The following is a 230,686-nucleotide window of genomic DNA, read 5'->3' as shown; positions in this document are numbered from 1 at the left end:
ATGCGTCAGATTCTGGAAGCCAGCGGTCAGAAGGTGCCGGACTCCAAGCCGATCTTCGAATTCAACCCGTCGCACCCGCTGATCGGCAAGCTGGACAACGAGCAGAATGAAGACCGCTTCGGTGATCTGTCGCACATCCTGTTCGACCAGGCTGCGCTGGCGGCCGGCGACAGCTTGAAGGATCCGGCGGCCTACGTGCGCCGCCTGAACAAGTTGTTGGTTGAGCTCTCGGTTTAACATCAGCGTCACGGCAGAACCCGCTTCGGCGGGTTTTGTCATTTAATCTCCCTCCATCCTTATCAGCAGGAGTTCGCTATGAGCAATGTGACCGTGCAGTCCATCGTGTATGAGATCGATGGCGTGAGCTACGAGAGTCGTCTGGCCTTCACCGAAGGCGGTCAGGCCTTACCGGGTCTGGTGATGGCGCCTAACTGGATGGGTGTCAGCACAGATGCCGAGCAGATTGCCAAAGACGTGGCGGCGAAGGGCTATGTAGTGTTGCTGGCGGACCTGTATGGCCAGCAGGTGCGCCCGTCCAATGGCGATGAAGCGGCGGCTGCCATGATGCCGTTGAAAAATGATCGCGTGCTGTTGAACACGCGCATGAAGGCTGCACTGGATCAACTGACCGCGCAGACCATTGCCACCGTCGACACGTCCCGGCTGGCGGCGTTTGGCTTCTGCTTCGGCGGTTGCTGCGCGCTGGAACTGGCGCGCACCGGTGCATCGTTGAAGGCAGCGGTGTCCTTCCATGGCACCCTCGACACCCCGAACCCGGCTGACGCCAACAACATCAAGGGCAAGGTGCTGGTGATGCACGGCGCGTCCGACCCTCTGGTGCCGAAGGAGCAACTGCCGGCGTTTGAAGCTGAAATGAACGCTGCCAATGTCGACTGGCAACTGCTGAGCTACGGCGGCGCGTTCCATTCCTTCACCGACCCGCACGCCAACAACCCGGGCGTGCAGATGTACAACCCTATCGTCTCGAAGCGTGCGTTTACCTCGATGCACAACCTGCTGGACGAAGTGTTCGCAGGCTAATGTGATGTTTTAACTGTTGTGAGAGTGCCCCTCCGGTCACTCCCACAGAGTCCGGGCAGGCCGCGGCCAATCAGCGCTTCGGCCTGCTGCCCACCGGCAATTCAATCCGCTCTACTTCCTCCGGCACGGTCGGCCAGTCCCCGGCCGCCCATTTCGCCCTGGCCTGTTCAATCAGTGCCGGATCGCTGGCGACGAAATTCCAGTTCATCCTTCTCGGCCCATCCAGGGGCGCACCGCCAATCAGTACAGCGTGGCATTCGCTTTCCGCACACAGCGTCGGCTCGCTCCCTGCATCCAGCACCACCAGGCTGCGCGGCTGCACCGGCTCGGCGTCCAGCAGCAGCTCACCTTCGATCACGTACAGGGCGCGCTCCTCGTGCTCGGCCGGGATTCGCAGCGTTGTCGCGGTCTGCAGGTTCAGTTCGGCGTAAAGGGTGGGCGACAGCACCGGCACAGGCGACTTCAGGCAAAACCCTTCGCCGGCAATCAGGCGGATACGAATGCCCATGCCGTCGCTGACCGGCAGTGTGTGGGCGGGGTGATGGCTGTAATGTCCGGCCCCTTGCTCATGGGACTTGGGCGACGCCAGCCAGACTTGCAGGCCATGCAGTCGCGAGCCGCTGGCGTGCAGCGCTTCGGGCGTGCGCTCGATGTGGGCGATGGCGCTGCCGGCGGTCATCCAGCTGACCTCGCCGGGTCTGACGTGCTGATCACTGCCGAGGCTGTCCTTGTGTCGGATCTCGCCTTCGAACAAGTAGGTCAGTGTCGAGAGGCCGATGTGCGGGTGCTGACGGATGTCCATGCCGGTGCCGGGCGCGTAGGCAGTCTCCAGCATGTGGTCGAAAAACACAAAAGGCCCCACGCTCCGGCATCGCGCAGCGGGGAGGGGACGCAGGATCGGTTGGCCTTCGACGTCTTCAGCGCGGGGAATGATGGTCAGCATGATGGCGTTCTCTCGGGACATGGCACACAGGATATAGATCACCCGCGCAGTTGGCTTTAACCGTGGTGTAGCACGCTCCGTAATGAATTATTACGAAGTGCTTAGGGGGTTGTCCTACAGAGCGTCATCTGTGAGCCGACATCACGGGCAACTGCTCTCTTCAGAGCAACGTCTTGGGAAGGGACCAAGTATGACCGTGAGAAACATGAATATCGCACCCAGGGCCGCCCTCGGTTTTGGCGTGCTCGCTTTGTTGGTATTCGGTCTTGGGGCCTTCGCATTGCTACAGATGTCGAGCATGCGCAAGCAGTCGGACGAGGTCGAAAACAAGTGGCTGCCCAGCGTCATGGAGCTTGGCACCATGGGCCAGGACCTGATGCGGATTCGCACCCTGACGCTGCGCCTGATGCTCAACCGCAGCCCGGATGCGCTGCGTGACAACACCGGCAAGCTCGATCAGCTCAAGGCGGGACTGCAGACCACCCAGCAACACTACGCCGCCTTGATCGGAACTCCCCGCGAGCGTGAGTTGTACGAAACGTTCGCAGCCGCTCAACAGGCTTATTTCCAGCGCCAGAACCAGGTCATGGCGCTGTCCGCTGCCAGTCAGGTGGAAGACGCGATGCAACTGGTCAACGGCGAAATGAACCAGTTCGCCGACAAGATGACCCTTGCGCTGACCGATCTGACGGCGCTGAACAAGGAAGGTGCAGGGCAGGCGAGCCATCTGGCTCGGGCGGTATTCTCCAGTGCGTTTGCGTGGGTCATTGGCATGATGCTGCTGACGGCGTTCATCACTCTACTGCTGGCGTGGGGATTGACCCGCAGCATCGTCAGGCCGATCGCCCAGGCGTTGGGCATTGCTCAGGTGGTTGCAGCGGGTGATCTCACTGCGCAGATCGTCGTGGAGGGCCGTGATGAACCCGCCCGGTTGTTGGAGGCGCTCAAGACCATGCAACAGAATTTGCGCAGCACGATCATGCGCATTGCCGATTCCTCGAACCAACTGGCGTCGGCCTCGGAAGAGCTGAGCACCGTCACCGAAGACGCCACCCGGGGCCTGCATCAGCAGAGCCTGGAAATCGATCAGGCGGCGACGGCGGTCAACGAGATGACTGCGGCGGTCGAGGAAGTGGCGCGCAATGCGGTGGCCACGTCCGAAGCGTCCGGAGAGTCTGACCGGGTTGCCCAGCGCGGTCGTCAGCAGGTCCAGCAGACCGTAGCGTCCATTGCCCATCTGGCCGAAGACGTGACCGACGCGGGCGAGCAGATGCAGACCCTGGCGCAGAAGGTGTATGGCATCAGCAAGGTGCTGGACGTGATTCGCTCGGTTGCCGAGCAGACCAATCTCCTGGCGTTGAACGCCGCGATTGAAGCAGCGCGGGCAGGGGAGGCGGGACGCGGCTTTGCCGTGGTGGCGGATGAGGTGCGCGCACTGGCGCACCGGACGCAGTCATCGACGCAGGAGATCGAACAGTTGGTGGGCGACATCCGCCAGGGCACCGATCAGGCCGTGGCCGCCATGCAAGGCAGCAACAGCCGCGCGCAGACTACGCTGGAGCTTGCGCAGTCCGCCGGGGTGGCGCTGGATGACATCGCGGCGGCGATCACCCTGATTACCGAGCGGAACGAAGTCATCGCCAGCGCGTCGGAGCAGCAGGCACAGGTTGCACGCGAGGTTGACCGCAATCTCACCAACATTCGCGACATCTCGCTGCAAAGCTCGGCAGGCGCCAACCAGACCAGCGCGGCCAGCCACGAGCTGTCGCGACTGGCGACCGATCTTAACGGCATGGTTGCATCGTTCTCGGTGTGACACCGAACCCCGGTTCCACGGAATGCACGCGGTGCTCTCGTAGGACCGGCTTCAGCCGGGAAGGGGCCGGTCTGGGCACTAGCAATCCTGTGGCGTGACGCCCGATGTGTTCCCGGCCAAAGCCGGTCCTGCGAAATCAGGTCCGAGCCAATGCATTTTAACCGGCCACAAAAAAGGCGCCCCGAGGGGCGCCTTTTGTCTGCAACTGACTGGATTACTTGCCAGTCCAGCGCTTCATTACCAGGGTGGCGTTGGTGCCGCCAAAGCCGAAGCTGTTGCTCATCACCAGATTCAGCTCGGTGTTTTCGCGGGTCTTGGTCAGGATCGGCATGTCGGCAACGGCTGGGTCCAGCTCGTCGATGTTGGCCGAACCGGCCATGAAGTTGCCTTCCATCATCAGCATGCAATAGATCGCTTCATGAACGCCGGCGGCGCCCAGGGAGTGACCCGACAGGCTCTTGGTGGAGCTGATCGCCGGGGCCTTGTCGCCGAACACTTCACGCACGCCTTCCATTTCCTTGACGTCGCCGACCGGAGTGGAAGTGCCGTGGGTGTTCAGGTAGTCGATGGTGCCATCAACCGTGGACAGCGCCTGCTGCATGCAGCGGATGGCGCCTTCGCCGCTCGGAGCGACCATGTCGTAACCGTCGGACGTGGCGCCGTAGCCAACCAGCTCCGCGTAGATCTTCGCGCCACGGGCGAGAGCGTGTTCCAGCTCCTCGACCACGACCATGCCGCCGCCGCCGGCAATGACGAAACCGTCACGGTCAGCATCGTAGGCACGGGAAGCCTGTTCCGGGGTGTCGTTGCGTTTGCTGGACAGCGCGCCCATGGCGTCGAACAGGAACGACTGGCTCCAGTGCTCCTCTTCGCCACCGCCGGCAAACACGATGTCCTGCTTGCCCATCTGAATCTGTTCCATGGCGGTGCCAATGCAGTGAGCACTGGTGGCGCAGGCAGACGCGATGGAGTAGTTCAGGCCCTTGATCTTGAATGGCGTCGCCAGACACGCAGATACCGTGCTGCTCATGGTGCGGGTCACGCGGTAGGGGCCGACGCGCTTGACGCCTTTCTCGCGCAGGATATCCAGCGCTTCCATCTGGTTCAGCGTCGATGCGCCGCCCGAGCCGGCAATCAGACCGGTACGCGGGTTGGACACCTGCTCTTCGGTCAGGCCGGAGTCGGTGACAGCGTCTTTCATCGCCAGGTAGGCATAGGCAGCGGCGTGGCCCACAAAGCGGAAGATCTTGCGATCGATCAGCTCTTCAAGGTTGAGGTCGATGGAGCCCGACACCTGGCTGCGCAGACCCATTTCGGCGTATTCCGGATTGAAACGGATGCCAGGGCGAGTTGCACGCAGGTTGGCGGAGACGGTGTCTTTGTCATTGCCCAAGCAGGAAACAATGCCCAGACCAGTGATAACGACGCGGCGCATGCGAATACCCTTAGAAATTTTCAGTGGAAGTGAAGACGCCGACACGCAGGCCTTCAGCGGTATAGATTTCACGGCCGTCCACGCTGACCGAACCGTCGGCGATCGCCAGGTTCAGCTTGCCTTTGAGGACGCGCTTGATGTGAATGTTGTAGGTGACCTTCTTGGCAGTCGGCAGGACCTGGCCGAAGAATTTCACTTCACCCGAGCCCAGTGCGCGACCGCGGCCCGGCAGGCCTTGCCAGCCCAGGAAGAAGCCGACCAGTTGCCACATGGCGTCGAGGCCCAGGCAACCTGGCATCACCGGGTCACCTTCGAAGTGACAGGCGAAGAACCACAGGTCCGGGGTGATATCGAGTTCGGCGACCAATTCACCTTTGCCGAACTTGCCGCCTTCTTCACTGATGTGGGTGATGCGATCAACCATCAGCATGTTGGGGGCGGGCAATTGCGCGTTACCTGGGCCGAACAGCTCGCCGCGACTGCAGCGCAGCAGGTCTTCCCGGGTAAAGGCGTTTTGTTTGGTCATGCGAGCTCCTCGATAATCCTGTGCGGCAGGGTGTGGCGTTACGTACCCAATCTGGCCAGCGGGTCATCCCTCTGCTGGCAGCCTACTCATAGACTATTGCGTTGTAGTGAAAGTCACAGCACGGGTGAAATGAATGTACACCTGTGCACTGAAATTTTTCGTCCGCGCGTTGGCGTGGGTCGAATCGGCACACAAGACTGCCGGAATTTATCATTTACCGCCAGTCGCAGGTGGCTTAATGGTCAGCCAACGCTGCAAAACCTGCTGTAAATCAGTACGTTTGAACGGCTTGGCCAGGTAATCGTTCATTCCGGCTTGCAGACAAATGTCCCGGTCGCCGTGCTGAGCGTTGGCGGTCAGGGCAATGATGGGCAGCGTCGTCAGCCCCGGCAGCAGTCGGATTCGGCGCGTCGCCTCGTAGCCATCCATGACCGGCAGCCGGCAATCCATCAGGATCAGCGCGAAGCGCTCCCGACTGGCCATGTTCACCGCTTCAAGGCCATCCGCCGCCACGCTCACCTGCAAACCCAGGCTGCGCAGCATTGCCTCGACCACCGTGCGGTTCACCGGGTTGTCCTCGACCAGCAACACGCAGGCATCGCGGCTCTGGGGCAATTCAGCCACGGCGCCTGATGCGGGTTCGATCACCGGCTGTTGAACCCGCTGCAGCGGGATTTGCAGCTGGAACACCGAGCCCAGTCCCTCGCTGCTCTGCGCCTGCAGCGACCCGCCCATGCGTTCGGCCAGATTGCGCGCAATGGGCAGGCCCAGGCCAGTGCCGCCGTAGCGTCGGGAGATGGAGTTGTCCGCTTGCTGAAACGCGTCGAACATCGATTCCAGCAGGTCGGGAGAAATCCCGATGCCGCTGTCGCGTACCGCGCAGGTAAACCGAACGTGGTGGGGGTCGGCGAGGGTGAAACCCGCCTCGACGCGCACGCTGCCACATTCGGTGAATTTCAGCGCATTGCCGATCAGGTTGACCAGGATCTGCCGGATGCGCGTAGGGTCGCCGGTCACCTGCAACGCCTCCATCGAAGGCGGTAACTCCAGTTCCAGTGCCAGACCGCGCTGCTGCGCGTTGTGGGCAAACGCCTGAACCGAGGTGCTGATCAGGTCGGCGAGGTTGAATGGAATGCTTTCCAACTCCAGCGCATCGCGTTCGAAGCGGGAGAAATCCAGAATGTCGTTGATAACGCGCAGCAGGTGTTCGGTGGATTCCATGGCCAGCGCGGCGTATTCGGCCTGCTCGTCGGTCATCTTCGTGGTTTCCATCAACTGCAGCATACCCAGCACGCCATTCATGGGCGTGCGCAGCTCGTGGCTCATCATGGCCAGGAATTCGGACTTGGCATTATTGGCGCGTTCGGCTTCTTCGCGGGTGCGGATGAGCTCGTCCATCGCTTGCTTCTGCTCGCGGCTGGCCTTCTCCAGGCCCAAAGCCAGATTGTTGATGTGCCGCGCCAGATCGCCCAGCTCGGCATCATCTGCAACGGGCAGCGGCGCCGAGTAATCGCCGCGCTGGATGGCCTTCACCGCCGCGCTCATGGCGCTGATCGGCTGGGAAAGGCTCAGCGACAGACGTCTGGCCAGCATGTAAGTAAACAGAAGGGCGAACATCGCCAGCACACCCGCTTTCAGCAGTATCTCCTGCTCGCGCTGATTGAAGGCGTCACTGGACATGCCCACCAGCACGCGTCCCAGATAGCCTTCGACCGGCACGCTGATGGCGTTATCGGAAACGGCCTTATTGGCATCCTCGATCGGCTGTGCAGATCGGGCTGGCTGCAGGCGGATGGGCGCCTGGAACACTTCCATTTGCCGCGAATGCCCCTGTTCCGCGGCGGGTTCGACATGAACGAGTACCTTTCCGGCACTGTCGCGCACTTCGAGAAAACGCACGTGGGGCGTGTTCATCGTGGCGTTCATGAGGTTTTCGAGCACCGCGTTATTGCCGACGATGACGCCGTACTCCGAGGCGGGGGCCAGCTGGTTGGCGATGAGTTGCCCGGTGTGATTGAGCTCCTGTCGCAGGTCCTGAATCCGCACCACGGTGAAGAAGCTGATCAGCAACAAGGTCAGTAATAACGCCGGGCCCAGGCTGAGGATCTGCGTCCGGGTGCTGATGTTCCAGCCGCGTTGAGCCGTCACGAGGGGGTTCCGGCGGTCTGCGCCCGGAGGGTTTGCCGATGTTCAGGCATGGCGAAGCCTGACGGGGGACGGGCGGTGGACGCTTGGTGTCATGTGACGGATCTCTTCGGGAGCACCCTGACGATAGCTCATCGGCGCCATTGAGGAATTTTCATCTCAGGGACGCATCTTAACCGAGCTGTGGGCAATTTCCTCGGCAAGAGTGGGGGATGGCCTGTAAGTTCGTGGGGTCACCTTTTGCCGCTGGCCGCGAGCCTGGGGCTCCGTATAATGCCTGCATCGCCAGATGTGATGGCCCTGAATGGATTGTTTTATGACCCAGCAGCAACCAATGGCGGTCCTTGGCGGCGGCAGCTTCGGGACCGCAGTGGCCAATCTGTTGGCCGGCAACGGTCATCGGGTGACGCAGTGGATGCGCGATCCGGAGCAGGCCGAGGCGATTCGCGTCAATCGCGAGAACCCGCGCTACCTCAAGGGCATCAAGGTGCTCGAAGGCGTTGAGCCGGTCACTGACCTGCACGCCACGTTGCAAGACAGTCAACTGGTTTTCGTCGCGTTGCCGTCCAGTGCCCTGCGTGGCGTACTGACCCCGCACGTCGACCTGCTCGCGGGGAAAATGCTGGTCAGCCTGACCAAGGGCATCGAGGCCGACACCTTCAAGCTCATGAGCGAGATCCTTGAGGACATCGCGCCCGCTGCGCGAATCGGCGTGTTGTCCGGCCCCAACCTGGCCCGCGAAATCGCCGAACACGCCCTGACCGCCACGGTGGTCGCCAGCGAAGACGAGGACCTCTGTCAGCAGGTTCAGGCTGCACTCCACGGCCGCACGTTCCGCGTGTACGCCAGCGCTGACCGTTTTGGCGTGGAGCTGGGCGGCGCGCTCAAAAACGTCTACGCCATCATTGCCGGCATGGCGGTGGCGCTGAACATGGGCGAGAACACCAAGAGCATGCTGATCACTCGCGCGCTGGCGGAAATGACCCGTTTTGCGGTCAGTCAGGGCGCCAATCCCATGACTTTCCTGGGCCTGGCCGGGGTCGGCGATCTGATCGTCACCTGCTCCTCGCCGAAGAGCCGCAATTACCAGGTCGGTTTTGCCCTGGGGCAGGGCCTGAGCCTCGACGAAGCGGTTACCCGGCTGGGTGAAGTCGCCGAGGGCGTCAACACGCTCAAGGTGCTGAAGACCAAAGCGCAGGAGTTGCAGGTTTACATGCCGCTGGTGGCCGGGCTGCACGCCATTCTGTTCGAGGGCCGCACGCTGGAGCAGGTCATCGAGCTGCTGATGCGCGCCGAGCCCAAGACCGACGTCGATTTCATTTCAACCAGTGGTTTCAACTGATCCCCACACGGAGAAGCTCTTGAACGAATCAAAACTCAAGCAACACGAATCGATCCTGCTGCGCATCCTGTGGATGGTGCTGTTTGTGCTGGTCTGGCAGGTGGCGGAAGTGGTTCTAGCGGTGGCCGTCCTGGTGCAGCTGGTTTACCGGCTGTTCAACGGCGCGCCGAGCCTCAGCGTGATGTCATTTGGCGACAGTCTGAGCCAGTATCTGGCGCAGATAGGCCGCTTCGGCACCTTCCACACCGATCAGAAGCCTTGGCCATTCGCCGATTGGCCAACGCCGCGTGCGCCTGAAGGCGAGGCGCCACACGTTGCCACGGTCAAGCCGCAACCGGCGCCTTCTGCTCCGCAACCCGCTGCAGCCACGCCGCCTCCGGCACCCGTGACGCCGCAGCCGGTTCCTGCTGCGACGCCACCGGTTTCCGACACGCCGCAACCTGGCTCCGAAACCTCGCCGGCGGTTCCCGACACACCGGACGCCGCTGCCGACACATCGCCCTCGCCACCGGCGCCGATTACGCCGCCGTCCACGCCGGGCGAAGGGCCAAAACTGTGAAGGTCTGGATTCTGCGCCATGGCGAGGCGAAACCTCAGGCCCCTACGGACGCCGAGCGGGAGCTGACCGCCAATGGTCGCGAAGAGGTTTTGCGCAGTGCCGCTCACCTGATGGGGCAGCCCGTGCAGCGGATCATCGCGAGCCCGTATGTGCGTGCCCAACAGACCGCCGAGCTGGTCAGTCAAGCGCTTGGGTTCACGGAGGCCATCGTGACCGTGCCGTGGCTGACGCCCGACTGCAATCCGCACAAGGTGCTGGAGCAACTGGATGCGTACAGTGCGGAGAATGTCTTGCTGGTCAGTCATCAACCGTTGGTGGGCACGTTGATCGGGCTGGCGGTACATGGCTCGTTGCAGCAGGCGCAACCGATGCACACCGCCAGTCTTGCTCAGCTTGAGGCGGATTTGCCGCTTGCTGGCGCGATGGAACTAGTGGATGTTCGGCACGTTGAATGATGGCAGCGGTGAGCGGTTGTCAGCGCTCCCGGTGTTGAATGAGAGAAGTGGTGCAAACCCTCCAATAGCAAGGAAGAACCATGAGTGTATGGCGTAGCCCTCCGGACCTTGACGCGCTTAATGCGAAGCAGAAGAACACCATCGGTGAGGTGCTGGATATTCGGTTTGAGGCGGTCGACGATCTGTCTCTGACGGCGAGCATGGCGGTGGATGAGCGCACTCATCAGCCTTATGGTTTGTTGCACGGCGGCGCGTCGGTGGTGCTGGCGGAGACGGTGGGCTCTACGGCCAGTTATCTGGTGATTGATACGGATCGGTTTTTTTGTGTGGGGATTGAGGTCAACGCGAACCATTTGCGCGGGGTGCGCAGTGGGCGGGTGACGGCGGTGGCGCACCCGGTGCATATCGGGCGCACGACCCATGTCTGGGACATTCGTTTGTCGACGGAGGATGGCAAGGCCTGTTGCATTTCCCGGTTGACCGTGGCGGTAGTGCCGCATGGGGAGCAGCCTCCTTCTCGCTGATGTATGAGGTGCTTTGGTCCAAGATCAAGAGCGTCTGCCTGGGGGCAGACTGTTTCGCCTTCGGCGAGTTACTTGATAAAGCCCCAAGTAACCAAGGGCTTGTGCTCCTGGTTTGGCCCTTACTTCGTCAGGGTTCCTTCACTCCGGCCTCGCTCCGTGGGCCCGCGCCGAACGGACATTCATGTCCGCAACGGCGCTCACGCCGCATCCATGCGGCTCGGCCCACTGCGCGAGACCTGCGTTCAGCCTGCACCCAAGTCGCGTTTCGTGGTGTCCGGACTTTTTGCGTATGAAGATCAAAAGCAGATCAAGGGCTTCCCGGCTGAAGCCGGTCCTACGGTCTAGTAGCGTCGCTACCCCCACTGACTGCACGCGCTGCTTTTCGTGGGACCGGCTTTAGCCGGGAAGAGGCCAGTCCAGGCGCCGGTATTTCCTGAGCTCTAACATCTGATCGTTCCAAGCTTCAAGGGGACTGATTTATTTACAGCGCTTCACCGTAAATCAATCTGTCCCCGGTGTACCGAGATTGCAAAACTCGCCGCCGAACTCTCGACGCCCGAGAAGACCAAGGCGAGAGCGGGCGAAACTGCACTGAGCCGATGGCTGGCGCGTATCTACGACGACCAGTCGCTCAACAGTGTCGAGTTTCAGCAATTGCGTGATGAGGCTGATCGCAGGCTGGACGCGTTGAAGGAGCTGTATCCGGAAAGTGATGGTCTCGGCACTTTTCAGAAAGCCGCAGATGACGCCGTGCAGCAGATGCAGGTGGGGATTTTGAGTTTTAAAAAGAGGCACTTGCCCGAGGAGGCAAAGGCAAACATTCAGGAGGCGTACGCCTTCCAGGTCGCCTATATCCAGGCGTCTCTGGACCGTTTCACACAGATGCTCTGAGCCGGTTGGACCTGCGGCTCGATCCATTGCGCGAGACCTCCGTTCAGCCGGCACCCAAGTCGCGATTGGCGGTGTCTGAGCGTTTTGCGTAGGAAGATCAAAAGCAGATCAAGGGCTTCCCGGCTGAAGCCGGTCCTACGGTCGGGGGGCGTCGCTACTCCCGCTGACTGCACGCGCTGCTTTTTGTGGAACCGGCTTTAACCGGGAGGAGGTCAGTCCTGACGCCGGTATTCCTGAGCTCTGACACCTGATCGTTCCCACGCTCCGCGTGGGAATGCCACGCCTTACGCCTTCCCGGCTAAAGCCGGTCCCACTTTATCGTTCAAACGCACCCTATAAACACGCCCATGACCGGAGTGGCCTCATCGATGGCAGTTCCGGTCATTGCCGCCCCTGTCGGGCGGTGCGCACAATCGCGGCTTGTTCTGGTTGCTCTGGGTGCGTCGGCATGGCTCAACTTCTGTTTTTCGCTCACGCCAATGGCTTCCCGTCGGGCACGTACGGCAAGTTGTTCGCGGCGCTCGGGCCTGAGTTCGAGATTCGGCATCTGGAGCAGCATGCCCACAACCCGCAATTTCCGGTGACGGACAACTGGCCGGAGCTGGTGGATGAGTTGATTCACCATGTGCGCGAGCAGGCTCAACCGGTGTGGGGCGTCGGGCATTCTCTGGGCGGTGTGCTGCATTACCACGCGGCGTTGCGTCATCCCGAGCTGTACCGGGGTGTGGTGATGCTTGATTCGCCAGTGCTGACGCGGTTCGATCAGTGGATGATTCGCGCGGCCAAGCGCTTTGGCTTCATTGATCGCATCACGCCCGCAGGCCGGACCTTGGGGCGCCGGGAGGTGTTCAGCAGCGTCGAGGCGGCCCGGGAATACTTTGCCGGCAAGTCGCTGTTCCGGCGTTTCCATCCCGAGTGCTTCGAGGCGTACCTGCGTCACGGGCTGCAAGCCGATGGCGACGGGTTGCGCCTGCGTTTCGATCCTGCGACCGAAATCAGCATCTACCGCAGCGTGCCCCACACCAGCCCCGGCCTGGCGCGTCAGTTGCGTGTGCCGTTGGCGATGGTGCGGGGCGAAAGCAGTGACGTGGTGCGGCGCCACCATGCGCTGTCGGTTAAAAGCATGCGCGAGGGCGTGTATCTTTCCGTCCCCGGCGGGCATATGTTCCCGCTCGAACATCCCGAGGACACCGCCCACATGCTCAGAACGCTGTTTTCCCGCTGGACGGCCAGAGCCAACGCCACAACCGCTGACGCCGCTCTGCAGCGAGCCCGCGCATGACCTGTTCGGTAGAAGAAATCCGCCTGAGCCTGCCCCATATTGAACTGGCGGCTCATCTGTTTGGTCCCCAGGACGGCATTCCGGTAATCGCATTGCATGGCTGGCTGGACAACGCCAACAGCTTCGCGCGCCTGGCGCCCAGGCTTGAAGGGCTGCGGATTCTGGCGCTGGACATGGCCGGGCATGGTCACTCCGACCACCGTCCGCCAGGTTCGGCCTATGGTTTGCCGGACTATGCCCACGATGTGTTGCAGGTGGCGGGGCAGATGGGCTGGGAGCGGTTTTCCCTGCTGGGTCATTCGTTGGGAGCGATCATTTCGGTGATCGTCGCGGCGGCTGTCCCCGAGCGGGTGAGTCGTCTGGGTTTGATCGACGGCCTGGTGCCTCCAGTGGGCGAGCCGGAGTCTGTCGTCGAACGAATGGGTGCGGCGCTGAAGGCGCAATTGACCCAGCAGAGCAAGCGCAAGCCGGTCTATTCGGACATGGACCGGGCAGTAGAGGCGCGGATGAAAGGCATGGTCGCGGTCAGTCGCGAGGCCGCCGAGCTGTTGGCCCAGCGTGGCTTGATGCCGGTGCCAGGTGGTTACACCTGGCGCAGCGACAGCCGGCTGACATTGCCCTCGGCGATTCGTCTCACGCGAGCGCAGGCGCTGTCTTTCGTCGCGGCGGTGCGCTGCCCGGCGCATTTGATCGTTGCCGAGGAGGGCATGCTGGCGCAGAACCGGGAGCTGCTGGCCAGCGTTCCTTTTACGGTGACGTCCTTACCGGGCGGGCACCATCTGCACCTCAACGATGAGGCGGGTGCGCGCTCTGTTGCAGACTGTTTCAATCGCTTCTTCGCCGTTCCTTGACTTGCGACCTGCAACTGCCGAGGCTGGGGCAGTTGAAACAGGAGACTGCAAGATGGACCACTGCCCACGCCTCACCGTTTTATTTTCATGCTCGCCGCGCGTTGTCGCGGCTTTGTTTTGCCTGCCGATTGCCCTGCCATGAGCGCATCCATCACGTTCACCCATGCGCTGGCTCTGACGTTGCTGCTCACCGGGCTCAGCGCCGTTACCCAGGCGGCTGACGTTCCCGGCAGTCAGGACTTGCCCAATCTGCCGCGACTGGAAGACGCGGAAATCGTCGATTATCGGCCTGCCGTTGAGCTGGAACGCATCTACCCGCTGGGCTCGATCCGCAAGATCAGCGGCCAGCTGCGCTTCGACGGGCAGGTGGCCGGGCGCGGCAACGTTACCGCCATCACCTACCAATTACCGGTCGAGCACAGCGCCGACGAAGCATTCACCGCCGCCCGTGAAGCGCTACAGCAGCAGGGCGCGCAGTTGCTGTTCTGGTGCCAGGCGCGGGATTGCGGCGAAAGCAGCCTGTGGGCCAACGAGGTGTTCGGCAACGCCAAGCTGTATGGCGCCGACAACGGTCAGTCCTATTTGCTGTTGCGCCTGGCCGCCCCGGCGGATAACACCCTCGTGGCGTTGTACGGCATCACCCGTGGCAACCGCCGGGCGTTCCTGCACGTCGAGCAATTTCAATCGGGCACGCCGCTGGGGGAGTTGCTGCCGACGTCCGCGACCCTGTTGCGCGAGTTGAAAAGCACCGGCGAGCTGGAGCTGCCGATGCTGACCGCAGAGCCGCAGGAGCCCTGGATCACCTTGCTGTCACGGGGTTTGAATCTGGACAGTACCTTGCGCGTGACGCTGTCCGGTGAGCAGCGCGAGGCATGGCGCCAAGCGCTGGTGGGCAAAGGCGTGCGGGCTGCACGGCTGGAAGCGGGCGATCGGAAAGAACCCGCCCTGACCCTCGAACTCATCCGCTGAGGCGGGCTCTATTCCTGTCTTGAAAAACTGACCTGGCTGTCGGGATGGGGCGGGCTGCGTGCCAGGCCACCCTGTTCGCCGGTATGCTCAGCGGATTCGACCCCTCTTTTGCGGAATGACCGATGTTCAATAACGATCGCCTGTTGGTGCAGATCCTCCTGCTCGCGCTGCTGGGCGCCTGCCTGTGGGTAATGGCGCCGTTCTGGTCGGCGCTGTTCTGGGGCGCGGTGCTGGCGTTCGCCAGTTGGCCGCTGATGCGTCTGCTGACCCGTGCGCTCAAGGGGCGGGAATCCCTCGCGGCGGCGATTCTGACCCTGGGCTGGATGGTACTGGTGCTCGCGCCGCTAGTCTGGCTGGGCTTCAATCTGGCGGATCACGTGCGCGATGCAACGGCGTTCGTCAAGGACGTGCAAGTGGACGGGCTGCCCGATCCACCCACCTGGCTGGCGGGCGTTCCCCTGGTGGGCGAGCGGCTGGTGGGTTACTGGAACACCATCGACCAACAGGGCGCGGCGTTGCTGGTCAGCGTCCGGCCTTATCTGGGTCAGGTCGGCAACTGGCTGCTGGCGCGCAGTGCGCAAATCGGCGGCGGCATTCTTGAGCTGACCCTGAGCATCGTCTTCGTGTTCTTTTTCTACCGTGACGGGCCGCGGGTGGCGGCGTTCGTGCTCAGTCTGCTGGAACGGCTGATCGGCGATCGCGCGCAGTACTACCTCGACCTGGTGGCGGGCACGGTGCAACGGGTGGTCAACGGTGTGATCGGCACGGCAGCGGCCCAGGCAGTGCTGGCGCTGATCGGTTTCCTGATTGCCGGCGTGCCGGGCGCGTTGGTGCTGGGCATCGGGACCTTCCTGCTGAGCCTTGTGCCCATGGGCCCACCGTTGATCTGGATACCGGCCACGGCGTGGCTGGCCTGGAGAGGCGATTACGGCATGGCAATCTTTCTCGGCCTGTGGGGCACGTTCATCGTCAGTGGCGTCGATAACGTGCTCAAGCCGTATCTGATCAGCCGCGGCGGGAATTTGCCGTTGGTGATTGTCTTGCTGGGGGTGTTTGGCGGGCTGCTGGCATTCGGCTTCATCGGTCTGTTCATCGGCCCGACGCTGCTGGCGGTGGCCTACAGCTTGCTGCTGGACTGGGTCGCAGACAATCGCGCGCGGCAGCCGGTCAAGTAGCTCACACCCTTAAAAAACACGCGCATAAAAAACCGCCACCGGGCTGAGCTCGGGGGCGGTTTTTTTTCGTCAGGCCGAGGTGCTGACGTATTTGCCGGACGTGGCGCTGCCATTGAGGTTGTAGCGGTCACTGAGGGCCGCAATCATGCGGTTCAGTGCCTCAGTGGGCTGGGTGGTGGTGTGCGAAGTGGATGTTTGCGTCGAGGCGGTCTGGCTGCTGGAGGACGAGGCGCTGGCGGAATTCGTCGTGCCCTGCAAGGCGCTGGTCAGTTCGGCGGCAGTGATGCTGCCGTCACTGTCGCTGTCCAGGCTGCTGAACAGGTCGCTGGTGTCTTGCGCAGACTGCGGAGGTGGCGGTTGTTGGGTCTGCAGGCTGGCGGTCAGTTCGTCGAGGCTGACGGTGCCGTCCTTGTTGGTGTCCAGGGCATCGAACACTTTATTGCTGTCGGCGCTGCTGTCTGAACTGCTCAACGCCGTGGTCAGTTCAGCGCTGCTCACCGTCCCGTCGCCGTCGCTGTCCAGCGCACTCAGCAGGTTCTGCGCGTCGTCCTCCGCGGAGCTGGCGTCCATTTGCATCGGCGGAGGCGGCGGTGGCGTCAGTGCGGCCAGTTCGTCGGCGTCGAGGCTGTCGTCGTCATTGCTGTCGAGATCGCCGAACGCCTTGCTCAGGCTGACGGTGATGCCGTCTTTGGAATCCGACGAAAGCGCCGAGCTCAGCTCGTCCTTGTCGACGCTGCCGTCACCGTTGGCGTCGAGTTTCTTCAGTAAATCGTCGGCAAACTTCTTGCTGTTGGCGGTGCTGGTGGTGCTGCTCGTGCTGGCACTGTTGTAACTGGAATAACGGCTGCTGCCGCTGACGCCTGTGATCATCGGACTGACTCCCCATCAGATGGATAATGCCGGGGCGGTGCTCCGGCTTATGCAGCGTCCCGGCAAGGCGTGTCGTGGGTGTGTTGGGTTTGTACCGGCGAGCGTACGTCAGCGGTTGCGCCAGGCTTCGCTCAGTGGGACCTGCTTCAGCCGGGAAGAGGCCAGTCCGAACACCGTCATATTTGCGGTGTGACGCCTGACGAATTCCCGGCTAAAGCCGGTCCTACACTAAGTTCGATCGCCAGCACCACCGAACGCACCCGGTCCCATCGCTTATGGCGAGGTCGGGTCAGGTTCGCGGCAGATCCAGCACGGCGGTCAAGCCGCCGCCGGGTGTTTGTTCGAGGCGCAGGTCGCCGCCCATTTGGCGTGCGGCTTCCCGGGCGATGGTCATGCCGATGCCGACACCACCCGAGTTGCGATTGCGCGAACTCTCGACGCGATAGAAGGGCTCGAACACCACTTCACGCAGGTCTTCGGGAATGCCGGGGCCGTGATCGATGACGCTGACCCGCAGGCGATCGCTGGCGTCTTCGATCTCCACGCGGGCATGCCCGGCGTAACGCAGGGCGTTGTCGATGAGGTTGTTCAGGCACGAACGCAGGGCCATGGGCTGGGATCTCAGCGGCCGGCAGGTGCCGCTCGCCTGGATGTCGTCGCCGTTGTCCTGGGCGTTTTCCGCCAGGGATTCGATCAGCGCCTGCACGTCGAAATACTGCAGCGCTTCGCTGGTGCGCTGTTCGTTGAGGTAGGTCAGGGTCGCGTCGAGCATGCCGATCATGTCGTTGAGGTCCTGGCTCATCTGCCCGTGCAGCCGCGGTTCGTCGATCTGCTCGACCCGCAGTTTCAGGCGCGCGAGGGGCGTGCGCAGGTCATGGGAGACGGCGGCGAGCATGCGCCCGCGCTGTCGCACCTGTTCGCGAATGCGTTCCTGCATCAGGTTGAACGCCTGCGCCGCCTGACGTGCCTCGCGCGGGCCATTGGCGGCCAGCGGCGGGCTGTCGAGGTTTTCGCTGAGGCGCTCGGCGGCTTCGCTCAATCGGCGGATCGGCCGGCTCAGGGCCTTGGCGCCGAACCAGGCGGCGAGCACCAGGCTGATCAGCTGGAACAGCAAGGGCACCAGCGGAATGCCGAGCAGTGGCGTGCGACAACGCGGAGGGTAAGGGCGCCGGTCGTCCTCGTCGGTTGCAGCGTTGCGTTCGGGTGGCGGCTGCATCTGGCTGGCGATGGGTTGGTCGCAGTTGGGCGGAGGCGGCATGCGCGGCCCGTAGTAGTGAAACCAGACGAACGCCAGCAGGTGGGCGAGGACGATCGCCAGCAGCGCCCCGCCAAACAGCCGGGCAAACAGGGTGTCGGCCGAGCGGATCAACCAATCTCCCGGGCGTCGAACATGTAGCCTTCGCCGCGCACGGTTTTGATCAGTTGCGGCGATTTCGGGTCATCGCCGAGCTTCTGGCGCAGGCGCGAGACGAGCAGGTCGATGCTGCGATCAAACGCTTCGATGGAACGTCCGCGGGCTGCATCCAGCAGTTGTTCGCGGTTGAGCACGCGGCGCGGCCGTTCGAGGAAGACTCTCAGCAGGCGGAATTCGGCGTTGGACAAGGGCACGACGAGGCCGTCCGGCGCGGTCAGTTGGCGCAGGACGCTGTTCAGGCGCCAGTTGTCGAAGCGCAGGGTGGTGCGTTCTTCGGTGCGGTCGTCGCGCACGCGGCGCAGGATGGTCTGGATGCGGGCGACGAGTTCGCGTGGCTCGAAGGGTTTGGCCATGTAGTCGTCAGCGCCCAGTTCCAGGCCGATGATGCGGTCGGTGGGTTCGCAGCGGGCGGTGAGCATGAGGATGGGGATGTCGGAGGTGCTGCGCAGCCAGCGGCAGAGGGAGAGGCCGTCTTCGCCGGGGAGCATGAGGTCGAGGACGACGACGTCGTAGGTGTCTTCGGTGAGGGCCAGGCGCATGGCGTTGCCGTCGGTGACGCCGGTGCTGTGGATGTTGAAGCGGGCGAGGTAGTCGCAGAGCAGTTCGCGGATGGGGATGTCGTCGTCGACGATGAGGGCGCGGGTGTTCCAGCGGCGCTCTTCGCTTGGCGCGGTGGCGGTGGGGCTGTCGGGTGTTGTCTGCATGGTGCTGCCGCCGTGTGGTGCCGCCGATTGGGCCGCGGGTAGGAGTCGACGCTGCCATGCTACTTCGCTGGCGAGCGGGGCGGAAGGGTGATGGGGGCAGGTGTCGGTGGATTGTCTTGAATGTATCAAGGTCGGTACACGGCTGACCTGCCGTGCTCTGTATCAAGATCAAGGGCGTCTGCCTGGGGGCAGACTGTTTCGCCTTCGGCGAGTTACTTGGAAAAGCACCCCAAGTAACCAAGGGTGCTTGCTCCTGGTTGGGCCCCTCGTTCCTCGGGGTTCCTTCACTCCGGTCTTGCTCCGTGGGCCCGCGCCGAACGGGCATCCATGCCCTGACGGCGCTCTCGCGGCATCCATGCCGCTCGGCCCACTGCGCAAAACCTGCGTTCAGCCTGCACCCAAGTCGCGATGGGTGTCGTCTGGACGTCTTGCGTATGAAGATCAAGATCAAGATCAAGATCTAAACCGAATCAACAGCTTCCCGGCTGAAGCCGGTCCTACAGTCGAGGTCACCGCCAATCCCACTGTACGCATGCGATGCCTTTGTAGGACCGGCTTTAGCCGGGAAGCCTTTGATCTGCCTTCGCTTTTGCTTTTGGCTTTTGATCTCAATACACAGAAGGTTCAAACACCGCCAAACGCGACTTGGGTGCAGGCCGAACGTAGACGACGCGCAGTGGGTCGAGCCGCATGGATGCGGCGAGAGCGCCGTCAGGACATGGATGTCCGTTCGGCGCGGGCCCACGGAGCGTCGTCGGAGTGAGGGAACCCGACGAAGTCGGGCCAAACCAGGAGCAGGCACCCTTGGTTACTTGGGGTGCTTTTCCAAGTAACTCGCCGGAGGCGAAACAGCAGGCCGTTAGGCCGCCCCATAACAACAGCCCACATAAATAACGGATATGCCTACGGTGTAAAGCTTCTAAACGCCCTGATTTATTCACTCTTTACGCTTTCTTTATGCCCCCCACCCCCCGTCGCTCTCGTTCCTTTACACCCCCACTGAACACAATTGCCCCACACGGCAGTCGCCGTATGACGGAGAGTTTTTCATGAGCGTTCTGGATGGGGTGTCACTGCTGCTCGCAGCAGGGTTATTCGTTTACTTGCTGGTCGCGCTCCTGCGCGCCGGCCGGGTCGAGGAGTAACGGCCATGCACGGTTACGACTACCTGCTGATACTGGCGTTTTTCGCCTTGGTGCTGTTGCCCGCGCCGCTGCTGGGACGGTTCTACTACAACGTCATGGAAGGCAAGCGCACCTTTCTGACCCCGGTCATGGGCCCGGTCGAGCGCATCTGCTATCGCCTGTCCGGCGTCGACCCCACCGTCGAACACAACTGGAAAACCTACACAATCGCCCTGCTGGCCTTCAACCTGGCCGGGTTCGTCGTCCTGTTCGCCATCCTGCTCCTGCAAGGCTCGCTGCCCCTCAACCCACAGGGCCTGCCGGGCATGGAGTGGTCGCTGGCGTTCAACACCACCATGAGCTTCGTCACTAACACCAACTGGCAGAGCTACAGCGGCGAAGCGTCCCTCAGCTACCTGAGCCAGATGGCCGGCCTGACCGTGCAAAACTTCGTCAGCGCCGCCACCGGCATCGCCGTGCTGGTCGCGTTTTGCCGCGGCATCAGCCGTCGCTCGACGCAGCACCTGGGCAACTTCTGGGCAGACATGACCCGCGCCACCCTCTACGGCCTGCTGCCGCTGTGCCTGGTACTGGCGCTGCTGCTGGTGTGGCAAGGCGTGCCGCAAACGTTCGCCCATTACGTGGACGCCGTGACCCTGCAAGGCACCGACCAGACCATTCCCCTGGGCCCGGCCGCCAGCCAGATTGCGATCAAGCAACTGGGCACCAACGGCGGTGGCTTCTTCGGCGTCAACTCGGCGCATCCTTTCGAGAACCCGACCATCTGGAGCAACCTGTTCGAGCTGGTGTCGATCATCCTGATTCCGGTGGCGCTGGTGTTCACCTTCGGCCATTACGTCAAGGACATGCGCCAGAGCCGCGCGATCATCGCCTGCATGCTGGCGCTGTTCCTGATCGGCGGCGCGACGGCGATGTGGTCCGAATACCAGCCCAACCCTGCGCTGAACATTGCGTCGGTCGAGCAGGCCGCGCCCATGGAAGGCAAGGAAACCCGCTTTGGCACCACGGCCACCGTGCTCTGGGCGGCGACCACCACGGCGGCGTCCAACGGTTCGGTCAACGGCATGCATGACAGCCTCAACCCGCTCACCGGGATGATCGCCCTGGCCAACATGATGGTCGGCGAAGTGATCTTCGGCGGCGTCGGCGCAGGCCTCTACGGCATGTTGCTGAACGTGCTGATCGCGGTGTTCCTCGCCGGCCTGATGATCGGCCGAACCCCGGAATACCTCGGCAAGAAGCTGCAGGCCCGTGAGGTCAAGTTGCTGGTGGCGACGTTGATCGTGATGCCGGTCGGCGTGCTGGTGTTCGGCGCGCTGGCGGCGACCTTGCCCGGTCCGGCGGGGGCGGTGAGCAATCCCGGCGCCCACGGTTTCAGTCAGTTGCTCTACGCCTACACCTCGGCGACCGCCAACAACGGCTCGGCCTTCGGCGGCTTCAGCGCCAACACCACCTTCCATAACCTGATGTTGGGCCTGTCGATGTTCATTGGCCGCTTCGGCTACATCCTGCCGGTGCTAGCGCTGGCCGGCAGTCTGGCGGCGAAGAAGAGCTCGCCGCTGGGCCAGAACAGCTTCCCGACCCACGGCCCGCTGTTCGTCACCCTGCTGACCGTGACCATCTTGCTCGTGGGTGGCCTGACGTTCCTGCCGACCCTGGCACTGGGACCGATTGCCGAACACTTGAGCCTGGGCTTCTGAGGACCACACCATGAACATGCAAGCCCCCGTAACAAAGAGCCCGGACAGTAAAATTCCGGCCAGCAAGGCCGCAAGCCACGACGCGCAGCCCGTCGCGGCCAAGACCGGTCTTGCCGCCCTGTGGCGCCCGGCGCTGGTGCAGGCGTTCGTCAAGCTCGACCCGCGCCAGTTGCACCGTGCGCCGGTGATGCTGGTGGTCGAACTGACCGCGGTTTTGACCACCGTGCTGTGCCTGATCCCTGACCCGGCGGTGCCAACGTCTGTCGCCGTGCAGATCGCGATCTGGCTGTGGTTCACCGTGTTGTTCGCCAACTTCGCCGAAGCCTTGGCCGAAGGTCGCGGCAAGGCCCGCGCCGACAGCCTGAAAGCCGGCAGCGAAGGCCTGAAGGCGCGGATCCAGGGTGCAAACGGCAGTTACGAGATGGTCAACGCTGCCACCCTGCGCAAGGGCGATGTGGTCCGCGTTGAAGCCGGGGAGCTGATCCCGGGCGACGGCGAGGTCATCGAAGGCATCGCGGCGGTCAACGAAGCGGCGATCACCGGTGAGTCTGCACCGGTGATTCGCGAGTCCGGCGGCGACCGTTCGGCCGTCACCGGCAACACCCGTCTGGTGTCCGACTGGCTGCTGGTGCGGATCAGCGCCAACCCCGGCGAGTCGACCCTGGACCGCATGATCGCGCTGGTCGAAGGTGCCAAACGGCAGAAGACCCCCAACGAGGTGGCCCTCGACATTCTGTTGATCGGCCTGACCCTGATCTTCCTGCTGGTGGTCGTCACCCTGCAGCCGTTCGCGCATTTTGCCGGCGGTAACCTGCCGCTGGTGTTCCTCGTCGCGTTGCTGGTGACCCTGATTCCGACCACCATCGGCGGCCTGCTCTCGGCCATCGGCATTGCCGGCATGGACCGCCTGGTGCGCCTCAACGTGATCGCCAAATCCGGTCGCGCTGTAGAAGCGGCGGGTGACGTGCACGTGCTGCTGCTGGACAAGACCGGCACCATTACGTTCGGCAACCGTCGTTGCGCGGCGGTGTATGCCGCGCCGGGGGTGACGCCGAAAGAGCTGAGCGAAGGCACGCTGCTGGCCTCGCTGGCAGATGACACCGCCGAAGGCAAGTCCATCGTCGAATACCTGCGCGGGCAGCACCCGATGACCGAGCCGGCGCCAAGCCAGCTGACGGCGGTGCCGTTCACGGCGGAAACCCGTTTGTCCGGTGTCGATTTCGAGGGCCGTGTGTACCGCAAGGGCGCCGTGGACTCGCTGCTGAAATTCCTCGGCCGTGACCGCAGCGACCTGCCGCCGGTGCTGGCGCGGGAAATCGACAAGATCGCCAAGACCGGCGGCACGCCGTTGCTGGTCTGCGGCGACGGCAAACTGCTCGGCGCGATTCACCTCAAGGACGTGGTCAAGCCGGGCATTCGGGAGCGTTTTGAGGAGCTGCGCAAACTGGGCATTCGCACGGTCATGGTCACCGGCGACAACCCGCTGACGGCGGCAGCGATTGCGGCAGAAGCCGGCGTCGATGACGTGCTGGCCGAAGCCACTCCCGAGAAGAAACTGGAGCGCATCCGTCAGGAACAGAACGACGGGCGTCTGGTGGCGATGTGCGGCGACGGCGCCAACGACGCGCCGGCGCTGGCCCAGGCCGACGTCGGTATGGCCATGAACGATGGCACCCAGGCAGCGCGTGAAGCGGCCAACATGGTCGATCTCGACAGCGACCCGACCAAGCTGCTGGACGTGGTGCAGATCGGCAAGGAATTGCTGGTGACCCGCGGTGCCCTGACGACCTTTTCCATCGCCAACGACGTGGCCAAGTACTTCGCCATCCTGCCGGCGCTGTTCGCGGCCATTTACCCGCAACTGGGCGTGCTCAACATCATGCACCTGGCCAGCCCGCAGAGCGCGATTCTGTCGGCCATCGTCTTCAACGCGCTGATCATTGTCGTGCTGATCCCGCTGGCGCTGCGCGGTGTCCGGGTGCAGGCCGCCAGCGCGGCGCATCTGCTGCGCCGCAACCTGTTGGTCTATGGCCTCGGCGGGCTGGTCGTGCCGTTCGTGGGCATCAAGGTGATCGACCTGCTGCTGAACGCTCTGCACCTGGTTTAACCCGTTGATCGCGCCGCGTGGTGATGATCCCGCGCGGCGCTCACTTCGAAATGAGGATTGAATGATGTCCAGCGTATTGCGTCCGGCCGTGAGCCTGATCGTTCTGATGACCCTGATCACTGGCGTGGCTTACCCGTTGGTGGTGACCGGTGTCGCCCAAGTGGCGTTTCCGGATCAGGCCAACGGCAGCCTGATCTACGACGACCATGAAAAGGTGCGCGGCTCCGAGTTGATCGCACAGAATTTCACCGGCGAAGAATGGTTTCACCCGCGTCCCTCTGCCGGCGCCTATGCCACCGTGGCCAGCGGCGCGAGCAACCTGGCGCCGAGCAATCCGGCGCTGGCGACGCGAGTGACCGAGGACGCCGCCAAGGAAAAAGTCGACAGCCAGGGCCCGGTGCCGCTGAACCTGCTGACCACCTCCGCAAGCGGTCTTGATCCGCACTTGTCGGCCGCCGCAGCCGAATATCAGGTGGCCCGCATCGCAGCGGCGCGTAACCTGCCGCGCGAGTCGGTGCAGAAACTGGTGGCCGAGAACACCCAGACCTCGCTGATCGGCCCGCCGGTGGTGAACGTGCTGGACTTGAATCTGAGTCTGAATCGGTTACCGTCTGGCAAACTCGTGAACTGACCCCAACGGGCGCCGCCACACGAGCACACATCACCCTGCACCAGGACAACTTTTCGTGAATTCAACCACCCGCGCCGACGCTTTGCTGGTCAATCTTCCTCGGGACGATCGCGGGCGGCTGAAGGTGTTTCTTGGCGCGGCGCCTGGCGTGGGCAAGACCTACGCCATGCTCCAGGCCGCGCACACGCAGATGCGTCAGGGCGTTTCGCTGCTGGCCGGGGTCGTCGAGACCCACGGCCGTGCCGAGACCGAAGCGCTGCTGGGCGGTTTGCCGCAGCAACCCATGCTGCGTTCCGAGTACCGCGGCGTCATGCTCGAAGAGATGGACCTGGACGGTCTGCTCGTGGCGAAACCCAAGCTGGTGCTGGTCGACGAACTTGCTCACAGCAACGCGCCGGGCAGTCGCCACGCCAAGCGCTGGCAGGACATTCAGGAACTGCTCTCGGCGGGGATCGACGTCTACACCACGGTCAACGTTCAGCACCTGGAAAGCCTCAATGATCAGGTGCGCGGCATTACGGGCGTGCAAGTGCGCGAGACGCTGCCGGACTGGGTGTTGCAGGAAGCCTACGAACTGGTGCTGATCGACCTGCCGCCCCGGGAATTGCTGGAGCGGCTGCGCGACGGCAAGGTGTACGTGCCCGAGCAAGCCCGCGCCGCCATCGACGCCTTTTTCACCCAGACCAACCTCACCGCGCTGCGGGAAATGGCCATGCAAACCGCCGCCGCCCAGGTGGACAACGACCTGGCGCTGGGCTACCGGCAGTTGGGTCAGGCGGCGCCAGCGGTGCGCGGTCGTCTGCTGGTAGGGATCGACGGCGACGCACAGGCCGAACGGCTGGTGCGCCATGCCAGTCGTGTCGCGCAACGTCGGCATCTGCCGTGGAGTCTGGTGCACGTCGACAACGGGCGCTTTTTCGACGAACTGGCCCGCGGCCGTTTGCAGAACGCCCAGCAGCTCGCCGAACGCCTCGGCGGGGAAGTGGTGGTGCTGCGCGCGCCGGAAGTGGCGAAGACGCTGATTCAGCACGCCACCGAACGCCGCGCCAGTCTGGTGCTGGTGGGCCAGTCGCGGCCTTCGCTGCGCCGTCGGGTATTGGGCGGCGGGTTGGCGTCGCGTCTGCTGCGCAATGCCCACGGCCTGGAAATCAACGTGCTCGACAGCGAGTCGCGTCCCGATCAGGCGCAGTCCACCTCGCCGCGCAATCTGGTCTGGTTCGATTACGCACTGGCGCTGTTCGCCACGGTCGGCGCCAGCGCCCTGGCCTGGGCGGTGTCCAGTTGGCTGGCGCTGCCAAACATCTCTCTGGTGTTTCTCGCCGCCGTGCTGCTGGTGGCCGTGCGCAGCAGCGTCGGCCCGGCGATGGTCTGTTCGGTGCTGTCGTTTCTGGCGTATGACTTTCTGTTCATTCCGCCGAATTTTTCCCTGAGCATCCAGCGCGAAGAAGACGTGCTGACGCTGCTGTTCTTCCTGTTGATGGCCGCGCTGACCGGCAATCTCGCCGCTCGTCAGCGTCGCCAGTTGCAAGCGCTGCGCGACACCCAGGAGGAGACCAGCGAACTGCTCGACCTGTCCCGCCGCCTGACCGCCGCCACCGATCGCCAGGCGGTGCTCAGTGCGGCCGATCATCATCTGGCCGGCTGGAGCGAGTTGCAGCTGTGCGTCCTGGACAACGACCGCGAGCAGGGCTGGCAGGTGGAAGTCGGCGGGCCGCTGGAGTTTTCCGAGTTCGAGCGCGCGGCGGCGGACTGGGCCTGGCAGCACGGGCAACCGGCGGGCAAGGGCACCGGCACGCTGCCGTCGGGGAGTTGGTGGTGGCTGCCGTTGTGGGTGGACGATGCGCCGCTGGCCTTGCTGGGGATTCGTGCGAAACAGGGCCAGACTTTTATACCTCAGCGTCGACGGTTGCTCACGGCGCTGAGTCAGCCACTGGGTCAGGCCCTGGCCCGGGCGCGTCTGGCCGAAGACCTGGAAGCCGCGCGTTTGCATGGCGAGACCGAACAACTGCGCAGCGCCTTGCTGGCCTCGGTGTCCCACGACCTGCGCACGCCGCTGACCGCCATGCGCGGCAGCATCGACAGCCTGCTGGCGCTGGGCGAGGCGATTCCGCTGGAAGACCGCCGCGAGTTGCTCGAAGGCACCCGCGACGAGGCCGAGCGCCTGGACCGTTACATTCAGAACCTGCTGGACATGACGCGCCTCGGCCACGGCGCGCTGAAGCTGGCACGGGACTGGGTCTCGCCGGGTGACATTGTCGGCAGCGCGCTCAATCGCCTTCGCGCCGTCCTCGCGCCGCTGCAGGTCATGACCCAATTGCCAGCAGAGCTGCCGCTGCTGTATGTCCACGCCGCGCTGATCGAGCAGGCGTTGATCAACGTGATTGAAAACGCCGCGCGCTTCTCGCCGGTCAATGGCCGTCTGCAGATGGCGGTCAGTGCGCAGAACGAAGAGATCGTCTTTGCCGTCAGCGATGAGGGGCCGGGAATCCCGGAGAGCGAACGGGCGAAGATTTTCGATATGTTCTACACCGCCGCGCGGGGTGACCGAGGCGGGCAGGGCACGGGGCTGGGGCTGGCGATTTGTCAGGGCATGGTCGGCGCCCATGGCGGACGGATCAGCGTGGGCGATGGCATCGACGGTCGCGGCACCTGTATCAGTCTGCATTTGCCGCTGCAGGCGCAGCCTGAAGCGGAAATGGACCAGGCGGTCTGAAACCGTTTTGCGCTACGCTGACGGACCTTTGTGACGGCCCTTTTTTCTAATGACAGGACACCCATGAGCCAGACGGCGACCATTCTGGTGATCGATGACGAGCCGCAGATCCGCAAGTTCCTGCGCATCAGCCTCGCGTCACAAGGCTACAAAGTGCTGGAAGCCGGGACCGGCAACGACGGCCTGACCCAGGCCGCACTGAATAAACCTGACTTGCTGGTGCTCGACCTGGGCCTGCCGGACATGGACGGGCAGGATGTGCTCAGTCAGTTTCGCGAATGGTCGTCGGTGCCGGTGCTGGTGCTGTCGGTGCGTGCCAGCGAGGGCGAGAAAGTTCGCGCGCTGGACGCCGGTGCCAACGATTACGTGACCAAGCCATTCGGCATTCAGGAGTTCCTGGCGCGGATTCGTTCGCTGTTGCGCCAGGCGCCGGAGAGCGGCCAGGTGGAGTCGGCGGTGGTCATTGGCCCGCTGAACATTGACCTGGCCTATCGGCGGGTGTCCCTGGGCGATGTGGAAGTCGCCCTGACCCGCAAGGAATACGCGGTGCTGGCGCAACTGGCGCGGCATCCCGGTCGGGTCATTACCCAACAGCAACTGCTTAAGGACATCTGGGGCCCGACCCATGTCGAAGACACCCATTACCTGCGCATCGTGGTGGGGCACCTGCGCCAGAAACTCGGCGACGACCCCGCCGCGCCACAGTACATCGTCACCGAGGCGGGGGTTGGGTATCGGTTGGTGAATGGGTGAAGCATCGTTTTCCCCCGATCGGCCGCGTACACCTGCGGGATTGACTGTGAACTCGACTGTGGAACCGGCTTTAGCCGGGAAACCGTTGGTGATCAAACCACATGATTGATGGTGGTCATGGGGGCCTCTTCCCGGCTGAAGCCGGTCCTACTAAAGCATCGCGTGCATCCCTCGGGACTGGCGTTGACCTTGACCGTGGGACCGGCTTTAGCCCGGAAGGCGTCGGTGGTCAAACCGCGTGATTAATGGCGTTCATGCGGGCCTCTTCCCGGCTGAAGCCGGTCCTACTAAAGCATCGCGTACACCTGCGGGACTGGCATTGACCTCGACTGTAGGACCGGCTTTAGCCGGGAAAGCGTCGGTGGTCAAACCGCGTGATTAATGGCGTTCATGGGAGCCTCTTCCCGGCTGAAGCCGGTCCTACTAAAGCATCGCGCACACCTGCGGGACTGGCATTGACCTCGACCGTGGGACCGGCTTTAGCCGGGAATCCGTTAGAGGTCACACCGCATGATTGATGGCGTTCATGCGGGCCTCTTCCCGGCTGAAGCCGGTCCTACTCAGGTATTGCGTACACCTGCGGGACTGGCATTGACCTCGACCGTGGGACCGGCTTTAGCCGGGAAAGCGCCGGTGGTCACACCGCGTGATTGATGGTGGTCATGGGGGCCTCTTCCCGGCTGAAGCCGGTCCCACTAAAGCATCGCGTACACCTGCGGGACTGGCATTGACCTCGACCGTGGGACCGGCTTTAGCCGGGAATCCGTTAGAGGTCACACCGCATGATTGATGGCGTTCATGCGGGCCTCTTCCCGGCTGAAGCCGGTCCTACTCAGGTATTGCGTACACCTGCGGGACTGGCATTGACCTCGACCGTGGGACCGGCTTTAGCCAGGAAAGCGCCGGAGGTCACACCGCGTGATTGATGGTTGTCATGCGGGCCTCTTCCCGGCTGAAGCCGGTCCCACTAAAGCATCGCGTACACCTGCGGGACTGGCATTGACCTCGACTGTGGGGCCGGCTTTAGCCGGGAAAGCGTCGGAAGCCACGCCTTTAATGCTCCTGCTCATACCGATCCAGCGTTTCTCTGGCGATCTGCCGCCCGAGCGCGATCAGCTCCGGGGCTTTGTAGAATTCGAAGAATCGGCACACGCGCTTCGGCACGTTGATCAGGATGTCGGGCGGGTAGCCGGCGATTTTGTATTGCGCCAGGGACGTCTGCATCACCTCGAAGCTCTGGTTGATCAAATCCAGCAGCGAGGCGGGGCCGACGTTGTCGATGATGATCGAGCCGCTGGCCGATCTCGGCGCCCCGGCCTGGGTGGGCGCGGCGGAGGGTTGCTGGCCTTGGGGGTCGGCGGATTCGATGTCGGCCATCAGCCACGGATTGCCCGTCAGCACGGCGGCACTGGGTTTCAGCCGTTGCTGCGCCAGACGCAAACCATCCTCGCCGGTCAGGTCCAGCCTGCGGCGGAACGGCAGGTGCGAGCCGATGGACGTCATCAGGCCGTCGAAACGCTTCTTCACCGCCGGCGGGCGCTCGATCACCGGCAACGTGTAATGCTTCTGGGTCGTGGAGTTGAGGTTGACCGCGACGATCAAATCGCAATGGCTCGACACCACCGGCACGATCGGCAACGGGTTCAGCAGGCCGCCATCGACCAGCGTGCGATTGCCCTGGACCACCGGGGTGAACAGACTGGGGATCGCCGCCGAGGCGCGCATTGCCGAATGCAGGTTGCCTTCCTGAAACCAGATCTCCTGCTGGTTGGTCAGGTCGGTGGCCACGGCCGTGTAAGGGATGGGCAGGTCCTCGATGTTGATCTCGCCGACGATGTCGCGAATCTTGCCGAACACCTTCTCGCCGCGAATCGCCCCCAGCCGGAAACTCACGTCCACCAGCCGTAACACGTCCAGGTAATCCAGGCTTTCGATCCACGCCTTGTACTCGGGGAGCTTGCCTGCCGCGTAGATCCCGCCGATCACCGCGCCCATGGAACAGCCGGCGATGCAGGCGATGTCATAGCCGCGGTGTTCGAGCTCTTCGATGACACCGATGTGCGCATAACCCCGTGCGCCCCCGGAGCCCAGAACCAGCGCGATGCGTTTATTCATGTGCGGTTTCCCGTTGTCAGCATTCAGGCGGCGCGCAAGGCGGCCGATTCATCACACACCAGCGTAACGCCAACCGCGCGAAACGGGTATTGTGCATCGCCCCGGCGTGGCACTTTTGCATCGCCGCACCGTCAAAGCCGCATCAATGATTTCCTTAGTTGAGGTAACACCCATGAAAGCCTGGATCTGCCTGCCCCTGTTGGCGTTGGTTCTCACCGGTTGCGCCGGCAAAACGGCCTACCGCGACAGCTGCGCCACCAACCTTGACGCGGCCTGGCACGAGCTGGATCTGGCCAAGGCGGAAGGGTTCGCTGGCACGGTCAGCTACTCCAAGGCCCTGTCGCTGCTGACCGGCGCCAAGACCCAGCAGCAGTTCGAAGCCTTCGAAGGTTGCTCCGAGAAAGCTGAGAAAGCCCGTTTCTACATCCGTGAGTCCCGCGCGGGTCGCTGAGATCGTTCCAAAGTCCGCAGCCATTAAGCGGTCTCCCTGTAGGAGTGAGCTTGCTCGCGAAGCCTGCTGTCAGTCGCCATCTAGCTGACTGAGATAACGCGGATCGCGAGCAAGCTCACTCCTACAGTCCTGTTTCGCTCCACCCTGATGAATCCCTCCCTCCCGCTCTAGCGAAAACGCCTACGCTGACCTTACAGTGGCTGCACGTCTGGCATCGTTTGCAGTCCTATTAGCCATGAGCAGTCGCCTGGGGAGGCCTTCCGATGGGCAGAAAACTGGATGCGTGTCTCAACGCGATCAATGAAGTGGTGCTGGGCAAGGAACCGCAGGTCCGCCTGGCGCTGACCTGCCTGCTGGGCGGCGGGCACTTGTTGATCGAAGACTTGCCCGGCATGGGCAAAACCACCCTCAGCCACACCCTCGCGCGGGTGCTCGGCCTGAGCTATCAACGCATTCAATTCACCTCCGATCTGCTGCCGGGCGACATCCTTGGCACGTCCGTCTTTGATCGCGACACCGGGCAATTCACCTTTCACCCCGGGCCGATCTTCGCCGAGCTGGTGCTGGCCGACGAAATCAACCGCGCCACGCCCAAGAGCCAGAGCGCGCTGCTCGAAGCCATGGAAGAGGGCCAGGTCACCATCGAGGGCGCGACCCGTTTGCTGCCCGATCCGTTTTTTGTCATCGCCACCCAGAACCCGTTCAGCCAGGGGGGCACCTTCGCCCTGCCGGAATCGCAACTGGACCGCTTCCTCATGCGCCTGTCCCTGGGCTATCCCGCGCGGTCGGCGGAGAAGGCCCTGCTGCTGGGCGAGTCCCGTCGCGATCTGCTGCCGCGCATCGAGCCATTGCTGGACCACGCCGAGCTCGCGTCCCTCCAGCAGCAGGCGCGGCAGGTGCGGGCCAGCGACGCCTTGGTCGATTATGTGCTGCGGCTGGTCGATGCCACGCGCAGCCAGCCGCAATTTGCCTACGGCCTGTCACCCCGCGCGAGCCTGGCGATTCTCTCGGCGGCGCGGGCCTGGGCGCTGCTCGCCGGGCGCGATTACGTGATTCCCGAAGACGTGCAGGCGATTCTGCCTGCCGTCATCAGCCACCGCCTGCGCGAGCGCACTGACCCGACCGGGCACGGCGGCGGCGCGCTGGTCCAGTGGCTACTGCGCGAGGTGCCGGTGCTGTGATCGAACGCTTCAAACCGGTCTGGCAGCGCTGGGTGGGGCGTCGAATCCCCCCGGCGTCGCGGGTCGAACTGGATCACCGCCGAATCTTCATCCTGCCGACCCGGGTCGGCGGCACTTACGCGCTCATTCTATTTCTGCTGTTGCTGGTGTCGATCAACTACCAGAACAGCCTCGCCTACGGCCTGACATTCCTGATGCTGTCAGTGGGCGTGCTCGCCATTCTGCACACCTACCGCAACATCAGCGGACTGGTGCTGAGCGGCGGTCATGCGCGTTCGGTATTCGTCGGCGAACCGGTGCAACTGCGCCTTCGTCTGGAAAGCACCGGCCATGGACATCAGGCGATTGCCCTGGGTTGGGACAGCGAACAACTGGAGCAGACCGACGTCGAGGCCGAGCGCCTGGTCGAAGTCGGCCTGACCCTGCCGGCGCTCAAGCGCGGCTGGATGCGGGCCCCGCGTTTGCGTGTGGAGAGTGTGTTTCCGCTGGGGATTTTTCGCGCCTGGAGCTGGCTGGACCTGGAACAGACCGTGCTGATCTACCCGCAACCAGTGGTCGGAACCATGCCGCTGCTGCAAGGCGTGCAACCCCATGCCGAGGACGACGGCCACGCGACGACGGGCCCCGGCGTCGATGACTATCAGGGCCTGCGCCTGTGGCAGCCGGGCGACTCGATGCGGCGCATGCACTGGAAAGCCTGGTCGCGAGGGCAGGGGCTGATGGTCAAAGAGTTCAGCGACCTCAGCGGTCACGACCTGTGTCTGGACTTCATGGCCTTGGGCGGTGACATCGAGGAGCGGCTGTCGCGCCTGTGCTACTGGGTGCTGGAGTTGTCCCAGCGTCAGCAACCCTTCGCGCTGCGGCTGCCCGGTTTCATCTCGGCCGTGGACAGCGGCGACGCCCACCGCGAAGCCTGTTTGCGCCAGTTGGCGCTGTACGGGGTGCGGGCATGACGGGGCCGATAAAGAGTGCTGCGCGATGACGTCCTCAAGCCTGGCGAAACCGATTCCGCGGGTCAGCCTCAACTGGTTGCTGATCGCTCAGGCGCTGGTGATCGTGCCATTCGCCTTGCATGTGCCGGTGGCGTTGATCGTGTTGTGGCTGGTCTGCTCGTTCTGGCGCATCCAGATCTTCCGCATGCGCGTGCGTATGCCCGGCACCTGGATCAAGTCGGGACTGCTGGTCGGCACCGCCGGGGGCATTTACCTGGCGCGGGGCAGCTTGATCGGCCTGGATGCGGGGGCGGCGCTGCTGATCGCCGCGTTCATTCTGAAGATGCTGGAAATGCAGAATCGGCGTGATGCGCTGGTGTTGATCTTCCTCGGCTTCTTCTGCATCGCGGTCGGTTACCTGTTCGAAGACTCGCTGCTCTGGGGCCTGTTTACCCTGCTGCCGATCACCACGCTGCTGGCGGCGTTGATCGGCCTGCAACAGTCCGGCATTTCCGGGAAGCCTGCCGCCACGCTCAGGCTGTCGGCCAAATTGCTGCTGCAGGCCGTGCCGCTGATGATCCTGCTGTTTCTGTTCTTTCCCCGTCTCGATCCGCTGTGGTCGCTGCCGCAACCGAGCAACAAGGCGCTGACCGGGCTGTCCGACAGCATGGCGCCGGGGGACATCGCCGAGCTGAGCAAGTCCGCCGAGCTGGTGTTTCGCGCAAGTTTTGACGGCCCGCTGCCGCCGCGCAATCAGCTGTACTGGCGCGCGCTGACCCTGGAGCAGTTCGACGGCAGACGCTGGTCGCAGTCCTCGTGGGCGCAAGTGCCGGACGCCCCGCTGTGGCGCCGGGAAGGCGAGCGGGTCGGCTACAGCGTGGTACTGGAGCCGACCGGCAAACCGTGGCTGATGACCCTCGACGTGGGCCAGACCGATCTGGCCGGCGTGCGCCAGATGAGCGATTTCCGCTGGCAGCGGCGGCGACCAGTCGAGCAATCGATGCTCTACAACGCCGAATCCTGGCCTGACGCAGTGCGCGAGACCGTGCTCAGCGACGGCGCCCGCGTGCAGGCCCTGCAACTGCCGGCCAAAGGCAATCCCCAAGTGCGCGAGTGGGCAGCGGACCTGCATCGGCGCCATCCCGGCACCGACGCCGTGGTGGACGCGCTGCTGTCGTACTTCACCTCGCAGCCGTTCCGCTACACCCTCAAGCCCCCCGCGCTGGGCGCCAACAGCATCGATGACTTTCTGTTCGGCAGCCGCGCCGGTTTCTGCGCCCATTACGCCGGGGCCATGACTTTCGCGTTGCGCGCGGCAGGCGTGCCGGCGCGGGTGGTCGCTGGTTATCAGGGCGGCGAGTTGAACCCGGACGGCAACTACCTGACCGTGCGCCAGTTCGACGCCCACGCCTGGGTCGAATACTGGCAACCGAACGTGGGCTGGCGCAGCGTTGATCCCACCGCAGCGGTGGCGCCTGCCCGGGTCGAGCAGGGGCTTGAACAGGCGCTGGCGGCGGACGAAGACTTTCTCGGCGATTCGCCAATGTCCCCGCTGCGCTATCGGCACCTGGCCTGGGTCAATTCTATTCGCATGGGCTGGGACAACCTCAATTACGGCTGGCAACGCTGGGTGCTGGGCTATCAGGGGCAGCAGCAACTGCAAGTGCTCGGCCGCTGGTTTTCGGGGTTTCAGGCACCGGTGTTCGCCGGCGGTGCGGCGGTTATTCTCGGGCTGCTGGCGCTGTGGCTGTTCAAGCCGTGGCGGCGCGAAAGCGATTCGCAGCTGCGCCTGTTCAACCATTTCGAACGTCTGCTCGCCCGGCAGGGTCTTAAACGTCAGCCGGGTGAGGGTGCTCAGGCCTTCTCCCAACGTGCTGCCGCGCAACTGCCGGCGCACGCCGGGGCGATCAGGGATTTCGTCGACGAATTTGAAGCCCAGCGCTATGCCGGGGCGGACGGCTCGGTCGGTACCCTGCGCCAGCACCTGAAATCCCTGCGCCGCAGCCTGCCGTGGCGTTTGTCCGCTGTGAGGGACAAGCGGCCGTAAGTCATCAGACATTCATCTTCAACCAAGGAGTGTTTCATGTCAGCGATGGTCGATCACCTGGTCGCCGAGATTATCGGCCTTAACATCAAACTGCTTGCCTGCCACGCGCGGTTGGAAGTCTCCACCGACAGCGAAGCGCTGCACGACCTGCGCACCAACGTCCGCCGCCTGCGCAGTGTCTTGCGGCCGCTGCGCGGTCTGCCAGGGCTGGATCAAGTGGAAGGGGCGGCGAAGGAGGTCGGTGCGCTGACCACGCCGTTGCGCGACATGCAGGTACTGGCGGCGTTCCTCGAGGAACAGGGTCTGCCCCAGGCCGCGGCCAAGCGCGATCAATACCTGAAAACCGCGTGCCCGAAAGTGGCCAGTTCGGCGGAGCTCAATCGGCTGTTCGGCGTGCTGGACCAATTGCCAGCCCTGCTGCGCACCCAGGAACGCCACGGCCTGCTCGATAAATTGCGCCAGCGCATCGAAAAGCGCCTGGACAAACAGTGGAAGCAACTGCGCGAAGCCATGGGCGACCCTGCCCACGACCGCCATCGCCTGCGGCTGTTGATCAAGCGTGTGCGTTACGCCGGTGAGGCTTACCCTGAACTCAGTCATCAGCCGAAGAACATGGAGCGCCGGTTGAAAGCGGCCCAGGGCGCCCTGGGCGACTGGCACGATCACCTGCAATGGCTGGAGCAGGCGCGGCATCAGGCCGATCTTTCGCCTTGCGTGGCCGGGTGGGAATTGGGCATTCATCGTGCCGAGCAAAAGTCTGACCAGGTGCTGGAACGCTTGTACAAGGCTTGCTTTGGTAAGCATTCCTCGCGTTAAGGGCCCTCGCGCAGGATTGTCCAGCGCAGCCTTTTAACCGTCTCGTCCGCAGGATTGGCGTTTATAAACACTGTCCTGCGGCAGCTGCCTCGCTACCATTTGCACATCCCGCCTGCCACCCTGGAACGCCCATGAAATTCTCCGAGCTGCTCGACGCCGTCCGCACCCGTCCCGAATCCGTCAGCATCCCCGCCTCATGGGCCCAAGGGCGTGCCTGCTTCGGCGGGCTGATGGCCGCGTTGATGTATGAAGCGATGCGCGCGAAGGTCTCTGCCGAGCGGCCGGTGCGGTCGCTGGCGATCTGTTTTGTGGCCCCGCCGGCCATCGACACGCCGATCTCGTTTGACGTGGAGATCCTCCGCGAGGGCAAGGCCGTTAGCCAGGTGTTGGGGCGGGCGATGCAGAACGGCGAGGTCATGACCCTGATTCAGGGCAGCTTCGGCGCCCCACGCGAGTCGATGATTTCGGTGCAGGCCGAGCCAGCGCCGGTGTTCACACCGGTGGACGAGATCCAGCCGTTTCCGTTTGTGTCAGGGGTGATGCCGGAATACCTGCGCTTTATTGACCTGCGCTGGGCGCTGGGTGGCCTGCCGTTTTCCAATACGCCGTCCGGTGCGATTGGCGGTTACGCGCGATTGCGTGATGTGGAAGAGGAAACCTTGACCGAAGCGCACCTGCTGGCACTGGTCGACACCTGGCCGCCTGCGGTGCTGCCGCACCTGAACAAGCCGGCACCGGGGAGCTCGTTGACGTGGACAATCGAGTTTGTGCAGCCGTTGCCCGCCATGACCACCCATGACTGGACGCAGTACCGAGCGGTGATCGAGCATGCCCGCGATGGCTACGGTCATACCGCGGCGGCGTTGTGGACGCCGAAAGGGGAGTTGGTGGCGATCAGTCGCCAGACGGTGACGGTTTTCGGCTGATCAGTCGTGCATGCCGCGAGTTTAGTGACACGTGCTCACCTGATGCATTTATGAACCTGTCAAACGCCTGAGGCCTCATTGGCCTCGGGCTTTGATGGCTTGGGCAGCGACCAGACCCAGCACGCCGATGGCGGCGGAGGTCAGGCTGCCGTTGAACGCGCCGTCGAGCAGCAACAGCCCGGAGACGATGGCCAGCGGAAACGCCAGGGACGACAGCACGACATGAGACGGCACGCCTTCCTTGCGCGATGGGTGGAAAAATTCGCCGATGTGGAGATCCGTAATGAACTTGGGCATGACGCTTACCTCGGTGAAACATTAACAAGAAGTGTTTTCGATTGAGGTGAGAATAGGCCCGGTGTTTTACTTCGGCGAATCGAGGATTGCTATCAGCCTGATAGGCAGCATGCCTCTGAGTAATCGCAGCCGCGCGAGGCAATCAGCCCTGTAATTTCAGCTGTCCGATGGCGGTGTTCAAGGCGCCCGCCAGTGTCGCCAGCTCATCGCTGGTGCCGGCCGAGTCCACGGTCTGCCGGACGGTGCGCTCGGTCACGTCGCGGATGCTCACCACGGCGCGGTTCATTTCTTCGGCCACCTGGCTCTGTTGTTGCGCGGCCACCGCAATCTGAGTGTTGCTCTCGCGCATCTGCGCCACCGCTTCAGTGATCGCCGTCAGCGCCTGACCCGCTTCCCGCGCGCGCTGCACGCAGTCGTCGGCCTTGTGCGAGCTTTCCTGCATGAAATCCACCGCATCGCGGGTGCCCGCCTGCAGGGTGCAGACCATGGTGGTGATCTCGTCGGTGGACGTCTGCACCCGACGCGCCAGATGCCGCACCTCGTCGGCCACCACCGCGAAGCCGCGTCCCATCTCGCCAGCGCGGGCCGCTTCGATGGCGGCGTTGAGGGCGAGCAGGTTGGTCTGTTCGGCGATGCTGTGAATCACGCTCACCACGCCGTTGATTTTCTGACTGTCCTCGGCCAGCCGCTGGATCATCCCGGCTGTCTGTTGCACCCCGCTGGACAGCCCGGCGATGGACGCCTCGACCCGATCAACCACGGCTTTGCCGGTGCCCGCGAGCTTATCAGCGTTACGGGATTGATCACGGGTGGCGCCGGCGTGTTGAGCGATGTGGTGGACGGTGGCGGTCATTTCATTGATGGCCGTTGCCACTTGGTCGGTCTCGCTCTGCTGGCCGAGCATGCCCTGGCGCACCTCGCTCATGCCCGACGCCATTTGGCCCGCGCCTGCATCCAGGCGGGCGGCGGAATGGGCCACGGTGGTGACGATGCGTTGATAACCGGCCTGCATGGCGTTGAAGGCCTTGGCCATCTGCCCGACTTCATCTTCACCGGCGAGTGGCACGCGCGCCGAGAGGTCGCCGCTGCGTTCAACATGCAGCATTACGTCTTTGAGGGTGTTGAGGTGGGTCAGCAGAAAGCGGATCAGCAGTTGCGACGCGCCGAGCATGGCGAGCATCAGAATGAACACCGCGACCGCGTACTGGACAAAGCGCTCGCCCACCAGTTGCAGCAGGTGTGGCGCAGCGGCGAGCACAGCGATGCGTTGATCACCGCGCTGGATGACATAGGCGCCGATCAGAGGCGTACCGTCTGTGTCGGCCTTCAGGTCGGCCCAGCCGGTGACCGTACTCAGGGAGGGCAGGGGCTGACCGTTGAACACCGGCACCTGTCCCGCTGGATACGTCAAACGGTGGGCCGCCGCTGGCAGTGGTTGCCCGGCGGGCCAGGCGCTCAACAACTGCGCTTCGGCCTGCGCGGCGGCCCTGGCGTCGTTGGCGCGGGTTTGTTGTTCCAGCTGCAGGGCGTAAAGGACCAGCAACAGCGTGGTGAAAAACGCAACGGCGTTGACCGCCCAGAACTTGTATTTCAGCGAAACATTGCTCAGCCAGCGGGCCATGGTGGAAGTCTTCTGTGGGTGCACGAGATAAGGCAAGGTGCCATCATTTTGTGCCCTTTGAAGACGCGAAGCGTTGATCTGGGTCAATGGGTGTTTATGGGATGACTCGTCAGACGGCGCGCCTGCAACTTCGGCCTGCGAAACATGCCGGCGCCTGTTTCGACTGTTACGACGCTTGAGTGGCAGCTTCCACCACCGGCAACGCAAAAAACGCCCGTGCGCAATCAGTGGTGTGGGCCGCGACATCCTCCGGGCTCTCGCCTCGATGCAGCGCCACTTCGCGAAGAACCTCGGGCAGATAGGCCGGTTCGTTGCGGCCGTTCTTCGGCTTGGGGCGCAAGGTGCGGGGCAGCAGGTAGGGCGCGTCGCTTTCCAGCATCAGGCGGCCGCGCGGAATTTCGCGGACCAGCGGGTGCAAGTGCGTGCCCCTGCGTTCGTCGCAGATCCAGCCGGTGATGCCGATGTGCAGATCCAGGTCCAGATAGTTGAACAGCGCGCGTTTTTCCCCGGTGAAGCAATGCACCACCGCCGCCGGGAGCTGGTCGCGGTAGTCCCGCAAAATGGCGAGCAGGCGCTCGTCGGCGTCGCGCTCATGGAGAAACACCGGCAGCTGCAACTCGACAGCCAATGCCAGATGCGCTTCCAGGACTTTTTCCTGCTGCGGGCGAGGGGAGAAGTCGCGATTGAAATCCAGCCCGCATTCACCCACGGCGCAGACCGTCTTTTCACGCAACAGGGCCCTGAGCTGGTTTTCGGTTTCGCCCGTCCAGGCGCTTGCCGAGTGCGGATGAATGCCGGCAGTGCTGAACAATCGCTCGGCGCTTTCATCAAGCTGGCGCGACAACACAAGGGCGTTTTCGCTGCCCTCGACGTCGGTGCCGGTGAGGATCAACTGACCGACGCCGGCGGCGTACGCGCGCTCCACCACCTCGCGTTCGCGGGCGGCGAAGCTGGGGTTGGTCAAGTTGACGCCAATGTCTATTAGTTGCATGGTGCTACCTCAGGCCAGAGGCCGAGAAGAATAACAGAGCGATTGAAGCGATAAAAAACAAGCAGGCTCAACTGCTTGGAATACCCGAACCCTGTGATCCCGTTTTGTTGACGCACGCCGCGATGCACGCCGCGAGCCGGTCAGCTGCGCGACGCAGACTTCAAGCCCGTCTTTTTCGGCCTTTCGTCGGAGCGTCAATGATCCGAGCGTCCCTGTTTTCCCTGATGTGCGTCATGGCCGTGCCCGGCCATGCGTCGCCGCGACCCGCCGGCCCGCCCGTGGTGATCAAGAAGAATCAGGTGCGCGACCTGCCGGCAATCCGCAGCGGCAAAGTCCTGCGGGTGCTGGTCAATCAGAGCCGCAACAGCTCCGCTGAAGTTCAGGGTGAGCCCGTGGGCGTCGAGTGCCGTCGCTTGCAGGCGTTCGAAACCTACCTCAACAGCCATGCCCGCGACGGTCAGAAAATCTCCCTCAAACTCATTCCCAAAGCCAAGGACCAATTGCTTGCCGCGCTCCAGCGGGGCGAAGGTGACATGGTTGCGCCGGGCGAACTGCTCGACGCCAGCGCCGCGCATTACGTAGACGCGTCTGAACCGGTGGTGGCCCAGGTGCCGCTGGTGGTGGTCGGCGTCAAGGGTGAGCGCGGGCTCCGACACCCGGAACAACTCTCCGGCCGCACACTGATGCTGACCAGCGGCAGCGCCGCCGATGAAGCCATTCTTCAGCTTAACCAGAAACTGGCCCTGCGCAAGTTGCCGCCGGTGAAGATCGAGTGGGTCGACCCGAGCCTGGCGGTGGAAGACGTGCTGGAAATGGTCCAGGCCGGGGTTTATCACCTGACCGTGGTCGAGCAACCGATCGCCGAGCGCTGGGCCAAAGTGATGCCGAAGCTGCGCATCGACCGCGCTGCGGCCTTGAGCGATCCGGGCGACATGAACTGGTTTGTGCGCAAGGACGCGGTGGTGTTGCGCGGCGCCGTTGACCGTTTCCTTCAAACCTACGAACCGCCGCGCAATCAGGACGCTGCCTTCCAGACCGCCTACAAGGACCGCTACCAGATCCACAATCCGCTGGCCCGCGAAGACCGTCAGCGCCTGGAAAAACTCCGCCCCACGCTGCAACTGCATGCCGACAAACAGAAGATGGACTGGCTGGACCTCGCCGCCGTGGCGTTCAAGGAATCTTCCCTCAACCCGGTTGCCAAGGGTGGCAGCGGCGCCACGGGCCTGCTGCAGATTACGCCGTCGGCCGCCCAGCGCGTCGGCGTCGACAATATTCATGACCTCGACGGCAACGTGCAGGCGGCGAGCAAATACATGGCGCTGCTGCGGCGCAAGTTTTTCGCCAGCCCGAAAATCAACGAGCGCGAGCGCATGGCCTTCACCCTGGCCGCCTACAACCTCGGCCCGGAGCGGGTGCAGGCCATGCGCGCGGAAGCGAAGCGCCAGGGGCTTAACCCGAACCAGTGGTTTTTTCAGGTCGAGCGCGTGGCGATGGAGCAGGGCGGCAAGAACGTCGTGAGTTACGTCAACAGCGTCAACAAGTACTACCTGGCATTTGATCAGGCCCGCAGTTCACTGGAGCGTCCGGCGACGCGCTGAACTATCTAATGATTCGATAGGTATGGCGCGTATTTTGCGATTCTCATATTTATAGAGCCGATTAAGATGGCGCCATTCTCACATCACTCGGAATGCCCGCCATGAATGCTCAACTCAAATCGATCTTCAACACCCACGCCGGTTTCGGCATCACCGGTCTGCGGATCCTTATCGGCATCATCCTCATGGCCCACGGCAGCCAGAAGCTGTTCGGCCTGTTCGGCGGCTATGGCCTTGAAGGCACCGGCCAGTACATGGCGAGCCTGGGCCTGAACCCTGGCTACCTGATGGCGTTGATGTCCGGCAGCGCAGAATTCTTCGGGGGTCTGGCGCTGTTCCTCGGCCTGCTGGCACGGCCTGCGGCGTTGGTGGTGATCGTGATGCTGGTGGTGGCGATCCTCACGGTGCACATCCACAACGGCTTGTTCATGGCTAACAACGGTTACGAGTTTGGCCTGGCGTTGATCGCCGGCGCTGTGGCGGTGCTCTTCGAAGGCGCCGGCCGCCTGTCCCTGGATCGATTGATCGCACGTCGCTGATTCCCCGGCCAGCTTCCTGGCAACCCAATCCCGGCCTCTGGCGACGCCGGGATTTTTTTTGCGCTCGGTTCAGCCAACAAACGACAGGAGCCGCTGATTGACAATGCCCACGCCGCTTCTCTAGGATGCCGTTCATGCGCCGATTTAAACAGCTACTTGCGGGGCGCCGGGTGACGGTCATTCGTCATCGAAATTCCGCTAAAGCGCTGGTTCGGTGTTGCCTCTCACCGCTGCCCAGCGGACCAATGAGGCAGAGAAAACGACACTATGAGCAGTCACTCCCACCCGCGTCCCCTCGTTCGTCTGGCGCCCATCGCCAGCCAGTTCAATCGTCGCAATCCTCAAATCCTTCTGGGCGGTGCCCATCAGCCGACGCTGCTGCGTTACCTCGACGGCTGGCCGCGTCGCCAGGGCGGCCCCCACGCTTTCCTCATTCAATTCATCGAAACCCACGACGCCCTCGAGCGCTTCAGCAACGATCAGTTTGATCTGGCGGTCATCCAGGCGCCCACGGCCGAGCGCGCGGAGGCGGTGATTCACCAGCTGATCCGCGTCGCCCGCCAGGGTCTGATCACCCGCTGCTGATCACCCGACGCTGACGGCTCGCCGCTTGGGCTGCAGCGGTAGATCGGGATGGCGCACAGTGAAGCGGGCACGCACACCATTGGCGTGACGGCACTGAGCGATCAGGGCGCTGCGCAGGGTCCAGTCGGTGTTGATGATGTAGAAATTCTGAATGAAGCTGTTCTCGTCCGTCGATTCGAACCACTGATCGATCTTCCGGCTCAGGTCACTGGGTGCGTGCAGCGGCAGCGAATACTTGGCGCACTGGATGGCGGTCAGGCTGAACTCGGGTTTGTACTCCACCGCGACTTCGTTGATGAACGCCTTCAGGGTGTTGGTGTTGAACAGGTTCGCCCCGGGCCAGCGTTGCTTGACCCCGGGCCACAGCAGCTCGTCACCCGAACTCCGGTTGTAGGCCAGCACTACGTTCTTGCCCGGGTGATCGTTCCAGATGTCTTCCAGGGTGAGCTGGCGCAGGGTGCGCGGCACTGTCCTTGCGCCCAGGGTTGAGGTGAGCAGGCCCTGAAATTCCCGATGGGTCAGTTCGGTGAAATCCTTGAACTGATGGAAATCCAGCACAACGATTTCACGCGCCGGGGAGCCGTTCTGCTCCAGTTCTTCAAAAAAGCCCTGGACGCACGCCAGAATATCCCCGGCGACCGTGCGACCCGACGAGGTCAGGTGAAACAGCTGAAAACGCCGCGGGTCACCCTTTTCGTACTTTGAATAAAACGCCACGCGCAAATCCAGCGCGCGCACCCCCTGGCGCAGTTGTTCCAGGGGCGCGACGTCCTGGGCCATCTCCTGGGGTACGGCGAAGTTGGGGGACAGCTTGTCACTGCCGGAATTGTGGGCGCCGGGCAGGATGAGTTGGTCGATGCGCAAGCGGCCGAGTTCAGCCGTTTGCGCCATCCAGTCGACATGGGGCGGGCGGGATGCAGCGGATGAGTTGAGGGGCATACAGTCATTCCTTGACGTGTGATGGAGCTCCGCGGGCGGAGCGGGGTGAGCGGTCATTCGCTCGGAAAGTCCTTTTCTGGAGTGTGGCCGTCGCGTCACCGACGTCAACCAAGGCAGTTCTTCAGGTCTGTTACCCGATGTGAACGGCGGCGTGTGCTTATCTGACTTTCAGGACCACGCGGCCGCGCACCGGGTGCTCGTCGAGGTGGTTGTGGGCCTTGCCGAACTGCTCGAACGGCCAGGTTCGGTGAATGTCCGGCTTGAGCAGGCCTTTGGCGGTCAGTTCGTTGATGGCGTCCAGTGCCCGTTGCAGTGCAGGGCCGTTCTGCTCGATGCCCAGCTCCGGCTTGCCGGTGAAATTTTCCAGGCAGTGCACGTGGAAGCGCATGTTCTTGCGAAACGCCTGCTGCGCCGGGAAGGGTGTCTTGTTGCCGCCGCGCAGGCCGTACAGCACCAGGTTGCCGCGGGGCGCCAACACGTCGCCGAGCATCGACATCTGCATGCCGCCCAGTCCGTCGAACACTGCTTCGATGCCGTGGCCGTGGGTCATCGACTCGATGCGCAGGCAGATGTCGTCCTCGTCGGTGACGATCACCCGATGGGCGCCGTTCGCCAGCAGGTATTCACGGTCCTCCGCGTGGGGCGTCGCGGCAATGACCCGTAGCCCCAACGCTTTGCCCAGCTGCACGAAGGCAATTCCGGGGCTGTAGGTCGCGTCGGTGACCAGAACGGTCTGGCCGGGTTGCACGTTGGTCAGCTCGACGAAGGCAAACCAGGCCAGCAGCATCGGCGTGTAGTGAACGCTGGCTTCCACCGGTGTCAGTGCGTCCGGGTATCGGGTCAGCGCGTTGTGCGGCACCATCACGTGGTCGCCACACACCGGGTACTGGTTGGCGCTCATGGCTTTGAAGCTCGCCACTTTGTCGCCCACCTTGAGATCGTTCACGCCAGCGCCGACGGCTTCGACGACGCCGGCCATTTCGCTGCCCAGCCCCGCTGGCAGTTGCACCGGTGCCAGTGACAGGTTCTGCCGCCACAACACGTCGTCCCAGCTGATGCCGATGGCTTCTGCACGCACCAACACTTCCTGTGGGCCGGGGGACCGGTCAGGCTGCTCCTCGCAACAGAGCACATCGGCTTTGCCGAAGCGATGAAATTTGATGGCCCGTGACATTGTCGACCTCGATGCCTGTCGTTGAGTGTTGCGACGACTGTATCGATGGGGGCAACGGGGCACTATTTCTGTCGGTCGATAGCCGACATGCCTGCTATCAATTCGCGTTGGGGACGTCGCTGGCGTGAGCGCTTATTTGCCCCAGGCGCGCAACGCGTGCTCGACGAACTGCCGCACCTTGGGCAGGCGGTAGCGGTCCTGGGGGTACATCAGCCACAGGGCGCGGCTGGGCGGCTGGTAATCCTGCAGCAACGGCACGAGCTTTCCGCTGGCCAGGTCCTCGCTGATGAGCACGTCAGGCAGCATCGACACGCCCATCCCGGCGAGCACGGCCTGGCGCAGCGCCGGCGTGCTGTTGACGATCATCGAGCCCGACACCGGCACTTCCATCACGCCGTCGGGGCCGGTCAGGCGCCACAGTTTTTCGGCGGCACGCCAGTCGTCACCGGCGGGGTAGGCGAACGCGAGACAGTCGTGGTCGCGCAGGTCGTCGGCGGTTTTCGGGGTACCCCGACGTTTTAAGTAGGCGGGGGCCGCGCAGATGGTCAGGGTGTAGTCCTGCAGTGGCCGGGCGATCAACGCCGATGATTCCGGGGTGCCGAGACGGATGGCGGCGTCGAAGCCGTGCTCGATCAGGTCCATGGTCTGATTGCTGAGCACCACCTCGACCTTGATCTCGGGGTAGCGTTGAACAAAATCGCTGAGCATCGGCGCCAGGCGTTCGGCGCCGAAGGCCGGCGGGGCGGTGACGCGCAAGGTGCCGCTGGGCTCTGTCTGCGCCTGTTCGGCCATGCGCTCGGAGTCGTTGACCAGCCCCAGCACTTCGACGCAACGCCGGTAGTATTCCAGGCCAAATTCAGTGAGGTTTTGCCGGCGCGTGGTGCGCTGCAAGAGGCTCACACCCAAGCGTTGCTCCAGGGCTTTGAGGTGGTTGCCGACCATGGTCGTCGACATTTCGCACTGGCGCGCGGCCGCGGTCATGCTGCCGCCTTCCACCACTTTGACGAACACCGTCATCGCCAGAAACACGTCCATTATCAAGCCCTGCTTTAAAGTCACTGAAGGATGGCGATCTTTATACATCAGAACGGGCTAACGATACTGGCCTCACTTACCCGTGATGGAGCCACCGACATGACCGCCGCCTGCCTGATGAACACCTACAAACCGATGCCCTTGAGCTTCATTCGTGGCGAAGGCGCGCGGCTGTGGGATGACAGCGGCCGTCAGTACCTGGACGCGGTCGCGGGTGTCGCCGTGACCAACGTCGGTCACAGCCATCCGCAGATTGTCGCGGCGATCAGCGAGCAGGCCGGGCTGCTCTTGCACACGTCCAACCATTACCGCATCGACTGGCAGCAGAAGCTGGCGCAGCGTCTGACCCGGCTGTCGGGGCTGGAGCAGGTGTTTTTCAACAATTCCGGCGCCGAGGCCAACGAGACCGCGCTCAAGCTGGCGCGTTTGTATGGCTGGGCCAAAGGTATCGAGCACCCGCTGGTGCTGGTGATGGACAACGCCTTTCACGGCCGCACCCTCGGCACGTTGTCGGCCAGTGACAACGGCGCCGCGCGGCTGGGTTATCAGCCGATGTCGGGGGCGTTCGTGAAGGTGGGTTTCGGTGACATCGTCGCGGTTAAACAGGCGACGGCGGCGTATGGCGAGCGCATTGTCGCCGTGCTGGTCGAGCCGATTCAGGGGGAGGGTGGCGTGGCGTTACCGCCGCCGGGGTATCTGAAGGCTCTGCGCGATCATTGCACGCAGAATGGCTGGCTGATGATGCTGGATGAGATTCAGACTGGCATGGGTCGTACGGGTCGCTGGTTTGCCTTTGAGCATGAGGGGATCGTGCCGGATGTGATGACGCTGGCGAAGGCGTTGGGCAATGGAATTCCCATTGGTGCGTGTCTGGCGACGGCGGCGGTGGCGCGGTTGTTCACGCCGGGCAGTCATGGCAGTACGTTTGGCGGTAATCCGTTGGCGTGCCGGGTGGGTTGTACGGTGTTGGATATTGTTGAGGGGGAGGGGCTTTTGCGTAATGCGGCGGTGCAGGGTGAGCGGTTGTTGGCGGGCTTGCGCGTTGCGCTGGCGGGGCACCCTGATGTGGCGCAGGTGCGGGGGATGGGGTTGATGATCGGGGTTGAGTTGACGCGGCCGATTCGGGATGTGTGTCTGGTGGCGGCGCGGGAGTATGGGGTGTTGATCAATGTGACCCGGGGGCAGACGATTCGGTTGTTGCCGCCGTTGGTGGTCGATGGGGATGAGGTGGACCGGATAGTGGCAGGCGTCGTGGGCGCCCTGAAAAGGGACTGATTTATTTACGGACTCTGAAAGGGGACTGATTTATTTACAGCGCTTCATCGTAAATTAATCTGTCCCCGGTTTTAGACCTGCGGCGGGGCTCATGAAGACCAAGGGCGTCAGCCTGGGGGCAGACTGTTTCGCCTTCGGCGAGTTACTTGGAAAAGCACCCCAAGTAACCAAGGGTGCTTGCTCCTGGTTGGGCCCTTCGTTCCTCAGGGTTCCCTCACTCCGGTCTCGCTCCGTGGGCCCGCGCCGAACGGGCATCCATGCCCTGACGGCGCTCTCGCCGCATCCATGCGGCTCGACCCACTGCGCGTCGTCTGCGTTCGGCCTGCACCCAAGTCGCGATTGGCGGTGACTGGGATTTTTGCGTATGAAGATCAAAAGCAGATCAAGATCAAAAGCAGATCAAGATCAAAAGCTTCCCGGCTGAAGCCGGTCCTACAGTCCGAGCCAATCCCACAGGCGCTGCTGTTAGTGGGACCGGCTTTAGCCGGGAAGGGGCCGGTTTGGGCACCATCAATCTTGCGGTTCTATGCCTGATCGTTCCCACGCTCCGCGTGGTAATGCCGCCTCTGACGCTCCGCGTCCCACCGGAACTGGCCTTTCAGTAAGCCCTGAGGAGCGTCAGCCCCGCTCTATTTCCCGGCCAATTCCATGATCATCGCTGCGGTGAGGTAGAGCCTGGGGGCAATGCTGCTGAGGTCGATGTATTCGTCGTCGGCGTGGAGGCCGGCGCCGACGACGCCCATGGTTTCGAGGACGGCGGGTTTTTGGCTGTCGGGGACGTAGGCGTAACCGGCGTCGGTGCCGAAGCGCATGGCGATGGGTTCGAGGGTGCGGCCGGTTTTGGCGTAGATCGCTTGCGCGGTTTTGGCGAGGTCGTCAGTGGCGGGGTTTTTCGCCAGCGGCGGGCGGCCTTTGTCGAGGCGGAAGGTGACGTCGGTGCCGTCGATCATTTTGCCTTGGACGATGCGTTGTCCGTCGGCGAGTACGCGGTCGGATTCGCTCAGGTCGGAGTAGCGCATGTCGCCTTCGGCCGCGGCGCTGGAGGGGATGATGTTGCGCTTCTCGCCGCCTTTGATCAGCGTCCAGTTGACCGTGGTGCCCTTGGCGGGGTCGCCCAGGTCCTTGAGCTGCACCAGTTGGTGGGCCAGTTCCATGGCGGCGTTGCGGCCGGCTTCCGGGGCCGAACCGGCGTGGGAAGACTTGCCTTTGACGTCGACGAACACGCCGTTGATGCCGTTGGTCGCGACCGTCACGGCGTCCTTGTCCGGTGGCTCGAACGAGAACACGTAGTCGTGCTTGCGGGCGAGTTCGGCGATGAGGGTTTTCGAGCCGGCCGAGCCCGTTTCTTCGTCAGGGTTGAACAGCACGGTGATCGTGCCGAAGTCCTTGAATTTCTCGTCCTCGAGCAGCTTCAAGGTATGCAGCACCATGGCCACGCCACCTTTGGCGTCGGCGACGCCGGGGCCGTACGCATGCTCTCCATCGACGCGGAAAGGTCGCTTGGCCGCAGTGCCCGGGCCGAACACGGTGTCGTAATGGATCATCAGCAGAAAGGATTTGCTGCCCGTGCCCTTGAGGGTGCCGACGATGTTATCGCCTGCCGAGGGTGTCGCCGGTGTGGTCTCGACTGATGCACCCAAGGCCTTAAGCCTTTCGACCAGCACCGCGCTGACCATTTTCAGGCCCGCCGCCTGACCCGTCCCGGTGTCGATGTTGACCAGTTGCTTGACCGTGGCCAGATAGGGTTTTTGCTCGGCTTCGGCCTTCTTCAATAACTGCTCGGGGGAGACATCGGCGGCGTAGGCGCTGCAGGCAAAAAGGGCGGCGAGGATGGAAGCGCTCAGGGCGGTACGTCGAACGTGCATGCTGGATCCCTCAGATGATGGTCGAGTTGTTGTGATGTCCATGGAACCACATCGTTCCGGCAGGCGCCGCGCTTTCCTGCATCATTCACCGTAGAATCCTCCTCTGAAATAAACAGTGACGAGGTTACAGCGGTGGATTTACAGCAGGGCTTCGTCCTGACCCGGCATTGGCGCGACACGGACGCCGGCACCGAGGTGGAATTCTGGCTGGCCACCGATGAGGGCCCGCGCCAGGTGCGCCTGCCGTACCAGACCTCCGTCGCGTTCATTCCGGAGCAGCACCGCGAGCGCGCCGAGACTGTGTTGCGCAACGAGCGGCATGTCGAGCTCAAGCCGCTGGCGCTGTGTGATTTCCGCCACCGCCCGGTGCTCGGGCTGTACACCCGGCAGCATCGCCAGTTGATGAACCTGGAAGGTGACCTGCGCAAAGCCAGCGTCGACGTCTACGAAGCCGATATCCGCCCGCCCGAGCGTTACCTGATGGAGCGTTTCATCACCGCGCCGGTGCAATTCAGCGGTCGGGCCGACGTCAATGGCCTGCTGCTGGACGCGCAACTCAGGCCTGATCCCGGTTACCGACCGACCCTGAAACTGGTGTCCCTGGACATCGAGACCACCGAGCGCGGCGAGCTGTATTGCATCGGCCTGCATGGCTGCGGCGAGCGTCAGGTGTACATGCTCGGCCCGGCCAACGGCGGTGACGCCCAGGTGAATTTCAAGCTGGAGTACTGCGACACCCGCGTCGCGCTGCTGGAGAAACTCAACGAATGGATGGCCCGCCATGACCCGGACGGGATCATCGGCTGGAACGTGGTGCAGTTCGATCTGCGCGTGCTGCACGAGCACTCGCGGCGCCTGAACGTGCCGCTGCGCCTGGGTCGCGGCGGGGAGGTGATGACCTGGCGCGAACACGGCGCGCGCAACAATCACTTTTTCGCGGCGGCGGCCGGGCGTTTGATCATCGATGGCATCGAGGCGCTGCGTTCGGCGACCTGGAGCTTTCCCTCGTTCAGTCTGGAAAACGTGTCGCAAACGCTGCTCGGCGAAGGCAAGGCCATCGACAATCCGTATCAGCGCATGGACGAGATCAACCGCATGTTCGCCGAGGACAAGCCGGCGCTGGCGCGTTACAACCTCAAGGACTGCGAGCTGGTCACGCAGATTTTCGCCAAGACCGAGCTGCTGACGTTCCTCCTCGAACGCGCCACGGTGACCGGCCTGCCGGTGGACCGAAGTGGCGGTTCGGTGGCCGCGTTCGAGCATTTGTACATCCCGCTGATGCACCGCCAGGGCTTCGTCGCGCCGAACCTCGGCGAGCGCATGCCGGAAGCCAGCCCCGGCGGTTTTGTCATGGATTCCCGCCCCGGGCTGTACGAATCGGTGTTGGTCCTTGATTACAAAAGCCTGTATCCGTCGATCATCCGCACCTTTCTGATTGACCCCGTTGGCTTGATCGAGGGCCTCAAGCATCCCGATGACAGTGCGTCGGTGGAAGGCTTTCGTGGCGCGCGTTTTTCCCGGACGCGGCACTGTCTGCCAGCCATCGTCTCGCGAGTGGCCGAAGGGCGCGAAGTCGCTAAACGCGAGCGTAATGCGCCGCTGTCCCAGGCGCTGAAAATCATCATGAACGCCTTCTATGGCGTGCTGGGTTCCAGCGGCTGCCGTTTTTTCGACACGCGGCTGGCCTCTTCGATCACCCTGCGCGGGCACGAGATCATGCACCAGACCCGGCTGCTGATCGAAGCCCAGGGTTATGAAGTGATTTACGGCGACACCGACTCGACGTTTGTCTGGCTGAAAAAAGCCCACGCGCAGGACGATGCCGCGCAGATCGGCACCGCGCTGGTCCAGCAGGTCAACGTCTGGTGGCGTGCTCATGTGAAAGAGGCATACGGGCTGGAGAGTGCGCTCGAGCTGCAATTCGAAACCCACTTCAAGCGCTTCCTCATGCCGACGATTCGCGGTGCGGAGGAGGGCAGCAAGAAGCGTTATGCGGGTTTGGTGACCCGCGCCAATGGCGAAGACGAAATGGTCTACAAGGGCCTGGAGGTGGTGCGCACCGACTGGTCGCCGCTGGCCCGGACCTTTCAGCAGGAACTGTATCTGCGGATTTTCCAGCGTCAGCCATTTCAGGAATACATTCGGGAGTACGTGGGCCGAACCCTGGCCGGGGAGCTCGACGGCCAGTTGATCTACCGCAAGCGCCTGCGCCGGGCCCTCGACGATTACGAACGCAACGTGCCGCCCCATGTGCGCGCCGCGCGGCTGGCCGATGAGTACAACCGCCAGCAGGGTCGGCCGTTGCAGTACCAGAACGGCGGCTGGATCAGCTACGTGATCACGGTCGCCGGCCCGGAGCCGCTGGAAGTGCGGACGGCGGCCATCGATTACGACCACTACATCAGCAAACAGCTGCAGCCGATCGCCGACGCGATCCTGCCGTTCGTGATCTCACGGACCATCGATCTGAGCTCCCAGGATCAGTTCAGCTTCGACTTCTGAACCCTTTTTTTCTGACCCGTCTTCTCAAACCAGCGGATTGATCCGCAGCGCCTCCAGCACCACGCGAAACGCTGCCGTGTGCTGGCGCCGGCTTGGGTAGTACAGGTGATAGCCCTCGAACGGCTCGCACCAATCGGCCAGCACTTCCACCAGTTCGCCCTGCTCGATATGCCCGGCCACCAGCCCCTCGGGGAGCTGCGCCAGACCGACGCCATCCAGGCACCCCTGCAGAATCTGAAACACACTGTTCATGATCAGCGGGCCGTCGACGCGCACGCGGGTCTCGCGGCCGTTTTTGGCGTACTCCCATTGATACAGCGCGCCATGGGTCGGCAATCGCAGGTTGATGCAGCGATGGCCGGGCAGGTCTTCCGGCACCCGGGGCGTGGAATGCCGCGCCAGGTAATCGGGGGACGCCACGGTCATCAGCCGCAACGGCGGGGCAATCGGCGCGGCGATCATGTCCGCTGCGAGGGTGTCACCCAGGCGCACGCCGGCGTCGATGCGCTGGGCGACGATGTCGGTCAGGCCGTAGTCGGTGACCAGCTCGATGGTCATGTCAGGGTATTGATCGAGCAACGGTCTGAGTCGCGGCCAGAGCACGTAACGCGCGGCGAACTCGTCCGCCGTGATGCGCACAGTGCCGGAAGGCCGGGCGCTATGCTCGATGGCGGCGTTGACCTGTTCCTCGATGCCGTCAAGCAGTGGCGCCAGGCCCTTGAACAACTGCTCGCCGGCCTCGGTGCGGGTCACACTCCGTGTGGTGCGGGTGAGCAGGCGAACGCCGAGACGCTCCTCAAGCAGGCGTATGGTCTGGCCGACGGCGGAGGGTGAGATGCTCAGCGCGGCGGCGGCACGGGTGAAATTCCCTTCGCGGCCGACCGCAAGGAACACCGCCAGGTCATCGAGTTTGTAATCCGCCATTGCGAAGCATTCCTTCATTTTGATCAAAGCATTCTACGGATACTGTCGGGAATAAGCCCTTGTTACGCTGCCTGCACATTTTCTGGAGATCGTTATGAATGCCACCGTGAGCGCCACTGATACCGCTAATGAAGACATGCAGATCCACCGCGCCGGCTCGGCCAAGGCCATCAAGGGGCCGGCAGACTGGTTCACCGGCGACGTAAGAATCGACCGGATTTTCAACGCCCCGGCACCGGCGCGGGTCGGCCTGGCTATCGTCAATTTCCAGCCCGGCGCGCGCACTAACTGGCACACCCACCCGCTGGGGCAGATCCTGCTGGTCACCGACGGCGTCGGCTGGACCCAGTGCGAAGGCGGGCCGAAAACCGAAATCCGTCCGGGCGATCTGATCTGGTGCAATTGCGGCCGTCGTCACTGGCACGGCGCGACCGACACCACCGCCATGCAACACGTCGCGGTCAACGAAGCGCTGGACGGCAAGCCGGTTGACTGGCTGGAGCGGGTGACCGAGCAGACCTACCTGGCCGGGCCGGTGAAAAAAGACTAAGGGGCTGGCGAGGGTTGGTCTTCACCCCGCCGCAGCCTGGCTGCGCATCCGCGCGATGTCCTTTTTCGGCGGTGCGCCAAACAGCCGACCGTACTCGCGACTGAACTGCGACGGGCTTTCGTAACCGACCTTGAACGCGGCGCTGGCGGCGTCCTGGTGTTCGTTGAGCATCAGCCGTCGCGCCTCGTTCAGGCGCAGCCATTTCTGGTACTGCAGCGGGCTCATGGACGTGAGGTTGCGAAAGTGCAGGTGGAAGTTCGGCGCGCTCATCTGCACCCGCGCGGCCAGCTCTTCGACGCGCAAGGACGTCGTGTAATTGAGCTTCAGCCAGTCGATGGCCCTGGCAATGCGGTGGCCCTGGCTATCGACGGAAGCGATATGTCGCAGCAGCGGCGCCTGATCACTCTGAAGCAGCCGGAAGTGAATCTCGCGCTGCAACAGGGGCCAGAGCACCGGAATGGCGTCGGGCTCCTGCAACAGATTGACCAGTCGGGCGAGGGGATCGAGCAGCGCTGCGGTCAGGCTGGCAATGCCCGCGCTTTTGCGCACGGTGCGCTCCTTCGGTGGCGGGATGTCCCCTTGGGCGATCAGCTCGGTCAAGGTGCGCAGGTCCAGCTTGAAGACCAGTCCCAGACAGGGCACGTCCGCGCTGGCGAGGGTCACGGCGGAGTTGGCCGGTACGTCCAGCGAGGTGATCAGAAAGCGCGTCGTGTCGTAGGGATGGACGTCGCTGCCGATGACCATTTCCTTGGCGCCCTGAACCACCAGCACGATGCTCGGGGCCAGGATGCAGGTGACCGGCGGCGAGGGCGCTTCGCGGCGAAACAGGCCGAGGCCGGTGATGACGGTGGGGAAATCACCGGAGGCCGGCGTCAGGCTGCCGATGATGCGCGTCAGCGATTGCAACTGGGCTCGGGTGTCGCTGCCTGTTGCCTGCATTGAAATCGCGGTGTCGCCCATGTTCCCCCCCCTGGTTTTGCCGCGGCGTTGCCGTGGTTTTGCTGTCGTGCCGAGCCGGAACTGTACGGGCCCGGTAAAACAGCCGTCCAGCCTCACCCCTGCGGATTGATCGGATCGGGCAAGAAAGCCGCCGGATCGCTCTACTGCCTGCCTGGGCTGCCCCATGAATATGTGCATCGCACACTTCATTCGCGCCGCGCCCCGGCGCCGGAGACATTCATGAAACAGCTGATGATGGGGCTGGCCTTGCTGGTCAGCTCATTCGCCACAATGGGAGCCGATATGTCCAGCGGAGCTGACAATTTCTACACCAGTGAACAGGTCACCCGGCAGAAGGTGACGTTCAACAATCAATACCAGATGAAAACAGTGGGCAACCTGTTCGTGCCCAAGGACATGATCAGCGGCCGCAAGTACCCGGCGATCATTGTCGGTCACCCCATGGGCGCCGTGAAAGAACAGAGCTCGAACCTGTACGCGCAGAAACTCGCTGAGCAGGGGTTCATTACGCTGGCGATCGATCTGTCCTTCTGGGGCGAAAGTGAAGGCCGGCCGCGTAATCTGGTGTCCCCTGAGATCTACGCCGAAGACTTCAGTGCCGCCGTTGATTACCTCGGCAGCCAGGGTTTCGTCGACCGCGACCGCATCGGCGTGCTGGGCATCTGTGGCAGCGGCAGTTTCGCCATCAGCGCCGCGAAGATCGATCCGCGCATGAAGGCCGTCGCCACGGTGAGCATGTATGACATGGGCGGCGTCAATCGCAACGGCCTGCATCATTCGGTCAGTGTCGAGCAACGCAAAGAAGCCATCGCGGCCGCCGCTGCACAACGCGACGTCGAATTCGCCGGCGGCAAAACCCAGTACACCAGCGGCACCGTGGACACACTCACCGAGCAGTCCAACCCGATCGAACGTGAGTTTTACGACTTCTACCGGACCCCACGGGGCGAGTTCACCCCCAAGGGCCAGTCGCCTGAATTGACCACGCACCCCACGCTGAGCAGCAACGTGAAGTTCATGAACTTCTATCCGTTCGCAGACATCGAGACGATTTCACCGCGGCCGATGCTGTTCATCGCTGGCGAGAATGCCCATTCCCGTGAGTTCAGCGAGGAGGCGTATCGCCTGGCCGGTCAGCCCAAAGAGCTGGTGATCATTCCGGGTGCCGGGCACGTGGACCTGTATGACCGGGTGAATCTGATCCCTTTCGACAGGCTGACGGCGTTCTTTCAGACCCACCTGAAGTAACCCCCCCAGGCTGTTTCAAGCCGCTTGATCCGGCGCGGTGTCGACGGATCGAAGGGGTAGATCAGGGGTTTACGTGGCGTGACGCACATTGGCGTCACGCCACAGCCTCACTCCTTCACATCCATGAAATCCTTGGCCCAGGCCACGTAATTTTCCGGGAAGGTGTAGGTGTGGGTCAGTTCGGTGGCGCTGTGGTTCGAGGTGCTGTGGGTGACCTGACGCTGGGCACGGAGGCTGTCGTAGGTGGCCTTGATCGCGGCAAAGTACGCCGCGTGACCGGCGACCACCACCCGCACCCCCAGATCAGCCAGGCGCTGCCGGTCATTCAGCTCGGGATTGCCGTAGGTCACCAGCATCAGCGGGACGGTGAGCTTTTCCGAAATCTGCTCCAGGTGCTCGAAGTCCTTGATGCCAACAATGCAGATGCCGTCGGCACCGGCCTTTTCGTAGGCCAGGGTGCGTTCGATGATGTCCTGGACCGGCAAGACCCCGGCGTTGGTCCGGGCGACGATCGTCAGTTCCGGGTCGACCCGGGCTTCAAGGGCGGCCTTGACCTTGCCGATGCCTTCTTCGATCGAGACCAGGTCGGTGGATTTACGGCCGAATTGCGCGGGCAGCAAGGTGTCTTCGATGGTCAGCGCCGCCACACCGGCGCGCTCCAGTTCTTCCACGGTGCGCATGACGTTCAGGGCGTTGCCGTAGCCGTGGTCGGCGTCGGCAATGAACGGCAGTTGCGCGACACGACCGATCCGGGTGGCCTGCTCGACGAACTCGCTCAGGGTAATCAGTGCAAAATCCGGCGCTGCCAACACCTGCAGCGACGCCACCGATCCGCCCAGAATACCGACCTCAAACCCCAGGTCCGCCGCAATGCGCGCCGACATGGGATCGAACACTGAAGCCGTCTCGACGCAGTGCTGCGAAGCCAGCTGCTCACGGAATTTGCGACGCAAAGCGGAGTGGGAAATTCTGGACATAAGGCTTCCTGATTCAGGCCGTCATCGAAATGCCAGCAATGCTACCCCAAATTCAGGCTGAAACGTCTCACCTCGATGAGCGACGTGCATTGAATTGCCATTGCACCCCGACGGGACTGACCTCCACCGCGCCCAGTAGGACCGGCTTCAGCCGGGAAGGCGCCAGACCTCATACCGCAGAATCGAGGGTGATCACCCCGGCATCTTCCCGGCTGAAGCCGGTCCTACTGAAACACCGCGCAGTAGGACTGGCTTCAGCCGGGAAGGTGCCAGACCTCACACCACACGACCTCAACTCCAAATAACAAAGCAAGCGCTTGCGTGAATCGATTCAGCTGTTCTAGGATTCAGCTGTTCCGAAATATTTCAAAGCAATTCCCGAGTGTCACCCGCAAAGAGGTGGCCCAGGCATAAAAACAAGAAACCTCGGAGATTCACATGATCAGCTCGTCTGCTCGATTGCCGCGTGTGCTGCCCGCGCTCGTCATTGCTGCTTCATCGGCCGCCCGGCCATGAGTGCCGTCCCCGCTATGTCTCCCCAGCCCGTGCTGGAAATGACCGCCATTTCCAAGACCTTCAACGGCCTGCGTGTGCTGAAAAATGTCGCCCTCAAGGTCTACGCCGGTGAAGTTCATGCCCTGATGGGCGAGAACGGCGCGGGCAAGTCGACGCTGATGAAGATCCTGTCCGGCGCTTACCAGGCCGACGCCGGTGGCGAGATCCGCATCGACGGCCAGGCCCTGAGCGCATTCGACCCCTTGTCTGCCAAAGCGCGTGGCATCGCGGTGATCTATCAGGAGCTGAGTCTCTGCCCCAACCTCAGCGTCGCCGAGAACATTTACCTGGGCCGCGAATTGCGCCGTGGCTGGAGCATCGATCGCAAAGCGATGGAGGCCGGTTGCGTCGACGTCCTGGTGCGACTGGGCGCCGATTTCAAACCCTCCACCAAGGTCAGCGTGCTGTCCATTGCCGAGCGGCAACTGGTGGAGATTGCCCGGGCGCTGCACGCCAACGCGAAAATCCTGGTGATGGACGAGCCGACCACGCCGCTGTCGTCCCGGGAGACCGACCGCCTGTTTGCGCTGATCAAGCAGCTGCGTGACCAGGGCCTGGCGATCATTTACATCAGCCATCGCATGGCCGAAATCTACGAGCTGTCCGACCGGGTCTCAGTGCTGCGCGACGGCGAGTACGTCGGCATGCTGGAACGGGACGGCCTGTCGGCCGAGGCGCTGGTGAAGATGATGGTCGGCCGCGACCTCTCCGGTTTCTACAAGAAAGAACATGCCGCCTACGACCCCGGCGCGGTGGTGATGCGCGTGCGCGACATGGCCGACGGCAAGCGCGTCAAGCCGTGCAGCTTCGATCTCCATGCGGGCGAAGTGCTGGGCATCGCCGGGCTGGTCGGGGCAGGGCGCACGGAACTGGCGCGACTGATTTTCGCTGCCGATTCGCGCACCTCCGGCAGCCTTGAAGTGGCCGGCAAGGCGATCACCGATCTGCGCAACCCCACCGACGCCATCCGTGCGGGGGTGGTTTACCTGACCGAAGATCGCAAGGCCCAGGGCCTGTTTCTGGACATGAGCGTGCGCGACAACATCAACGTCTGCGCCTGCGTGCCCGACGCCCATGCCGGTGGCGTGCTGGATCGCGGCCGTGGCGCACAGCGGGCAATCGAGGCGATCCGTTCGCTGTCGATCCGCGTGGCGTCGGGCAAGGTGAATGTCGGCGCGCTGTCCGGCGGCAATCAGCAGAAAGTGCTGCTGGCGCGGCTGCTGGAGGTCAAGCCCCACGTGCTGATTCTCGATGAGCCCACCCGCGGCGTGGACATCGGCTCGAAGTCCGAGATCTACCGCATCATCAACGAACTGGCCAAGGCCGGCGTCGGCATTGTGGTGATCTCCAGCGAGCTGCCGGAAATCATCGGCACCTGCGACCGCGTGCTGATCATGCGCGAAGGCGAGCTGGTGGCCGAAGTCGGCGGGGCGTCGGGGCAAGAGATCTCCCAGGAGCGGATCATCGATCTGGCGACGGGGAGCGAGAACGCCGCAGCCGCCGCGGCCCACGGCGCCCGCGATACTTTCGACCACCCCATTCAACAACAATAAAAAGGAACCCAGGCCATGAGTCTGCCCCTGGAAAACTCGCCCACCGTTGCCGCCATCAGCAAGCGTGAACGGGTCCGCGAACTGATGCGCACCGTCGGCATGCTGCCGGTGCTGATCCTGTTGCTGATCGGCTTTTCGCTGATGACCGACACCTTCATGAGCTGGCAGAACCTGTCGATCATCACCCAGCAGGCCTCGGTCAACGTGGTGTTGGCGGCGGGCATGACCTTCGTCATTCTGACCGCCGGCATCGACCTGTCCGTGGGGGCGATTCTCGCGGCCTCTGCAGTGGTCGCCCTGCAAGCGTCGATGTCACCGCAGTTCGGCATGCTCGGCATCGCCGCCGGTGTCGGCTTCGGCCTGCTGCTGGGGCTGGTCAACGGTGGACTGATCGCGTTCATGCGCCTGCCGCCGTTCATCGTCACCCTCGGCGCACTCACCGCCATGCGCGGCCTGGCGCGTCTGCTGGCCGACGACAAAACCGTGTTCAACCCCGACCTGCCGTTCGCCTTCATCGGCAACGACTCGGTGCTCGGCGTGCCGTGGCTGGTGATCATCGCCGTCGCAGTCATCGCGGCGTCGTGGTTCATCCTGCGCCGCACGGTGATGGGCGTGCAGATCTACTCGGTGGGCGGCAATCCCGAAGCGGCGCGCCTGTCCGGGATCAAGGTGTGGAAGGTGTTGCTGTTCGTCTACGCGGTTTCCGGTGCGCTGGCCGGTCTCGGCGCGGTGATGAGCGCTTCCCGCCTGTTCGCTGCCAACGGCCTGCAGCTGGGCCAGTCCTACGAGCTCGACGCCATCGCGGCGGTGATCCTTGGCGGCACCAGTTTCACCGGCGGCGTCGGCACCATCGGCGGCACCCTGATTGGCGCGCTGATCATCGCCGTGTTGACCAACGGTCTGGTGCTGCTGGGCGTTTCCGATATCTGGCAATACATCATCAAAGGCATCGTCATCATCGGGGCGGTGGCCCTGGACCGCTATCGCCAATCCGGTGCGCGGACCTGATCCAACCTTGTATGGCTGCACGCGTTTCAACGAAGACTCCGACAATAATCACAAGAGAGAACCCATGAACGTCAAACGCAAATTCCCCGCTGTCGTGTCCCTGTGCCTGGCCGCGTTGCTGTCCCAGGGCGTTGAAGCCCGCGAGCTGAAATCCGTCGGCATCACCCTCGGTTCCCTGGGCAACCCGTATTTCGTCACCCTGGCCGACGGCGCCAAGGCCAAGGCCATGGAGCTCAACCCCGCTGTCAAAGTGACCTCCGTCTCCGCCGATTACGACCTGAGCAAGCAGTTCTCGCAGATCGACAACTTTATTGCCTCGGGCGTCGACCTGATCCTGATCAACGCGGTGGACCCGAAGGCCATTGCTTCGGCCGTCAAAAAGGCACAGGCCGCCGGCATCAAGGTCGTGGCCGTCGACGTCAGCGCTGCCGGCGTCGATGCCACCGTGCAGACCGACAACGTCGAAGCGGGCAAGCTGGCCTGCCAGTTCATCGTCGACAAGCTGTCGGGCAAGGGCAACGTGATCATCCAGAACGGCCCGCAGGTGACCGCCGTCACCGATCGCGTCACCGGTTGCAAATCGGCCTTCGCCGCCGCGCCGGACATCAAGATTCTCTCCGACGATCAGGACGCCAAAGGCTCCCGCGAAGGTGGCCTGAACGCGATGCAGGGTTACCTGACGCGCTTCCCGAAAATCGACGGCCTGTTCGCGATCAACGACCCCCAGGCGATCGGCAGTGACCTGGCCGCCAAGCAACTGAAACGCAGCGGCATCGTCATCACATCGGTGGACGGCGCGCCAGACATCGAGCAGGCCCTCAAGGCCGACACCTCGATTCAGGCCTCTGCCAGCCAGGACCCTTGGGCCATGGCGCAGCAAGCAGTGGTCATTGGTAACGATCTGCTCAACGACAAAAAGCCGGCTGAAGCGGTCACCCAACTCACGCCGAAACTGATCACTCGCGACAACGTCGGTTCCTACAGCGGCTGGTCCAGCAAGCACTGAGACGCAGGCCTGAAGGAGTCAGCGCCGTGATCAAAATGGAAGACGTGGCGAAGCGGGCGCGGGTGTCGACGTCGACCGTTTCACACGTGCTCAACGGCACGCGCAAGGTCAGCGCCAAGACGGTGGAAGCGGTGCAGCGGGCGGTTCAGGAGTTGGGCTACGTCCCCAACACCCTGGCGCGCTCGCTGGCCCGTTCGCTCACCAACACCATCGGCGTGGCGATCTCGGCGCTGTCGAACCACTATTTCAGCGAGACCGTGCACGCCATCGAAACCGAATGCGCGCGCCACGGCATCATGATGTTGTTCGTCGACACCCACGACGATCCCGCCCAGGAACTGCGCGTGGTTCAGGCGCTGCACCATCGTCGCGTCGACGGGATTCTGCTCGCGCCGTCCAGCGACCCGCAGCAGGCTGCGTTGGCCTACCTGCGCAGCAACGCCATTCCCAGCGTGCTGGTGGACCGGATGGCGGTCGAGGGTTTCGATCAGGTCGGCGTCGAGAATCGCCAGGCCACCCGCGAGTTGGTCGCTCATCTGATCGGCCACGGTCACCGGCGCATCGGCATGATTGCCGGGCATCGCGGCCTGAGCACGACGGAGGAGCGGATCGAGGGCTACCGGCAGGCGCTGTTGGACGCTGACGTACCGTGGGATCCGCAGTTGCTGATCGACGGCGAGTCGAACAGCGAATCCGCACGGGTCGCCACTGCTCAGTTGTTGCGCTTGAACCCGCCGCCCACGGCGATTCTGGCGGCGAATAACCTGATGACCATTGGCGCGATGCACGCCTTGCGTGACGCCCACATCGACGTGCCCGAGCAAATGGCGCTGGTGGGTTTTGATGATTTCGACTGGGCGGATTTTTTCCTGCCGCGCTTGAGCGTGATTGCTCAGCCGGTGCAGGCCCTGGGCGCGCGGGCGGTGCAGTTGCTGTTGCAGCGCATTGATAAGCCCGAGGGCAAACGAGTGTCGGAGCGACTGGCGCCGACCTTACGGATTCGCAACTCGTGCGGGTGCCCTTGAGCGTCCGCTGCCAGTCACCGGATTTTCAGGCACTGAACTCTTAAGCACCGAACGCTCAAGCACCAACTTTCAGGAACCGAATTTTCATGAATCACCTTGTTTCCCTGGGCCTTGACCTCGGCACGTCCGAGCTCAAGGCCGTGCTGCTGGACGGCGAAGGCGTGGTGCTGGCCCAGGCCGGTGCGCGGGTGGAAGTCAGCCGCCGGCAGTCGGGCTGGTCGGAGCAGAACCCCGCCGATTGGTGGCAGGCCTGCCTGTCAGCGCTCGGGCAGTTGCGGGCAAGCGATCCCCAGGCATGGGCGCGGGTCGGCTGCATCGGCTTGTCGGGGCAGATGCACGGTGCCGTTCTGTTGGGTGCGGCGGAGCAGGTGCTGTACCCGGCGATTCTTTGGGACGACTCCCGCGCTGTGCTTCAGGCATCGCAGCTGAACAACGATTTTCCGGAGTACGCCGGCGTCACCGGCAGCCTGGCCATGGCCGGGCTCACCGCGCCGAAGCTTCTGTGGATGCAGCAGCACGAACCGCAGGTGTTTGCGCGTATCGCCAGCGTGCTGTCACCGAAGGATTACCTGCGCTTGCTGCTGACCGGCGAGCAGGTGAGCGACATGTCTGACGCCGCTGGCACGTTGTGGCTGGATGTGGCCAAGCGCGAGTGGTACGCGCCGATGCTTCACGCCACCGGGCTGACGATCGAGCAGATGCCCCGGTTGCTGGAGGCCGATCAACCGTCGGCCGGGCTGAGTGCCGAGGCGGCGGATGCCCTGGGGCTGCCGCTGGGTCTGCCCGTGGCCGCAGGCGGGGGTGACAACCCGGTTTCGGCGGTGGGCATCGGCGCGATCAACGCCGGTGATGCGTTCGTTACCCTCGGCACCAGTGCGGCCATCGTCGCGATCACCGACCATCCGGCGGGCAATCCGGGCAGCGCCGTGCACAGCTTCTGCCACGCGCTGCCGCAGCGGTGGTACACCATGGGCGCGATGCTGGCCGGGGCGAGTTGCCTGCGCTGGGTCACTCGGTTGCTGGGTCAGCCCAGTGAGCAGGCGTTGCTCGATCAGGTTCACGCTGAGTTGCCGGTCGATCAGCCGGTGGCGGTTTCCAGCCCACTGTTTCTGCCCTACCTCGCGGGCGAGCGCACGCCCCACAACGACCCGCTGTTGCGCGGTGGATTCATGAACCTGGCCCATGACTGCACGCCAGCGATGCTGGGTTATGCGGTACTGGAGGGCGTCGGTTTCGGGCTGCTGGACGCGATGAACGCCACGCTGTCCGCCGGCGCGACGGTTAACGCCTGCGCCCTGGTGGGCGGCGGTGCACGCAGCGAATACTGGGCGCAGTTACTCGCCAACATCCTTGATCGCGAGGTGTACACGTTGCACGGCAGCGAACTCAGCGCCTGCATTGGCGCGGCGAAGCTGGGATTTCTGTCGATCGGGGAGGGGGCCGAGTGGCTGAAGCGGGGGATGGCGGTGAAGGCGCGGTATCAGCCGATGCCGGCGGTGCAGGGGGCGTTGAAGGCCCGCTACGGGAAATTCAAAGGCTTGCTCGGTGCCGCGCAGGGATTGCGTTGGTGACGTTCGGAGTGTGGGGGAGTGAGCTTGCTCACGAAGACTGCATTTCATCCGCTGGAGGTTTAGCGGATGTGATACATCTTCGCGAGCAAGCTCGCTCCCACAGGTTTGGTGTTTCCAGGCAGAGGGTGGGAACGATCAATCAACATCAAAGGCTTCCCGGCTAAAGCCGGTCCTACCATACAGCCGGTCCCACCATAAAGCCGGTCCCACTGACGGCATGCGGTGCGTAGGACCGGCTTTAGCCGGGAAGAGGGCGGTTAGCCCACTGGAATCCCGGCTCAGACCTTCATCGTCGGCGGCAACTCCATCAATTTATCCAGCGTAATCGGCAGATCCCGAATGCGTTTGCCGGTAGCGTGTGAAACCGCATTCGCCACCGCCGCAGCCAGGCCGGTGATGCCGATTTCACCAATACCGCGAGCGCCGAACTCGTTGAGCTCGAAGTCCGGGTAGTCCAGCAGGATCACATCGATCTCCGGCTGGTCGGCGTGCACCGGCACCACGTATTCGGCGTAGTTATTGTTCACCGGCATGCCGTTGCGCTCGTCGAAGTCCGTCGCCTCAAACAGCGCCATGCCGACGCCCATGACGATGGCGCCTTCGACCTGATTGAGCGCGGTTTTCTGGTTGATCACCTTGCCCACGTCAATCGCACTCACCACCCGCGACACGCGCAGCCGCGAGATGCCCGGGTCCCAGCGTACTTCAACGAAATGCACGCCGAACGAGCGAAACGAATGCTTGCTGGTGTCGTTCATGCCGGTTTTGGCTTCACCGAACGCGCTGGACTGCTTCTGCGCCTTGAGCACGTCGGCGATGGCAAAGGTCTTGTCGCCGCTTTTCAACTGACCCTGCTCGAAACTCACCTGATCAGCCTTGACCCCGGCAAACACGCCCTTGGGCGCAGTCGCGAACGCCTTCAACTGGTCAACGGCCTGGCGGGTGGCCTCGGCAATGGCCGGCAGCACACTGGCGGTCGCCCATGATCCCCCCGACACCGGCGCCGGCGGGAACGACGAATTGCCCAGCTCGACCTCGATCTTGTCCAGCGGGATGCCGGTGATGCTGCTGACCACTTGAGCCACGATGGTGTAGGTGCCGGTGCCGATGTCCTGCACCCCGCAAATGGCCCAGGCCGTGCCGTCGGCGCGCAGCGCAACCTGCGCCTCTGCCGGCGTGCGATAGGCGTCCCAGTTACAGGCGGCCATGCCATACCCGATGATCTCGGTGCCGTCCTTCATCGAACCCGGCGCCGGGTTGCGTTTGTTCCAGCCGAAGCGCTCGGCGGCCTTGTCGATGCACTCCTGCAAATGATTGCTCGACCACGGCAGGTTCTGGCTTTCATCGCGCTCGGAGACGTTGAGCTTGCGGAATGCCAGCGGGTCCATGCCGATCTTTTCCGCCATCTCGTCCATGGCCGACTCCAGGGCGAACAGCCCCGGCGCAGCACCTGGCGCACGCATGGAGGTCGGCGTGCCGCGATTGACCTCGATGATCTTGTGGGTGACCAGCACGTTCGCGCAGCTGTAGAGGCTCTTGGTCGAGGTGCCGCAGTTTTCCTTGTACGGGTCGGTAAAGGACGTGGTGTTGATGGATTCGTGGCGCACCGACAGCAGCTTGCCCTTGTCGTCGGTTGCCAGGCGCATGCGCTGACGGGTCTCCGGGCGATGGCCGGTGGTGGTGAACATTTGCTGGCGCGGCACGACCAGCTGCACGGGACGCTTGAGCACCTTGGCGGCGGCGCAGGCGGCGACCGAGTGCGGCCAGATCCACAGCTTGCTGCCGAAACCCGAGCCAATGAACGGCGCACGCACCTCGACCTTCTCCGGGATCAGGCCGAAGATCTTCGCCAGGGAATTGCGGTGGGCGACCACGCCCTGGGTGGCTTCGTAGACGATCAGGCGCCCGTCTTCCCAACTGGCGACCGTGGCGTGCATTTCCATCGGGTTGTGGGTTTCGACGGGGGTCGAGTAGGTGGCGTCGATGCTGTGAGCGGCACTGTCGAACGCAGCGGCGGCGTCACCCCGGGTGTGGTTCGGGCTGCCGTCCTGCAAGGCGCCGGCTTTCAAGCCTTGTTCGAGGTTGGCGACCGCGTCGGTCTTGCTGTAGCTGACTTTGATCTTGTAGGCCGCGGCCCGCGCATGCTCGAAGGTGTCGGCCACCACCAGGGCGACGAACTGCCCGGCGTAGTGCACGGTGTCGTCCTCGAACGGCAGGCGGCTTTCGTCGGACTTGGCTGCCTTGAGGATCTGCGCAAACGACATCGGCAGCGTCGAGTTGTGATAGAGCGGCGGGAAGTTGCCGTGATGCAGAATCTCCAGCACGCCCGGCGATTTACGCGCCGCGTCCAGATCCAGGCCGGTGATCTTGCCGCTGGCGACGGTGCTGAATACACCGTAGCCGTAAGCCATATTGTTCAGGTGATGGTCGGACGCGTACATCGCGCTGCCGGTGACCTTACGCTGGCCATCGATGCGGCGGGGTGCCGAGCCAATCATTGCATCAGTCATGGTGAATCCTCCGGTCAGGCGTTCAAGGTGCCGAGATTGCGCACGATGGCCTGTTGCCCCAACGCGATCTTGTAGGCGTTATGGCGATAGGCTTTGGCGCCCTTGAGGGCGATGGCGGCGACTTTCTCGAGGGTCTGCGGCGTCAGGGTCTGGCCCTTCAACGCCTGCTCGGCTTCGATCGAACGCCAGGGTTTGGTGCCGACGCCGCCCAGTGCCACCCGCGCTTCGCGCACGGTCTGGCCGTCCATGACGACAATCACCGCGCTGGACGCCAGGGCGAATTGGTAGGAGGCGCGATCGCGCAGTTTCAGGTAAGCGGACTTATTACCGGCCAGCGGCGCGGCCAGGACCACGTGGGTGATCAACTCATCGTCCAGCAGCGCGTGTTCTTTCCACGGCGTCGAGCCGGGCAGCAGGTGGAAGTCAGCGAAGTCAACGCTGCGCTTGCCTTTCGGACCCTGCACCTCGACCGTCGCACCAATGGCGACCATCGCCACGCACATGTCTGAAGGATGGGAGGCAATGCACTGGTCGCTGGTGCCGAGCACCGCGTGCACGCTGCGATTATGCCCGTCGATAGCGGCGCAACCCGAGCCCGGTTCGCGCTTGTTGCAGGGCGAATAGCCGTCGCGGAAATAGTTGCAGCGCACCCGCTGCATCACGTTGCCAGCCGTGGTGGCCTTGTTGCGCAACTGAGTCGTGGCGCCGGAGAGCAGCGCCTGGGACAGCACGGCGTAGTGCTCGACGATGTGCGAGTGATGGGCCAGTTCGGTATTGCTGACCAGCGCACCGATGCGCACGCTGCCGTCCTTCTGCACCTCGATCTGCTTGAGGGACAGGTGGTTGACGTCGATCACCTGATCGGCCGGCATGATGTCGAGCTTGACCAGGTCAAGGAGCGTCGTGCCACCGGCTAGGAAGAAGGTCGTCGGGCTTTTTGCGTGGGTCGTCACGGCCTGTTCGACGCTGCTGGCGCGTACGTAATCAAAGGCTCTCATCAGCTCACCTCCTGGACTTTGATGCGCGCCGACTGGATCGCCGCGAGGATGTTCTTGTACGCGCCGCAGCGGCAAATGTTGCCGCTCATGGCTTCGCGCACGCTGTGGTCGTCGGTGCCGATGTTCTTGTCTTTGAGCAAGGCCGCGGCGCTCATGATCTGCCCGGAAGTGCAATAGCCGCACTGGTAGGCATCGTGTTCCCAGAAAGCTTCCTGCACCGGGTGCAGCGTGCCGTTTTGCGCCAGGCCTTCGATGGTGGTGATGTCGTCGCCTTCGTGCATGGCTGCGAGGGACAGGCACGAATTGATCGCTACGCCATTCACGTGAACCGTGCAGGCGCCGCACTGGCCGTGGTCGCAGCCTTTCTTGGTGCCGGTGAGTTGCAGGCGATCGCGCAGTACATCCAGCAACGCAGCGTTGGCCGGCAGGTTCAGGGTGTGGGCCTGGCCGTTGACCTTCAGGGTCATGCGCCGCTCGTCGGCCGCGGGCGGGTCGAGGTCATCGGCGACGGCGGCCTGGGCTTCCAGCGCCTGGGTCCAGATCGGCGCCGTCGCGGCAGCAAGGCTGGACACGCCGATGGATTTCAGGAAATTGCGGCGAGAAGGGACAGTGAAGGCCTTGAGGTCACAAGCCAGTTCTTCTTTATTGGGGCGATCAGGCTGATCGGTCATGAAAGGGTTCCTCGTCAGCGTTGGGTCAGACCTGGCGGCCGACGGTGGGCGGACGCGCGGGCAGGGACGGCAGGTGGATCGGCATGCAGTAGGGCTGGGGCAACGGCAGTTTTTCAATGTGACGGCAGGCGTTCACGATAACCAATGCGCAGGCATGGCATTTCGTTGAATCCGTGCATGCACTTGTGAGCTGTGCTTTCTAATCCGTGGCGTTTGTGTCAGCAACGAGGGCTGGCGCCTTGTCGGACTCAGTTAAAGCAGGCAGTGCTGGCCATGGCTCAAGGGTTGTGACCGAGGCACCGGGGGATGGTTGCGGATATTTCTCGAGCGGAAAAATCACAGGATGTTACAAGTGCCCGGGCCGCGGAATCCGGCCCGGGGACGTTCAGCGTCAGGCGGCCGACGCTTCTTCTTTCAATGTCGCCATGTCGATGACAAAGCGGTACTTCACGTCACCCTTGATCATGCGTTCGTAGGCTTCGTTGATGTCCTTCATGTGGATCATCTCGATGTCGGAGACGATGCCGTGCTTCGCACAGAAGTCTAGCATGTTCTGGGTTTCCTGAATCCCGCCGATGAGCGAGCCGGCGATGCTGCGGCGTTTGAAGATCAGGTTGAACACCCCTGGCGACGGGTGCGGCTGATCCGGCGCGCCCACCAGGGTCATGGTGCCGTCACGCTTGAGCAGGTTCAGGAACGGATCAAGGTTGTGTGGCGCCGCCACGGTGTTGAGGATGAAGTCGAGCTGATTGGCCTGGGTCGCCATTTCATCGGCGTTTTTCGACACGATGACTTCATCGGCGCCCAGGCGCAGGCCGTCTTCGCGCTTGTTCGGCGACGTGGTGAACAGCACCACGTGAGCGCCCATGGCATGGGCGATCTTCACCGCCATGTGACCGAGACCGCCCAGCCCGACGACGCCGACCTTCTTGCCCGGGCCGACTTTCCAGTGGTGCAGCGGCGAGTAAGTGGTGATCCCGGCGCAGAGCAGCGGGGCGACGGCGGCCAGATTGTCGCTGTGGGAAATCTTCAGGACGAACTTCTCTTTCACCACGATCTTGTCGGAGTAACCGCCAAAGGTGTTCTCGCCGCCAAACACCGGGCCGTTGTAAGTGCCGGTGAAGCCGTTCTCGCAGTATTGCTCTTCGCCTTCCGCGCAGGACGCGCAGTGCTGGCAGCTGTCGACCATGCAGCCGACGCCGGCGAGGTCGCCGACCTTGAAGTGGGTGACGTTGGCGCCGACGGCCGTGACCTTGCCGACAATCTCGTGGCCCGGCACCGACGGATACAGGGTGTTGTTCCATTCGTTGCGTGCGGTGTGCAGGTCCGAGTGGCAGACGCCACAGAACAGGATGTCGATCTGCACATCGTCGGCCCCCGGCTCGCGGCGCTCGATGTGCAGCGGGGCCAGTTTGTCAGTGGGTTTTTGCGCGGCGTAGCTGTAAGTCTTTATCATTGGGTGATCATCTCCAGTGAGGCAAAAAGACGGGTAACAGCAATCAGTGACAGGCGAGGGCGCTCAAAGGTCAATGCCGAAACATGAAACCGTCGCCGCCGGGCTGTTTGGCGAGCTGTATGAAGCGCACTGAGTCAACAGGGTGCCGGGTCAAATCTTTCAATTTGCAGGGCGCTACCGTGCCGTGCGGCGGGTAATTGCAATAAATGTCGTGGAAACCGGTTTTTTCGTCGCGAATAGACTGCAAATCCGAATATGCCGCTTGCAACCTTCTGTCACACCCCATGAAGATAGCGCAGTCCGACGCTGGCAATGGAGCGCCTATGAATTTCCCACTTTCGACCCCCTGCGGGTACACGTCCATTGCCGACGATTGTATGCCTGCGCCCGTCGATAACGACGCCCTGACCGCGGTCGGGTTGTCCGGGGAAAGTTCGTTGGACGCCTTGCTGCGCGCCGCCCGGCAGACTGCACCCACCTTGACCTGGGCCGCTTATCGTGCCGGCCAGCAAATGCACCTGCTGGGGCAGGGCTGTTCCGCCACGGACTGGCCAACGTTGATCCCCCGGGAGGAATTCGACGGTTACTGCCGCCAGCACCATCTGCAGCGTTGGGTGACCGGCCATGGCGAGTCCGCGTTGGGCTGGCTGTTGATGCCGGAGGCGCACTCCGACGATCCGTACTTCGCCGAGCTGGCCGGCCGCCTCGGCCTGCGCCTGCAAACCGATGCGCTGGCCCGGGCCCAGGCCACCCAGCGGGTGCTCTATGAAATCACTTACCTGGCCAGCTCCACCCGTGACCGCTCGGCGTTTTTGCAGGGCGTGCACCAGCAGCTCTCGACCCTGATCGACGCAGAAAACTTTTACCTCGCGCTCTACGAAAGCCACAGCGGGAAGATCACCTACCCTTATTACATTGACATCACTGACCTCGACGCCCTCGAAGCGGAAACCTACGAGTTTCTCGATCCCGAGCGGCTGTCCATGACCGGTTATGTGCTGACCACCGAGCAGGCGCTGTTCGTTGACGCCGCCGCCATCGAGCGGGCACGCGTGCTGGATCGGTTTCACTGCGTGGGCCATCGCCCCGAATTCTGGATGGGCGCGCCGCTGAAAAACGCCTCCGACGACGTGTTCGGCATGCTGGCGATGCAGGTCTACGATGTGGCCCGGGTCTACAGCGTCGAGGATCAGGAGCTGTTTCTGGTGGTGGCGCGCCACGTCGCGATGGCCCTGGACCGCATCCTGCACCGCGCGCAACTGGAAGAAACCGTCGCCCGCCGCACCCTTGAGCTGTCCCGCCTGAACGACGCCCTGCGCAACGAAGTGGCCGACCGCGAACGCGCCGAGCACTTGCAGAGCGCGCTGTTCCAGATCACAGAGCTGTCCAGCCAACCCGGCGACATGACCGACCTGTTCAAAAGCCTGCACGGCATCGTTGGCGAACTGCTGTTTGCCCTTAACTTCTATATCGCGCTGTTCGACGACGCCACCGGCGAGGTGACGTTTCCCTACTACGTGGACGAACGCCTGACCCGCCGCCCTGACCCGCGCCGTGGCGAGCGGGGCTTTACCGAGTACGTCATCCGCCAGCGCCGGCCGTGCCTGATCGACGGTGCCGAGGCGCGCTGGCTGGAAAGCATCGGCGAGATCACCCTGCAGAACGAGGTCAACCGGTCGAGCTCGTGGCTGGGCATTCCGTTGTTCGACGGCGACGTGGTGCGTGGCGTGCTGGCGGTGCAGAGCTACACCTCCCATGTCAGCTACTCGTTGCGCGATCAGGAGCTGCTGACCTTCGTGTCACGCCACATCGACACGGCCTTGTCCCGACGCAGCGCTGCCGAGGCCATTCATACCGCCAATCTGCGTCTGGAAGCGCGGGTTCAGGACCGCACCCGGGAGCTGGACTACGCCAACGCCAAGCTGCAACACGAAAACGCCCACGACGCGCTGACCGGCCTGCCCAACCGCAGCCATTTGCAGCAGCGCCTGAGGGACGCGTGGGAGAAATTCTGTGAGAAGGGCGAGGAACTGGCGGTGATGTTTATCGACCTCGACCGCTTCAAAATGGTCAACGACAGCCTCGGCCATCATTCAGGTGACTTGCTGCTGATCCAGGCAGCTGACCGGCTGCGCCAGTGCATGCGCGACAGTGATTTGCTCGCCCGGCTGGGCGGTGATGAATTCGCCGTACTGGCCTACGCCGCGCCGCCGGACATCACCGTGGCGATTGCCGAGCGCATTCTGCTGGCCTTCGACGTGCCGTTCTACATCGACGGCCACGCGGTGTTTTCGTCGTGCAGCATCGGCGTGGTCGGCGCTGACCTGCAGTTTCACAGCGAGCCGGCGGATTTGCTCCGTGACGCCGACACCGCCATGTACCGGGTCAAGAATGCCGGGCGCGACAGCTACGCCGTGTTCAACCAGGAAGTGCGCCGCGAGGTGTCCGACCAGATGGAGCAGGAGACCGCGCTGCGCAATGCCCTCAAGCGCACCGACGAACTGGTGCCGTACTTCCAGCCAATCATCGATGTCGCCAGCGGCCGGATTCTGGCCCTCGAAGCCCTTATTCGCTGGCGTCAGGCCGATGGCCGGATCGTCGCGCCGGGGCAGTTTCTGCCGGCGCTGGAAGGCCTGCGCCTGATCGGCCGGCTGGACCTGTACATGCTGCAGCAAGTGGTGGCGATCCTTGCCCATCCCGACCATACGCACTGGCCGACGGTGCACGTCAACTGCTCCAGCTACAGCATCACCCGTCCGGAATTTTCCAGCGAGGTGCTGGGTTTGCTCAACCAGCATGGCGTGGCGGCATCGCGTATCTGCCTGGAACTCACCGAAGGCGCGCTGGTGGCCGAGCCCGAGCTGGCACGCCAGGCCATGAAGCACCTGGCGGACAACGGCGTGTCGGTGGTCCTTGATGACTTCGGCGCCGGGTTCTCCTCCCTCAGTTACGTGCATCAGTACCACTTCAGCGGGCTCAAGATCGACAAGTCGTTCACCCTGGAACTGACCACCAGCTCCCGCAGCCGGGCCATCGTTCGCGCCATTGTGCGGATGGCCGAATCCCTCGGGCTGACGGTGGTGGCGGAGGGAGTGGAAGACGCCGCGACCCTGGATCTGCTGCGGGAAATGGGCGCGGGTCAGGCGCAGGGTTACTACTTCTCGATGCCGGTGCCCCAGGACAAGCTGGATTTGAGCGCGTTGCTGTAACACAGGGCGGCCGGTCTGGGGAGATGACTCAGGTCGGCCGTCGCGATATCGTGAAACATTCCGCAACATTTCTCTCCGGGGCGAGTCAACGCTACATCTCCCTGCAAAGAATTGTTCATGAAAACGCCTCGACCCTCCGCACGTCTCAAGCCGCTCAACGAATTACGTAATCTGAAGATGGCCCGTTCTGCCCACGCGTATGTGCGCGGCAGCACGGTGCAGTTTTACGAATGGCTGCACAGCCAGTCTGGCCGACGCTTGCCCAGTGGCCCGCCGGTGTGGATCTGCGGCGACTGCCACGCGGGTAACCTCGGCCCGACCGGCGATTCGAAAGGGCGCATCGACATCCACATCCGCGACCTGGATCAGACCGTGATCGGCAACCCGGCCCACGATCTGGTGCGTCTGGCGTTGTCTCTGGCCACCGCTGCCCGGGGGTCCGATCTGCCCGGCGTCGCCACCGCCAGAATGCTCGAAGAGATGATGCAGGGTTATGAGCTGGCGTTCGAAGACGGCGCCGACGAGGAGCCCGCACGTCCGGCACAGGTCAAGGCGGGGATGCGCAGCGCGGTTCAGAGGACCTGGAAGCACCTGGCTCAAGAGCGCATCGAAGACACCCGGCCGACCATTCCGCTGGGCAAGCATTTCTGGTCGTTGTCCCGGGATGAGCGCCATGGGCTGAAAGACCTGTGCTCGACGCCGGAGATTCATGCGCTGGTCACCTCGTTGAAAGGCCGATCCAAGGATGACCGCGTCGAGATGCTCGATTGTGCCTACTGGGTCAAGGGTTGCAGCTCCCTGGGCCTGCTGCGTTATGCGGTCCTGCTGAGCGTGGGCGACGATGAGGATCAGGAATATTGCCTGCTCGACGTCAAGGAAGCGGTCGCTGCCGCCGCGCCGCGCACTCCGCGCGCGGGCATGCCCCGGGACAACGGCAAGCGCGTGGTGGAAGGGGCCCGGCATCTTTCGCCGGGGCTCGGCAACCGGATGATCGCGACGCGCATGCTGGATCATGGCTTCTTCGTCCGCGAGCTGCTGCCCCAGGACATGAAGCTTGAACTCGATCAGCTGAGCGAACGCGAAGCCATGAAAGCCGCCGGTTATCTGGCCCGCGTCGTCGGACTGGCCCACGCCCGGCAGATGGACCTCTCCACGCGCTCGTCGTGGATGCGAGAACTGCAACTCAACCGTTCGCACACCCTGGATGCGCCGTCGTGGCTGTGGAGCAACGTCGTGCATCTGGTGGGGAGCCATGAGCAGGGCTATCTCGAGCATTGCCGGCGGTATGCGCTGGAGAATTGATACCGGCTCAGGATTCGATTCGGACGTTGAGGCCCACTTGACCTCCACTTAGGTGGAGGTTCGAGACTGGGGGCCCTTATGTTCAGGATCACTGCCATGACGCCAACCCCCGCTGCTGCTCCGTTCACCTTGTACAACCCGGAAGGCTTGTACGATCCCGCCCCCAACGCCTATTCCCACCTTGCCGTCGTTGGCCCGGGCGCCGAGTGGCTGTTCGTCGCCGGCCAGGGCGGGGAGGACGCTCAAGGCCAGCTGTCCCCGGATTTTGCCGATCAGGCGGCCCACGCCATAGCTAACGTCCGCATCGCCCTGCAATCGCGTGGGGCCGACCTTCGGCATATCTTCAAACTGACGCTCCTGATGGTTGATCACTCCGAAGACCGGTTGCGCTTGTGGGTCGAGCAGGCGGATCTCGCATGGGCGGACAACATGAAGCCGGTGTGCACACTCATCCCCGTCCCACGCCTGGCGCTGGACGGCATGCTGATCGAGATCGAAGCAGTGGCGGCGCTTAGGCCCAGAGACTGACTGGTTTTTAGTGGGACCGGCTTCAGCCGGGAAGGGGCCAGTGCGAGCACCATCAATTCTGCAGCGTGACCGCCAACGCCTTCCCGGCTAAAGCCGGTCCCACAGTCGAGGTTTGTCAATGCCACTGGGTATACGCCGTCTCGTAGTAGGACCGGCTTCAGCCGGGAAGAGGCCCGCGTGAGCAGCATCAATTCGGCAGCGTGACAACCGACGCCTTCCCGGCTGAAGCCGGTCCTACAGCCGAGGTTAGCCAATCCCAACGGGTGCACGCGGTCTGGTGGTAGGACCCTTAGTAGGACCGGCTTCAGCCGGGAAGAGGCCCGCGTGAGCTCCATCAATTCTGCAGCGTGACCACCGACGCCTTCCCGGCTAAAGCCGGTCCTACAGTCGAGGTTTGCCAATCCCGTTGGGTGTACGCGGTCTCGTAATAGGACCCTTAGTAGGACCGGCTTCAGCCGGGAAGAGGCCCGCGTGAGCTCCATCAATTCTGCAGCGTAATGTAGTGGTCAACTAATTCCGGACACCTCGATAGGTTGTTTCAAGGCCACCGTCCGTTCGTAAACGGTCGGTGGCAGATACCCCAGTTTTGAGTGCAGCCGCTCGTTGTTGTAATACCCAACGATATATTGAGTGATGTCGCGTACCGCTTCGCCATGGTTGGCGTAATTGCGCCGCCATACCCGCTCCATTTTCAGGCTCAGGAAGAAGCGCTCCATCACCGCATTGTCCCAGCAGTTGCCCTTACGGCTCATGCTTTGCTGCATCCCGTGCCTGGCCAGCAGCGATCTGTAGATTGCGCTCGCATATTGGCTGCCGCGATCGGAGTGAGCGATCAGGCCAGGCGGCGGTTGACGCTGCGCGACGGCCATCTGCATCGCGCTGCACACCAGCTCTGCAGGCATGTTTGGGGCCATCGCCCAACCCACGATCTTGCGCGAGAACAAGTCCAGCACCACGGCCAGATAGAGCCAGCCGCTGCGCGTTCCTATGTAGGTAATGTCGGCGACCCAGGCGGTATTCACAGCCTGCGGTTCAAACTGACGGTTCAACACATTTTCAGCGATTGGCAGGTCATGCTTGCTGTCGGTCGTATGCACAAACTTAGGTTTCCACGCCGAGCGCAAACCATGGGCTCGCATCAGGCGGCGGACTTTATAGCGGCCTATTTCCATGCCCTTGGCCCGCAGAGCCTTGGTTAAAGAGCGGCTGCCGGAGCAGCCGTCGCTCACGGCAAACGATGCCTTGAGCTGCGCGACAATGGGACAACTGAGCCGAACAGGTGCTTGTGCACGCTTACGGGCCTCGTAAAAACCTGATCGACTGACGTTCAGCAGACGACAGACATGCGCCACCGGATAAGCCTTCTGTTGCAGTTGCCGAACAAGCCGATACGTCACTTCAGTTCGCGGGCAAAGAAGGCGGTAGCCTTTTTTAGGATGTCGTTGTCCATCTTGAGCTGCCGGTTTTCCTGCTCCAGCTGCCGAATGCGCTGTTGCTCAGCCGTCAGCGGGTTTCCTATCCCGGCCTGGCCCAACTGCTCGGCGTCGTATTGGCGGATCCACCGTCGTACGGCCGTCTCACCGAGATTCTGGTCCTGGCAAACCTGCGGAACGGTCAGCCCCTGATCCCTGACCATCTTTACGACTTCCAGTTTGTAGCTGTCATCAAACCTGTTGCGTTTTCTGGTCATGTAGAACTCCTCGATAAATGTATTTTCCACTTATCGAGGTGTCCGGGGAAATTAGACCACTGCATAACCGCCAACGCCTTCCCGGCTAAAGCCGGTCCTACAGTCGAGGTTTGCCAATGCCACTGGGTGTACGCGGTCTCGTAGTAGGACCCTTAGTAGGACCGGCTTCAGCCGGGAAGAGGCCCGCGTGAGCTCCATCAATTCTGCAGCGTAACCGCCAACGCCTTCCCGGCTGAAGCCGGTCCTGCAGTCGAGGTTTGCCAAGGCCACTGGGTGTACGCGGTCTCGTAGTAGGACCCTTAGTAGGACCGGCTACAGCCGGGAAGAGGCCAGTGTGAGCGCCATCAATTCTGCAGCGTGCCCGCCGGCGCCTTCCTGGCTAAAGCCGGGCATACAGTCGAGATTTGCCGATCCCATTGGGTGTACGCGGTCTCGTAGGACCGGCTTCAGCCGGGAAGAGGCCCGCATGAGCACCATCAATTCTGCAGCGTGACAACCGACGCCTTCCCGGCTAAAGCCGGTCCTACAGTCGAGGTTTGCCTGTACCCCAGGGAGTACGCGGTCGATTAGTGGGGCCGGCTTCAGCCGGGAAATCACCTGCAAAACCCATAACAGGCGAACCGGGCGGACCGCTTGCTGGTAAATTGGCGCACGCGTCATTTGTTGAGCCATCATTGGCTCCAGAATGGCGGACAGGCGCGGGTCGACCAGCCCTGTTCTCGACGCTTATCTTTATTCAATCTTTCCTGCTGAAGGGATTTAAACCATGCGGCAATTTGCGGCCCTCGCTCTGTTTCTCAGTCTCAATGCATTCGCCCAGGACGCGCCCCAGCCGATCGCCAAATGGACGCTGCTCGACCAGTTCGACAAGGCCTATACCCTGGACGATCAGGCCCAGGTGCTGTTGATCGCCCGCAGCATGGCGGCGGCGAAGATGGTCAACGCCGCACTGGAAGACAATCCCGAGGGTTACCTGGAGCAGCGTCACGTTGTGTACGTGGCGGACATCGAGAAGATGCCGTCCCTGGTAAAGATGGTGGCTGTGCCTGCCATGCGTTCGGCCAAGTACCGCATCCTGCTGGACCGCGAAGCCCGGGTCGCTTCGGCCTACGACGGCGACCGCGACACCGTGCAGTGGCTGACCCTGAAAAACGGCGCGGTCGTCCGTCAGGAACGGTTCTCGGACGGCGAACAGCTCAAGCAAGCCATTGCCAAGCTGGGTTCGCAGTCGGCTAGCCGTTGAGCCCAGCCTTCTCGAAGATCAGCCGCAGGTAGCCGGCGATGGTCGATGCATCGCCGTAAACCTCGCGCAGCGCCTGCTCGGCGCTGGACAGGTGCAGCGCGAGTTGCCGCTTGACCTTGTCCTCGCCGTACAGCGAAACGAAGGTCGATTTGCCGTCGTCCTTGCCTTGATCCTTGTCGCTGTCGGCGCAGCGGTCGCGCAAATCGTCGTACATCTGGAACGCCTGGCCCAGCTCCATGGCGAAGTTCTGCAACAGCGGCCGCTGATCGTCCCGCGCGCCGCTGATGAGCCAGACCATGTCCATGATCGCGCCGAACAACACGCCGGTTTTCAGGTTGTTGGTCAGGGCGATCTCGTCCGCGTCACGGCTACGCTGGCCGTCGCGCAAATCCTGAAACTGCCCGCGCACCAGCCCTTGCATGCCTACCGTATTGGCCAGCACCTCGACCAGTTCAGTGCGGGTGGTGGCGGCCAGATCGCTGATGCTGGCGACGACGCCGAAGGCGCGGCTGAGCAGGGCGATGGCGGTCAGAATGGCCACATCTTCACCGAACTTCAGGTGAACCGTGGGCTGGCCGCGTCGCAGCGACGCGTTGTCCATGCACGGCATGTCGTCGAGCACCAGGGATGCGGCGTGAATCATCTCGACGGCGCAGCCCAGGTCCACGGCCTGTCGCCTGATCGTGCGACTGTTCTCATGGCTGGCCTCGACCAGCCCTTCGGCCGCCAGCACCAACAGCACCGGGCGCATCCGCTTGCCCGGCGCCAACGTCGATTCACGCATGGCCAGGGCCACCAGATCGCGCTCGTTGCCGGATTCGGGCAGCAGCTCGGAGAGGCGCGTTTCGATTGCCGCCCGGACGTCTCCCAGTCGCCCGGCAAAGCCCGATTTGATTGTTGTGTCGACGTTACCTGCCATCGGTCTTTCCCTATGCTTTAGCGGTAAAACTGTTCGTCGCGGAGCGGTTCGGCGTGCGAGACCGGTCATCACGGAACGACTGCTGTTTCTAAATGCCTCAAGATACGGCAAAGTTGTACAGGAAAATCGGTTTTGTACAAGATTGCATCTGCAGAAGACCGTAGGGCCCGTTCAATAATTCAGCTGCATGGAGCGAGTATGACTCACAGCGATATGGGTCGTCGCAAAGACGATCACCTCGATATCGTGCTGGACAGGCGCGCCAGCGTGCGTACCTCCTTTTCCGGACTGGACGACATCCGCTTCGAACACTGTGCGCTGCCGGAATTGAATCTGGACGACATTGACGTGAGCGGCTCCCTGCTGGGCATCGCATTGCGCGCGCCGTTGCTTATCAGCTCCATGACCGGCGGGGCCGAGCGGGCCACCGCGATCAACCGTCATCTGGCCGAAGCCGCTCAGGAACTGGGCATCGCCATGGGCGTCGGCTCGCAGCGGGTGGCCTTGCAGAACGGCGGAGATCAGGGTCTGACCCGCGAACTGCGGCGTCTGGCGCCGGACATCGCGCTGCTGGGCAACATCGGCGCCGCGCAGCTGATCGAGCCTGACGGCCTGGACATGGCCCGCCGTGCGGTCGACATGCTTCAGGCCAACGCGTTGATTATTCATCTAAACCCCTTGCAGGAAGCGGTGCAGGTCGGTGGAGACCGGCGCTGGCAGGGCATTCTCGACGCCATCCACCGCGTGGTGCTCGATGTCGGCGTGCCGGTGGTGGTCAAGGAAGTGGGCGCTGGCCTGTCTGCTGATGTTGCACTGGCGCTGGTGAATGCCGGAGTACAGGTGCTGGACATCGCCGGGCTTGGCGGTACCAGTTGGGCCGCCGTCGAGGCCGAGCGCGCCGAAAACCCGGCCGATCGTGAAGTCGCCATGGCATTCGCGCAATGGGGCATCCCGACCGCCGTCAGCCTGGCCATGGTTCGCCAGGCCTTGCCCGACACGCCGCTGATTGCCTCCGGCGGCATTCACAATGGCATCGACGTGGCCAAGGCCATTCGGCTGGGCGCGGATGTCGTCGGCCAGGCCGCGGGCGTGCTGCGTAACGCAACCCTGTCCACTGCCGCCGTCATCGAACACTTCGACATCGTTATCCGCCAGTTGCGCATCGCCTGTTTCTGCACCGGTTCAGAGGACCTGCGCGCGTTGCGCAGTGCTCGCCTGGTGGCGCCCAACACCCTGCAGTCGTTGCTGTCATGACCCATTTTGCGGTGGTGGCGCCGGCATTCTACAGCCACTTTCAGGCGTTTCAGGCCCTGGCCGGGACGCTGATCGACCGGGGTCATCAGGTCACCTTTTTCCAGCAGGCCGATGCCCGCCGCTGGCTGACCGATCCGCGCATCGGCTTTCACGCCCTCGGTGCCCTCAGTCATCCGCCGGGCAGTCTTGAAGCAGCGCTGCGCCGTGCGGCCTGCTCGAACAATCCGTTGCGCCTGCGCCGGGTGATCCGCGACCTGTGCGACACCACGCGCATGCTGTGTGCCGAGTTGCCGTCTGCACTGGCGGTGCGGCAGATCGAGGCCCTGCTGTGCGATCAGATGGAAGCGGCGGGCGGCATGGTCGCCGAAGGGCTGGACTTGCCGTATGTCTCGGTGGCCTGCGCCTTGCCGGTCAACCGCGAGCCGCAGTTGCCGCTGCCGGTGATGCCCTTTGCCTACGCCACCGATGAACGCAGTCAGCATGTGTTCGAAGGCAGCCGCAAGGTGTACGACTGGCTGATGAGTCCGTTGAGCAAGGTGCTGCGTGATGCGTCACGGCGTCTGGCCATCGAGCCCCGCGACGGGCTGCATGAATGCCTCTCGCCGTATGCGCAGATCAGCCAGACGCTTCCCGGATTCGATTTCCCCCGTCAGCATCCACCGGCCAATTTTCACGCGGTCGGGCCACTGCGGGCGCCTCAGACCGAACAGCCGGGCGAATGGCCGATTGACCCCGCCCGGCCATTTATCTTCGCCAGCCTCGGCACGCTGCAGGGCAGTCGCTTTGACATGTTCCAACGCATCGCCACGGCCAGCCGACAATTGAATGCGCAGTTGCTGGTCGCCCATTGCGGCGGGCTGGATGCGCGGCAAGAGCAGCGGCTGATCCAGGCCGGCGCGACCTGGGTGACCGATTTCGCGCCGCAACAATGGGCGCTGCAACACGCCGATGCGGTGGTGACCCACGGCGGCTTGAACACCGTGATGGACGCTATCGTGGCGCGCACGCCGATGCTGGTCATGCCCATCGCGTTTGATCAGCCGGGCGTTGCGTCGCGCGTTACCCATGCCGGGATTGGCCTGCAATTGCGGCGCGGCGCCGGGGCCGGGCAGATTCGCGAGAGGCTGACGCAGCTGCGCGGGTTGCCCACCGAGCCTTTTGATCGCCTCGCAACGGAACTGGCCCGCGCCGGCGGCACGTCCCGCGCTGCCGACATTGTCGAAGCCGTGGTGCGCACGGGTGAGCCAGTGCTGGCGGGGTTGATGCCATGACCTACGATTTGATTCTTGCCGGCGGCGGCCTCGCCAACGGGCTGATCGCCTGGCGCCTCAAACAGCTGCGGCCGGAGCTGCGGGTGCTGTGCATCGAAGAGCAGACGCACCTGGGCGGCAATCACACCTGGTCCTACCACGAAGGCGACCTCACGGCCGAGCAGCATCAATGGCTGCAGCCCTTGGTGGTGCAGCGCTGGACCACCTATGACGTGCACTTCCCGCAACGCTCGCGACGGTTGAACAGTGGCTATGCCAGCATCACGTCGGAACGCTTTGCCGAGGTCATCGAGCCCGCTTTGGGCGATGCGCTCCTGACCGGCCGACGCATCACCGACCTCACTCCCAACGCCGTGGTGCTGGAAGGCGGCGAGCGGCTTCACGCCCGCGCGGTGATCGATGGCCGTGGCGTGCAGGCCACGGCGCACATGGTGCTGGGGCAGCAGGCGTTTCTGGGTCAGTTGCTGCGTTTGCAGGCGCCCCATGGCCTGACCGCGCCGATCATCATGGATGCCCGCGTCGCGCAGGGGGAGGGCTACCGCTTCGTCTACGTGCTGCCTTTTTCAGCTGACACCCTGCTGATCGAGGACACCCATTACGTCGACCAGCATTCGTTTTCATCTGACCAGCTTCGTCAGCACATCGCCGACTACGCCGCCGCCCAAGGCTGGGAGATTGCCGAGTGCCTGCGCGAAGAGCAGGGCGTGTTGCCGATCACCCTGGCCGGGGATTTCGCCGGGTTCTGGCGCGAAGCGGCGGGCCAGCCACGATCCGGTTTGCGGGCCGGGCTGTTTCATTGCACCACCGGCTATTCGCTGCCCCATGCCGTGCGGCTGGCGGAGTGGATCGCCGTTCAGTCCAGGCTGGATGCCGAGTCGCTGGACGCCGGCATTCGCGCTATCGCGCGGCACGCGTGGCACTCCCAGGGTTTCTATCGGCTGCTTAATCGCATGCTGTTCCTGGCCGGACGTCCGTCCAATCGCTGGCAGGTGATGCAGCGGTTCTATGGACTGTCCGAAGGCCTGATCAGCCGTTTCTACGCAGGCCGCAGCACCCTGGCCGACAAACTGCGAGTGCTCACCGGCAAGCCGCCCGTACCGATCGACGAGGCGGTCAAGGCCGCTGTTCGTTACCTGCCCAAGCATTACCAGGCCAGGCATCACCTGCCTAAGCACAACGAGAATTGAAATGACTCAAGCAAAAAGCGCAATTGTGATTGGTGCCGGTTTCGGCGGCCTGGCGTTGGCCATCCGGCTTCAGGCAGCGGGCGTGCAGACGACGCTGCTGGAAAAACGCGACAAGCCCGGTGGCCGCGCCTACGTCTACGAAGATCAGGGTTTTACCTTCGACGCGGGGCCGACGGTGATCACCGACCCGACGGCCATCGAAGAGCTGTTCACCGCCGCCGACAAATCCATCAAGGATTACGTCGAGTTGCTGCCGGTGTCGCCGTTCTATCGCCTGTGCTGGGAAGACGGCACGAAGTTCGATTACGCCAACGATCAGCAGTCCCTCGACACCCAGATCGCGGCACTGAACCCCAAGGACGTCGCCGGTTATCAGCGCTTTCTGGCGTATTCCAAAGCGGTGTTTCAGGAAGGCTATCTGAAGCTCGGCGCCGTGCCGTTCCTGTCCTTCCGCGACATGGTTCAGGCCGGGCCGCAGCTGGCGAAGTTGCAGGCATGGCGCAGCGTGTATTCCATGGTGTCGGAGTTCATCGAGGACGACAAACTGCGTCAGGCGTTTTCGTTTCACTCGCTGCTGGTGGGGGGCAATCCGTTTGCAACGTCCTCCATTTACACGCTGATTCACGCCCTCGAACGCCAGTGGGGCGTGTGGTTTCCCAAGGGCGGGACCGGCGCGCTGGTGCAGGGCATGGTCAAGCTGTTCGAAGACATCGGCGGGCGTTTCGAGCTCAACGCCGATGTCGCCAGCATTGACACCAGTGGCCAGAGAGTGACCGGCGTGCGCCTCCAGGACGGCCGGCAGATCAGCGCCGATTGCGTGGCCTCCAACGCCGACGTGATGCACACCTACGCCGAACTGCTCGGCGGCCACCCGCGCGGGGTCAAGGAAGGCGCACGGCTGAAGGGCAAGCGCTTCAGCAACTCACTGTTCGTCATCCACTTCGGGCTCAAGCGTCCGCAGCCACAGTTGCAGCACCACACCGTGTGTTTCGGCCCGCGCTACAAGGCACTGATTCAGGAGATTTTCAAGGGCGCGGCGCTGGCCGAGGATTTCTCGCTGTACCTGCACGCGCCGTGCATCACCGACCCGAGCCTGGCGCCGCCGGGGTGTTCGAGCCATTACGTGCTGTCACCGGTGCCGCACCTGGGCAACGCTGATATCGACTGGGAAGTGGAAGGGCCGCGCTACCGCGACCGCATCTTCGCGTACCTGGAGAAGTACTACATGCCGGGCCTGCGCGAGGATCTGGTCACCAGCCGCATCTTCACGCCCCAGGATTTCAAGGGCGAACTCAACGCGCACCTCGGTTCGGCGTTTTCCCTTGAGCCGATCCTGCGACAAAGCGCGTGGTTCCGCCCCCATAACCGCGACGCAAGCCTGAGCAATCTGTACCTGGTCGGCGCCGGCACGCACCCGGGCGCCGGGGTGCCGGGTGTCATCGGTTCCGCCAAGGCCACGGCCGGGCTGATGCTGGAGGACCTGCACTCATGAGCGTGGCCGATCAGGCGCTGCTCGACCACGCCACCCAGAGCATTGAAGTCGGCTCGAAAAGCTTCGCCGCCGCGTCGCGACTCTTCGATCCCGTGACCCGTCGCAGCGCGGTGATGCTCTATGCGTGGTGTCGGCATTGCGACGACGTCATTGACGGCCAGGAAGCGGGGCACTCGGCTTCGGTGGTCAGTCAGCAGGAAGTCACCGAGCGCCTGCAACGGCTGATCGCCCAGACCCACGCCGTGTATGCCGGCACGCCGACCCACAGCCCGGCGTTCGAAGCGTTCCGGGAAGTTGTCCTGCGCCATGGCATCGAGCAGCGCTACGCCCTGCAGCATCTGGATGGCTTCGCGATGGACGTCAGCCAGCGCGAATACCGGCGCGTCGACGACACGCTGGAGTACTGCTATCACGTGGCCGGCGTGGTCGGGCTGATGATGGCTCAGATCATGGGCGTGAGTGACGAGGCGACCCTCGACCGCGCCTGTGATTTGGGGCTGGCGTTTCAGCTGACCAACATCGCCCGGGACATCGTCGAAGACGCTTCGGTGGGGCGTTGCTACCTGCCGGGGGAATGGCTGGATGAGTTGGGCATTCCCCACGATCGCCTTGCATCTCCGGAATACCGTCCAGCGGTAGCCGTATTGGCAAAGCGGCTGGTGGACATGGCCGAGCCGTACTACGAGAGTGCCAATGCCGGCTTGACCGCACTGCCATGGCGATCGGCCTGGGCAGTGGCGACGGCGGGGTGCGTCTACCGCGAGATCGGGGTGAAGGTCAGGGAGCGCGGCGCGCGGGCCTGGGATGCGCGGGTCTCGACCAGCAAGCTGGACAAGCTGCGACTGGTGTTGGTGGGGGCGTGGAAGGCTAGCGTGACTCGTGGTCGGCAGTGGCCGGCGCGGCCTGCGAACCTTTGGCAACGTCCGGGTCGGATTTGTGCAACGGGCCGTCATGCAAGCGTCGGAGCTGAGCGCGTAACCGAGTAACGCTCGGCGCGTAGAGAAAGCCGAACGACACGCAGCGCTCCTTGCCCGACACCGCGTGGTGCATCAGATGCGCCTGATACAGGCGTTTGAGGTAGCCATTGCGCGGCACGTACTTGAACGGCCAGCGCTTGTGCACCAGGCCGTCGTGGGCGACGAAATACAGAAAGCCGTAAGCGGTCATCCCTGCGCCGATCCACTCCAGCGGATGCGCCCCCGCAGTGCCCAGCGCGATCAGCACGATGGCGAACCCGGCGAACACCACGGCATACAGATCGTTCTTCTCGAACCAGCCGGTTCTCGGCTCGTGGTGCGACTTATGCCAGCCCCAGCCCCAACCGTGCATGATGTATTTGTGCGCAAACACGGCAAAGCCCTCCATGCCGATCACGGTTGCGAAAAATACGAGGGCATTGATCATCGGGCTCATCCACGCAAGTGTCTCGACGTCAGACCGTGAAAAGGCCGACGCTGTTCGGTGCGTGATTGTCGCATGCCGGTGGCTGAAGGCGGAGATCGGTTTGTCAGTTGCCGATTTGCGGTGTGAAGGTTCGGATTGGTGTGGCGTGACCCATGACGCCTTCCCGGCTGAAGCCGGTCCCACTATGAGTACGCGGTGTGCCAGTGTGACTGCACTGCTGTTCGTGGGACCGGCTTTAGCCGGGAAGGGGCCAGTGTGAACGCCTCATTTTTGTAGCGTGACGCACGACGCTTTCCCGGCTGAAGCCGGTCCTACGGGCCGAGCGCGTTGCTTTCAGTGGGACCGGCTTCAGCCGGGAATAGGCCGGCATGAACACCTTCATTTTGTAGCGTGAAGCACGACGCTTTCCCGGCTGAAGCCAGTCCTACGGGCCGAGCGCGTTGCTTTTAGTGGGACCGGCTTTAGCCGGGAAGGGGCCGGTTCAAACGCTGCGAGTTTTGCCGAGTGCCGTAGACGTACTCCGCCGGGCAGCGGTATCTTCGCGCGCTTTATTCTCTGCAGTTCAAGGATGATCAATGTTGCTTCTCCGTCCCTATTCCCGCCTGTCATCGCTGCGCCCGATTTCCCCATGGCTCCGATTGACCGCGATCGCAGGCATCGCCTGTGCCGTGATGGCCTGTCAGTCCCGTCAGGTGGCGTCTGCTGCCATCGCCTCCGCTCCAGCCGTCCCGAGCCCGGAAGACATCAAAAAGCAGCAATTCAAGACCTTCGTCAGCCGTTTCCAGTCCATTCTCGGAAACAGAGCGCTTGAGGCCAACAGCGAAGGCCTGACGGGTGAGGTCCGCTTGCGCATCAAGATCAATCGCAACAATGAGGTATTCAGCTGTGAAACCCAGGCCACAGGCATTGCCACGGCAAATGCACCGGTGGCCGATCTTTCAAAAAAGGTGTGCTGGAGCGCGGTGTTCCCGATCGTACCCGGGGACCGGTTCAACAAGGACGGCAACGCGGAAGTCGTCGCCCCCTTGATCTACGTGCCAATGAGCGATATCCAGCGCTTGTCCATGCAGCCCCGTTATCAGCAATACGCGCAGGGGCGGTATTTCGCCGAGCGGACACTGATGAAATCACCGCCCGGCAGCATTGGCGTGGTCACCTTCGAGTATCTGGCGAACAAGCAGGGCAAGGTCAAGGAATGCGTCGTCAACCTCGAACGCCACCGCGAACGCCCGGAGGCCTTCACCTACGACAACGTCTTGCAAAGCCGACTCACCGAGCAGTGCAAACATCTCGACATCGCGCAGATGCCTGGTTTCTCGGTGGATGAAACCGGCGTGTCCAGAGGCGCGGTAGCGTTCGAATACAGCCCCTGGATGGCCGGGCCACGGGCGCGATAAAAAAGTGATTGATCCTGACGCTGGACGCCGTGGGTCATAACCGACTGAACTGTGCCGGCCTCCTGCGGCCTCAGACTTACACCCGCTAAAGGAGGCCAAGGCCATGAACAACGACGAATTCAATCAATACGACGCAGAGCGCTTCCACGGTCAGGTCGCCGAGCAGCTGGGCATCAGCGTGGAAGAGCTGAAAACCTGGATGATCAACGACATCGAGCGGGTCACCGAAGGCGGCGAGGAGGTGGGGCACATGGTGGTGTTCCGTGAGTCCACGCCCGATGAGGTGCTCGACAAGCTCAAGAACCCGCAGAGCCGCTTTACGGCGATGACGGGTGTTATCGAGACTGAGTGAGCGGTCGGCGTCCGACCTTCACTGGCGGTTGCTGTACTGAAACCGCACACAACAAAAAGCCCGATCACTCGGGCTTTTTGTTGTCGCTCATCCGCCGATTACTTCGACGGCAGAGCGTAGGCAATCAGGGAATCGCCCATTTTGGTACCGAACGAGCCATGCCCGCCGGCCATGATCACAATGTACTGCTTGCCATTGCTCTCGTAGGTCATCGGTGTGGCTTGACCGCCAGCCGGCAACCGCGCTTCCCAGAGCAGATCGCCGTTGGTGACGTTGAAGGCACGCAGGTAGTTGTCCTGGGTGCCGGCGATGAACATCAGGTTGCCGGCCGTGGAGATGGGACCACCGAGCATCGGCACACCGATTTTCAGCGGTGGCAGTTGAATGCCTTTCAGGCTGTCGCGGATGGTGCCGATACGCTTGCGCCACACCACGTCGTGGGTCTTCATGTCGACACCCGCCACATAGCCCCAGGCCGGCTCTTTACATGGCAGGCCCAAGGGCGACAGGAAGGCGTTGATTTCGACGCCATAAGGCACGCCGTACTGAGGCTGAATGCCCATTTCGGTACCGGTCCCGGTGGCACCTTCTTTAGGCCACAACGGGTTGTTCGGGCCTCGGGGGATCAGCTTGGACACGAACGGCAGCGCCATCGGGTTCATCAGCGCAACCTGGCGGTCGGCGTTGACCGAGATGCCACCCCATTCGAAAACGCCCAGGTTGCCCGGGAACACCAGCGTGCCTTGTTCGGACGGCGGCGTGTACTGGCCGTTGTACGACAGCTGCTTGAAGATCACGCGGCAGACCAGTTGGTCGAACATGGTCGCGCCCCACATCTCCTTGTCGGACAGGGTTTGAATCGACGTCAGGTTCAGGTTCGAGCGCGGCTGGGTCGGGCTGACCCGATCGCCTGGCGCCGCTTCACCCGCAGGCACCGGCATTTCATGGACCGGCACGATTGGCTTGCCGTCGCGACGGTCGAGCACGAACAGGTTGCCTGCCTTGGTCGGCACGTACACCGCAGGGACAGCTTCGCCGCTGCCGGTTTTCACGTCAGCCAGGGTTGGCTGAGCCGGTACGTCCATGTCCCACAGGTCGTGGTGGGTGGTCTGAAAGCTCCACACCAGTTTGCCGGTGGAGCCGTTCATGGCGACGATCGAGCTGGCATAACGCTCCATCACCGGGGTGCGGTTGCCGCCCCAGATGTCGGGCGTCGGATTGCCGGTTGGCACGTAGACCACGTCGGTTTTCGCGTCGTAAGCCAGCGGTGCCCAGGCGTTCGGCGAGTTATTGACCAGGGTCTTGCCGTCGCCCGGAATCGCGTTCGGGTCTTCGGCACCGGTGTCGAAGATCCACTTCAGCGCACCCGTGTTCACGTCGTAGCCACGGATCGCACCGGATGGCTCGTGCACCGACAGGTTATCGGTTACCGAACCGCCGATGATCACGGTGGTGCCGGTCACCACAGGCGGGGAGGTGGGTTCGAGGCCGCCCGGATACGGGTAGGGCTGCAAGTGCAGCAGATCGAGCTCGCCGTTTTTGGCGAAGTCGGCACACGGTGCGCCGGTGTCAGCGTTGATGGCGAACAGACGACCGTCGTTGACCGGCAGGAATACCTTGCGCGGGCAACTGGTGGCGACCGGCTGAGTGCCTTCCAGGCTTTTCGCAAACTGCGTGGTGTCAGCCTGATCGAAGTAGGCGACGCCACGGCAGGTCAAGTGCTGGAAGGACGGATCGGATTTGAGCTTGGGATCGAATCTCCACTTCTCTTTGCCGGTCGCCGGGTCCAGCGCCACCAGAATCTGGTGGGTGGTGCAGATGTACATGTTGTCGCCAACCTTGATCGGCGTCAGCTCGTTGGTGGTCTCGCCAGAGTCATTCGCGGTTTTCGATTCGCCGCTGTTGAAGGTCCACGCCACCTGCAGGTCTTTGACGTTGCCTTCGTTGATCTGGGTCAGCGGGGAATAGCGCGTGCCCGACTGGGTGCGGCCATAAGCAGGCCAGTCGCCATTGGCGATGCCTTCGACAGGCTCATGCTGCGCGGGTTGCGCGGTGGCCATGCTGCCGTTGATTTCCTGCGGGTCGTTGAAGATGGCATACACCATCACCACGATGGCCAGCGCCAATGTCGCGGATAAAAAGGTTTTGCCGGGCTTGATGCGCTCCGGAATATCCCGGGTCACCGCCGGAATGAGCAGCCACAGACCCAACACCCCGAGGATGTCGAATCGCGGCACCAGCGCCCAGAAGTCCGTGCCTGCTTCCCACAGACCCCAGACCACGGTGATCAGCATCAGCGCGCCATACAGCCAGAGCGATGCCGCGGAACGTCGCCACAACAGGACGGCGAACACCAGCAGCGCGACGCCCAGGAACAGATAATAAAAAGAGCCGCCCAATGTGAGCAGCCAGATACCGCCTACCAGCAGAAACAAGGCAAAGATGCCTGCAATGATGGAAGTGAAACGCCTCAGCCCTGAAGCTTTTGATAAGTCATTCATCGATGTTCCCCCTTGGGATGTAGTGCATGGACTGTGCGCCTCATAGGGGGTTCAACTCCCCGATCAGCCGGTTGGATGAATTTTTTCGACATCACTGACCACACGCTCTTTCCAAGCATAGGCCGTGTTCACGAACTGATCCCTGGGGAAAAGCATTCAGAGGGCAATCGGCCCGGCCTTACGCGAGTTCGGGGCCTGAAGAGGGGCTGAAAGGACCGGCGAGATGGCGCTACAGGGCGGCAAGGTAATGCCCGCTATGGTGCATCCCATCGCTCAAAGTTGCGGGGGGGTGTGGGCGCAGACTAGAGTCGTCAACAGGCCATTCAACTTACGGCAGGCGCATGAGACGGAGTCCATCGATTCCCTCTGGTCTGCGCTCTCATAACGCGCTGGAAGTGTAAGTTTTCTATGCACAATCGGTTAAGCAGGACGCGAGCCACGACGCTGCTGATCACAGCGGCGGTTTTTGTGTGTGTATCCGGGTGCACGACCCAGGCCACGACCGGTGCGTCATTGGTCGATTACACCTCAGTCAGCGCATCTTCACCGCCACACAAACTCACCGGCCTTTGGGCCGGTCCCCACGCCGGCGGCACTTTTTACGTGGAAATCTTCGAGGACGGCGACCTGCGCACCTGCCTGAGCGCTCCGCCTTATTACCGGGCGATGGACGGAAAATATGCCGACGAGGCGTTGTATCTGGAAGACGGCACCCGTATTGAATTTCAGCCGGCGGGTGAGCAGCGCATCACTATTTATTCGCCCCCAGGAAGGCCGGTGACCACGCTGGAACGCGGTGCGCCAAGTCTCTCCGCCAGCGAGTGCCAGGGAGGCGCCGATGACGTCCAGCGCAAACTTTCCCACTGGGCTGCGCAGTAGCGGCGGGGTGCGTTAATGCAGTCGGTGTGGATCGCAGCCGCTACCTTCGCCTGCCTGCTGGCGGCATCGTTGCTGATGATGCACTGGTATCCCAGGCTTTCGAGCCGTCATCGAGACGAGGACACCAACACGGTCATCCGCCTGGTGGCCAACATCTTCGTGGTGATGACCTCGCTCGTGTTCGGGCTGATGATCAATTCAGCCAAGAACACCTATGAATCCATCGACGCGAGCTTCCATGCCTACGCCACTGATCTGATCATCTTCGACCGAACGCTGCGCACTTACGGCGAGTCCGCGCAACAGACACGCGGGCTGCTGGTGACGTACCTGGAGCGGGCCATTGCCAATCCGTATCGCGGTGACGAAGCGCTGCAGCATCGCAAGAGCCAGGCCGCGCAGTACCTGGACGACATTGGCAAATCACTCGCCGGGGTGCGCCCGGCGGATCGCTTCCATGAAACCTTGATGCTGGACATTCGCCAGCAGTACCACGGCCTGATCGAACAGCGCTGGCGAATCGTCGAGCAGTCCGAAGGGGCGATACCCGGCCCGCTGATCGGCATGCTGATCGCGTGGATGACGCTGATTTTCGCCACCTTCGGCTACCGGGCGCCGCGCAACCCGATGGTCATTGGCATGTTCACCGTATCAGCACTGCTGATTGCCGCGTCGGTCTACCTGGTCCTGGACATGGACATTCCCTTTCACGGCCCCATCCAGATCTCTGATGAGCCGCTTCGCCGGGCCTTGGCGGAGATGCAGTTGTAAGCGTGCGCTTTAACCGCTTTTGGGTCGTGGTCGCGCTCTGGTTGCGGGCCTTTACAACGAAGCGTCGGAGGGCAGAAAAGGAGGGATTTGCGAGGTGGGCCGGGTATGATGCAGCGCTCTGAACGTCACCACTCAGCACGCTACCGTCCCAGACCGTATTCAGGATCACAATGCCCAGCCCCACGTTTACCGCCATGCGTCTCGATGCCACGCCCCCGGAATCGATCAAAAGCCAGATCATGCAAATGGTGATCGACTACGTCACCGACCTCAGCATGGTGGCGATCGCCCCGAGCAATCCGTTGTACCCGCTGTACCAATACGGCGTCGGCCATGAAGTGCATCAGTACGTGCAGGCGATGGATGGCTCGCGGGGGATTGCGGTGGAATTGATCGTGGCGCTGGACGCCGAGGATCCGTCGATCGTCATCGGCTTTTTGCTCTATTTGCCGGTTCAACAGGACCCGCAGGCGTGCGCCGTGGCGTACATGGCGGTGCAAACGGCACGCCGTCGTCAGGGCGTGGCGCGGGCCATGCTGACAAAGATGACCGAACGCTATCCCCATGCGGAGCTGGCGTGCTTCGTCTCCAAAGTTGCGGTGTTCGAGGCGCTGGGTTTTCAGGTGTTGGGTGCGCGCGGGCCGCAGGTGGTGATGAACACCCGTGAGCGGCAGACCGAGGGCTTGTTGGCCGTTCTGGACATCGCGCCGATCTACAACTCGCTGGAAGTGCGGCAGATCCACAGCTATCTGTTGAAGCAGCACGGCAAGCGCGCCATGACCGATGCGGAGAAACAGCGCGATCGCCACATCGATCAGTTGACCCGCCAGGCCCGGCTATTCGTCAACGGACTGTTGGGCGAGTCAGGCGCGCAGGCCTTCATCGGCCCGCGGCTCGTCTAATCCAGCGATCAGCGAACGGCCTCGTTGAGGTCGATCCCGCGTGAGTCCTTGCTCCACATTTCCAGCAGGAAATCCCGCTCGGCGTGATGCAGCGTGCGTTCCATGGCCAGGTGCCGCGCCAGGACCTGGTGCACCTCGCGGCCCTCCATCGGGCAGCCTTCGATGGGGTGCAGCCAGTGGCATGCCAGCACCGCACCCTCCGGCGTCAGGCTTTCGCGAATGCGCTCGATGATCTCGCCGAAGGCATCCGGCGTCAGGTAATAGGCCCATTCGCTGATCACCACCAGATCGAATCCTCCCGCCGGCCAGTCCTGGGGCAAACAGCCTTCCAGCACCTGAACATGGGCATGTTCGCTCAAGCGGTCTCGGGCCAGAGTGACGGCCCGGGGGCTGAGGTCCATGCACAGCAGCGCGTCGCAGCGTTCGGCCAGGCGCAGGCTCAGCTCGCCATTGGCGCAGCCCGGCTCGAAGATGCGCCCATAACGCTGGCGCGGCAGAGCGGCGAGGGTCAGGTCGCGTTTGCGGTGTTCGTACCAGCGCGTACGGAAGGCCCAGGGGTCGTCGCTGTTGGCGAACAACGTCTCAAAATACTCACCTGTCATGCTCACAGAAACACCAGTTCGAAGGGTTGCAGCAGACGCTCCAGCGTCTGAGGGGTCAACACCGGAGGAGCGCCGGTGCTCGGGTCGTTTTCCAGCTGGCTCAAATGCGCCCCGATGGCCTCGCGCTTGCGCCGCAGTTGCTCCTCGCTGAGCCAGAATTTACGGGCCTGTTCCCAAGGGATGCGCGGGTCGTTCGGTTCAGCCCAATGCCAGGCCCACACCGGCATCTCCACCAGCGTCGCGCCACTGTTGGCCACCGCCTGGGCCGCGCAGTGGCCGACGGCTTCGTGGTCGCAGTGGCCGTCGTGGCGCCAGGTGGTCAACAACACATCCGAGGGACGCAGGTCTTCGCTGAGCAGGGCAATCAACGACTCGGCATGCCCGGCAACTTGACCATCGCCCATGCCGAGCCGTTGCCAGGACAGCCTCGACACGTCGAGGCCCAGGTGCGCGACGGCCTGTTCGCTTTCCCGGCGCCGCTCGGTTCGCAGGCGCTGTACCGGCCACAGCGGAGAGTGCGGATGACTGCCTTCGCCGTCGGTGACAGCCACCAGTTGCACATCGTGCTGCCGTTGGGCCATCGCCGCGAGCACGCCGCCGCAGGTCAGCACTTCGTCGTCGGGATGCGGCGCGAGCACGATCAGGCGCGCGCCAGGTGGAATCAGTTCTTCCAGGGTGATCGGGCGCACACCGCGCAACGCCACGCTGTTCTGCCAGGCGCTCAACGGGGTGCCGGTGACGCCGAAAGGCTGCGCTTCGTTCATAGTGACCAATCCTCGTTTTCGCCCGTGGCGACTCGCTGGCCCAGATGCGCCAGGTCGCGTTCGGCGTGGCTTTGTCGGATAAACACCTGCAGGTCGGCGGCCAGCCGGGCAAAGTGCGGATCGCGGCAGAATGGCGTTGCGCCCAGCGCCCGCCCGACGTGCCGGCAAACCTGTTCGACCGCCATCTCGACCTGCGCCCGCAGGCGTTGCACCGGCAGGCTCGCGTCGTGCTGTGGATGTGCGTCGATCCATGAGGCGCATTCGCGCAGGGCCGCCGCCGCGCCGCACAGCGCCGCATCAACGCTGCCCAGGTGAGCGTCAGCATGGGGTTCCGGCCGTCCGTCGTGTCGGTGCGCGCGCAAGGTCTTCGCCAGCGCTACCGCCGCGCCATACCAGGCCGCGGCGATACCGGCGCCGCCTTGCCAGAATCCTGGCCGGGAAAGGTAGTCGCCACTGTTGCCCACGCAAATGCCGACAGCGCCGTCGAAGTGCACGTCGCCGCTGGCGGTGCCCGCCATGCCTACGGCCTGCCAGGTGTCGCTGTTGAAGCGCACGCCGGACTGTTTCAAATCAACGGCTACCAGCTGCGGCGTTTCATCGCTGGCCCATGCGGTGAGCAGGGCGTAATCCAGCTGTTGTGCGCCAGAGCACCAGGCCTTGCGGCCGTGGAGGCGCACCTTGTCGCCATGGCGTTGGCTGACGCCTACCCTGGCGTCGGGCGGTTCAGCGGCCCATACGCCCCAGATGCCGGGTGCATCGAAAGGCGCTGAATTAAGTTCATCAGCGCTCAATTCATGAAGAATGGCGAGGGCGTCGGTGTGGCCTTCGTAGAGTTTGAGCAGCGCCAGATCGACGCCCGCCACCGTCGCCAATTGGCGCCAGCGTTCGAGGGTGCGACCGCTGCCGGGCAACGGCAATTGATCGAGCCCGCTGTCGAGGCAGCGTTGCATGGCGTGACGCAGGGGTGCGTCCGGCACGTGGGGGTTGTCACGGTGGGCGAAATCCGCCAGCAGTGATTCAAGTCCTTGTGCATCGTCCCGCATGACTGTCTCCGTCCCGTTGACGCCGACGCGAGTTGCGCGGGCTGTTTGCCTGGCCCGTTGCGCGGCCTGCTGATGAAATTCGGCAGCGCAGGCGGGGAGGGGTTCAAACATTTCTTCGGCCAGCCGGGCCACGCGCGTTCGGCCGGGCGGCTTCGCCAGCGCGCTGATCCCTGTTTTGTGAACGGGTGCGCGGTTTTGTCGCAGGGAGCGTTTCTCAACCCATGGGCGTCAAGGCATGCAGCGCCGTCGAGGGGTGTCGGTAAAATCCGCTTGTAACGCATTCGGCCCGGTTTTGCGCGACACTGTCGGGCACCTGTTTTTTTCGCTTCGTCCCTCGCCGCTGCAGTGCGGCTGCCAATAACGCCTGCGGTGCGCCGAGGTGGACGAAAAAAGGGTTGGCGTTGGCGCCAGCCGCTGCTTTCGAGAGTTCGCCAGATGAATGAGTTTCTGACCCGCCGTCAGGTGGTCACCGGCATGGGCCTGTTGGGGCTGGGCCTGCTGGCCGGTTGTGACGGTTCGACCACTGCGCTGGATTTCAAGTACGGCAAAGATCTGAGCAACAAGATCATGGGCCGCACGTTCAAGCTGACCGACACCGACGGTGAGGTCAAAACCCTGTCGAGTTATCGCGGGTTGATGCCGATGGTGTTTTTCGGTTTCACCCAATGCCCGGCGGTGTGCCCGACCGCGCTGGCCCGTGCTGCGCAGATCAGAAAGATGATGGGCGAGGACGGCAAGACGCTGCAGGTGATCTTCATCACCGTCGACCCCGAGCGCGACACGCCGCAGGTCCTCGACGCCTACGTCAAACAGTTTGATCCGACGTTTGTCGCCCTGCGCGGCACGCTGGAAGAAACCGCCCACGTCGCCAAAGAGTTCGGCGTGTTCTACGAAAAGGTCCCGGCGGGCAACACCTACACCATGTCCCATACCGCCACCAGCTTCGTTTTCGACTCCCGGGGCAATCTGCGCCTGGGGCTGTCACCCTCGCTTTCCGCCAAGCAATGCGCGGAAGACCTGCTCACTGTCATGGAAGTCTGCTGATGAATACTGTGTTTGCTGCTGTCTCGCGCTCGTTGGTTTCGCGCACGTTGGGGGTCGCCCTGTTGGCCGGGGTCAGTCTGAGTGCGGTTGCCCAGACGCGGGTGGAGGATCCGTGGGTGCGTGCGACGGTGGCCGGGCAGCCTTCGTCAGGCGCGTTCATGCGCATCACCGCGGACACCGACAGCACGCTGCTCAGCGTCACCTCGCCAGTGGCCAAAGACGTGCAGATCCACGAGATGAGCATGACCAACGACGTCATGCGCATGGGCCCGGTCGACGCCGTGCCGCTGCCGGCAGGCAAGACCGTGGCGCTGGACCCGGATGGCTACCACGTGATGCTCATGGGCCTGAACGGCCAGATCAAAGAGGGCGATCAGGTCCCGCTGACCCTGACCGTGAAAAACGCCAAAGGCGAGACAGAAGTGCTGAACGTAAGCGCCCCGGCCCGCGCCGCGATGGACATGAACCATGATCACGGCATGACCCATTAAGTGGGATCGCGTATCCGGTAGGACCGGCTTCACCCGGGAAATCGCCAGCAGCCACACCGCAAAACTGATGGTGTTCAAACCGACGTCTTCCCGGCTAAAACCAGTCCCACAAAGGCACCGCGTATTCACTGTGGGACCTGCTAAAACCAGTCCCACAAAGGCCCCTCGTACCCACGTAGGACCGGCTTCAGCCGGGAAAGCGCCGGCAGCCACACTGCAGAAGTGGTGTCGTTCAAACCGACGTCTTCCCGGCTAAAGCCAGTCCCACAAAGGCACCGCGTATTCACTGTGGGACCTGCTAAAACCAGTCCCACAAAGGCCCCACGTACCCACGTAGGACCGGCTTCAGCCGGGAAAGCGCCAGCAGCCACACCGCAAAACTGATGGTGTTCAAACCGACGTCTTCCCGGCTAAAGCCAGTCCCACAAAGGCACCGCGTACCCACGTAGGCCGGCTTCAGCCGGGAAAGCGCCGGCAGCCACACCGCAGAAATGATGGTGTTCAAACCGACGTCTTCCCGGCTAAAGCCAGTCCCACAAAGGCCCCACGTACCCACGTAGGACCGGCTTCAGCCGGGAAAGCGCCAGCAGCCACACCGCAAAACTGATGGTGTTCAAACCGACGTCTTCCCGGCTAAAGCCAGTCCCACAAAGGCACCGCGTATTCACTGTGGGACCTGCTAAAACCAGTCCCACAAAGGCCCCACGTACCCACGTAGGACCGGCTTCAGCCGGGAAAGCGCCGGCAGCCACACCGCAAAACTGATGGTGTTCAAACCGACGTCTTCCCGGCTAAAGCCAGTCCCACAAAGGCACCGCGTATTCACTGTGGGACCTGCTAAAACCAGTCCCACAAAGGCGCCACGTACCCACGTAGGACCGGCTTCAGCCGGGAAAGCGCCGGCAGCCACACCGCAGAAGTGATGGTGTTCAAACCGACGTCTTCCCGGCTAAAGCCAGTCCCACAAAGACACCGCGTATTCACTGTGGGACCTGCTAAAGCCAGTCCCACAAAGGCACCGCGTACCCACGTAGGACCGGCTTCAGCCGGGAAGGCGCCGGCAGCCACATCGCAGAAGTGATGTCGTTCAACCCGACGTCTTCCCGGCTAAACCCGATCACACAAATTGAATGCGCTGTCTTGGCGGACAGGATTCAATCCCCGAACGCCCCCACCAGCAACACCCCGTTCAGCACGATGATCAACAGCACGATGGCCCAGGCCAGGGTGGTCAGGATCGGCCCGGTCACGAAATCGCCCATCAGCTTGCGGTCGGACACGAAGCGCACCAGTGGCACGATGGCGAAGGGCAGTTGCATCGACAGGATGACCTGACTCAGCACCAGCAATTTGGCGGTGCCCTGGGCGCCGTAAATACTCGTCACCACAATCACCGGAATGATCGCCAGCCCTCGTGTCAGCAGGCGACGGATCCAGCCGGGCAGGCGCAGGCGCAGAAAACCCTCCATGACGATTTGCCCGGCCAGGGTCGCCGTGACCGTGGAATTGATCCCCGACGCCAGCAACGCCACACCGAACAGCATCGACGCCATGCCCACCCCCAGCATCGGCGAAAGCAAATGGTAGGCCTGCTCGATTTCCACCACGTCCGTTTTGCCGGCCTTGTGAAACACCGTCGCCGCGGTGATCAGAATCGCCGCATTGACGAACAGCGCCAGCGTCAGCGCGATGGTGCTGTCGGTCACCGCCCAGCGCAGGCCGATGCGTCGGCCTTCATCCGTGCGCGGGTAGGCGCGGGTCTGGACGATGGAGGAGTGCAGGTACAGGTTGTGCGGCATCACCGTGGCGCCAATGATGCCGATCGCCAGGTACAGCGCCTCGGGATTGGTCACCACCTCGGCCTTGGGGATGAAGCCGGCAAACAGCTCCGCCAGATCAGGCTGGGCCAGCACCATCTGGATGGCGAAGCAGCCGAAGATGACCAGCAGCAGCGCGATCACGAACGCCTCAAGCGCGCGGAACCCGCGGCCCATCAGCAGAAAAATCAGAAACACGTCGACGGCCGAGATCACCGCGCCCCAGATCAGTGGAATGCCGAACAGCAGATTCAGCGCGATGGCAGTGCCGATCACCTCGGCCAGATCGCAGGCGATGATCGCGATCTCGCAGGCAATCCACAGCCCGATGCACACCGGTCGGCTGCACCGTTCGCGGCAGGCCCGCGCCAGGTCCCATCCGGTGACGATGCCCAGCCGTGCCGACAGCGCTTGCAGGACGATGGCCATCAGGTTCGACAGCAGAATGACCGACAGCAGCAGGTAGCCAAATTTCGACCCGCCGGCGATGTCGGTGGCCCAGTTGCCCGGGTCCATGTAGCCCACGGCGACCATATAGCCGGGGCCGGTGAACGCGAGGAGCCGCTTGAACCAGTTGCCGGTCTTGGGCACCGCGACACTGGCGCTGGGCATGCCCCCGCCGAGCATGTCGTCGCCGGGGCGGGCAGGGTGATCGATGGGCGGCATGGAAAGTCCCGGCGTTGAATATTGAATGATCAGAGGGGTCGGAAAGGCGCCGAACTCTGGCCCTGCCGCCCGGTGTCAGCGCGTGGTTACCGTCTGCCCGCAGGGCTGCCGTGGTGCTGCCCGACGGAGGGACTCAGCTGGACAGCGACGTCGCTGCCAGTGAGTTTAGATAATCCCCAAAGCCTTCTTTGCACCGGTAGTCTTTTCGTGCGCTGGTGGTGACGCTGTTCGCGGAAATCCACGCGATCGACGCGCCGATGCGTTGCAGATCGGCGACCAGGTGCACGTCTTCGTGGGCGGCCAGCGCCTTGAAGCCGCCGGCCCGCTGATAGGCACTCGCGCTGACGCCCAGGTTCGCGCCGTGGATGTGCCGATGGTCATCCACTGGCCGGTACAGCGAATCATAGCGCTGGCGCACATGCTCGGGATGCCCGGACCAGTCGTCGACCTCGACGATGCCGCACACCGCGTCCACCTCCAGGCTGACCTGATGCGCGAGCCAGGCGTAGGGCACGACGCTGTCGGCATCGGTGAACGCCAGCCAGCGGGCGCCGCGTTCGAGCATCAGCCGTGCGCCTTCTGCGCGGGTCATGCCGACATTGCGGTAGGTGCAGACGTGGGTGGTGATGCCGTGGGCGGCCGCGACGCGGGCCGAGGCATCGGAGCAGTCATCCAGCATGATGAGGATTTCCACGGACTCGCCGTGGAGGTCTTCGTGGACAGAAGCAGCGATCAGGGACTTGATGCAGTCGTCCAGGAAGTCTTCTTCGTTGTGTGCGGGGACAATGATTCCAATCATCGAAGTGTCTCGTCGCGGCACCTGCGCTGATCGCGGCGTCCTTCGATGTCGACCGAAGTGATGGAAATTTGGTTTCAAGTATTTTCGTTTAGCAGGACCATCGCCTCGCTTATCACGGGGTTAAGGCATGTCCCAGACGCAGCGACGCCGCTGATCAGCGGCGTCGATGGCTCTACGTGCGGCGAGACTTTACAGCCTGCCCATCTGGCTTCAGCCCGCCAGCAGCGCCTTGGCGATGGCCTCGTTGAACGCCGGCAGATCGTCGGGTGTGCGGGAAGTGATCAGGGTCCAGCCATTGGCCGGGCATTCCTTGACCTCGGCATCGACCCAGTTGGCCGCGCCAGCATTGACCAGGTCAGTGCGCACGCTTGGGTAGGAGGTCAGGGTTTTGCCTTCGATCACGCCGGCATCGATCAGCAGCCAAGGGCCGTGGCAGATCGACGCGACGGTCTTGCCGGCGTCGGCGAACGCTTTGACCAGCTTCTGTGCATCGCTGTCCTGGCGCAGGGTGTCGGCGTTGACCGTGCCGCCAGGAATGACCAGCGCATCGAAGTCAGCAGCAGACAAGCCGGCCAGCTTGGCGTTGGAGGTGACGACGGCGTCTTTGTCGGTGTCGTTCAGGAACAGTTGCGCAGTGCCGCCTTCAATCGAGGCGTGGGTGACCGCAGCACCGTGACCCTTCAACGCTTCCAGCGGCTTGAGCAGCTCGTCGCGCTCGATGCCGGTGTTGGACGTGATGATCAAAACCTTCTTGCCGTTCAGTTGATTGCTCATGCTTTCGCTTTCCTCTGAAATATAAGTGCTGAAGTTGAAAACGGCGCTTGCCATTGGCAAGCGGTGTCACGTTCAGAGGAAGGCGCCAAAGCAAAAGTTCAGCCCGATTGCACTGAAGGGTACCGGGGCGGTTATCAGTGTTTCAGGCCGCGCACCCGGATATCGGGTGCGGCGAGCAGTGCCGTGCGACCAAACGGCGCACCACGATCCCCTCCATCATCACAGGCAATCGCGGACTGCGGTTTCCAGGGCATTGCGGCCGAAAGCCGACGACAACGGCGCGCGCTGATACAGGAAGACCCGGGTGTTGGGATTGCCTTTGTAGACCTCGAGGATTTCATCGGAGGCGATCTTGCCGGAGATCAGCAGTTTGTAGTGACCCTTGCTCTCGGTCATGGTCGTGCCGGGCTTGATCTGCTGCCACTTGGGGTAGATGCACTTGGCGTAGTCAGACGGCGTCTTGGCGGTGTCGAAATTGAACGACGGGTTGTTCGGCGTTGAACTGCAACCCGCCAGCACCGCGGCCAGGGTGCAACCCAGTAACGAGTACGGAAATAAACGGCGCATCAATTCATCCTGAATAAGAAAACGGAACCCATTCGGCAGGGTCGATGGGCGCCTATGTTGACCAGCAACCGTGCAAATGAAAAGCGCACGCCCTGAAATTTTTTACCCACCTGCTCAAGCCTCCGTTGCCCAGACGCCGTCGAGCCAGCGGGTCATTCATTCTGATGAGTGGCTTCACTCAGCCGTGCGCTGCTTTGTGCTCGTTATGTTTGCATGCTGCTCGTTCTATGAATAGAGTGAGCGGAAGCGAGCATTAAGAAAACGTGAGCTCGCTCGTTACTGCCTGATCGACGGAGAGCACATGTCACACGATGAACTGCAACGGGCTGCACGGTCAGTCTTGATGCCGGCGATCGCCGGACTCGCGCTGGATGAACCCGTGCGCCGGCATCTGCACGCCGGCGGCATGTCGGTGCTGCTGGGCGAGACCCGCGACGAATACCTGGCGCGCAGCATGAGCTTCGAGCGTCGCCGGGAAGAAACCGACGGGCAATTTTCCGCGATCGCCAGGGAGGCGGCGGTGTGTGCGGCGGCGCCGGTGCTGATCGCCGTCGATCAGGAACTGGGCGGCATCCAGCGCCTGCACGGTCTGGTGCCCGGTATGCCGGCTTCCGTCGAACTGACCCACATGAGTACAAGAGACATCGAGTCGCGCTGCTATGAAATGGCCAGCTCGGCCCGGGTCATGGGCGTCAATCTGTTCCTGGCGCCGATTGTTGACGTGGTCACCGGGGCGAATCCCTGGCTGCACCAGCGCCACCTCGGCGCCGACCCTGCTGAAGTGGCGCGCATTGCCTGCGCCTTCATCCGCGGTGTGCAACGCGCGGGCGTGATTGCCACGGCCAAGCATTTTCCCGGTCACTACCAGGTCGAGCAGGACCCGGCGGTGGAGCGGGCTTTCGTCCCTGATGACGCCGCTGCCCTCAGCGACGGGCTGGACGTGTTCCGGCAGGTGATTGCGGCAGGCGTCGGCGCGATCATGCCCGGGCCGGCCGTGTTCCCGGCGCTGGACCCGCACCGGTCGGCCAGCACCTCGGCGGCGGTGATCGGCCTGCTGCGCGATGCACTGGGGTTCGAAGGACTGATCGTGTCCGACGATCTCGACGCCGTTTCTATCCTGCGCGGCAACAGCATCGCCGACACCGCCGTAGCGGCGCTGAACGCCGGCGCGCACCTGTTGCTCGTCTCGGCGGAAGCGGGGCTTGATGACATCTCGCGCGCCATCGTCGATGCAGTAATCAACGGGGGGCTGGATGCGCAAACCCTGCTTGCCGCCGCGCACACAGTTCGCGCCCAAGCCCACGCCTCCCGAGCCCAGGTGGATTCAGGCCTGTACGTCTCCTACCCGGTCTTGGGCGGTCATCTCACCCGCCGCGTCATGATCTGAACAGCCGCTGCTCGCTGCCAACCACTTGCAGCTTATCGCTTGCCCCTCACCCCGTTTGTACTCCCGGCGCGGGCGTTCTACTCTCGGCCACTCCGTACACTCAGAAGGAAAGCCCGATGAGCTGGTCCGCCACGCAGTACTCCCTGTTCGAGCAGCAACGCACCCGACCGGTACGCGACCTCGTCGCCGCCATTCCCCTGACCTCGACGCGCACCGCCGTCGACCTCGGCTGCGGTCCCGGCAACTCAACCGAAGTGCTGGCCGAGCGCTTTCCGGAGGCCACGGTGACCGGGCTCGACAGTTCCGACGACATGCTCCGCGACGCCCGTCAGCGGCTGCCGGACATCGCATTCGAGCGGGCGGACATCGGCAACTGGAATCCGGCGCACACCTACGACGTAATCCTCGCCAACGCCTCGCTGCAATGGGTGCCTGACCACGCGTCGCTGTATCCACGGCTGGTTAGCCTGCTCAATCCAGGCGGTGTGCTGGCGGTGCAGACGCCGGACAACCTTGAGGAGCCGGCCCATCGTCTGGCCCGGGAGATCGCCGCGAGTGCGCAGTGGGCCGACAGGATCGGCGACGTCAAGCACCCGGATCGACACCCCGCCGCCTATTACTTCGAGCTGCTGAGGGCGCATTGCGCCGAGGTCGATGTCTGGCGCACCACGTATCACCATCCCCTCGCCGGTGGGCATGGGGCGGTGGTCGAGTGGTTCAAAGGTTCGGCGCTGCGGCCCTATCTGCTAAAGCTGGACGAAGCGGGTCAGCAGGCGTTTCTCGGTGCGTACCTACAGGCGATCAGTCAGGCCTACCCGGCGCAGGACGACGGCACGGTGCTGTTGCCGTTCCCGCGCCTGTTCATCGTGGCGACACGCTGAAGCGTGCGGCTCGCGTTAAGCCCCTGTGTTGCAAGCCGTGATCGATACCCCCGTTTTCTGATGGAGTGAGCATGAGCAACGACCCCGCTGAACTGGCCGCGCGCCTGATTCGCAATTTCAACGATGCGCCGCTGCAGCACGAGCGCCGCGACCCCCTGTACGAGAGCCACGCCGCTCGCCTGGGCACCGACACCGCCGCGCAAAAGCTGGGTGCGTCGGTGGACATTGTCGCGCCGGGCAAGCGCTCGTGCCCTTATCACTTTCACTACGCCCAGGAAGAGATGTTCGTCATTCTGGACGGGGAGGGCACCTTGCGCGTTGCGGGTGAAATGCTGCCGATCCGCAGCGGCGATGTGATCTTCATCCCGCCCGGTCCGGAGTACCCCCATCAGATCATCAACACCTCCGATGCGCCGCTGAAGTATTTGTCCATCAGCACCCGGGAGACGCCCGAAGTGTGCGAATACCCGGACTCCGGCAAGTATCAGGCGATGGTCACCCTCAATGGGGCACGCGCGTTTGCAGCCGTGCAGCGACCTGATGCCACGCTGGATTACTGGGAAGGCGAGCCTTGATTCACGGTTCGAAAATTCGCCCATGATTCATTCGGTTATAACCATAGAACGTCTCGATCTAGGCTCGATATAAGAAAAGCAGCGGTGCTTAGAGCAAAAATCGCTATTCTGCCCGCCGGCTTTCAAATGTGCAGTCAGGCAGAGCAATGGATTTTGGCAACGCAGGTTTCGTCGTCGCAGGGCTGGTGGTCGGTTTTATCGTCGGCATGACGGGGGTGGGCGGTGGATCGCTGATGACCCCGATCCTGCTGTGGTTCGGCATCAACCCCGCTACGGCGGTGGGCACCGACCTGCTGTACGCCGCCATCACCAAAAGCGGTGGCGTGCTGGTTCACAAAAAGAACGACAACATCGACTGGGGCATCACCGGCTGGCTGACCCTGGGCAGCGTGCCGGCCGCCGGGCTGACGCTTTGGTTTTTGAGCAGCCTGCACACGGCGCCGGACGCGATGAATTCGGTGATCAAACAGGCGCTGGGCGTGGTGCTGCTATTGACCGCCCTGGCGATCTTTTTCAAGAAGCGTCTGCTGGCATTCGCCCAGCGCCACGCGGGTGATCGCTACCGGCTCAGCACCCGAAACCTGAACGGGCTGACGGTGCTGACCGGCGTCATCCTCGGCACCATGGTTGCGCTTACGTCCATTGGCGCTGGCGCGCTGGGCACTGTGGCGCTGTTTCTGCTTTATCCCTTCCTCGAGACCCGTCGCCTGGTCGGCACCGAAATCGCCCACGCCGTCCCCCTGACCCTCATCGCCGGCATCGGTCACGCCAGCATGGGCAACATGAACTGGTCAATGCTGGGTTACCTGCTGATGGGCTCGCTGCCAGGCATCTACATCGGCAGCCACCTGACCGGTCGCATCCCCGACGCCGTCCTGCGTCCGTGTCTGGCGCTGATGCTGTTGGCGATCGGCTACAAGTTGGCGTTCTGAACGCTGGGTAGATGGACCTGCTGCGCTGCCACGTGTGGACGCGACCGGGTTGGCGCTCGACCTTGCTCGCGAAGGATTGGGAACATCCGCCAGCTCTTCGACGGCCGGGATGCCGTCCTCGTGAGCACGCTCACTGCCGCAGGGTATGTGTTCGCTGCACGCCAGGCCGGCGGCCGCACGCCTGAGCTCACTCCTTCTCCGCGCCCCAATAACGCTGCATCTCGATGAACAGAAACGACGCGGTCCATGTAATCAGCACCAGCCCCGTCAACGCCTCCAGCCCCGTCAGGTATTTCAGGTGTCCGTTGGGCGTGATGTCGCCAAAGCCGATGGTGGTGTAGGTGGTGAACGAGAAGTAGACCGAGTCCATGAAGCTGCCGTCGAAGTTTCCGGTCAGATTTCCCAATGAATCAGACCGGTTCATCAGGTAGTAGCCCAAGGCAAAGATCCACACCTCCACCGCGTGAGCGACCAGCGCACCCAGCACGCCGATGACCACCCGGAAACGGTGCTGCAGTCCTAGCCTCGGCATGAGCTGGTTGAGGCGAATCAGGCATTCGTAATGCACCATCACCGCTGTGGTGATGATCACGATGTTGATGAGCGTGACGGCAAACATGGCGCTCTCCCCAATCAAAGCGTCATGGGTCCTTCGCCGCCGGTGATGAGGGTGCGCAGCCGTTCGAGGTCGAGGATTTCCACCGCGCGCCCCGAGACACTGACGATTCCCTGACTGCGCAGCGAGCCGATGGCGCGGCAGATCGTCTCCAGGCGCATGCCCAGATAACCGCCGATGTCTTCCCGGCTCATGCGCAACACAAAGGCAGTGCCGGAGTAGCCCCGGTTCGCCATGCGGCAGGAAACATCGAGCAAAAAGGCGGCCATGCGTTCCTCGGCATTGAGCTGACCCAGTATCAGCAGCATCTCGTGGTCCCGCACGATCTCCAGGCTGAGCGCCCGGTTGAGGTTGCGCTGCAGCGAAGGCAACTCGCGCGCCAGCCGCTCCAGCTGACTGAAGTGGATGGGACAGACTTCGCTGTCCTCCAGTGCCATGGCGTCGCATTCATGACGATCATTGCTGATCGCATCGCAGCCCAGCAGCTCTCCGCACATGGGGAACCCGATCAGCCGCTCACGCCCATCCCGGGACGTAATGGCCGTTTTGAAATAGCCCGAGCGCACCGCATAGAGTGAGCGCAGGGGATCGCCGGCGCGGTACAGCACCGCGCCTTTTTTGATCTTCAGCCGTTGCGGGATGATGGTGGACAAGCGATCGGTGTCATGCACGCTCATCCCAAGGGACAGGCAGAGCTCGCCGACGTTGAAGAACGCGCACTCTGCGTTGAGGAACGAGCCGGGAACGGCAGCCAGATGGGCGGTCATGTGCATCTCCTTGAGTGACCCAGCATAGGCCCCTGCGCTGCACAGTGACAGCGGCCATTGTGGAGGGGGCTGAGCGGGGAGGGCTGACTGCGACCTTCTTGATCCAGATCAATACCGGGCCACTTCAGGCGCGCACACTGGCCGTCGGTTGATTCACTTCAGCCACCGCCCAACCCATCGCGATCATGGGAGGCTCATGAGGCTGCCCCATGACTGATCATTCGCGCCCGTCACTGCTGGTGCTGAACGTAGGTTCTTCCAGCGTCAAGTTTTCCCTTTACGACGCCACCGATGCCCCTGCGCAAGACCCCTGCCTGGGTCACGGCAGTTTCGAGGTACACCGGGACACCGAGCGCCTGATCTTCCGCCACGCCGACGGAACCCGGCAAAACGCGCAATGGCCACGCACCGACGGCCCGGCGGATAGCGGCACGTTGCGGAACATGATGGGCTGGATAGAGCAACACACCGAAGGGCACCTCTGTGCGGCGGCCCATCGGGTGGTTCACGGCGGCGATCGCACGCTCACGGGCGCCCGGGTGGATCCGGCCCTCATGAACGAGCTGCAGGCGCTCATTCCCATGGCGCCCCTGCATCAGCCGCGGTGCCTGGCGCCGATTCACTATCTGGCGCGCGAGCACGGCGGCCTGGCGCAATATGCCTGCTTCGACACGGCCTTCCACCACACCCTCGATCCGCTGGAGACCTCATTCGGGCTGCCCCGCGCCATGACCGAACAGGGCCTGCGTCGCTACGGTTTTCACGGGCTGTCCTACGAATACATTGCCGGTGTCCTTCCCGAATACGATGAGCGCGCAGCGAAGGGCCGCACGATTGTGGCGCACCTGGGCAACGGGGCCAGCCTGTGCGCCCTGCATAACCGGGTCAGTCGGGCCACGACGATGGGCTTCAGCACGCTGGACGGTTTGTTGATGGGCACGCGTCCCGGTCGGCTCGACCCCGGCGTGTTGCTGTACCTGATGCGCGAGCGCGGCATGGACGCCGAAGCCCTCGAAGACCTGCTCTATCACCAGTGCGGTTTATTGGGCGTTTCCGGTGGTATCGCCAGTGACATGCGCGAACTGGCTGACAGCACCGCACCAGCGGCAGCACAAGCAATCGCGTTATTCGTGCGCAGCGTCGTGCGAGAGATCGGCGCCATGACGGCGGTCCTTGGCGGCCTCGATGCGCTGATCCTGACCGGCGGCATCGGCGAAAACTCGGCGCCGGTTCGCAACGCGATTCTTGACGGCTGCGCATGGCTTGGCCTGCAGCACCCGTCCTCAACCAACACGCCACAAGGCGCCTGCCTGTCGCTGCCCGACAGCAAGGTTTGCGCCTGGACCCTCCCGACCGACGAAAACGCTGTTATCGCCCGCCACGCCCTCAAGCTGTTGCACAGCGGCGCCTGAATCGACCAGTGCGCATTTGCGCGCCACACCTTTTGCGTATCGCCCCCAGTGGAGTCGCCATGTACAGCTTCAACCCGTCACTCTCCAGCGTCGATGAAACCCACGTCAGCCGCGGGTCCTGGATGGAGCCCGACACCTCGCCGGGCCCCCTGGCCCCCGAGTTGCTCACGCGCCTGCACCACTACTGGAACGCCGCGAATTACCTGTGCGTCGGCCAGATCTATCTGAAGGCCAACCCACTCCTGCGTGAACCGCTGCTGGCCGAGCACATCAAGCCCAGGCTGCTGGGGCACTGGGGGACGTCGGTCGGGCAAAACTTTATCTACGTGCACCTGAACCGGCTGATCAGTGAGCGACGCACTGAAACCCTCTTTATTTCCGGTCCCGGCCATGGCGGTCCGACCATGAACGCCTGCGCCTGGCTCGAAGGCACCTACAGCGAAGTGCACCCCGACATCACCGCAGATGAAGCCGGCATGTTGCGTTTCTTTCGCAGTTTCTCCACTCCCGGCGGCATTCCCAGCCACTGCGGCCCGCATACGCCTAACTCCCTCCACGAGGGTGGCGAGCTGGGCTATTCGCTGATGCATGCCTTTGGCGCGGTATTCGACAACCCTTCATTGCTGGTGGCCTGTGTGATTGGCGACGGTGAGGCTGAAACCTGTCCGCTGGAAGGCAGCTGGAAAAGCGTGCACTTCCTCGACCCCCGCCGTGACGGCGCAGTGCTGCCGATTCTGCATCTCAACGGCTACAAGATTTCCGGGCCGACGGTCGAGGCACGGCTTGCCGACGACGATCTGCTCGAGCTTTACCGAGGCCGGGGTTATCAGCCGATTATCGTCGCGGGCAATGACCTGCCGGGCATGCACCAGCGCTTCGCCGCCGCGCTCAATCGCTGTGACGACATCATCTGTGAGATCCAGGCCGCGGCCAGAGAGGGCGGCGGAACCGTACGCGCGCGATGGCCCATGATTATTCTGCGCAGCCCCAAAGGCTGGACCGGCCCCAAGGTCGTCGACGGGCTGCCGGTCGAGGGCACGTTCCGCGCCCATCAGGTTCCCCTCGCCAACGTCGCCGGCAACCCCGAGCACCTCCAGCAACTGGAAGACTGGATGCGCAGCTACGAACCCCAGACGCTGTTCGATGAACAGGGGCGTCTGGCGCCAGGACTTCAAGCCCTGACACCGCCACCGGCGCTGCGCATGGGTGCGATCCCTTACGTGAACGGTGGCCGCATGCTGGTGGCGCTGGACCTGCCGAACTTTGCCGAATACGGGCTTGATGTGCCTGGCCCGGGGCAGGTCATCGCCGAAGCGCCGCGCAAGCTGGGCGAGTACCTGCGCGACGTGATGCGCAACAACCCGCGCAACTTCCGCGTATTCGGGCCGGACGAGACCAGCTCCAACCGGCTCAATGCGGTGTTCGAAGCGAGCAACCGGACGGCCGCCGGGCCGTGTCTGGACATTGACGACCATCTGGCCTCCGACGGGCGTGTGATGGAAGTGCTGAGCGAGCACCTGTGCGAGGGCTGGCTCGAAGGGTACCTGCTCACCGGGCGCCACGGCATGTGGTCAACCTACGAAGCGTTCGCCCAAGTGGTCGATTCCATGGTCACGCAACACGCCAAGTGGTTGCAGCAGAGCCGTGAGTTTGCCTGGCGCCGGCCGCTGGCCTCGCTCAACATCCTGATCAGCAGTCACGCCTGGCGCAACGACCACAATGGCTTCAGTCATCAGTCCACGGGGTTCGTTGACAACGTGCTGCAGCGTCGTTCGGATGTGGTTCGCGTGTACTACCCGCCGGACTCCAACTGCCTGGTCAATGTCTTCGACCACTGCCTGCGCAGTCGCAACTATGTGAACGTCGTGACCTGTGGCAAGCAGCCGGATTTCCAGTGGCTGGACTTCGATGCGGCGCTCAGGCACTGCTCCCAAGGCGCGTCGATCTGGTCCTTTGCCAGCAGCGATGACGGGGCGCCGGACGTGGTGCTCGGTTGTGCGGGGGATGTGCCTACCACCGAGGCAGTGGCGGCCGCCTGGTTGCTGCAAAAGCATGTGCCCGGCATCCGCGTGAGGCTGGTGAACGTGGTCGACCTCGGGATTTTGAGCGCCCCCGAGGATCGGCCCCATGGCATGGATCACGCCTCGTTCGAAGCGCTGTTCACCCGGGACGCACCGGTGATGTTCGCCTTTCATGGCTCGACCTGGGTCATTCACTCGATGGTCCACGGCCGCGCCAACGAAGCCCGTTTTCATGTGCGCGGCTTCAGCGACCGAGGCACCACCACCACGCCTTTTGACATGGTGGTGCTCAACCGCATGAGCCGTTATCACCTGGCGATCGACGCCTTGAGCCACGTCCCGCATCTGCGCGCCCACAGCCTTGACGCCGTGCACTTCTTCGAGAGCCAGTTGCGCAAACACGATGCCTGGATTCGGGAGCACTTCGAGGACATGCCGGAGATCAGGAACTGGCGCTGGACGGATGATTTCAGTGACTCCGATGCACCGCCGCCACTGGCCAAGGGGCATGTCCGCGGGCAGACCTTCACGGACGCGTGATCCATCAACCTTTTAACTGCAACGGAAGGCCGAGCACATGAACAGACTCAAAATCGTCGCCAGCCCCGAGGCACGCCGTTGCTTCAACACCTCCCGCGAGGTGGTGGAGTTTGGCGCGACCGACCTGACCGATGTCGCGGCGGTCGTTCTCACCGCCCTGGACTGGCGCGAGGGTCGGGTCGACGATGTCTGCCGGTCCGGGTTCGACATACCGGTGTTTTTTGCCGTGGCCAAAGACGACGAGCTGACCCGGGATGCCATTCTCGACGTAGAAAAGGTGCTGCTGCAAATCAGCGGCGTGTTCGACCTCGGCGTCGACAACGCCGAGTTCTACGGCCACAAGCTCGAGCGGGCGGCCACGCAGTACGAGGAGGCATTGCTGCCGCCGTTTTTCGGCGCGCTCAAACACTATGTCGAGCGGGGCAACACCACCTTCGCCTGTCCGGGTCATCAGGGCGGGCAGTTCTTTCGCAAACATCCGTCGGGCCGGCAGTTCTTCGATTTCTTCGGGGAGACGTTGTTTCGCGCGGATCGCTGCAACGCCGACATCGAAATGGGCGACCTGCTGATTCACGAGGGCGCGCCCCTTGAAGCGCAGAAACGCGCGGCGAAGGTCTACAACGCCGACAAAACCTACTTCGTTCTCAATGGCACCTCGACGTCCAACAAGGTGGTGACCCAGGCGTTGCTGACCCCTGGCGATGTGGTGCTGTTCGACCGCAATAACCACAAATCCATTCATCAGAGCGCGCTGTTTCAGGCCGGTGCGACGCCGCTGTACCTTGAAACGGCACGAAACCCCTATGGCTTGATCGGCGGCATTGATTCGCACTGTTTTGAAGAAGGCTATTTGCGTGAGCAACTGAGCCTCGTCGCACCTGCCAAGGCCGATGAGGCGAGGCCGTTCCGCCTCGCAATCATTCAGCTGGGCACCTACGACGGCACGGTGTGCAATGCGCGGCAGATCGTCGATCGCATCGGCCACTTGTGCGATTACATCCTGTTCGATTCGGCGTGGCTGGGGTACGAGCAATTCATCCCGATGATGAAGGACTGCTCGCCCTTGTTGCTGGAGCTGGGCCCTGACGATCCGGGGATCTTCGTCACGCAGTCCATCCACAAGCAGCAGGCCGGGTTTTCCCAGGCCTCGCAGATCCACAAGAAGGACCGTCACATCAAAGGGCAGGCGCGCTACTGCAATCACCTGCGCCTGAACAATTCGTTTATGTCCCAGGCCTCGACCAGCCCTTTCTACCCGCTGTTTGCCTGTCTGGATGTCAACGCGCGCATGCACAGCGGACGCAGCGGCCATCGGTTGTGGGACGAGTGCGTGCGGGCCGGCATCGAGGCGCGCAAGCTGATGATGGACAATTGCACGCTGATCAAACCCTTTGTGCCGCCGACCATCGACGGTCGCTATTGGCAGGACTATCCGACGGACGAAATTGCCCGTGACCTGCGGTTTTTCCGTTTTCACCCGGACGAACGCTGGCACGCGTTCGAGGGATATACGGAAAACCAGTACTTCATCGACCCGTGCAAACTGTTGTTCACCACCCCCGGGATTGATGCCGTGAGCGGGCAATACACTGACTTCGGCATCCATGCCGGCGTGCTGGCGACGTTCCTGCGCCAGTTCGAGATCGTCCCTGAAAAGAACGACCTCAACACCATTCTGTTTCTGCTGACCCCGGCCGAAGGCAAGGCAAAGATGGAGCATCTGGTGGCGCAAATCGGCCGCTTCGAGCGGTTCATCAAAGACGACTCGCCCCTGGTCGACGTGCTGCCGGCGCTCTACCACGCCCATCAGGTCCGCTACCGCGACTACAGCATCCGCCAGCTGTGTCAGGAAATGCATTCCCTTTACGCCCGGCACGACGTAAAGCAGCTGCAGAAGGCCATGTTCCGCAAAGCGAGCATGCCCGTGGTGGCGATGGATCCCCGTGAAGCCAATCTGGAATTTGTGCGCGGCAAGGTCGAGCTGATTGCGCTGGAGGATGCCCGCGGCCGGGTGGCAGCGGAAGGCGCATTGCCGTATCCACCGGGGGTCTTGTGCGTGGTGCCCGGCGAGGTCTGGGACGGCGCGGTGCTGGCGTATTTTCTCGCCCTGCAAGACGCGATCAACCAGTTCCCGGGCTTCAATCCAGAGCTTCAGGGTGTGTACCTGCGCACCGAAGACGACGGCCGCATCCGTGCCTACGGGCATGTGCTCCAGCAGTGAGCGCCGCGATTCCCGTCCCCCGAACTCAACCGCTCCCAACCAGAGGAAGACGCCATGAAAGGCAAAATGAAAGCGGCAGTGGTCGAAGCATTCGGCAGCCCGCTGGTACTCCGCGAGTGGGACATCCCCACGCCAGGCCCCGGGCAGATTCTGATCAAGACCGAAGCGTGCGGGGTCTGTCACACCGACTTGCACGCGGCAAGGGGCGACTGGCCGGTCAAGCCGTGGTTGCCATTCATTCCCGGCCATGAAGGCATCGGCATCGTCGTCGCCCTGGGTGCGGGCGTGACGCGCGTGGGCGAGGGGGATCGCGTGGGTGTGCCGTGGCTGTATTCAGCCTGCGGCCACTGCGAGTATTGCCTGAGCGCATGGGAAACCGTGTGCGCCAGCGCCGTGTTCGGTGGTTACACCCGCAATGGCGGGTTCGCCGAATACATCCTCGCTGACCCTGAATACGTCGCACGCATTCCCGCCGGGCTTGCGCCCCACGAAGCCGCGCCGATCATCTGCGCCGGGGTGACGACTTACAAGGGCATCAAAGAGGCCGATGTGAGGCCGGGTCAGTGGATCGTGATTTCAGGGATTGGCGGTCTAGGGCACTTGGCCGTGCAGTACGCCAAAGCCATGGGCCTGCGCGTGTGTGCGGTGGACGTCGACGACGGCAAACTGGCTCATGCCACTCAGTTGGGCGCGGACGCGGCGGTGAATGTCCGCCACGGCGATCCGGTGCAAGCCGTCAGGGACGTCACCGATGGCGGGGCCCATGGCGTGCTGATCACCGCGCCTTCGCTAGCGGCCTTCAAGCAAGGGGTGGGCATGACGCGCAAATGTGGCACGTGTGTGCTGGTAGGACTGCCACCGGGCGAGTTTCCACTGTCGCTGTTTGAGGTGGTCGCCAACTGCATCACCGTGCGCGGCTCGTTCGTCGGCACTCGGCAGGACATGGCTGAAGCACTGGCGTTCGCCGCCGAAGGCAAGGTCAAGGCCGACATCGACCTGCGGCCGTTGGCCGAGATCAATCAGGTGTTCAGGGAGCTTGAAGACGGCGAAGTGAAATCCAGGATCGTGATCGACTTTCGCGGGTGATTGACCCGGCCTCTTCCCGGCTGAAGCCGGTCCTACTGTGCATCACGTGCAGCCACCTGGACTGGCGTTGACGCTGACTCGTAGGACCGGCTTTAGCCGGGAAGGCGTCAGTTGTCACGCCGCAGAATTCAGGCTGCTTGCACTGGCCTCTTCCCGGCTGAAGCCGGTCCTACTGTGCATCGCATGCAGTCAGCGGGATTGGCGTTGACGCTGACTCGTACAGACCGTGTGAAAACCAGCTACTCAGCAGCTAACCAAAAAAAATGCCCCGATCAACTCGGGGCATTTTCCATTTATACAGAGAAGAAAAAGACCTTCCTCAGGCCAGTAACTCCATCATTCGGCGCACACCCAGCACGTTGATCGCTCTTTTCAGGTTGTAGGCGTTCACCGCCAGCGCCATTTCCGTTCGCGCACCTTTGAGCTGGCGAAGCAGGAACCGGCCATTGCCGTAAATCCATTGTTTGAGGTTGCCAAACGGGTGCTCAACGATGCTTCGTCGAGCCTCGACGATTTCCGGGTGGGCCTGCATTCGCAGCGCCATTCGCTCAAATGCATCTTCATAGGCATGACGTGTGATCGAGCGGTATTTGGTCTTGGTGCATTGGTTTTTAAGGGCGCAGGATCCACAAGCGCCAGCGCTGGCGCGGTAGAAACGCTTTCCCTTGTTCAACTGAACCAGCGTCAGCAAATGGCCTGTCGGGCATTGATAACGATCATTTTCCCGATCATAGGTGAAGTCTTCCCGACGGAAAAACGAGGGCTCTTCGACCTTGCTGTTGATGGTTCGATTGATCGGTACATACGCTGTGATGCCCGCGTCGTCGCAGGCTTGGAAGTGCTTGCCGCTGGAGTATCCAGCATCAGCCGTGACGGTCAGATTCGGCTGTTCCAGCACTTCCTGAGTCGCTTTTGCCATCGGCTCCAGTTGCTTGCGATCGTCGCTATCCTGAGTGACTTCGTGGTGCACGATCAGGCTGTTTTCAGCGTCGACTGCGGTCTGCACGTTGTAGGCAACGGCCATGCCCTGCGGGGCTCGCATCATCCGCGCATCGCTTTCGGTGCTGATGAATTGCGTGATTTGCAGCTCGTCCATCAGTGCCTGGCAGGTCAGGTTGTCGTCCCGCTTGGCGGTCAGTTTTGCCAGCACCGTTTTAACAGCGCTTCGATCCACAACCTCTTCATTTTCGTCGCGATCCGCGCTATCCAAATCCTCCAGATATTTCGCTATCCGGCGATCAAGTTTTTCCTGATCGCGCTTGAGGTGCTTGGTGCTGATGTGACGACGGGCCGAGGCTACGGCCTTGAATTTGCTGCCATCAATAGCAACCAGATCACCTTTTACCAGGCCTGCCGAACGGCAGAACTGAACAAACGCGCGGCACGTTGCGGAGAACGCAGTGGCGTTATCTTTGCGGAAGTCGGCGATGGTTTTGAAGTCCGGCGCGAGGCGGTTGAGCAGCCACATGACTTCGATGTTGCGTTGGCACTCAGCCTCAAGCCGGCGCGAAGACCGTATGCGCTGGAAGTAGCCGTAGATGTAGAGTTTGAGCAGGTCGGCGGGGTTGTAGGGCGGACGTCCGTTGCCCTTGGGAATAGCTTTATCGAACCCCAGAACCCTGAGATCCAGGCGCGAAACATAGGCGTCAATGACTCGGACAAGATGGTCTTCGGGAATGACTTCGTCGATGGAAACCGGAAACAGGCTGGTCTGGTTTCGAGATTCGCCCTGGATGTACGCCATAAGAAAATGCCCCGCATCTTTCGATGCGGGGCATTTTCTTAGATCTGAGGCAGGTTGGCTAGGTTTTCACACAGTCTGCGTAGGACCGGCTTTAGCCGGGAAGGCGCCGGTGGGCACGCCGCAAAATTCAGGTTGCTCACACTGACCTCTTCCCGGCTGAAGCCGGTCCTACTGTGCATCGCATGCAGCCAGCGGGATTGGCGTTGACGCTGACTCGTAGGACCGGCTTTAGCCGGGAAGGCGTCAGTGGGCACGCCGCAAAATTCAGGTTGCTTGCACTGGCCTCTTCCCGGCTGAAGCCGGTCCTACGGTGCATCGCATGCAGCCAGCGGGATTGGCGTTGACGCTGACTCGTAGGACCGGCTTTAGCCGGGAAGGCGTCAGTTGTCACGCCGCAAAATTCAGGTTGCTTACACTGGCCTCTTCCCGGCTGAAGCCGGTCCTACGGTGCATCGCATGCAGCCAGCGGGATTGGCGTTGACGCTGACTCGTAGGACCGGCTTTAGCCGGGAAGGCGTCAGTTGTCACGCCGCAAAATTCAGGTTGCTTACACTGGCCTGTTCCCGGCTGAAGCCGGTCCTACTCATGCACCGTATGCATCCAGCAAGAACCCGCAAGCATCACCCGCCGCTAGATCAATTACCCGAGTGAAAGGGAATCGGCTGGCGTGGCGCTTCGGGTGTGGTGTGGGGCTGGCCGACCATTTCGTCGTAGACCACCGGGTGGACGATAAACAGTTTCACTTCCTGGGTGGACGACAGGCATTTGCGCGCTTCGTCGATCGACGCCACGTGCAGCACCTTGCCATCGGGGCTGGTGACCGCATTGGACTTGCCGTCCATGAGCGCATGAATGACATAGGAGCCACCTTCGACCGAGACCAGATTGACCTCGGTGACTTCTCCGGCCTTGACGTGTTTGCTGAGCTTGTCCAGATCCATTACGGCACCTTAATGTCGCCCGCGGGCGTTGTCTGTTCCATGGATTGATGCGAAACCGTCGAAGCGGCCTGCCTGTATTGGAAGAGGATGGCGGTGCCAAGTTCAACGCAAAAACGGGGAGGGGGACGAGGAGGCGTTGCCGGGGATTTCCAGGAAGAGTGCCGGCACAGAAGAGAGGGCGCCGGCACCGGGAAACCTGCCGCCACCTGCCAACACCATCAGCAGGCAGCGGCCGGAATTCACGACATCAGCAATCAGCAGAGCTTGTCGATGACGCGCAGGCCAGGCGCTTTCTGCACGGCGCCCCATTCACTGCTCAGGGTTTCCAGCACCTGGCCAAGGAACTGCTTGTCTGCGGCGGCCTTCTTGCCGACATAGCCGTGGCCTTTGCGGTACATCTTCAGCCGTGCACGCATGTGCGGGTGCTGACTCTCGAATTGTTCTTCCTCGGTGCAGGCACCCAGGCCGTCCATGTGCACGTTGCCTTCCTCGCACACCCAGAGGATGTGGCTATCAAGGGAATCCTTGCGTGCGGCGAACAGTCGAGCCAATTGATCAATGGTAGGTTGGTTGTTCAGGTTCATGGTTGTTACCCCTTTTTGACCACTGGTTAATCTATCGAGTGAGTTCAAACGCAATGGCGAATCGTCCGTCGATTCGCAGTCCTTCCAGTCGCTGACAAGCAGGGTCCGTCGGTACACAGAGCCGGTGCCGGGCCACACGTGTGTGGGCATTGATGAGCGCAGAGGAGGAAGGTCGGACCCGGGGGAGAAACGGCGGACGCCTTGGGGACACGGGCGACTGAGTGGTCGACCACAAGTGTCATGAGGACGTGTCGCCGGCGCTCGGCCTGGTGGGTCGATCTTGCCGGTTCGGCTTCATCAATCTGCCTTGTGGGCAGCACACATCCAGAGGTTGTTCGACGGCTGTATCGAACGGGCCCGGAATACTTTTGCCAGCTCTCCCGATCGGGGAGACGCCTGCACTATGCAGTCGGCAAAAGGCCTCGTCAATGGTTTTGTAGTGATTATTTTGGAGCACTACAAAATTTGTAGTTTCAGAACACGAAGGTCGATTCGTGACTACAAAGTCAATGAATCCGGGGGGCACAGCGCAGGGGCAAAACGCAGAAGGCAATACGCAGAAGGCAAAACGCAAAACTGGGTGCCTGAAACGACACTTGCCCGCGACCGGGTCAGGCAGCCGTTGTTTCCGGCTGGCCGACCCTGTCGCGGGCAAGCGTGTCGCTATGAATCCAGACGCGAGTACTTACGCCTGTGGAGCCTTTTGCAGTTCAAACAGCAACAGCGAACGCGGTGTGACCGTGTACTCGCTGCCGAACTCGAACTGATCCTTGCCATCGATCTCCGGCTGATTGGTGTCAATCAGGCTGGTCCAGTTGAGGCCTTCCGGCACTTCCGGCAGCGTGAAGTTGACGCCGTCGTGGTGCGAGTTGACCAGCAGCAGCAGCGTGGCTTCAGAGCCGCGACGACGGATACCGGTTTCCTGCGCGCGGCCATCCATCAGCATGCCCAGGCAGCGACCATTTGGGTCTTCCCACTGCTCGATGCTCATCTCTTCGCCGCTTGGCGACAGCCAGGTCACGTCCTTGACGCCCAGTGCATCGTTGTAATCGCCTACCAGGAAGCGGCTACGACGCAGGATCGGGTACGACTGACGCAGCTTGATCAGACGCTTGACGAACGCCAGCAGGGCCTTGCCGTCTTCGTCCAGATCCCAGTTGACCCAGCCGATCTCGCTGTCCTGGCAATAGGCGTTGTTGTTGCCGTGCTGGGTGCGGGCGAACTCGTCACCGGCGACCACCATCGGCGTGCCCTGGGCCAGCAGCAGCGTCGAGAAGAAGTTACGCATCTGACGCAGGCGCAGCGCGTTGATTTCCGGATCGTCGGTCGGGCCTTCGACGCCACAGTTCCACGAACGGTTGTCGTTGCTGCCGTCCTGGTTGTTCTCGTCGTTGTCTTCGTTGTGCTTGTCGTTGTACGACACCAGGTCGTGCAGCGTGAAGCCGTCGTGGGCGGTGATGAAGTTCACCGACGCGTACGGCCGGCGGCCACGCTGGTTGAACAGGTTGCCCGACGCGGTCATGCGGTTGGCGAAGTCTGCCAGCTGGCCTTCGTCGCCTTTCCAGAACGCACGGATGTTGTCGCGGAATTTGTCGTTCCACTCCGCCCAGCCCGGCGCGAAGTTGCCGACCTGGTAGCCGCCTGGACCGCAGTCCCATGGCTCGGCGATCAGTTTCACCGAACGCAGCACCGGATCCTGGCGGCAGGCCACGAGGAAGCTGTGGCGTTCGCTGAAACCGTCGTGGTAGCGGCCGAGGATGGTGGCCAGGTCGAAACGGAAACCGTCGACGTGCATTTCGGTCGCCCAGTAACGCAGCGAGTCGGTGACCATCTGGAGAACGCACGGGTGGCTCAGGTCGAGGGTGTTGCCGGTGCCGGAATCGTTGATGTAGTAACGCTTGTCATCCGGCATCAGGCGGTAGTAGGAAGCGTTGTCGATACCGCGCATGGACAGGGTCGGGCCGCGCTCGTTGCCTTCAGCGGTGTGGTTGTAGACCACATCCAGAATCACTTCCAGGTTGGCATGGTGCATGTGCGCAACCATTTCCTTGAACTCGGAAATCTTGCCGTGGGCCAGGTAGCGCGGGTCCGGTGCGAAGAACGCCAGGGTGTTGTAACCCCAGTAGTTGGTCATGCCCTTTTCCAGCAAGTGCTGGTCGTTGACGAAGGCGTGGATCGGCAGCAATTCGATCGAAGTGACGCCCAGACCTTTGATGTGCTTGATCACGTCATCGACCATCAGGCCGGCGAACGTGCCTTTGACTTCATCGGGCACGGACGGGTGACGCATGGTGAAACCGCGGGTGTGGGTCTCGTAGAAAATAGTCTTGTCCCACGGCACGTCGACCCGCTGCTCGCGGCCCCAGGTGTAGGCAGGGTCGATGACCTTGCACTTGGGCACGAAGGGCGCGCTGTCACGCTCGTCGAAGCTCAGGTCGTCGTCCGGGTGACCGATGGTGTAACCGAACAGTGCCTCGGACCACTTCAGCTCGCCGACCAATTGCTTGGCGTACGGGTCGATCAGCAGTTTGTTGTGGTTGAAACGGTGGCCGTTCTTCGGATCGTACGGACCGTAGACGCGGTAACCGTAGACCTGACCCGGGTGGGCGTCGGGCAGGTAACCGTGATAAATCTCGTCGGTGTATTCCGGCAGCTCGATACGCTCAAGCTCCACTTCGCCGGCGGAGTCGAACAGGCACAGCTCGACCTTGGTGGCGTTGGCGGAAAAGATGGCGAAGTTGACGCCAAGGCCGTCCCAGCTGGCGCCGAGCGGGAAGGGCAGGCCTTCACGGATGCGCGAAGCCGTGACTTCGGGGCTGCCAGCGTTGCCGGATTCATTCTGTGTAGCGGCGTTCTTATCTTGCGTGCTCATGTGTATTCCTGACGTTCGAATGAGTTCCTGAAGGCGAACAAAGCCGTGGCCTCAGTCCATGACTGCGCCATCGATGCAACAGGGTGGGTGCAACAGGGTGGTGCGACTGAATCAAAACTACCGCAGGGACACGACCGTTTTGCGACGATCCCTGCGGCAGGGGTACTGGCTTTGCGACGATGACGCGTTACGCCTGGGAATCAGGGCGTAGGTGGCTTCGCTGCGGCGGGCTTCTTCGCAGAAGACTTGGCGGCAGGTTTGGCCGGTTTGGCGGAAGCATCAGAAGCGCTTGCTGGAGCTTTTGGCTTGGCAGCAGGCTTGGCCGGCGCTTTTGCCGCTGGCTTCGGTGCAGGCTTGGCGTCTGCCTTTGCATCAGCACTGGCCGGCTTGTCTGCAGGTTTGGATGCAGACTTCGCAGCAGGTTTGGCCGCAGCTTTAGCAGCGGGTTTGGCGGCGGCAGCCTTGGGCTCCGCTTTGCCGTCAAGCTTGGACTTCGCCGTCTTCGCAGCAGCCGGTTTTTTAGGCGACTTCGCCTCGGCGGCGGCCAACTTGCTAGCCATTTCCCAGTGGCGGGCGTCTTGCCCATGTGGCTTGCCTTCCGTTTCCCAGATCTGGTGGGCAAGCTCGCTGATTCTTTTATCGTCGGCACTCATCTCGACACTCCCGGTATCACAAGGTTTGTATAAGCAGGTTTACAGAAATTTCCTTGAGCGCTGCGCTGAGCAACAGTTCCTTGCTGGATGTGACTGTAGCCTGTGAAAAAAGTCCCTTCCAATTTGGATGTGAATCAGCGAACGGCAGGTTGATTCGTGTATCGCCCCAATTTGCTGCACTGATGAATGGAGTTTGCGCAGTGCCCAATAGTTCAGCCGGCAAGCGCGGAACCACAACAATAGCCCGCATCTCCTTCGTTACCCGGGCAAAAGCCACGACGTGATCGGCTTTTTCCCCGACCACTTCCAGCGGTTGATATTCGCCTTCACTGAACAGAGCGGGGTACTGGTTGCGCAGGCTAAGCACCTGAGCAATCAACGCCTGCTTGATCCGGCCGTCGTGCCACTGGTTCAACAGCTCGGTGACCGGCACGGACGCCTGCAACGCTTGTTCGCGAGCGGGGTAATCCACCGGACGGCGGTTGTCCGGATCCACCAGGCTGAAGTCCCAGAACTCGGTGCCCTGATACAGATCAGGCACACCGGGCGCTGTCATTCGCAGCAAAGTTTGCGCCAGACTGTTGAGCGCGCCGGCGGTCGCGATGCGATTGGCCGTGGCACCGATGGATTGGCGCAGTGCCAGACCGTCGGCGCTGAGCAGCACGTGCTCCAGAAACTCGCGGCAAGCGGTCTCGTAGGCCTCGTTGGGCGCGCTCCAGCTGCTGTGCAGTTTGGCTTCACGCAGGGCCTTTTCCTGCCACTGAGTCAGGCGCTTTGCGTAGGCTTCGAAGGCCGACTCGCCTTCGAGATCCAGCGGCCAGCTGCCGATGATCGCTTGATACAGCATCAGCTCGTCACCGGGGCTGATGTGGGTGTCGCCGGTCTTGAGCGGTGCCGACAGCTGCTGCCAGCGTTCGACCTGTTCGGCGTACCAGGGCGCCAGTTCACTAAGCACGGCCAGACGGGTGCGAGTGTCTTCGCCGCGCTTGTGGTCGTGGGTCGCGGTGGTCAGCAGGTTGTTCGGAAAGCTCTTGTGACGCTCGATCGAGACCTGATGAAACGCCTCCACCGGCGCACTGAAATGTTGCGGGTGGAAGCCCACGTCGTTGCGCGACAGCAACACGGCGGAGCGGTAGAACGAGGTGTCTTCCACCGACTTGGCGGCCACTGGCGAGGTCAGCTGCTGGAAACGGTTGCCGGCCTTGCGGCGCATTTCGCGCAACGGGCCCGTCGGGTAGTCACGCAGCTTCTCGCCACCCAGCCACAACTTGAGCGAGTCCAGCACCGGCCAGTCGCCTTCGCTGAGCATCTCGCGCGCGCCATCCATGGCCTGCTGGAAGAAACGCTCGTCTTCGGCAGAACGGCCGCAAGCGGTGAGGTAAGTGCGGTAGACCGGGAAGTTACTGACCAGCGCCAGCAGCGCGCGGCGGATGGCGCCAAGGGTCATGTCGCGGGTCATCACGTCACTGCGCGCAACCTGCAGCAACGCCTGGGCCAGGTTCTCGAAATCGCCGGCCAGTGTGCCGTGAAGGACCAGGTCGCGAGCTTCCAGGACTTCCTTGTTGAAGTCGGCCGTGCGTCCGCTGAGGCGGCTCCACAGCTCCCCCAATACGGCTTCACCCTTGGGATCATGCTGCAGCAGCGACACCTGGTTCATGAATTCATAACCGGTGGTGCCATCGGTATTCCAGTCGGTGCGCAGTTGTTCGTCGGAACCGAGGATCTTCTCGACGAAGATCGGCAGACGGTCCAGCTCGGTGCCTGCCGGGCGCCGTTTCATCAGGCTGTCGACGCGACGGCGCAGCTTGCGGCAGTAGCCGCGCGGGTCGGCCAGGCCATCGATGTGGTCGATGCGCAGACCGTCTACAAGGCCCTCGGCGATGAGTTCGAAAATCTTGCCGTGGGTCGCCTCGAATACCTGCGAGCGCTCGACCTTCAGGCCGCCCAGCTCGTTGATGTCGAAGAAACGCCGCCAGTTGATGTCATCGCCTGCGGTGCGCCAGCTGGCCAGACGATAGTCCTGCTGCTCAAGCAAACGGTGCAGGCGATCGAAGCCCTCCGGCGTGCTGGAATCGAACTGCGCCAGGCCTTCTTCAACGGCCTTGACCAACTCGGGCTTGGCCTTGACCGCCTCGGCCAGTTCCGCCTTGGCCTGGCGCGCACGCTCATAGGCCTGCGGATAGTGGTCGAGGTCGGCAAAGCGCTGGGCCAGTTCGTCCAGTTCGGGACGTTTCCCAGCCTTCAACAGCGGCGCATACGTAGCCGGGTTGATCGGGAAGAGATGCTGGTAGTGCTCGGAGTGGAAGCTGCCGTTTTCTGCATCAAACCGCAGCGGCACTTCGCCGTTCTGCAACACGGTGCCGTAGTCAGTGCTCAGGAACGGCAGCAACAGTTGGCCCTTGAGCAGCGGGTCCGGGGAATTCCACTGGATGTCGAAGAACTTGGCATACGGGCTGCGTTGACCCCACTCCAGCAGGTCCAGCCACCACGGGTTGTCATTGCCACCGACCGCCATGTGGTTGGAGACGATGTCGAGAATCAGGCCCATGCCGTTCTCGCGCAGCGCCGCGACGAAGCGCAGCAACGCAGGCTCACCGCCCAGCTCGGGGTTGATCACCCGTGGGTCGACCACGTCGTAGCCGTGCATGGAACCGGCGCGGGCTTTCAGCAACGGCGAGGCATAAATGTGGCTGATGCCCAGGCTGGCGAAGTACGGCACCAGCTTAGTGGCGTCGTCCAGCGTGAACTCTTTGTGGAACTGCAAACGCTGGGTGGCGCGCAGGGATTTAAGAGGGGTACTCATTTTTGATCACGCTCCGCGGCTTGTTTACGTGCCGCTGCCAGAATTTCAAGGCGTCGCGCTGCATCGGCGTTGTCCAGCAGTGAACCGCTGTCGCCGTTGAGCCGACGTCGCCAATTGGGATGACTGTCGATAGTGCCGGGGAAATTCGCCTGCTCCTCGATACCGAGGGCGTCCTCGATCGGGAGCAACACCAACGGAGCCGGGGTGTGGCCGAGGTAAGCGATGCTGTGGTCGATGATGTCGGCGGCGCTGATGTCGTCACCGCCGCTTGGCAGCGTGTAGTTCTGCTTGAGTGCCTTGACCAGCCCCTGGCGTTCACGCTCGCGGCTGTCACGCATCTTCTGCTCGGCTTCGTCGTCGACAAACCCGAGGGTCTTGTTCCACTGGATGTCCAGCTCGCTCAGCCAACCGGTGAGGGTAGGGAGGTCATGGGTGCTGGTGGTCGCCAGTGCATCTCTGGACCATTTGCTGATCGGCTTGAACGTCGCATCATCCTGTTCGAACAACAGCACGCGCATGCCGAGGATTTCACGCTCGGACAGTTTTTCGTGCAGGCCTTCAGGCACGGTGCCGAGGTCTTCGCCGAGAACGATCGCTTCGTGCCGCCAGGATTCCAGGCTCAACAAACGCAGCATGTCGTCCAGCGGGTAGTTCAGGTAAGCACCTTCACTGGCAGGCGACCCCATCGGCACGACCCACAGGCGCTGCAGACCCATCACGTGGTCAATGCGCAGGCCGCCGACGTGGGCGAAATTGGCGCGGAGCATTTCGATGAATGCTTGAAAACCATTACGCTTCAGGCCGGTTGGCGAGAACGCCGAAATGCCCCAGCTCTGGCCCGAGCGGTTAAGAATGTCCGGCGGCGCGCCCACGGTCAGCGAGGAGAGCAACTCGTCCTGACGACTCCAGGCCTGACTGCCGGCACCGTCGGCACCCACAGCCAGATCCCCGATCAGGCCGACGCTCATGCCGCTGGATCGTGCGGCGGTCTGGGCGCGTTCGAGGCCGCGCGCGATGAGCCACTGCGCGAAGGCGTGGAAGCCGATCTCTTCGCCGTGCGCTTTGGCGAACGCGTCGAGGGCAGGGTTACGCGGGTTCTTGTACTGCTCCGGCCATTCATGCCAGTTTCCGCCAATGCCTAATTCGTCGCCCGCATCACGCAGGGCTTCGAAACGGCAGTGGTTTTCCAGGGCTTCACCGCCCGCTTGGCGGAAGCTCTTGAAATCCTCGTGGAAGGGATGATCGCTGCCGATAAAGCCGGCATACAGCTCGCGCAGCAGGGCATATTTTGCTTTGGCGGCGGCGGGCCATTCGATCAGCTCCAGTGATTCCAGACGTTTGAACTCGTCGGCCAGGCCGGCTTTCTCGATCGCCTGTTCAACCGCACGGTCACCCAGAATGGTCCCGGGCGCCGCATACAGCGCATTGAGGAACAGGCGACTGGACGGCGAGTACGGGCTGTAGCGCTCGCTGTCGTTGGAGAACATCGCGTGAACCGGGCTGATCGCCACGGCCGAGGCGCCACGGGCGCCTGCGGCGCGTACGAAAGCTTCCAGGCCCTGGGTGTCTCCGATACCGCCATCACCTTCACGGCGCAGGTAGTACAGCTGAGTGGTCAGGCCCCAGTCGCGGGCAATTGCCTTCTTGCTGGCCATGGTCAGGCTGTAGCACGTCTTCGGCGCGACGGCGACGGTCAACTGCTGGCCGCCCACGTCCAACTGGTGATAACCCACTGTGGCCAGCCCGGGCAGGGCAGCGTTGTCGGTCAGATTCCCTTCGAGCAGCGAGCCGTCTTCCAGCGTCAGCTTGAACGCGGTGGCTGGGGCGAACCAGGCCGACAGGTCCAGACCCTTGCCGTGGTCGACGGTCATCAACGGCGGCGGGGTGGCCGGCTGGCTTTCTTCGTTCAGGCGTTTGAGGCTGGCTTCGACGTCTTCTTCCGTCTCGGCGGGATACCCCAGACCGCCGAGGACCTTGCGCAGGACCTCGGGGCTCACGTGTTGCGGTTTGGCGTTGGCGTCCTTCCAGTCAACCGACAGGCCCGCCTGGGCCGCCAGTGTTTCCAGTTGCTCATTGCTCATCCTGTTCCTCCACAACATCACTCGATTTCAGGCTGACAATGGCCGTGTATGGATTGAGGGTGGCGGATGGGGAAAGTTCTGCGGACTTGGCGTGGGACTGATGAAGCACTCTGTAGCCGCTGTAATCATCGGTGTCGACCGCCTCGGTGCCGAGGTTCAGGTCGATGCGCAGCTCGCTGCCGTCGCCCAGTGTCCAGCGTGCGCTGACGGCTTTGTCGCCCAGCTCTTTCACGCCAAGGGAGCTGGCGCCGTGCAGGCGAGGGAACAGCTCGGTCTTGCGAATGTGCAGCAACGTCTTGTAGAGCTCAAGCCAGTTGCGATGGTCCTGACCCTTGTCGGTTTCCAGCAGCAGCGCATCGAACGCCGGGCGCGAGGCTTCGAAGGTCTTCAGCGCGTTGGGATCGGGGATCTGTTCGCGCTTGGCCGGGTCTTTGAACGCGGCAAAATCCTTGAACTCGCCACGACGGCCTTCGCGCACCGCGTCTGCCAGCTCGTCATGGAAGTCCGTGAAGAACAGGAACGGTTCGCTCGCGCCCCATTCATCGCCCATGAACATCAGCGGCACCATCGGTGAAAGCAGCAACAGTGCGGTCGCCGCCTGCAATGCTTGCGGCGGGCTCAGCTGGACCAGGCGCTCGCCGAAGGCACGGTTGCCGATCTGGTCGTGGTTCTGCAAAAACAGCACGAAGGAAGTCGGCGGCAGGTGGCCGCTGGGTTCGCCCCGGGCGTGACCATGGCGGGTGGATTCGCCTTGATAAACGAAGCCTTCACCCAGCAGACGGGCAAGCTTCTGCGTGGGCTTCTCGGCGAAGTCGGTGTAGTACGCGTCAGTCTCGCCGGTCAGCAGGACGTGCAGCGTGTTGTGGCCATCATCGTTCCACTGGGCGTCGTAGCCCTGATCCATGCGCCCGGCTTCGTTGAACTCGTTTTCCAGGGTCAGCCAGACGTGACGTTCGGACGGGATTGCATCGCGTACGTGTTTGGCCAGGTCTTGCAGGAAGGTCGGGTCTTCGATGGCGTGCACAGCGTCGAAGCGCAGGCCGTCGAACCGATAGTCCTGCAGCCACATCATGGTGTTGTGGATGAAGAAGTCGTGCACCTCACGGCGGCGGAAATCGATCGCGTCGCCCCACGGGGTCTTCTTGTCGCTGCGGAAGAAATGCTTGGCGTAGGCGCCGAGGTAATTGCCGTCCGGGCCGAAGTGGTTGTAGACCACGTCGAGAATGACCGCCAGGCCCAGACCGTGGGCGGTGTCGATCAAGTGCTTGAGCTGGTCGGGCGTGCCGTAGGAGGACTGGGCAGCATAAGGCAGCACCCCGTCGTAGCCCCAGTTACGGTTCCCCGGGAACTGCGCGATAGGCATCAGCTCGATAGCGGTGATGCCGGTATCGACCAAGTGCTGGAGGTGCTTTTCAACGCCCTCATAGCCACCCAGTGCACCGACGTGCAGCTCGTAGATGACGGCCTCGTGCCAGGGCCGGCCTTGCCACTCAGTGTTTTCCCACTGATAGGCGGCCTGGTCGACAACGATGCTGTAACCATGCACGTCGCCGTCCTGCGCCCGGGAAGCCGGGTCAGGAACAGTGAGGTTGTTTTGTGCATTGAGGGTGACGTTGTAGCGATAGCGTGTGCCGGCAACACACTCGGTGTCGAGAACGAACCAGCCGTCCTGCTCTGGCTGAAGGGCCTGGGCAGGCCCGTTTTCGAATTCGACGCTGACGTTTTTGGCATCCGGTGCCCAGAGGGCAAACCGGGTGTGTTGTTGATCCAGCATGACGGCGCCGTGGCGCCAGTTTTGATCCGTGCGCGAAGGCATCCGTAATTCCTTGATCATTGAGTTATCAGTAGTGCAGTACCGCGACCGCATTCTTTTTCAGCAGCTCCTGGTACAGATCAGCGTAGGGTTCTACCGCTTTGTGCCAATCGAACGGAGCGGCCATGGCGCGGCAGCGCATGGCGTTGAGCAACAGAGGGCTTTCGAAGACCTTGAAGGCGCGGGTCAGGGCGTCGGTGTAGCTTTCGACGGTGGATTCGTCGAACAGAAAGCCGGTGCAGCCGTCTTCAATGGTGTCCGCCAGGCCGCCCGTGCGACGTGCGACCGGCAGCGAGCCAAAGCGCTGTGCGTACATCTGGCTAAGGCCGCAAGGCTCATAGCGGGAAGGCATCAGCAGAAAGTCACTGCCGGCGAACATGCGACGTGCGTCGGTTTCGTTGAAGCCCACCCGCACGCTGACCTGACCCGGGAAACGGGCGGCGAGGTCGCGCATGGCGTCTTCTTCTTCAGGCTCGCCACGGCCGATGATCGCGATCTGGCCGCCGTTGTTGACGATGTGCTCGGCCACGCCAATGGTCAGGTCCAGACCCTTTTGGTAAACCAGACGGGAGACTACGGCGAACAGTGGTCCAGTGGACGGCTCCAGTTCGAACAGCTCGCGCACGTAGTCAGCGTTGATTTCCTTGCGGGTCCACTCATTCGGGGCGAAGCGGCAAATCAGGTGTTCGTCGGTGGCCGCGTCCCAGCTCTCGTCGATGCCGTTGGGGATGCCGCTGAGCTGACCGCGGTCGGCCTTGCTCTGCAGGAAACCTTCCAGGCCGCAACCGAAATCCGCCGTGGTGATTTCCTTGGCGTAGGTCGCACTCACGGTGGTGATGTGGCTGGAGTAGGCCATGCCCGCTTTGATGAACGACAGCTGGCCGTAAAATTCCATGCCCTCCGGGTTCAGTGCCGAGTCCGGAATGCCCAGCTCCCGGCTGGAGGCAATGCTCACAAAGCCCTGATACGCCAGGTTGTGAATGGTGAAAATCGACGGCGTGGTCTGGCCGCGCCATTTCATGTACGCCGGCGCCAGGCCTGCTGGCCAGTCGTGGGCGTGAACCAGCTCGGGGCACCATTGGGTCTTCACCGCGCCGGCTGCGAAGTCGGCGGCCGCCAGGCCCAGACGGGCAAAACGGATATGGTTGTCGGACCAGTCGCGGCCGTCATTGTCACCGTAGGGCGTGCCTTCACGCTCGTACAACTCGGGACAGATCAGGACGTAGATGACCAGACCGTCTTTCATGTCCATCCGGCCGATCTTGCAGGGAGGCAGCGCGGCGTGGCCGGGCAGCTCGCTGATGATGTGGATCGGATTGCCGCTATTGATGACCTGCGGATAGCCGGGAATCAGCACGCGTACATCGTGCAGGTGGCGCATGGCGCGCGGCAGTGCGGCAGACACATCGCCCAGGCCGCCGGTTTTCACCAGGTCGGCCATCTCTGAAGTCACGAACAGGACTTTCTTGCGGGTAACCGAAGAAACCACTGGTTGAACAGGAGGCAGTTGCAGCACAGGTGCGCTCGTCGTTGCGAAGACCGGCAGATGGGTCAGCTCGCTGGCCGGCTGATTAAAACTCTCTCCCTTCTGGGTTTTGACAGCGGCACTAATCATCGTTTTCTCCAGTTCGATATGCAGTGTTGGTACAGCACTTAGTTGTAAGCGGCCATTTCCTATGGCCAGGCACACAAGACCTACGCAAGATCGATACCCATTTACCGACTGCAGATAAAGGAACAAGGTGAAAGCGTACTCTGCTTCGATTTTTCAACAGCATAGTTGCTCTATTCACATGACCCCGGCGCCTGTGTAGAAGTTTCGACAATTTTTCCGGGCCGTGTCTGGCATGCGGGGTTGCGATCCGGTGCATCCTGTCATTCGGGGAGTTCTGCCGATCTGCAAGCCCCGGAATGCGCCGTTGTGGAGCATGGGGTGTCGGCCTGTATAACGGGGTGCCGCCGGTCGGATTGTTGGACAATCATCGTGCCGATGGTCTACTCCCGCGTAGGGCCTGCACTTTTGTGGGACGCGGGACGCACATTTCGATAGCGCTGCCTTTTCTCGGTGCGTGCCGGAAGAAATCCTGACCGATCAGAGACATTTCCTACTTCTGTATAAGGATATTTTTGCGGCCAAGGCGTTAGAATCGCCGCCACGCGGCACGTCGGCACACTGAGTCGAGCGCCTGTTGAGGTTTCTCCAGCGGTAGAGGAAGTCAATGCAAGCCCCTGAGGTTCTGGTACTGCAAGCCAGCTATAGCAATTCGGTTCACGCTGAAGCCATCGGGTTTCTGCTCAATCAATACGCCGAGGACGCGATGGGCGGTGGGAAGTCGCTGTCCACGGACACTCGTCAGCAGTTGGCGATCGAACTGGCCAAGCGCCCTCATGCGTTCAGCGTGCTGGCGTTCATCGCCGGCGAGCCGGTTGGCCTGGTCAACTGTTTCGAAGGGTTCTCGACCTTCGCCTGCCGGCCCTTGGTTAACGTCCATGATGTGGTAGTGATCGCCTCGGCCAGAGGGCAGGGCATCAGTCAGAAGATGCTGGCGAAGGTCGAGGAAATCGCCCGCCAGCGCGGCTGCTGCAAAATCACCCTCGAAGTGCTGGAAGGCAACGAAGCCGCCAAAGGCGCCTACCGCAAGCTCGGTTTCGCCGACTACCAGCTAGACCCGCAGATGGGGCGAGCGTTGTTTTGGCAAAAAGCGCTGTAGCTGAGCGCTGTTAGTGGGACCGGCTTCAGCCGGGAAGAGGCCGGTATGAACAGCCTCAATTTTGCGGTGTGACGCCTGACGCTTTCCCGGCTGAAGCCGGTCCTACCAAGGCGTTCACTCACGCTCCTGCAAACGCACGCAATAATGCGTTCACTCACGCTCCCGCTAAACGCACGCAATAATGCGCAAATCCTTTGTAACAGTTCTGTCCTGTAAGGCGATTCCGAGAGCGCGATAGGATCGCCTCCCGTATTGCTTTCAGGACTCACATGTCGCTCTCTCTGGAACCTCCCAGTCGCCGATCCCTTTCGAACAGGATTCCAGGCGTTCATTCCGCGTCATCACCCTTAAACAAGATTTCTATCTGGCTCGACCCACTTTGCCGTGTGTCGGGCGTTTTCGTGTCTGTCCCATTGATCGAGAAGGAGCGCTGACCCATGGAATGGATTGCTGATCCCACGGCGTGGCTTGGCCTGTTGACCCTTATCGTGCTTGAGCTGGTGCTCGGCATCGACAACCTGGTGTTCATCGCCATCCTCGCCGACAAGTTGCCGCCTGAGCAGCGCGACCGCGCGCGTGTGCTGGGCTTGTCTCTGGCGTTGATCATGCGTCTGGGCCTGCTCGCGAGCATTTCGTGGATGGTCACGCTGACCGAGCCGCTGTTCGAGATTTTCGAGAAGAGCTTTTCCGGTCGCGACCTGATCATGCTGTTTGGCGGCGTGTTCCTGCTGTTCAAGGCGACCATGGAATTGCACGAGCGGCTGGAAGGCCACGTCGCCCAGCGGGCCGGCAGTACGACCTACGCGCTGTTCTGGCCCATCGTCGCGCAGATCGTCGTGCTCGATGCGGTGTTCTCCCTGGACGCTGTGATCACCGCCGTGGGCATGGTCGATGAGCTGTCGATCATGATGATCGCCGTGGTGTTCTCGATCGCCATCATGATCATCGCCAGCAAGCCGCTGACCGCCTTCGTCAACGCGCACCCGACGGTGATCATGCTGTGCCTGGGCTTTCTGATGATGATCGGCTTCAGCCTGACCGCCGACGGCCTGGGGTTCCATATTCCCAAGGGCTATCTGTACGCGGCCATCGGTTTCTCGATCCTGATCGAGGTGTTCAACCAGATTGCCCGTGCCCGTCGCAAGCGCAGCGTCAAAGGCGACCTGCCGCGCCGCGAACGCACGGCCCACGCCGTGTTGCGCCTGCTGGGTGGCCGCAGGCCGAGTGCCGAGGAGGTCGGTGAGGAGATCGCCGACATGCTCGATGGCGACAGCGAAGAGGTGGTGTTCGATCGCCGCGAGCGGGTGATGATCAGCGGCGTGCTGCAGTTGGCTCAGCGGCCCATTCGCGGTGTGATGACGGTGCGCAACGACGTCGACGTGATCGATCTGGATGACACGCCGGAAGGCATTCGCCAGCGACTGGTCAACTCACCGTACTCACGGCTGCCGTTGATCCGCGGGGGCCGTATCGACGAGCCGCTGGGCTTTGTGCACAAGAAGGAAATGCTCAATGCCTGGCTGTCCGGTGCCGAGCCGAACATCGAACACCTGGCTCGACCGACGCTCAATCTGCTGGAGAGTTTCTCGATCCTCAACGCCCTGGAACAGATGCGCGCCCAGTCCACGCACATTGCGTTCGTGATCAACGAATTCGGCGATTTCGCCGGCATCCTGACCATGACCGACATCCTCGAATCCATCGCCGGCGAGTTGCCGGACGCCAGCGAAATCGAGGGCCCGGACTTGATCGAAGAGGGCGAGGGCGTGCTGGTCAACGCCGCCATGAACTTGAGCCACCTGCGCGAACGCATCGGCTTCAAGGCGCGGGCGACCGGGGACTACCAGACCCTGGCCGGACTGGTGGTGAGCCTGCTGGATCGCTTGCCGGTGACAGGTGATGAGCTGCAATGGGAAGGCTGGCACATCAAGGTCGTGCAAGTGCAGGAGCGGCGGGTGACCCGCGTACTGTTGCGGCAGACGCCGTCAGCATAACCTCCGCTGACGCCTACTTATCCCGGCGGAAACAAAAAAGGCCTGCATTGCGCAGGCCTTTTCGTTTGGAGCGAACGTTACTTCGCCTCTATTACTTGTTCACCACCTGAGGCATGGCGCCGGGCTGGCTGGCGGCCTTCTCCATGTGAGCAAAGTCACTCAAGCCCTTCGGCGCATACGGGTCGCCGATCAGTCGAGGGCGCGCCTTGAAGTCCAGGCTGACCAGGCTCTTGGTGGTATCGAGTTCATCAAAGCTCAGCCCTGCCAGTTGCGCCCAGGTGTGGATCAGGTTGGAACTGGTGTAAGGACGGTCGTGGATGCTCTCGAAATTCCAGTCATGGGTCTGCTTCCACTTCGGCGAGGCGTAGGCAATGAAGGGCACGGTGTACATCGGGATCGTCGGCTTGTTCTCGTTGCGGCCCAGGGTATTGCGGCCTGGCGAGTCATAGACGTCTTCGCCGTGGTCCGAGAGGTACAGCAGGAAGCCGTTCGGGTCGGCCTTGCCGTATTCCTTGATCAGGCTGGAGACCACAAAATCGTTGTACAGCACGGCGTTGTCGTAGCTGTTGTAGAACTCCAGCTTGCTGTCATCGATGTCCGCCGGCACGCCCTCACGTCCGCTGAATTTCGCGAATTCTTCCGGGAAGCGGTACTGATAAGCCATGTGCGTGCCGAGCAGGTGAACCACAATCAGTTTGCGCGGCGCGGCATCGGTCAGTGCCTTGGCGAACGGCGCGAGCACGTCGCCGTCGTACTGGCGGGCGTTCTGGTTGCGGTTGTTGTTCAGATAGACCTGCTCGTCAGCCTGCTCGGAGAAGGTGGTCAGCATCGTGTTGCGCTTGGTCATCGTCTGCTGGTTGGTGATCCAGAAGGTCTTGTAGCCCGCCTGTTTCATCACGCTGACGATGGACGGCGTCTTCAGGTAAAGGTCCGGGTTTTCCTCGTCGGCGAAGGTCAATACCTGCTGCAGGGCCTCGATGGTGTAAGGCCGTGGGGTGATGACGTTGTTGAACACCTGCAACTGGTCCTTCATGGCGTCCAGGTTCGGCGTCGTCTGGCGCGGGTAGCCGTACAGATGCATGCGCCCGCGGTTGGTCGACTCGCCAATCACCAGCACCAGGGTGGTGGGCAGGTTAGCTTGCTGGTCCTTGAGATTTTTCAGTGGAGCGATGTTGCTGCTGCTGGTCAGCATGTCCTGCATGCCATCCAGCTGCTGGGTGTAACGGTGATAGGCAACGATCATCTGCCATGGCACCGCCGGCTCGATGCGCGACTCGAACGCTTCGAGGGCCGAGGCGGTGTCGTCGTGGCGGGCGAACTGCTTGGCCAGCGGGTAACCGATGATGCCGATCAACAGTGCGGCGGCCACGGCGTACGCGCGAGGGCGCGGCATGTACACCGGGCGAAGGCGGGTCCACAGGAATATCGCGAACGCGGTGTGGGCGATGAACGCCAGCACGATCCACCACGCGAAGTACTGGGTCATGTATTCGCCGGCTTCAGAGATGTTCGATTCGAACATGATGAAGATGACGCTCTGGGAAAACTCCTGCTGGTAAATGAAGAAGTAACCCAGGCTCGCCATGGAGCAGGCCCACAGAACCACCCCGATGACGGCCGCCATGACCCGGGTCTTTTGCGGGAACATCAGCATGGGCGCGAGCCAGATGCCGCTGATCACGAACGCCTGACGGAAGCCGGCAAAACCGGTGATACCGGTCAGCTGAATAAGCAGCTGGGTGATGCCCGAGAAATACCAGAAAAACACGAACAGCCAGATGATGCCCGCCCAGTCGAACCCTTTCGGAGTCGCAGTGCTCCGTTTCATCGTTGTCATCAAGCGCTCCGCTATAGACCTTTTCAGGCGGCAGAACACCGCCTGAACTCATTCCAGTGCCAGCAATTGGCCAGCAACCAACCTGTTAAGGGTCGGGATTATGTTTTCAGACGGGTGAAAATTTTGTCACGCGGGGCGTTGCGAAAACGGTGAAACCGGCTATGGGCCTCAATCGCAGTCCAGGCGGGGAACGTAACAACGTGTGTCGGGTCCGACGGAGGGTCGAAAGGGGCGTCGAGCGCGCGGCATTGCGAGTACAGGCAGGGGAGTGCGAGGGATGCGCCGGCAAGCCTGCAGATCAGGCTTGCCTTGGGAGGAGGGGTGTCGCGGATCAGGCGTGCAGGGCGTTGCTGCTGCCGATGAGCTGGGCGTGCTGCAGCATCGAAGTCAGCTGGGCGACTTTCTTCTGCAATACGGCGCGTTCTTCCCTGAGCTGGCGCAGCTCGTCACGACGGATTGTGACGTAAAGGGTCTGTGGAGCGTTGGCTGTCATTACTGTGCCCATTGCACACCTCGCAAATGGCGGATTCAACTTCATAAGGTTCAAGCAAGGACGCCTGCTACCTGGCATGTCCTGCTCACTACCTCTATCGGCCGGGATTCTGATTTCTTTTGCGTAAAAAAGGAACTTTTTTATTTTTGATTGTCGCGAACGTTTCTTGATCGCGAAAACGTGCGTCATAGGGCAGTCTTGCAGACCTCTGTGCCCCTGCACATGAAACTTTTTTCACCGGGAAACCATAGTTTGCCTCCCCGGACTAACCCACTATGCGGCACTGGGCTATAAACTGAGGCACCTCTGAATTTGATTAAGGAGCACCTCTACATGCAACTCGGGATTGTTGGACTAGGCCGCATGGGCGGCAACATCGCACGTCGACTGATGCTCAATGGCCACACGACTGTGGTCTATGATCGCGATGAGAAGTCTCGCACCGTGCTCGCCAACGAAGGTTCAACGCCAGCCCATGACCTCGCGTCACTGGTTGCGGCGCTGGAAAAACCGCGGGCCGTCTGGGTGATGTTGCCTGCTGGCGCTCCAACCGAAGACACCATCAACGAGCTGGCCACTTTGCTCGATGCCGACGACGTGATCATCGACGGCGGCAACACCTTCTACAAGGACGACGTCCGTCGCTCCCTCGCCCTTAAAGACAAGAACCTGCACTACGTCGATGTCGGCACCTCGGGCGGCGTCTGGGGTCTGGAACGCGGCTACTGCATGATGATCGGCGGCGAAACCGACGTCGTCACGCGCCTTGACCCGATCTTCAAGACCCTGGCCCCGGGCATTGGCGACATCCCGCGCACCAGGGATCGTGCCAAGGACGCCGACCCGCGTGCCGAACACGGTTACATCCACGCCGGTCCGCCGGGCGCCGGGCACTTCGTCAAGATGATCCACAACGGCATCGAGTACGGCATGATGCAGGCCTTCGCCGAAGGCTTCGACATCCTCAAGACCAAGAATTCGGACAACCTCCCGGTTGAACAGCGCTTCGACCTGAACCTGGGCGACATCGCCGAAGTCTGGCGTCGCGGCAGCGTGGTGTCTTCCTGGCTGCTCGACCTGACCGCCGACGCACTGGCCACCGACCCTCAGCTCAACGCCTATTCCGGTTCCGTGGCCGACAGCGGTGAAGGCCGCTGGACCATCGAAGCGGCCATGGAGCAGGCGGTACCGGTTCCCGTGCTGTCCACTTCGCTGTTCGCCCGCTTCCGCTCCCGTCAACAAAGCACGTACGGCGACAAGATGCTGTCCGCCATGCGTTTTGGATTCGGTGGTCATAAGGAACCAAAATAATGGGTTTATCCCGCAGCAAGCAGAATGCGCCGGTCGCTCCGGCGACCACGCTGTTCCTCTTCGGCGCCCATGGTGACCTGGTCAAACGGCTGTTGATGCCGGCCCTCTATAACCTGTTTCGCGACGGGTTGGTGGGGGAGGACCTGCACATCGTCGGCGTTGACCACAACACCGTCAGCGATGCCGATTTCGCCAAGAAGCTCGAAGACTTCATACGTCAGGAGGCGGCCAGCAAGGTCGCCCAGGGCGGCGAAGAGCCTCTGGATCCGGCGCTGTGGGGCAGCCTGTCGAAGCGCATCACTTACATCACCGGCGATTTTCTCGACGATTCCACGTATTCGGACATCGACGCGAAGATCAAGAGCACGGGCACCCGCAACGCCGTGTTCTACTTGGCGACTGCGCCGCGTTTCTTCAGTGAGGTGACGCAGCGTCTGGGCTCTTCCGGGCTGATGGTCGAGGACGACGAGAGCTTTCGTCGCGTGGTGATCGAGAAGCCGTTCGGCCACGATCTGCCCAGTGCGGTGGCCCTGAACAACTGCTTGCTGAAGGTCATGAGCGAGAAGCAGATCTACCGGATCGACCACTATCTGGGCAAGGAAACGGTGCAGAACATTTTGGTCAGCCGTTTCTCCAACGGCCTGTTCGAGTCGTTCTGGAATAACCACTACATCGACCACGTGCAGATCACCGCAGCCGAAACCGTGGGCGTTGAAACCCGTGGCAGCTTCTACGAAACCACCGGTGCCCTGCGGGACATGGTGCCCAATCACCTGTTCCAGCTGCTGGCGATGGTAGCGATGGAGCCGCCGGCTGCATTCGGTGCCGATGCCGTGCGCGGCGAAAAGGCCAAGGTGGTCGGCGCGATCCGGCCCTGGTCGGAAATGGAAGCGCTGGCCAATTCGGTGCGCGGTCAGTACGCCGAGAGCAACATCGACGGCAAGCCCGTCACCGGTTACCGCCAGGAAGACCGTGTCGATCCCGAGAGCAACACCGAGACCTACGTCGCACTCAAGGTCATGATCGATAACTGGCGCTGGATGGGCGTGCCGTTCTACCTGCGCACTGGCAAGCGCATGAGCGTGCGCGACACCGAGATCGCCATCTGCTTCAAGCCTGCGCCGTATGCCCAGTTTCGCGACACCGATGTCGACAGCGTCGCGCCGAATTTCCTCAAGATCCAGATCCAGCCTGACGAAGGCATGTGGTTCGATCTGCAGGCGAAGAAGCCCGGCCCGACCCTCGACATGCAGACCATTGAATTGGGTTTCGCCTACAAGGACTTCTTCGAGATGCAGCCGTCGACCGGGTACGAAACCCTGATCTACGACTGCCTGACCGGTGACCAGACCCTGTTCCAGCGTGCCGACAACATTGAAAACGGTTGGCGTGCCGTGCAGCCGTTCATCGATGCCTGGGCCAAGGATCCGCAGGTGGACCTCTACCACGCGGGCGAGGACGGGCCCTCGGAGGCCGATGAGTTGCTGGCCCGTGACGGCCGCACATGGCAGCGCCTGGGATGAGTGACGCTTCGCAGTCCCTCATCCAGTTCATGTTGTCCGACATCGATGGCACGCTGCTGCACCCCGATCACAGCCTGAGCCAGGCCAACATCGATGCGGTGCGCAAGCTGCAGGAGGCCGGGATTCATTTCTCGGTCGCCAGCAGCCGGCCCCCTCGGGCCATGCGGCAGCAGATCGAAGCCCTGGGCATCACGCTGCCGACCGTGGCGTTCAACGGTGCCAACATCATCAATCCTGACGGCAGCCTGCTGAAGGCCCACCGCATCAATGCCGCCGCGGCGCGCACCAGCCTCGAGCTGTTCGCCAGCGAGGCGGTGGCGGTCTGGGTGTTCGCCGACGACCAGTGGCTGCTGCTCAATCCCGAAGGGGATTACGTCGACCACGAGCGCAACACGCTGGGCTACGACTTCGTTCATGTCGCCAGCTTTGACGACTACCTGGACCGCATCGACAAGATCGTCGCGGCGAGCAAGGACTTCGAGCTGCTCAAGCGCCTGGAGGTCAAGCTCAACCCGCTGATCGCCGAGTCCGCACTGGCGGCGCGTTCGCAGTCCTATTACCTCGACGTCACCGCACTGGACGCCAACAAGGGCACTGCCCTTGAGACGCTGGCCGATGCGTTGGGCGTCCCGCTGGCCCACACCGCCGCGATCGGCGATGCGGGCAACGACGTGGCGATGTTCCTGCGCGCCGGGTTGTCGATTGCCATGGGGCAGGCCGAAGTGGGCGTGAAGACCCAAGCCAACTACGTTACCGACAGCAATGCCGATGACGGGCTGGCCAGGGCCATTGAGCGATACATCCTGCCCCGTTGATTCGGGGCGGCGATTGCGCTGCTACTCATGGGTTCAGCTACTCAAGGGCACGGCGCACAACAACACTAACGTGCTCACCGAGAGGGATAACTGCCCGATGGCTGTGTTGATTGAAGACTACGCGCTGCTCGGCAACTGCCGGACCGCCGCGCTCGTGGCCCGCGACGGGTCACTGGACTGGCTGTGTTTCCCGCGCTTTGATGCGCCAGCCTGTTTCGCCGCGCTGCTGGGTGACAGCAACAACGGGCGCTGGAAGCTGGCCCCGGTTGACGGCCGCGCCCGGACGCGCCGCAGCTATCGCGACGGCACACTGATTCTCGAAACCCTCTTCACCACCGACACCGGACAGGCGTTGCTCATCGATTTCATGCCCATGGAGATCGACAGCAGCGTGGTGCGCATCGTCGTCGGCGTGGAAGGGCGCGTGGATTTCTCCATGGACCTGGCGATTCGCTTTGACTACGGCAGCACGGTGCCGTGGGTCGAGAAGCGCGAGCCGCACACCATGACCGCCGTTGCCGGCCCGGACATGCTGGTGCTGCGCACGCCTGCCGAACTGCACCCGATGGACCACCACACCGAGAGCCTGTTCAGCGTTGAAGCAGGCCAGCGGCTGGGTTTCGCGCTGTCCTGGCAGGTCTCCCACGAGCCGGTGCGTGGGGGCTTCGATATGGAGTTGGCGCTGCAGCAGACCGAAACGTTCTGGCGGGGTTTTTCTGACCGCTGCCCGGATGTCGGCCCCTGGACGGATCAGGTCAAACGTTCGCTGATCACCCTCAAAGCCATGACCTACGCGCCCACCGGCGGGATCGTCGCAGCGGTGACCACGTCGCTGCCCGAACAGTTGGGCGGCGAGCGCAACTGGGATTACCGCTTCTGCTGGCTGCGCGATGCGACCATGACCCTGCTGGCGTTCATGAACCTGGGCTATTTCGAAGAAGCGACTGCGTGGCGCAACTGGCTGCTGCGCTCCATCGCCGGCAACCCGGATCAAGTCCAGATCATGTACGGCCTGGCAGGCGAGCGACGTTTGCTGGAGTATGAATTGCCTTGGCTGGCCGGTTACGCGCAATCGCGTCCGGTGCGGGTGGGCAACGGCGCGGCCAGTCAGGTGCAGTTGGACGTCTACGGCGAAGTCGCCGACGCCATGACCCAAGCCCTTAAAAACGGATTGCCGGCGCTGCCGCGCGGCACGGAAATCCAGAAAGTGATCATGCCGTTTCTGGAAAAAGTCTGGCATCAACCGGACGCCGGCATTTGGGAAATCCGTTCGGCGCCGCGGCACTTCACCCATTCCAAAGTCATGGCCTGGGTGTCGTTCGACCGCAATGCCGGGGTGTTGGCCAAGAGCGATGACCCGGAAGACCGCGAGCGGGGACGGCACTATCGGCATGTTGCCGATCAGATTCACGCCGACGTCTGCGCCAACGGTTACGACGCCGCACTGGGCAGCTTCGTGCAGACCTACGGCGGCCAGGAAATGGACGCCAGTCTGCTGCAGATCGCGCTCACCGGCTTCCTCCCCGTCGACGACCCCCGCGTCACCGGCACCGTCACGCGGATAGAACAATCGCTGATGAAAGACGGCCTGCTATTGCGCTACGACAGCGAGCGCAGCACCGATGGCGTGTCGGGCAGCGAAGGGACGTTCCTGGTGTGCTCGTTCTGGCTCGCCGACGTCTACGTGCTCCAAGGCCGCGACGAAGAAGCCCAACTCCTCTTCGAACGCCTGTGCGGTCTGTGCAACGACGTCGGCCTCCTCGCCGAACAATACGACCCCCAGCAAAACCGCATGCTCGGCAACTTCCCCCAGGCTTTCAGCCACATCGGCATCATCAACACCGCCCTCAACCTGCACCGCGTCATCTGCCCCGTAAAAACCCGCGCGACCCCACAGCCCTAGTGGAACAGGTCCAGGCGATCGTGCCGATCAGCGGGACCGGCTTTAGCCGGGAAGGCGTCAGGCGCTAGACCGATGGATTGAGGCTGCTCACAGGGGCCTCTTCCCGGCTAAAGCCAGTCCCACTAAAAGCACCGCATCCACCCTGTAGGACCGGCTTCAGCCGGAAAGCTTTTGCTGTTGATTTTGATCTTCATACGCAAAAAGCCCAGACACCGCAGAACGCGACTTGGGTGCAGGCTGAACGCAGGTTTCGCGGAGTGGGCCGAGCCGCATGGATGCGGAGAGAGCGCCGTCAGGACATGGATGTCCGTTCGGCGCGGGCCCACGGAGCGAGACCGGAGTGAGGGTACTCCGACGAAGGTGGAGCCCAACCAGGAGCACAAGCCCTTGGTTACTTGGGGCTTTATCAAGTAACTCGCCGGAGGCGAAATGTCTGCCGTTAGGCAGACCCCTCTCAGCCGCACCGCGCACTCGGGGACACGCGCACTCGGGGACAGATTAATTTACGATGAAGCGCTGTAAATAAATCAGTCCCCTCACCAGTCCGTCCCCTCACCAGTCCCCTCACCGCGCCTTACGAAACGTAAAATTGATCCGCTGCTCCCCCAGCTCCGGATGCTCCGCCTGCCGAATCGGCAGCACCCCATGAAAGCGCAACCGATCAACCCCGCCCCACACCACCACATCCCCATGAAACAACGGCACCCGCTGAGTCGGATCACCGCGCCCATGACCACCGAACAAAAACATCGCCGGCAACCCCAGCGACACCGACACCACCGGCCACTCCAAACCGCGCTCATCCTTATCCTGATGAAGCGACATCTTCGCCCCGGGAATATAACGATTGATCAGGCACGCATCCGGCACAAACCCCTCAAACCCCGCCGCCGAGGCCGCCGCCACCGCCAGCTCCATCAAAACCTCGGGCATCGCCGGCCACGGCTGACCCGTCATGGGATCGACCGGAGAATAGGCATAGCCACTTCGGTCTGTCGTCCAGCCGAACTCCCCACAACTGCTCAGCGCCACCGACATCGTGTAACCACCGGGCGTGACCATGTTGCGGAACGGCGCCTGCGCAAGAACCGACTCCAGCGCAGGCAGCAATGACTCGATAAAGGGCAGGGCGAAGCCACGGAACACAAACGACTCCGGCCCGATCTGCTCCCGGGAAGGCAACTGCGGCGTGTCCTCCGCGAACAGATCAAACGTCGCCGGCGTCGTGCCTTTGCGCTGCATCACCATGGGCGTCCCCGATCCAGATTTCGCCTACAGCGCTTTGCTGACCTTCACATCGCTGATGACATCATCACCGTCGGCGTGCATTTTCTGCAGGGCTGCCAGGGCTTCCTCGGTGGAAGGGGACTGCAACAGGGCAAATTCGAAACGACGCTCACCGTTGAGCTTGTAGCTGATCGCGTATTTGACGACGGGGGCAGGGGTGCTCACATTTGACTCCTTGGAAACGCTGACCGGATGTTCGCAAAAAAACCACAAAGATTTCACGTCGTCCGGTGTTCAATGGCGCCTTAGCTCAGACGCGAGGACGAGCGGCGGACGATCTTGATGGAATGGGTGAAAGCGGTTTTGCGCCCGCCATGGCTGTCCAGTTTGCGGCCAGCGGTGTCGATGGTGATGTTCCAGAAGCCGGTGCTGGGCACCGCGATCTTGGCAGGGAAACGGTCAAATGCGCCGCCGTGGTAAGTGTGACGGCCGCCGTTCTTGAAGCTGCGGAAGTTGGCATCACTCATCAGGCGTATGTTGCAAAGCTGGGAGCACTCGATGACGACCATGTCGTCTTCGTTGAGGTGCTCGCGCTGGTGAACGAATTTCATGGGTGTCTCCGGAGACAGCGTTCTCGAAAACCCGAAACGATAGCACGGCGAGCCTGGGCATTGATCATCCCGGCGGGTTTTATTGCGCTGCCCTCAGCCCGAATCAGCGCAGCGCTGACAGCAAGGCTGGCAGTTAAAAAAGCAGGCGTGCGGGATTTAATCCGGGTCAGGCTTGTCGTAAGGACCTTTACTGGAGGGATTGTATGAAATTGGCGGTTGTTATTCTGGCCCTGGCGATGACCGGCTGCGCCACAGTTACAGACATTGAACACACCCCGGCGACCATGAGTGTGATGTCCGGCAAGTCGCCGAAGGATTATGCCGCGTGCTTTGTCGGACGTATCTCCGACAGCCGCAAGCCGCCGCAGATCGAGCCGCACAAAGAGGGCCTGCGCATCATCGTTCCACAGAAGCTGCTGAGCAGTGATCCTGCTGCCATCGTCGACATCGAGACCCGCTCCGGCGGCAGCTCGATCAAGCTGTTCGAGCGCATGTCGAACAACCCGCTGCGACCCAAAGACGTGCAGCATGCCGTGACGGCCTGTATCTCGGGCGAATGACGCGGTTGAGACAGCATCAGGAAGTGACGTGGGTACAGCGGTAAACGGCCAGCGACGTTATTTGCAGACCACCAGCACCGTGCGGTTTTTATAGTTGCCGACATCGACACCCAGGGTCTTGTCATCTTCCTTGGGTTGCGGCGTGCCATTAGTGCTGACGATGTTGTAGCCGGTGCCCGCGCAGGAAGCGTCAGCCTTTTCGTAGCAAGCGGCCCAGGACATGGCTTCGCCGGAGCAGTCGATGCTCAACGCCTGTTTGCCGTCTTTGAGGTAGGTGTTCTGCGCAGTCGCGCAACCGGTCAAGGCCAGTACAGCAATGACGGATAAGATCTTGATCATGGTGGAATGCTTCGCGATGAGGGCCGGTGTGGGGTGAGCTGCTTTGGGATTGCTAGTCTCAGACTTGGGGTGGGTGCCATCGTTCCGGCATCACCCGACATTTTTTGCAGGGTGCGCGTGCTGAGTTAACCGCACATGAGCACCGCTGGACCCGAGCTGCGCCCGGGCCATGCCCCATTGCGGGGCTGGCCGGGTCAGGGGATCAGTCTTTCTTGTCAGCCCGACGACGCGGGGCTGGTGTGTCTTCGAATACGGCGGCGACTTCAATGGCGCTGCTCTCGCTGGAGAACGGGCCTGCCACGGCTTCACCGTCGTGGCCGACCAGCCACCATTGGCCGTCCTGGAGTTTCTTGATCTGGTACCCGTTCACGCTTTTAACTTCAGACATCGACTTGTCTCGATTAGTGATTCAGGCGCCCATGATAGTCGGCAAATGCCAAAGGGCAATCGCACAATTTCCCACGGGGGATGGCGAACAGAGCTACGCTTGCGAAGGTCACCGAACGGCGGTTACGCGGCGCTGGATGCCCTCGTCTGACGGACAGCATGGAATTCCAGTAATCAGTGGGTGAAGCGTGGCGAGGCAGCGGGTTACTGAGCTATTTGCGGAACTATCTGCGGAACTATCTGCGTCAGCGTTCCTCTACCTAGGCAGCGAACGGCCAGTAGCGGCATTGTAAGGTTATCGCCGCCTCATTAGACTGCGCCGCAACACCCCCAGCTCATCAAGGATTTATATGATCAAGAAATGCTTGTTCCCTGCAGCCGGATACGGCACTCGCTTTTTGCCAGCGACCAAGGCCATGCCCAAAGAGATGCTGGCAGTTGTTAACAAGCCACTGATCCAATACGGCGTAGAAGAGGCATTGGAGGCCGGCTTGACCGAAATCTCCATCGTCACTGGCCGCGGCAAGCGCGCGCTGGAAGACCACTTCGACATCAGCTACGAGCTCGAACACCAGATCAAAGGCACCGACAAAGAGAAATACCTGGTCGGCATCCGCAAACTGATCGACGAATGCAGCTTCTCCTACACCCGTCAAACCGAAATGAAAGGTCTGGGCCACGCAATTCTCAGCGGCCGGCCTCTGATTGGCAACGAAGCATTTGCCGTGGTTCTGGCAGATGACTTGTGTGTCAATCCCGGCGGTGACGGTGTCCTGGAGCAGATGGTCAAGCTGCACAAGCAGTACAAATGCTCGATCGTCGCCATTCAGGAAGTGCCTGCCGATCAGACTCACAAATACGGCGTGATCGCGGGTGAAGAGATCAAGCCTGGCCTGTTCCGCGTGACCGACATGGTCGAGAAGCCAAAGCCTGAAGATGCGCCTTCGAATCTGGCGATCATTGGTCGTTATATCCTCACGCCGGACATTTTCGAGAAAATCGAGCAGACCGAGCCGGGCAAAGGCGGTGAAATCCAGATCACTGACGCTTTGATGAAGCAAGCTGCTGAAGGCAACGTACTGGCCTACAAATTCCAGGGCACGCGTTTCGATTGCGGCGGTGCGGCCGGTTACGTCGAAGCCACCAACTTCTGCTTCGAGCATTTCTACAAAGAACTGTAATCAGCACATGACAGCGGTTGTACTGGCTTTTGCCACGCCGCTGTATGTAAGACAAAGCCACCTTCGGGTGGCTTTGTCGTTTCTGCCCTGCGGAACTTGCCGAGCGCGCTCAAGCGGTTATGCTAGCGCATCGCTTAGGAGAGACAGATGAGCTACGACTTTGACCTTTTTGTAATCGGCGCAGGCTCGGCGGGCGTCCGGGCGGCGCGGTTTTCCGCCGGCTTCGGTGCGCGCGTGGCCGTGGCCGAGAGCCGTTATCTGGGGGGCACGTGCGTCAACGTCGGTTGCGTACCGAAGAAGCTGATGGTCTACGGCGCGCACTATTCCGAAGACTTCGAACAGGCGAAAGGCTATGGCTGGAGCAGTGGCGAGGCGCATTTCGACTGGCCCACCCTGATCGCCAACAAGAACCGCGAGATCAGCCGCCTCAATGGCGTCTACCGCAAGCTGCTGGACAGCAGCGGCGTGTCACTGATGGAAGGCCATGCACGCCTGCGCGGCCCCCACGAAGTCGAAATCAACGGCCAGGTTCACACGGCCGAGCACATCATGATTGCCACCGGTGGCTGGCCACAGGTGCCGGACATTCCGGGCCGCGAGCACGCCATCACCTCCAACGAAGTGTTCTTCCTCGAGCAGATGCCCAAGCGCGTCGTCGTGGTCGGCGGCGGCTACATCGCGGTGGAGTTCGCCTCGATCTTCAACGGCCTGGGCGCTGACGTTTCGCTGATGTACCGCGGCGAGTTGTTCCTGCGCGGCTTCGATGAGAGCGTGCGCACCCATCTGCACGAAGAGCTCGCCAAGCGCGAGATGGACATTCGCTTCAAGACCGAGATCAGCAGCATCGAGAAGCTGGCCGACGGCACCTTGCAACTGAGCCTGAACGACGGCAGCCGTTTCAACACCGACTGCGTGTTCTACGCCACCGGGCGCCGCCCGATGCTGGACAACCTGGGCATGGACACCGTCAACGTCGAGCTGGATGACAAGGGCTTCATCAAGGTCAACGGTGATTATCAGACCACCGAGCCGTCGATCATCGCCGTCGGCGACATCATCGGCCGCGTGCAGTTGACGCCGGTGGCGCTGGCCGAGGGCATGGCCGTCGCGCGGCGCCTGTTCAAGCCCGAGCAGTACCGCCCTGTGGATTACCGCCACATTCCCACTGCCGTGTTCAGCCTGCCGAACATCGGCACGGTCGGTCTCACCGAGGCCGAAGCCATGAAGGACGGGTATGAGGTGCAGGTGTTCGAAAGCACGTTCCGGCCGATGAAGCTGTCGCTGACCGATAATCAGGAGCGCACCCTGATGAAACTGGTGGTCGATGCCAAAACCGATCGCGTGCTGGGTTGCCACATGGTCGGCCCGGACGCCGGCGAGATCATTCAGAGCCTGGCGATCGCCCTCAAGGCCGGCGCCACCAAGCAGATTTTCGACGACACCATCGGTGTGCACCCTACGGCGGCGGAAGAATTCGTCACCATGCGCACACCGACACGCTAAGCATCACCCGGCACGTGTTGTTAAGCCTCGCGCGGCACACGTGAACGGTCCGGCCTCCATGGAGGGAGCCGGGCCAGCCATTGTTTTTAGGGACGGACCCACTCTTTGACCAGCACGAGTTTTTCGGCAGCCATGCCCTTGAATCCAGCAGGACCTGATGACCAGGCGCTTTCCAGAACCGAAGCGCTTGATGAGAGTGAGCGGCAGTTTCGCAGCCTCGCCGACAACATGAGTCAGTTGGCCTGGATCGCTGACCCCGCCGGTCACATCCATTGGTACAACGAACGCTGGTACAGCTACACCGGCACCTCATACGAAGCGATGATGGCGCTGGGCTGGCGATCGTTGCATCACCCTGACCATGGGCAGCGGGTCGAATCACGTCTGCAGCGCTGCTTCGCCACCGGCTCGTTGTGGGAGGACACCTTCCCGCTGCGCGGCAAGGACGGCCAGTACCGCTGGTTCCTCTCCCGCGCATTGCCGATCCGCGATGAGCGCGGCAGCATCATCCACTGGTTGAGCACGAGCACGGACATCACGGCCCAGGTCAGTGCCGAGGACGCGCTGCGCGAGCTGAACGAGAGCCTCGAACAGCGCGTCGCCGAGCGCACCCGCGAACTGGCCGAAAGCAACGAGCGACTGCAGGTCGAAATCAGTGAGCGTGCCCAGGCTGAAGAGGCCTTGCGCCACGCGCAGAAAATGGACGCCATCGGCCAGCTGACTGGCGGCATCGCCCACGACTTCAACAACATGCTCACCGGCGTGCTCGGCGCACTGGACCTGATCCAGCGTCGGGTCGCCGCAGGGCGTGTGTCGGAGATCGATCGTTACATCGAGGCCGCCATGGGCTCGGCCAACCGCGCTGCGTCGCTCACCCATCGCCTGCTTGCGTTCGCCCGTCGCCAGTCACTGAACCAGCGGCCGGTGGACGTCAACCACATGGTGACGTCTATGGAAGAACTGCTGCGCCGGACCATTGGTGAAAGCATCGAGCTGGAAGTCGACCTGCACACGATCTCGTGCCTGACCAACACCGATGAGCATCAGCTCGAGAATGCGTTGCTTAATCTGGTCATCAACGCCCGCGACGCGATGCCCGACGGCGGTCGGTTATTGATCCAGACCGAACTGACCCACATTGCCCTGCTGCAGGACGCGCTGGCGCCGGGCGACTACGTGCGCCTTCGTGTGCAGGACACCGGGCTGGGCATGTCCAGCGAGGTTATCGCACGGGCCTTTGATCCGTTCTTCACCACCAAGCCGATCGGGCAGGGCACTGGCCTGGGCCTGTCGATGGTCTACGGCTTCATCAACCAGACCGGCGGCCGGGTCAGCATTTCCAGCGAAGAAGGGCGTGGTACGCGCATCGACTTGCTGTTGCCGTGTCACCACGAGGTTGCCGAGCTTCCCCCCGCCGTCCCTCGCAGCTTCGAACCGCCTCGCGCCGGCCTGGGCGAGCGCGTGCTGGTGGTGGAGGACGAGGCTGAGGTGCGCATGCTGGTGGTGGATGTGCTGAAGGAGCTGGGTTATCGCGTGAACGTCGCCTGCGACAGCCATGAGGCACTGGTGGTTTTGCAGGGAGCCGAGCCCGTTGATTTGCTGGTCACGGATGTGGGACTGCCGGGTTTGAATGGTCGCCAGTTGGCAGAAGTGGCACGCCAGCATCGCCCGGGGCTGAAGGTTTTGTTCATGACCGGTTATGCGCGGGAGGCCGAAGTGCGTGGTGACTTCCTCGACGATGGCATGGATTTACTCACCAAACCTTTCAGCATCGACGAACTTGCCGTGCGGGTGCGAAGCCTGATCGAATCAGCAGCCTAGGACTGGCTGGATCACCAGGACTGGCTGGATCCGTAGGACCGGCTTTAGCCGGGAAGCTTTCCGGTCGACAGTGCGGGTGACCCAACCGCACCCGCCCAACAACGTCTTCTATTAATAAAGCATCCTTATAGTCAAAACCAATCATAAGCATGAGCTTTGCCAATGAGTCCCTGCTGACGATTTTGCGTAGTATCCTCCCCATCGAATTTGTAACACCCCATTTTCACAACCCTCAGGAGATTCACTGATGCCTATCATCAACAGCCAAGTCAAACCGTTCACGGCAACTGCTTTCAAGAACGGCAACTTCGTAGAAGTGTCGGACGCCGACCTGAAAGGCAAATGGTCTGTGGTGTTCTTCTACCCGGCTGACTTCACCTTCGTTTGCCCAACCGAGCTGGAAGACCTGGCGGACAACTACGCCGAGTTCCAGAAACTGGGCGTCGAAATCTACAGCGTTTCCACCGATACCCACTTTGCTCACGCTGCCTGGCACAACACTTCGCCAGCCATCGGCAAAATCCAGTACACCATGGTCGGTGACCCGACCCTGAAAATCTCCCGCAACTTCGACGTCCTGATCGAAGAAGCAGGTCTGGCTGACCGCGGTACTTTCGTGATCAACCCGGAAGGCGAAATCAAAATCGTCGAACTGAACGACGGCGGTGTTGGCCGTGACGCTTCCGAGCTGCTGCGCAAAATCAAGGCGGCTCAGTACGTTGCTGCTCACCCGGGCGAAGTCTGCCCAGCCAAGTGGAAAGAAGGCGAGGCCACCCTGGCTCCTTCGCTGGACCTGGTTGGCAAGATCTAAGTCGTCATGACCGGATCGGGGGCGATGAGCCCATGAGCACGTAAACCGCATCGCCCCCAAAAAACGCCCGGGCGGTCATCGCCTGGGCGTTTTTTTTTGTAGAACCCGCTAGATCTTGAACGTATCCAGACCTGAAAGTGAAGAAGGAAGCCGAACCATGTTGGACGCCAATCTTAAAGCTCAGTTGAAATCTTACCTGGAGCGGATCACTCGCCCGATCGAGATCGTTGCGTCCCTTGATGACGGCGCAAAATCCCAGGAAATGCTGGCCCTGCTCAATGACATCGTCAGCAGCTCCGACAAGATCACCCTGGACACCAATGGCAGCGATGCACGCACGCCGTCCTTCGCCCTGAACAGCCCGGGCCAGGACATCAAGCTGCGTTTCGCCGGTCTGCCAATGGGTCACGAATTCACCTCGCTGGTGCTGGCGCTGCTGCAAGTCGGCGGCTACCCGTCCAAATCCTCCGAGGACACCATTGAACAGGCCCGCGGCCTGACCGGTGGATTCAAGTTTGAAACCTACTTTTCGCTGACCTGCCAGAACTGCCCGGACGTGGTCCAGGCGCTGAACCTGCTGGCTGTTCTTAACCCGAACGTGGAACACGTCGCCATCGAAGGCAGCCTGTTTCAGCAGGAAGTCACCGACCGCCAGATCATGTCCGTGCCAAGCATCTACCTGAACGGCGAGCTGTTTGGTCAGGGCCGCATGAACCTGGAAGAGATTCTGGCGAAGATCGACACCAGCGCCGGCGATCGTCAGGCCGACAAGCTGAATGGCAAAGAAGCGTTCGACGTGCTCGTCGTCGGCGGTGGCCCGGCCGGTTCGTCGGCAGCGATCTACGCTGCCCGTAAAGGCATCCGCACCGCTGTGGCAGCCGAGCGTTTCGGCGGCCAGGTGCTCGACACCATGGCGATCGAGAACTTCATCTCGATGCAGCACACCGAAGGGCCGAAGCTGGTTGTCGCCCTCGAAGAACACGTCAAACAGTACGAAGTCGACGTCATCAACCTGCAGCGCGGCGAGCAACTGATTCCGGGCAAAAACGGTGAGCTGCATCAGGTGAAGTTCGCCAGCGGCGGCGTGCTCAAAAGCAAGACCGTGATCCTGGCGACCGGGGCACGCTGGCGCGAAATGAATGTGCCGGGTGAGCAGCAGTACCGCAACAAAGGCGTGGCGTACTGCCCGCACTGCGACGGTCCGTTGTTCAAGGGCAAGCGCGTGGCGGTGATCGGCGGCGGCAACTCCGGTGTCGAAGCGGCCGTCGACCTGGCGGGTATCGTGTCCCACGTCACCTTGCTGGAATTCGACGCCAACCTGCGCGCCGACGCGGTCCTGCAACGCAAGCTGCACAGCCTGCCGAACGTGACGGTGCTGACCAGCGCGTTGACCAGCGAAGTCACCGGCGACGGCCAGAAGGTCAACGGCCTGCGCTACAAGAACCGCCTTACCGGTGAAGACATCACCATCGAGCTGGAAGGTATCTTTGTGCAGATCGGCCTGCTGCCAAACACCGAATGGCTGAAGGGCACCATCGAGCTGTCGCCACGGGGCGAGATCATCATCGACCCACGCGGTGAGACGTCGATCCCGGGCATCTTCGCTGCCGGTGACGTGACCACCGTGCCGTACAAGCAGATCGTTATCGCAGTCGGCGAGGGCGCCAAAGCCTCCCTCAGCGCCTTCGACCACCTGATCCGCACCAGCGCCCCGGCGTGATACCTCGCTAAAACTGATCCTACTGGCTCATGCGGTGTCGTAGGACCGGCTTCAGCCGGGAAGGCGTTGGTTGCCTTACCCTTGAACCCATGCCGCAGAAACAAAAAAACCTCATGAGCGATCATGAGGTTTTTTTTGCGCTGTCATTCAGGGACCCGCCTTGTGGGGGCAGGCCTCCATGATATTCTCGCGCCCGTTTTCATCACTGCCGTGGGATCCCCGTGAAATTCATCCACCAACGCGAACACCTGAATGAAGGCGACATTGTGGTGATCGAGTCCTCGAACGCATGCAATATCCGCCTCATGAGTGATGCCAACTTCCGCAGTTTCAAGAACGGCGGTCGGCACACCTATCACGGCGGCGCCTTCGACCGCTTCCCGGCGAAAATCGTGGTGCCCAGCACCGGCTTCTGGAACATCACCCTGGACACGGTCACCCAACGGGCGATCAGCGTGACCCGCAAGCCCAACCTCAAACACTCGATCAAGATCGTGCGTCGGACAGGCTCAAAGCTTCAAAACTGAGAGCCTGATGACTGCATATTCAGCGGCGCGAATCAGGCCCGCCATTGCAGCGGGCCCGGGGCAGGGCGGTCAGAGTTTCGGCAGTTGACCGATGCGGCCCATCATCTCGGTGACGATCTGCAAGTCCAGCAGGAGCTGCTCGGTGGTCTTGAACTCGGCGTCGGTGTGACCGGTGTATTTGACGTCGGGTTTGGCCAGGCCGAACTGCACGCCGTTGGGCAGCTCATGCACTGACGTGGCGCCGGCGGACGTGCCGAACTTGTGCTCCATGCCCAGATTCTCGGTGGCCACGGCCAACAGCGCCTTGACCCACTCGCCCTCAGGGTTGCGGTACATCGGCTCGGCGATCGAGTAATCGAAGCCCGGCGTGATGTGGCTCTGCTGGGTCCAGGCGGTCAGCTTCTGGGCGATTTCCGCTTTCAGTGCTTCCGGCGATTTGCCCCTTGGCACGCGCAGATTGACCGCCAGCTTGAAGGCCTTGTCGTCCATCGCCACGTAGGTCAGTGAGGCCGTCAGCGGGCCCATGAACTCGTCGCTGAAGCCGACGCCCAGTTTGCTGCCCAAGTAATCAAGGCCCCAGTTGTCAGCGGCATAGCGCGCGGCGTCGGTGATCGCGTTGTGCTTGAGCGCGACCTTGCCATCCAGACCGTTGATGAAATCGAGCATCCGCGCCACCGGGTTGACCCCCGATTCGGGCTCGGAGGAGTGCGCCGAGACGCCGGTGACCGTCAGCTTGACCTCCTTGCCGGCGACTTCTGCGTCGACCTTGAAGTTGCCGCCGTTGCGCTGGGCGTACTCAGCGCCGGCTTTCTGCAGCTCGGCGGCGAGTTCAGCGGGCTGCTCGCTCACCAGCGTGACGACTGATTTTGACGGGATCTGGTTGGTCGCCATGCCGCCGGTCATCGAAGTGATTTCCGCGCCCGCGCCTTCGGCGGTGCGACGGGGGAAGCTGGCCATGACCGTGCCGTAGCCCTTTTCCGCGATCACCACCGGGTAGCTGCCATCGAGTGCCAGGTTGTAGGCCGGCGTCGGGTTGCGCTCGAAGTAGTAGGGAATGGCGTCGCCGGAGGTTTCTTCGGTGGTGTCGATCAGCAGCTTGAAATTGCGCGCCAGGGGCAGCTTCTCTTCCTTGATCACCTTCATGGCGTACAGCGCGACGACGATACCGTTCTTGTCATCCTCGGTGCCGCGCCCGTACATGCGGTCGCCGATCAGGGTCACTTTGAACGGATCGAGGCGGGTGCCGTCAGCCAGCACCCAGTTTTCCAGGGTGACCGGAACGACGTCGGCGTGGGCATGAATCCCCACCACTTCAGGGCTTGAACCCTCAAGGGAAACCTCGTACACGCGGTTGTCGATATTGCGGAAGGTCAGGTTGAACGACTGGGCGAGGGTTTTGATTTTCTCGGCAATCTTGATGAACGCGGGGTTGTCGTGTTGCGCGACGCCAGCGGTCTGGAACGTGGGGATGGCGACCAGTTCGCGCAGGGTTTCGGTGGCGGCACTGCCGTATTTCACCCGCGCATAAACCCCCAACAGGCGATGGATATCGTTCTGCTCATCGGCGGACAGTTTTTTATTGGCGAGGAAGGCGCTGATCGCCGGCTCGATGCCCGCCGCCTTGACGACGTCGGTGGTGCTGACGGTCTTGAGGAACTGGCGGAAATCAGTGACGGCGTTTTCCTTGAAGGTGCCGACAATCGTGCTGCTCTGCTGCGCGGTGAGGTTGGCAAAGGCAGCGGGTGTGAAGGCGCAGACGCCGGCGAACATCAATGTAGCGGCGGTGAGGTGCTTGAGCGAAAAGTCCATTGGGTGGGGCATTCCTTGGCAGGCATGTTGAGAGAAAGGTCTGATCCTTCGATCAGAAACCACCGCACGCTACCATCGCCGGTGGAGCAGGGGGAGTCCTCATGCTGATATCTGTCGCCTTGACGGGTGAAAGCGGCGCACAACCGTAAATGACTCAGGCTATTGAATGGCCTGAAAAAATAGTCGTGAACCGGCCTCGCTCATACGGCATAACCGTCTACGCTGATGGCGCAGCGCGACGGCATGGTGTTGACGTACATGGTTTTCCGGAGCCGCAAATCTTTCAGGCGCTATCACGGCCGGGCGTTACCACTAAGGAATTCCATGAAACTGCGTCATTACGCTGACCGGACGCTGTGTGCGTTGCTGGTCATGATGAGTGTGGGCATCTGCCAAGCGGCAGAGCAGCAACGGGTGAACATTGGCTCGTTGAACATGACCGGCGGCAAGATCTCGCGTTGCGACTTGGGTTATCGCACCTACGGCACGCTGGCAGAAGATCGCAATAACGTCGTGCTGGTGACTACCTGGCTGGCCGGGCGGACGTCCGACCAGGCCGACATGATCGGCCCCGGCAAGTTGGTCGACACCAATCGCTGGTACGTGGTGGCGATGGACGCCATCGGCAATGGCGTGTCGTGCTCGCCGTCCAACAGCCCGATTGCGCCGCGCCTGAAGTTTCCGCAGTTCGGCATCCGCGACATGGTCAAGGCGCAGCATCGGTTGCTGGCCATGTACCTGGGCATCGATCACGCCCACGCCATCGTCGGCATTTCCATGGGTGGCATGCAGGTGTTGCAGTGGGCGGTGATGTACCCGGACTTCGCCAGCAAGGTGGTGACCATCGTCGGCACGCCTCACCCGACCGAACGCGACCTGCAGGCCTGGAATGCAGAACTGGCCGCCATCGAACGCGCGCCCGGCTGGAACGACGGCAACTATGCGCCGGGCACGGCTTTCAAACAGCTCGCGGCGATACACAACGGTTATCTGTGGACGCCGGGACACAGGGCGGCCAAGACCGTCGGCACCAGTCCGGCACCTGCCGGCACGTTGCCCGCCACCGCGAGCAATCAGTCCTTCAGCACGGTCGACTGGTACCGGCAATTGCAGGCGATGACGTCGTTCGATCTGTTGCGTCACGGCGACATGGCCGCACTGGCCGGGAAAATCAAGGCGCGGCTGTTGATCATCACCTCCGAGCAGGACCGCATGGTCGACCCTGCGCCTTCCAAGGCGCTGGCCGCCCAAAAGCGCGCGCAGTTGCTGGTACTCAACAGCGATTGCGGACACATGGCGCCGGCGTGTGAGGCGGGCCAGGTGAATGAGGCGGTGAAGGCGTTTCTCAAATAGGGCGGCGGCCTCGGGTTGTCAGCAGCGCGCTGACCGGTACGGCAAGCCGGCGGCGAGGATCTGCCGCAGACGGCAAGCATTGTCGATCATGGCGGCCCTTTATGGCTTGACGCTGGGTCCGCAGGCCCGTGTTGACGGGTCTTTCAGGGAGGACAGGCTGGATGGCATCGGTTTTGCTGCTGTCGGGGTACATCGGACAACCTGAACAGGAGGTGAAAGATGTTGATCGGCAACAGTGCTATCCAGCAGTTCGTGTCAAAAGCCGTGAGCCACACCCATTACGCCACGACGGACACGGACGCCTACACCAGCGCCATGGCCGGCGCCGCCACACCCGTGGCGGCGATTGCGAGCAATGGCGAAGGCGCGGCGCAAAGCAGCAACGAGGGCAAGCAGGGCTACGACGAGTCGTTTGCCAAGATGATGGTGAACCTGAAGGCAGCGGGGGCCAACACGGCGTCGTCGGTGACGGACGATGACAAGGCAGCGGCCGCTGCGGCGTTTGTGTCCAGCGCTGACAAGCAGGTCGCTTCGTCTGACAGTGTCAGCAAGACGGTCTCTGATGATCTGGCGGCCAGTGATGGCGCGGCGGGTTCTGATGACGTGGGTTCGGTGAAGGATCAGTTTCTGTCCTACATGAACCAGACCGACGCGGAGAAGGTGCGGCAGCGGTTGACGGGCGTCAGCAAGGCGGAATACGACGCCATGACGCCGCAGGAGCAGGCGGCGGTGGACAAGCAGGTGACTGAGCTGCAGAAGCAGAAGACGGATCAGCAGGTCGCTGAGCGGGAGGTGAAGACCAGGATCGCCATGGCAAAGGCGGAGATGGCCTGATCTGTTTCAAGGGCGTCTGCCTAAGGGCAGACGTTTCGCCTTCGGCGAGTTACTTGGAAAAGCACCCCAAGTAACCAAGGGTGCTTGCTCTCGGTTTGGCCCGACTTCGTCGGGTTCCTTCACTCCGGTCCCGCTCCGTGGGCCCGCGCCGAACGGACATCCATGTCCTGACGGCGCTCTCGCCGCATCCATGCGGCTCGGCCCACTCCGCGAAACCTGCGTTCAGCCTGCACCAAAGTCGCGTTTTGCGGTGACTGGACTTTTTGTGTACGAAGATCAAAAGCAGATCAAAGGCAGATCGAGGGCGGGTCAGGCGCTAAGGACTTGTGGGAGTGAGCTTGCTCACGAAGGGGCCGGTACATCCCTCCGATATCGGGTGTTTTGGATAAAGCATTCGCGAGCAAGCTCACTCCTACAGGGAGGGGGGCTATCAGCAAAAATGCCGGCGCTTGAGGTGGCCTCTTCCCGGCTAAAGCCGGTCCTACTAAGCGTAAGCGCGCTTTTGATCTTCCTACGCAAAAGGCTCAGTCACCGCCAATCGCGACTTGGGTGCAGGCTGAACGCAGGTCTCGTGGAGTGGGCCGAGCGGCATGGATGCCGCGAGAGCCGCCCCCCGCCATGGATGGCGGATGGCGGCGGGCCCACGGAGCGGGACCGGAGTGAAGGAACCCTGACGAAGGAAGGGCCAAACCGAGAGCAGGCACTTTTGCTTACTTTTGGTGCTTTTCAAAAGTAAGGCGCCGAAGGCGAAACAGTCTGCCCCCAGGCAGACGCTGTTGATCTTGACCTGAGAAGGGCCAGTCGCCTAGACCACCTCCGCCCGATAGGGCAAATCCGGCCCCTCGCGCGTGCAGGTCACCGCCGCCGCAGCCACCGCAAACTCCAGCATCTTCGTCAGCGTTGGCTTATCCACCCCCGCCAGCGCGGCGGGTTCGTCCAGACCCCGCTCCGTCAGAAACGCAATCAACGCCGCCTGAAACGTATCCCCGGCACCCACCGTATCCACCGTCTCCACCTTGCGCGCCGCCACCGACCACGTGCCCAAATCCCGCGTAAACACCGTGGCGCCCTGACGGCCGCGGGTCATGATCACCCACTGGCAATTGTCCTTCAGCCAACCCTCGGCCACCGCTGCCGCCTCTTTGTCCGGATACAACAGCTCCAGGTCCTCATCACTGACCTTGATGATGTGCGCGTGCTCGGCGAACTTCGCCACCTGACTGCGCCACAGCTCGATGCTCGGCGCCGGGTTCAGGCGCACATTGGGATCGAACGTGATCAAGCGCTTGGCGCTTTCCCGCCGCACCAGCGTCAGCAGCGCGTCGGCGACCGGCTGCACCACCAGCGAGAACGAACCCACATGCAAGCCACGCACGCTGTCGTCCAGCGTCGGCAGATGCTCGACGCTCAGCATCCGGTCCGCGCAGCCTTCGCCGCGAAAACTGTACTGCGGCGAGCCGTCGGCGCCCACGGCGACCATCGACAGGGTGGTGGGTGCGTCGACAGGCACCAGAAAGTCATCGCGCACGCCTTCTTCCGCCAGCACTGTCAGCAGGCGCTTGCCCAGGTAATCGCTGGAAATCCCGGCAAAAAAACCGGCATCGATGCCCAGCCTGCGCAGGCCGACCGCGACGTTGAACGGCGAACCGCCGGCGATGGCCTGATACCCCACTTTGTTGCGTTGTCCGCTGTCCGGCTGACAGAAAAAGTCGAACAGTGCTTCGCCACAGACCAGATACATAGTTGCTCCATAAAGGCCGACGGGGCTGTCCGTCAGAGGCCCTGCAATTGAGTGCGATAGTGCTGATAAACCGCTTGGTACGCCGCAACGTGTTCGGCAACCGGTCGGGTTTCGCTGGCCGGGTCGAGGCTGACGCAACGCTCGGTCAGCGCCTGCAGCGATTCGCCGTCGCCGTCACCACCGGCATCGACGTGTGAATGACACCACGCCGCCTGAATCGCTGCGCCTAATGCGGCCGCTTCGGTGCCGGTGGTGCAGATGACCGGCGTGTCCATGATGTCGGCCACAATCTGCCGCCAGACCGCGCTTTTCGCGCCGCCGCCGATCAGGCGGATGTTATCGCTCTTAATGCCGCTGTCGCGCAACAGGTCCAGGCCGTAACGCAGGCCGAAGGTGGTGCCCTCGACCACCGCCCGGCACAAGTTGGCCTGGGTCAGATTGGTGCTGTCCAGCCCGAGAATGCTGCCGGTGGCGTGGGGCAGGGCAGGCACCCGCTCGCCGTTGAGGAAGGGCAGCACGAGCACGCCTTGTGCGCCAATCGGCGAGGACGCCACGGCTGCGTTGAACGCGCCGATGTCCAGCGTAAACAGCTCGCGGATGGCACTGGTGGCGTTGGTCAGGTTCATGGTGCAGATCAGTGGCAGCCAGCCGCCCGACGAGGAGCAGAAGGTCGCCACCGACGGCTGCGCGCTGACATTGCCTGCTTCGGCAAAGGCGTAGACCGTGCCCGACGAACCCAGGCTCATGGTGATCAAGCCCGGCGCGATATTGCCGGTGCCGATGGCGCCCATCATGTTGTCGCCGCCGCCGCTGGAGACGATGGCCTTCGGGTTGAGGCCCAGTCGCTCGGCGATCGCGGGGAGAATCGTGCCGACCGGCTGATGCGCCTCGAGCAGCTCCGGCAGCGCCTTGATCAGCCGGCCACTGGGATCGATGTGCTGAAGGATGTCCAGGTCCCATGCGCGGGTGCGCACGTTGAAATAACCGGTGCCGGATGCATCGCCGAACTCGCTGCAACTGCGGCCGGTGAGCCAGTAATTGAGGTAGTCGTGGGGCAGCAGAATTTTGTCGATGCGGGCAAACAGCTCGGGAAACTGCTCTTTGCTCCACAGCAGTTTCGAGACCGTGTAGCCCGGCGCGATGGCGATACCCAGGCGCTCCAGCGACCCGGCTTCACCGCCCAGATACGTCAGCAGCCGATCATTTTCAGGCGCGGATTCCGTGTCGCACCACAGCTTGGCGGGGCGCAGCACCTGGCCTGTTTCGTCAAGCATGACCAGGCCATGTTGCTGCCCGGACACGCCAATGGCCTGGATGTCCGCGCCGGACACCCCGGCCTGCTGCAGGGCCGCGGCCGTGGCTTGTTCGAACGCATCGAGCCATTCCTGCACATCCTGCTCACGGCGACCGTTGGCGCCACTGATCATGTGGTGCGCACCCGAGCCTTCGCCCAGAACCTTGCCGCTGACCGCATCCAGAACAATCGCTTTGGTGCCTTGGGTACCGCAATCGATGCCGAGAAACATATTCACCTCGTTAGCTCTGAAGCTCAGGCGGTTTTCGCCAACAGGTTTTCCAGGGTTTTGCTGACGCCCAACTGCTTCAGGCTGTTCAGGTTGTGCTCGAACGATGCCACGAACTCAGGGGACTGGGGAATCGCCGCACCGAAGATTTCTTCGACTTCAAGCAGCCGCTGAGTGACCAGCACGTCATCGGCTACCAGCGCCTTGCAGAAGTCTGCGCGCGGGTCGACGACGGTGTACGGCACGCCGTTCTCGCCGGTGAAGTCCCCGTTGCGATTGCCCTGCAGGTACAGCGCCCAGGCCGCAACCACCAGGGAAGCGCGGTCCATGTTGCCGCTGTCCAGGATCAGACGGTTGATGGTCGGCACGGTGAATTTCGGGAATTTCGACGAGCCGTCGGAGCACACCCGCTCAAGCTGGTCGGCGATCGCTTGGTTGGAGAAGCGGTCGATCAGGGTCTGTTTGTACTCGGTCAGGTCGATGCCCGGCACCGGCGCCAGTTGCGGGGTGACGTCCAGGTCCATGTAGGTGCGGATGTAGCCGACGAACAGCGGGTCGTTCATGGTTTCGTGGACGAAGCGATAGCCCTTCAAGGCCCCGAGATAGGTCAGCGCCAGGTGGCTGCCGTTGAGCAGCTTGATCTTCATTTCTTCGTACGGGGTTACGTCGTCGGTGAACTGCACGCCGACCTTTTCCCAGGCCGGACGGCCGTTGACGAACTTGTCTTCCAGCACCCACTGCACGAAGGGTTCGCAGACCACCGGCCAGGCGTCGTCGATGCCTTTCTGGTCGTGCAGTTGCAGGCGGTGGGCGGTGCTGGTCATCGGCGTGATGCGATCGACCATGGCGTTGGGGAAGCTGACGTGTTCAGCGATCCAGTCATGCAGTTCCGGGTCGCGCTGTTGGGCGAATGCCAGCAGAGCTTTGCGGGTCACCGCGCCGTTGTGCGGCAGGTTATCGCAGGACATCAGGGTGAACGCCGGTGTGCCCTCCGCGCGGCGGCGGGTCAAGGCGGCGCACAGGTAACCGAACACGGTTTTCGGCGTGGCGGGGTGTTCGAGGTCGTACTGGATCTGCGGCAGGTGGCTCATGAATTCGCCGGTGCTGTCGTCGATGCAGTAGCCGCCTTCGGTGATGGTCAGCGAGACGATGCGGATGTCCGGGCTGGCGAGTTTGTCGATCAGCGTCAGGTCGCTGTCGGTGGACATGAGCATCTGGCTCATGGCGCCGATCACCCGGGTTTCGGTGTTCGAGGTATCGCCCAGCTCGAACAGCGTGTAGAGAAAGTCCTGGCCCTTCAGCGCCTCGAAATTGGCACGGTCTTCCTCGCGCAGGCTGACCCCGCAAATGGCCCAGTCCAGGCCTTCGCCGCTGCCTTCATTGGCCCCGAGGGACATCAGCGCATCGGTGTAAAACGCCTGGTGGGCGCGGTGAAAACCACCGACGCCGATGTGCGCTATACCCTGACGACGCTCGTCGAGGGCGTAGGCCGGGATGGCGATGCCGGCGCCCAGGTTGGAGAGGTTCTGCTTGTTCAGTTTCATGACGGTGTTCCCGAATGCGGTGGAGTGCGAGGGATCAGGCTGCGGCCTGCAGGGCGCGGCGGATGACCTGGCCTTGGGCGTCGAACAGGTGGCAGTGCGCGCTGTTGAGGTGCAGTTTCAGGGTTTCGCCGTACTGGCTGGCCAGGTCCCCGCGAATGCGCATGGTCAGCGGCTCGCCGGAGGTGGTGCGCACGTGGCAATAGGTGTCGCTGCCCAGGCGTTCGCTGACATCGGCGATGACGGTCAGCTGGCAATCGCCTTCGTTGGCCAGCTCCAGGTGCTCGGGGCGAATCCCCAGGGTCACCGAGTCGCCGACGCTCTGTTGCGCGTTGGTGAAGGGCAGCAGGACTTTTGTCCCGGCGTCCAGGGTGACTTCACAGGCCGAGGCCTCGACGCCGCTGATGATGCCCTTGAGGAAGCCCATCTTCGGCGTGCCAAGAAAACCTGCGACGAACAGGTTGGCCGGGTGGTGGTACAGCTCCAGCGGCGAGCCGACCTGTTCGACGCGGCCGCCGTTGAGCACGACCACTTTGTCGGCCAGGGTCATGGCTTCGACCTGATCGTGGGTCACGTAGATCATCGTAGCCTGCAGCTCTTTGTGCAGGCGCGACAACTCCAGCCGGGTCTGGACGCGCAGGGCGGCGTCGAGGTTGGACAGGGGTTCATCGAACAGGAAGATTTTCGGGTTGCGCACGATTGCGCGACCGATCGCCACCCGCTGGCGCTGACCGCCCGACAGCTGCTTGGGCTTGCGTTCCAGCAGCGGGCCTAGCTCAAGAATGCGCGCGGCTTCATCGACTTTTTTCTTGACCTCGGCCTTTGGCGTGCCGGCCAGGTCGAGGGCGAACGACAGGTTTTTGCCGACGGTCATGTGGGGGTACAGCGCGTAGGTCTGAAACACCATCGCCAGGTCGCGCTTGGCCGGGGTGACCTGGGTGATCTCGCGGCCATCCAGTTCGATGCTGCCGCTGGTGACGTCTTCAAGGCCCGCGATCAGGCGCAGCAGGGTGGATTTGCCACAGCCCGACGGACCGACGAAGACCACGAATTCACGGTCCTTCACGTCCAGGTCGATGCCTTTGATGATCTGGTGGCCGTCGAAGCCTTTTTGCAGATTTCTGATTGTCAGGTTAGCCATGAGGGGCTCCAGTTTTATTCTTCAAAGTTCAGAGGCTAAAAATCTGCCCGGGATCGTTACCACGCGGAGCGTGGAAACCATCATGTGTCGATCATTTCACCGCACCAAACGACAGCCCGCGGACCAATTGTTTCTGGCTGATCCAGCCGAAGATCAGGATTGGCGCGCAGGCCAGGGTCGACACCGCCGACAATTTGGCCCAGAACAACCCTTCAGGGCTGGAATACGAGGCGATCAACGCGGTCAGCGGGGCGGCATTCGAAGAGGTCAGGTTCAGTGACCAGAACGCCTCGTTCCAGCACAGGATCAGCGACAGCAGCGCCGTCGATGCCAGCCCGCCCTTGCAGATCGGGATCAGCACGCGAAAGATTTCCTGGCGCGTGGTGGCACCGTCCAGCCGCGACGCTTCGAGAATCTCCCCGGGGATGTCCTTGAAGTAGGTGTAAATCATCCAGACCACGATCGGCAGGTTGATCAGCGTGTAGATCACGATCAGCGCAATGCGCGAATCCAGCAGGCCGAAGGTCTTGGCCAGCAGGTAGATCGGCATCAGCACGCCCACCGGCGGCAGCATCTTGGTCGAGAGCATCCACAGCAGCGTGCCCTTGGTGCGCTTGGTTTCGAAAAACGCCATGGAGTAGGCCGCCGGCACCGCGATCAGCAGGCACAGGATCGTCGCGCTGAAGGAAATCAGGATCGAGTTCCAGGCGAAGTGGAAGTAGTCACTGCGCTCCTGGATGTGCAGGTAGTTTTCCAGGGTCGGTGTGAAGATGAACTGCGGCGGCGTGGCGAACGCGTCGATCTCGGTCTTGAAGCTGGTCAGGACCATCCAGAAGATCGGGAAGAAAATCAGCGCTGCGATCAGCCACGACAAGGTGCCGAGCAGGGCACTTTGCAGGCGACGGGATTGTTTGAGCGTCATCATGGCCTTGCCCTCAAGACTTGTCGGTGAGGTTTTTGCCGATCATCCGTACCAGGATGATCGCGGCAATGTTGGCGATCACGACGGCAATCAAGCCGCCCGCCGATGCCATGCCCACGTCGAATTGCAGCAGTGCCTGGTTGTAGATCAGGTACGCCAGATTGGTGGAAGCGAAGCCCGGGCCGCCGTTGGTGGTGGTGAAAATTTCAGCGAACACCGAAAGCAGGAAGATCGTCTCGATCATCACCACCACGGCGATCGGGCGCGCCAGGTGCGGCAGGGTCAGGTGCCAGAAGATGGCGATCGGGCCGGCGCCGTCCAGGCGCGCCGCTTCCTTCTGTTCCTGATCCAGGGACTGCATGGCGGTCATCAGAATCAGGATCGCGAAGGGCAGCCACTGCCACGACACAATGATGATGATCGACAGCATCGGGTAATTCGCCAGCCAGTCCACCGGCTGGGCACCGAACAGCTTCCAGACCCAGGCGAGAATCCCGGACACCGGGTGGAAAATCAGGTTCTTCCAGATCAGCGCGCTGACCGTCGGCATGATGAAGAACGGCGAAATCAGCAGCACGCGCACGATGCCGCGACCGAGAAACTCACTGGCTTCCAGCAACGCCGAGATCAGCACGCCGAGGATCACGCTGATAGCCAGCACACTGCCGACCAGCAACAGCGTGTTCATGGCGCCGGGCAGAAAGCCTGCGTCGGTGACGAAGAATTCGAAGTTCTCCAGCCCGACGAATTCGTTCTCGCCGGGATTGAGCAGGTTGTAGCGGATCAGCGAAAAGTAGATGGTCATGCCCAGCGGCACGATCATCCAGACCAGCAGCAACAGCACCGAGGGGCTGACCAGAAACCAGCCGGGCTTGGTGACGCTGCCCTTGGCAGACGACTTATCGTCAGCCGCGGCGGTGCGCGGGGTGAGGGTTGAGGTGTTCATGTTGACTCCGGACCGGGCAGAAGCGTGAACGTGGGCGGCAGGCAATCAGCGCCTGCCGCCTTCAAGCAGCGGGTGTCAGCTCTTTTTCGGGTAACCCGCGCGCTTCATTTCACGCTCGGCCACGCTTTGCGCGCTGGTCAATGCCTGATCCACGGTGGAGGTGCCCACCAGTGCTGCCGAGAACTGTTGGCCGACGGAGGTGCCGATCGACTGGAACTCGGGGATGGTCACCAACTGGATGCCCACATACGGCACCGGCTTGAGGGTCGGCGCTTTAGGCGTCACGGCCTTGAGGGATTCCAGGGTGATGTTGGCGAACGGCGCAGCCTGTTTGTAGGCATCGGTATAGGTCGATGCTCGGGTGCCTGGCGGCACGTTGGACACGCCGTCTTTCTCGGCCACTAAGGCGGCGTACTCTTTGGACGTCGCCCATTCGGTGAAGGCGCGGGCGTCCTTGTCGTTCTTGGCGCTGGTCGGGATCGCCAGTGCCCACGAGTACAGCCACGCCGAGCCTTTGTCGGTGACTTCGTGCGGCGCATAGGTGAAGCCTACGCTGTCGGCGACCTTGCTTTGTGATTTGTCGGTGACGAACGAGCCGGCCACGCTGGCATCGACCCAGATTGCGCACTTGCCGCTGTTGAACAGGGCGAGGTTTTCGTTGAAGCCGTTGCTGGAGGCGCCGGGTGGGCCGTCCTTCTTCATGACGTTGGTGTAGAAGGTCAGCGCGTTCTTCCATTCAGGCTGGTCGAATTGCGGCTTCCACTGTTCGTCGAACCAGCGGGCGCCAAACGAGTTGGCGATGGTGGTGATCAGCGCCATGTTCTCGCCCCAGCCGGCCTTGCCGCGCAGGCAGATGCCGTACTGTTCCTTGGACTTGTCGGTGAGTTTGTCGGCGAATTCGGAGATCTGCGTCCAGGTTGGACGCTCCGGCATGGTCAGGCCGGCGGCCTTGAACAGGTCTTTGCGGTAGTAGGTGATCGAGCTTTCTGCGTAGAACGGCAGGGCGAAGAGTTTGCCGTCGACCGACAAACCGTCGCGTACCGAAGGAAATACGTCGTCCAGCGCGTAGGACGCCGGCAGGTCATTCATTTCCTTGAGCCAGCCCTTGGCACCCCAGAGTGAGGCTTCGTACATGCCGATGGTCAACACGTCGAACTGGCCGCCTTTTGTGGCGATGTCGGTGGTCAGGCGCTGACGCAGCACGTTCTCTTCCAGCACCACCCACTTGAGCTTGATGTCTTTGTGCTGTTCTTCGAAGGTCTTGGACAGCCGCTGCATGCGGATCATGTCGCTGTTGTTGACGGTGGCGATGGTGACTTCACCGGCAGTGGCGGTGGCGCAGAGGGACAGGAGGGTCAGACAGGTACCGGCAAGGAGAACATTTGCAGAGGTCTTCATTTATCACTCCTCTTCTGCGCCCAGGCGGACGTCAGAAGCTTGGTTATTGTTTTTGTTTCTTCCGGAGGCCAGGAAGAATGTCAGCTGATTACAGCCTTGTGCGCGCTGGTTGACAAATCCTGCGGCGCACTTGAACTGATACTTTTTTGCACTGAGGTTTCCGACGGGCGCGCTGCACAACTGCGCCAGCGCGTGGGGTGGGGCAGTTCCAGCGTAGTTGAAGGGTGCGATGGGGCAACGAATCAGTACAGGTTTTGTTCGGTCAGGCGCTGTACAGCGAGGCGTCGGTAGTGCGAGGGGGTCATGCCTTTGAGTTTCTGGAAACGTCGATTGAAGTTGGAGATGTTATTGAAGCCTGACTCGAAGCAGACGTCGGTCACCGGCCGATCGCCATCGGCGAGCAATTCACAGGACTTGCTGATCCGCAGCCGGTTGACGAATTCCACAAAGCAGCGCCCGGTGGCCTGCTTGAACACCCGAGAAAAGTACGTCGGCTTCATGCCCAGGTATTCGGCCACTTCTTCCAGCGGCAGCTCGCGGGCGTAGTGGGTGAAGATGTAATCGACGGCCTTGTTGGTGCGCTCCACGGCGTGATCGTCGGACAGCTGGGACGCGGTGGTGCCCGACAGCAACTGGAAATCATCACTGGCCGCCAGCACTTCCAGCAAAATGAAAAAGTGCCCCAGCCGGGTCATGCCCGTGGTGTCGGCGATTTTCTGCATCAGCTTGGTGGCCTGGCGGAGGGTCCGCTTGCAGCGGAATTCAATGCCGTACCGGGCGCGCTCGAGCAACGGCGCCAGGGCCTTGAGTTCGGCAAACACCTGATTGCCGCTTTCGAGCAGCTCTTCGGTGAAGTTCACCAGCATGTCGCGTTTGGGCACGACCTCGTCTTCCGCGATCTGACTGATCCAGTTATGGGGCAGATTGGGGCCGGTGAGGAACAGCGTCTCGGGGTAGAAATTGCCGATGTAATCGCCGACGAAGACCTTGCCGGAACTCGCAACGATCAGGTGCAGCTCGTATTCCTTGTGGAAATGCCAGCGCACCAGTGGACAGGGAAAGCCATGCTCACGGTAGATGATCGACAGACCGTTATGGTCATCCATCAGCTCATAGGCGGGGTCGGTGACTCTTGTTGTTTTGGTCATGCGTGTGCCGGTCTGGAGAATGGCGTGAGGTTAATGTGCACTATTTGTCGGGCGGAATACAGATACAGGCGTTAAACAGAGGCAGATGGGCGCGTGGCTTCAGTAGCACCGGCTTCAGCCGGGAAGAAGCCAGTCTGAGCAGCCTCAATTTTGCGGTGTGACGTCTGACGCTTTCCCGGCTAAAGCCAGTCCTACAGGTTGAACGCGGTGCTTGGTAGGACCGGCTTCAGACGGGAAGACGCCGTTTTGAGCACCATCAATCCTGCGGTGTGACGTCTGACGCTTTCCCGGCTAAAGCCAGTCCTACAGGCTACACGCGTTGGTTTTGGTAGGACCGGCTTCAGCCGGGAAGACGCCGTTTTGAGCACCATCAATCCTGCGGTGTGACGTCTGACGCTTTCCCAACTAAAGCCAGTCCTACAGGCTGAACGCGGTGCCTCAGTAGGACCGGCTTCAGCCGGGAAGAGGCCAGTCTAAGCGCCATCAATTCTGCGCGTGCTGCTCATCTGCGCAGTGGACTAACCACACCCATCAACAACCCGATACGCTGATGCACCTTCTGCGAACGCCTTCAGAGAACCGCCACCCCATGAAAAAAATCCTCGTGATCGGCATCGGCGCAGGCAATCCCGAGCACATCACCATTCAGGCGATCAAGGCGCTGAACCGCACCCAGGTGTTTTTCATGCTCGACAAGGGCTACGCCAATGACGACCTGCTGGCGTTGCGCCGGGAGATTTGCGAGCGCTACATCGAGGGCCATGACTATCGTCTGGTGCAGGTGAGCGATCCCCGGCGCAAGGACGATTCGCCGTCTTACCGCAGCGGGGTCGAACACTGGCACGAGCAGCGCGCCGTGTTGTTCGAGCAACTGATCGCCGATGAAGTACAGGCGGGGGAGACCGGCGGGTTTCTGGTGTGGGGCGACCCGGCGCTGTATGACGGCACCCTGAAGATTCTCGATCAGGTGCTCGCCCGCGGCCGTGAGTCATTTGCCTACGAGGTCATTCCCGGCATCACCAGCGTGCAGGCGCTCGCCGCCGGGCACCGCATCGGCCTGAACCGCATCGGCGAGCCGATCCACATCACCACCGGCCGGGAGCTTGCAGCGGAGCAGGGCGAGCACATCAGCAACAGTGTGGTGATGCTCGACGCCTATTGCACCTTCGAGCGGTTCGTCGATCAGGATTTACACATCTATTGGGGCGCCTACCTCGGCACCCCTGACGAGATGCTCATTTCAGGCCCGCTGCACGAGGTCAGCGCGCAGATACGTCAAGCGCGTGAAGCCGCGCGGGCAGAGAAAGGCTGGATCATGGACACCTACCTGTTGCGCCGCGCCGTCCGCTAGATAACGCTTCAGGCGTTCTTGTTCTTGGCTTCGATCCATTGGGACATGTACTGCGTGCTCTTGTGCTGATGATGGCGAAGCATGGCGCCGGTGAAGTGGGCCGCGCGATGGGCCTGCAGCGTGTCCTGCAATGTGAGGATACGGTCGATCAGCACGGCGCAATGGCGGTCATGGCCAAAGCGCGCCGGCAGCAATTGCCAGCCGTCCTGTTGTGCCTGTTCCCAGCGCGCCTGATCGCTGTAAAGACTGACCGCCGCGTCTGCCAGCCCTTGCGCATCACAGGCCACGGCGCCAGGGAATGCCAGCTCGCCGTGCATGGCCTCGGCGCCGATGGGCGTCGTCACGGTGGGCGTGCCGCAGACCATGGCATCGATGATCTTGCCCTTGATTCCCGCGCCGAATCGCAACGGCGCCAGTGACACCCGCGCCGCGCCCATCACTTCCAGCGCGTCTTCGGCCCAGTTCATGATGTGAAACCCCTGGGCGGCGTTATGCAATGCCGCAGCCTTGGGCGGCGTGTAGGCGCCATACACATGAACCTGAGCAGTGGGCAGTTGCGCGCGAATCAGCGGCCAGACGGTGTTTTTCAGCCATAGCACAGCATCCCAGTTCGGGGCGTGGCGGAAATTGCCGATGGTGATGAAATGCGCCCGGTCTTCAAAGCTTCGCGGGCCAAGGGGCGCCTTGCGCGGCTCTCTTACCAGCAGCGGGACCCAATGGAGCTGAGCCGCGGGCACCGAAAATGCCTGGGTCAGCAGCCCGATTTCGACGTCGGACACCATTAGGCTCAGGTCACTGCGGTGGATCGCGGCGATTTCGCGCCGGGCCAGGTCAGTGGTCGCCATCCGGGTGAACAGCTGATCCCGGGGCGTCTGGAAATAGTCAGTCAGGTCAGCATCGGGCTTGCCGTCGAGGCGTTCCTTGATCGCCTGATGACGGGCATGGCGCAGGCTCTGCAAGTCGGAGCTCTCAAGCAGGCGAAGGGCGTTCGGGCAGTGCTTCTCCACCCGCCAGCCGAACTGCTCCTCCATCAGAAACTGGTCGAACAACACCACGTCGGGCTGCAGCTCATGGATGAAGGCGTCAAAGCTGCTGTGGTTGAGGGCGATGGCGACTTCCGTGATGCCCAGCGCGGCCAGGTCGGCCTTGTGCTCGCCTTCAGTGGCGGCGCTGGCGAAGGTGATCTGCCAGCCCTGTTCGAGAAAACAGTCGATGAGTTGCATGACATGCCCGCTGGCCGCAGACGATCGCGGCTCGGGCCAGACGTAGCCAATGATCAGCACATGGATCGGGGATCGCTGCGCCAGTTGCTCAGTCGCCAAGGATGCCCTTTACCTTGTCACGCAGCTGGTCGATGGAAAACGGCTTGCCGATATTGTGCATGCCCTCAGGCACATCAACGGAATCCGCGTAGCCGCTGGCGAACAGCACCGGGATGTCCGGGCGGGCCTCACGTGCCTTGACGGCGAGGTTCTTGCCGTTCATGTCCGGCAGGCCCAGGTCGGTCATCATCAAGTCGATGGTCTGGCCAGCGTTGTGCAGGACCGCAAGGGCCTCGGCGGCATCTGCTGCTTCCAGCACGGTGTACTCAAGCTCCTCGAGGACGTCGACAATCAACATCCTGACGATGTTGTCATCTTCGACCACCAGAATCGTGCGGGGTGAATCGGACATGGCAAGTTCCTTAATTGGGCAGGGAGCGCATCGCACGGCGTTGGGTTTTCAGCGTTTCGCCGGGGGGCGCAATTGTGCCAAGTTCTGAGCCGCAACAACACGATTCAATTGAGTGTAATGGCTTTTTGGCTGCACTCAAATGTACAGTGCCGGCCTGATTGTTCCCGATCTAATGTCAGAAAATTCAATCTTCTACGTCGTACGCTGGAGTTTTTGCCGAGGTTTGCGGCAAACTCCGTCGTTTAGACGAATCCGCCTGAGCCCTCGCGATGATCACCAACTCTGCAGTCGATGAGCAACGTTTCCGCAAACTGTTAAGCCGCAACGTCAGTTTACCTTTGGCCGTCGGCGTGCTGAGTGCGGCCTTCTTCGTCATTCTCATCTCTTATCTGTTGTCGGCCATTCAGTGGGTCGAACACACCGACCGGGTCATCAACAACCTCAATCGCTCGCTCAAGCTCTCGGTGGACATGGAAACCGGCATGCGCGGCTTTCTGCTGACCGGCGATGAGCGTTTCCTCGACCCCTACGAAGTGGCCAAGCCGGCCATCATGAGCGAGCTCCAGGGCCTTGAAGAACTGGTCGCCGATAACCCGGATCAGGTCGACCGCTTCAAGCGACTGGCCGCGCTGCAATCATCCTGGAACGACTTCGCCCAGGAGATGATTAATCTGCGCCGCGCCGGTGGCGACTATCAGACGCCGATCAAGGAGCGTCGCGGCAAGCGCCTGGCCGACGAGATGCGTGATCAATACGAGCAAGCGGCCAACGTCGAGCACCAGCTGCGTCTGACACGCAACACCGACGTGACCCACACCACCGTGATGTCGGTCTCGCTGTACGTCACGTTCATTCTGATCGTCAGCGGGATTCTCGCCTGGGTCGGACGTCGTGACATGACCACGCTGTCCAACACCTACGCCGCCAACCTGCGGGCGCAACAGCTGGACGCTGATCGCTTGTCCCATGTCGCCTGGCTGCGCAACGGTCAGAGCGAACTGGCCGAGCAGGTGATCGGCCAGCTCACCCTCAATCTGCTGGGCCGCAACGTGCTGCATTTCTTCGCCCAGTACCTGGGTGCGGTCGTGGCGGCGGTGTACGTACGCCAGGAGCATGGCGGTCTGGTGCGCGTGGCGTCCTATGGTTTCTCCCGCGAGCAGGAACAGCACGAGCAGTCGATCTACAGCGGTGAAGGCGTGGTCGGCAAGGCGGCCGAGCAGGATCAGATCATCACCCTGGACAACGTCCCTCAGGACTATTTCAAAGTCACCTCCGGCCTGGGCGAAGGCTCACCGCGCAGCGTCGTGGTGGTGCCGACCAGCAACGATGACCACGTCAACGGGGTGATCGAGCTGGGCTTTCTTCGCGAGCTGACGCCGCGCGACCTGGAGTTCCTTGAGCTGGTGGCCGAGAACGTGGGCACCTCTATCGAGGCAGCCCGCTACCGTCAACGTTTGCAGGAAGTGCTCGCCGAAACCCAGCAGCTCAACGAAGAGCTTCAAGTGCAGCAGGAAGAACTGCGCACCGCCAATGAAGAGCTGGAAGAACAGTCGCGGATTCTCAAGGAGTCCCAGGCGCACCTGGAAATCCAGCAGGCAGAGCTTGAGCAGACCAACGAACAGTTGGCCGAGCAGAGCAAGGCGCTGGGCGACCAGCGTGATGCGCTGGACCGCAACAATGAAGAACTGCACATCGCACAGATTGAACTGGAAGCCCGCGCCGACGAGTTGCAGCGCTCAAGCAAGTACAAATCCGAGTTCCTGGCCAACATGTCCCACGAGCTGCGCACGCCGCTGAACAGCTCGTTGATTCTGGCCAAGCTGCTGGCTGAAAACCCGCAGGACAACCTCACCGCCGAGCAGGTCAAGTTTGCCGAATCGATCTACTCCGCCGGTAATGACTTGCTCAACCTGATCAACGACATTCTGGACATCTCCAAAGTCGAAGCCGGCAAGCTCGACATGCGGCCGGAAAACAGCAGCGTCAGCCGCTTGGTCGAAGGCCTGCGCATGACCTTCGAACCGTTGGCGGCCGAGAAGAAGCTGGAGTTTTCGGTGGAGATCCAGTCAGGCACGCCGGTCTCGCTGTACACCGATCGCCAGCGCCTGGAGCAGATCCTCAAGAACCTGCTGTCCAACGCCGTCAAGTTCACCGAAAGCGGCACCGTCAGCCTGACCGTGTCCCGTCAGCCGGGAGAGGGCGTGGCCTTCACCGTTCGCGACTCCGGGATCGGCATCGCCGAGGAGCAGCAGGAGAGCATTTTCGAAGCGTTCCGTCAGGCCGACGGCACCACCAATCGCCGTTACGGCGGCACGGGCCTGGGGCTGTCGATTTCCCGCGATCTGGCCCGCCTGCTGGGCGGTTCGATCAGCGTGACCAGCGCGCCGGGGCAGGGCAGTATTTTCACCCTGGTCATGCCGGAAGAGTACGTCGAAGTCGAGCCTTCACAGTACGTCGAGGGGCCAGCAGCGGCTGTGCAGCCTGCGCCGGTTCCAGCCCGCATCACGCCGCCTGCGCCTGTCGCTGCCAAGCCTGCGGCGGCGGCAACACCCATTCCGCGCTTCGCTGATGACCGCGAGAAGGCGCCGTTCAGCAATCGCTGCATCCTGGTCATCGAAGACGAAGTGCGCTTTGCCCACATCCTCTACGATCTGGCCCATGAACTGGGCTACAACTGCCTGGTGGCCCATGCCGCCGACGAAGGCTTCGACCTGGCCTCCTCGTTTATTCCGGACGCTGTGCTGCTGGACATGCGCCTGCCGGACCATTCCGGTCTGACGGTCCTGCAACGTCTGAAAGAGCTGCCAAGCACCCGCCACATCCCGGTGCACGTCATTTCCGTCGAAGACCGTCAGGAAGCGGCGCTGCAAATGGGCGCCATCGGCTACGCGGTCAAACCGACCACCCGCGAAGAGCTCAAGGATGTCTTCGCCCGCCTCGAAGCCAAGCTCACCCAGAAGGTCAAACGCATCCTGCTGGTCGAAGACGATGCCTTGCAGCGTGACAGCATCGCGCGCCTGATCGGCGACGATGACATCGAGATCACGGCAGTCGGCTTCGCTCAGGACGCCCTTGATCTGCTGCGCGACAACGCCTACGACTGCATGATCATCGACCTGAAGCTGCCGGACATGCTCGGCAACGAGTTGCTCAAGCGCATGTCCATCGACGAGATCTGCGCGTTCCCGCCGGTCATCGTCTACACCGGCCGCAACCTGACCCGTGACGAAGAAGCCGAGCTGCTGAAGTACTCGCGCACCATCATCATCAAAGGCGCGCGCTCGCCGGAGCGGTTGCTCGACGAGGTGACGCTGTTCCTGCACAAGGTCGAGTCGCAGATGTCGAACGAGCGCCAGAAGATGCTGAAGACCGCGCGCAGTCGCGACCGTGTGTTCGAAGGGCGCAAGATCCTCGTGGTCGACGACGACGTACGCAACATCTTCGCCCTGACCAGCGCGCTGGAGCACAAAGGCGCCATCGTCGAGGTGGGGCGCAATGGGCTGGAGGCGATCGAGAAGCTCAATACCGTCGAGGACATCGACTTGGTGCTGATGGACGTGATGATGCCGGAGATGGACGGCTACGAAGCCACCATCGAGATTCGCAAGAACCCGCGCTGGCGCAAGCTGCCGATCATTGCCGTCACCGCCAAGGCGATGAAAGACGATCAGGATCGCTGCCTGCAGGCCGGTTCCAACGACTACCTGGCGAAACCGATTGACCTGGACCGGCTGTTCTCGCTGATTCGCGTGTGGTTGCCCAAGATGGAACGTATCTGAATGAACCGGATCAATTGACCGCCTTTTTGCCCGATCCAGAGTGTTGCCGATGCACCAAGAACGAGACGCCGATATCGAGTTACGCTTGCTCATTGAAGCGATTTACTTGAAGTACAGCTACGATTTCCGCGATTACTCGGGTGCGTCGGTGAAACGACGTGTGGCCCACGCGTTGCGTCAATTTGAACTGAAGACCATTTCCGCGTTGCAGGAGCGGGTGTTGCATGACCCTTCGGCGTTCATGCAACTGCTGCAATTCCTGACGATCCCGGTCAGCGAGATGTTCCGCGACCCGACGCACTTCCTGGCGATCCGCGAAGAAGTCGTGCCGCTGCTCAAGACCTACCCGTCGGTCAAAGTCTGGATTGCCGGGTGCAGCACCGGGGAGGAGGTTTACTCGATGGCGATCCTGCTGCGCGAGGAAGGCCTGCTCGATCGCACGATCATCTACGCCACCGACATCAATCCCAATTCGCTGGAGAAGGCCAAGCAAGGCATCTTCTCCATGGAAAACATGCGCGCCTACAACGAGAACTACATCAAGGCCGGCGGCAAGCGGCTGTTTTCGGAGTACTACACGGCCGCCTACGATTACGCGATCTTCGACAAGACCCTGCGGGAGAACGTCACCTTCGCCGATCACAGCCTGGCGACAGACAGCGTGTTCTCCGAAACACAGTTGATCTCCTGCCGCAATGTGCTGATCTACTTCAACAAGAAGCTGCAGGACCGCGCCTTCGGGCTGTTTCACGAGTCCCTGTGCCACCGCGGATTCCTCGTGCTGGGCAGCAAGGAAACCCTGGATTTCTCCGGGTACAAAAACCAGTTCGACCCTCTGGTCAAACTCGAGCGGATCTACCGCAAATCATGAGAACGTCGTTTCCTTGCCCGTCCCCCGACCAGCCCGCGCTGCCGGCGGTGGACGCGATTGTGGTCGGCGCATCGGCCGGCGGTGTCGAAGCGCTGTTGAAGATTTTCCGCACGCTGCCCAAGGGCTACCGGTTGCCGATCGTTGCGGTGCTCCACGTGCCGGACCAGCGCCGCAGCCACCTGGCCGAGGTCTTCGCCATGAGCGTGGCCATGCCGGTCAAGGAGGCCGACGACAAGGAAACCATCGCGCCGGGCACGCTTTACTTCGCCGCGCCCGGGTATCACCTGTCGGTGGAGAATGATTTCAGTCTGTCATTGAGTCAGGAAGAACGGGTACATCATTCGCGCCCGAGCATCGACGTACTGTTCGAATCGGCTGCTGACGCGTACGGTAAGCGGCTGGCAGGGGTGCTGCTGACCGGCGCCAGCAGCGACGGCGCACGCGGTACCGCAAAAATCAAGGAGTACGGTGGCCTCACCGTGGTCCAGGACCCGGCACAAGCGCTCGTGCGAACCATGCCCGAGGCGGCGCTTGCCCTTCATACGCCGGATTTTCTATTGCCTTTGCCCGACATTGGGTCCCTGCTTGTCGAGCTGGAACGAATTGCATGCTGAGTGAAATCAAAGCCAAACTGCTGATCGTCGACGATCTGCCGGAGAACCTGCTCGCGCTTGAAGCGTTGATCAAGCGTGAGGACCGTCAGGTGTTCAAGGCGTTGTCTGCTGATGAGGCGTTGTCGTTGCTGCTCGAACACGAGTTCGCGATGGCGATTCTCGACGTGCAGATGCCAGGGATGAACGGCTTCGAACTCGCCGAGCTGATGCGCGGTACCGAGAAGACCAAGAACATTCCGATTGTGTTCGTCAGTGCCGCCGGGCGAGAGCTCAATTACGCGTTCAAGGGTTATGAAAGCGGTGCCGTGGATTTCCTGCACAAGCCCCTCGATATTCATGCGGTGAAGAGCAAGGTCAACGTCTTCGTCGACCTGTATCGCCAGCGCAAGGTCCTCAAGCAGCAACTCGATGAGCTCGAACGCAGCCGCGCGGAACAGGAAGCCCTGATGCAGGAGCTGAAGTCGACCCAGAGCGAGCTGGAGCGTGCGATCCGCATGCGCGATGACTTCATGTCGATCGTCTCCCACGAGGTGCGCACGCCGCTCAATGGCCTGATTCTCGAAACCCAGCTGCGCAAGCTGCATCTGGCCAAGGACAACGCTTCGGCGTTCACCATGGAAAAACTCAGGGCCATGGTCGACCGCGATGAGCGGCAGATTCAGAGCCTGATCCGGCTGATCGAGGACATGCTCGATGTGTCGCGGATCCGGACGGGCAAACTGTCGATCCGTACCAGCCCTTTTGATTTGTCGGAGTTGGTGGTCAATCTGGTGGAAAGCTATTCCGCGCAGATCGCCGCCGCCGGCAGCGCGGTGACGCTGCATGCGACGACGCCGGTGATTGGGGTGTGGGATGAGTTTCGCATCGAGCAGGTGGTGGCGAATCTGTTGACCAATGCGTTGCGCTACGGCGCGCATAAGCCGATTGAGTTACGCGTTTACAGCGAGGCCGGTGAGGCGCGGGTGGAGGTGCGCGATCACGGGATCGGGATCAGTCCGGAAAATCAGAAGCGTATTTTTCAGCAGTTCGAGCGGGTCGCGGCCAGTCATGCGGTGGCGGGGCTTGGCCTTGGGTTGTTTATTTCCGACCAGATCGTGGGCGCCCATGGCGGGCGGATCAGTGTCGAGAGCGAGGAAGGGGCGGGGTCGATGTTTCGGGTTTCATTGCCGCTCTGATCAAGATATCTAAGATCAAGATCACAAGCGTCTGCCTGGGGGCAGACTGTTTCGCCTTCGGCGAGTTACTTGGAAAAGCACCCCAAGTAACCAAGGGTGCCTGCTCCTGGTTGGGCCCTTCCTTCGTCAGGGTTCCTTCACTCCGGTCCCGCTCCGTGGGCCCGCTGCCATCCGCCATCCATGGCGGGGGGCAGTTCTCGCCGCATCCATGCGGCTCGGCCCACGGAGCGAGACCTGCGTTCAGCCTGCACCCAAGTCGCGTGCTGCGGTGTCTGGGCTATCGCGTAGAAGATCAACAGCAAAAGCTTCCCGGCTAAAGCCGGTCCTACAGTCGGGGCCAGTCCCACTGACTGAACGCGCTACTGTTTAGTGGGACCGGCTTCAGCCGGGAGAGGCCAGCCCAAGCGCCAACAGTTTTGCTGATAGCACCCCCTACCTGTGGGAGCGAGCTTGCTCGCGAATGCTGTTGCTGTTGCTGTGATCTTGATCTTCATACACAAGCCTGCCAGACGACGCAAAACGCGACTTGGGTGCAGGCTGAACGCAGGTCTCGTGGAGTGGGCCGAGCGGCATGGATGGCGGCGGGCCCACGGAACGGGACCGGAGTGAAGGAACCCTGACGAAGGAAGGGCCCAACCGAGAGCAAGCACCCTTGGTTACTTGGGGTGCTTTCCAAGTAACTCGCCGAAGGCGAAACAGGAGGCCGTTAGGCCGACCCATCTGGCCTTCAATCAAATAACTGAACACCCTGCGCAACCTCCAGCGCGGGCCATGGTCGTAATGGCAGCTATCTATAAGATCAAAGGCGTTCAAATGAGCTCTGATGCAGAAAATGTCGTACTCATCGTCGAAGACGAGCCGCTCATTCTGATGCTGCTCTCCGACTACCTGTCGGGCGAAGGCTATCGGGTGTTGCAGGCGGAGAACGGCGAGCAGGCGTTCGAAATTCTTGCCACCAAACCCCACCTCGATTTGATGATCACCGATTACCGCCTGCCCGGCGGCGTTTCCGGCGTCATGATCGCCGAGCCCGCCGTCAAGCTGCGACCGGAACTCAAGGTCATCTTCATCAGCGGCTACCCGGCTGAGATCGTTGATTGCGGCAGCCCGATCACCAAAAAAGCGCCCATCCTCGCCAAACCGTTCACCATGGAAACGCTGCACTCGAAGATTCAGACCCTGCTCAACTGATTCTGCTGCCCCTCAGATACAAACAACAAAGCCGGCAATCGCCGGCTTTTGTGTCAACCCCTCTCGCGTCAACCCTCGATCATTTCCCGCACCTTGGCCGTCAGTTGGTCAAAGGCAAAAGGCTTGGTGATCATCTGCATGCCTTCTTCCAGGAACCCCGAGCGGGCACTGGCGTTTTCCGCATAGCCGGTAATGAACAGCACTTTCAGGTCCGTGCGCAACTGCCGGCCAATGTCCGCCAACTGCCGCCCATTCATGCCCGGCAGGCCTACGTCGCTGATCATCAGGTCAATGCGCTGGCTCGATTCCAGAATCGGAATCGCGCCGACCGCATCACCGGCTTCGACGTACGCGTAACCCAGTTCGCTCAGCACCTGGCTGACCAGCGCGCGCACGGCCGGATCGTCCTCAACCAGCAGAATGGTCTCGCCCTCACGGGCCTGCGGTGTGTCGTTGGGCAGGGCGGGGCCCTCCTGCTGCGCCGGGCCCTGATAACGCGGCAGGAACAGCTGCACCGTGGTGCCGTCGCCGACCTGGCTCTCGATCGCGACGTGGCCGTGAGATTGCTTGCTGAAGCCGTAGATCATTGACAGGCCGAGGCCGGTGCCCTGGCCGATCGGCTTGGTGGTGAAAAACGGATCGAAGGCCCGGCTGATGACGTTCTCCGGCATCCCGCAGCCCGTGTCGCGCACACTGAGCACCACGTAGTCACCTGGCAGCAGGTTCTCGTAAGCGTTGGTGAAGTCGCGGTCGAGGCGGCGGTTGAAGGTCTCGATCATCAGCATGCCGCCCTCGGGCATGGCGTCGCGGGCGTTAAGCACCAGGTTGAGCAGGGCGCTTTCAAGCTGGTTCGGGTCGGCCTCGGCGGTCCACAGTTCCGGGTCCAGGCACATGTCCAGGCGGATGCTCTCGTTGACGCTGCGATTCAGCAGTTCACCCATGGAGTTGACCAGGTCATTCATCAGGACCGGCTTGGGGTCCAGCGACTGACGGCGCGAGAACGCCAGCAAGCGGTGGGTCAGGGCGGCGGCGCGATTGGCAGAGGTCACGCCCAGGTCGATCAGGCCATCAAGGTCGTCGGTGCGCCCCCGTGCCAGACGGCGCCGAAGCAGTTCGAGGCTGCCGATGATGCCGGTGAGCATGTTGTTGAAGTCGTGGGCGATACCGCCGGTAAGCTGGCCCACTGCTTCCATTTTCTGCGACTGACGCAGGACTTCTTCGTTGTGGCGCAACTGTGAAGTGCGTTCCTCGACCTGCTGCTCCAGGGTTTCGTTGAGCCGGCGCAGCTGCTGCTCGGCCAGCTTGCGTTCGGTGATGTCCGAGGTGACCCCGGACAGCAGGCTGACGCGGCCATTGCGCGCGCGGATCGCCCGAGCCCTGATGTCCATCCAGTGGACCGAGCCGTCCGGCCAGACGTTGCGGAACTCGATGATGAAATCGGCCCCGCTGTCCAGGGTGTGCTGAAGCACCGACTGCATGCGCGGCTGATCTTCGGGGTGCACCGCGCTTAGCCAGTCTTCATAGGAGAGCGTGTCGCGCTCGTCCCAGCCAAAGTGCGCTTTGGTGATGTCCGAGCATTCCAGCGCGAGGAATTCAGTGTCGAGCTGCCAAGAACCCAGTCGCCCGGCTTTCAACGCATGTTGCAGGCGCTGCTCGCTTTCCAGCAATTCTTCCAGGCGGCTACGGGCTTCATATTGTCGTCGACGCCCGCGGACGGCGGTGCTCACCAGGCTGATCAGCGTGGCAGGGTGGAACGGCCGCTCCAGGAACGTGACGTTGCCGAGCATCTTGCCCAGGTGCGCCGAGGGGTTCTGTTTCGGGCCGCCGTGGTGGGTCAGCAACACGATGGGGAAGTCCGACCAGGCCGGTTGATTGGCCAGCAGGCTGAGCAGCGGGTTGATGTCCGCGCTGCGCAACGCCTCATCGGCGATGATCGCCAGGCCGGCACCGGACATCAGCTCACTGCACAGCTGCGTCAGGTCGTGGGTGATGATCGCCGGATAGCCGGCTTCCTGCAGCATGGTCAGCGCGATCTGGCTGTCGCGTCCGAGAGGGGCCAGGATAATGGCCCGCTCCGATAACTGTCCCGGAGTGCTCACGCGTCGGTGTCCTGCAGCAGCGGGCTGCGATCACCGACGTATTGCGGGATACCCCTCAACACGCCCTGAAAGGCTTCCAGCGGTTCGCCGATGGTCATGCCGGACGCACTGATGCGGTATTCACGAATGGTTGACTCATGGGTGCCTGTGCGTTTTTTGATGACAGAAATGGCCCGACGGACCTGACCCAGTGCTTCGAAATAACGCAGCAGGATCACCGAATCGGCGAGATAGGTAATGTCCACTGGCGTCTGCATGTCGCCGACCAGGCCGTGCTGGGCGACGGTCATGAACGTCGAGGCGCCGTGACGGTTGAGGTAGAGCAGCAACTCATGGACGTGCAGGACCAGCGCGTTCTCCTCAGGCATCGCGGCCTGGTAGCCGTTGAGGCTGTCGATCACCACGGTCTGGATGCCCATTTCGTCGACGCAGCGGCGAACGCGGTGGGCAAATTCGCCCGGCGACAATTCAGCGGCGTCGACTTGCTCGATGAGCAGGTTGCCGGTCTCTTCAAGTGCGTGAAGATCAATGCCGAGTTTGCTCATCCGGGTGTACAGCAGGCCAAGTTCTTCATCGAAGATAAACAGCGCGGCCTTCTCGCCGCGCTCCACCGCAGCGGCGGCGAATTTCAACGCGATCAGCGATTTGCCGGTGCCCGCAGGCCCCAGGATCACCGTGCTCGAACCGCTGTCCAGACCGCCACCGAGCAGGGCGTCGACTTCCTTGATGCCGCTGCTCAGCTGGCGGCTGACGTAGCCAGCCCGGTGCTCGGCCGCTACCAGACGCGGGAACACCTGAATGCCGTCGTCCATGATGTTGAAGTCGTGATAGCCGCCGCGGTACTTCTGGCCGCGGTACTTCACCACCCGAAGGCGTCGGCGTTCGGCGCCGTAGGTAGGCGTCTGACCTTCGAGTCGGATCACGCCGTGGGCCACGCTGTGCACGGTTTTGTCCAGGGATTCAGTGGTGAGGTCGTCGAGCAGTACGACGGTGGTGTCGTAGCGCGCGAAGTAATGCTTGATCGCCAGGATCTGCCGGCGATAGCGCAGTGAACTCTGCGCCAGCAGGCGGATTTCCGAGAGGCTGTCGATGATCACCCGCGAAGGTTTGACCTGCTCGACAATTTCGAAAATCTGCTTGGTGGCCTCGCCCAGCTCAAGGTCAGAGGAGTACAGCAAGCTCTGCTGATGGGCCGCATTCAACAAATCTTCAGGGGGGGTGAGCTCGAATACCGAGATGTTCTCGTCCAGCTCCCAACCATGGGAGCGTGCGCCATCGCGCAATTCGCGTTCGGTTTCAGACAGCGTGATGTACAGACCACGCTCGCCCGCCGCCGAGCCTGCCAGCAGAAACTGCAGCGCGACGGTGGTCTTGCCGGTGCCGGGCTCTCCTTCCAGGAGAAACACGTGGCTGCGCGAAAGGCCACCCGCAAGGATGTCATCCAGGCCCACGATACCGGTTGCCGCTTTTGATGTAGTCAAGAATCGCCCTCTTGCGACCTGAGAAAAGGTCGGGCGCCGAAACAGGTTCGAACGCCCCCGGCAGACATGTTCGGAAGGTCCGATTCCATGCAGCCAAGACTCTGGACCTTTGCCGGCTGAGACCGTTCAGTTTATTGCTGGCCGACCGATGGCATCCCCGGAATGCAACGGGTTCGCTGTCCGGCAAATGGCGCAACCGTGGCCTGCGGGCGCACCGACCGACTTGCTATGATCCGGCGTCATGGAATAAACCCCGTCTGCCCTAAAAGGATCTAAAGCCGTGTCTGACTACAGTGCGTTCAAGGTGGAACTGGCCGACCACATTGCCCACGTCCAGATCAATCGTCCGGAAAAAATCAACGCGATGAACGCTGCGTTCTGGCAGGAAATCATCGAGATTTTCCGTTGGGTCGAGGACGCCGACGACGTCCGCGTGGTGGTGCTCAGTGGCGCCGGCAAGCACTTTTCTTCCGGCATCGACCTGACGCTGCTCGCCTCGGTGGCCAGCGAGCTGGGCAAGGACGTGGGCCGCAACGCCCGCCTGCTGCGGCGCAAGATCCTGCAGATGCAGGAATCTTTCAGCGTGGTTGATCGATGCAGCAAGCCGGTGCTCGCCGCCATTCAGGGCTATTGCATCGGCGGCGCCATCGATTTGATCAGCGCCTGTGACATGCGTTATGCCGCGGACGATGCGCTGTTTTCCATTCGCGAAATCGACATGGGCATGGCGGCGGACGTCGGCACCCTGCAGCGACTGCCGCGCTTGATCGGCGACGGCATGATGCGCGAAATGGCCTACACCGGCCGTAACGTCGGCGCCGAAGAAGCCCTGCGTATTGGCCTGGTCAATCGCACATTCACTGACCTGCCGCAGTTGCTCGAAGGCGTGTTCGCCATCGCCCGGGACATCGCCGGCAAATCACCCATCGCCATCAGCGGCAGCAAGCGCATGATCGGCTACATGCGCGATCACAGCGTGGACGACGGTCTCGAATACGTTGCCACCTGGAACGCTGCCATGTTGCAATCGGCCGACCTGAAGCTGGCGATGGTCGCTCACATGAGCAAACAGAAGCCGGTCTTCGACAATTGACTGACCTATTTGAATGCATCACCGACGGCTGCCTGTGAGTCTTTCTACCGGGTTGCAGACGGGCCCGTCGGTGCTCAGAGGAGTTGAGGCATGACGCCCCCGAAGCGTTGGACCACCGCCGTGCTTGATGTTCAGGCACCCGGCGGCTGGGCCGTGGTTCAGAGTGACCAGGGCTTTTTGAAAGACAGCAACGGCGTGCTGTTCCCCCGCGAATGGCTGAAGCGCCAGGCGCTGCCGTTACTGCACGAGCATGGCATTGGCCATTTTGACGGCGAGCCGGTGTACGTGCAGACCCTCCAACATTCGACGGGGTCGGATCTGGCGTTGGAGGCTGAGGGTTCGCAGTGGCAGACCCTCCGTCAGTTCATGCTCGCCGACGACGCCGATGTGTTCCAGATGCTTGGCTACGCGGCGCAGATCAGCACCTGGGCCCGTGAACATCGTTTTTGTGGGCGTTGCGGTCAGGCGGCGCAGCAAGTGCCGGGGGAGCGGGCGATGTATTGCCCGCACTGCGATCTGCGCGCGTATCCGAGGATTTCGCCGAGCATGATCGTGCTGATCACCCGCGGCGATGAAGTGCTGCTGGCGCGCTCGCCGCGTTTTGTGTCGGGGGTCTACAGCACCCTGGCCGGGTTCGCCGAACCGGGCGAGTCCGCAGAGGACTGTGTACGGCGCGAGGTGATGGAAGAGGTCCGGGTCACCGTCAAGAATATCCAGTACAAGGGCAGCCAGTGCTGGCCGTTCCCGCACTCGATGATGCTCGGCTTCCACGCCGAATACGACAGCGGCGAGATCGTGCCCCAGGCAGACGAAATCGAAGACGCCCAGTGGTTCAGCATCCATGACCTGCCGCCGTTGCCGGCCAGTCGCTCGATTGCGCGCTACCTGATCGATCTGTATCTGGCCCAGCGCTCGGGCTCAGTTGAACCAGTGCTGCCAGGCCAGGCGGACGGTTAAGCCCAGCACCACGGTAATGAAGACAGGGCGGATGAACTTCGCGCCGCCCTTGATCGCGGTTCTGGCGCCGAGAAAGGCGCCGACCATCAGCGCCAGGCCCATCGACAGACCAATGACCCAGTCCACCGAGCCGTTGATGGCGAAGATCATCAGCGCGGCGGCGTTGCTGACGAAGTTCATGCTGCGCGCGACACCGCTGGCTTTCACCAGATCGACCGGGTACATCAACAGCGTGCTGACCGTCCAGAACGCCCCGGTGCCGGGCCCGGCCACGCCGTCGTAAAAGCCCAGCCCGAGGCCTTGGGGCAGCTGCCATTTGGTCTTGATCGGCGCATTGCTGTCCAGCGGCGCCTTGGGCGTGCCGCCGAACAGCAGGTACAGCCCGCAGCCGAACACGATCACCGGGAGCATCTGGTTCAGCAGTTCGGCCGGCAGATAATGCGCGACCACGGCACCGATCAGCGCACCCACCGCCGTGCCGATCAGGGCGCGTTTCCACTGCCCCGGATTGAACAGCTTGCGCCGGTAAAAGGTGTAGCTGGCGGTGGCCGAGCCAAAGGTCGAGCTGAGCTTGTTGGTGCCCAGCACCAGATGCGGCGGCAGGCCGGCAGTGAGCAGTGCAGGCGTGGTCAACAGCCCGCCGCCGCCTGCGATGGCGTCGATGAAACCGGCGGCAAAGGCAACGACAGCCAGCACCAGAAGGGTAATGGGTTCAACGGTGAGTTCGAACGGCATGGGAAGGCGCTTATCGGGCAGATGGGCAGAATGGCTGCCCGCAAGCGCAGCATTCTACCTGCAAGGCGCGCGGTGTAGTAGGACCGGCTTCAGCCGGGAAGGGGCCAACGTGAACACCCTCAATCTCGCGGTGGGGCGCCCGACGCCTTCCCGGCTAAAGCCGGTCCTACTAATACCGCACGCGGTGTGTCAGGTGGGACGCGCTCGTATTGTGGGACCGGCTTCAGCCGGGAAGAGGCCAACGTGAACACCCTCAATCTCGCGGTGTGGCACCTGACGCCTTCCCGGCTAAAGCCGGTCCCACTGACAACGCACGCGGTGTGTCAGGTGGGACGCGCTCGTATTGTGGGACCGGCTTCAGCCGGGAAGGGGCCGGTGGGGACACCCTTGGCGTTCGGTCTGACCTGACTCAAATATCCGACACACTCACCCAGCGCATCTCCTTCGCCGCGATGCGAATCGCTGTAGCCAGGCGCTCGACCTCCATCGCTTCGGCAAAATCCGTCCCGCTCGAAACCTGCCCACCCAGCGCCTGGATGAGGTCGTGCACTTCCAGTGTCTTCAGTTCGTTGTACCCCAACTGATGCCCCGGCGCCGGGCAGAAAGACGCGTACCCGGGTTGCGCAGGACCCGCCAGAATCCGCTGAAAGCCGTCGAGTCCCGGGGATCCTGTTCGGTACAGCCGCAGCTCGTTCAAGCGTTCCTGATCAAACGACACTGTCCCTTCCGTGCCACCGATCTCGAAGCTCAGATGATTCTTGTAGCCGTGCTTCAGCCAACTGCTGCCGAATGTACCCCGCGCGCCGTTGGCGAAGCGCAGCAGCGCGTAAGTCTGGTCATCGATACTGATCGCTCGTTGCTCTTCGCTGCCGCGCGTGGCCGGGCGTTGCGGATACACGGTTTGCGAGTCTGCGCACACCGCGTCGACATCGCCGAGCAGGTACCGCGCCATTGCCAGCAAATGGCTGCCGAGGTCCGCCAGGGCTCCGCCGGCATGGGCCTCTTCGCAGCGCCACGACCACGGCGACAGCCCATCGCCCATGAAGTCCTCGCTGAATTCCCCCTGAAAACTGACGATCCGGCCCAGCTCGCCACGCTCGATCATCTGCTTTGCCAATCCGATGATCGGGTTGTGCTGGTAGTTGTAGCCCACCCTCGTCACCACGCCGGCCTTGCGCGCTGCCGCCTGCATCTCCCGCGCCTGCGCCAGACTCACCGCCAGCGGCTTCTCGCAATACACTGCCTTGCCCGCTTCAAGGGCCGCCATGGCCATGGGGAAATGCAGCTGGTTTGGCGTGGTGATCGCCACCAGATCGACCGCTGGATCGCTGATCAGCTGTTGCCAGTCGTCATGGCTGCGCTGGAACCCCCAACTGGCTGCGCACTGTTGCGCACGCGCAGCATCGGCATCGGCCAGCGCGACAAGGGTGAGGTTGAAGGGCAGATCGAACGTAGTGCGTGCATTGTGAAACGCCAGGGCGTGAGCCCGACCCATGAAGCCCGTGCCGATCAGGCCGACGCCCAGTTCTGGAAGAGAATTCCCGCGCATGACAGCGTGTCCTTTAAGACGTGTTGTTGTGCGGAAAATGTAGGCGGTTGGGGGCGCCCGATGGAATCTTTATTCCATCAGGAACACCTCAGTTTCACCTCAGCGGCGTGGGTTTGCCTCCACGACTCAGGACAGAAACCCGCCGTCCACATTCAACGCCACGCCCGTCGTGTAGCTCGACGCGTCGCTCGCCAGGTACAGCACCGTCCCCGCCATCTCGCTCGGCGCCGCCACGCGCTTGAGGGGAATCTGCGCCAACGCGGTGTTGAGGATCTTCTCGTTGCTCACCAGCGCCGAGGCGAATTTGGTGTCGGTCAGGCCCGGCAGCAGGGCGTTGCAGCGGATGCCGAACTGCGCACATTCCTTGGCGAAGACTTTGGTCATGTTGATCACCGCCGCTTTGGTCACCGAATAGATGCCCTGATACACGCCCGGCGAGACGCCGTTGATCGACGCCACGTTGATGATGCTGCCGCCGCCGTGTTCGCGCATCAGCTTGCCGGCCTCCACGGACATGAAAAAGTAGCCGCGGATGTTCACGTCGACGGTCTTCTGGAACGCACCGAGGTCGGTGTCCAGCACGTTGCAGAACTGCGGGTTGGTCGCCGCGTTGTTCACCAGAATGTCCAGGCGGCCAAACTGCTCGCGGATCTGCGCGAACACGGCTGTGATCTGTTCCATTTCACCGATGTGGCAGGCGATGGCGGTGGCCTGGCCGCCTTCGGCAATGATCGCCTCCGCGACCTGCTGGCAGCCGTCGATCCTGCGGCTGGAGACGATGACATGGGCGCCTTGCTGGGCCAGCAGTTTGGCGATCGCTTCGCCGATGCCACGGCTGGCCCCCGAGACGAAAGCGATCTTGCCATCGAGGTCGAACAGTTGGGTCTTGGACATGTTGTTTTCCTTGTCGTGTCGCAATCAGAGGCTGGAATGCTCAATCACTTGCAGGGCCATGCGCTCGAGCAGGGCGTTCATGTGAATGAACTGAGCGAAGCGCTTGTCCTGGGTCTGGCCGTGGAAGAAGCGGAAGTAGATTTGCTGGACGATGCCCGCCAGACGAAACAGACCGCAGGTGTAGTAAAAGTCGAAATTGTCGATGGCAATGCCCGATCGCTCGGCGTAGTACGCCACGAACTGCTCACGGGTGAGCATGCCCGGCGCATGGCTGGGCTGGCGCCGCATCAGTTGCACCGGCGCGGGGTCGTCCGCCTGAATCCAATAGGCCAGACTGTTGCCCAGGTCCATCAGCGGATCACCGAGCGTGGTCAGCTCCCAGTCCAGCACGCCGATGATTTGCATCGGGTTGTCGGGGCCGAGGATCACGTTGTCGAAGCGGTAGTCGTTGTGCACCAGGCTGGAGACGGGGTGGTCCGCCGGCTGCTTTTCGTCCAGCCAGCGGGCGACCTTTTCCCAGCTCGGCGCATCGGCGGTACGGGCTTTCTCGTAACGCTCGGTCCAGCCGCGAATCTGCCGCTCAACGTAACCCTGGGGCTTGCCCAGATCGCCGAGGCCACAGGCGGTGTAATCCACCTGATGCAGTTCCACCAGCCGATCGATGAAGCTCTTGCACAGGGTTTCGGTCTGCGCGGCATCGAGGTTCAGCTCGGCGGGCAACTCCGCGCGCAGAATGATGCCCTTGACCCGCTCCATCACGTAAAACTCGGCACCGATCACGCTGTCGTCAGTGCAATGCAGGTACGCCCTGGGGCAATAGGGGAATACGTCGCGCAGTTGATTGAGGATGCGGAATTCGCGGCCCATGTCGTGGGCGCTTTTCGCCTTGTGACCGAACGGCGGGCGGCGCAGAACCAATTCCTGCTCGGGGTACTTCAGCAGGTACGTCAGGTTCGACGCGCCACCGGGAAACTGGCTGATCTGCACGCTACCGCTCAGGCCGGGGACGTGGGCTTTCAGGTACGGGTCGATCAATGCAGCGTCGAGCTCTTCGCCGGATCGAACCGGGGTGGACTGGTCGGTGAGCGCCATGCGTATCCCTGCAGATTATTTTGGTGGGCCAGGATCATTGGCTAATCTAATGCGCACCGGCGACCGCGAACAAGGGCTATTGGCGCGGGTGTTACGCCGCAATCAACCGCCCTGATTCACAGGCGGGAGGCGCTGTCTTGCACGTCGCCCGGACGAAAAAAAACCGAAGCCGGGCAGCTTCGGTTCTTTCGCAACGGCGGTGCGTCCTCAGGAAGGAAACAGCTCGCTCAGTTTCATCGCCAGCATCATGTCGCCTTCAGCGCGCAGTTTGCCGCCCATGAACGCCTGCATGCCGTCGGTCTCGCCGCTGACGATGCCTTCCAGGGTTTCGCCGTCCATCACCAGGGTGACCTGCGCGTCCGGGTTCTCGCCTTCCTGCAATTCGCAGGTGCCGTCCTTGACGATCAGGGAGAAGTTCTTGGTTTCGTCGATGCGGAAACCGAACACCAGGTCCAGGCCCGCAGCAGCGGCTGGGTTGAACTTGGCTTTCATGGCGTGGACGGCGTTTTCTACGGAGCTCATGGTGTGATCCTTTTATATGAGTGGTGATGAGCACTTTGCGAGTGCGATTGGCCGGGCTCAGCGATAGGTGATGAGCTCCGGCGCCTTCATCAGTTGCAAGTGCGCGTAACTGTTGAAGGAAGCCAGGGACACCTCGCGCTCACGGAACTTCAGGTGATTGAGCGAGGTGTTGACTATGTGCCAGTTCAGTTCAAAAGCCTGGGTGGCCGGCATCTGTGTGATCAGGTGGAGCAGAGCGGTGATGGTGCCACCGGAGGTGAACACGGCGATGCGGTCGCTTGGCCCGGCGCTGTCGAGGATGCTGCTCAGGCCGGCTTCGACCTGCTCGACGAAGGCCTGCCAGCTCTGCAGGGCGGCGGCGTCGTGATCGCCCACCAGCCAGCGGCGAATGATCGCGGCGAACAGGCGCTGGAACTCGGCGCGTTTGTTGGCCGCGTCGCGCATGATCTCAAAGGCGTCCGGTTCTTCATCCAGCATCGCCGGGAGCAGCGCGCGGATCACGCCTTCTGCGTTGAATTCGTTGAAGGCGATGTCGGTCTCAAGTTCGGGGGTGACATGGCCGGCAGCGTTGAGCTGGGCGATCACCGTTTCGGCCGTGTGGCGCTGGCGGAACAAGGCGCCACTGATGCAGCGGTCGAAGTTCAGACCCAGCTGGGCGAGGTGTGCGCCAAGGATTTCGGACTGACGAAAACCGGTGGGCGACAGGACGTCGTAATCGTCCGCACCAAACGAGGCCTGGCCATGTCGTATGAGATAGATGCTGCCCACGACCGCTTCACCCTGGCACGTTGAAAGTGCTGGGAGGTTATGAGGACGGCCCGCGGTCTGTCAATGAAAAAACATACGCTCGTTTGAATTGGCCGATCTGTCCCGTATTCGCCGTCGCGTCACTGGCTCGGCCACCGGCGCGCCGGTATGCTTGGCCCCATTCGCGATCCTCTGCCGAGGGTCTGCTGTACCGGTAAGGAGTTTCTGTGGAGTTCATTTTCGATTACGCCAGCTTCCTGGCAAAGACCGTCACCATCGTGATCGCGATCATTGTGGTGCTGGTGGTCATCGCGTCTATGCGCGGTCGCGGGCGCCGTGGCGCAGGCGGTCAGTTGCACGTCACCAAACTCAATGACTTCTACAAAGGGCTGCGTGATCGCCTCGAAGGTTCGCTGCTGGACAAGGCGCGGCTCAAGGCGCTGCGCAAGTCCCAGGCCAAGGAGCTGAAGAAGGACAAGAAGTCCACCGAGGTCAAGTCGCGGGTCTACGTGCTCGACTTTGACGGTGACATCAAGGCTTCGGCCACCGAGAACATGCGCAACGAGATCACCGCGCTGCTGGCCCTCGCCACCCCCAAGGATGAAGTGGTGCTGCGCCTGGAGAGCGGCGGCGGCATGGTCCACAGCTACGGTCTGGCGTCGTCGCAGCTGGCGCGGATTCGTCAGGCGGGCATTCCGCTGACCGTCTGCATTGACAAGGTCGCGGCCAGCGGCGGCTACATGATGGCGTGCATCGGTACCCGGATCATCAGTGCGCCGTTTGCGATTCTGGGGTCGATTGGCGTGGTTGCCCAGTTGCCTAACGTCAATCGCCTGCTGAAGAAGCACGACATCGATTTCGAAGTGCTGACCGCCGGTGAGTACAAGCGCACGCTGACGGTGTTTGGCGAAAACACCGAGAAGGGCCGTGAGAAATTCCAGGAAGATCTGGACATCACCCACGAGCTGTTCAAGAACTTTGTGGCCAGCTACCGCCCGCAGTTGCAGATCGACGAAGTCGCCACCGGCGAGATCTGGCTGGGCATTGCCGCCAAGGACAAACTGCTGGTGGATGAGCTGAAGACCAGCGATGAATACCTGTCGGAGAAAGCCAAGACCGCCGAGGTGTTCCACCTGCACTACGCCGAACGCAAGAGCCTGCAACAGCGGGTTGGCATCGCCGCGAGCACGTCGGTTGACCACCTGGTGACAGGGTGGTGGGGCAAGCTGACGCAGCAGCGATTCTGGTGACTGAGCCCTTGAGCGCATCGCGTGAAGGCTGCATGAACCGGTTGTAGACCGGCTTTAGCCGGGAAGGGGCCCGAACAGGCGCGACATTGATAGCGCTCACACTGACCTCTTCCCGGCTGAAGCCGGTCCCACTAAATGCAGCCCGTGCAGCTATTGAGATTTACAGTGAACACGAATGTAGGACCGGCTTTAGCCGGGAAGGCGTCGGACGCCACACCGCAAGATTGACGGTGTTTGCACCTTGAGCCAGCTGAATTAAAAAGCCCCGACTTCTTACGAAGCCGGGGCTTTATATCAAGCGTGTTTAAACGCGGAATCAGCAGCAGCGACTCAACGCCGCCGAAACAGCGGCAGCGGCTCGTCCGTGGCAGCCTGATAGGTCACGGAAAAGTCCTTCAGACCTTCCAGCGCCTCGTACGGGTCCTTGTCGGCACGAATGGCGAACGCATCGAACCCGCAGCGGTGCAGGTAGAACAGCTGATCGCGCAGCACATCGCCGATGGCCCGCAGTTCGCCCTTGTAACCGTAGCGGTCACGCAGCAGGCGCGCATTGGAGTAGCTGCGACCGTCGGTGAATGCCGGGAAGTTCAGGGCGATGACCTGGAACTGATCCGCGTCGTCGCCGATTTCCTCGGCCTCCTCGTCGCTGTCCAGCCAGACACCCAGACCGCCGTCGCGGGCCTTCAGCGCATGGGCATGCTCGCGCCACAGGGTCAGCGGCACGATCAGGTCGTCGCAGTTGGACAGGCTGTCGAAGGTTGTGTCCTTGGGCAGCAGGTGCCAGGTCTCGTCGATGACCTCGTTGTTCTTAATGATTCGCTGCATAGACGCGCTCCTTGAAAGGGTCGATGCCAATACGCTGGTAGGTGTCGATGAAGCGCTCGTCTTCGTTGCGTTTCTCAACATAGACGTCGATCAGCTTCTCGATCACATCCGGCATCACGTCCTGTGCGAACGATGGGCCGAGGATCTTGCCCAGGCTGGCGTCGCGGCTGGCGCTGCCGCCCAGAGACACCTGGTAGAACTCTTCGCCTTTCTTGTCCACGCCGAGAATGCCGATGTGGCCCACGTGGTGGTGGCCGCAGGCGTTCATGCAGCCGGAGATGTTCAGGTCCAGCTCGCCGATGTCGAACAGGTAATCGAGATCGTCAAAACGACGCTGGATCGATTCGGCAATCGGGATCGACTTGGCGTTGGCCAGGGAGCAGAAATCGCCGCCCGGGCAGCAGATGATGTCCGTCAGCAGGCCAATGTTCGGCGTTGCGAAGCCTTGCTCGCGCAGTTCGCCCCACATCGCGAACAGCTGGCTCTGCTCGACGTCGGCCAGAATCACGTTCTGCTCGTGGGACGTGCGCAGTTCACCGAAGCTGTAGCGGTCGGCAAGGTCGGCGATGCCGTCCAGTTGCTTGTCGGTGAGATCGCCCGGCGCCACGCCGGTCGGTTTCAGCGACAGGGTCACGGCCGCGTAGCCCGGCTTTTTGTGGGCCAGGACGTTGCGCGAGCGCCAGCGTGCGAAACCGGGGTGCTGTTGATCCAGCTGAGCCAGTTCGGCGCTGTAATCGGTCAGTGCCTTGTAGTCCGGATCGACGAAGTGTTTGGCAACGCGATGCACCTCGGCCTCGGTCAGCGTGGTCTGGCCGCCGCGCAGGTGAGCCATTTCGGCCTCGACCTTCTCGGCGAACACTTCAGGGGTCAGCGCCTTGACCAGAATCTTGATGCGCGCCTTGTACTTGTTGTCGCGACGGCCGTAGCGGTTGTACACGCGCAGGATGGCGTCGAGGTAGCTCAACAGGTCCTGCCACGGCAGGAACTCGTTGATGAACGCACCGACCACCGGCGTGCGGCCAAGGCCACCGCCGACCAGCACGCGGAAGCCCAGCTCGCCGGCAGCATTCTTGAGCGGCTCCAGGCCGATGTCGTGGACCTCGATAGCAGCGCGGTCGGAGGCCGAGCCGTTGATCGCAATCTTGAACTTGCGCGGCAGGTAGGCGAATTCCGGGTGGAACGTCGTCCACTGACGGACGATTTCACACCAGGGGCGCGGGTCCACCAGCTCGTCGGCAGAGACGCCGGCAAACTGGTCCGTGGTGACGTTGCGCAGGCAGTTGCCGCTGGTCTGGATCGCGTGCATCTGCACGGTGGCCAGTTCGGCGAGAATGTCGGGGATGTCTTCGAGTGCCGGCCAGTTGAACTGCACGTTCTGGCGGGTACTGATGTGCGCGTAGCCCTTGTCGTAATCACGGGCGATCTTCGCCAGCATGCGGGCCTGGCGCGAGGTCAGCTGGCCGTAAGGCACAGCGACGCGCAGCATCGGGGCGAAGCGTTGGATGTAGAGGCCGTTTTGCAGGCGAAGCGGGCGGAACTCTTCTTCGCTGAGCTCGCCGGCCAGATAGCGGCGGGTCTGGTCGCGGAACTGCTTGACGCGGTCCTCGACGATCCGCTGATCGTACTCGTCGTATACGTACATGGTGGTCCTGTTCTCAGGCGGTTCACTGCTGCTGGGCCAGCCGGAAAGGCGATGCGTTGTCGTCTGCTTTCAGGCTACCGAACAAATCTGCGCGCACGGCCGCGCACTCCTTGCGGAGCCGGGGGAGGTTACCAGTTTGCAGATATGCGCAAAAGTGATGTTTGAGTATATGCACAGAACCAAAAGTGCTAAGCAGTACGTCGGTCCGGCATAACCTCACTTGTGATAAGGGCATGGCTCGACTTTACTCTGGCAATGGCCGACGACCCCTGTCGCTGGTCCGCGAGTTTTGCGATCACCCATAAAACAGACAAAAGGCGATGCAATGCGAAATCACCCGAAAGTTGCCAAATCCGAGAGCCATGTGGATGCATGGGCCATTCTGTTCATTGTCGTGCTGGTGGTGGGGGCGGTGGTGTTCTGGGTGACGCACCAGTAGCGATAACCTCCACCTATCTGTAGGCCTGCTGCTGGCGAACCCGTTCATGCAGGCACTGCAACGGCTTTTGCGAAATCGGGTTCGCCAGCAAGCCGGCTCCGACGGACACCCTATGCCGGTCTTTATAAGACTGCTCGCCTTGTAAGCGCGGTTTGCCGCCGATCGCTTTGCCATTTTCAGTCTTCATACTTCGGCCCTGACGATTTAATACTCAGGTGTTTCCGGCTGAATCGGCTAAAGGGCCTGCATGTAAAATTTAAACGATGGGTCAGCGTTCGATTAAACAGAATGTATATTGGGGCAGCCCACCGATGGCTATAAATCCTCGCTGTTGGTGTTGGCGTTCACAGTGCTGGCTTAACTGAATTTAAATTCTGGCTTCAGATTCTTTTCACTTAACGTGTCAGAACTTTCCGTAGGACCGCTCCTGATATTTGTAAGAAGTTTCTTGATGTGAAAACGTGGGTAGCATTTTAATTTTTCAGTCATTAGCCTTGCTCCTCAACGTCGGGTGGGATCTGGGCGACGTAGCTGCGGGCCCAAGGCTGTGGGGCCGAAGGGCAGGCTGCCGGGGCCGCGTTGTCCATGCTCGCACACGCCAATTTCCGCCATCAAAATATCGAGTGTCCAAACGGACGGCAAACCCGTAGACGCAATATTCTTTATTCCCTGCGCGCACTTCAGTGATGTGGGCCGGGGTCACGTTATCGCCTGAGTGATCGATTAATCATTCAATCCTGAAAATGCTCTCGGTGTTACCTATGAATTCAATAAGTCATGAGCCCTCCGGTATTGTGCCGATTAATCTAGACCTTATCTTCCAGGATACCTACTTGCTGGCGGTTGAACTGCGTCACGGTTGCACCATGACCGACAGCAAAACATTGCGCGAGACGTGTATTGCCCAAGTTGAAGGCGCGCGCAGCGCATTGCAGGAAGCAGGCATGAGCCAACGCAGTATGGACTTGATCATCCATGCGCAATGCGCGCTGCTTGATGAAGCCGTGTTGACCAACGTCGGGGACGGCGTCCGACAGATATGGATCAACGAATCGTTGCAGGCGAGGTTCTGCGGGCATCACCGAGCGGGTGAAATCCTGCATGAGCAAATGCGGGAAGTGCTGCGCGAGCCTGCGCCGGACATGCACGTCGTGACCCTATTCCAGCGGGTGATGATGCTGGGATTTCTGGGCGGTTATCGATCGCTGGACGACGAAGAGCGCATGGTTCTGAAAAACCAGCTGGACGCACTGGCAGGGCCGCAACTGTTCCCGGTGCGGCCGACCTGGATTGACGCCAGAGGCCCTGTCCGCACATTCCCCTGGTGGCTACGTTCTCCACTCCTGCACCTGGCAATCGCGGGACTCGCGCTGGTAGTCCTGTGGTGGTTCCTGAATCGTACGCTCGCCAACATGGTCGACGAGCTTGTCGTGAGGGGCGTCTGACCATGACGGACTCACTCCCGGCCTTTTTTGACCACAGCCGTCACACCCTGCGCTTCGACGACTTGAATGCCGACCTCGACGTGCTGACGTTCACGGGCGAAGAACACCTCAGCCAGCCGTTCACCTACGTCATCGAGTTCACCTCGACGGTTCAGGATATTGGCGCCGGTCACATGCTCGGCAAAGCCGCGCAGTTCACGCTGCACACTGCTCCCCACGTGCTCCCCAGCGCCATGGGCGGTTTGCCGTTACCCGCCGTACCCCCGCTGCGCACCCTGTGTGGCGTGGTCACCGGTTTCAAATGCCTGTCAGCCTCCAGGGACGAGGCGCGTTACGAAGTCACCCTTGAACCGCGGCTGGCGCTGCTGTCCCGCGGGCATCAGTACCGTATCTACCAACACAGGTCGGTGCCGGAGATTGTCGACAGCATTCTGCGCAGTCGCCACGGCATGGAAGGCCATGATTTCCGCTTCAAGCTCGTCCGTGACTACCCCCGGCGCGAGCAAGTGATGCAATTCGGCGAAAGCGATCTGGCATTCATCTCACGGCTGCTGGCCGAGGTGGGCATCTGGTTTCGTTTCGCCCACGACGCCCGTCTTGATATCGACGTGATCGAATTCAACGACGATCAGCGCCATTACCAATGGCCGCAAATCCCGGTGCCGTGTCGCTCGCCCTCGGGGCTGGACAGCCATGACCAGGACGCTGTGTGGCAGCTGCAATCCGACCATTGCGTGGTGGAAAAGCGCATCCACTTTCGTGCCTACGACCCACGGGATGCCAATGCCTGGCTCGACGGCGAGGTGGACCAGAGCCGCCGCGCCACCACCACCTACGGCGAGGCCTATCACTATGCCGAACCCTATACCGTGCTGGGCGACGCACGGGATCAGGACGAAGACCTTATAAGCGAAAGCGGTTTCTTCTATGGCCGGCTGCGCCACGAACGTTATCTCAATGCCCAGACGCGTTTAACCGGCGTCAGCAGCAGTGCGACCCTGGCGCTGGGGCAAATCCTCGACGTCACCGGTGACGCCCCCAACGCGTTTGAACCCGGCGCCGTGATTACGGGCCTGAGCCTGCGCGCCGCCCGGGACCGCAGTTTCGAAGTCGCCTTCGTGGCCATTCCCTTCAGCGAGACCGTTTGCTTCCGTCCCCCGGTGCCGCGCAAGCCGCAGCTCGCCGGCACCGTTGCCGCCCGTGTCACCAGCGTCATCGCCAACGACCCCTACAGCCACATCGACAAGGAAGGTCGCTACAAGGTCAACTTCCTGTTCGACCGTGATCCCTGGGAGCCCGGTGAAGAAAGCGCGTGGCTGCGTCTGGCCCGGGCCTACGCCGGCGACACCCACGGCCTGCACCTGCCGCTGATTGCCGGCACCGAAGTGGCCGTGGCCTTTGAGCATGGCGACCCCGACCGGCCCTACATCGCCCATGCCTTGCACGACGACCGGCACCCGGACCCGGTGACCCTGGCGGACCGGGACTTCACCCGCAACGTGCTGCGCACGCCGGCCAACAACAAACTGCGCATGGAAGACGAGCGCGGCAAGGAGCACGTCAAGCTCAGCACCGACCACAGTGGCAAGAGTCAGCTGAATCTGGGGCATCTGGTGGACGCCAGCAAGCAAAAGCGCGGCGAAGGCTTCGAACTGCGCACCGATGGCTGGGGGGCAATCCGCAGCGGCAAAGGGCTGTTCATCAGCGCCGATGAACAGGCCGGCGCCCAGGGGCAGCAACTTGAGATGGCAGCGGCGATTGCTCACCTGCAGCATGCGGTGGAGCAACTGCAAGGGCTGTCTCAGGATGCCCAGGCGAGCAGGGCGGAGCCCGCCGGGGTTCAGGCGCAAATGGACCTGCTTGAACAGAACCTCGAACAGCTCAAATCCGCCGTGCTGTTGCTCAGCGCCCCACAAGGCATTGCCCTCACCAGCGGCAAGCACCTGCAACTGGCGGCACACGACAACCTGATGCTCAACGCCGGCGGCGAAGCCGACATCAGCGTGGTCAAGCGGATGTTCATCGGGGTCGGCAAAGGCTTGAGCCTGTTCGTGCGCCAGCTGGGCATCAAGCTGATCGCCAATCAAGGGCCCGATCACCGTGCAGGCGCAGAACGACACGCTGGAGCTGCTGGCCCGGCAAGGCCTGAGCATCACCAGCACCGAAGACGAGATCCACATCGTCGCCAAGAAGAAGATCGTGCTGAACGCCGCAGGTAGCTATCTGACCCTTGAACAAGGCCTCATCGAGTCGGGGACGGCGGGCGACCATCTCCTCAAGGCCGCGACTTTTCAGTTCCTCAAGGGCGGCGCGACCATGGCTGCCGACCATCCCGATTCCCCGAAACAGCTGACCCGTCAGCCCCTGCGCCTGAAGTTGGCCGCAACGCCCAACCTTGGCGGCAGCTGGACTCACATGCCCTACAAGCTTTATGCCGATGGCGGACTGATCACCGAGGGCGTCATGGACGGCAGCGGGCATGTCGAGGTTGATCATCAGCCGACGACGCAGGAATACCGGCTGGAAATGGCCAACGGCGTCAGCTACCGCATTCCCGCCGTGACCGCTTACCGCCATCCCGAGCAGGGAAGGCTGGCCAATCAGGGCCTGCATAACCACCGTTCTGCGCCCGACACCCCGGTCAATCAGCCCGCCTCGCACGCCGACCACCGCACGCAGTACGCCGCCGTGCTGAATAACACCGCCGATCAGGAAGAGGAGGCTCCATGACGCAGCCCGAAATCGTCGCGCCCGTATCGTTTCAAGAAACCGACACCGTGACTCTGACGCCCCCCTGGTTCGTGCAGGACTCTGAGTACCCGCCAGCTTTGACGACGTACATGCCGCTGGTAAACGGCGAAGAGACCTTTGGTGCCGTGCACCGTGCCATTGCAAGCGCGACACGTTCGGTTGATATCATTTGTTGGGGCTTTCAGCCGTCGATGTATTTCATTCGTCAGCAATCCAATCCGGTTTGTTCTGCCGAAGTGCCGATGCCGTCCAGCAAGGATTGGGTGGCATGCCATGAGCCGTGCATCGGCGAACTGCTCATGCAAAAGGCCAGGCAGGGCGTAAAAGTACGCGTGCTGGGTTGGGAGTTACCATTCAACACCGCAGGCGTCGGCGGCGAAGCCAATTTGCCCGGCAAAGGCCGGGTACCCATTGACGATCGCAAGATGCAGAGCTCTACCGACGATCAGTACGCCTATGACCGCAAGTGGTTCGCGATGTGTTCCATCTCAGGCATTCCTATGCCGTTATGGCGTGACCTGGAAAGGCCTGCCTTCGCCAGTCGCGGCTTCAGCCTCTTTGACCGCGCCGAGATCATCCACCAAGCCCGGTATCACAGCGCCGATCCGAACCTGAGCGCCATCACGTTCGCAGCCCTCGGTATTGCCGCCACCCACCATCAGAAAACCGTGCTTGTGGACTATGAAGCCCCCGAACAGGCGGTGGGTTTCGTAATGGGCCACAACACCCTCGACGAATATTGGGACACCGACGCTCATTCGGCGCTCAAGCGCGACAAAGCCAGTAAACCCGCGCCCAATGCCGGGCCTCGGGGTGACACGCCGCGTCAGGACATTTCCAGCCAGGTGGCCGGGCCGATCCTGGAGCACCTGCACCACAACTTTGCCACCGCCTGGTTCGACGCGACGGGCGAAGACCTGATGACCACTCGCGACGCCATGGCCCTGGGCAAACGCCTGCAATGCCCGCCCGACCAGCAACGGCACTTCGCCCAGATCCTGCGCACCCAGGCCCAGGAAGGCCGACGCGACATCGAGACGCTTTATCTGCAAGCGGTGAACAACGCCACGGGCTTCATCTACATCGAAAACCAGTACTTTCGCTGGCCGCCCCTGGCCGAAATGATCAAGAAGGCCGCCATCGCCCAGACCCAGGGCGGACGCGACCCCGGCAAGCACGGCGCATTGCACCTGTTCGTGATCACCAACGTGACCGACGACGGCATCGGCAAAGGCACGGTCAACACTCACCGCATGCTCGACAGCCTGGGGCGCGCTGACACCATGCCGAAAATCACCCAACTGCAGCGCATCGAGGCTGCAAAGGCAAAAGCCGCCGCGCAGGAGCAGGACCTGAGCGAATTGATCGCGGACCAGGCGATGACCTTTGTGAGCCATTTGCTGACCGGGCCAAATAGCGAGATGAGTGAAAAGGCCCTGCAAAAGCAGCGCGACGCCGAAAGCGCGGCGGCCTTCCGGCGGGCCGTGCTCGAAGGCCAGATCAAGGCCATCGAACAGGAAGTCCTCAAGCCCGAGGACATCCCCAACCTCAAAGTGCATATCTGCTCGCTGGTGGCGCCCGACTCACTTCCCGGTAACTGGATGCCGGTGTACATCCATTCCAAGTTGATGATCGTCGACGACGTGTTTACCACCCATGGCTCCGCCAACATCAACACCCGCAGCATGCAGGTTGATAGCGAATTGAATATTGCCCATGAGTGGGCGAGTGAAACTCAGGCGTTGAGGCGGACGTTGTGGGATCTGCATACGGCGGGGAAGGGGATCCAGGATCAGCCGAAAGCTGCGTTCAAGGCCTGGCAGGAAATCATCAAGAAAAATAAGGACCTCCGCGCAGACGAGAAGGGTAAGCAACCTTGCGCTCCCCTCGTCGAATTTCATTACTCCCCCGCCACGCTGACGAACCTCGACTGATGCGCCGCTTACTGCTGCTTGCCTGCCTAGCCATGACTGCCTGCGACAACGGCAACGGGTTACGACCACTACCGGACAAGGACATCCCGATGAAATCCCTCGCTGCAATTAAGGACAACCTGGCCTTTACTTGCAAACACGAAACGCTAACTCCGGGGAGTGCTGACAGCGATGTGCTGTTCCAGTACGCCCGCTGGCTGGAGAAGAACAACCAGCTGAAACAAGACCCGGATACCGACCTTGAAATTAGTCGGCTGTACCGTATCGCCACTGAGAATGGTCATACCAAGGCCAATATCAACCTGCAGAACGGCAGCCTGCGCGGGAAATACAAACTCCGGGGCTACGAGCACCTGCGCTTCAGTCAAGACCTGATCGATGCAAACGTAGCCACGGGTTACTACTTCGTGTCGCTATTTTTGAAAAACGGTATTGCCGATTTGAAACCAGATATGGAGATGTCGTTGCGCTTTTTGCGCAAGGCGGCCGACGAAGGAAGTGCCCAAGCTCAATACGAGATTGGCGATGCGCTGGCGCCGAGCAGCAGAGCGCCCGATGTCGCGCGGCAGATGCGTCGGTGTGCGGCTGAGCAAGGGCATGGAGATGCAGCGCTGGAGCTAGCAGTCAATCTCCAAGGTAGGCGGCAATACCGAGACGCGCTTGAGGCATTTCAGCTCGGCGTCGCCGCAGGCGATGAAACTTCCGCAGGATGGCTGGATGACAGTTTTCGAGGTCCGGAGCCGACCGATGAGTTGCATTACTTGGCTCTCGACAAAGATCTCGACCGCGCCGAGCGCTACAACAAAATCTGGAGCATCCTCGCCGACTACTCCTACGCCCACCCAAAAGTCCCCGAAATCAACGAAATCCTCCCGCTGCCCCCGGCCAAGCTGCCGCCGTGGGACGGCAAGCTGCAATGGCTGGAAGCCCGCGAAGCCAATGTCCCGCCGGAAAAGCCTTCGCCGGAGTTAATTCAGCGCCTGACCCGGGACCTGAAAATCGACCCCGTCACCGGCAGACCGATGCCGGGCGCCAAGGGCTTCAGCCAGGCAGACCTGTCGGCCGACCAATGCGTCGCCGGGACCAAGTGCCCGGTCAGTGGTTGGTGGCAGGTGGTCGTGCACCGGGAACTGCACACCCCCGACGGCCAGCCGATTGTTCGTCACTTCGAGCAAGGAGACGTTTTCCCTGTCGAGCGCATGTGCTACTACCGCGACCGAATCTGGCCGCTTGCCAAGAGCGAGCACGAAGGCCCGGTACGGGTCTGGTGGAGGCTGGCATGAAGAAGTGGGTTCTGAAGGCGTTCTTCCTGCTGTCCGCAACAATGCTGCTGACCACAGGGTTGTTTGAGCTCTACAGCAAAATGCCAGTCTGCGAAGAGCGGGAAAACGGGCGGGGCGCGATGAACAGTTGTCTGCCCTATGATCAGTTACTCGCAGGTGATTACAGGGTCAGAAAAGGGCAGGTGTATTGGGAGGAGCGAGAGTATTCACCTGAAAAAAACTGCGGGTTTGGGTATTTTTCGATAGTTGCCAACTTAACTAGCTTTAAGTGTTTGCTGGAGATGAAGGGCTACATTCGGACAGTAGAGCGTCGAAAGTTTACCAAGGTAGAAAAGCTGTCGCCTGCGTTCAGGGTTTTAGAAGCCACAGAATCCGGACTGTTGGACTGGCAAAAAAAACAATTCAACAAATATGCCGTGGGCGAACAGGGTGTGTATTTCGAAGGACGGTTGTTGGAAGGGGCCGACCCCAAAGACTTCTCGGTTATCTTTCCATTAGGTGACCATGAATTGTGGAGCTTTGTAAGTGTCTTTCGTACCGGGGATATGACCTTTGTTGGCGGGCAAAGCCTGGGTGATGTCGATCTCACTCTGTTTCGCTTGCTCGAACCCTCTAAATGTCCGGAGGCTTTCACTGTCTGCGAGACGGATGACCTAACTCAGCTCCTTCAGGCAGAGGGTGGGGTTTTCGCCGCGTTAGGTAACGATGTGGTTTTTTTGTCGGCTTACAAGTTGGTTCGTTTTGAAAATAAAGTTTCCCCTGGCATGTATATGTTTTCTCACAAAGCTAAGCGGTATCTATACACTCAGGGAACTCTGTATGAGCTCTCAGTAGCCCGCGATAGACTTATAGGATCTCCCAGTGATTATAAGGATGATATGATCTGGTTTCGCCCAGACTACAAGCCGCTTTCTCAGTCCTCCGAAGCGTACCTTCCTTGGCAGAACGCGCAGATCAAGCAATATAGCGTCACGAACGATGGCGTCTACTTCAGAGGTCAACGTTTGGATGGTGCTGACCCCAGAACTTTCAAGGTTATTTTTCCTTTTGGTACAGATGCGCAATGGAAGACTTTCTATATATCTAAAAGTGGTAGTGTTTCGTTCCGAGATGAAATAAATATTGGAGCGGCTGATTTTAGAGAGCCAAAGATTTTACTTCCGTGCGACGTTTCTGCGAGCGGGGTGATTCATTCTTGCTGGTCATTTCGTGAGGTTTTGGCATCGGCCAACGTAAAAGGGGTTGTAGCCCAGCTAGGTGAAGACGTTCTTTATTTTCATCGTCATGGGGTAAGCAAGTTTATAGGTGCCGCTTCTACCGACTTCCATATTGCAGACGTTGACGGAGTCTTCTATCTCATCAGAGGGGGCGCAAGCTATAGGCTCTTGAGAAATAGTAAGTTCCCAACGCTGAATTTTATTAGTGGATGGGGGACTTAGCGGACCTACCCACTTTGGATAAGTCTTACGTTTGTAACAGCAGTCTTAGTCTTTGCCTGGCTTCGCTGAAGCCATGAATCACTTACATTTCTTAGCAAAAGGAATCAACCATGAAAGGCATCATCCGCATCGGCGACACCACCACCGGCGGCGGCATCGTCAAAACAGGCTCGGACGCAATGATCTTCGAAGGCATTGGCGCAGCGCGCGTAGGCGACATCGTGCTTTGCCCGTTGCCAGGCCATGGCACCACCCGCATTGCCCAGGGCAACTCAGGCTACAGCGATGACGGCGTACCCGTCGCGTTCCACGACGACCTCTGTGAGTGTGGCTGCGCATTGATCACCTCCCTCCCGGAAGCCAGCGCCGGCTGAGCAGGCAGGATGTTTTTCAACACCCGAGACACCCAAGACAAGGACATCTGCCATGAGCAAGGACAACCCGACGCTGGCGTACTTCGACGCCGAGATGCGCTACCTGCGCGAAGCGGCTAAAGAATACGGCGCTGCATTTCCCGACCGCGCCGCCGCGTTGAATCTGGACAGACCCGGGGCTCAGGACCCCGCTGTCGAACTGCTGTTTCAGGGCTTTGCGTTCCTGATGGGGCGTCTGCGGGAAAAGCTCGACGATGACCTACCGGAGTTGACGGAAGGCTTGGTCGGCCTAGTCAGGCCGCAGTACCTGCGCATGATTCCGTCGCTGTCGATCGTCGAGTTCTCGCCTGACATCCATGAGATGAAGACCAACGAGACGATCCGCAAAGGCTTCGAGGTGCGCTCGCGACCGGTCGGCCCACAGGGGACTCGCTGCCGTTACACCACCACGCAGGACCTGACGCTGCGTGCGCTGTCCCTCGATGCCGTGAAGGTCGGCCAGCAGGCGGATGGCCGCTCGGTGATCAGGCTGCGTTTCTCCCGGGGCAAGCTGTTGCAATGGGACACGATGGACCTGCGCAACCTGCCGTTGTACCTGAATGCCAGCGCGCCCGTGGCCAACGCCTTGCATCAGGCGCTGGCGCTCAATGCCCGCAAGGTCTACCTGCGCAGGGGGAGCTCGGAGCGCGAGGAGGTCGCTGTCAAATTCAGTCCCAAGGGCTTCGGCGACGAGGATCGCCTCTGGCCTCAGGGCGATGACCGTTTCAGCGGCTGCCCGTTATTGCTGGAGTATTTCTGCTTCCCCGAGAAATTCATGTTCCTCACGATCAAGGGCCTGGAGCAGGTGAAACTGGACGCCAACACAAAGGCGTTAGAGCTTGAAGTGGTGCTCGGTCAACCCTGGCCCCGCGGGTTCGCGCTCAGTGCAGAGCACGTCCGTCTTCACGCCGTGCCGGTCATTAATCTGTTTGCCCTGGAGGCGGACCCTCTGGCCCTCGATCCCTTACAGACCGATTACCGGGTGCGGCCGGTGCAGGTGGAGGATGCCGACGCGGAAATCTACTCCGTGGACAGCGTTATCGCGGGCAAGCGTGATGCGCGGCATGAGTATGTGCCCTTCAGCCATTTTCAGCACCGGGGCGGAATGCTGCGTGACGACGCTCCGGAGCGCTATTTCCATACCCGGCTCAAACGCGCGCCGGATGGATCCCACGACACATGGCTGGTTCTCGGGGGAGACGGTTTCGAGCAGGACCGCTCGAACCCGGCACACCGCCTGACACTGCAGTTGACGGGCACCAACGGCGAGCTGCCGCGAATGGCGCTGGCCGAAACAGTGCTGGACCAGCCTGCGCAGTCCAGTCGGCGGACATTGACGGTGCGCAACCTCTGTGCGCCGACGATGCCTTGTTACGCACCCGAAAAAGACCGCTTTCACTGGCGTGTGCTCAGTCACCTGGGCTCAAGCTTTCTGCCCTTGCTCGACAGTGCCGAGGTCTTGCGCAATACGCTCGCGCTTTACGACTGGACCGACAGTGCGCTGAACCGGCGCCGGTTACAGTCGATCATCGAGGTTCGTCATCACCTGATTGAACGTTTTGAGGGCGGCTTTCTGCTGCGCGGTGTGGACATTGAAGTCACGCTGGAGGCAGGTCATTTCGCGGGGGAAGGGGACATCTGCCTGTTTGGTGAGCTGCTCAACCGCTTCTTTGCGCAGTACGCCGACATTCATCTGTTCAACCAGCTGACGTTGATCCTGGAACCGCAGGATAAACATTTGCGGTGGAGCGAAAATCACAGCCAGCGAGTGCCTGGGTGAATCGTTAATTGGCCAGCACCGTCGCAGATTTTCTTTCATTGAGACGCTACGCTGCCGCAGAGCAAACATAGCGGTGTGGGAGCGAGCTTGCTCGCGATATAGGGCGGCAATCCGCCGACTATTTCAGCGTCTGGAATGCCGTATTCGCGAGCAAGCTCGCTCCCACAGGTCCTGCAGTGGCCGAATCCAGTTCAGCCGAAAATGACTGGGCCGTGATTACTCGTCATACCCCAGGTTCGGCGCCAGCCAGCGTTCGGTCACGCTCAGATCCTGCTGCTTGCGCGCGGTGTAGCTTTCCACCTGATCCTTGTCCACTTTCCCCACGGCAAAGTACTGCGCCTGCGGGTGGGCGAAGTACCAGCCGCTGACCGCCGCTGCCGGGAACATCGCGTAGTGCTCGGTGAGAAACACGCCGCTGACGCCGGGTTTGCCGTCGCCTTGGGCCGGGTCGAGGAGGTCGAACAGCACGCCTTTCTCGGTGTGATCCGGGCAGGCCGGGTAGCCGGGGGCAGGGCGGATGCCGGTGTATTGCTCCTTGATCAGCTCGTCGTTGCCCAACTGCTCGTCGCGGGCATAACCCCAATACTCTTTGCGCACCTGCTGGTGCAGCCATTCTGCGCAGGCCTCGGCCAGACGATCCGCCAATGCCTTGACCATAATCGCGTTGTAGTCGTCGCCCTTGTCCTGGTACGCCTTCGACACCTCTTCGGCGCCGATGCCGGCGGTGGTGATGAAGCCACCGACGTAATCGGTGACGCCGCTGCCCTGGGGCGCGACGAAATCGGCCAGGGAGAAATTCGGCTTGCCGTCGGTCTTGATGATCTGCTGGCGCAGGTGATGCAGCTTGGCCAGTGGCGCGCCGTTATCGTCGAGCAGTTGAATGTCGTCGTGGTCAACCTGATTGGCCGGCCAGAAGCCGAACACGGCGCGGCTGCGGATCAGCTTCTCGTCGATCAGTTTGAGCAGCAACTCCTGGGCGTCCTTGAACAGCGAGGTGGCCGCTTCGCCCACCACTTCGTCGGTGAGGATGCGCGGGTACTTGCCGGCCAGGTCCCAGGAAATAAAGAACGGCGTCCAGTCGATGTAATCCACCAGCACGTTCAGGTCGATGTCTTCCAGCACCTTGACCCCGGTGAACGTCGGCTTCACCGGCTGGTAGGCGGCCCAGTCGAACTGCGGCTTCTTGGCGATGGCCGCGCCGTAGCTCAGGCGCTCGGTGCGGGCGCTGCGCGCGGAGGTGCGCTCACGCACTTCCACGTATTCGGCGCGGGTCTTCTCGATGAAGCCGGCTTTGAGTTCCTTGGACAGCAACTGCGTCGCCACGCCCACGGCGCGAGAGGCGTCGGTGACGTAAATCACCGCGTCGTTGCTGTACTTGGGCTCGATCTTCACCGCCGTGTGCGCTTTGGAGGTGGTCGCGCCGCCGATCATCAACGGCAGGTGGAAGTCCTGACGCTGCATCTCGCGGGCGACGTGAACCATCTCGTCCAGGGAGGGCGTGATCAGGCCGGACAGCCCGATGATGTCGCACTTCTGCTCGCGGGCGACCTGCAGGATCTTCTCCGCCGGCACCATCACGCCGAGGTCGACGATGTCGTAGCCGTTGCAGCCCAGCACCACACCGACGATGTTCTTGCCGATGTCATGGACGTCGCCCTTGACCGTCGCCATGAGAATCTTGCCCTTGGCCTCGGGCTTGTCGCCTTTCTCTTCTTCAATGAAGGGAATCAAGTGCGCCACGGCCTGCTTCATCACGCGGGCGGACTTAACCACTTGCGGCAGGAACATCTTGCCCGAGCCGAACAGGTCGCCGACCACGTTCATGCCGGCCATCAACGGGCCTTCGATGACCTCGATCGGGCGCTTGAAGGACTGGCGCGACAACTCGGTGTCTTCAACGATGTGCGTGGTGATGCCCTTGACCAGTGCGTGCTTGAGGCGCTCGTTGACCTCCCAGCCGCGCCACTCTTCGGTTTCCGCTTCCTTGACCGAGCCGTCGCCTTTGTACTGGTCGGCGAGGGCCAGCAGCGCGTCGGTACCTTCCGGCGTGCGGTTGAGCACCACGTCTTCCACCGCGTCGCGCAGCTGGGCCGGGATCTGGTCGTAGATCTCCAGCTGGCCGGCGTTGACGATGCCCATGGTCAGGCCGTTGCGGATCGCGTACAGCAGGAACACCGAGTGAATCGCTTCGCGCACGGGGTTGTTGCCCCGGAACGAGAACGACACGTTGGACACGCCGCCCGACGTCAGCGCATACGGCAGTTCGTCGCGGATGTAGGCGCAGGCGTTGATGAAGTCGACGGCGTAGTTGTTGTGCTCTTCGATGCCGGTGGCGATGGCGAAGATGTTCGGGTCGAAAATGATGTCTTCCGGCGGGAAGCCCACTTCGTTGACCAGAATGTCGTAGGAGCGCTTGCAGATTTCCTTCTTGCGCGCCTCGGTGTCGGCCTGGCCGGCTTCGTCGAAGGCCATCACCACCACCGCCGCGCCGTAGCGCTTGCACAGCTTGGCGTGATGGATGAACTGCTCGACGCCTTCTTTCATGCTGATCGAGTTGACGATGCCTTTGCCTTGAATGCACTTGAGGCCGGCTTCGATGACTTCCCATTTCGAGGAGTCGATCATGATCGGCACGCGGGAGATGTCAGGCTCGCCGGCAATCAGGTTGAGGAAGGTCACCATGGCCTTCTTCGAGTCCAGCATGCCCTCGTCCATGTTGATGTCGATCACCTGGGCGCCGGCTTCGACCTGCTGCAGGGCGACTTCCAGGGCTTCGGTGTAGTTGTCTTCGCGGATCAGGCGGGCAAACCGGGCAGAACCGGTGATGTTGGTGCGCTCGCCAACGTTGACGAACAGCGAGCTGCGATCGATGGTGAACGGCTCCAGACCGGACAGGCGGCAGGCCTTCGGAATCTCCGGAATCGGCCGCGGCGCATAGGGCGCGACGGCGTTGGCGATGGCCTTGATATGCGCCGGGGTGGTGCCGCAGCAACCGCCGACGATGTTGAGGAATCCGCTCTGGGCGAACTCTTCGACGACTTTGGCCATTTCAGCAGGGGCTTCGTCGTACTCACCGAATTCGTTGGGCAGGCCGGCGTTGGGGTGCGCGGAAACATGGGTCTCGGCCTTGTTCGACAGCTCTTCCAGGTACGGCCGCAGCTCGCTGGCCCCCAGCGCACAGTTGAGGCCCACAGAGATCGGCTTGGCGTGACGTACCGAGTTCCAGAACGCTTCGGTGGTCTGGCCGGAAAGGGTGCGGCCGGAGGCGTCGGTGATGGTGCCGGAAATCATGATCGGCAGCTCGAAGCCCAGCTCGTCGAACACGCCCTGAACCGCGAAGATCGCCGCTTTGGCGTTGAGGGTGTCGAAGATGGTTTCGATGAGGATCATGTCCGCACCGCCTTCGATCAGGCCTTTGGTGGCTTCGGTGTAGTTCTCCACCAGTTCGTCGAAGGTCACGTTGCGGTAGCCGGGGTTGTTGACGTCCGGCGACAGCGAGCAGGTGCGGCTGGTCGGGCCGAGCACGCCGGCGACGAAGCGAGGCTTGTCGGGGGTTTCCAGGGTCTTGGCGTCGGCGACCTGGCGGGCCAGGCGCGCGCCTTCCACGTTCAGTTCGTAGACCAGCGCTTCCATGCCGTAGTCAGCCTGGGACACTTGGGTGGCGTTGAAGGTGTTGGTTTCGAGAATGTCGGCACCGGCGTCGAGGTATTCCTTCTCGATCGCACCAATCACGTCAGGCCGGGTCAGGATCAACAGGTCATTGTTGCCCTTGATGTCGCTCGGCCAGTCGGCAAAACGCTTGCCGCGGTAGTCTTCTTCCTCCAGCCGATAGCTCTGGATCATGGTGCCCATGCCGCCATCAAGGATCAGGATTCGCTGTTGAAGAGCCTGCTGGAGTGCTTGAAGACGCGCGCTGCGATCTGACATGAAGGTTACCCGGATGAAGAAGTACGAAATAAGGTGGCGCTGAAAGGTGCGAAATAATAGCAAACCTGTACGGATTTAAATCATTCCGGGATTTACATGAATTCTGTTCATGTTACGCGGCACTGCCAAACGGTAGAATCCCGGCGATTCATTTTCAGGACGCCCGTTCCATGTTGCATCGCGTGCTCGCCAGTTCCCTGGCCTTGTTGTTTTGCGGTGCAGCGTTCGCGCAGTCACCCCTTCAGTCTCCGGCTATTTCCTACAGCCGCGATATCCAGCCGATCTTCACCGAGAAGTGCGTCGCCTGCCACGCCTGCAACGACGCTGCCTGTCAGCTGAACCTGGGCAGCGGCGAAGGTGTGCTGCGCGGTGCATCGAAGGTGCCGGTTTACGAAGGCGACCGCAGCAAGGCGGTCGCCCCCACCCGGATTTTCGTCGACGCGCAGGGCGCTGACGCCTGGCGCAAGAAAGGCTTCTATTCAGTGCTGGACGGGCAGAGCAACCAGGCGGCGCTGATGGCAAAGATGCTCGAGTTCGGGCACAGCGCGCCATTGGTGCCCAACGCGCGGCTGCCGGATGACATCGTGCTGGGCCTGAACCGCCAGAACATGTGCCCGTTGCCCAACGAGTTTGCCGCCTATGCCACGGCGCGTCCGGGGCAGGGCATGCCGCTGGCGGTGACCGGCCTCACCGACGCTCAATACAGCACGCTGCAACGCTGGCTGGCAGCCGGGGCACCCGTGGAGCAGACGCCGGTGCAACCGAGTACGGGCGAAGCGGCGCAGATCACCGAATGGGAGCGCCTGCTCAATCGCCCCGGATCGAGCGAGGCGCTGGTCGGCCGTTGGCTGTACGAACACCTGTTTCTGGCCCACGTGTATTTCAGCGACGGCGAGCCGGGGCACTTCTTCCAGTGGGTGCGCTCGCGCACGCCGAGCGGCCAGCCGGTTGACCTGATCGCCACGCGCCGTCCCGACGACGATCCTGGCACCACCTTCTATTACCGCCTGATGCCGGTGCAGGGCGTCATCGTCCACAAGACCCACATCACCTACCCGATGGGCCCGCAGAAGCTGGCCCGGGTCAAGCAACTGTTCTACAGCGGCACCTGGCACGCCACCGAGCTGCCCGGCTATGGCCCGCAGCATCGGGCCAATCCGTTCGAAACGTTCAAGCAGATCCCCGCTGACGCGCGCTACCAGTTCATGCTGGACAATGCCGAATACTTCGTTCGCACGTTCATTCGCGGCCCGGTGTGTCGGGGCGAGATCGCCACGGATGTGATTCGCGATCATTTCTGGGCGCTGTTTCAAGCGCCCGACCACGACCGTTACATCACCGACGCGGCCTACCGGGCCAAGGCCACGCCATTGCTGGCGATGCCGGGGCAGGACGATGACGTCGGCAGCGTGCTGACCCTGTGGCACGACTACCGCGACAAGCGCAATCAGTACGAAGACCTGCGCAGCGATGCCTACGCGCACATGCCCCCGCCGGGTTGGGCGACGCTGTGGGCGGGCAACGACAACGCGCTGCTGACCATCTTCCGCCACTTCGACAGCGCCTCGGTGAACAAAGGGCTGATTGGCGCGCTGCCCAACAGCGTCTGGCTGTTCGACTACCCCTTGCTGGAGCGCACCTATTACCAGTTGGCGGTCAATTTCGACGTCTACGGCAACGTCTCCCATCAGGTGCAGACGCGCTTGTATTTCGACCTGATCCGCAACGGCGCCGAGGTCAACTTCTTGCGCCTGATGCCGGCCGACAAGCGCGATGACATCCTCGGCGACTGGTACCAGAACGGCGGCAAATTAAAGATGTGGCTGGATTACCAGGCCATCGACGATGACACCCCGAGCGGCCTGACACTCGATGAGAACAACCCCAAGCGTGACTTCGAGCGCAAGTTGATCGAGCGTGCGGGCACCTTGAACGTGACGCCGGACCCGATCAATCGCTGCGACGGCGCCTACTGTTCGCGTGAGGGACTGGACCCGGTGTTCAGCGAGGTGGAGCAGACATTGAGCCGGCTGACGTCGCGGCCGACGGCGGGGCTAAAGGTCATTCACCAGTTGCCGGAAGCGACGATGCTGCGGATCCAGGATGGCAGCGGCAAACGCATCGTCTACAGCATGCTGCGCAACCGGGCCCACAGTAACGTCGCCTTTCTGATGGGCGAGGATTACCGCTACCAGCCCGGTCTGGACACGCTGACAATCTATCCGGGTGTGCTGAGCAGCTACCCGAATTTCATGTTCAACGTCCCGGCCAGCGAGGTCGGTGCGTTCGTTGACGCAATGGAGCAGGCCCACGATCACAAGCAGGCGTTCGACGCTATCGTCCAGCGCTGGGGCGTGCGCCGCAGCCATCCGCTGTTCTGGACGTACTTCCACGACCTGGACCGCTACCTTCAGGAAACCGAGCCGCGCGAGGCGGGTGTCTTGGACATGAATCGCTACGAGAATCTCTGAGCCGCCCGAGAGCCGCCCTGCAGAAAATCTTCACACTAAGCGTTGGCCCCGCTGATGCTGCTTCAAACAGAGAAACCCTTGTAATACATGGCGCGCAGCCATTATGCAGCCCGTCAGTGACGCCGAACCTTTTCGCAACTTATGAAGTCCGACCTTGGGAGTCGCTCTTCGACACCTTGCCTTTTCGGGCGTGGCAGCGAAGGTCAATCCAGACGAAGCAAGAGGTTGCAGATGTTGATTTCGGTTCAGGCCCTGCGGGCACTCGCCGCGTGGGCTGTTGTGTGTCACCACTTCATGCAGATTTTTTTCGACTTCCATCCGAGTGGGCCGGTCGGCCGTTTTTTCACTGAGAAAGGCGCCGTTGGCGTCGACATTTTTTTCGTCATCAGCGGTCTGGTCATCTACCTGTCAACCGTAGACAAGGACATTCCCGCCGGCCGCTTCATGCTCAACCGTGTCATTCGCATCGTCCCGGCGTATTGGCTGTACACCCTGGTGATGGGCCTGCTGGTGGTTGTCGCTCAGCCGCTGCTGCCCCACCAAGTCGTCGACTGGCAAAGCTTTGTGCTGTCGCTGTTGTTCATCCCCTCGGAAAACCCGGGCGGCTACGGCCTCTATCCCACCCTCAACGTGGGCTGGACGCTTAACTACGAAATGCTGTTCTACGTGCTGTTCTCGATGGTGTTCCTGTTCCAACAGCGTCTGCGCCCGTTGATTCTCGCAGCGGCGCTGTTTGCCATCACCGACGTGCTGGGTCGTTCGGGGCTGGTCAGCCGGTTCTACGCCAATGACATCGTCTATGAGTTCCTGCTCGGCATTTTCGTGGGTGTGATGTATCGCCGGGGCTGGATCAGTGAGCGGTTGTGGCTGCCGTTGCTGGCCATTGGCGCTGCGCTGTTCACCATCGACCATCTGCAACCGGCGCCGCGCATCATCAACTGGGGTCTGCCGAGCGCGGTGATCGTGGTCGCCTGCATCTCCCTCGAACCCTATCTGCGCAACTATCGCCTGCTCAAGACCATGGGCGACTGCTCGTATTCGGTGTACTTGCTCCACGTGCTGGTGCTGTATGCGGGATGGCTGGTCAGTGAGCGTTACGGCCTGAACCCGTATCTGGTGTTTGCGGTGTGCGTACCGGTCATCGCGCTCGGCGCGTGGCTCAGTTATGAATGGATCGAGAAGGGCTTGTACCGCCGCATGAAAGGCTGGCTGGACCAGAGACGGGCAAGCAAGGAGGCGGCGCTGTCCTGACAGACACTGGGTAGCGGTCGGGTCACTTACCCGACTAAAACACTAGGGCTTTGTCAGGCGCAGTTGATTGGCGTAAACTGCGCCCCACGTCTGCGAGGAATTTTCATGACCGCTATTACGATTACCGATGCCGCCCACGATTACCTGGCCGATCTGCTGGAAAAGCAGAACACGCCCGGCATCGGCATCCGCGTGTTTATTACCCAGCCTGGCACCCAATACGCTGAAACCTGCATTGCCTACTGCAAGCCAGGCGAAGAAAAACCCGAAGACACGGCCATCGGCCTGAAAAGCTTCACCGCCTGGATCGACGCGTTCAGCGAAGCGTTTCTGGACGACGCCGTTGTCGATTACGCCACCGATCGCATGGGCGGCCAGCTGACCATCAAGGCGCCTAACGCCAAAGTGCCGATGGTCAACGCCGACAGCCCGATCAACGAACGCATCAATTACTACCTGCAAACCGAGATCAACCCGGGTCTCGCCAGTCATGGTGGGCAGGTCACCTTGATCGAGGTTGTTGAAGAGGAGGAGGCGAACGTCGCCATTCTTCAGTTCGGCGGTGGTTGCCAGGGTTGTGGTCAGGCGGACGTGACGCTGAAGGAAGGCATCGAGCGCACGCTGCTGGAGCGCATCCCCGAGCTGACCGGTGTGCGTGACGTGACCGACCACACCCAGAAAGAAAACGCGTATTACTGAGAAGTGATTGTGTTGCAGGCAAGGCCCCGATGCGTTCGGGGCTTTTTTATGGGCGCTCGGTAAGCGTGACGGGCGCAGGCTAAGGCCTGAACACATGGGCGTGGCCGGCGCGATACAGCGAGGATTCGCTGAACACGTCGTTGCCCAGCACTCTGCCTACCAGAATCAGCGCGGTGCGGCGGAATCCCTTGATCCGCACCTTTTCCTCGATGTTCGCCAGTGTGCCAGTGACCCAGTCCTGGTCCGGCCAACTGGCGCGATGCACCACGGCAATGGGGCAGTCCGCGCCATAGTGCGGTGTCAGCTCGGCGACGATCTTGCCCAGGTTATTGACCCCCAGATGAATCGCCATGGTCGCTTGATGCCGCGCCAGATCGCCGAGACTTTCGCCTTCGGGCATGTCGGTTTTGTCGGCGTAGCGGGTCAGGATCACGCTCTGGGAAATGTCCGGCAGCGTCAGCTCGGTGCCCAACAGCGCGGCGCACGCAGCGGTGGCGGTGACGCCGGGGATGATTTCGAAGGGGATCTGCAGCGCGCGCAGGCAACGGATTTGCTCGCCGATCGCGCCATAGAGACTCGGATCGCCGGAATGAACCCGCGCTACGTCATGGCCTTGTGCATGAGCGGATTTCATCAGCTCGATGATCTGCTCCAGGTGCAGTGAAGCGCTGTTGGTCACCTGAATCGCCTGATGCCCCTCCAGCACCGCCTCAGGCACCAGCGAGCCGGCGTAGATAATAACCGGGCAGGAGCGGATCAGCCGCTGGCCTTTGACAGTGATCAGGTCTGGATCGCCGGGGCCGGCGCCGATGAAAAAAACGGTCATGGGGTGTCCTGATTGGAATTCATTTGAACGATGGTTCGCCGGATGCTTGTCGCTGAATGCACGCGGCCTACTTCTGTAGGACCGGCTTTAGCCGGTAAGGGGCCTGCATGTACACCCTCATATTTGCAGCGTGACGCTTGACGCTTTCCCGGCTGAAGCCGGTCCTACGAGGGTCCGCGGTGTGTCCGTGGGACCGGCTTTAGCCGGGAAGGGGCCTGCATGTACACCCTCATATTTGCAGTGTGACGCTTGACGCTTTCCCGGCTGAAGCCGGTCCTACGAGGGTACGCGGTGTGTCCGTGGGACCGGCTTTAGCCGGGAAGGGGCCTGCATGTACACCCTCATATTTGCAGTGTGACGCTTGACGCTTTCCCGGCTGAAGCCGGTCCTACGAGGGTACGCGGTGTGTCCGTGGGACCGGCTTCAGCCGGGAAGGGGCCTGCATGTACACCCTCATATTTGCAGTGTGACGCTTGACGCTTTCTCGGCTGAAGCCGGTCCTACAATTTGAGCCGGTCCTAAGAGGTTGCGCTCGCCCTGCCGGTTGCGGTTGCCAATGCAAATGTCGCGTGGGGGCTTTTTCGGCGGGGGATGACCAATGTCGCTGGCGAGCCGGTCAACCGCGTCACCATGGCCAACGCGGCGCTTTCCGCCACGCCGTAGCAGCCCGTGCGTTCAAAAGCGATCTCGGATCGATGGCTGAGCTGATCCTCGTAAGCCGCCAGGTCACCTGCGCTGAAGAACCCGACCGTCAGGCCCAGCCCATGACCCAGTTCCAGCAACCCCGCTTCATCGGCTTTGCCATCAATCGACGCCAGGGCAGCAATGTCTGCCGGGGCCAGCTGACACTCCCGCAAACCATCCTCTATCAGTTGCCGAAGCTCCAGCGCCGAGCATCCGCGCTGGCAGCCCAGGCCGACCACCCACAGCGGTCGGTCGCACGAGTCATTCACGGTCAAAGCGCGGGGTTCAAACCCGTGTGCGCCGCAGGCGTTTCACTGCGACGAAACAGCCAGGCGCTGATCCAGCCCAGGGCGATCCAGAACGCGGCATTGGTCAGCAGCGACGCAATCTTGAACTGCGCTTCAAGGGCTTCCGGCGCCAGTGCCGAATGGACCGCCGGTTGCGGCGCGCCGACCATGTGCGGCACCACCAGAATCACCGCGCCCATGACCTTCAGCAGCCAGTGTCTGGCAAATACCATCAGCGCCAGGCCCGCAGCCGTGGACGCAGCGGTGCCGACCCACCAGATCTGTCGTTGGGTCAGGTCCGCCGCGACGGTGCCGGGCAGCTCGGGCGGCAGACCGAGGGTCGGCGCCAGCACAAACACCGCATAACCGGCCAATCCCCACAGCACCCCTTCGCGCGTACTTGCCGGCGTGCGCAGGGTGTACAGCGCCGCCAGCATCAAGGCGAAACCGACCGCGACCACCAGATTGCCGCCGGTGGTGGACAGCACGCGCTGCCAGCCATCTTCCGGCTCCCAGGCTTCTTCGTTATGGACATGAGCCGCCATGGCGTCGTCGGCGTGCTCATGCATCTCGACGGCGGGCGCCTTCTCGTAGGTCTCCGCCTGCAGAATAAGCGGCGCCACCGAGAAGCTCTGCAGCAACGTCAACAACAGGGCGGCCAGCAGTCCGGTGAACCCGGCCGTTTGCGCGATTCGCTTGAACATGGCGGCGGGTCTCAATGGCAAGGGAAGGCGGAGCTGTGACGGGTGTCGTGTGCCGCGTTATGCACCGCATCGATGTGGGAGAAGCCGGCGAAGTACACCAGAAACACACCGAGAAACATCGCGCTGACGGCGGCGACAAGGCGCTGGCTTTGCGTGCTCGCAACGGCCGTCGTGGTGTGTGTGGTGGTGCCGGACGTCTGGCGGGGTGTGCTGGTGGACATGGCGCTTCCCTCTGATGTGGATTCAGCGGACGGAAAGGCGCGAAGACACCGCAGGCCAATTCCGGCAGTGCTCAACAGCGCCCGCCCACCGCGGGTTGTTATGTAACGTTGTCGGGCCGGTCTCCGGGCTCACGAGGGGCACATGTAACAGCCTTCACAGCCGTCGCGCCTTCAAGAATCGCCTTCCCATATCGCTGTGGACACAGTGGATCTGACTCTTCACTCGCTTACCGTTGCGGGGGCAGCACCGGACTGATGCACACCCGAAGGTCTGCACGCACCGGTTTCCCGTTTCACCCTGTGAAGGGCACCCGTAACAAGGTGTGTAGGAGACCACGGGCTGTTTGGCGCGTCAATCGACCCGTCAGTCGGCAAGTCAATCGATGCAGTGATCGGTGCGTCAATTGGCGCGGCAATCATTGCAACGGCGCGATTGACCGGCCTGCGGTCACTGCGTAGCCTTGCGCACTTGAGGTTCGCTGGCCGCTTTTATGAAAGCCACCGGCGCTAAGAAGGGAATGCGGTTTCACGCCGCAGCTGCCCCCGCAACTGTAAACGGACCGCTTCATTGCACAGCCACTGCGCGAGCGGGAAGGCGCAATGAATGCCAGTCGCCTGACGATGCCTGTCAGCGACCGGCCGCCGTGAGCCAGGAGACCTGCCTCGAATCGGACCGCCTGCGAGCGGCCGAGGAATTCCACTACAACCGGGCGGGGTGATCCGGTGGCGAATCGAACCGCGCGCCTGTTTCTGCCGGCCTGCGCTGTTTTCGTCCTCGTTGCCCCGCCGCATGCCTGAGGGCAACCGATGAAAACACTGGCCAAACTCCCCGTCACCATCGTCACCGGCTTTCTCGGCTCGGGCAAAACCACCTTGCTGCGGCACATGCTCGACAACGCCGAAGGCCGACGCATTGCCGTCATCGTCAATGAGTTCGGCGAGCTGGGCATCGACGGCGACATCCTCAAGCAATGCACCATCGGCTGCTCGGAAGAAGAAGCCGTCGGTCGCGTGTACGAACTGGCCAACGGCTGCCTGTGCTGCACCGTTCAAGAAGAGTTCTTCCCGGTGATGCAGGAACTGGTCGCCCGTCGCGGCGACCTCGATCACATCCTCATCGAAACCTCGGGCCTGGCCCTGCCGAAGCCGCTGGTGCAAGCCTTCCAGTGGCCGGAAATCCGCAACGCCTGCACCGTCGATGCCGTGATCACCGTGGTCGACAGCCCAGCCGTGGTCGCCGGCACCTTTGCTGCGTTCCCGGATCAGGTCGACGCCCAGCGCAAACTCGACCCGAACCTGGACCACGAATCGCCGTTGCATGAGCTGTTCGCCGACCAACTGGCAAGCGCCGACCTCGTCGTGCTGAACAAGGCCGACATGCTCGACGCGGACGCACTGGCCGCCGTCCGCGCTGAAGTCGCCGAAGAACTGCCGCCAGCGGTGAAGATCGTCGAAGCGAACCGGGGCCAGCTGCCGATCAGTGTGCTGCTGGGCCTGGGCGCTGAGTCCGAGCTGCACATCGATGGCCGCAAGACCCACCACGATCACCACGAAGGCGACGATCCGGATGATCACGACCACGACGCCTTCGACTCGATCTCCATCACGCTGCCCCAGGCCGATGAATCGCTGTTGCTCGACGCGCTGACCCAGGCCGTCGTCCAGCACGGCATCTTGCGGGTCAAAGGCTTCGCCGCCATTCCCGGCAAACCCATGCGCCTGCTGGTGCAAGGCGTCGGCACCCGGTTCGACAAGCATTTCGACCGCGCCTGGAAGTCAGACGAAACCCGCGAAACCCACTTGGTGCTGATCGGCCAGGAACTGGACGCGGGCGTTCTTGAAGCGCAATTGCGCGCTGCCGTTTCCGCGATCAAAGGCTAACCATGCACCTGCTGCGTACACAGCCCGGCGGCTTCGTTCCCGACGACAGCATCGCTGACCTGGGCCAGACGCCCGCCGAGCTGGTGATCCTGTGCAGCGCCGACTCAAACCTGGCGTTGCTGGCTGAAGTCGCGCAGCAACTGCCGGACGATTACCCGAGCCTGCGCCTGGCCAATCCGATGCAGGTGCAGAACCATGCCTCGGTGGATTTGTACGTCGACGAAGTGCTTCGCCACGCCAAAGTCATCCTGATTTCCCTGCACGGCGGCATCGGCTATTGGCGTTACGGCGTCGAGCGGCTGGTGGAACTGGCGGCCAAAGGCGTCAAGCTGATTCTGGTGCCCGGCTGTGATCGGCCGGACCCCGAGCTGAGCGGCCTGAGCACCGAATCCGCCGAAGACCGCGAGCGGCTCTGGCACTACCTGCGCCAGGGCGGCAAGCACAACGCTCTATCGCTGTTCAGCTTCATCGCCACGCGCTGGCTGGGCGGTGACTATCCCTGGGCCGAGCCGCAAACCCTGCCGCGCACCGTGATTTATCACCCGCAGAACCCCAACGCCGACCTGGCCCGCTGGCAGGCCGACTGGCGCGCGGATCAGCCGGTGGCTGCGGTGCTGTTCTATCGCTCCCACCTGCAAGCGGCGAACACCGGTTTCATTGATGTGTTCTGCGAGCGCTTGTCGGCCCAGGGCTTGAACCCGTTGCCGATTGCGGTCGCCAGCCTCAAGGAAGCCGGTTGCATGACCGCGCTGCAGGACTGGCTCGATGAGGTGGATTGCGAGGTCATTCTCAACACCACCGGCTTTGCTCAATCCAGTCCGGAAGCGCCGGACGTGCGGCCGTTTCGCCGGGATATCCCGGTCATTCAGGCCATTTGCGCCCAGGACAACGAACCGACCTGGCAGGCCAGCGCACAGGGCTTGGGCTCCCGGGATCTGGCCATGCACATCGCGTTGCCGGAACTGGACGGGCGCATCATCAGCCGGCCGATCAGCTTCAAGGACCTGGCCTGGCACAGCGAGCGCAGCCAGTCCGACGTGGTTTGCTACCGCGCCCAGCCGGGACGCATGGATTTCGTCGCCGAACTGGCCCGGCGCTGGGTGCTGCTGGCCCGTACGGCCAACACTGACAAGCGTGTGGCGCTGATTCTCGCCAACTACCCGACACGCGACGGGCGCATTGGCAATGGCGTCGGCCTCGACACGCCGGCCGCCGCGCTGAACATCCTCAACGCCATGCAGGCCGAGGGTTACCCGGTCGAGGGTCTGCCTGAATCGGGCACAGCGCTGATTCATGCCTTGCTCGGCGGCGTCACCAATGACCCGGACAGCCTCGATCAGCGGCCTTGCCACCAGAGCATGGCCATGGACGAGTACCTGGCCGCGTTTCAGGCATTGCCCGAGGCCAATCGCGATGCGGTCATCGCGCGATGGGGCGCTCCTGACACCGATCCCATGTGCCGCGACGGGCGGATGATGATTGCCGGCTTGCGTTTCGGCATGACCTTCGTCGGAATTCAACCGGCGCGGGGCTACAACGTGGACCACAGCGCGGTGTATCACGACCCCGACCTGGTGCCGCCCCACGGTTACCTGGCGTTCTACTTCTGGCTGCGCAAACGCTATGGCGCCCACGCCGTCATCCATGTCGGCAAGCACGGCAATCTGGAGTGGCTGCCGGGCAAAGGCGTCGGTCTGTCCGAGCACTGCTGGCCGGATGCGATCCTCGGCCCGATGCCAAATATCTACCCGTTCATCGTCAACGATCCGGGCGAGGGCGCCCAGGCCAAGCGCCGCACCCAGGCGGTGATCATCGATCACTTGATGCCGCCGCTGACCCGCGCCGAAACCTACGGTCCGTTGCGCGACCTTGAACTGCTGGCAGACGAATATTACGAAGCGCAACTGCTCGATCCGCGCCGTGCCCGTGAGCTGCAGAAAGATATTCTCAGGCTGGTGCGCGAGACCCATATCGACCGCGAACTGTCGATGGACGGGGATGCCAATAGCGACGAAGACGCCGCCGTGTGGCTGCCGCGTCTGGACACCTATCTGTGTGACCTGAAGGAATCGCAGATCCGCGACGGGCTGCACGTGTTCGGCGAGTCGCCCACGGGCCGGCTGCGCATCGAAACGCTGCTGGCGATGGTGCGCGTGCCTCGCGGTGATGGTCGCGGCGGTCAGGCGAGCCTGTTGCGCGCCTTGAGTCAGGCGCTGGCGCTGGATTTCGACCCGCTGGACTGTGACCTCGGCGCGCCGTGGACCGGCGATAAACCTCAGGTATTACATGAGGTCAGCGCTGAACCCTGGCGTACCACGGGTGACACCCGCGAGCGACTGGAGCTGCTGGCTGCGCAGATGATTGAGCAGGTTGCCGCTGGAGTCGAGGTGATCAATAGCTTTGAAAACAAAGGCTTGTCGCAGGTTGTTGAGTCTTTGCATGAGGTAGTGATTCCGCGCCTTGACGCGTGCGGTCCGGCCGAGATGGCCAACCTCCTTGGCGCGCTGAGCGGACGCTTTGTCCCCGCCGGCCCGAGCGGCGCCCCCAGTCGTGGCCGGCTGGACGTGCTGCCCACCGGGCGCAATTTCTTCTCTGTCGACGTCCGTAACCTGCCGACCATGACCGCCTGGCGCATTGGCTTCCAGTCAGCCAATCTGTTGCTGGAGAGGCACTTACAGGACCATGGTGATTATTTACGTCAGCTTGGGCTGTCGGTCTGGGGCACGGCAACCATGCGCACTGGCGGTGACGACATCGCCCAGGCCATGGCCCTGATGGGCGTGCGGCCGGTGTGGGCGACGGGCAGTCAGCGCGTCGATGATTTCGAAATCCTGCCCCTGAGCCTGCTTGATCGGCCTCGGGTTGACGTGACCCTGCGGGTTTCCGGGTTCTTTCGTGATGCGTTCGCCAACCTCATCCGCTTGTTCGATGCGGCGGTGCAGGCCGTTGCAGCACTGGACGAGCCCGATGACATGAACCCGCTGGCCGCCCGCGTGCGCCAGGAGCGCGAGCAATTGCTGCGCGACGGCCTGGATGCCGAGCAAGCGGCGAAGCAGGCCGGCTGGCGCGTCTTCGGCGCCAAGCCGGGAGCGTATGGCGCGGGGGTGCAGAACGCTATCGACGGACGCTTGTGGCAGAGCCGCGAAGACCTTGCCGAGGTTTACCTGAACTGGGGCGGCTACGCCTACGGCGGCAGCGACGAAGGCACGCCCGCCCGTGACGGTTTTGCCAAGCGGCTCAGCCAGGTCCAGGCGGTGCTGCAGAATCAGGACAACCGCGAACACGACCTGCTCGATTCCAACGATTACTACCAGTTCCAGGGTGGCATGCTGGCGGCGGTGGAAAGCCTGTCCGGCGCAAAAGTCGCCAGTTACCACGGCGACCACAGCCAGCCCGATCTGCCGAAGATCCGCACGCTCAAGGAAGAACTCAACCGGGTGGTGCGCTCGCGGGCGGCCAATCCAAAGTGGATCGAAGGGGTCAAACGCCACGGCTACAAGGGCGCGTTCGAGATGGCGGCGACGGTGGATTTCCTGTTCGCCTTCGACGCCACCACCGAGCTGATCGACGATCACCAATATGCGCTGCTGGCCGATGCCTATCTGCTGGACGCCTCGACCCGCGATTTCATCCAGCAGCACAACCCTGACGCGTTGCGGGACATGACCGAGCGCATGCTCGAAGCGCAGCAGCGCGGCTTGTGGCAGGAACCGGGCGAGTACCGCGAAGCGCTGGAGAACCTGTTGCTGGACATCGAAGAGTCATGACCCTGGAAGAGCGCCTGCCGGGCAGTCTGCAAAGGCGCGTGACCGGCTTGAACCACATGACTGCCCCGCGGCTTGACGAGAATCGAACATGACCGACACCCCTCATTTCCCCCTGGCCGCCGTCGTCGGTGCCGATGACCTGAAGCTCGCCCTGTGCCTGACCGCCATCGACCCGAAAATCGGTGGCGTGCTGATCGAGGGCCCGCGGGGCATGGCCAAATCGACCCTGGCCCGAGGGCTCGCGGATTTACTGGCCAGCGGTCAGTTCGTCACACTGCCCCTGGGCGCTACGGAAGAACGCCTGGTCGGCACGCTGGACCTTGACGCCGCGTTGGGCGAGGGCCGCGCGGCGTTCTCCCCGGGGGTCCTGGCCAAGGCGGACGGCGGCGTGCTGTACGTCGATGAAGTCAACCTGCTTCCGGACCACTTGGTCGACTTGCTGCTGGACGTCGCCGCCAGCGGGGTCAATCTGGTGGAGCGCGATGGCATTTCCCATCGCCACGCGGCGCGCTTTGTGCTGATCGGCACCATGAACCCGGAAGAAGGCGAACTGCGCCCGCAGTTGCTTGACCGTTTCGGCCTGAACGTGGCGTTGAGCGGGCAGACAATGCCGCAACAGCGCGGGCAGATCATTCGCCGTCGGCTGGATTTCGACGCCGCGCCCGAAGCCTTCTGTCAGCAATGGGCCCCGCAACAGCTGGCGTTGCAGACCCGTTGTGAAAGCGCGCGGGGGCTGTTGCCGAGCATTGAACTGGATGATGCCAGTCTGGGCCTGATCACCGAGCGCTGCTTTGCCGCCGGGGTCGACGGTATGCGGGCGGACCTGGTCTGGTTGCGCGCGGCCCGTGCCCATGCTGCCTGGCGTGGCGCTGCGCATATCGCCGAGGCGGACATCGACGCCGTCGCCGACTTTGCACTGCGTCACCGTCGTCGCGAACCGCAACCGCCCCAACAACCGCAATCCCAGCCGCCTGCGCCATCACAACAAACCCCGCCGAAACCCGATGACGGTGCTCCGCGGCAACCTGAATCGCCGGAAACAGGCGAGGGCAGTTGGGGTGAGTTGCCTGCCCGCACCGTGCAGACGGGTCACCGCAAAGAAGTGCCCCACTGGCCAAAAAAGCCCTAGGCATTCGCCCCCGGTTGTCGAAGGGGGCGAATGCCAGCCCTCGACCGGGTGCACTGGGCGGCGGCCGAAACGGCGCGGCCCGCGCGGGTGCAGAAGGCGCGATTGCCTGGCTGCCCACCTTGCTCCGTGGGCGCCCCCGGGTTCGCAGCGATCTGGTGCATCAGCCCCGCAGTCGCCGGCCGGAGCAGCTCTGGCTGGTGATCGTCGACGCGTCGGCATCGACCCGGCGCAATCACGCGTTGAGTCAGGCAAAGGGTTTGTTGGCGGGGTTGTTCGATGATGCGTATCGGCAGCGCGCCAGATTGGCCTTGCTCACCGCCAGCGGCACCGGCGCGCGCTGGCAGCACCAGGGCCTGAAAGCCAGCGCCGGGTTGCAGCCGTGGCTCGATGCATTGGGTGCGGGGGGCGGCACACCGCTGTGGGATGCGATCAATCAGGCGGCTGAATGGTCTGCAAAACGGCACAAGCGCTGCCCGGCGGAACAGCAACGGGTGCTGATTCTCACTGACGGGCGGGTCAAGGACATACCGGCGCTATCAACACGACCGGCGCAGCCGCTTCCTTTGTTCAGCGGCCCCGTGCTGCTTATCGACATCGAGCGTGGGCCCATACGGCTGGGCCGCGCCCGGGACATCGCCGTGCAACTCAACGCTGACTACCGCCACATCGACGAGTGCTGAGCGCACGTCGTCGTTCGGGTCTCAGGCGGGCATGGTCCACGGCTCGAGGCTGTAGCCTTCGCCGCTGATTTCAGCCCGGGCCTGTTCGAGAAACTGCGCCAGTTGCTTCGGATCGGAATAGGCGCTGCTGGGGATCTGCTTGCGGCCAATGCGGGTGCTGGTGCGGTCGATGACGGTGAGGCTCAGTTCGCCGTTGCCATCCTGTGGGGCCCAGGCCACGCACTGGAAGGGTTCAAAGGCGTGACCGGCAATCAGCAAAGCATCGTTGAAGCGCAAGGGGGCGTTCATGGACTGTCCTCAAAGTGCCCGTGTACGTTGTGCACCGGCGGCGGGCGTATCGCTCGGTGGCGTCTGGTGTTGCTACTTGTACTGATGACCGTCCCCCAGGGCTGAGTCACACCCATTTTGAAATTTCTTGATTTATTTTAAGCGGCACTTTTGCCGCGCTTCCTTGCCGCGCGTGAGCCAAACTCCTGCGAGGCCTGGTTCTTCACTGCCAAGCGCGCTTGATGGTGTACATAAACGCTAAGCACGTTTCGATCTTAGGCTTATACAGAATCGATCCAAGGGGGCGTCAGAAACCTTGCTATGGTGTCAATCGGCCTTCACAAGGCACTGTTTATAAGAATGTTTTCTCCATGGATCACTACGCGACCCCGGCGCCAAGGAAACTCACATGCATGATCTGGCCTCCATACGCCGCCTGCTGATCGTCGAACCGTGCGAGGAATGTCTGCAACTGGTCCCCGGCCTGCGCATTGCCGGGTGGGATGTCGACAGCTGCACCCTTGAAGAGGCCGCGTTGCGTCCCTGTGACGTTGGCCTCATCCGCCTGCTGCCCGAGCATTTCGAACACCCTGAAGTGGTCAAGTCCCTTATCTCTCGAAGCAACACCGAATGGATCGCCGTGCTGACCAGCGAGGACCTGCGCCGCGAGCACATCGGTGATTTTGTCTGTGAGTGGTTCTTCGATTTCCATACCTTGCCCTTCGACGTCGCCCGCGTGCAGATCACGCTGGGGCGCGCCTACGGCATGGCGCGGCTGCGTGCCAAAGGCGCCAGCGTTGCCGGCGGTGGCGGTTATGGCAAAGGCGCCCCCTTTGGAGAGAACCCTGGCCAGCAATTGCTGGGGGAAAGCCGGCCGATGCGCGAGTTGCGCCGATTGCTGAGCAAGCTGGCGCCCACCGAATCACCGGTGCTGATCCGTGGCGAAGGCGGGACGGGCAAGGAGTTGATCGCACGCACGCTGCATGCTCAGTCCCAGCGCCGCGATCAACCCTTCATTTCGGTCAACTGCGGGGCGATGTCGGAGCAATGGCTGCAGGAAGAGTTGTTCGGCACCGCTGACGCGGGAGACGCAACACGCCAGCGCAGGACGGGGCGCATTGAAGAGGCCAATGGCGGCACCCTGTTTCTCGACGAGATCGGCGATTTGCCCCTGGAGGTCCAGGCGAATGTGCTGCGGTTCCTGCAGGATCGGCACATTGAAGTGGCGGGGGAGCGTGTCCCGGTGGATGTGCGCGTGCTGGCGGCGACCCACGTCGATCTGGAAGCGGCAATTCGCATGAAGCGGTTTCGCGAAGACCTGTATTACCGGCTCAACGTGTTGCAGGTCGGCACTGCGCCGTTGCGCGAGCGGCACGGTGATCTGGCGTTGCTGGCCAATCACTTCGCCCAGTTCTACAGCCGGGAAACCGGCCGGCGGGCACGCAATTTCAGTCAGGACGCGCTGGTTGCCATGGGCAAGCACGACTGGCCCGGCAACGTGCGGGAGTTGGAGAACCGGGTGCGTCGCGGGCTGGTGCTGGCGGAAGGGCGGCAGATCGAAGCGTTCGACCTGGGGCTGCTGGGCGAAGAAGAGATCAGCACCAGCATGGCCACTCTGGATGAGTACAAGTCCCGGGCGGAACGGCAAGCGCTGTGTGATGTGTTGACCCGTCACAGCGACAACCTCAGCGTGGCCGCCAAAGTGCTCGGTATTTCTCGGCCAACGTTCTATCGCCTGCTGCACAAGCATCAGATTCGTTGATCCGGCCTTGAGCGATGCAGCCGCCGGCGTTCACCTCCGGCGTGCAGGCTCTCAGTCATTGATCAGTTGGCTGACCCGCTGCAGTGCTTGCTCACTGCGGTGGCTCCAGCTCCCGCCAATCACCTCGAAAGGCTGCCCGTGGGCCACCAGCCATTGCCGGCTGGCCTCGAAGAATGCCTGGCGCTCGGCCAGGTCTGGCTGGCAACGCTGACCGTCGCCGACCCATTCGACCCCCTCCGGGGACAGCAGCAGGTGCAGATCGTAGTGGCGCTCGGCGAGGGCGGTTTCGATCCACGCCGGGCAGTCGTTGAACAGCGCACGGCTCCAGAGGACGTTGCTGAGCAAATGGGTGTCGAGGATCAGCAGTGACGGTTTGAGCGACCGCGCGGCGTCCTCACGGGCCAGTTGTTCCCGGGCAATGACGTCGATGTCGGCGTAGCAGGTGTCCCGCTGTACCTCATCGATGAACTGGCGCACGTACTCGCCCACCCGCACGCCGCCGAACTGCCGCTGAATCTCTTCCGCCAGCCAGCTCTTGCCGCTGGATTCGGGCCCTGTCAGTACCAGCACTTTCATACCGGTCAACGCGCCAGCGCGGGGTCGGCGCGCCAGTCGCGCCAGCCCTGCACGGCGAGCAGGGTGAACAGCGCGTACAGACCCGCGGTGAGGTACAGCGCTTTATAGAGAAACAGGCCCACGAAGATCACGTCGAGCAGGATCCACAGCGGCCAGCACTGCACCCGCTTTTGCGCCATCCAGACCTGCGCGACCAGGCTGTAACCGGTCAGTGTGGCGTCGAGCCAGGGTTGCGCGGCGTCGGTGAAATGGGCCATGGCCGCGCCAAGGACAACGCTGACCACGGCGCCGGCGACCAGGCTGAGCAACAGGCTGCCGCTGCCCAGCGAGGTGACGATGCGGCCGTTGTCCGCCGCGCCACGGCGGGTCCACTGCCACCAGCCATACAGCTGCAGCACGGCGTACACCACCTGCAACAGCATGTCGGAGTAGAGCTTCACGTCGAAGAAGATCCAGGTGTAGAGCAACACCATGACCAGACCGATCGGCCAGCACCATGGGTTCTGTTTGACTGTCAGCCAGACGGCAATGACACCGAGTGCAGCGGCAAACAGCTCAAGCCCTGACATGGCAACTCCTGAAGAGACGGTGGAAAAACGGGTCGGCGATTGTAGGCGCTTTATGGCCCGAGGTGGGACGCGATGATGCGTCGGAAGCATCTGAAAAGGCGGTAGAAAAACATCCCGGGCAGCACGTCGGGTTCATAGAGGCAATGTAACGACGATGGGGTAAACGTCAAAGCCTTCGCGCCAGTATTCATGCTAGCGCGTTCGTCAGAAAGGTCTGCTAGCATCGCCGCGCTCATGCCCGAGGCAGAGCGCTGTAACGTTCATGCTTTTTTTACGTTTGACCGTTTATCGTTCGCGCAACAGTTTGTAATACATATCAAGAGAGCCGTGCCATGAGCAGGTTCCAGCCGGGGGAATGATGGATCTTTGGACCGCTGCACAGGCGCTGATACTTGGGGTTGTAGAAGGGCTGACGGAGTTTTTGCCAATTTCCAGCACGGGTCATCAGATCATCGTTGCGGACCTGATCGGTTTTGGCGGCGAGCGCGCGATGGCGTTCAATATCATTATTCAGTTGGGGGCAATCCTGGCGGTGATGTGGGAGTTTCGTCGCAAGATCCTCGACGTGGTCACCGGGCTGCCGACCCGGCCCGAAGCCCGGCGTTTCACCGCCAACCTCATCGTCGGCGTGTTGCCGGCCATGGTGCTCGGGGTGCTGTTTTCCGATCTGATCCACGAATACCTGTTCAACCCGATCACAGTGGCCGTTGCACTGGTGGTCGGCGGCTTCATCATGCTCTGGGCCGAGCGCCGCGAGCATGTGATTCACGCCGAAACCGTGGATGAGATGACTTGGGTGGATGCGTTGAAGGTCGGCTTCGCGCAATGCCTGGCGATGATTCCGGGTACTTCGCGATCGGGCTCGACCATCATCGGCGGGCTGCTGTTCGGCCTGTCACGCAAGACCGCCACCGAGTTTTCGTTCTTTCTGGCGATGCCGACCATGATCGCGGCTTCGGTGTACTCGGGGTACAAATACCGCCACCTGTTCCAGCCCGATGATCTGCCGGTGTTCGCCATCGGCTTCATCGCCGCGTTCATCTTCGCCATGATCGCCGTTCGCGGCCTGCTCAAGTTCATTGCCACCCACAGCTACGACGTGTTCGCCTGGTACCGCATCGCCTTCGGTCTGCTGATTCTCGCGACCTGGCAATTCGGCTGGGTCGACTGGTCCAGTGTGCAGGGCTGATCTTCCGATGACTCAACGTTCCGAATCGCAACACCCGGGGCGCTCGGCCGCCGCCAAGCCTGTCGCCGTGCGCTTTCTGAAACTCAAGCTGCTGGCGATGCTGTTGCTGTGCGGCTTGCCGGTCTACGGCGTCGTCACCTACTGGACCCGCGGTGGCAGCTGGCTGCCGGCGGCGATCTACGGGCTGATGAGCGTTGTCGCCTTTGGGTTTTACGGCTGGGACAAGAAGCAGGCCCAGCGCGGCGGCCAGCGGACGCCGGAAAAGCTGCTGCACGTGAGCGAACTGCTGGGCGGGTGGCCGGGTGCGCTGCTGGCCCAGCAAGTGTTTCGCCACAAGACCCGCAAGTTTTCGTACCAGCTGGTGTTCTGGCTGATTGTGCTGCTGCACGAATTGTTCTGGATCGACCGCTTGCTGTTCGGCGGTCGCCTGATTTCGCGCCACTTGTATTGAATGGCTTGCAGAAACGCTGGATGGACCCGTTTACAGTTTCAACGCCACCTGGCGGCGCTTCGACAGCTTGCCGACTACTAACTGGTGGGAGCGGATCAGCGCTTCCTTTAGCTCGTCTTCGCCCATGGCGAACGGGTAGGTCAGGGTGATCCAGTGGGCGCGGGCCAGGTAAGGCGCAGGTCGCACGCCCGGACGGTCGACGTAGCCGAGGAACAGCTCGGCGCCGACCTTGAACGACAGGTCGTTCCCGGCCAGGCCCATCACCGCGAACATCTTGGTGTCGGCGATGGAGAACACCCTGACGCCGCCCCATTTGTAATCCTCCCGCGCGCCGGGAAGATTCAGGCAGAACGCGGCGACGTCTTCAATCTGCATCGGCATGTTCCTGAAGGGCGGTGAGGGGTATACGAGTGCGTGGGTTACCCATGGGCGCGACCTCCATTCGACGCCAGGTCCGCCAGAATCGGACAGTCCGGGCGGCGATCGCCCTGGCAGTGGCTGACCAGGTTCTGCAGGGTGTCACGCAGCCCGGCCAATTCCTCGATTTTCTGATTGAGTTCGGCGATGTGCTGGTGGGCCAGCGCCTTGACGTCGGCACTGGCACGGCCGCGGTCTTGCCACAGGGTCAGCAGTTTGCCGACCGCTTCCAGGGAAAACCCCAGATCCCGCGAGCGTTTGATGAACGCCAGGGTGTGCAGCTCGTCCGGGCCGTACAAGCGATAGCCGCTGTCGGTGCGGGCAGCGGCAGGGAGCAGGCCGATGGATTCGTAGTAGCGAATCATCTTGGCGCTGAGGCCGCTGCGTTTGGCGGCTTGTCCGATGTTCATGAAGCGTCTCCCGTGTCGTTGGGCTGGTAGTTGGGGGCGTCTATAGGTTCGTCGTTGGCTTGGTCTTTGGGTGTCCAGGTTTTCAACAGCAGGGCGTTGCTCACCACGCTGACGCTGGACAAGGCCATGGCTGCACCTGCCAGGACCGGATTGAGTAGACCGAACGCGGCCAGCGGAATGCCGATCAGGTTATAGACGAAGGCCCAGAAGAGGTTTTGCCGGATCTTTGCGTAGGTCTTGCGGCTGATGTCCAGCGCGGCCGGGATCAACCGCGGGTCGCCGCGCATCAGGGTGATGCCGGCGGCGTGCATGGCCACGTCCGTGCCGCCGCCCATGGCGATGCCGATGTCGGCAGCGGCCAGGGCAGGGGCGTCGTTGATGCCGTCACCGACCATCGCCACCACGCCGGTTTTTTTCAGGGCCACGACGGTGGCGGCTTTGTCGGCGGGCAGTATTTCGGCGTGCACGTCGTTGATGCCCAGCGCCTGCGCGACGACCCTGGCGCTGCCGCGATTGTCTCCCGTCAGCAGGTGACTGCTGATGTGCCGGGCGGTCAGTTGCGCGATGGCCTCAACCGCGCCGGTCTTGAGCGTGTCGCCGAAGGCAAACAAGCCGAGCACCTGACGCTGCGGGCTCAGTTCGATCAGCCAGGACAGCGTGCGGCCTTCGGCTTCCCAGGCCTGAGCCCGCCCGTACAGGTCGAGCCCGGTCAAGTTGCTTTCTTGCAGCAAGCCGCTTTCTTGCAGCAGGCGCTGATTGCCCAGCGCCAGTTCGCGGCTGTCCAGGGTGCCGGCGATACCGCGTCCGGCCAGCGCGCGGCTGTTGCTGACGTCCCCCAGGTTCAGGCCGCGTTCTGTGGTCACGTCCAGCACCGCTTTGGCCAACGGGTGTTCGCTGCCACGCTGCAGCGCACCGGCCAGTTGCAGCAGGGCGTTTTCATCACCGTCGAGGGCGGCCATGTGGGCAATGCGCGGCGTGCCGGAGGTCAGCGTGCCGGTCTTGTCGAAGACCACCGTGGTGACTTCATGGGCGCGTTCAAGGGCTTCGGCGTCCTTGATCAAAATGCCGTGGCGGGCGGCCACGCCGGTGCCGGCCATGATCGCAGTCGGCGTGGCCAGCCCGAGGGCACAGGGGCAGGCGATGACCAGCACGGTGACGGCGTTGATCACCGCGGCCTCCAGCGACGCGCCGGCCATCAGCCAGCCGACCAGCGTCGCCAGGGCAATCAGCAGGACCACCGGCACGAACACCTGGCTGACCTTGTCGACCAGTTTCTGGATCGGCGCCTTGGCTGACTGCGCGTCTTCCACCAGACGGATGATGCGCGCCAGCACGGTTTCTGCGCCCAGTGCCTGAGTGCTGATCAGCAGGCGGCCCTCGCCATTGATCGCGCCACCGGTGACCCTGTCGCCGGGTTGCTTGGGGACCGGCAGGCTCTCGCCGCTGATCAGGGCTTCGTCGGCGTGGCTCTGGCCTTCGATCACCTCGCCATCCACCGGGAAGCGCTCGCCGGGTTTTACTACCACCTGATCGCCAATGCTCAGTGTGCTGATGGCGACCTCCATGTCCTGGCCGTCCACCCGCTTGATCGCGCGTTCAGGGCGTAATCCCTCCAGCGCCCGAATGGCGCTGGCGGTCTGGCGCTTGGCGCTGCTTTCGAGGTATTTGCCGAGGAGGACCAGTGCGATCACCACCGCCGACGCCTCGAAATACAGGTGCGGCATCGTCCCGGGCGCAGCGCTCAACCATTGGTAGATGCTCAGCCCATATCCGGCACTGGTGCCCAGCGCGACCAGCAAGTCCATGTTGCCGGAACCGGCGCGCACGGCTTTCCAGGCGGCGACGTAAAAGCGCGCGCCGAGGAGGAATTGTACGGGGGTGGCCAGGGCAAACTGCAACCACGCCGGCAGCATCCCGTGGACGCCGAACGGCTGCAGCAGCATTGGCACCACCAGCGGCAGCGCCAGGACAATGGCAAGTATCAGTTGCCAGCGCTCGGTGTTGTGGCGTTGGCGCTGGTCGGCCTGCTGGACGGCTGAATCCTGTTCGAGGCTGGCGCTGTAGCCAGCCTTGTCGACGGCCGCCACCAGCACGGCGGGGTCGATCTGCCCGCTGACTTCGACGTGGGCGCGTTCGTTGGCGAGGTTGACCGTGGCGACCTGGACGCCGGGCACTTTGCGCAACGCGCGCTCGACCCGGCCTGCGCAACTGGCGCAGGTCATGCCGGCGATAGGCAGATCGAATGTTGCGGGACTGGGCATCGTGGACACTCCGGTAAGTCGATTGCCAGTAAGGATCAACCTTGCCCTTCTGGCAAGGTCAAGGTGCGTAACCGATGTTTTTCTGGCCGGATCGTTTGTCCGCCGCGGCGCAGGACAGCCCATTTGCAACCTGCGACAATCGCGGACCCTTTCGGCCAGGCGAGCGGCATACCGTGTACGACTTCAACGATTTGTACTACTTCGTGCAGGTGGTCGAGAACAAGGGGTTCGCCGCCGCCGCGCGCAAGATCGACGTACCGAAGACCAAGCTCAGCCGCCGCATTGCTCAACTGGAAGATCGGCTCGGGGTACGTCTGATCCAGCGCACCACGCGCAAGTTCACGGTGACCGAGGTGGGGCTGGATTACTACCGTCATTGCGTGGCGATGCTGGTGGAGGCCGATGCGGCGGAGAAGGTGGTTGAGCAGTCGAGGTCCGAACCCCAGGGCATCGTGCGCATCAGTTGCCCACCGGCGCTGGGTGCGATGGGGGTGAGCGACACGATCGTCAAGTTTATGGTGCTGCACCCGAAAGTGCAGGTTCAGGTGGAGAGCACGAACCGACGGGTGGATGTGTTGGGGGAGGGCTATGACATCGCGCTAAGGGTGCGTTTTCCGCCGCTGGAGGACGAGAATCTGGTGATGAAGGTGTTGGGGGAAAGCCATCAGCGGTTGGTGGTTCGTCCGTCGCTGCTGGAGGGTAAGGTGGTTCGAACGCCGCAGGAGTTGGTGGGGCTGCCGAGTATGGATCTGGCGCCGGCAAACCGTGAGCACCGTTGGGCGTTGATCGGGCCGGGTGGTGAGCGGATCGAGGTTGCCCATCAGCCACGCTTTGTGTCGTCGGATCTGGATGCGTTGCACCGGGCGGCGGTGGAGGGGGTGGGGGTGGTGCAGATGCCGGAGATTATGGTTCGGCATTCGTTGCATGAGGGGCGGCTGGTTGAGTTGTTGCCGGGGTTTCGGCCGCCAAGCGGGCTGATTCATGCGGTGTTTCCGTCTCGCCGGGGGTTATTGCCGTCGGTGCGGGGGTTGGTGGATTTGCTGGCGGAGGATTTTGGGTTGAATGCGAAGGCGGATCGGGAGGCGTGTGAGTTGGCCGGCAAGCTGTAGGGGACTTAAGCTGTAGGGGACTAGCTGTAGAGCTGTAGGGGACTGATTTATTTACAGCGCTTCACCGTAAATTAATCTGTCCCCGGGTTTTTCAAGATCAAGATCAAGATCAAGATCAAGATCAAGGTTCTTTAAAATCAAGAGCGTCTGCCTGGGGGCAGACTGTTTCGCCTTCGGCGAGTTACTTGGAAGAGCACCCCAAGTAACCAAAGGTGCTTGCTCCTGGTTGGGCCCGACTTCGTCGGGTTCCTTCACTCCGGTCTCGCTCCGTGGGCCCGCCGCCATCCGCCATCCATGGCGGGGGGCGGCTCTCGCGGCATCCGTGCCGCTCGGCCCACTGCGCGAGACCTGCGTTCAGCCTGCACCCAAGTCGCGATTGGCGGTGTTTGGGCTTTTTGCGCATGAAGATCAAAAGCGCTTTAAAGCAGATCAGAAGCTTCCCGGTTGAAGCCGGTCCTACCGTCGGCGGCGGTCCTGCTGAATGCACGCGGTGTTTGTAGGACCGGCTTCAGCCGGGAAGGGGCCAGTTTGAACGCCATCAATGTCAGGAAGCTGTAGGGGACTGATTTATTTACAGCGCTTCACCGTAAATTAATCTGTCCCCGGGTTTTTCAAGATCAAGATAAAGATCAAGGTTCTTTGAAATCAAGAGCGTCTGCCTGGGGGCAGACTGTTTCGCCTTCGGCGAGTTACTTGGAAAAGTCGAAAGTCGCACCATCCCCAAGTAACCAAGGGTGCCTGCTCCTGGTTTGGCCCGACTTCGTCGGGTTCCTTCACTCCGGTCTCGCTCCGTGGCCCGCCGCCATCCGCCATCCATGGCGGGGGGCGGCTCTCGCGGCATCCGTGCCGCTCGGCCCACTGCGCGAGACCTGCGTTCAGCCTGCACCAAAGTCGCGTTCTGCGGCGTCTGGGCTTTTTGTGTATGAAGATCAAGATCAAAAGAAGATCAAGAGCTTCCCGGCTGAAGCCGGTCCTACCGTCGGCGGCGGTCCTGCTGAATGCGCGCGGTGTTTGTGGGACCGGCTTTAGCCGGGAAGGGGCCGGTGTGAACACTATGAATGTCAGGTTTTTTAGCATTCTTTAAACCAGCATCGATGCTCCATCTTTTGATTGTCCTGTATGTGAGACGATCAAATGCATTTGCACCCTCTAATCACTTATTACCTCTCAAGGTAGGATGAAGCCACTTGATCGCCCGGCGGCGATTCTCACCTTGGGAGCACTTTATGAAACTCTTGCACATCGATTCCAGCATCCTCGGCGATCACTCCGCTTCGCGTCAGTTGAGCCGCAGTGTTGTGGAGGCTTTCACCGCTTCTGCCCCGGACACTCAGGTGGTGTACCGCGATCTGGCGAATGAGCCACTCAATCATTTCTCCGGCGCGACGCTGGCTGCTGCCGGGACGCCGTTGGAGGGCCGCGATGCGGCGCAGACGCTGGACGTGGAGACCAACGAAGCGACGCTGGCGGAGTTTCTGTCGGCGGACGTGGTGGTCATCGGTGCGCCGATGTACAACTTCAGCATCCCGAGCCAGTTGAAGGCGTGGATCGACCGGATCTGTGTGGCAGGCCGCACGTTCCGTTACACCGAGGCGGGCCCGGAAGGTCTGTGCAAGGGCAAGAAAGTGATCGTCGTTTCGACCACTGGCGGTCTGCATCAGGGCCTGCCGAGCGGCGTAGGCCATAATGACTTGCTCAAGGTGGTATTCGGTTTCATCGGCGTCACCGACCTGCAATTCGTTGTGGCCGAAGGCCTGGCTTATGGTGAGGAGCCGCGCGCCGCTGCCATGGCCGCCGCGCAAAAGAACATCAGCGAAACGCTGTTCGCCTGACCCGACCAACCCGCAGGGATACACGCGACCTTCCCGGTCAGGTAAACCCTCAGCAGCCGAAGGGGGACAGATTGATTTACGGTGAAGCGCTGTAAATAAATCAGTCCCCCTTGGCTCTCTAAATCAGTCCCCCTCGGCTGTCCCCTCGGCTTTAGCGTCCTGTCATTCAGCCCCGCGACAGGCTTTATAAGATCTTTGCGCGTAATCTCGTTGCAGCACCGTAGAATGCCGGCCCAATCGGTCTGTTCTGCGTCAAACGGCGGCCGCTGTCTTTCATTCATCGAGCTTGGCCCGCCTTGTGCACCCTTGATCCTCAAACGTTTCGGAATGTTATCGAACCCCGCGGGTCAGATAGCAACAGACGCCGTTTTTACGGGCCCTCAGGCCTTGAGCGTCTGAATCGGCAGGGATGGATTGATAAGGTGAGGGGCATTGCAATGATGCGTCTTTGTGCAGTGATGATGATCAGCCTGCTGGGCAGCCTGATTTCGGTGCAGGCCAGTGAGCTGCAGAGCTGGAGCGTGGGCTTTCACGAGCTGACGTTTCTCGATCCGCTGGATTCCCGGCCCATGCACGCCTATGCCTTTTACCCGTCCACCGACGATGAGCACGTCACCCGCGTTCAGGGGTATCCGATTGAAGCGTCGGAAGACGCCACCATTGCCATGGGTCGTTTCCCGCTGCTGATGCTGTCCCACGGCAACACCGGCACGCCGCTGGCGCAGCACGACCTCGCGACGTCATTGGCGCGCAAGGGCTTTGTCGTCGTGGCGGTGTTTCATCCGGGCGACAACTACATGGACCACAGCCGTCTGGGCAGCCTGAGCAATCTCTACGGTCGCCCGCTGCAAATCTCCGAAGCCATCAGTGCCGCGCTGATCGACCCGATGCTGTCGCCGTACATCAGCGCGCGTCGGGTGGGGGTGATCGGTTATTCGGCGGGCGGCGAAACGGCGTTAATCCTCGCCGGCGCCCAGCCGGATCTGCAGCGTCTGCGCCATTACTGCACCGAGCGCCCCCAGGACCGTGACGCCTGCAAAACCCAGGGCGAACTGGTGGCAGACCGTGACGACCTGCACGCCCAAGCCGATCCCCGCGTGGGGGCCTTGATGCTCATGGCGCCGCTGGGGTTGATGTTCGGTCGGCAGACCTTGGCTGAGGTGCACGTGCCGGTGTTGCTGTACAGCGGCGACGGCGACGAATTGCTCGCCATCGACAAGAACGCTGAAGCATTGGCCCGCAAGCTCCCTGATGTCTCGGATTTCAAGTTGTTTGCCGGCGCAGGACACTTTGTGTTCATGGCGCCCTGTGATGACGAGCAACGGGCCACCCAACCGGGCCTGTGCACCGACGCCATCGGCGTCAATCGCGAAAGTATTCACCGCGACCTGAGCACCGAAGCCGTGCGCTTTTTCGGCACTGCGTTGGGTACGCCCCTCGGCACCGCCGGGATGCAGACAGCCGCCCATCGTGAATTTGATCCCGTCAGCAGCCTCGATCAATAACGCTGCGCGGAAACCTCAGACCGACTCGCGCAGCTTAAGGGGCTTCTGAAGCGGGTGAGGCCCCCGCCGGTTTGCCCCGAATCACTTTGCCGCGCCGCTCGGCAATCTCCCGCGCCTGACCATCACGCTGCCCGCCGGTACGCGCCTCGCTGATCAATGCCGGGATCAACGGCCCCTCTGGCAAGTTCTTCCAGAACCTCGCCGGCAAATGACCCTGCATGACTTTCGGATTGAGCCGCGCCGGATTGAAGATGTGGCTGTAGTAGGTCAGCCACAGATTGCCGTGGGGATCATCGGCGTTGCGTGCCAGGGATTGCCACGCCTCCGGGCATTCAGGCTGATGAATCAGCTGCTTGCCGTCATAGAACACGCCGTCTTTGGGCGTTGCGATCATCCAGCGATGACGGCCCATGCGCCCGATGAAGTGCTCGCTGGCGGTGCGCAGAATGTCATGGGCGGGCTCG

Annotated in this window: 184 protein-coding genes, 8 pseudogenes and 2 riboswitches (2 of these 194 cut by a window edge); of the genes and pseudogenes, 106 read left to right on the top strand and 86 right to left on the bottom strand. The window is 62.2% G+C overall.

From position 1 onward, the window contains the following. Positions 1–237 carry the final stretch of a molecular chaperone HtpG gene (gene htpG, locus M1E04_RS15205; RefSeq protein ID WP_456291627.1) on the top strand. Its footprint begins 1,668 nt before the window's first position, so 237 of the gene's 1,905 nt are visible here — the last part of the coding sequence; its start codon lies off the left edge, out of view; its stop codon occupies positions 235–237. A 78-nt stretch (positions 238–315) separates the two neighbouring features. Continuing rightward, a complete protein-coding gene (locus tag M1E04_RS15200) occupies positions 316–1,041 on the top strand; it encodes a dienelactone hydrolase family protein (RefSeq protein WP_456291626.1) in 726 nt (241 codons plus the stop codon). Positions 1,042–1,111: 70 nt separating this feature from the next. On the opposite strand, the gene M1E04_RS15195 is transcribed toward M1E04_RS15200, so the two are convergent. Continuing rightward, positions 1,112–1,984 carry a pirin family protein gene (locus M1E04_RS15195; protein WP_456291625.1) on the bottom strand — a complete coding sequence of 291 codons (873 nt, stop codon included), beginning with the start codon at positions 1,982–1,984 and terminating at the stop codon, positions 1,112–1,114. 82 nt (positions 1,985–2,066) lie between these two features. Between M1E04_RS15195 and M1E04_RS15190 the strand changes: the two are divergent. Both M1E04_RS15190 and M1E04_RS15185 read left to right on the top strand, forming a co-directional pair. Beyond that, positions 2,067–2,942, top strand: a pseudogene (locus M1E04_RS15190) (MCP four helix bundle domain-containing protein); the annotation flags it as partial. Continuing rightward, positions 2,937–3,800 carry a methyl-accepting chemotaxis protein gene (locus M1E04_RS15185; RefSeq protein WP_456293203.1) on the top strand — a complete coding sequence of 288 codons (864 nt, stop codon included), beginning with the start codon at positions 2,937–2,939 and terminating at the stop codon, positions 3,798–3,800. The pseudogene M1E04_RS15190 and the gene M1E04_RS15185, both read left to right, overlap by 6 nt. 214 nt (positions 3,801–4,014) lie before the next feature. On the opposite strand, the gene fabB is transcribed toward M1E04_RS15185, so the two are convergent. The 4 genes and pseudogenes from fabB to M1E04_RS15165 form a co-directional block, all read right to left on the bottom strand. Beyond that, entirely contained in the window at positions 4,015–5,235 is a 1,221-nt protein-coding gene (fabB, locus tag M1E04_RS15180) for a beta-ketoacyl-ACP synthase I (protein ID WP_065986302.1), read from the bottom strand. 10 nt (positions 5,236–5,245) lie between these two features. Further along, on the bottom strand, positions 5,246–5,761 hold the full coding sequence (gene fabA / locus M1E04_RS15175; protein ID WP_065986303.1) for a 3-hydroxyacyl-[acyl-carrier-protein] dehydratase FabA: 516 nt from the start codon (positions 5,759–5,761) through the stop codon (positions 5,246–5,248). A gap of 210 nt (positions 5,762–5,971) precedes the next feature. Further along, positions 5,972–6,352 (bottom strand): annotated as a pseudogene (locus tag M1E04_RS15170) (response regulator); the annotation flags it as partial. A gap of 68 nt (positions 6,353–6,420) precedes the next feature. After that, positions 6,421–7,909, bottom strand: a pseudogene (locus tag M1E04_RS15165) (ATP-binding protein); the annotation flags it as partial. A 313-nt stretch (positions 7,910–8,222) separates the two neighbouring features. Here M1E04_RS15165 and M1E04_RS15160 point away from each other — a divergent pair. The 9 genes and pseudogenes from M1E04_RS15160 to M1E04_RS15120 all read left to right on the top strand — a co-directional run bounded on the left by M1E04_RS15160 (position 8,223) and on the right by M1E04_RS15120 (position 15,954). Continuing rightward, entirely contained in the window at positions 8,223–9,248 is a 1,026-nt protein-coding gene (locus M1E04_RS15160; protein WP_456291624.1) for an NAD(P)H-dependent glycerol-3-phosphate dehydrogenase, read from the top strand. Between the two features lie 19 nt (positions 9,249–9,267). Beyond that, positions 9,268–9,588: pseudogene (locus tag M1E04_RS15155) on the top strand (DUF4389 domain-containing protein); the annotation flags it as partial. 215 nt (positions 9,589–9,803) lie between these two features. Continuing rightward, positions 9,804–10,262: a phosphohistidine phosphatase SixA gene (gene sixA, locus M1E04_RS15150; RefSeq protein WP_456291623.1), complete on the top strand. Its 459-nt coding sequence runs from the start codon at positions 9,804–9,806 to the stop codon at positions 10,260–10,262. Positions 10,263–10,342: 80 nt separating this feature from the next. Continuing rightward, positions 10,343–10,786 (top strand): hotdog fold thioesterase, encoded by a 444-nt coding sequence (locus M1E04_RS15145; protein ID WP_456291622.1) that lies wholly within the window; start codon positions 10,343–10,345, stop codon positions 10,784–10,786. A 654-nt stretch (positions 10,787–11,440) separates the two neighbouring features. Beyond that, positions 11,441–11,677, top strand: coding sequence for a hypothetical protein (locus M1E04_RS15140; protein WP_456291621.1), 237 nt, complete (start codon positions 11,441–11,443; stop codon positions 11,675–11,677). Positions 11,678–12,125: 448 nt separating this feature from the next. Next, positions 12,126–12,959 carry an alpha/beta fold hydrolase gene (locus tag M1E04_RS15135; RefSeq protein ID WP_456291620.1) on the top strand — a complete coding sequence of 278 codons (834 nt, stop codon included), beginning with the start codon at positions 12,126–12,128 and terminating at the stop codon, positions 12,957–12,959. Continuing rightward, complete coding sequence (locus M1E04_RS15130) at positions 12,956–13,810, top strand: alpha/beta fold hydrolase (RefSeq protein ID WP_296313831.1); 855 nt, start codon at positions 12,956–12,958, stop codon at positions 13,808–13,810. The genes M1E04_RS15135 and M1E04_RS15130 overlap by 4 nt, the downstream gene beginning before the upstream one ends. 138 nt (positions 13,811–13,948) lie before the next feature. Then, on the top strand, positions 13,949–14,779 hold the full coding sequence (locus M1E04_RS15125; protein ID WP_456291619.1) for a DUF4892 domain-containing protein: 831 nt from the start codon (positions 13,949–13,951) through the stop codon (positions 14,777–14,779). A gap of 122 nt (positions 14,780–14,901) precedes the next feature. Beyond that, on the top strand, positions 14,902–15,954 hold the full coding sequence (locus M1E04_RS15120; protein ID WP_065986311.1) for an AI-2E family transporter: 1,053 nt from the start codon (positions 14,902–14,904) through the stop codon (positions 15,952–15,954). A 69-nt stretch (positions 15,955–16,023) separates the two neighbouring features. Here M1E04_RS15120 and xopAW read toward each other — a convergent pair whose 3' ends face one another. The 3 genes from xopAW to M1E04_RS15105 all read right to left on the bottom strand — a co-directional run bounded on the left by xopAW (position 16,024) and on the right by M1E04_RS15105 (position 18,942). Then, positions 16,024–16,824 (bottom strand): XopAW family type III secretion system calcium-binding effector, encoded by an 801-nt coding sequence (gene xopAW / locus M1E04_RS15115; RefSeq protein WP_456291618.1) that lies wholly within the window; start codon positions 16,822–16,824, stop codon positions 16,024–16,026. A gap of 289 nt (positions 16,825–17,113) precedes the next feature. Then, positions 17,114–18,193, bottom strand: coding sequence for an ATP-binding protein (locus M1E04_RS15110; RefSeq protein WP_456291617.1), 1,080 nt, complete (start codon positions 18,191–18,193; stop codon positions 17,114–17,116). Beyond that, complete coding sequence (locus tag M1E04_RS15105) at positions 18,190–18,942, bottom strand: response regulator (protein WP_192136169.1); 753 nt, start codon at positions 18,940–18,942, stop codon at positions 18,190–18,192. The genes M1E04_RS15110 and M1E04_RS15105 overlap by 4 nt, the downstream gene beginning before the upstream one ends. Positions 18,943–19,991: 1,049 nt before the next feature. Between M1E04_RS15105 and kdpF the strand changes: the two genes are divergently transcribed. From kdpF to M1E04_RS15075, 6 genes are all read left to right on the top strand, one after another. After that, a complete protein-coding gene (kdpF, locus tag M1E04_RS15100; RefSeq protein ID WP_037009437.1) occupies positions 19,992–20,087 on the top strand; it encodes a K(+)-transporting ATPase subunit F in 96 nt (31 codons plus the stop codon). Positions 20,088–20,092: 5 nt separating this feature from the next. After that, positions 20,093–21,787, top strand: a complete 1,695-nt coding sequence (kdpA, locus tag M1E04_RS15095) for a potassium-transporting ATPase subunit KdpA (RefSeq protein WP_456291616.1) — start codon at positions 20,093–20,095, stop codon at positions 21,785–21,787. A gap of 16 nt (positions 21,788–21,803) precedes the next feature. Further along, the gene (gene kdpB / locus M1E04_RS15090; protein WP_456293202.1) at positions 21,804–23,894 is read left to right on the top strand and encodes a potassium-transporting ATPase subunit KdpB; all 2,091 of its coding nucleotides are present in this window, start codon (positions 21,804–21,806) and stop codon (positions 23,892–23,894) included. A 64-nt stretch (positions 23,895–23,958) separates the two neighbouring features. Further along, positions 23,959–24,525, top strand: coding sequence for a potassium-transporting ATPase subunit KdpC (gene kdpC / locus M1E04_RS15085; protein WP_456291615.1), 567 nt, complete (start codon positions 23,959–23,961; stop codon positions 24,523–24,525). Positions 24,526–24,580: 55 nt separating this feature from the next. Continuing rightward, the gene (locus M1E04_RS15080) at positions 24,581–27,238 is read left to right on the top strand and encodes a DUF4118 domain-containing protein (protein ID WP_456291614.1); all 2,658 of its coding nucleotides are present in this window, start codon (positions 24,581–24,583) and stop codon (positions 27,236–27,238) included. 63 nt (positions 27,239–27,301) lie between these two features. After that, complete coding sequence (locus M1E04_RS15075) at positions 27,302–27,991, top strand: response regulator (RefSeq protein ID WP_456291613.1); 690 nt, start codon at positions 27,302–27,304, stop codon at positions 27,989–27,991. A gap of 1,053 nt (positions 27,992–29,044) precedes the next feature. Here the strand turns inward: M1E04_RS15075 and M1E04_RS15070 are convergent. Then, positions 29,045–30,106, bottom strand: coding sequence for a patatin-like phospholipase family protein (locus M1E04_RS15070; RefSeq protein ID WP_192136005.1), 1,062 nt, complete (start codon positions 30,104–30,106; stop codon positions 29,045–29,047). 172 nt (positions 30,107–30,278) lie between these two features. On the opposite strand from M1E04_RS15070, the gene M1E04_RS15065 reads away from it, so the two are divergent. From M1E04_RS15065 to M1E04_RS15040, 6 genes are all read left to right on the top strand, one after another. Continuing rightward, positions 30,279–30,557 carry a hypothetical protein gene (locus M1E04_RS15065; protein ID WP_062381160.1) on the top strand — a complete coding sequence of 93 codons (279 nt, stop codon included), beginning with the start codon at positions 30,279–30,281 and terminating at the stop codon, positions 30,555–30,557. A gap of 263 nt (positions 30,558–30,820) precedes the next feature. After that, positions 30,821–31,738 (top strand): AAA family ATPase, encoded by a 918-nt coding sequence (locus M1E04_RS15060; RefSeq protein ID WP_456291612.1) that lies wholly within the window; start codon positions 30,821–30,823, stop codon positions 31,736–31,738. Continuing rightward, the gene (locus M1E04_RS15055) at positions 31,708–32,691 is read left to right on the top strand and encodes a DUF58 domain-containing protein (protein ID WP_296311358.1); all 984 of its coding nucleotides are present in this window, start codon (positions 31,708–31,710) and stop codon (positions 32,689–32,691) included. Before M1E04_RS15060 ends, M1E04_RS15055 begins: the two co-directional genes overlap by 31 nt. Positions 32,692–32,716: 25 nt before the next feature. After that, positions 32,717–34,717 carry a transglutaminase TgpA family protein gene (locus tag M1E04_RS15050; protein ID WP_456291611.1) on the top strand — a complete coding sequence of 667 codons (2,001 nt, stop codon included), beginning with the start codon at positions 32,717–32,719 and terminating at the stop codon, positions 34,715–34,717. A 45-nt stretch (positions 34,718–34,762) separates the two neighbouring features. Continuing rightward, positions 34,763–35,533, top strand: a complete 771-nt coding sequence (locus tag M1E04_RS15045; protein ID WP_369320156.1) for a CHAD domain-containing protein — start codon at positions 34,763–34,765, stop codon at positions 35,531–35,533. 131 nt (positions 35,534–35,664) lie between these two features. After that, the gene (locus M1E04_RS15040; protein WP_456291610.1) at positions 35,665–36,459 is read left to right on the top strand and encodes an acyl-CoA thioesterase; all 795 of its coding nucleotides are present in this window, start codon (positions 35,665–35,667) and stop codon (positions 36,457–36,459) included. A gap of 75 nt (positions 36,460–36,534) precedes the next feature. Here M1E04_RS15040 and M1E04_RS15035 read toward each other — a convergent pair whose 3' ends face one another. The 3 genes from M1E04_RS15035 to M1E04_RS15025 all read right to left on the bottom strand — a co-directional run bounded on the left by M1E04_RS15035 (position 36,535) and on the right by M1E04_RS15025 (position 39,368). Further along, positions 36,535–36,756 carry a hypothetical protein gene (locus M1E04_RS15035; RefSeq protein WP_456291609.1) on the bottom strand — a complete coding sequence of 74 codons (222 nt, stop codon included), beginning with the start codon at positions 36,754–36,756 and terminating at the stop codon, positions 36,535–36,537. 142 nt (positions 36,757–36,898) lie between these two features. Then, entirely contained in the window at positions 36,899–38,377 is a 1,479-nt protein-coding gene (locus M1E04_RS15030; protein WP_369320149.1) for a methyl-accepting chemotaxis protein, read from the bottom strand. 166 nt (positions 38,378–38,543) lie between these two features. Then, a complete protein-coding gene (locus tag M1E04_RS15025) occupies positions 38,544–39,368 on the bottom strand; it encodes a TatD family hydrolase (RefSeq protein WP_192135991.1) in 825 nt (274 codons plus the stop codon). Between the two features lie 197 nt (positions 39,369–39,565). Between M1E04_RS15025 and M1E04_RS15020 the strand changes: the two genes are divergently transcribed. From M1E04_RS15020 to M1E04_RS15010, 3 genes are all read left to right on the top strand, one after another. After that, entirely contained in the window at positions 39,566–40,969 is a 1,404-nt protein-coding gene (locus tag M1E04_RS15020) for an MltF family protein (protein WP_410933271.1), read from the top strand. Between the two features lie 101 nt (positions 40,970–41,070). Next, positions 41,071–41,508 (top strand): DoxX family protein, encoded by a 438-nt coding sequence (locus tag M1E04_RS15015; RefSeq protein ID WP_065986328.1) that lies wholly within the window; start codon positions 41,071–41,073, stop codon positions 41,506–41,508. 267 nt (positions 41,509–41,775) lie between these two features. Then, positions 41,776–42,093 carry a hypothetical protein gene (locus M1E04_RS15010; protein ID WP_065986329.1) on the top strand — a complete coding sequence of 106 codons (318 nt, stop codon included), beginning with the start codon at positions 41,776–41,778 and terminating at the stop codon, positions 42,091–42,093. Here M1E04_RS15010 and M1E04_RS15005 read toward each other — a convergent pair whose 3' ends face one another. The 3 genes from M1E04_RS15005 to M1E04_RS14995 form a co-directional block, all read right to left on the bottom strand. Further along, on the bottom strand, positions 42,094–43,032 hold the full coding sequence (locus M1E04_RS15005; protein ID WP_456291608.1) for a hypothetical protein: 939 nt from the start codon (positions 43,030–43,032) through the stop codon (positions 42,094–42,096). A 157-nt stretch (positions 43,033–43,189) separates the two neighbouring features. Continuing rightward, entirely contained in the window at positions 43,190–44,206 is a 1,017-nt protein-coding gene (locus M1E04_RS15000; RefSeq protein WP_456291607.1) for a zinc-dependent alcohol dehydrogenase family protein, read from the bottom strand. Between the two features lie 132 nt (positions 44,207–44,338). Continuing rightward, complete coding sequence (locus M1E04_RS14995) at positions 44,339–45,241, bottom strand: LysR family transcriptional regulator (protein WP_456291606.1); 903 nt, start codon at positions 45,239–45,241, stop codon at positions 44,339–44,341. 99 nt (positions 45,242–45,340) lie between these two features. Here M1E04_RS14995 and M1E04_RS14990 point away from each other — a divergent pair, with 99 nt between their 5' ends. Then, a complete protein-coding gene (locus M1E04_RS14990) occupies positions 45,341–46,516 on the top strand; it encodes an aspartate aminotransferase family protein (RefSeq protein ID WP_369320145.1) in 1,176 nt (391 codons plus the stop codon). 629 nt (positions 46,517–47,145) lie between these two features. Here M1E04_RS14990 and M1E04_RS14985 read toward each other — a convergent pair. Then, positions 47,146–48,381 (bottom strand): M20/M25/M40 family metallo-hydrolase, encoded by a 1,236-nt coding sequence (locus tag M1E04_RS14985; protein ID WP_456291605.1) that lies wholly within the window; start codon positions 48,379–48,381, stop codon positions 47,146–47,148. A gap of 132 nt (positions 48,382–48,513) precedes the next feature. On the opposite strand from M1E04_RS14985, the gene M1E04_RS14980 reads away from it, so the two are divergent. Then, a complete protein-coding gene (locus tag M1E04_RS14980) occupies positions 48,514–50,883 on the top strand; it encodes a DNA polymerase II (protein ID WP_456291604.1) in 2,370 nt (789 codons plus the stop codon). Positions 50,884–50,907: 24 nt separating this feature from the next. On the opposite strand, the gene M1E04_RS14975 is transcribed toward M1E04_RS14980, so the two are convergent. Continuing rightward, on the bottom strand, positions 50,908–51,807 hold the full coding sequence (locus tag M1E04_RS14975; protein WP_456291603.1) for a LysR family transcriptional regulator: 900 nt from the start codon (positions 51,805–51,807) through the stop codon (positions 50,908–50,910). A gap of 94 nt (positions 51,808–51,901) precedes the next feature. Between M1E04_RS14975 and M1E04_RS14970 the strand changes: the two genes are divergently transcribed. Continuing rightward, entirely contained in the window at positions 51,902–52,357 is a 456-nt protein-coding gene (locus tag M1E04_RS14970; protein WP_456291602.1) for a (R)-mandelonitrile lyase, read from the top strand. A gap of 21 nt (positions 52,358–52,378) precedes the next feature. Here M1E04_RS14970 and M1E04_RS14965 read toward each other — a convergent pair whose 3' ends face one another. Beyond that, complete coding sequence (locus M1E04_RS14965) at positions 52,379–53,317, bottom strand: AraC family transcriptional regulator N-terminal domain-containing protein (protein WP_456291601.1); 939 nt, start codon at positions 53,315–53,317, stop codon at positions 52,379–52,381. A 219-nt stretch (positions 53,318–53,536) separates the two neighbouring features. Between M1E04_RS14965 and M1E04_RS14960 the strand changes: the two genes are divergently transcribed. After that, on the top strand, positions 53,537–54,565 hold the full coding sequence (locus M1E04_RS14960; protein WP_456291600.1) for an alpha/beta hydrolase: 1,029 nt from the start codon (positions 53,537–53,539) through the stop codon (positions 54,563–54,565). A 107-nt stretch (positions 54,566–54,672) separates the two neighbouring features. Here the strand turns inward: M1E04_RS14960 and M1E04_RS14955 are convergent, their stop codons facing one another. After that, a complete protein-coding gene (locus M1E04_RS14955; protein WP_065986037.1) occupies positions 54,673–55,542 on the bottom strand; it encodes an isocitrate lyase/PEP mutase family protein in 870 nt (289 codons plus the stop codon). Positions 55,543–56,072: 530 nt separating this feature from the next. Here M1E04_RS14955 and M1E04_RS14950 point away from each other — a divergent pair. The 5 genes from M1E04_RS14950 (at position 56,073) to xylB (M1E04_RS14930) (ending at position 62,260) form a co-directional block, all read left to right on the top strand. Further along, complete coding sequence (locus M1E04_RS14950) at positions 56,073–57,650, top strand: sugar ABC transporter ATP-binding protein (RefSeq protein WP_456293201.1); 1,578 nt, start codon at positions 56,073–56,075, stop codon at positions 57,648–57,650. A gap of 15 nt (positions 57,651–57,665) precedes the next feature. Next, positions 57,666–58,658 (top strand): ABC transporter permease subunit, encoded by a 993-nt coding sequence (locus M1E04_RS14945; RefSeq protein ID WP_065987077.1) that lies wholly within the window; start codon positions 57,666–57,668, stop codon positions 58,656–58,658. A gap of 64 nt (positions 58,659–58,722) precedes the next feature. Then, the gene (locus M1E04_RS14940) at positions 58,723–59,664 is read left to right on the top strand and encodes an ABC transporter substrate-binding protein (protein WP_065987079.1); all 942 of its coding nucleotides are present in this window, start codon (positions 58,723–58,725) and stop codon (positions 59,662–59,664) included. A 26-nt stretch (positions 59,665–59,690) separates the two neighbouring features. Continuing rightward, the gene (locus M1E04_RS14935) at positions 59,691–60,689 is read left to right on the top strand and encodes a LacI family DNA-binding transcriptional regulator (protein WP_456291599.1); all 999 of its coding nucleotides are present in this window, start codon (positions 59,691–59,693) and stop codon (positions 60,687–60,689) included. An 86-nt stretch (positions 60,690–60,775) separates the two neighbouring features. Continuing rightward, positions 60,776–62,260, top strand: coding sequence for a xylulokinase (xylB, locus tag M1E04_RS14930; RefSeq protein ID WP_456291598.1), 1,485 nt, complete (start codon positions 60,776–60,778; stop codon positions 62,258–62,260). A gap of 278 nt (positions 62,261–62,538) precedes the next feature. Here the strand turns inward: xylB (M1E04_RS14930) and M1E04_RS14925 are convergent, their stop codons facing one another. The 4 genes from M1E04_RS14925 to M1E04_RS14910 all read right to left on the bottom strand — a co-directional run bounded on the left by M1E04_RS14925 (position 62,539) and on the right by M1E04_RS14910 (position 67,895). Then, entirely contained in the window at positions 62,539–64,770 is a 2,232-nt protein-coding gene (locus tag M1E04_RS14925; RefSeq protein WP_456291597.1) for a xanthine dehydrogenase family protein molybdopterin-binding subunit, read from the bottom strand. 14 nt (positions 64,771–64,784) lie between these two features. Next, positions 64,785–65,768, bottom strand: a complete 984-nt coding sequence (locus M1E04_RS14920; protein WP_192131935.1) for an FAD binding domain-containing protein — start codon at positions 65,766–65,768, stop codon at positions 64,785–64,787. Beyond that, positions 65,768–66,439 carry a (2Fe-2S)-binding protein gene (locus M1E04_RS14915; protein WP_296310476.1) on the bottom strand — a complete coding sequence of 224 codons (672 nt, stop codon included), beginning with the start codon at positions 66,437–66,439 and terminating at the stop codon, positions 65,768–65,770. Before M1E04_RS14915 ends, M1E04_RS14920 begins: the two co-directional genes overlap by 1 nt. 391 nt (positions 66,440–66,830) lie before the next feature. Continuing rightward, a complete protein-coding gene (locus M1E04_RS14910; protein ID WP_456291596.1) occupies positions 66,831–67,895 on the bottom strand; it encodes an NAD(P)-dependent alcohol dehydrogenase in 1,065 nt (354 codons plus the stop codon). A gap of 377 nt (positions 67,896–68,272) precedes the next feature. Here M1E04_RS14910 and M1E04_RS14905 point away from each other — a divergent pair, with 377 nt between their 5' ends. The 3 genes from M1E04_RS14905 (at position 68,273) to M1E04_RS14895 (ending at position 72,934) form a co-directional block, all read left to right on the top strand. Next, positions 68,273–71,104, top strand: coding sequence for a sensor domain-containing phosphodiesterase (locus M1E04_RS14905; protein ID WP_296310481.1), 2,832 nt, complete (start codon positions 68,273–68,275; stop codon positions 71,102–71,104). Between the two features lie 117 nt (positions 71,105–71,221). After that, on the top strand, positions 71,222–72,406 hold the full coding sequence (locus M1E04_RS14900) for a DUF2252 domain-containing protein (RefSeq protein WP_065987092.1): 1,185 nt from the start codon (positions 71,222–71,224) through the stop codon (positions 72,404–72,406). 96 nt (positions 72,407–72,502) lie between these two features. Further along, positions 72,503–72,934: a RidA family protein gene (locus tag M1E04_RS14895; RefSeq protein WP_192131941.1), complete on the top strand. Its 432-nt coding sequence runs from the start codon at positions 72,503–72,505 to the stop codon at positions 72,932–72,934. A gap of 506 nt (positions 72,935–73,440) precedes the next feature. On the opposite strand, the gene M1E04_RS14890 is transcribed toward M1E04_RS14895, so the two are convergent. After that, positions 73,441–74,624 (bottom strand): IS3 family transposase gene (locus M1E04_RS14890; protein ID WP_456291595.1). Its coding sequence is split into 2 segments (ribosomal slippage): positions 73,441–74,360 and positions 74,360–74,624, totalling 1,185 coding nucleotides; the frame shifts between segments, so codons are not numbered across the junction. A gap of 766 nt (positions 74,625–75,390) precedes the next feature. On the opposite strand from M1E04_RS14890, the gene M1E04_RS14885 reads away from it, so the two are divergent. Continuing rightward, entirely contained in the window at positions 75,391–75,867 is a 477-nt protein-coding gene (locus tag M1E04_RS14885) for a hypothetical protein (RefSeq protein WP_065987095.1), read from the top strand. On the opposite strand, the gene M1E04_RS14880 is transcribed toward M1E04_RS14885, so the two are convergent. Beyond that, positions 75,857–76,786 (bottom strand): polyprenyl synthetase family protein, encoded by a 930-nt coding sequence (locus M1E04_RS14880; RefSeq protein ID WP_065987097.1) that lies wholly within the window; start codon positions 76,784–76,786, stop codon positions 75,857–75,859. The genes M1E04_RS14885 and M1E04_RS14880 overlap by 11 nt on opposite strands. Before the next feature lie 198 nt (positions 76,787–76,984). On the opposite strand from M1E04_RS14880, the gene fni reads away from it, so the two are divergent. Genes fni through crtB form a run of 5 tightly spaced genes read left to right on the top strand, consistent with a single transcriptional unit; the run spans position 76,985 to position 82,976 of the window. Further along, on the top strand, positions 76,985–78,040 hold the full coding sequence (gene fni / locus M1E04_RS14875; protein ID WP_456291594.1) for a type 2 isopentenyl-diphosphate Delta-isomerase: 1,056 nt from the start codon (positions 76,985–76,987) through the stop codon (positions 78,038–78,040). Continuing rightward, positions 78,037–79,311: a glycosyltransferase gene (locus tag M1E04_RS14870; RefSeq protein ID WP_456291593.1), complete on the top strand. Its 1,275-nt coding sequence runs from the start codon at positions 78,037–78,039 to the stop codon at positions 79,309–79,311. Before fni ends, M1E04_RS14870 begins: the two co-directional genes overlap by 4 nt. Then, positions 79,308–80,498 carry a lycopene beta-cyclase CrtY gene (crtY, locus tag M1E04_RS14865; RefSeq protein WP_456291592.1) on the top strand — a complete coding sequence of 397 codons (1,191 nt, stop codon included), beginning with the start codon at positions 79,308–79,310 and terminating at the stop codon, positions 80,496–80,498. Before M1E04_RS14870 ends, crtY begins: the two co-directional genes overlap by 4 nt. A 1-nt stretch (position 80,499) precedes the next feature. Beyond that, the gene (locus M1E04_RS14860) at positions 80,500–81,990 is read left to right on the top strand and encodes a phytoene desaturase (protein WP_456291591.1); all 1,491 of its coding nucleotides are present in this window, start codon (positions 80,500–80,502) and stop codon (positions 81,988–81,990) included. Further along, positions 81,987–82,976 (top strand): 15-cis-phytoene synthase CrtB, encoded by a 990-nt coding sequence (gene crtB, locus M1E04_RS14855; RefSeq protein ID WP_296313974.1) that lies wholly within the window; start codon positions 81,987–81,989, stop codon positions 82,974–82,976. Before M1E04_RS14860 ends, crtB begins: the two co-directional genes overlap by 4 nt. Here the strand turns inward: crtB and M1E04_RS14850 are convergent. Continuing rightward, positions 82,858–83,403: a sterol desaturase family protein gene (locus M1E04_RS14850; protein ID WP_296313975.1), complete on the bottom strand. Its 546-nt coding sequence runs from the start codon at positions 83,401–83,403 to the stop codon at positions 82,858–82,860. The genes crtB and M1E04_RS14850 overlap by 119 nt on opposite strands. Before the next feature lie 566 nt (positions 83,404–83,969). On the opposite strand from M1E04_RS14850, the gene M1E04_RS14845 reads away from it, so the two are divergent. Next, positions 83,970–84,791 carry a hypothetical protein gene (locus tag M1E04_RS14845; RefSeq protein WP_296313977.1) on the top strand — a complete coding sequence of 274 codons (822 nt, stop codon included), beginning with the start codon at positions 83,970–83,972 and terminating at the stop codon, positions 84,789–84,791. Positions 84,792–84,894: 103 nt separating this feature from the next. Continuing rightward, positions 84,895–85,143, top strand: coding sequence for a hypothetical protein (locus M1E04_RS14840; protein WP_296313978.1), 249 nt, complete (start codon positions 84,895–84,897; stop codon positions 85,141–85,143). A 98-nt stretch (positions 85,144–85,241) separates the two neighbouring features. Here M1E04_RS14840 and M1E04_RS14835 read toward each other — a convergent pair whose 3' ends face one another. Next, positions 85,242–87,644 (bottom strand): glucose/quinate/shikimate family membrane-bound PQQ-dependent dehydrogenase, encoded by a 2,403-nt coding sequence (locus tag M1E04_RS14835; protein WP_065987120.1) that lies wholly within the window; start codon positions 87,642–87,644, stop codon positions 85,242–85,244. Positions 87,645–88,157: 513 nt separating this feature from the next. Here M1E04_RS14835 and M1E04_RS14830 point away from each other — a divergent pair. The 3 genes from M1E04_RS14830 to M1E04_RS14820 all read left to right on the top strand — a co-directional run bounded on the left by M1E04_RS14830 (position 88,158) and on the right by M1E04_RS14820 (position 90,196). Continuing rightward, positions 88,158–88,523 (top strand): hypothetical protein, encoded by a 366-nt coding sequence (locus M1E04_RS14830; protein WP_456291590.1) that lies wholly within the window; start codon positions 88,158–88,160, stop codon positions 88,521–88,523. A 15-nt stretch (positions 88,524–88,538) separates the two neighbouring features. Further along, positions 88,539–89,294, top strand: a complete 756-nt coding sequence (locus tag M1E04_RS14825; protein ID WP_065987123.1) for a bestrophin-like domain — start codon at positions 88,539–88,541, stop codon at positions 89,292–89,294. Positions 89,295–89,464: 170 nt separating this feature from the next. Further along, positions 89,465–90,196, top strand: a complete 732-nt coding sequence (locus M1E04_RS14820) for a GNAT family N-acetyltransferase (RefSeq protein ID WP_369320045.1) — start codon at positions 89,465–89,467, stop codon at positions 90,194–90,196. 8 nt (positions 90,197–90,204) lie between these two features. Here M1E04_RS14820 and M1E04_RS14815 read toward each other — a convergent pair whose 3' ends face one another. Genes M1E04_RS14815 through M1E04_RS14805 form a run of 3 tightly spaced genes read right to left on the bottom strand, consistent with a single transcriptional unit; the run spans position 90,205 to position 92,605 of the window. Further along, on the bottom strand, positions 90,205–90,804 hold the full coding sequence (locus tag M1E04_RS14815) for a methyltransferase domain-containing protein (RefSeq protein ID WP_456291589.1): 600 nt from the start codon (positions 90,802–90,804) through the stop codon (positions 90,205–90,207). Continuing rightward, positions 90,801–91,562: a PIG-L deacetylase family protein gene (locus M1E04_RS14810; RefSeq protein ID WP_410930614.1), complete on the bottom strand. Its 762-nt coding sequence runs from the start codon at positions 91,560–91,562 to the stop codon at positions 90,801–90,803. Before M1E04_RS14810 ends, M1E04_RS14815 begins: the two co-directional genes overlap by 4 nt. Next, entirely contained in the window at positions 91,559–92,605 is a 1,047-nt protein-coding gene (locus M1E04_RS14805; RefSeq protein ID WP_456291588.1) for an acyl-CoA dehydrogenase family protein, read from the bottom strand. The genes M1E04_RS14810 and M1E04_RS14805 overlap by 4 nt, the downstream gene beginning before the upstream one ends. A gap of 435 nt (positions 92,606–93,040) precedes the next feature. Between M1E04_RS14805 and M1E04_RS14800 the strand changes: the two genes are divergently transcribed. Beyond that, a complete protein-coding gene (locus M1E04_RS14800) occupies positions 93,041–93,649 on the top strand; it encodes an SCO family protein (RefSeq protein ID WP_065987131.1) in 609 nt (202 codons plus the stop codon). Further along, the gene (locus M1E04_RS14795) at positions 93,649–94,140 is read left to right on the top strand and encodes a copper chaperone PCu(A)C (RefSeq protein WP_296311394.1); all 492 of its coding nucleotides are present in this window, start codon (positions 93,649–93,651) and stop codon (positions 94,138–94,140) included. The genes M1E04_RS14800 and M1E04_RS14795 overlap by 1 nt, the downstream gene beginning before the upstream one ends. A gap of 1,154 nt (positions 94,141–95,294) precedes the next feature. Here M1E04_RS14795 and M1E04_RS14790 read toward each other — a convergent pair. From M1E04_RS14790 to M1E04_RS14775, 4 genes are all read right to left on the bottom strand, one after another. Next, positions 95,295–96,584, bottom strand: a complete 1,290-nt coding sequence (locus tag M1E04_RS14790) for an Nramp family divalent metal transporter (RefSeq protein WP_410930273.1) — start codon at positions 96,582–96,584, stop codon at positions 95,295–95,297. Positions 96,585–96,756: 172 nt separating this feature from the next. Continuing rightward, positions 96,757–97,422, bottom strand: coding sequence for a glycosyltransferase (locus tag M1E04_RS14785; protein ID WP_410933292.1), 666 nt, complete (start codon positions 97,420–97,422; stop codon positions 96,757–96,759). A 210-nt stretch (positions 97,423–97,632) separates the two neighbouring features. Further along, on the bottom strand, positions 97,633–98,196 hold the full coding sequence (locus tag M1E04_RS14780) for a type 1 glutamine amidotransferase domain-containing protein (protein ID WP_456291587.1): 564 nt from the start codon (positions 98,194–98,196) through the stop codon (positions 97,633–97,635). Positions 98,197–98,415: 219 nt separating this feature from the next. Next, positions 98,416–98,763, bottom strand: a complete 348-nt coding sequence (locus M1E04_RS14775; RefSeq protein ID WP_065987139.1) for a hypothetical protein — start codon at positions 98,761–98,763, stop codon at positions 98,416–98,418. Between the two features lie 301 nt (positions 98,764–99,064). Here M1E04_RS14775 and M1E04_RS14770 point away from each other — a divergent pair, with 301 nt between their 5' ends. From M1E04_RS14770 to M1E04_RS14755, 4 genes are all read left to right on the top strand, one after another. Then, entirely contained in the window at positions 99,065–100,150 is a 1,086-nt protein-coding gene (locus tag M1E04_RS14770; protein ID WP_456291586.1) for a glycoside hydrolase family 3 N-terminal domain-containing protein, read from the top strand. A 116-nt stretch (positions 100,151–100,266) separates the two neighbouring features. Beyond that, a complete protein-coding gene (gene tam / locus M1E04_RS14765) occupies positions 100,267–101,031 on the top strand; it encodes a trans-aconitate 2-methyltransferase (RefSeq protein WP_456291585.1) in 765 nt (254 codons plus the stop codon). Between the two features lie 71 nt (positions 101,032–101,102). Beyond that, entirely contained in the window at positions 101,103–101,606 is a 504-nt protein-coding gene (locus tag M1E04_RS14760) for a cupin domain-containing protein (protein ID WP_456291584.1), read from the top strand. Between the two features lie 146 nt (positions 101,607–101,752). After that, complete coding sequence (locus M1E04_RS14755) at positions 101,753–102,538, top strand: sulfite exporter TauE/SafE family protein (protein WP_065987149.1); 786 nt, start codon at positions 101,753–101,755, stop codon at positions 102,536–102,538. Positions 102,539–102,725: 187 nt separating this feature from the next. On the opposite strand, the gene M1E04_RS14750 is transcribed toward M1E04_RS14755, so the two are convergent. Together M1E04_RS14750 and M1E04_RS14745 are read right to left on the bottom strand one after the other, a co-directional pair. Beyond that, positions 102,726–103,157 (bottom strand): potassium channel family protein, encoded by a 432-nt coding sequence (locus M1E04_RS14750; protein ID WP_456291583.1) that lies wholly within the window; start codon positions 103,155–103,157, stop codon positions 102,726–102,728. Between the two features lie 14 nt (positions 103,158–103,171). Further along, positions 103,172–103,921, bottom strand: coding sequence for a helix-turn-helix domain-containing protein (locus M1E04_RS14745; protein WP_456291582.1), 750 nt, complete (start codon positions 103,919–103,921; stop codon positions 103,172–103,174). Between the two features lie 209 nt (positions 103,922–104,130). On the opposite strand from M1E04_RS14745, the gene M1E04_RS14740 reads away from it, so the two are divergent. The 4 genes from M1E04_RS14740 to adhP are packed head-to-tail and all read left to right on the top strand — an operon-like array spanning position 104,131 to position 111,201. Next, positions 104,131–105,333 (top strand): acetate/propionate family kinase, encoded by a 1,203-nt coding sequence (locus M1E04_RS14740; protein WP_456291581.1) that lies wholly within the window; start codon positions 104,131–104,133, stop codon positions 105,331–105,333. A gap of 59 nt (positions 105,334–105,392) precedes the next feature. Continuing rightward, complete coding sequence (locus tag M1E04_RS14735) at positions 105,393–107,894, top strand: phosphoketolase family protein (RefSeq protein ID WP_456291580.1); 2,502 nt, start codon at positions 105,393–105,395, stop codon at positions 107,892–107,894. Positions 107,895–107,931: 37 nt separating this feature from the next. Continuing rightward, positions 107,932–110,115 (top strand): ornithine decarboxylase, encoded by a 2,184-nt coding sequence (locus M1E04_RS14730; protein ID WP_456291579.1) that lies wholly within the window; start codon positions 107,932–107,934, stop codon positions 110,113–110,115. Between the two features lie 54 nt (positions 110,116–110,169). Next, positions 110,170–111,201: an alcohol dehydrogenase AdhP gene (adhP, locus tag M1E04_RS14725; RefSeq protein WP_296307685.1), complete on the top strand. Its 1,032-nt coding sequence runs from the start codon at positions 110,170–110,172 to the stop codon at positions 111,199–111,201. A 319-nt stretch (positions 111,202–111,520) separates the two neighbouring features. Here the strand turns inward: adhP and M1E04_RS14720 are convergent, their stop codons facing one another. The 9 genes from M1E04_RS14720 to glgA form a co-directional block, all read right to left on the bottom strand. Then, positions 111,521–112,945: an IS1182 family transposase gene (locus M1E04_RS14720; RefSeq protein ID WP_456291445.1), complete on the bottom strand. Its 1,425-nt coding sequence runs from the start codon at positions 112,943–112,945 to the stop codon at positions 111,521–111,523. A 635-nt stretch (positions 112,946–113,580) separates the two neighbouring features. After that, positions 113,581–113,886, bottom strand: a complete 306-nt coding sequence (locus tag M1E04_RS14715; protein WP_065987158.1) for a DUF6482 family protein — start codon at positions 113,884–113,886, stop codon at positions 113,581–113,583. A gap of 254 nt (positions 113,887–114,140) precedes the next feature. Then, positions 114,141–114,470, bottom strand: a complete 330-nt coding sequence (locus M1E04_RS14710; RefSeq protein ID WP_192135927.1) for a hypothetical protein — start codon at positions 114,468–114,470, stop codon at positions 114,141–114,143. A 685-nt stretch (positions 114,471–115,155) separates the two neighbouring features. Next, entirely contained in the window at positions 115,156–117,342 is a 2,187-nt protein-coding gene (glgX, locus tag M1E04_RS14705; protein ID WP_192135929.1) for a glycogen debranching protein GlgX, read from the bottom strand. Positions 117,343–117,542: 200 nt separating this feature from the next. Further along, positions 117,543–117,995 (bottom strand): DUF2934 domain-containing protein, encoded by a 453-nt coding sequence (locus M1E04_RS14700; protein ID WP_192135931.1) that lies wholly within the window; start codon positions 117,993–117,995, stop codon positions 117,543–117,545. 16 nt (positions 117,996–118,011) lie between these two features. Then, a complete protein-coding gene (locus tag M1E04_RS14695; RefSeq protein ID WP_456291578.1) occupies positions 118,012–120,798 on the bottom strand; it encodes a malto-oligosyltrehalose synthase in 2,787 nt (928 codons plus the stop codon). Then, complete coding sequence (gene malQ, locus M1E04_RS14690) at positions 120,795–122,879, bottom strand: 4-alpha-glucanotransferase (protein ID WP_456291577.1); 2,085 nt, start codon at positions 122,877–122,879, stop codon at positions 120,795–120,797. The genes M1E04_RS14695 and malQ overlap by 4 nt, the downstream gene beginning before the upstream one ends. Next, positions 122,869–124,695 (bottom strand): malto-oligosyltrehalose trehalohydrolase, encoded by a 1,827-nt coding sequence (gene treZ, locus M1E04_RS14685; RefSeq protein ID WP_456291576.1) that lies wholly within the window; start codon positions 124,693–124,695, stop codon positions 122,869–122,871. Before treZ ends, malQ begins: the two co-directional genes overlap by 11 nt. A gap of 25 nt (positions 124,696–124,720) precedes the next feature. After that, a complete protein-coding gene (glgA, locus tag M1E04_RS14680; protein ID WP_065987170.1) occupies positions 124,721–126,307 on the bottom strand; it encodes a glycogen synthase GlgA in 1,587 nt (528 codons plus the stop codon). Between the two features lie 604 nt (positions 126,308–126,911). Between glgA and M1E04_RS14675 the strand changes: the two genes are divergently transcribed. Both M1E04_RS14675 and M1E04_RS14670 read left to right on the top strand, forming a co-directional pair. After that, positions 126,912–127,403: a GNAT family N-acetyltransferase gene (locus M1E04_RS14675; protein WP_192135939.1), complete on the top strand. Its 492-nt coding sequence runs from the start codon at positions 126,912–126,914 to the stop codon at positions 127,401–127,403. A gap of 437 nt (positions 127,404–127,840) precedes the next feature. Next, the gene (locus tag M1E04_RS14670) at positions 127,841–129,397 is read left to right on the top strand and encodes a TerC family protein (protein ID WP_456291575.1); all 1,557 of its coding nucleotides are present in this window, start codon (positions 127,841–127,843) and stop codon (positions 129,395–129,397) included. 91 nt (positions 129,398–129,488) lie between these two features. Here the strand turns inward: M1E04_RS14670 and M1E04_RS14665 are convergent, their stop codons facing one another. Next, complete coding sequence (locus tag M1E04_RS14665; protein WP_065987176.1) at positions 129,489–131,234, bottom strand: phosphoethanolamine transferase CptA; 1,746 nt, start codon at positions 131,232–131,234, stop codon at positions 129,489–129,491. 331 nt (positions 131,235–131,565) lie between these two features. Further along, positions 131,566–131,739 carry a DUF6026 family protein gene (locus tag M1E04_RS14660; RefSeq protein ID WP_141695114.1) on the bottom strand — a complete coding sequence of 58 codons (174 nt, stop codon included), beginning with the start codon at positions 131,737–131,739 and terminating at the stop codon, positions 131,566–131,568. 321 nt (positions 131,740–132,060) lie between these two features. Here M1E04_RS14660 and gnd point away from each other — a divergent pair, with 321 nt between their 5' ends. The 4 genes from gnd to M1E04_RS14640 all read left to right on the top strand — a co-directional run bounded on the left by gnd (position 132,061) and on the right by M1E04_RS14640 (position 137,279). Further along, complete coding sequence (gene gnd, locus M1E04_RS14655) at positions 132,061–133,038, top strand: phosphogluconate dehydrogenase (NAD(+)-dependent, decarboxylating) (protein WP_065987181.1); 978 nt, start codon at positions 132,061–132,063, stop codon at positions 133,036–133,038. After that, positions 133,038–134,561, top strand: a complete 1,524-nt coding sequence (gene zwf / locus M1E04_RS14650) for a glucose-6-phosphate dehydrogenase (RefSeq protein WP_192135945.1) — start codon at positions 133,038–133,040, stop codon at positions 134,559–134,561. Before gnd ends, zwf begins: the two co-directional genes overlap by 1 nt. After that, positions 134,558–135,376, top strand: coding sequence for an HAD family hydrolase (locus M1E04_RS14645; protein WP_192135946.1), 819 nt, complete (start codon positions 134,558–134,560; stop codon positions 135,374–135,376). Before zwf ends, M1E04_RS14645 begins: the two co-directional genes overlap by 4 nt. A 97-nt stretch (positions 135,377–135,473) precedes the next feature. Then, complete coding sequence (locus tag M1E04_RS14640) at positions 135,474–137,279, top strand: glycoside hydrolase family 15 protein (RefSeq protein ID WP_456291574.1); 1,806 nt, start codon at positions 135,474–135,476, stop codon at positions 137,277–137,279. A 564-nt stretch (positions 137,280–137,843) separates the two neighbouring features. On the opposite strand, the gene alkB is transcribed toward M1E04_RS14640, so the two are convergent. From alkB to M1E04_RS14625, 3 genes are all read right to left on the bottom strand, one after another. Beyond that, a complete protein-coding gene (alkB, locus tag M1E04_RS14635; protein ID WP_369320114.1) occupies positions 137,844–138,521 on the bottom strand; it encodes a DNA oxidative demethylase AlkB in 678 nt (225 codons plus the stop codon). A 30-nt stretch (positions 138,522–138,551) separates the two neighbouring features. Continuing rightward, positions 138,552–138,731, bottom strand: coding sequence for a hypothetical protein (locus tag M1E04_RS14630; RefSeq protein WP_296310002.1), 180 nt, complete (start codon positions 138,729–138,731; stop codon positions 138,552–138,554). An 80-nt stretch (positions 138,732–138,811) separates the two neighbouring features. Further along, the gene (locus M1E04_RS14625) at positions 138,812–139,117 is read right to left on the bottom strand and encodes a DUF1883 domain-containing protein (RefSeq protein ID WP_037010615.1); all 306 of its coding nucleotides are present in this window, start codon (positions 139,115–139,117) and stop codon (positions 138,812–138,814) included. Positions 139,118–139,320: 203 nt separating this feature from the next. Between M1E04_RS14625 and M1E04_RS14620 the strand changes: the two genes are divergently transcribed. Beyond that, complete coding sequence (locus M1E04_RS14620; RefSeq protein ID WP_065987190.1) at positions 139,321–139,677, top strand: hypothetical protein; 357 nt, start codon at positions 139,321–139,323, stop codon at positions 139,675–139,677. 57 nt (positions 139,678–139,734) lie between these two features. Here the strand turns inward: M1E04_RS14620 and M1E04_RS14615 are convergent, their stop codons facing one another. Both M1E04_RS14615 and M1E04_RS14610 read right to left on the bottom strand, forming a co-directional pair. Next, the gene (locus M1E04_RS14615) at positions 139,735–140,016 is read right to left on the bottom strand and encodes a hypothetical protein (protein ID WP_065987192.1); all 282 of its coding nucleotides are present in this window, start codon (positions 140,014–140,016) and stop codon (positions 139,735–139,737) included. Positions 140,017–140,218: 202 nt separating this feature from the next. Further along, positions 140,219–140,404, bottom strand: coding sequence for a hypothetical protein (locus M1E04_RS14610; RefSeq protein WP_065987194.1), 186 nt, complete (start codon positions 140,402–140,404; stop codon positions 140,219–140,221). 349 nt (positions 140,405–140,753) lie between these two features. Here M1E04_RS14610 and galU point away from each other — a divergent pair, with 349 nt between their 5' ends. The 6 genes and pseudogenes from galU (at position 140,754) to M1E04_RS14580 (ending at position 147,966) form a co-directional block, all read left to right on the top strand. Continuing rightward, complete coding sequence (gene galU / locus M1E04_RS14605) at positions 140,754–141,584, top strand: UTP--glucose-1-phosphate uridylyltransferase GalU (protein ID WP_296310007.1); 831 nt, start codon at positions 140,754–140,756, stop codon at positions 141,582–141,584. A gap of 147 nt (positions 141,585–141,731) precedes the next feature. After that, positions 141,732–143,087 (top strand): glutathione-disulfide reductase, encoded by a 1,356-nt coding sequence (gene gorA / locus M1E04_RS14600; RefSeq protein ID WP_065987197.1) that lies wholly within the window; start codon positions 141,732–141,734, stop codon positions 143,085–143,087. Between the two features lie 159 nt (positions 143,088–143,246). After that, positions 143,247–144,908, top strand: a pseudogene (locus tag M1E04_RS14595) (ATP-binding protein); the annotation flags it as partial. 247 nt (positions 144,909–145,155) lie between these two features. After that, positions 145,156–145,719: an alkyl hydroperoxide reductase subunit C gene (gene ahpC, locus M1E04_RS14590; RefSeq protein WP_456291573.1), complete on the top strand. Its 564-nt coding sequence runs from the start codon at positions 145,156–145,158 to the stop codon at positions 145,717–145,719. Positions 145,720–145,876: 157 nt separating this feature from the next. Continuing rightward, the gene (gene ahpF / locus M1E04_RS14585; protein WP_456291572.1) at positions 145,877–147,439 is read left to right on the top strand and encodes an alkyl hydroperoxide reductase subunit F; all 1,563 of its coding nucleotides are present in this window, start codon (positions 145,877–145,879) and stop codon (positions 147,437–147,439) included. 221 nt (positions 147,440–147,660) lie between these two features. Then, a complete protein-coding gene (locus M1E04_RS14580; protein WP_282373314.1) occupies positions 147,661–147,966 on the top strand; it encodes a DUF1883 domain-containing protein in 306 nt (101 codons plus the stop codon). Positions 147,967–148,035: 69 nt separating this feature from the next. Here the strand turns inward: M1E04_RS14580 and M1E04_RS14575 are convergent, their stop codons facing one another. Then, positions 148,036–149,775, bottom strand: coding sequence for a dipeptidase (locus M1E04_RS14575; protein ID WP_456291571.1), 1,740 nt, complete (start codon positions 149,773–149,775; stop codon positions 148,036–148,038). Positions 149,776–150,099: 324 nt separating this feature from the next. Here M1E04_RS14575 and M1E04_RS14570 point away from each other — a divergent pair, with 324 nt between their 5' ends. Next, on the top strand, positions 150,100–151,128 hold the full coding sequence (locus tag M1E04_RS14570; RefSeq protein WP_456291570.1) for an alpha/beta fold hydrolase: 1,029 nt from the start codon (positions 150,100–150,102) through the stop codon (positions 151,126–151,128). Positions 151,129–151,347: 219 nt separating this feature from the next. Continuing rightward, complete coding sequence (locus M1E04_RS14565; RefSeq protein ID WP_192135620.1) at positions 151,348–151,962, top strand: hypothetical protein; 615 nt, start codon at positions 151,348–151,350, stop codon at positions 151,960–151,962. Positions 151,963–152,767: 805 nt separating this feature from the next. Here the strand turns inward: M1E04_RS14565 and M1E04_RS14560 are convergent. From M1E04_RS14560 to M1E04_RS14525, 8 genes are all read right to left on the bottom strand, one after another. Next, complete coding sequence (locus M1E04_RS14560) at positions 152,768–153,703, bottom strand: carbohydrate kinase family protein (RefSeq protein WP_192135734.1); 936 nt, start codon at positions 153,701–153,703, stop codon at positions 152,768–152,770. Positions 153,704–153,735: 32 nt separating this feature from the next. Next, a complete protein-coding gene (gene xylB / locus M1E04_RS14555; protein ID WP_456291569.1) occupies positions 153,736–155,229 on the bottom strand; it encodes a xylulokinase in 1,494 nt (497 codons plus the stop codon). 23 nt (positions 155,230–155,252) lie between these two features. Continuing rightward, positions 155,253–156,770, bottom strand: coding sequence for a mannitol dehydrogenase family protein (locus M1E04_RS14550; RefSeq protein WP_456291568.1), 1,518 nt, complete (start codon positions 156,768–156,770; stop codon positions 155,253–155,255). Between the two features lie 34 nt (positions 156,771–156,804). Continuing rightward, a complete protein-coding gene (locus M1E04_RS14545) occupies positions 156,805–157,908 on the bottom strand; it encodes an ABC transporter ATP-binding protein (RefSeq protein ID WP_074885476.1) in 1,104 nt (367 codons plus the stop codon). A gap of 91 nt (positions 157,909–157,999) precedes the next feature. Next, positions 158,000–158,833, bottom strand: a complete 834-nt coding sequence (locus M1E04_RS14540; protein WP_065991391.1) for a carbohydrate ABC transporter permease — start codon at positions 158,831–158,833, stop codon at positions 158,000–158,002. 10 nt (positions 158,834–158,843) lie between these two features. Next, positions 158,844–159,776, bottom strand: coding sequence for a carbohydrate ABC transporter permease (locus M1E04_RS14535; protein WP_065991392.1), 933 nt, complete (start codon positions 159,774–159,776; stop codon positions 158,844–158,846). Positions 159,777–159,851: 75 nt separating this feature from the next. Beyond that, entirely contained in the window at positions 159,852–161,174 is a 1,323-nt protein-coding gene (locus M1E04_RS14530; RefSeq protein ID WP_456291567.1) for an ABC transporter substrate-binding protein, read from the bottom strand. 242 nt (positions 161,175–161,416) lie between these two features. Beyond that, entirely contained in the window at positions 161,417–162,322 is a 906-nt protein-coding gene (locus M1E04_RS14525) for a helix-turn-helix domain-containing protein (protein ID WP_369318130.1), read from the bottom strand. 589 nt (positions 162,323–162,911) lie between these two features. Between M1E04_RS14525 and cobF the strand changes: the two genes are divergently transcribed. Next, a complete protein-coding gene (gene cobF / locus M1E04_RS14520; RefSeq protein WP_456291566.1) occupies positions 162,912–163,673 on the top strand; it encodes a precorrin-6A synthase (deacetylating) in 762 nt (253 codons plus the stop codon). Positions 163,674–163,681: 8 nt separating this feature from the next. Here cobF and M1E04_RS14515 read toward each other — a convergent pair whose 3' ends face one another. Beyond that, on the bottom strand, positions 163,682–164,995 hold the full coding sequence (locus M1E04_RS14515; RefSeq protein ID WP_456291565.1) for a glycosyltransferase: 1,314 nt from the start codon (positions 164,993–164,995) through the stop codon (positions 163,682–163,684). Continuing rightward, on the bottom strand, positions 164,985–165,347 hold the full coding sequence (locus M1E04_RS14510; RefSeq protein ID WP_456291564.1) for a response regulator: 363 nt from the start codon (positions 165,345–165,347) through the stop codon (positions 164,985–164,987). Before M1E04_RS14510 ends, M1E04_RS14515 begins: the two co-directional genes overlap by 11 nt. A gap of 269 nt (positions 165,348–165,616) precedes the next feature. Here M1E04_RS14510 and M1E04_RS14505 point away from each other — a divergent pair, with 269 nt between their 5' ends. The 5 genes from M1E04_RS14505 (at position 165,617) to M1E04_RS14485 (ending at position 172,977) form a co-directional block, all read left to right on the top strand. Next, positions 165,617–169,126 carry a response regulator gene (locus M1E04_RS14505; protein WP_369318136.1) on the top strand — a complete coding sequence of 1,170 codons (3,510 nt, stop codon included), beginning with the start codon at positions 165,617–165,619 and terminating at the stop codon, positions 169,124–169,126. A gap of 49 nt (positions 169,127–169,175) precedes the next feature. Beyond that, on the top strand, positions 169,176–169,997 hold the full coding sequence (locus tag M1E04_RS14500) for a CheR family methyltransferase (protein WP_065991398.1): 822 nt from the start codon (positions 169,176–169,178) through the stop codon (positions 169,995–169,997). Continuing rightward, positions 169,994–170,611, top strand: coding sequence for a chemotaxis protein CheB (locus tag M1E04_RS14495; protein ID WP_065991399.1), 618 nt, complete (start codon positions 169,994–169,996; stop codon positions 170,609–170,611). Before M1E04_RS14500 ends, M1E04_RS14495 begins: the two co-directional genes overlap by 4 nt. Beyond that, positions 170,605–171,786 (top strand): hybrid sensor histidine kinase/response regulator, encoded by a 1,182-nt coding sequence (locus M1E04_RS14490; protein ID WP_192135718.1) that lies wholly within the window; start codon positions 170,605–170,607, stop codon positions 171,784–171,786. Before M1E04_RS14495 ends, M1E04_RS14490 begins: the two co-directional genes overlap by 7 nt. An 813-nt stretch (positions 171,787–172,599) precedes the next feature. Then, positions 172,600–172,977: a response regulator gene (locus M1E04_RS14485; protein WP_065991401.1), complete on the top strand. Its 378-nt coding sequence runs from the start codon at positions 172,600–172,602 to the stop codon at positions 172,975–172,977. Positions 172,978–173,045: 68 nt separating this feature from the next. Here the strand turns inward: M1E04_RS14485 and M1E04_RS14480 are convergent, their stop codons facing one another. Continuing rightward, positions 173,046–175,076 (bottom strand): response regulator, encoded by a 2,031-nt coding sequence (locus M1E04_RS14480; protein ID WP_456291563.1) that lies wholly within the window; start codon positions 175,074–175,076, stop codon positions 173,046–173,048. Next, positions 175,073–176,557: an ATPase domain-containing protein gene (locus tag M1E04_RS14475; RefSeq protein WP_065991403.1), complete on the bottom strand. Its 1,485-nt coding sequence runs from the start codon at positions 176,555–176,557 to the stop codon at positions 175,073–175,075. Before M1E04_RS14475 ends, M1E04_RS14480 begins: the two co-directional genes overlap by 4 nt. A 280-nt stretch (positions 176,558–176,837) precedes the next feature. Between M1E04_RS14475 and M1E04_RS14470 the strand changes: the two genes are divergently transcribed. Both M1E04_RS14470 and nudC read left to right on the top strand, forming a co-directional pair. Continuing rightward, positions 176,838–177,650 carry a crotonase/enoyl-CoA hydratase family protein gene (locus M1E04_RS14470; protein ID WP_456291562.1) on the top strand — a complete coding sequence of 271 codons (813 nt, stop codon included), beginning with the start codon at positions 176,838–176,840 and terminating at the stop codon, positions 177,648–177,650. Between the two features lie 90 nt (positions 177,651–177,740). Beyond that, on the top strand, positions 177,741–178,607 hold the full coding sequence (nudC, locus tag M1E04_RS14465) for an NAD(+) diphosphatase (RefSeq protein ID WP_456291561.1): 867 nt from the start codon (positions 177,741–177,743) through the stop codon (positions 178,605–178,607). On the opposite strand, the gene M1E04_RS14460 is transcribed toward nudC, so the two are convergent. The 6 genes from M1E04_RS14460 to M1E04_RS14435 all read right to left on the bottom strand — a co-directional run bounded on the left by M1E04_RS14460 (position 178,569) and on the right by M1E04_RS14435 (position 184,167). Continuing rightward, positions 178,569–179,342, bottom strand: a complete 774-nt coding sequence (locus tag M1E04_RS14460; RefSeq protein ID WP_065991406.1) for a TSUP family transporter — start codon at positions 179,340–179,342, stop codon at positions 178,569–178,571. The genes nudC and M1E04_RS14460 overlap by 39 nt on opposite strands. 409 nt (positions 179,343–179,751) lie before the next feature. Next, positions 179,752–180,891 (bottom strand): Gfo/Idh/MocA family protein, encoded by a 1,140-nt coding sequence (locus tag M1E04_RS14455; RefSeq protein ID WP_456291560.1) that lies wholly within the window; start codon positions 180,889–180,891, stop codon positions 179,752–179,754. Positions 180,892–181,017: 126 nt separating this feature from the next. Continuing rightward, positions 181,018–181,785, bottom strand: coding sequence for an SDR family oxidoreductase (locus M1E04_RS14450; protein ID WP_192135707.1), 768 nt, complete (start codon positions 181,783–181,785; stop codon positions 181,018–181,020). Positions 181,786–181,809: 24 nt separating this feature from the next. Further along, positions 181,810–182,877, bottom strand: coding sequence for a phosphotransferase family protein (locus M1E04_RS14445; protein ID WP_456291559.1), 1,068 nt, complete (start codon positions 182,875–182,877; stop codon positions 181,810–181,812). Positions 182,878–183,084: 207 nt separating this feature from the next. After that, positions 183,085–183,399 (bottom strand): SCP2 sterol-binding domain-containing protein, encoded by a 315-nt coding sequence (locus M1E04_RS14440; RefSeq protein WP_065991410.1) that lies wholly within the window; start codon positions 183,397–183,399, stop codon positions 183,085–183,087. A 57-nt stretch (positions 183,400–183,456) separates the two neighbouring features. Continuing rightward, the gene (locus M1E04_RS14435; RefSeq protein ID WP_456291558.1) at positions 183,457–184,167 is read right to left on the bottom strand and encodes a histidine phosphatase family protein; all 711 of its coding nucleotides are present in this window, start codon (positions 184,165–184,167) and stop codon (positions 183,457–183,459) included. A 206-nt stretch (positions 184,168–184,373) separates the two neighbouring features. On the opposite strand from M1E04_RS14435, the gene sohB reads away from it, so the two are divergent. Beyond that, positions 184,374–185,396: a protease SohB gene (sohB, locus tag M1E04_RS14430; RefSeq protein ID WP_065991412.1), complete on the top strand. Its 1,023-nt coding sequence runs from the start codon at positions 184,374–184,376 to the stop codon at positions 185,394–185,396. 330 nt (positions 185,397–185,726) lie between these two features. On the opposite strand, the gene M1E04_RS14425 is transcribed toward sohB, so the two are convergent. Further along, entirely contained in the window at positions 185,727–186,221 is a 495-nt protein-coding gene (locus tag M1E04_RS14425) for a DUF934 domain-containing protein (RefSeq protein ID WP_065991413.1), read from the bottom strand. Further along, positions 186,205–187,863 carry a nitrite/sulfite reductase gene (locus M1E04_RS14420; protein WP_065991414.1) on the bottom strand — a complete coding sequence of 553 codons (1,659 nt, stop codon included), beginning with the start codon at positions 187,861–187,863 and terminating at the stop codon, positions 186,205–186,207. Before M1E04_RS14420 ends, M1E04_RS14425 begins: the two co-directional genes overlap by 17 nt. Before the next feature lie 1,305 nt (positions 187,864–189,168). Between M1E04_RS14420 and tssL the strand changes: the two genes are divergently transcribed. The 7 genes and pseudogenes from tssL (at position 189,169) to tssF (ending at position 199,347) form a co-directional block, all read left to right on the top strand. After that, positions 189,169–189,747 (top strand): type VI secretion system protein TssL, short form, encoded by a 579-nt coding sequence (tssL, locus tag M1E04_RS14415; RefSeq protein WP_456291557.1) that lies wholly within the window; start codon positions 189,169–189,171, stop codon positions 189,745–189,747. Positions 189,748–189,749: 2 nt separating this feature from the next. Beyond that, a pseudogene (locus tag M1E04_RS14410) lies at positions 189,750–192,477 on the top strand (type VI secretion system Vgr family protein). Continuing rightward, complete coding sequence (locus M1E04_RS14405) at positions 192,474–194,432, top strand: phospholipase D-like domain-containing protein (RefSeq protein ID WP_456291556.1); 1,959 nt, start codon at positions 192,474–192,476, stop codon at positions 194,430–194,432. The pseudogene M1E04_RS14410 and the gene M1E04_RS14405 overlap by 4 nt, the downstream one beginning before the upstream one ends. After that, positions 194,432–195,715, top strand: coding sequence for an SEL1-like repeat protein (locus M1E04_RS14400; protein ID WP_192135696.1), 1,284 nt, complete (start codon positions 194,432–194,434; stop codon positions 195,713–195,715). Before M1E04_RS14405 ends, M1E04_RS14400 begins: the two co-directional genes overlap by 1 nt. Then, positions 195,712–197,154 carry a DKNYY domain-containing protein gene (locus M1E04_RS14395; protein ID WP_456291555.1) on the top strand — a complete coding sequence of 481 codons (1,443 nt, stop codon included), beginning with the start codon at positions 195,712–195,714 and terminating at the stop codon, positions 197,152–197,154. Before M1E04_RS14400 ends, M1E04_RS14395 begins: the two co-directional genes overlap by 4 nt. A gap of 110 nt (positions 197,155–197,264) precedes the next feature. Next, positions 197,265–197,528 (top strand): PAAR domain-containing protein, encoded by a 264-nt coding sequence (locus tag M1E04_RS14390; protein ID WP_410934164.1) that lies wholly within the window; start codon positions 197,265–197,267, stop codon positions 197,526–197,528. Positions 197,529–197,580: 52 nt separating this feature from the next. Continuing rightward, positions 197,581–199,347 carry a type VI secretion system baseplate subunit TssF gene (gene tssF / locus M1E04_RS14385; RefSeq protein ID WP_456291554.1) on the top strand — a complete coding sequence of 589 codons (1,767 nt, stop codon included), beginning with the start codon at positions 197,581–197,583 and terminating at the stop codon, positions 199,345–199,347. A gap of 216 nt (positions 199,348–199,563) precedes the next feature. Here the strand turns inward: tssF and metH are convergent, their stop codons facing one another. Beyond that, positions 199,564–203,274, bottom strand: coding sequence for a methionine synthase (gene metH, locus M1E04_RS14380; RefSeq protein ID WP_456291553.1), 3,711 nt, complete (start codon positions 203,272–203,274; stop codon positions 199,564–199,566). A 170-nt stretch (positions 203,275–203,444) separates the two neighbouring features. Here metH and M1E04_RS14375 point away from each other — a divergent pair, with 170 nt between their 5' ends. The 3 genes from M1E04_RS14375 to nfuA all read left to right on the top strand — a co-directional run bounded on the left by M1E04_RS14375 (position 203,445) and on the right by nfuA (position 207,695). Next, positions 203,445–205,745, top strand: coding sequence for a fatty acid cis/trans isomerase (locus M1E04_RS14375; protein WP_456291552.1), 2,301 nt, complete (start codon positions 203,445–203,447; stop codon positions 205,743–205,745). Positions 205,746–205,976: 231 nt separating this feature from the next. After that, entirely contained in the window at positions 205,977–206,996 is a 1,020-nt protein-coding gene (locus tag M1E04_RS14370) for an acyltransferase family protein (protein ID WP_065991424.1), read from the top strand. 105 nt (positions 206,997–207,101) lie between these two features. Next, positions 207,102–207,695, top strand: a complete 594-nt coding sequence (nfuA, locus tag M1E04_RS14365; RefSeq protein WP_065991425.1) for a Fe-S biogenesis protein NfuA — start codon at positions 207,102–207,104, stop codon at positions 207,693–207,695. Positions 207,696–207,774: 79 nt separating this feature from the next. Here the strand turns inward: nfuA and cobM are convergent, their stop codons facing one another. From cobM to M1E04_RS14345, 4 genes are all read right to left on the bottom strand, one after another. Then, on the bottom strand, positions 207,775–208,521 hold the full coding sequence (cobM, locus tag M1E04_RS14360; protein WP_192135668.1) for a precorrin-4 C(11)-methyltransferase: 747 nt from the start codon (positions 208,519–208,521) through the stop codon (positions 207,775–207,777). A gap of 518 nt (positions 208,522–209,039) precedes the next feature. Further along, positions 209,040–209,474, bottom strand: coding sequence for a cobalamin biosynthesis protein (locus M1E04_RS14355; RefSeq protein WP_065991729.1), 435 nt, complete (start codon positions 209,472–209,474; stop codon positions 209,040–209,042). A gap of 2 nt (positions 209,475–209,476) precedes the next feature. Further along, positions 209,477–210,196, bottom strand: a complete 720-nt coding sequence (locus tag M1E04_RS14350) for a CbtA family protein (RefSeq protein WP_192135666.1) — start codon at positions 210,194–210,196, stop codon at positions 209,477–209,479. An 11-nt stretch (positions 210,197–210,207) separates the two neighbouring features. Then, the gene (locus M1E04_RS14345) at positions 210,208–210,417 is read right to left on the bottom strand and encodes a CbtB domain-containing protein (protein ID WP_192135665.1); all 210 of its coding nucleotides are present in this window, start codon (positions 210,415–210,417) and stop codon (positions 210,208–210,210) included. Positions 210,418–210,514: 97 nt separating this feature from the next. Next, positions 210,515–210,747, bottom strand: a riboswitch (cobalamin riboswitch). Positions 210,748–210,872: 125 nt separating this feature from the next. Continuing rightward, a riboswitch (cobalamin riboswitch) is annotated at positions 210,873–211,097 on the top strand. Positions 211,098–211,224: 127 nt separating this feature from the next. Here M1E04_RS14345 and cobW point away from each other — a divergent pair. The 4 genes from cobW to M1E04_RS14325 all read left to right on the top strand — a co-directional run bounded on the left by cobW (position 211,225) and on the right by M1E04_RS14325 (position 217,874). Next, the gene (cobW, locus tag M1E04_RS14340; RefSeq protein ID WP_065991429.1) at positions 211,225–212,298 is read left to right on the top strand and encodes a cobalamin biosynthesis protein CobW; all 1,074 of its coding nucleotides are present in this window, start codon (positions 211,225–211,227) and stop codon (positions 212,296–212,298) included. Positions 212,299–212,300: 2 nt separating this feature from the next. Beyond that, complete coding sequence (cobN, locus tag M1E04_RS14335; protein ID WP_456291551.1) at positions 212,301–216,065, top strand: cobaltochelatase subunit CobN; 3,765 nt, start codon at positions 212,301–212,303, stop codon at positions 216,063–216,065. Between the two features lie 88 nt (positions 216,066–216,153). After that, positions 216,154–217,194 (top strand): ATP-binding protein, encoded by a 1,041-nt coding sequence (locus M1E04_RS14330; RefSeq protein WP_192135661.1) that lies wholly within the window; start codon positions 216,154–216,156, stop codon positions 217,192–217,194. A 53-nt stretch (positions 217,195–217,247) separates the two neighbouring features. Further along, on the top strand, positions 217,248–217,874 hold the full coding sequence (locus tag M1E04_RS14325) for a vWA domain-containing protein (protein ID WP_456293200.1): 627 nt from the start codon (positions 217,248–217,250) through the stop codon (positions 217,872–217,874). A 21-nt stretch (positions 217,875–217,895) separates the two neighbouring features. Here M1E04_RS14325 and M1E04_RS14320 read toward each other — a convergent pair whose 3' ends face one another. Continuing rightward, the gene (locus M1E04_RS14320; protein ID WP_065991433.1) at positions 217,896–218,162 is read right to left on the bottom strand and encodes a hypothetical protein; all 267 of its coding nucleotides are present in this window, start codon (positions 218,160–218,162) and stop codon (positions 217,896–217,898) included. Positions 218,163–218,550: 388 nt separating this feature from the next. Between M1E04_RS14320 and M1E04_RS14315 the strand changes: the two are divergent. Together M1E04_RS14315 and M1E04_RS14310 are read left to right on the top strand one after the other, a co-directional pair. Then, positions 218,551–218,922, top strand: a pseudogene (locus tag M1E04_RS14315) (VpsR-related response regulator); the annotation flags it as partial. A gap of 69 nt (positions 218,923–218,991) precedes the next feature. Next, positions 218,992–219,903, top strand: a pseudogene (locus tag M1E04_RS14310) (sigma 54-interacting transcriptional regulator); the annotation flags it as partial. Positions 219,904–219,954: 51 nt separating this feature from the next. Here the strand turns inward: M1E04_RS14310 and M1E04_RS14305 are convergent. Next, positions 219,955–220,479 (bottom strand): AAA family ATPase, encoded by a 525-nt coding sequence (locus M1E04_RS14305; RefSeq protein ID WP_369320065.1) that lies wholly within the window; start codon positions 220,477–220,479, stop codon positions 219,955–219,957. Positions 220,480–220,484: 5 nt separating this feature from the next. Further along, positions 220,485–221,048, bottom strand: coding sequence for a nicotinamide riboside transporter PnuC (gene pnuC, locus M1E04_RS14300; RefSeq protein ID WP_296309595.1), 564 nt, complete (start codon positions 221,046–221,048; stop codon positions 220,485–220,487). Between the two features lie 358 nt (positions 221,049–221,406). Between pnuC and M1E04_RS14295 the strand changes: the two genes are divergently transcribed. Both M1E04_RS14295 and M1E04_RS14290 read left to right on the top strand, forming a co-directional pair. Beyond that, positions 221,407–222,237 carry an undecaprenyl-diphosphate phosphatase gene (locus M1E04_RS14295; RefSeq protein WP_369305862.1) on the top strand — a complete coding sequence of 277 codons (831 nt, stop codon included), beginning with the start codon at positions 221,407–221,409 and terminating at the stop codon, positions 222,235–222,237. A 7-nt stretch (positions 222,238–222,244) separates the two neighbouring features. Then, positions 222,245–222,688 carry a DUF1294 domain-containing protein gene (locus tag M1E04_RS14290; RefSeq protein ID WP_410929062.1) on the top strand — a complete coding sequence of 148 codons (444 nt, stop codon included), beginning with the start codon at positions 222,245–222,247 and terminating at the stop codon, positions 222,686–222,688. A 30-nt stretch (positions 222,689–222,718) separates the two neighbouring features. Here the strand turns inward: M1E04_RS14290 and M1E04_RS14285 are convergent, their stop codons facing one another. From M1E04_RS14285 to M1E04_RS14275, 3 genes are read right to left on the bottom strand one after another with little or no spacing between them, the layout of a single operon-like run. Next, complete coding sequence (locus M1E04_RS14285; protein ID WP_192135650.1) at positions 222,719–223,063, bottom strand: MmcQ/YjbR family DNA-binding protein; 345 nt, start codon at positions 223,061–223,063, stop codon at positions 222,719–222,721. Between the two features lie 44 nt (positions 223,064–223,107). Then, complete coding sequence (gene cueR / locus M1E04_RS14280) at positions 223,108–223,515, bottom strand: Cu(I)-responsive transcriptional regulator (protein WP_065991439.1); 408 nt, start codon at positions 223,513–223,515, stop codon at positions 223,108–223,110. Beyond that, complete coding sequence (locus M1E04_RS14275; RefSeq protein ID WP_456291550.1) at positions 223,512–225,776, bottom strand: heavy metal translocating P-type ATPase; 2,265 nt, start codon at positions 225,774–225,776, stop codon at positions 223,512–223,514. Before M1E04_RS14275 ends, cueR begins: the two co-directional genes overlap by 4 nt. A 173-nt stretch (positions 225,777–225,949) precedes the next feature. On the opposite strand from M1E04_RS14275, the gene M1E04_RS14270 reads away from it, so the two are divergent. After that, a complete protein-coding gene (locus tag M1E04_RS14270; RefSeq protein WP_369320080.1) occupies positions 225,950–226,885 on the top strand; it encodes a LysR substrate-binding domain-containing protein in 936 nt (311 codons plus the stop codon). A gap of 51 nt (positions 226,886–226,936) precedes the next feature. On the opposite strand, the gene M1E04_RS14265 is transcribed toward M1E04_RS14270, so the two are convergent. Continuing rightward, a complete protein-coding gene (locus M1E04_RS14265) occupies positions 226,937–227,140 on the bottom strand; it encodes a hypothetical protein (RefSeq protein ID WP_456291549.1) in 204 nt (67 codons plus the stop codon). A gap of 971 nt (positions 227,141–228,111) precedes the next feature. On the opposite strand from M1E04_RS14265, the gene M1E04_RS14260 reads away from it, so the two are divergent. Together M1E04_RS14260 and M1E04_RS14255 are read left to right on the top strand one after the other, a co-directional pair. Continuing rightward, positions 228,112–228,717, top strand: coding sequence for an FMN-dependent NADH-azoreductase (locus M1E04_RS14260; protein ID WP_456291548.1), 606 nt, complete (start codon positions 228,112–228,114; stop codon positions 228,715–228,717). Positions 228,718–229,154: 437 nt separating this feature from the next. Then, a complete protein-coding gene (locus M1E04_RS14255; RefSeq protein ID WP_065991443.1) occupies positions 229,155–230,222 on the top strand; it encodes an alpha/beta hydrolase family protein in 1,068 nt (355 codons plus the stop codon). Positions 230,223–230,256: 34 nt separating this feature from the next. Here M1E04_RS14255 and M1E04_RS14250 read toward each other — a convergent pair whose 3' ends face one another. Further along, on the bottom strand, positions 230,257–230,686 hold the 3' end of the coding sequence (locus tag M1E04_RS14250; RefSeq protein ID WP_065991444.1) for a TIGR03915 family putative DNA repair protein. The gene runs 470 nt beyond the window's last position; 430 of the gene's 900 nt are visible here — the last part of the coding sequence; the start codon falls outside the window, past its right edge; its stop codon occupies positions 230,257–230,259.

It is taken from the genome of Pseudomonas sp. AK106 (assembly GCF_053903055.1).
Note: the sequence above shows the minus strand (reverse complement) of the source record. Positions and strands in the feature narration are given on the sequence as shown.

Coding starts and splice junctions, on each gene's coding strand:
- M1E04_RS15035 (WP_456291609.1), bottom strand. CDS start 36,756: ATGCCCAAGTTCATTACGGATCTCCACATCGGCGAATTTTTCCACCCA.
- galU (WP_296310007.1), top strand. CDS start 140,754: ATGATCAAGAAATGCTTGTTCCCTGCAGCCGGATACGGCACTCGCTTT.
- M1E04_RS14400 (WP_192135696.1), top strand. CDS start 194,432: ATGCGCCGCTTACTGCTGCTTGCCTGCCTAGCCATGACTGCCTGCGAC.
- M1E04_RS14880 (WP_065987097.1), bottom strand. CDS start 76,786: ATGGCAGGTAACGTCGACACAACAATCAAATCGGGCTTTGCCGGGCGA.
- M1E04_RS14760 (WP_456291584.1), top strand. CDS start 101,103: ATGAGCAACGACCCCGCTGAACTGGCCGCGCGCCTGATTCGCAATTTC.
- M1E04_RS14345 (WP_192135665.1), bottom strand. CDS start 210,417: ATGTCCACCAGCACACCCCGCCAGACGTCCGGCACCACCACACACACC.
- M1E04_RS14330 (WP_192135661.1), top strand. CDS start 216,154: ATGACCGACACCCCTCATTTCCCCCTGGCCGCCGTCGTCGGTGCCGAT.
- M1E04_RS14975 (WP_456291603.1), bottom strand. CDS start 51,807: ATGGCGGATTACAAACTCGATGACCTGGCGGTGTTCCTTGCGGTCGGC.
- treZ (WP_456291576.1), bottom strand. CDS start 124,695: ATGCCTTCGCGCACGGATCAAAACTGGCGCCACGGCGCCGTCATGCTG.
- nudC (WP_456291561.1), top strand. CDS start 177,741: ATGACGCCCCCGAAGCGTTGGACCACCGCCGTGCTTGATGTTCAGGCA.
- M1E04_RS14490 (WP_192135718.1), top strand. CDS start 170,605: ATGCTGAGTGAAATCAAAGCCAAACTGCTGATCGTCGACGATCTGCCG.
- M1E04_RS14715 (WP_065987158.1), bottom strand. CDS start 113,886: ATGGATCTGGACAAGCTCAGCAAACACGTCAAGGCCGGAGAAGTCACC.
- M1E04_RS14565 (WP_192135620.1), top strand. CDS start 151,348: ATGTTGATCGGCAACAGTGCTATCCAGCAGTTCGTGTCAAAAGCCGTG.
- M1E04_RS15135 (WP_456291620.1), top strand. CDS start 12,126: ATGGCTCAACTTCTGTTTTTCGCTCACGCCAATGGCTTCCCGTCGGGC.
- fabB (WP_065986302.1), bottom strand. CDS start 5,235: ATGCGCCGCGTCGTTATCACTGGTCTGGGCATTGTTTCCTGCTTGGGC.
- M1E04_RS14900 (WP_065987092.1), top strand. CDS start 71,222: ATGAAAACGCCTCGACCCTCCGCACGTCTCAAGCCGCTCAACGAATTA.
- M1E04_RS14710 (WP_192135927.1), bottom strand. CDS start 114,470: ATGAACCTGAACAACCAACCTACCATTGATCAATTGGCTCGACTGTTC.
- M1E04_RS14285 (WP_192135650.1), bottom strand. CDS start 223,063: ATGCAGATTGAAGACGTCGCCGCGTTCTGCCTGAATCTTCCCGGCGCG.
- M1E04_RS14780 (WP_456291587.1), bottom strand. CDS start 98,196: ATGAGCAATCAACTGAACGGCAAGAAGGTTTTGATCATCACGTCCAAC.
- M1E04_RS14910 (WP_456291596.1), bottom strand. CDS start 67,895: ATGATAAAGACTTACAGCTACGCCGCGCAAAAACCCACTGACAAACTG.
- cobF (WP_456291566.1), top strand. CDS start 162,912: ATGAAAAAAATCCTCGTGATCGGCATCGGCGCAGGCAATCCCGAGCAC.
- ahpF (WP_456291572.1), top strand. CDS start 145,877: ATGTTGGACGCCAATCTTAAAGCTCAGTTGAAATCTTACCTGGAGCGG.
- M1E04_RS14500 (WP_065991398.1), top strand. CDS start 169,176: ATGCACCAAGAACGAGACGCCGATATCGAGTTACGCTTGCTCATTGAA.
- M1E04_RS15120 (WP_065986311.1), top strand. CDS start 14,902: ATGTTCAATAACGATCGCCTGTTGGTGCAGATCCTCCTGCTCGCGCTG.
- M1E04_RS15065 (WP_062381160.1), top strand. CDS start 30,279: ATGAAAGCCTGGATCTGCCTGCCCCTGTTGGCGTTGGTTCTCACCGGT.
- tam (WP_456291585.1), top strand. CDS start 100,267: ATGAGCTGGTCCGCCACGCAGTACTCCCTGTTCGAGCAGCAACGCACC.
- M1E04_RS14370 (WP_065991424.1), top strand. CDS start 205,977: ATGTTGATTTCGGTTCAGGCCCTGCGGGCACTCGCCGCGTGGGCTGTT.
- M1E04_RS14510 (WP_456291564.1), bottom strand. CDS start 165,347: ATGTCCGATTCACCCCGCACGATTCTGGTGGTCGAAGATGACAACATC.
- M1E04_RS14850 (WP_296313975.1), bottom strand. CDS start 83,403: ATGAGCCCGATGATCAATGCCCTCGTATTTTTCGCAACCGTGATCGGC.
- M1E04_RS15050 (WP_456291611.1), top strand. CDS start 32,717: ATGACGTCCTCAAGCCTGGCGAAACCGATTCCGCGGGTCAGCCTCAAC.
- M1E04_RS14615 (WP_065987192.1), bottom strand. CDS start 140,016: ATGATCAAGATCTTATCCGTCATTGCTGTACTGGCCTTGACCGGTTGC.
- M1E04_RS14805 (WP_456291588.1), bottom strand. CDS start 92,605: ATGCGGGACGATGCACAAGGACTTGAATCACTGCTGGCGGATTTCGCC.
- M1E04_RS14350 (WP_192135666.1), bottom strand. CDS start 210,196: ATGTTCAAGCGAATCGCGCAAACGGCCGGGTTCACCGGACTGCTGGCC.
- fabA (WP_065986303.1), bottom strand. CDS start 5,761: ATGACCAAACAAAACGCCTTTACCCGGGAAGACCTGCTGCGCTGCAGT.
- M1E04_RS14895 (WP_192131941.1), top strand. CDS start 72,503: ATGACGCCAACCCCCGCTGCTGCTCCGTTCACCTTGTACAACCCGGAA.
- M1E04_RS14965 (WP_456291601.1), bottom strand. CDS start 53,317: ATGGGCGACACCGCGATTTCAATGCAGGCAACAGGCAGCGACACCCGA.
- M1E04_RS14575 (WP_456291571.1), bottom strand. CDS start 149,775: ATGGACTTTTCGCTCAAGCACCTCACCGCCGCTACATTGATGTTCGCC.
- alkB (WP_369320114.1), bottom strand. CDS start 138,521: ATGCAGCGCAAAGGCACGACGCCGGCGACGTTTGATCTGTTCGCGGAG.
- M1E04_RS14260 (WP_456291548.1), top strand. CDS start 228,112: ATGAAACTCTTGCACATCGATTCCAGCATCCTCGGCGATCACTCCGCT.
- M1E04_RS15040 (WP_456291610.1), top strand. CDS start 35,665: ATGAAATTCTCCGAGCTGCTCGACGCCGTCCGCACCCGTCCCGAATCC.
- M1E04_RS14770 (WP_456291586.1), top strand. CDS start 99,065: ATGTCACACGATGAACTGCAACGGGCTGCACGGTCAGTCTTGATGCCG.
- M1E04_RS14825 (WP_065987123.1), top strand. CDS start 88,539: ATGCAGTCGGTGTGGATCGCAGCCGCTACCTTCGCCTGCCTGCTGGCG.
- M1E04_RS14905 (WP_296310481.1), top strand. CDS start 68,273: ATGCCTGCGCCCGTCGATAACGACGCCCTGACCGCGGTCGGGTTGTCC.
- M1E04_RS14835 (WP_065987120.1), bottom strand. CDS start 87,644: ATGAATGACTTATCAAAAGCTTCAGGGCTGAGGCGTTTCACTTCCATC.
- M1E04_RS14740 (WP_456291581.1), top strand. CDS start 104,131: ATGACTGATCATTCGCGCCCGTCACTGCTGGTGCTGAACGTAGGTTCT.
- M1E04_RS14735 (WP_456291580.1), top strand. CDS start 105,393: ATGTACAGCTTCAACCCGTCACTCTCCAGCGTCGATGAAACCCACGTC.
- kdpA (WP_456291616.1), top strand. CDS start 20,093: ATGCACGGTTACGACTACCTGCTGATACTGGCGTTTTTCGCCTTGGTG.
- cobN (WP_456291551.1), top strand. CDS start 212,301: ATGCACCTGCTGCGTACACAGCCCGGCGGCTTCGTTCCCGACGACAGC.
- M1E04_RS14610 (WP_065987194.1), bottom strand. CDS start 140,404: ATGTCTGAAGTTAAAAGCGTGAACGGGTACCAGATCAAGAAACTCCAG.
- M1E04_RS15075 (WP_456291613.1), top strand. CDS start 27,302: ATGAGCCAGACGGCGACCATTCTGGTGATCGATGACGAGCCGCAGATC.
- M1E04_RS14390 (WP_410934164.1), top strand. CDS start 197,265: ATGAAAGGCATCATCCGCATCGGCGACACCACCACCGGCGGCGGCATC.
- M1E04_RS14405 (WP_456291556.1), top strand. CDS start 192,474: ATGACGCAGCCCGAAATCGTCGCGCCCGTATCGTTTCAAGAAACCGAC.
- M1E04_RS14460 (WP_065991406.1), bottom strand. CDS start 179,342: ATGCCGTTCGAACTCACCGTTGAACCCATTACCCTTCTGGTGCTGGCT.
- M1E04_RS14940 (WP_065987079.1), top strand. CDS start 58,723: ATGAACGTCAAACGCAAATTCCCCGCTGTCGTGTCCCTGTGCCTGGCC.
- M1E04_RS14785 (WP_410933292.1), bottom strand. CDS start 97,422: ATGATTGGAATCATTGTCCCCGCACACAACGAAGAAGACTTCCTGGAC.
- M1E04_RS14560 (WP_192135734.1), bottom strand. CDS start 153,703: ATGTATCTGGTCTGTGGCGAAGCACTGTTCGACTTTTTCTGTCAGCCG.
- M1E04_RS14645 (WP_192135946.1), top strand. CDS start 134,558: ATGAGTGACGCTTCGCAGTCCCTCATCCAGTTCATGTTGTCCGACATC.
- M1E04_RS15195 (WP_456291625.1), bottom strand. CDS start 1,984: ATGCTGACCATCATTCCCCGCGCTGAAGACGTCGAAGGCCAACCGATC.
- M1E04_RS14755 (WP_065987149.1), top strand. CDS start 101,753: ATGGATTTTGGCAACGCAGGTTTCGTCGTCGCAGGGCTGGTGGTCGGT.
- M1E04_RS14485 (WP_065991401.1), top strand. CDS start 172,600: ATGAGCTCTGATGCAGAAAATGTCGTACTCATCGTCGAAGACGAGCCG.
- M1E04_RS14675 (WP_192135939.1), top strand. CDS start 126,912: ATGCAAGCCCCTGAGGTTCTGGTACTGCAAGCCAGCTATAGCAATTCG.
- M1E04_RS15005 (WP_456291608.1), bottom strand. CDS start 43,032: ATGCCCCTCAACTCATCCGCTGCATCCCGCCCGCCCCATGTCGACTGG.
- M1E04_RS15185 (WP_456293203.1), top strand. CDS start 2,937: ATGCAACAGAATTTGCGCAGCACGATCATGCGCATTGCCGATTCCTCG.
- M1E04_RS15130 (WP_296313831.1), top strand. CDS start 12,956: ATGACCTGTTCGGTAGAAGAAATCCGCCTGAGCCTGCCCCATATTGAA.
- ahpC (WP_456291573.1), top strand. CDS start 145,156: ATGCCTATCATCAACAGCCAAGTCAAACCGTTCACGGCAACTGCTTTC.
- M1E04_RS14505 (WP_369318136.1), top strand. CDS start 165,617: ATGATCACCAACTCTGCAGTCGATGAGCAACGTTTCCGCAAACTGTTA.
- M1E04_RS14450 (WP_192135707.1), bottom strand. CDS start 181,785: ATGTCCAAGACCCAACTGTTCGACCTCGATGGCAAGATCGCTTTCGTC.
- M1E04_RS14945 (WP_065987077.1), top strand. CDS start 57,666: ATGAGTCTGCCCCTGGAAAACTCGCCCACCGTTGCCGCCATCAGCAAG.
- M1E04_RS14970 (WP_456291602.1), top strand. CDS start 51,902: ATGAATGCCACCGTGAGCGCCACTGATACCGCTAATGAAGACATGCAG.
- M1E04_RS15045 (WP_369320156.1), top strand. CDS start 34,763: ATGGTCGATCACCTGGTCGCCGAGATTATCGGCCTTAACATCAAACTG.
- xopAW (WP_456291618.1), bottom strand. CDS start 16,824: ATGATCACAGGCGTCAGCGGCAGCAGCCGTTATTCCAGTTACAACAGT.
- M1E04_RS14420 (WP_065991414.1), bottom strand. CDS start 187,863: ATGTACGTATACGACGAGTACGATCAGCGGATCGTCGAGGACCGCGTC.
- M1E04_RS14840 (WP_296313978.1), top strand. CDS start 84,895: ATGAACAACGACGAATTCAATCAATACGACGCAGAGCGCTTCCACGGT.
- M1E04_RS14775 (WP_065987139.1), bottom strand. CDS start 98,763: ATGCGCCGTTTATTTCCGTACTCGTTACTGGGTTGCACCCTGGCCGCG.
- M1E04_RS14570 (WP_456291570.1), top strand. CDS start 150,100: ATGAAACTGCGTCATTACGCTGACCGGACGCTGTGTGCGTTGCTGGTC.
- M1E04_RS14445 (WP_456291559.1), bottom strand. CDS start 182,877: ATGGCGCTCACCGACCAGTCCACCCCGGTTCGATCCGGCGAAGAGCTC.
- glgX (WP_192135929.1), bottom strand. CDS start 117,342: ATGAGCACGCAAGATAAGAACGCCGCTACACAGAATGAATCCGGCAAC.
- M1E04_RS15000 (WP_456291607.1), bottom strand. CDS start 44,206: ATGTCACGGGCCATCAAATTTCATCGCTTCGGCAAAGCCGATGTGCTC.
- M1E04_RS14255 (WP_065991443.1), top strand. CDS start 229,155: ATGATGCGTCTTTGTGCAGTGATGATGATCAGCCTGCTGGGCAGCCTG.
- M1E04_RS14295 (WP_369305862.1), top strand. CDS start 221,407: ATGGATCTTTGGACCGCTGCACAGGCGCTGATACTTGGGGTTGTAGAA.
- M1E04_RS15070 (WP_192136005.1), bottom strand. CDS start 30,106: ATGAATAAACGCATCGCGCTGGTTCTGGGCTCCGGGGGCGCACGGGGT.
- M1E04_RS14915 (WP_296310476.1), bottom strand. CDS start 66,439: ATGACCGATCAGCCTGATCGCCCCAATAAAGAAGAACTGGCTTGTGAC.
- tssL (WP_456291557.1), top strand. CDS start 189,169: ATGACCGACAGCAAAACATTGCGCGAGACGTGTATTGCCCAAGTTGAA.
- M1E04_RS14395 (WP_456291555.1), top strand. CDS start 195,712: ATGAAGAAGTGGGTTCTGAAGGCGTTCTTCCTGCTGTCCGCAACAATG.
- M1E04_RS14670 (WP_456291575.1), top strand. CDS start 127,841: ATGGAATGGATTGCTGATCCCACGGCGTGGCTTGGCCTGTTGACCCTT.
- M1E04_RS14990 (WP_369320145.1), top strand. CDS start 45,341: ATGACCGCCGCCTGCCTGATGAACACCTACAAACCGATGCCCTTGAGC.
- M1E04_RS14275 (WP_456291550.1), bottom strand. CDS start 225,776: ATGCCCAGTCCCGCAACATTCGATCTGCCTATCGCCGGCATGACCTGC.
- M1E04_RS15010 (WP_065986329.1), top strand. CDS start 41,776: ATGAGCAGTCACTCCCACCCGCGTCCCCTCGTTCGTCTGGCGCCCATC.
- M1E04_RS14745 (WP_456291582.1), bottom strand. CDS start 103,921: ATGACCGCCCATCTGGCTGCCGTTCCCGGCTCGTTCCTCAACGCAGAG.
- xylB (WP_456291569.1), bottom strand. CDS start 155,229: ATGTTTCTCGGCATCGATTGCGGTACCCAAGGCACCAAAGCGATTGTT.
- M1E04_RS14290 (WP_410929062.1), top strand. CDS start 222,245: ATGACTCAACGTTCCGAATCGCAACACCCGGGGCGCTCGGCCGCCGCC.
- M1E04_RS14455 (WP_456291560.1), bottom strand. CDS start 180,891: ATGCGCGGGAATTCTCTTCCAGAACTGGGCGTCGGCCTGATCGGCACG.
- fni (WP_456291594.1), top strand. CDS start 76,985: ATGACTCACAGCGATATGGGTCGTCGCAAAGACGATCACCTCGATATC.
- tssF (WP_456291554.1), top strand. CDS start 197,581: ATGAGCAAGGACAACCCGACGCTGGCGTACTTCGACGCCGAGATGCGC.
- nfuA (WP_065991425.1), top strand. CDS start 207,102: ATGACCGCTATTACGATTACCGATGCCGCCCACGATTACCTGGCCGAT.
- cobM (WP_192135668.1), bottom strand. CDS start 208,521: ATGACCGTTTTTTTCATCGGCGCCGGCCCCGGCGATCCAGACCTGATC.
- zwf (WP_192135945.1), top strand. CDS start 133,038: ATGGGTTTATCCCGCAGCAAGCAGAATGCGCCGGTCGCTCCGGCGACC.
- M1E04_RS15060 (WP_456291612.1), top strand. CDS start 30,821: ATGGGCAGAAAACTGGATGCGTGTCTCAACGCGATCAATGAAGTGGTG.
- M1E04_RS15145 (WP_456291622.1), top strand. CDS start 10,343: ATGAGTGTATGGCGTAGCCCTCCGGACCTTGACGCGCTTAATGCGAAG.
- kdpB (WP_456293202.1), top strand. CDS start 21,804: ATGCAAGCCCCCGTAACAAAGAGCCCGGACAGTAAAATTCCGGCCAGC.
- M1E04_RS14985 (WP_456291605.1), bottom strand. CDS start 48,381: ATGCACGTTCGACGTACCGCCCTGAGCGCTTCCATCCTCGCCGCCCTT.
- M1E04_RS14305 (WP_369320065.1), bottom strand. CDS start 220,479: ATGAAAGTGCTGGTACTGACAGGGCCCGAATCCAGCGGCAAGAGCTGG.
- M1E04_RS14625 (WP_037010615.1), bottom strand. CDS start 139,117: ATGAAATTCGTTCACCAGCGCGAGCACCTCAACGAAGACGACATGGTC.
- M1E04_RS14870 (WP_456291593.1), top strand. CDS start 78,037: ATGACCCATTTTGCGGTGGTGGCGCCGGCATTCTACAGCCACTTTCAG.
- M1E04_RS15105 (WP_192136169.1), bottom strand. CDS start 18,942: ATGCAGACAACACCCGACAGCCCCACCGCCACCGCGCCAAGCGAAGAG.
- M1E04_RS15160 (WP_456291624.1), top strand. CDS start 8,223: ATGACCCAGCAGCAACCAATGGCGGTCCTTGGCGGCGGCAGCTTCGGG.
- M1E04_RS14620 (WP_065987190.1), top strand. CDS start 139,321: ATGAAATTGGCGGTTGTTATTCTGGCCCTGGCGATGACCGGCTGCGCC.
- M1E04_RS14820 (WP_369320045.1), top strand. CDS start 89,465: ATGCCCAGCCCCACGTTTACCGCCATGCGTCTCGATGCCACGCCCCCG.
- kdpC (WP_456291615.1), top strand. CDS start 23,959: ATGTCCAGCGTATTGCGTCCGGCCGTGAGCCTGATCGTTCTGATGACC.
- gorA (WP_065987197.1), top strand. CDS start 141,732: ATGAGCTACGACTTTGACCTTTTTGTAATCGGCGCAGGCTCGGCGGGC.
- M1E04_RS15020 (WP_410933271.1), top strand. CDS start 39,566: ATGATCCGAGCGTCCCTGTTTTCCCTGATGTGCGTCATGGCCGTGCCC.
- M1E04_RS14960 (WP_456291600.1), top strand. CDS start 53,537: ATGAAACAGCTGATGATGGGGCTGGCCTTGCTGGTCAGCTCATTCGCC.
- cobW (WP_065991429.1), top strand. CDS start 211,225: ATGAAAACACTGGCCAAACTCCCCGTCACCATCGTCACCGGCTTTCTC.
- M1E04_RS14950 (WP_456293201.1), top strand. CDS start 56,073: ATGTCTCCCCAGCCCGTGCTGGAAATGACCGCCATTTCCAAGACCTTC.
- M1E04_RS15125 (WP_456291619.1), top strand. CDS start 13,949: ATGAGCGCATCCATCACGTTCACCCATGCGCTGGCTCTGACGTTGCTG.
- cueR (WP_065991439.1), bottom strand. CDS start 223,515: ATGAACATCGGACAAGCCGCCAAACGCAGCGGCCTCAGCGCCAAGATG.
- M1E04_RS15025 (WP_192135991.1), bottom strand. CDS start 39,368: ATGCAACTAATAGACATTGGCGTCAACTTGACCAACCCCAGCTTCGCC.
- M1E04_RS14695 (WP_456291578.1), bottom strand. CDS start 120,798: ATGAGTACCCCTCTTAAATCCCTGCGCGCCACCCAGCGTTTGCAGTTC.
- M1E04_RS14660 (WP_141695114.1), bottom strand. CDS start 131,739: ATGGGCACAGTAATGACAGCCAACGCTCCACAGACCCTTTACGTCACA.
- M1E04_RS14425 (WP_065991413.1), bottom strand. CDS start 186,221: ATGCAGCGAATCATTAAGAACAACGAGGTCATCGACGAGACCTGGCAC.
- M1E04_RS14495 (WP_065991399.1), top strand. CDS start 169,994: ATGAGAACGTCGTTTCCTTGCCCGTCCCCCGACCAGCCCGCGCTGCCG.
- M1E04_RS14720 (WP_456291445.1), bottom strand. CDS start 112,945: ATGGCGTACATCCAGGGCGAATCTCGAAACCAGACCAGCCTGTTTCCG.
- kdpF (WP_037009437.1), top strand. CDS start 19,992: ATGAGCGTTCTGGATGGGGTGTCACTGCTGCTCGCAGCAGGGTTATTC.
- M1E04_RS14790 (WP_410930273.1), bottom strand. CDS start 96,584: ATGCTCGGCGGGGGCATGCCCAGCGCCAGTGTCGCGGTGCCCAAGACC.
- M1E04_RS14550 (WP_456291568.1), bottom strand. CDS start 156,770: ATGAAACTGAACAAGCAGAACCTCTCCAACCTGGGCGCCGGCATCGCC.
- M1E04_RS14860 (WP_456291591.1), top strand. CDS start 80,500: ATGACTCAAGCAAAAAGCGCAATTGTGATTGGTGCCGGTTTCGGCGGC.
- M1E04_RS14810 (WP_410930614.1), bottom strand. CDS start 91,562: ATGAACGAAGCGCAGCCTTTCGGCGTCACCGGCACCCCGTTGAGCGCC.
- adhP (WP_296307685.1), top strand. CDS start 110,170: ATGAAAGGCAAAATGAAAGCGGCAGTGGTCGAAGCATTCGGCAGCCCG.
- M1E04_RS14800 (WP_065987131.1), top strand. CDS start 93,041: ATGAATGAGTTTCTGACCCGCCGTCAGGTGGTCACCGGCATGGGCCTG.
- pnuC (WP_296309595.1), bottom strand. CDS start 221,048: ATGTCAGGGCTTGAGCTGTTTGCCGCTGCACTCGGTGTCATTGCCGTC.
- M1E04_RS15015 (WP_065986328.1), top strand. CDS start 41,071: ATGAATGCTCAACTCAAATCGATCTTCAACACCCACGCCGGTTTCGGC.
- glgA (WP_065987170.1), bottom strand. CDS start 126,307: ATGATTAGTGCCGCTGTCAAAACCCAGAAGGGAGAGAGTTTTAATCAG.
- M1E04_RS14375 (WP_456291552.1), top strand. CDS start 203,445: ATGTTGCATCGCGTGCTCGCCAGTTCCCTGGCCTTGTTGTTTTGCGGT.
- M1E04_RS14530 (WP_456291567.1), bottom strand. CDS start 161,174: ATGAAGACCTCTGCAAATGTTCTCCTTGCCGGTACCTGTCTGACCCTC.
- M1E04_RS14995 (WP_456291606.1), bottom strand. CDS start 45,241: ATGGACGTGTTTCTGGCGATGACGGTGTTCGTCAAAGTGGTGGAAGGC.
- M1E04_RS14540 (WP_065991391.1), bottom strand. CDS start 158,833: ATGATGACGCTCAAACAATCCCGTCGCCTGCAAAGTGCCCTGCTCGGC.
- malQ (WP_456291577.1), bottom strand. CDS start 122,879: ATGAGCAATGAGCAACTGGAAACACTGGCGGCCCAGGCGGGCCTGTCG.
- M1E04_RS14845 (WP_296313977.1), top strand. CDS start 83,970: ATGTTGCTTCTCCGTCCCTATTCCCGCCTGTCATCGCTGCGCCCGATT.
- M1E04_RS15200 (WP_456291626.1), top strand. CDS start 316: ATGAGCAATGTGACCGTGCAGTCCATCGTGTATGAGATCGATGGCGTG.
- M1E04_RS14545 (WP_074885476.1), bottom strand. CDS start 157,908: ATGGCTAACCTGACAATCAGAAATCTGCAAAAAGGCTTCGACGGCCAC.
- M1E04_RS14525 (WP_369318130.1), bottom strand. CDS start 162,322: ATGACCAAAACAACAAGAGTCACCGACCCCGCCTATGAGCTGATGGAT.
- M1E04_RS14925 (WP_456291597.1), bottom strand. CDS start 64,770: ATGACTGATGCAATGATTGGCTCGGCACCCCGCCGCATCGATGGCCAG.
- M1E04_RS14920 (WP_192131935.1), bottom strand. CDS start 65,768: ATGAGAGCCTTTGATTACGTACGCGCCAGCAGCGTCGAACAGGCCGTG.
- M1E04_RS15030 (WP_369320149.1), bottom strand. CDS start 38,377: ATGGCCCGCTGGCTGAGCAATGTTTCGCTGAAATACAAGTTCTGGGCG.
- M1E04_RS14535 (WP_065991392.1), bottom strand. CDS start 159,776: ATGAACACCTCAACCCTCACCCCGCGCACCGCCGCGGCTGACGATAAG.
- M1E04_RS14955 (WP_065986037.1), bottom strand. CDS start 55,542: ATGTCCAGAATTTCCCACTCCGCTTTGCGTCGCAAATTCCGTGAGCAG.
- M1E04_RS14795 (WP_296311394.1), top strand. CDS start 93,649: ATGAATACTGTGTTTGCTGCTGTCTCGCGCTCGTTGGTTTCGCGCACG.
- M1E04_RS14640 (WP_456291574.1), top strand. CDS start 135,474: ATGGCTGTGTTGATTGAAGACTACGCGCTGCTCGGCAACTGCCGGACC.
- M1E04_RS14750 (WP_456291583.1), bottom strand. CDS start 103,157: ATGTTTGCCGTCACGCTCATCAACATCGTGATCATCACCACAGCGGTG.
- M1E04_RS14665 (WP_065987176.1), bottom strand. CDS start 131,234: ATGACAACGATGAAACGGAGCACTGCGACTCCGAAAGGGTTCGACTGG.
- crtY (WP_456291592.1), top strand. CDS start 79,308: ATGACCTACGATTTGATTCTTGCCGGCGGCGGCCTCGCCAACGGGCTG.
- M1E04_RS14730 (WP_456291579.1), top strand. CDS start 107,932: ATGAACAGACTCAAAATCGTCGCCAGCCCCGAGGCACGCCGTTGCTTC.
- M1E04_RS14320 (WP_065991433.1), bottom strand. CDS start 218,162: ATGAACGCCCCCTTGCGCTTCAACGATGCTTTGCTGATTGCCGGTCAC.
- M1E04_RS14440 (WP_065991410.1), bottom strand. CDS start 183,399: ATGAGCTCCGTAGAAAACGCCGTCCACGCCATGAAAGCCAAGTTCAAC.
- gnd (WP_065987181.1), top strand. CDS start 132,061: ATGCAACTCGGGATTGTTGGACTAGGCCGCATGGGCGGCAACATCGCA.
- xylB (WP_456291598.1), top strand. CDS start 60,776: ATGAATCACCTTGTTTCCCTGGGCCTTGACCTCGGCACGTCCGAGCTC.
- M1E04_RS14885 (WP_065987095.1), top strand. CDS start 75,391: ATGCGGCAATTTGCGGCCCTCGCTCTGTTTCTCAGTCTCAATGCATTC.
- M1E04_RS14700 (WP_192135931.1), bottom strand. CDS start 117,995: ATGAGTGCCGACGATAAAAGAATCAGCGAGCTTGCCCACCAGATCTGG.
- crtB (WP_296313974.1), top strand. CDS start 81,987: ATGAGCGTGGCCGATCAGGCGCTGCTCGACCACGCCACCCAGAGCATT.
- metH (WP_456291553.1), bottom strand. CDS start 203,274: ATGTCAGATCGCAGCGCGCGTCTTCAAGCACTCCAGCAGGCTCTTCAA.